The following is a 230686-nucleotide window of genomic DNA, read 5'->3' on the forward strand; positions in this document are numbered from 1 at the left end:
TGGTGCCTCGTCCCGGAATCGAACCAGGGACACGCGGATTTTCAATCCGCTGCTCTACCAACTGAGCTAACGAGGCGACGGAGCGCTATTAAACGGATTTTGCTTGCTGCCGTCAACTGAAATCGAATCACTTGCTGCAAAGTTATGCAACTTCGGTTTAACTGCTTTAAGAATGTCCAAAAATACCTATTTTGCGTGTTCTAGCGCATGCCAACCCAAAGCACCTTGGCGACTTTACGATGCGCTACCGCTGAAATTTTTACCCTGAAAGTTTCCAATCACGGCAAAGCCCAAAAGTTGATTCTCGAGCTTTGCCGTGAGCAACAAGCTAAAAGTTGTACTTCAGGGTGTAGATGATGGCATCACCGTAACCGGACTGACCCAGCTTGTCCTGAAAGTAACGATACTGAATACCGGTGGTGAATTTTGAATTAGGTAGGTGCCACCAAAACGCTAGCGCCCCATTAATACCAAACGATTCCCGATCGGCGCCGCTGCCGCCATAATCGTCATCACGGCCAATCTCGAATTCGTGCCAGTTGGAAATTGAAAACTTCTGCTCCGCGGCACTGAAGTCATAGCCAAAAATCCAGCCGAGCATCGCTCCATTAACCCCTGTCCAACTCTCGGTACGGGTGTAGTTCATCCCCAAAAACGGTTTTATCCAGAAACCAGAGTCGGTATAGATCCCATAACGGAAACCAAGCACATTGGTGCTGTCGTAGAAACTGTTGCCGATGGTGTAGTAGCTCTGACCATAGAGTTGCCAGTTGTTATAGATGTTGTAGCCGCCGCTGATCTTGGCGGCGATCCGAAACGAGCCATTGCCTTGAAATTGGCCATCCTCGCCAACTTGAGTGTCGTTGCCCTCAAAGGTGTTCTCGGCATCGAAAAACATGTAAACGTCGCCCCAATCAAAACCGGCGCCGCCCTCAATCTCGATGTAATAGAAATCTTCTTTAAAGCCACCAGAGTCACGCTCAGTACTGGAACTCCAATCCAACCAGTTAAGGTTCATATCAGCAAAACCATACTGATACTCTGCCGCTTGGCTTGGCGCCATGGTCAATACACCTACAGCAACAACCGCCCTACTCCACTTCATCTCATCCTCCTTGTCATTATCAGCATGCAAGCTTAATCACGCTTCAATTAAAGGTTGCACAGTTAAGCTGTTTTTCCAGTTTAATTAGCTAGATGAAGCAACAAAAACGCCGCCAGCAAAGCTGACGGCGTATCAATAGCAAATCGTGCTATAACGCCAGGAACAACCCGGCAAGGGTGGCACTCATCAAATTCGACAGCGAACCGGCCACCACCGCGCGTAGACCTAAGCGCGCCAGATCACCACGGCGATTCGGTGCCATCGCCCCAAGGCCACCAAGTAGAATCGCTACCGAACTCAAGTTGGCAAAACCGCACAGAGCAAAGGAGATGATCGCCTGAGTGCGCTCGCTCATCGGCGCGCCATCAATCAACAGCTCATTGGTAAGATAAGGGGCAAAATTAACGTAAGCGACAAACTCGTTAACCACGATTTTCTGGCCGATAAAGGAACCGGCAACCTCGGCCTCATGCCAGGGCACCCCCATCACAAACGCCAATGGCCGAAAGACAATCCCGAAAATCAGCTCGAGCGTCAGCCCCTCGTAACCAAACAGGCCGCCAGCCCAGCCAATGATGCCATTAAGCATCGCAATCAGGCCGATAAACGCCAACAGCATCGCGCCAACATTGAGCGCTAACTGCATCCCGGACGAGGCCCCAGCGGCAGCGGCATCGAGCACGTTTGCCGGCTTCTCCACCGCTTCGCCGATATCGGCCATATCTTGCTTGGCAGTTTCAGTTTCTGGGTGCATCAACTTGGCCATCAGTAGACCACCGGGGGCGGCCATAAACGACGCCGCAATCAGATACTCCAGCTTAACCCCAAGTCCGGCGTAGCCTGCCAGCACCGAACCGGCTACCGAGGCCAAACCGCCGGTCATGATCGCGAACAGCTCCGATTGGGTCATGGTCGGGATAAACGGCCGCACCACCAACGGCGCCTCGGTTTGGCCGACAAAAATATTGGCGGTCGCCGACATCGCTTCTGGGCGGGAGACCCCGAGGGCTTTTTGCAAGCCGCCCCCAATGATGCGGATCACCCACTGCATGATCCCGAGGTAATACAACACCGCAATCAACGATGAGAAGAACACAATCACCGGCAACACATTGATAGCGAAGATAAAGCCGACCTTAAATTGGGCCAAATCGCCAAACAAAAAACCGATGCCGTCGTTAGCGTAGCCAATCACCGAGGAGACTTTTTCTGAAATGCCACCCAGCAGATCTTTGCCAAAGGGGACGTACAGCACAAAACCACCCAGCGCCGCCTGAATGGCAAAGGCACCAAGAACCGTGCGCAAGTTGATGGCGCTGCGGTGCTTTGAAAGCAAAATGGCAATGCTTAGCAGCGCGACTACGCCAACCAAGCTCATTATGATGTTCATCTAAGCGACTCCCTAACGGATGGGGCGACGCGGTGCTCTAGGATCACCGCCCTGCTGCCAACCAATAGCAGCGTCGATAAACATAGCAGCATGTACCAAGGTTCACCGTTGATCTGGTGACGGAAAGAGTGGCAATTTTAGGCGGTTACAGGCCCCAGTGGGGAAACAGTCGTTGCCAGTTTTGCTGTTGAGCCGCGATCACCTGTTCAAGCGATCGTTGCTGCAAGCTGGCGACTTCAGCGACTACCAAGGGCAGCTGTGCCGGTTGATTTGGTTGGCCTTGAAAACCGGACAACGGCATATCGGGGCTGTCGGTTTCCAGCACAAAACCATCTAGTGGAAGTTCGGCCACCATTTTGCGGGTCTTAGCCGCGCGCGGATAAGTACAAACGCCGCCAATGCCAATCAGAATCCCAAAGCGCCGATACTGCTTGGCCAGTTCGATGCCGCCACTAAAACCATGAACAATCCCCCCCGCTAGCGGCGGATTGGCTTTCAATTGTTGCAGCAACTCATTATGGGCTTGCCGCACGTGCAGGATAATGGGCAAACAATGTTGGTTGGCGAGCAACAGTTGGGCATTGAATAGCTCGATTTGCGCCGTTAACGGTAATCTCCCAGCCACTTTATCAAGGCCGCACTCGCCGATAGCAATAAACGGATGAGGCTGCTCCAGCCGCGCTGACAGCGCCTCAATATCCGCGTTAACATCGTGCTCAAACACCGGATGCAAACCAATCGCCACTTGCAACTCTGGCCGCACACTAAGCTGCTCTAACCCTTGCCAGTGAGCGCGGTCAATCGCTGGGATCAGCATCTGCCCCACCCCAGCGGCCTGCGCCCGCGCCAGTACGGCATCTAGATCCTCCGCCAACGGCGTCAAATCCAGATGGCAATGACTATCGATCAGCACGGTCACGCTCAAGCGCCTGCTGCGCTTTTTCATCCAACGGAATGCAGCGGCACTGACCGCCATTCAGGCCAGTTTCATCCAACCATTGGCAATAGCGCTGCCATAAACGTTTTAGCCAGTTCATCGGCTCTTCCTTTGTTCGTCGATTGATGAAGTCAGAATACAAAAGCGCCCCGACAACATCCATTGTCGGGGCGCTTTGATGCCGCAATATCCGAGTAGGATTAGTGCTCGCGAGTCTTACGGAAGGTTACGTCTGGGTAACGTTCCATCGACAGATTCAGGTTGACCATCGATGGCGCGATGTAGGTCAGGTTATCACCGCCATCCAACGCCAAGTTGATCGACACCTTACGGCGGAACTCATCCAGTTTCTTCGGATCGTTACACTCAACCCAACGGGCGGTGGATACGCTGATCGGCTCGTAGATCGCCTCAACCTTGTATTCACTCTTCAAGCGCGCAACCACCACATCGAACTGCAGCACACCAACCGCACCTACAATCAGATCGTTGTTATCCAGCGGGCGGAATACCTGTACCGCGCCCTCTTCAGACAACTGCACCAGACCTTTCAGCAGTTGCTTCTGTTTCAGTGGATCGCGCAGACGAATGCGACGGAACATCTCTGGGGCAAAGTTTGGAATGCCAGAGAACTTCAGCGCTTCACCTTGAGTAAAGGTGTCACCGATCTGAATGGTACCGTGGTTGTGCAAACCGATGATATCGCCTGGGTAGGCCTCTTCCGCGTGGCTGCGATCGCCGGCCATAAAGGTTACCGCGTCAGAGATGGTCACATCTTTGCCGATGCGAACGTGGCGCATTTTCATGCCTTTGGTGTATTTACCGGAGCAAATACGCATAAAGGCAATACGGTCACGGTGCTTTGGATCCATGTTGGCTTGGATCTTAAACACGAAGCCAGTGAACTTCTCTTCGTCGGCATTAACCGAACGCTCATTGGTTTCACGCGGCAGCGGTGCCGGAGCCCATTCAGTCAGACCATCCAGCATATGGTCAACACCGAAGTTACCCAGTGCGGTGCCGAAGTAAACTGGGGTCAGTTCACCTTGCAGGAACAGTTCCAGATCGAATTCGTTCGAGGCGCCACGCACCAGTTCCAACTCTTCACGCAGTTGTTCAGCCAAGCCAGCGCCGACAGCGGCGTCCAGCTCTGGGTTATCCAAACCGCTGATCACCCGCTTATCTTGGATGGTGTGGCCCATACCGGTTTGGTACAGGATGGTCTCATCACGGTGCAGGTGGTACACGCCCTTGAACTCTTTACCACAGCCAATCGGCCAAGTGATTGGCGCGCACATGATCGACAGCTCGTTCTCAACCTCATCCAGCAGCTCCATTGGATCGCGGATATCACGGTCAAGTTTGTTCATAAAGGTCACGATTGGGGTATCGCGCAGACGGGTAACTTCCATCAACTTGCGGGTACGATCTTCTACACCTTTAGCGGCGTCGATCACCATCAAGCAGGAATCCACCGCAGTCAGGGTACGGTAGGTATCTTCAGAGAAGTCCTCGTGTCCTGGGGTGTCCAGCAGGTTTACCAAACGGTCATTGTATGGGAACTGCATCACCGAGGTGGTTACCGAGATGCCACGCTCTTTTTCCATCTCCATCCAGTCAGATTTAGCGTGCTGACCAGAACCGCCACGGCCTTTTACGGTACCAGCGCGTTGCAGCGCCTGTCCGAACAACAGAACTTTTTCGGTAATGGTGGTTTTACCGGCGTCAGGGTGCGAAATAATCGCAAAGGTGCGGCGTTTGCCAACCTGTTGCTGATGTTGAGAATTCGACATGAAAAAGCGGTCTTCTTTAAATAGGTGACGCCGCCATAGCCAAGGGCAATAGCGGCGGCGAATAATGGCGCGTATTTTGGCGTTTATTAATCAGCTTCGCAACCGAGCAAGCGCCTGCCCTGCCAGCCAGCAGTCAACCACCTCGAGGTTGTCATCCAGCAGTACCATATTAGCGGCTTTACCCACCCCAAGCTGACCAAGTCGCGGCGTTAAGCCAAGGACAGTGGCCGGAACCGCTGTCGCCATCGCCAGCGCTTGGCTTAGTGGCAGCTTAAGTTGCTGCACGCAGTTACGCACCGCGCTGGCCATATCCAGCGCCGAGCCGGCCAGTTCACCGGATTCCGCCACCAGTTTATCCCCTTGCCGGTAAACGGTTTTATTCACCAGGGTAAACTGCTGCTGATCAACACCGACCGGCGGCATCGCATCGGTCACCAAAGCGATCTGCTGATACCCCTTGGTCTTAATGGCTAGCTGACAAGCGCCGAAGTCACTGTGGTGACCATCGACAATCAAGCCACACACACTGGCATCATCCAGCAGCGCCGCCCCAACCATCCCCGGCGCGCGGGAACCCAGCGCCGACATGGCGTTATACAGATGGGTAAAACCAACTGCACCGGCATTCAGTGCCGCTTGGGCTTGCGCGAAACTGGCATCGCTGTGGCCAACAAACACCTTGCAGCCAAGCTCTGTCAGGCGGGTTACCTCGGCAGGGCTGACGGTTTCGGGCGCGACTGTCACCAGCTTTACCCCAAGATCATCACGGCCATAAAGCTGCCACTCAGCATCGCTGATTGGCCGAATAAAGTCGGCGTTATGGGCCCCTTTTTTGGCATAACTAATGTGCGGCCCCTCAAAATGGATGCCGACGATATTATCTGGGTGCTGGCGATGCAGAGCTGCCACCGCATCAGCAGCGGCAGTCATCACCGCAAGGCTGTCGGTGATCACCGTTGGCAACATCGCAGTGGTGCCAAACTGCGCGTGGGTCAGCAACATCTGCCAGATGGCAGCGGCATTAGGGGTGGCATTAACCAAGACCCCGCCACCGCCATTCACCTGCAGATCGGTAAAGCCGGCGGTTAGGAACCCATGATGGAGTGGTAATTCGCTACCAGCGCCGGAGCCAATCGCGGTGATTTCGCCCTGTTGCCAATCAACGATTTGATCGCTTAGCCACTGCTTGCCATCAAACAGCTGCGCCACCCGAATCGACTGCATTACTGTTGTTCCTCTGTTTCGTTAACCGCACTCAGGCTAACTGGCGATTGCCCGGTCGCTTTGCTGTGCCCAGCAATCACCTGGGCTAATGCCTGATAGCTGTAACCGAAAGCGGTTTCGCCCGGTTTGCTGTCAAGATGATCGGCAAAGGTGGCAAGACGCCATGCGGCGTTTGGCGCAAACGCTTGCGCGCCATACGGGGTACGCAGCGCCACAAAGATGGTTGGCACGCTGTTAAGTGCACTAAACAGCGGTTCCAGCAACGCCGGTTGATAGCGATCAGCCAACTGCTGCAGCCGTGCTATATCTTCCATGCCACCGAGCTCTGCTGGCCCCGGCTTCGGCCAGATAAAGCCGCTGATCAGCAGCTGCGGTGAATGTTGCTGCCAACGAACTAACGCCTCATCCATATCCAGCAATGCCGCACACTCGAAGCTAACGTCGTCAGTTAACAAAGGGGTAAGCGAATTGGCCAGCGCCTGCGCTTGTTCCAACCGCGGCATCACAATGGCGATGCTGCCCTGTTGCGGCAACGCCGGGGCACTGCCGCCGAGTTCGGTAATCGCGGCCGCGGCCAGTTCGGCTTGCCACTGCTGATGCTGCGGCTGATTAACCGTAGACAGCTGTGCTGGTGAGACCGGCTTGGCTAAGTCAAAGCGTTGCTTAAGGCTGATAATCCGCTGACAAGAAGCGTTAATCTCATCGGCATCAAGGAGCTGTTGCAGCACCGCTGCTTCAAGGCCATCGAGCAATTTATCAATCAACGACAGGTCTTCAGCGGTGCGCACTCGCAGTGGCATCAGAGCGATATCGACGCCGGCGGCAAAGGCGTTAATCACCGCTTGAGTCGGTGAAAAATACTGGGCGATGCCCGCCATATCCATGGCATCGGTGATCACCACCCCGTTAAAACCGAGTTCGCCGCGCAGCAAGTCGGTCAGAATCAAGCGCGACATGGTTGCCGGTGCGGTAATCAGGTCGCCGTTGTCGGTCGCCAAGGTACTGTTATCCAATGCCGGAAACTGGATATGCGCGGTCATCACCATTTCAACCTGACCGGTTGCGATCAGCCGTTTAAACGGCAGCAATTCACACTGCTCTAAGTGGCAGCGCGGATGGACAACCCGTGGCAAACCGGTGTGACTATCGACGGCGGTATCGCCATGGCCAGGAAAATGTTTGATGGTGGCAATCACGCCTTGCTGCTGCATCGCCTGCAGCTGCGCTTGACCGAGCTGCGCCACAACTTTGGGATCTTCCCCAAACGCCCGCACATTGATCACCGGATTGGCTGGATTGTTATTCACATCCAGCGTTGGGCCATGATTGCAATTGATCCCAAGGGCGCTTAGCTCTGTGCCTAAGACATCACCGGTTAGAGTGGCAAATCGATGTCCATGCGCCGCCTGAGTCGCACCAATCGCCATATGGCCAGCAAAGCCACTGGCCTGACTGCGGGGCAAACGCACCACTCGCCCGCCCTCTTGGTCGATAGAGATTATCAGTGGCAATTGTGCTGGCGACTGCGCTGCCGCTTGTTGTAACTGGCTGGTCAGTTGCTGAATTTGGCTGCTCGACTGGCAGTTTTCAGCAAACAGGATGACACCGCCCAAACCACTGCTGGCAATCAGATGCGCCAGCTCTGCAGGCAATTGGGTCACCGGCTTATCGTCAAAGCGGCGGATGTCGATCATCAGTTTTTGCGCCAACTGCTGGCGCAAGGTTAACGAGGTGGTTGTCATGATTCTGCGTAAACGATAACGGCTCGGAAAACCGAGCCGTTACCGCTGATATTAATTTAGTTAAAGCTCACTGTCGGTCTGCTGCGCCTCACGCGCTTGCTCAATTGCCTCTTCGGCAATCAAGCGCATCTCCAACAAGGAATAGCGATGTTCTACAAACTCGTAGATGTTGGTCGACAGCGCTAACTTGTAGAGGTTAATTGCTTGGGTTGGCTCGCCATCTAAACGCGCCTGCTTGCCCAAATAGAAGTACGCCTCACACAACCGCTCCGCCAACTGGCCCTGCTTAGTTAGCCCTTCACGGGTCGATGCCAGTAGCTGCGAGCGATCGATTTCGCCGGCAAAAAAGCGCGCCAACTGATAACCCCATTGGCTAGTGTCTAAGCCTGCCATCCGCGCTTGCAGTTTGCCCGCAGCGGTCAACGGATCTTGTTGGTACTCGGCTAAGTAGAGCCAGATAACCCGGTAGGGATCGCGCTTATCCAGCAGGTAGAAGGTATCAAAATCGCTGATGGCCAGCGCTGGCCGATCTCCGTAGTACGAGGCGATGCCACGGTTTAGATAAGCAAAGTCATAGTCGGGGCTCAATTCAAGTACCGCATCAAAGGATTCAAAGGCGCTATCAAATTCGGCCGCTTGGGTGGCGTAGATCCCCATAAAATTAAACAGGTTGGCGTTCGCTGGCTGCAACTGCATGGCCGCATTGAAATCAATTCGAGCCAGTCCACGCAGTCCAAGCGAGTCATAACGAATGCCACGGTCATAGTACAACTGGGCCCGCTGTTGCTCGGTTAACTGGTTATTGCCCAGCAACTCGGTGATTTTGGCAACGTGCATCTGCAACTGCGCATCCGCCTGACGCGGCGTTGCCAGCAACAACTGTCCGGATGGTTCAGCAACGGTATCGACCGCCGTGGTGGCACAACCATTAAGCAGTGCCAGCGCCAGCATCAGCGGCAACCCTAATCGTTTACTTGTCATCCCATAATCCTTGTTAAAACCACGACCTATGTGCCCTTGCAGGCCACTGTAGCGTTGATAATACCACTATCTCAAATGCCGCGTATCGGTCACTGACATTGCTCACAAAACGCTTTATTTTCAGCAACTTTCGCATTAGCATCAAACAAATGAGCTAAAAAATAAGCAACAGGGAAGGAACATGCGCTTACAGGGCACCTTGCTCGAATGGAATGAGCAACAGGGCTACGGCTACGTCAAACCGAATGGCCGCAGTGACAAAATCTACGTCGACCAAAAAGCGTTTCATTACCGCCCGCACCGCCCCAACATTGGCGATACTTTGATCTTGGATGTCGAGCAAGTCGGAGAGGAACTGCGAGCAACCGGCGCCAAGTTCAAGCTAGGTCGGGTCGCTCAGGTCACCACGAAAAAGCGCAGCCCGATTTTCCTATTTTTGGTGTTGCTGCTACTGGCTCTGACCGCTGTCATCGCCTACGAGTTCCATCTGCTCGATAGCAACCAGCAAACTTCACAAATACAGTCCCAATAGCCAAATCCTTCCTAGGGCGTGTTGACGTTTGGTGTTCAGAATTTGGTCGAGGATAGCGGCTGTCAATCGAGGATTGCGATTGAAGGCATAGTAGCTCTACGTCGAAATCGTATGACGAAGAGTGACAGCCGCTAATCCGACCCTGCCAAGGCGCCCCTCAGTGAGAGCAGAACAGCAAAAATAACCAAGCAAGATCAATTGGCTTTCAAAAATAGCCAACAATGGGCGCAAAAATATACAGCAAAGGTCAACACGCCCTAATAGTTCCACAAAACCAAAAAAGACCAGCACATCAGTGCTGGCCAAGCCGCAGGAATCGATTAAGCGCCGCAATTGATTTGCGGCGCTCGGTTGCTCAGATCAAAACTGCACTTTAACTCCAGCGAAGTATTTGGCCCCAGAGCGCGAGTAATCGGCAATGGTGGTGCCATTACCACGGGTCATTACTTGCGGTTCATCCAATAAATTCAACGCTTTAAAGTTCAAGGTTAAGTGGTTATTAACCTTGTACTTAGCCGAGAAGTCCAAGTAATCGGAATCTTGCACGTAACGGTGAGACCGATCCGGGAATGGCAGACTGTTGGGCTGGAAATACTCCGAGCGATACTTATACAGCAATCGCAAGGTGGTGCTTTCCCCCTCCCAGTAAACCGAAGCGGAGGCCACGGTATCGGAAAAACCGAACAGGTTGGCATCGGCCACCACCACTGGACTGGCATACTCTGGTGTCACAAAGTCGGAGTCAGCGTAGTTATAAGCCAACTTGGTGCCGAGACCATCAAATGGCGCAGGCAGCTCACTAAAGTGTTTCTGGGCGCTGATCTCTACCCCTTTAATGGTCGACTTTTTATCGTCAGTTTGTCGCACAGTGTGCGGGATCCCTGAAACCACGGTATCCACCCCATCCAGCGACACCACGACATCACGATCCTCGGTAGTTTGCACATAACCACCGGTGAAATCTTTCCAGTACAGGGCAATGCTGTAAGCCGCGTCCTCGCTGGGGTAGTACTCGAGCGACAGATCGTAGTTGGTCGAGGTGTACGGGTTCATGTGGTTGCCTGACGCATCGCCAAAACCGACCGCCTCGCGCAGATCGGTATTGCTGGTTTCATCACACAGATCGCTGTCTTGATCAGCACAGGTGGTGTAAGCCACCCCCGATGACATCGCGTTCATCTGAAAACGTGACAACGCGCGGTAGATACCGGTACGCAGATACCACTCTGGGGTTAGTTCAAAGGTCAGGTTCAAACTTGGCAAATACTCAGTCCAATCGGACTCCAAGTTCACCTGCTCGATCTCACCGCTGGCGTTGATCGCGGTTTCAAAGGTGCCATCATCATTGCTGGTCAGATACACCTTATCCCCCCAACCGTAGGAGCGGGTCTCGTTGCGTACCATCCGCACCCCAACGTTACCGAACATCGGCATCCCAAGCAGTTCGGAATCGATATCCGCCATCAAGTACAGTGCCAAGATATCTTCGCGCACATCGACATCTGAACCGCTGCGGCCATCCTCTCGTTCACCGATGTCGTAAAATTCACCGCCTAAGATGTTACCGATGAAACATTCGGCATCGTAGGTGGGAAACGGCGCTACGCCGCCGCGCTCTTCATCGAACAAGTTATTATTTTGGTGGTTGTTCTGACACTGATACAAACCACTGGGATCGTAGGAAGAGTCCTTGTAAGCACTGGTTTTTTGAGCGCCGCTGTTCGGATCGATCGAAACGTCATTGGTTTTAAAGTCCAGCAGATGCTCACGGGAGTACCGTACCCCCGCCTTCAAGGCGGAGAAGTGGTTGTTATCCAGTGCGTAGGCGCTATCAAACTTAACGGCCCAGATGTCGTCAGTGCGATCATCGTGAGAACGGCGATATTCGGCGTAAGTCAGCGTATTATCCTCTTTATCGGCGTAGCTGCTCATCTGGGTCATATCGAACGCCGGATCACCACCGTTTGCCAGCCAATTCAAAGTCGGGACGTTGCTACCACGAAAGTCCATTTCATAGGCATAACGGCTGTTGGTGCGCATCTTAGTACGATGGCGCAAACGGTAGCGCTCTGATTTGGAATAGGATAGATCCAGCGCCAGCCACCACTGATCGTTCGGCAGAAACTCAATATTCAGGCCACCACCGTCGTAATCGTCCCACTGGTAGCGGCTCTCACCGTTAAGCTGCGCCTTGGCAATCCCTTTGGCATACAACAAGGTGTGATCATCGGCGATGATGTGATCGGTCAGACCTTTAGCACGGCTGTCGATGCCAAACTCCATCCGATTTTCGTGATATTCCAATCGCGACTGTTCGTAATCCAGGTTGATGTCCCAGCGATCGTTTGGCTGCCACTGATAGGTAACCACAATGCCTTTGCGAGTATCTTCATCGGTGCCGGTACGCCAAAACGCATCCGCCGGCACGTAAAAGATCGACGATGGATCGTAATTGGCTAAATCGGTCTCCTCTCCTGGGGTCGGTCGACGACCGACTCGACCAGCACTGACCGCTTGATCGGAATCATCATCAAAACAGGTTTCGCCGTTGTCCGATAGCGGGTTGCCATCGGCATCGCGTAAGGCACACACCCCCATCTGCGAACTGCCGCCGTAATTCTCTTCCGGGTTGGCGGTATCTTGATAGCTAAAACCAAAGGTAAAGCCCATGGCGCCAAGCGCACCGGCATCGAAGTTTTGCACCGTCGACAACACAAATTTGCTACCCCACGGGCTGGCGTTGTCCCCCTCAACGTCCTCGTAGTACGAGTTATAGATCCCCTCGACAGTGACATTGGTTTCATCTCGGCCATAATCCAACGCCCGCAACGACGAGATATCGATGGTGCCAGAGGTACCGCCCTCGACCAGATCCGCCGACTGCGACTTGTAGATCACCACCTTATCGACCAAGTCCGACGGAAACTTCTTAAAGTTCACCGCTCGACCGGGACCGGCATTGGTAATAGTGCGGCCATTAAAGGTGGAGTAGCCCCAGTAGGAACCCAATCCACGAATCGAGATCTCGTTCTGGCTGCCCTTGAGGCGATGGCCGGAAGCCGACGGAATGTTTTCGATGATATCGGAGATCGACAGTCCCGGCAGTTCACCAAAATCCGATGCCGCGATGGCATCGACGATCTTGTCGTTGTTCTTCTTCTCATTTAGCGAGCGAGTCATGGTGCCTCGCAAGCCTCGCACTTCGATCACCTCAACGTTGTCTTCGACAACATCACTGGCCACCTCTTCAGCATTCACCGTCATCGGCAATGCCGCCAACCACACAGCTGGGGCGAGCACTGAAATACAACCTGCTCCTCGGTACAACCCCAACGCCCTACTGACTCGATTCAGTTTCATGATCTTCTCCGGATCTTAGGCTTTTAAATTTTCTGTACTACTCCCTTGTGTAACGCCAACGTTATGTTTCAAAACTACTAACAGGCTGTTGCGTTAACCCAAACCTAGTCGCCGGTAAGATTAAATGTCAAACAATTTGGTTGAACAATTTGCAGACCAATATCTGGCAAAGACTGCGTTTATTGGTTAACAAGTTGACTACAATTAGGTAAGTTGCGGTATGGTTAACCACCGCAAAGACCGTGCAGGCCAGTAAAAGAAAGGACAAGCTATGGATGAACGACGTCTGTATTGGCAAATCGTTGATGGTATCGAGCAATCGATTGAAGCGGGTGACTACCCTGCCGGTACGCGGCTGCCGCCAGAGCGAGAGTTGGCCGAGCACTATCAAGTCAGTCGGCCAACCATCCGTGAAGCGATCATCGCCTTAGAGGTGCGTCAACGCGTGGAAGTAAAAACCGGCTCTGGGGTGTATGTGTTGCCATCACCGACCCCCACAATCGCGGTTAATGCGTTTGAGTTAACCCAAGCCAGAGCGCTAATTGAAGGCGAGATCGCCTTTTTGGCTGCGGGACGGATCAGTGACAAAGAGTTGCAACAACTCGCAGAAACGGTCGCGGCCATGCAAGACCAACAATATGTCGAAGCCGCTGACGAGCGTTTTCACCAGATCATTGCCGCAGCCACCGGCAATGGTGCGATGCTGCAAAGCTTCAACAATTTGTGGGCGCTTCGTTCCTCCACGGCAGAGATAATCGACGACTATCAAAGCGTTTGCGGCAGCGACAATCATCAAACCATCGCCGAGCACAGCGCCATCTTAACCGCTTTACAACAGCGCGATCCCGAACAAGCCCGCGCAGCGATGCACCGTCATTTTCATCGGTTGCTAAACGCGATGCTGGATCAATCGGAAGCTAAAGCATTGGCCGAGTTGCAGCGTCGCAGCAGTGAAAAACGCAGCCAATACTCGCTGGAAACCTTGCTGCCGGAACACCTTGACTAACCGATTGGTCAACCAAAAAACCAAATACCTCAACCAACAAAAAAGCCGCTCTTTCGAGCGGCTTTTACATGTCAAAACGTCAACTTACTCAGCTGCAGGAGCTGGCTTGTTTACGTCTTTCATGGACAGACGGATACGGCCTTGGCGGTCAACTTCAACCACTTTAACCTCAACCTCTTGGCCCATCTCCAGGTGATCAGCCACGTTGTTTACGCGCTCTTCGGTGATCTGAGAGATGTGCACCAGACCGTCTTTACCAGGCAGGATGTTTACGAACGCACCGAAATCAACGATACGAACAACCTTACCCTTGTAGATACGACCTTCTTCAACGTCAGCGGTGATCGCCAGAATGCGATCGATAGCGGCTTTAGAAGCCAGACCGTCGGTAGACGCTACCTTCACGGTGCCGTCATCTTCGATCTCGATGGTGGTACCGGTCTCTTCAGTCAGAGCACGGATCACCGCACCGCCTTTACCGATTACATCGCGGATCTTCTCTGGGTTGATCTTGATGGTGGTAATGCGTGGCGCGTAGTCGGACAGATCGTTGCGGTGCGAAGGCATCGCCTGATCCATTACGTTCAGGATGTGGTTACGCGCTTCGTTAGCCTGCTTCAGAGCGATCTGCATGATCTCTTGGGTGATACCCTCGATCTTGATGTCCATCTGCAGTGCGGTAACGCCTTCTGCGGTACCGGCTACTTTGAAGTCCATGTCGCCCAGGTGATCTTCGTCACCCAGAATGTCAGACAGAACGACGAAGTCATCGCCTTCTTTTACCAGACCCATAGCGATACCAGCTACAGAGGCCTTGATTGGCACACCAGCGTCCATCAGCGCCAGAGAGGTACCACATACGGACGCCATAGAGGAGGAGCCGTTAGATTCGGTGATTTCAGAAACCACACGAACGGTGTATGGGAACTCTTCTGCGGTTGGCATTACCGCCTGTACGCCGCGCTTAGCCAGCTTACCGTGGCCGATTTCACGACGCTTAGGTGAACCGATGAAGCCAGTTTCACCGACACAGAATGGAGGGAAGTTGTAGTGCAGCATAAAGCGATCGGTACGCTCACCAACCAGCTCGTCGATGATCTGACCGTCACGCTCAGTACCCAGAGTCGCGGTTACCAGTGCCTGAGTTTCACCACGGGTGAACAGCGCAGAACCGTGGGTACGTGGCAGTACGCCTGGCAGTACAGACAGAGCGCGAACCATCTTGGTGTCACGGCCGTCGATGCGTGGCTCACCAGCGATGATGCGAGAGCGAACAACGCGCTTCTCTAGGCTGCCCAGCAGGTTGCTGATCTCTTGACCGTCTTGGTCAGCGTCTTCAGCCAGGATCGCTTCTTTAGCAGCCGCTTTAACCGCGTTTACTTTTTCCAGACGAGCCACTTTGTCGGTGATGCGGTAAGCATCGCCCAGACCTTGCTCAGCCAGCTCAGCTACTTTGGCAGCCAATGCTTCGTTTTTAACTGGAGCGGTCCATTCCCAAGCAGGCTTGCCCGCTTCGGCTTTCAGTTCGTTAATGGCGTTGATAACCGCTTGCTGTGCTTGGTGACCGAACACTACCGCGCCCAGCATCACTTCTTCAGACAGCACTTCAGCTTCGGATTCCACCATCAGCACCGCGCTTTCGGTACCGGCAACAACCAGATCCAGCTTGGACTCTTTCAGCTCTTCCACAGATGGGTTGAGCATGTACTCGCCATCTTTGAAGCCAACGCGAGCACAGCCGATTGGGCCGTTGAAAGGAATGCCAGACAGCGCCAGAGCGGCAGAAGTACCGATCATCGCTACTACGTCTGGGGATACCGCAGGCTCAACAGAAACAACAGTGGCAATCACTTGCACTTCGTTCATGAAGCCTTTCGGGAACAGTGGGCGGATTGGACGGTCAATCAGGCGAGCAGTCAGAGTCTCACCTTCAGATGGACGACCTTCACGCTTGAAGAAACCACCTGGGATTTTACCTGCAGCGTAGGTCTTTTCTTGGTAGTTAACGGTCAGCGGGAAGAAGTCTTGGCCTGGTTGTACGCTCTTTTTGCCTACAACAGTAACCAGAACAGTAGTGTCGCCCATGCTTGCCAGTACGGCTGCGTCGGCTTGACGTGCAATTACACCAGTTTCCAGAGTAACGGTGTGGTTGCCGTACGGAAAGCTCTTAATGACAGGATTCACGTGTCGTTTCCTTAACTTGATTTTCACCTTAAATTTCGCCCGTTAGTATACTGCATCGCCTGCAATAAGATAGCGGTGGCAATGATCTAGCGCACTTTTCAGTAGCGCCAACCGCTTCAGTTGGTGGCTCCCAAAATCGCGGATATAGCGGAGTGCAGAAATACCTCGCAGCATTGCTATTGAAGCCACGCGTTGGACTATCCATAGCTCACCCGTTGGCGCAACCGTAGCCGCGAACGTGTTCGCGGAAATCCCAATAATGCTGAACCCTACACGCGCGATTTCACGATGGTGGTAATTCGGAGTGCGTTAGGCCAACTTATTGACGCCAGTGAAACCGCAAACGCAATGGCAGGATGCTCTAGAGGCCTGCGAAGCCCCGTGGCCGCCGGAGGCAAAGATAAAAGCGAGTTGATAGCAATTAGTTCGCAGTAGACAGTAAGAGCAAGATCGTCGGCGATCGCTAAGTTCTATCTCTCTATTTCTTAGCCATTTGCCTCCGGCGGGAAAGGGTTTCACCCTTTTCAATCCCAAAAGCCTCCAACACGGCGACACCCCTTCGCTCCTTGCGCTGCTCCTTTCGGCACTGCGCGGATGCATCGTCCCTGATTTAGCCGCGCACTCCGGCCATCCATGGCCTTCGACCTCAATGCGCAGCACACCGCTCAGCGCCGCGAGTCGGCCAAAGCCCGTTGGCGCAACCGTCGCCAGAAAATCACTTCCCTTAATGCATCTGATGACGGTTGCTATGGCGGCTTTAAGCCGACTTGTTGACGCCGAGTGAAACCGCAAACGCAGCGGCACGCCGAGGGCAGGATGCCCGAGAGGCCCGCGAAGGCAGGGATGCCGCCTCGGGTACGATGCTGCCGCGAAGTGCGGTGACAACGAGGGGCTTTCGTCAACCTTGGAGGCGCAGGGGAATCCAAAGGGCGCAGCCCTTGGCCGCCGGAGGCAAAGATAAAAGCGAGTTGATAGTAATTAGTTCGCAGTAGGTAGTAAGAGCAGTTGCCAAGCCCGGTGGTGCAACCGTTATCTGCAGCTGGCTTTTGTTGGGGGGGGGTATCTGATGATGGGGCTGTGGCGGCAACCGCTAATTACGGTCGCCAGAAATGGAAAAAGGGGAGCCGAATGGCTCCCCTTTTGCAAACTTGGGCGACGTATTAGCGACGCAGACCCAGCTTAGCGATCACTTCCTGGTAACGAGCAACGTCTTTACGCTTCAGGTAGTCCAGCAGCTTACGACGCTGAGCAACCATGCGCAGCAGGCCGCGACGGCTGTGGTGGTCGTGGATGTGCTGCTTGAAGTGGCCTTGCAGGTGGTTGATCTGAGCGGTGTGCAGTGCGATCTGAACTTCGGTGCAACCGGTGTCGTTTTCGCCACGACCAAACTCAGCAACGATCTTTGCCTTAGCTTCTGCGCTTAGTGACATAGTCATATCTCCAAATACATAGATAGTGATTTAAAAAATCCTTGAGCCGATCACTAACTCAGCTCAAGGCGGCGGATTGTAGCGACTTTAAGCAATCGCATCAACCCTAGCTTGGTCAGCCTGAGTGCTCACTGCAGCCTAACTTTCGCAGCTAACCAACAGCCAATAACTGACAACTACCAACTGGTAGCTAACAACTACTGACTGTTCGCTGTTGTTACTGCGCGTTAGCGTCCTGACGATTGATCAGGCGCTTTGGTGCAACCAGACCGGCGTCGTCGATTTGACCTAAGCCGATAAAGGTTTTGTCGTCGCCCATAAACAGACGAACGATGCCATCCAGCGGCGCCCCTGGTACCTGTACCGGTTGACCGTTCAGCAGGTAAGAGGCAACCACTTCGGTCATCTCTACCGCTGGCAGATCGGCAACGGCGGTATCCATCGGCAGCAAGATTGGGTCGAGGAACTCTTTCGGGCTAACCTCTTGCATCTCGGCCTGACGCAGCAACTCTTCCAGTTGTGGCAGAGTCACCATGCGCTCGTACGGGTAGTTGGCGACCTGAGTACGACGCAGGAAGCTAACGTGCGCGCCACAGCCCAGCACTTCGCCCATGTCATCAACGATGGTGCGGATGTAGGTACCTTTGGATACGTGAATATCCATCTCTACCTCATCGCCTTCGAAGCGCAGTAGGTTCAGTTCAAATACGGTGATTGGCCGAGCTTCACGCGGGACCTCTTTGCCTTCACGGGCGTATTTGTACAGTGGCTGACCTTGGTATTTCAGCGCCGAATACATCGATGGCACCTGCATGGTGTCACCACGGAAACCGTCCAGTGCCTTGGCCAGTTGTTCGTCAGAAACGTTCACTGGACGCTCGGATACGATTTCGCCATCGGCATCGGAAGTGGTGGTACGCTGACCCAGCTTAGCGACTACGGTGTAGCGCTTGTCGGAGTCCAGCAGGTACTGCGAAAACTTAGTCGCTTCACCCAGGCAAATCGGCAGCATACCGGTGGCCAACGGATCCAGCGCACCGGTGTGGCCGGCTTTGTTGGCGTTGTAAATGCGCTTTACTTTTTGCAGCGCATCGTTCGAGGACAAGCCCAGCGGCTTATCCAGCAGTACCACGCCATCGATTAGGCGACCGCGGTTACGACGACGGCCCATTACTGCTGATCCTCTTGCTCTTCGTCAGTGCCAAACTTTTCCGCTTTAGCACGGTCTTCAGCACGCACTTTAGACACCATTGATGCCATGTTGATGCCGTCCACCAAAGAGCGGTCGTATTCAAAGCGCAGTTCTGGCATAACGCGCAGTTTTACGCGACCTGCGATCATCATGCGGATCATCGGCGCCAACTCTTTCAGCACTTCGATCTGTGCTTTCACTTCGTCGGCGTCGTCATTTAAGAAGGTTACGAACACTTTGGCGTAGCCCATATCGCGGGATACTTGCACTTCGTTGATGGTAACCATACCTAGGCGGGCATCGCGGATATCACGCTGCATCGCCATCGCCAGTTCGCGCTGCAGTTGTTGACCAACGCGCTGAACTCGACTGAATTCTTTTGCCATAATCTTTCACCAAAAAGAGGGGCATTGCCCCTCTTCCTTTTTAAAGTAACTCTAGCACCGACGCGTAGGCTGTGCCGTCGGCGACGGGGCTCTCCCCGATTACAGGGTGCGTTTTACTTCTACGGTTTCGAATACTTCGATCTGGTCGCCTACGCGAACGTCGTTGTAGTTCTTAACGCCGATACCACACTCCATGCCGTTACGCACTTCGCTGGCATCGTCTTTAAAGCGACGCAGGGATTCCAGTTCGCCTTCGTAGATCACCACGTTGTCACGCAGTACGCGGATTGGCGCGTTACGCTTAACGATACCTTCGGTCACCATACAGCCAGCAATTGCACCGATCTTAGGCGACTTAAATACGTCACGTACTTCAGCCAGACCGATGATCTGCTGCTTGAACTCTGGCGCCAGCATACCGGACATCGCCGCTTTCACTTCGTCGATCAGATCGTAGATCACGCTGTAGTAGCGCAGATCCAGGTTCTCGTTATCAACCATGCGACGAGCAACGGCGTCAGCACGCACGTTAAAGCCAACCAGGATACCGTTGGAAGCCGCAGCCAAAGAGGCGTCAGTTTCGGTAATACCACCAACACCACGGCCGATGATGTTCACCTTAACTTCGCTGGTAGACAGCTTGGTCAGGGAGTCTGCAATCGCTTCCAGAGAACCCTGAACGTCGGCTTTCAGTACCACGTTCAGTTCAGAGATGTCGCCTTCGGTCATGTTGGTGAACATGTTTTCCAGCTTGGACTTCTGCTGACGAGCCAGCTTCACTTCGCGGAACTTACCTTGACGGTGCAGGGCCACTTCGCGCGCTTTCTTCTCGTCACGTACTACAGTGGCTTCGTCGCCCGCTGCTGGTACGCCAGACAGACCCAGGATCTCTACTGGGATGGATGGACCGGCTTCTTCGATCGCTTTGCCGTTTTCGTCGCGCATTGCACGAACGCGGCCATATTCCAGACCACACAGCACGATGTCGCCCGCTTTCAGAGTACCTTCCTGAACCAGGATGGATGCGATTGGACCACGGCCTTTATCCAGACGGGATTCAATTACCACACCACGAGCCATACCCTCTTTACGAGCGGTCAACTCCAGTACTTCGGATTGCAGCAGGATGCCTTCCAGCAGTTCGTCGATGCCCATACCAGACTTAGCAGATACGTGAACAAACATGTTCTCGCCGCCCCAGTCTTCGGACATCACGTTGTGCTGTGCCAGTTCGCTCTTAACGCGATCTGGGTCGGCAGTCTCTTTATCCATCTTGTTCACGGCAACCACCAGCGGTACACCAGCAGCTTTGGCGTGCTGGATCGCTTCGATGGTCTGTGGCATTACGCCATCATCGGCCGCTACAACCAGAACCACGATATCGGTCGCTTGCGCACCACGAGCACGCATGCTGGTAAAGGCCGCGTGTCCTGGGGTATCCAGGAAGGTGATCATGCCGTTTTCGGTTTCTACGTGGTAAGCACCGATGTGCTGGGTAATACCACCAGCTTCGCCAGAAGCAACCTTGGCGCGACGGATGTAATCCAGCAGCGAGGTTTTACCGTGGTCAACGTGACCCATGATGGTCACAACCGGCGCACGATGAACGGTTTCCGCTTCGGTATCGCGATCCGCCATTACCGCGTCTTCCAGCTCGTTTTCGTTGCGCAGAACCACTTTGTGGCCCATCTCTTCGGCAACCAGCTGGGCGGTTTCTTGGTCGATAACCTGGTTGATGGTAACCATGGAACCCATCTTCATCATGGTCTTGATGATTTCGGTTGCCTTGATTGCCATCTTGTTGGCCAGTTCAGCTACGGTGATGGTTTCGCCGATTTCAACGTCACGCACCACTTTTTCAGCTGGCTTTTGGAAGCCGTGCTGGTTGTTGCTAGCCACTTTGGCGCCGCGCTTGTTGTTGCGGCCACCACGACGGTCGTTACGACCACCGCCGTCACGGGCGTTACGGTCTGCCGGCTTTTTCTTGCGACGAGGACCGCTACGCTCGGCGTTTGCGTCTTGTTGATCTTCCGCTGCACGTGCCGCCACAGAAGTGGTTACGTGGTAGTCGGCGTTTTTCTCTTCTTCCTTGCGCTTTGCTTCCTCGGCGGCCCAACGACCAGCGTTCTCTTCAGCCAGCTTCTTCGCCTCTTCGGCCTTTTGCTTGGCTGCTTCTTCCGCTTTGCGAGCTGCCTCTTGTTCTTGCGCTTTTAGCAATGCTGCTGCCTCTTCTTTGGCTTTCTGTTCTTGCGCTAAGGTTTCTGGATCCTTTTGCGCTTCTGCCAGACGCTTGGCTTCCGCCGCTTCGCGTTTGGCTTTCTCTTCGGCAGCACGTTGTGCTTTGGCTTCCGCTTCGGCCTTCGCTTTCTCTTCAGCTTGGCGTTTAGCTTCTTCCGCGGCGATACGTGCCTGCTCTTCGGCCTCTAGGCGTGCCTTTTCTTCAGCTTCCTTTTGGGCCTGTTCTTCGATGACGCTGCGCTTAACGTAGGTACGCTTCTTACGAACCTCTACCTGTACGTCTTTGCTCTTGCCGCCACCGCTGTTAATGCTCAGGGTCTGCTTGGTCTTACGCTGCAGGGTCATTCGGGTTGGCTCAGCCGCGCCGCCATGCTGCTTAGACAAGTGGTTGAGCAGCGTTTGCTGCTCATCCTGAGATACCTTATCGCCGGCATTTTTGTTGATGCCAGCTTCGGCAAATTGGGCAACCAAACGGTCAACAGGTTTGCCGACTTCCGCAGCAAGGGACTCAATAGTTTTTTCTGACATTATCCTTATATCCTCTGTTGACGCGTTTTTATGCTTCGTCGCTGAACCAGCAGATGTTACGTGCGGCCATGATCAGGTCGCCCGCTTTGGTCTCGTCCAGTTCTTCGATCTCGGTCAGGTCATCAATGCCCTGCTCCGCCAGATCTTCTAGGGTGATTACGCCGCGGCTAGCCAGTACGTAGGCCAGGTGACGCTCCATCCCTTCCAGGTTCAGCAGATCTTCGGCTGGCTCAGCGCCATCCAAAGCTTCTTCGTTGGCCAGTGCTTTGGTAGTCAGTGCAGTTTTGGCACGATCACGCAGCATTTCCACGGTTTCTTCGTCCAGGCCGTCTACTTCCAGCAGCTCGGCCACTGGTACGTAGGCGATCTCTTCTAGCGAAGTGAAGCCTTCCTCAACCAGCGCACCAGCAAACTCTTCATCGATGTCCAGAGACTCAACGAAGGTGTTGATGATGTTAGCGGATTCACGCTCATGCTTGGCAGCCAGATCTGCGGTGGTCATTACGTTCAGTTCCCAACCGGTAACCTGAGACGCCAGACGCACGTTTTGGCCGTTACGGCCAATCGCTTGGGCCAGAGAGTCTTGCTCAACCGCTACGTCCATAGAACGCGCGTCTTCATCCATTACGATAGAGCTTACGTCAGCTGGTGCCATGGCATTGATCACATACTGAGCGAAGTTTTCGTTCCACAGTACGATGTCGATGCGCTCGCCACCCAGTTCGCCAGATACCGCTTGTACACGTGCACCACGCATACCCACACAAGCACCAACCGGGTCGATACGCTTGTCGTTAGATTTTACTGCGATTTTAGCGCGAGAGCCTGGATCACGGGCTGCGCCGATGATTTCGATCATCTCTTCGCCAATCTCTGGCACTTCGATGCGGAACAGTTCGATCAGCATCTCTGGACGGCTACGGGACAGGAACAGCTGGGAGCCACGAGACTCCAGACGGACGCTGTGCAGCAGCGCGCGGATGCGATCGCCAGGACGGAAGTTTTCCCGTGGCAGCATCTCTTCTTTGAACAGAATCGCGTCGGCGTTGTTACCCAGATCAACGATGATGGAGTCGCGGTTAACTTTCTTAACCACACCAGTCACCAGTTCACCTTCTTTATCTTTGAACTGCTCTACTACCTGCATACGCTCAGCTTCACGTACTTTTTGTACGATAACTTGCTTAGCGGTTTGGGTAGTGATGCGGTCGAAGGTTACGGATTCGATCTGCTCTTCAACAAAGTCACCCACTTCAATGGTTTCGTCCTCTTCCATCGCGCGAGCGGCAGACAGGTACACCTGACGGGTGGATACTTCCATCTCTTCGTCATCAGCAATCACCTGCCAGCGACGGAAAGTGTCGAATTCGCCAGTCTTGTGGTCGATGCACACACGTACGTCGATCTCAAGCTCTTGCTTCTTCTTAGTCGCGGTCGCCAGAGCGATCTCTAGCGCCTCAAAAATCTTCTCTTTCGGTACCGCTTTTTCGTTGGATACCGCCTCGGCTACCGCCAGGATCTCTTTACTCATCTTATGCCTCGATTCATCCTGAAACTTAGAACTTAGGAATCACATTGGCCTTCTGTACGTTCGACAGAATCACCGTAATCTCTTGCTTACCATCACGCAGGGTGACGCTGTCACCATCGACGGCGATAATCTCACCGCGCCACTTACGCTTACCATCCGATGGCATATGCAGTACCACGACAACTTCGCTGCCCATGTACTGCTGATACTGTTCAGAGGTGAACAGCGGACGATCCATGCCTGGAGAGGAAACCTCTAGGTTGTATTCAGTACTGATTGGATCTTCCACATCCAGTACCGCACTCACCTGACGGCTTACTTCGGCGCAAGCGGCCACGCTGATGCCATTTTCGTGATCGATAAACAACCGCAGGATGGAGTGGTTGCCAGCACCAACAAACTGCAAGCCCCACAGCTGGTAGCCGCAAGCCTCTACTGGCTCAGTCAGCATTTCAGTCAGGCGCTGTTGAATGGTCGCCATAGGTACCCCCTACAAACAAAAAAAGGGCTAAAGCCCTACCGTACCAATCCGCCCTAGCCAGCAAAGCGGCGCAGCGGATCGCAATTCACCGACCAGTCCGATCGCTTAAGTCAAAAACGAAGCGATATAAGAATAGTCTCAAGGCACAGCAACGATGGCAGTGACCAGCAGTTGCAATGAAAGCCGCTACATAACGCAATGTTACGGCGGCGAAAATGCAAAAAACCCCGTGTTTAAACGGGGTTCAAAGTGCCATACCCTGTCTGAGCTTTATTGCTAAAACTCGACGGCAGAACCGTCACCACCCTCGCTGTGGTTTTAAAGTCAGTGGTTTTACAACCGCTGGCTTCGACCGCTAAGGTCACGAGGCGCGCTAACTTCCGGGCTGTGGAGGGTTAACGCGATTGGCTAGCTGAAAATCAGCTAACGGCTAAATTGGTTGCAGTAGCCGAAGTTGAATCAACGGCCTTCGCGATTTTGAATGAGTGAGCCCAAGGGCGAATACTCATCAAATCTTGCTACCACTTTAGCAAAGGATTGGTTGCGGGAGCCGGATTTGAACCGACGACCTTCGGGTTATGAGCCCGACGAGCTACCAGGCTGCTCCATCCCGCGTCAATCTAGGTTGCAGTCTACCACAATCTACGACTGGGTCACTGCGAATGTTGGTACCGTGAGCGGGACTTGAACCCGCACGAGCTATGCTCACCACCCCCTCAAGATGGCGTGTCTACCAATTCCACCACCACGGCACAAATTTTGTTTTGAACTTAAGCTTTGCTTGCTTAGTTCGGCACGTCGCTAGAGCTTGGCTCTTTGGCTGGTGCTTGTTCAACCTGAACCGCAGGGGTTTCCAGATTGTCAAAATCGTTGCTCTGAACTTCGCTGTGGGCACTTAGACGGCCGATCAACAGGCTCAGGACAAAAAATACGGTTGCCAGTACCGCAGTACTGCGGGTCAGGAAGTTACCTGAACCAGAGGAACCAAACAGGGTGGCTGATGCGCCTGCGCCAAATGACGCGCCCATGCCGGCACCTTTACCTTGCTGGATCATCACCAGTCCGATGACTGCGATAGCGACCAACAAGTAACAAACCATCAAAATTTCGTAAAGCATCGTCTAATCATTCCGATTCTGAGGCAATGCGACACAATTCAACGAAGTCGCTTGCATTCAAACTGGCGCCACCAACAAGACCACCGTCAACGTCAGGGCGGGTAAACAGGTCAGCCGCATTGCTTGGCTTAACGCTGCCACCGTACAGGATGCGGATCTTCTCGCCAATATATGGCGACAGTTGCATCAAACGCTGACGAATGAAAGCGTGCACTTCCTGAGCTTGCTCAGGCGTGGCGCTCTTGCCGGTTCCGATTGCCCAGATGGGCTCGTAAGCAATTACCGCGTTATCAAACGCCATAATACCTACTTTATCCAGCACCGCATTGAGTTCGCCATTCAACACTTCAAAAGTGCGATTGGCTTCTCGGGCAGCCAGTGATTCGCCGACACACAAAATTGGGGTTAAGCCCATCTTCTGCGCCATGACAAACTTGTCTGCCACAATGTCGCTGCTCTCACCGTACATGCTACGGCGCTCGGAGTGACCGATGATAACATAGCGACAACCAAATTCGTTCAGCATTGAACCCGCAATTTCGCCGGTATAAGCCCCAAATTCTTGATGACTTAGATTTTGACCACCCAAGGTGATGCGATGCTGAGCGACGGTATCGCTATGCTCAGACAATTGCTGTTGCAAACTGTCCAAATACACAGCAGGTGGGCAGATGACTACTTCTGCAGAACTATCAGACAAAAGTGCAAACTTTTCTAATAACTCTGCGCCCAACTGACGGCTGCCTGCCATCTTCCAGTTGGCGGCGACGATAGGACGTCTGGTAGCCATGGTGTTCTCCTGTGAAAGCGAGCGAGATAGTAGCTAACTGCCTAACACCTTGCAAGCGCAGATCTATTTTGCCAGCGTTGATAGTCGATTGTTTGTGCAACCGACACCCATTCTGGCGATTATCACCGGAAAAATACCGCCGCTAGCGGCACTGCGAACGGGTCATTTGCCACACTTTAAGGGCATCCGCCGTTGCTGCAACATCATGCACTCGCAGGATCTCTGCACCTTGCTGCGCAGCGAGCAGCGCACCGGTAACACTGCCGACAAGGCGCTGATCCACAGGTCGATTAAGTAAGTTGCCAATCATAGTTTTACGCGATAGACCAATCAGCAACGGCAGCCCCGCGGCCCGCATTTGCTCAAGATTGGCCAGCAATTGATAGTTATGCTCAAGGGTCTTACCAAAGCCAAAACCCGGATCCAGCAGCAACCGACGGCGATCGATGCCAACCGCTTCACAAGCGTCAATCCGCTCGCTAAAAAATTGGTTAATCTCAGCAAACAGGTCTTGATAGTGCGGGTTCGCCTGCATAGTCCGCGGTTGTCCCTGCATGTGCATCAAGCAGATCGCCGCGTCAGTTTGTGCTGCTGCCGCCAACGCACCGGGTTCTTGCAAAGCGCGCACGTCGTTGATGATCCCCGCCCCCGCCGCCACCGCCTGGATCATGACCGCCGCTTTGGAGGTATCAATCGACAGCACCACGTCCAAACGAGCGTTAAGTGCTTCAATCACCGGTACCGTACGTTCAAGCTCTTGTTCCAGCGCCACATCCACCGCCCCTGGGCGCGTTGACTCACCGCCAATGTCGATGATGCTGGCACCGTCGGCGACCATCTGCGCCGCCGCATCAATCGCGGCCGCTAAGGCATTATGACGACCGCCATCGGAGAATGAATCGGGGGTAACGTTTAAGATCCCCATGATCTGTGGCAGACTAAGATCGAGGCGGCGCTGGCCACACACTAACTGCATTGTGCTATTCCCGGATAAGTTGCTAATTGGATTAAACCGGCCTGAGTTAAAGAGCCTGCTCTCGACCACCGACACTAAAACCCGAGTTCGATATTTATCGTCTCTCACAAAAATGCCCCGCACAAAGCGGGGCATTTTTTAAGCGTCAAGCTTATTTAGCTGGGGCTTCATCGCCACCAGATTTTGGCTCTTCGTCGATCACTTCAGTGGTGGTTTCGGTTTTGACGCCACCGTCACTATTGTTGTCATCTTGGTCGCGCTGAGCCCAATCCGCCGGCTGACGAACTTCACGGCGCTCCATCAGATCGTCGATCTGTTTGGCGTCGATGGTTTCGTACTTCATCAGCGCATCGGTCATCGAGTGCAAGATGTCCATGTTCTCTTCCAAGATGGTACGAGCGCGTTGGTAGTTGGCATCGATAAACGCCTTCACCTCTTCGTCGATCAAGTTAGAAGTCTCTTCCGAGATATGGCTCGCTTTGGCCATCGAACGACCTAAGAACACTTCACCGTCTTCGTCGGCGTAGTTCATTGGTCCCAACTTCTGCGACAGACCCCATTGGGTCACCATCTTACGAGCGATATCGGTGGCACGCTCGATGTCGTTAGAGGCACCGGTGGTTACCTTGTCATCGCCGTAGATCAGTTGTTCCGCGATACGACCGCCGTACAAGCTGGAGATCATCGACTCCAAATGCTGCTTTGAGTGGCTCCAACGATCCTGCTCTGGCAGGTACATGGTTACACCCAAGGCGCGACCGCGTGGAATAATAGATACCTTGTAAACCGGATCGTGCTCTGGCACCAACCGACCAACAATAGCGTGGCCCGCTTCGTGGTAGGCGGTCATGCGCTTTTCAGCCTCAGACATCACCATCGAACGACGCTCAGCCCCCATCATGATCTTGTCTTTGGCTTTTTCGAACTCTTCCATGTTAACCAAACGCTTGGAGGCACGAGCAGCAAACAGCGCCGCTTCGTTAACCAAGTTGGCGAGCTCAGCACCAGAGAAGCCTGGGGTGCCGCGAGCGATCAACGCCGCGTCTACGCCTTCCGCCAGTGGCACTTTGCGCATGTGTACTTTCAGGATCTGTTCACGACCACGCACGTCTGGCAGACCAACGGTCACCTGGCGGTCAAAACGCCCTGGACGCAGCAGCGCTGGATCCAATACGTCTGGACGGTTAGTCGCAGCGATCACAATAATCCCTTCGTTGCCTTCAAAGCCGTCCATCTCAACCAACATCTGGTTCAGGGTTTGCTCTCGTTCATCGTGACCGCCGCCCATACCAGCACCACGCTGACGACCGACTGCATCGATCTCATCGATAAAGATGATGCACGGCGCTGACTTTTTCGCTTGCTCGAACATGTCACGCACACGGGAGGCGCCGACACCAACGAACATCTCAACGAAGTCAGAACCGGAGATGGTAAAGAACGGTACCTTGGCTTCACCGGCAATCGCCTTAGCCAGCAAGGTTTTACCGGTACCTGGAGGCCCCACCATCAGCACACCAGTCGGGATCTTACCGCCCAGCTTCTGGAACTTGGTTGGGTCACGCAGGTAATCCACCAACTCGGCCACTTCCTCTTTCGCTTCATCACAGCCAGCAACGTCCGCAAAAGTGGTTTTGATCTGATCTTCGCTCATCAGGCGGGCCTTGGACTTACCAAAGGACATCGCGCCTTTACCGCCGCCGCCTTGCATCTGGCGCATGAAGAAGATCCACACCCCGATCAGCAGCAGCATTGGGAACCAAGATACGAAGATCTGCGCCAACATGCTTGGTTGTTCGGCTGGTTTGCCGGTTACCTGCACATCGTGCTTGATCAGTTCATTCAGCAGATCCTTGTCGTACACCGGCATGTAGGTGACGAAGCTTTCACCGCTGTTGGTTACCCCAGTGATGGTGGATTGATCTTCGATCTCAACCGACCGCACTGAGCCGTTTTGATAGGCTTGCACAAAGCTGCTATAGCTCATGCTGCTGCCGTTTCCAGATGAAGGCGAGTAGCCCTGGAACACGGTCATCAGCACCACGGCAATGACGAGCCATAAAATTAGATTCTTCGCCATATCGCTCAAGGGTTATAACCTCACAAATCCTTGGTTTACTAAGGCAAGCTTACCCTTTGTAACCGTTAGCCACAATGTAGACCTCACGGGAGCGCGCCCGCGAACTGTCCGGTTTACGAATTTTCACGCTGGTAAAGCTACTACGCACGTCCGCCAAGTATTGATCGAAGCCTTCGCCTTGGAACACTTTGACCACAAACGAACCGCCTTTGGCCAGTACCTGATGGCACATATCAAACGCCAGTTCGACCAGATACATCGAGCGCGCCTGGTCAACGCTGCCGGCGCCAGAAAAGTTCGGTGCCATATCGGACATCACTACGTCGATCTTACTGTCGCCAACCCGCTTTAACAGTGCATTTAACACCGCTTCTTCGCGGAAGTCGCCTTCCAAAAAGTCAACGCCAGCGATTGGGTCCATCGGCAAAATATCGCAAGCGATAACCACCCCATCAAGACCAACTTGCTCTACCGCATATTGCGACCAACCGCCTGGTGCAGCACCTAGGTCAACCACCGCCATGCCCGGCTTCAGCAGTTTGTCCTTCTGCTGGATCTCCTCCAACTTAAAGATGGCACGAGAGCGCAAACCTTGCTTCTGTGCTTTTTTGACATACTGGTCGTCAAAATGTTCATCAAGCCAGCGTTTAGAACTGGCGGAATGTTTTTTCTTGCTCATGCCGAATGGCGACCCTTGTGGCAATACCCATCACTGTGCGAATGCTAGACTATTAGCAATCGCCGTACATCAGTATGGTTTCAGTTAGTATTAGGCGAGATATAGGGCTAGAATACGCCGCTTTCAAGTCCACTAAGTCAAAAAGAGTGCCCTAATGAGCCAATTGACCACCAAACAAAAGCAGTACCTGAAAGGGTTAGCCCATAACCTGAAGCCAGTGGTGCTGCTTGGCGCCAACGGTTTGACCGAAGGGGTTCTGGCCGAGATCGAACTGGCATTGGACAGCCACGAACTGATCAAGGTTAAGGCGGCTGCGGAAGATCGCGAAGAGAAGAAGGCGATCATGGCTGCCATCGTTCGCGAAACCGGTGCTACCCAAGTTCAAACCATCGGTCACATTCAGGTGCTATATCGCGCCACCGAAGATCGTAAAATCGACCTGCCAAAAGCTAAGTAAGCTTTTGCTATGTTGAAAAAAACCGGAAGCCTTGGCTTCCGGTTTTTTTGTAACTTCCGTTTGCAGTGAGCCGCGATTGGCAACCGCGGCGACTAATCACTGTTATCTGCAAACTGCTGGCTAGCTACTTACGAGTGCGCTTTTGCGGCGCTGGTGCTGCTGCGCGGGTGCGGTGTTTGCTTACCGCACGACGGATCTTACCGGTCTTCACCTGCTTGCTGCGACGCTGCTGGTTCTTATCTTCCGACAGCATGGTACGGGTTTCTGGTTCCAACGCCACCAAGCGACGCAGGTAGTTAACCTGATCCAATGGCAGTTCCATCCAGCCACCGCGAGGCAGACCTTTCGGCAATGGAATGTCGCCGTAGCGAATACGCATCAGGCGGCTAACCTGCACTTCTTGGCTTTCCCACATCCGGCGCACTTCGCGGTTCCGACCTTCGGTCAGTACCCCGTGGTACCAGGTGTTTAGGCCTTCGCCACCGGCAGCAGACAGGCGGCGGAAGCTGGCTTTGCCATCTTCTAGATCCACCCCGGTGCGTAGGCGGTGCAGCATCGCATCGTCCACTTCACCAAACACTCGAATGGCGTATTCACGCTCGACTTCGTGGGATGGGTGCATCAGGCGGTTAGCCAGTTCACCATCGGTGGTAAACAGCAACAGACCTGAGGTGTTGATGTCCAATCGGCCGACCGCAACCCAACGGCTGTCTTTCATCTTTGGCAGACGATCAAAAACGGTTGGACGACCCTGAGGATCGGTACGGGTACACAGCTCACCTTCCGGCTTGTAGTACGCCAGCACGCGGCAGATCACCTCTTCCTCAGACTTGAGGGAGATCAGATTACCGTCGATGCGCACTTGCAGATTAGAACCACCGTCAACGCGGTCACCCAGCTTGGCGATTTCACCATTGATGCTGACCCGTCCGGCAGCGATCACCGCTTCCATCTCACGACGGGAACCATGACCTGCACGAGCTAATACTTTCTGTAATTTTTCGCTCATTAATCTCTCTTAATGTAATTGCGACTCTACGTCCGCATCCTGACGACTGAAGATCGCCGCCAGTGCTTGTTCATCGTCAAGGGCTGGCAACTGCGCCAAGCTCTTGAGGTTAAAGTATTGCAAAAATTGCTCAGTAGTGGCGTATAACGACGGCCGCCCCGGCAACTCTTTATGCCCAACCACGGTGATCCAACCGCGTTCAGACAAGGTGCGCATGATGGTGGCACTAACCGCTACCCCGCGCACCCGTTCAATTTCACCGCGAGTGATCGGCTGACGATAGGCGATAAGTGCTAGGGTTTCCAGCACCGCCTTCGACAATTTGGCGGCTTTTTGTGGCCATAAACTGGCCAGCTCTTCGCTTAGCTCAGTGCGGCTTTGAAAACGATAAGCCCCGCCAACTTTGACCAATTCCACCCCACGGTCTTGGTAGTCTTGCTCAAGCTCTAGCAACAGGCCGCGAACGGTGGTGCTATCCAGCTGCAACTGCGCTAACACGGTTTGTCGCAACTGCTTAATGGTCAGCGGCTTGTCGGCGATAAACAGCGCCGCTTCAATCAATTTTTTAGCTCGGCTGAACATGGCTGCGTTCCTAAACCTTAGCCCGCACCACAATCGGTCCGGCAATCTGCTGCTGTTGCAGCTCAATCAGTTGCTCTTTGACCAGTTCCAGCACCGCCAGCAGCGTCACCACCACCCCAGCGCGACCCTCATCAACACTGAACAGCGCCTCAAATGGGGTGAACTGGCTACTGCTTAACTGCGCCAAGATCCGACTCATCCGCTCCCGCGTTGACAGCGTTTCTTTGGCAATATGGTGATGTTCAAAGTGCTCAGCGCGGGCGATCACCCCTTGTAATGCGCCCAGCAGTTCGCTCATCGACAATACCGCTTGCTGTACCTGCGGTTGCAGACTCTCCGGCGCCGTCGCTCGGGCGCGCCAGTTGTCGCGCTCTTGCCGCGGCAAGGCATCGAGATCGGCAGCGGCTTTTTTAACCATTTCATAGGCTTGCAACTGTTTTACCAGCAGCGCCCGTGGATCGATCTCGTCATCCTCTTCAAATACTGGCCGTGGCAGCAACAACCGCGATTTGATCTCCGCCAGCGTCGCCGCCATCACCAGGTATTCCGCTGCCAGTTCGAATTTCATCGCCTCCATCAAGGCGATGTACTCCATGTACTGGGCAGTAATAGTGACGATAGGTAGATCGAGAATATCGAGCTTTTGTTTGCGGATCAGGTACAGCAGCAGATCCAGTGGCCCCTCGAACGACTCCAGGAACACTTCCAGCGCATCCGGCGGGATAAACAGATCCGCCGGAAACTGCTTTAACGGTTTGCCTTGAACAATCGCTCGCGGCCGCATTGGCACTACTGTGGCCATCGACGCAACCTTAGATAAAAGCGCGCCATTATATGGACACATCTGACGGTTGTCAGCGGTTTATTCAAACGGGCTCGGATCGCCGCAACCAACGCGGACGATCTGCGCATCGCCATCCGACAGATCGACCACGGTAGTCGGCTGCGATGGCAGGTAGCCGCCGTCAATGATTAAGTCCACCGCGTGTTCCAGCCGTTCTCGGATCTCATAGGGATCCGCTTCGCTGTCTTGCTCACCGGGTAGAATCAAACTGGTGGACATCAGCGGTTCGCCCATCGCCTCCAACAACGCCTTAGCGATGTTGTTATCGGGGATACGAATACCGATGGTTTTGCGCTTAGGGTTAAGCAGCCGCCGCGGCACCTCTTTGGTGCCTTTAAAAATAAAGGTGTAAGCACCGGGGGTGTTATTGCGCAGCAAGCGAAACGCCAGGTTATCAACCCGGGCATAGTGCGCCAGTTCCGAGTGGTCACGGCAGATCAAACTGAAGTTGTGATCGTCATTGAGCTGGCGAATACGACAGATCCGCTCCAGTGCTTTTTTGTCACCCAACGGGCATGCCAAGGCGTAACCAGAGTCGGTCGGAAAGACAACCACCCCACCTTGACGTAGCAACGCTACCGCTTGGCTAATCAAGCGTGGCTGTGGGTTGTCCGGGTGTACTTGAAAAAATTGGCTCATTGGCCCTCCTCAACCCAGCCGAAGTGGTGCCATACCCCCGCCTGCGACGGACGATGCAACCCTCGGCCAAGCTCCAGCCAACGGCTGGGTCCATGAAAATCGCTGCCAGCGGAGAGCAACAATTGATGCTCCATCGCCAACTGCTGTAAAAACTGTTGCAGTTGCGGGTTGATCTGACAGTGGATGGTCTCCATTGCCATGCCGCCAGCGGCCACAAAATCGGTCACTAGCATCCGCAGCCATTTATTCGATAGATCGTACTTACTTGGGTGAGCCAACACCGACACGCCTCCAGCGGCATTGATGCGCGCCACCGCTTCGGCCAGTTCACACCAACGATTACCAACGTAAGCGCATTCGCCTTTACCGAGGAACTTATCAAACGCCAGCTGCGGTTTGGCCACCACCCCCATCTCGACCAACGCTTTGGCAAAATGGCTGCGGCCGATATTACCGTTACCGGCAAACTGCGCTGCCAGTGCCAACGCGCCCTCGATACCCCGCTTTTGCAAGCGTTGATCAATCAGCGCGGCACGTTCATCACGCCATGCTGATTGCCGCTGCAATAGTTGCTGTAATGCGGGATTGGCCACATCAAAATTGAGGCCAACAATATGAATTTCCCAGTTTCGCCAATGGGTTGAGATCTCAACGCCATCAATCAAGGTGACATTATTGAGCGCCGCCGCTTGCCGGGCCTCGGCCAGCCCGGCGGTGGTGTCGTGATCGGTCAGTGCCAATACCGATACCTGCTGCAACGCCGCACGCTGCACCAATTCGGTTGGGGTCAAACTGCCGTCGGAAGCGCGGCTATGGCAATGCAGATCAATCTTCATAAGCGTCTTACTAAGCTTTAATTGTTTGAATTGTACGCCAGTACAGGGAGGGGTTGACAGCCTTGTGAGCAAACCGTTAGCATCCAAACCGTATTATCGAAACAGTACAGTGATATTTCGCTACTGTTCATTACAGCGCTAATGGTTACCGAACAGGCAATAGCTACTTAACGGGATTCGAACTCAGTCATGATCAACTTCGCAGCACATTCTCACTCTTGGTGGTGGCGCCCTGACATAAGCGGGCGTGCTTAGCTGCACCTATTTGACTGAAAACAAAACTCTCAAGCCCGCTTTCGACCACACTCGAAAGCGGGCTTTTTTATGATTTTAATAACGAGAACCAGCAACCATGATCATCATTCTAAAAGCCGGCGTCACCGAAACCGACGCTCAAACATTACTGGCGCAGATCGAATCCAAAGGGCTCAAGCCACTGTATATGCCTGGGGTTGAGCGCACCGTGTTGGGCGCCATTGGCGACGAGCGGGTACTGCAATCACTGAATCTGGACGGCAACCCGATTGTCGATGAGATCAAACCAATTCTCTCCAAATACAAACTGGTCTCCCGCGAACTGAACCCGATTGACACCCATGTGATGCTCGGCAATCACGCCGTTGGTGGCGATACCTTTACTGTGATTGCTGGCCCTTGTGGGGTCGAAAGCCGTGAGCAACTGCTGGGTGTGGCCCAAATGCTTGGCAAACATGGGATTGCAGCGCTACGTGGCGGCGCCTTTAAGCCGCGTACCAGCCCCTATTCGTTCCAAGGATTGGGGGTTGAGGGGCTGAAACTGCTGAAACAAGCCAATCAGGCAACCGGTCTGCCGACCGTGTCAGAGGTGATCGATGCCAGCGACGTTGAGCTGATGGCCGATTACATCGACTGCTTCCAAATCGGCGCCCGTAACGCCCAAAACTACCGCTTGTTGGAAGCGGTTGGCGAGCAGCAAAAGCCGGTGCTGCTTAAGCGAGGCATGAGCAGCACCGTCGAAGAGTTACTGCTCGCGGCGGAATACATCGTCAACGCCGGTAATCCCAACGTCATTTTGTGCGAGCGAGGCATTCGCACCTTTGAAACCGCCACCCGCAACACCTTAGATCTGAACGCGGTCGCTTACTTGAAGCGCAAAACCCATCTGCCGGTACTGGTGGATCCCAGCCACGGCACTGGCGTGCGCGAGTTGATTGCACCGCTCAGCTACGCCGCGGCCGCTGTTGGTGCCGATGGCATCATCGTCGAGAGCCACTTAAATCCATGCGAAGCGCTGTCCGATGGCCATCAAGCGTTGGATGCCCAGCAGTTCGCGGCGTTAATGACAGGCCTACGTCCGTTCGTCCACGCCGCAGGGAAGAAACTGTAATGACCACCGTTGCCGCTGGCCACGCCAAAACCTTAACCACCAGCGTGCCGTACCACGCCGAACCGGCGCTGCTGTATCAGCAACTCTGTAGCCACAGTGGCAAACTCCGGCCACATACCTTACTGTTGGAATCGGCTGAAATTGATTCCAAAGCCGGTCTAAAAAGTCTGCTGTTGATTGATGCCGCGCTCAGTGTCCGCTGCGATGGCCGGCGCATCATCCTAAACGCCCTGACGGCGAATGGCGAAAACCTGCTGCCCTATCTGGCTGAGCAGCTAACCGAGTTGGGTCAAGTTGAAATCAAGCACCCGCAGCTGACTGTTGAACTGGCTGCCATCCCCAATGGGCTGGACGAGGACAGCCGTCTGCAAGCGCCATCGCCACTGTCGGTGCTGCGCACCTTGCAGCAACAGATCCGCAGCGATAACGCCCTTAGTGAATCGCTGCTGCTGGCTGGGGTCTTCGCCTTTGACTTGGTCGCCAGTGTCGAACCGTTGCCAGACGTAGCCGACAGCGCCAATAACTGCCCCGACTATCTGTTTTATCTGGCGGAAACCACTTTGGTGCTGGACCACCAGCAGCGCAGTGGCCGCTTGATTGGCACCGTCTTTGGCGGCGAGCACAGCCATGCCGTCAGCAACGACAAACGGCTGCGCTTGGGTGAACTTGCTGGTCAGTTGCAACGGCCGCTTGAGCCGCAATCGGTAACTGAACCAGCCACCGCTGCTGCCACCATCAATCACAACATCAAGATCAGCCAAACCGATGCCGAATTTGCCGCTAAGGTCGAGCAACTGCAAGAACACATTCGCGCCGGCGATATCTTTCAAGTGGTGCCAGCACGGCGGTTTTCACTGCCCTGTCCGCAACCATTGGCGGCCTATCAACGACTGCGGGAATTGAACCCCAGTCCTTACATGTTCTTTATGCAGGCCGATGACTTCAGCCTGTTTGGCGCCTCACCAGAAAGCGCCCTGAAATACGATCATCACAGCAATCAGGTGGAGATCTACCCTATTGCCGGTACCCGGGTACGCGGCAAACACGCCGATGGCACTGTCGATCACGATCTCGACGGCCGGATTGAGTTGGGGCTACGACAGGATCAAAAAGAGCTATCGGAACATCTGATGTTGGTGGATCTGGCTCGCAACGACGTGGCGCGGATCAGCGAACCTGGCAGTCGCAAAGTGGCCGAACTCCTCAAAGTCGACCGCTACAGCCATGTGATGCACTTGGTCTCTCGGGTTACCGGCCAGTTGCGCCATGATTTGGATGCCCTGCACGCCTACCAAGCCTGCATGAATATGGGCACCTTAACCGGCGCCCCCAAGGTTCGGGCAGCGCAGTTGCTGCGTCAGGCCGAAGGTGAACGTCGTGGCAGCTACGGCGGCGCCGTCGGTTACCTCAATGGCCGCGGCGATATGGACACCTGCATCGTGATTCGCTCGGCGCTGGTCAATAACGGCATTGCCCACGTCCAAGCTGGCGCTGGAGTGGTCCACGATTCGGTGCCGCAAAGCGAAGCCGACGAAACCCGCAATAAAGCCCAAGCGGTGCTGCGGGCGATCAGTCAAGCGGGAGGCGCACTATGAGCCAGACCACCATCACGCCGGCACCAATCACTTTGCTGGACAACTTCGATTCCTTTACTTGGAATCTGGTGGATCAGTTTCGCAGCCTTGGTCATCCGGTCACCGTCTATCGCAACGACATCGACGCCACCACTTTGGCCAACAAACTGCTAACCCAAGCCAACCCCGGCGTATTAGTGCTGTCACCCGGCCCCGGTGCGCCAGCCCAAGCCGGTTGCTTAATGGATTTAATTGCCCGGTGCGCTGGCAAGTTGCCGATGCTGGGGATCTGTCTTGGCCATCAAGCGCTGATTGAACACTACGGCGGCCAAGTCGGTCGCGCCGCAGCGCTGATGCACGGTAAATCCAGCCCGATGCAACACGACAACGGGCCATTGTTTGCTGGGATGAGTAACCCGTTACAGGTTGCCCGTTACCACTCCTTGGTGGGGCTAGAGCTCCCCCCAAGCCTTGAGGTGGTCGCCGAGGTCGATGGCATGGCAATGGCGGTGGTTCATCCCAGCCATCGCGCCGTTGGCTATCAATTTCACCCTGAATCAATTTTGACCGAGCACGGTGCCCAACTGCTTAAACAAACGCTGGCACTGCTGACCGGTAATCAACCGCTGACAAAGGAGCTGTCCTTATGCTGATCACCGATCTGCTGGCCATCTTAATGGCTGGAAAATCCCTGACCCGCGAGCAGGCCAAGTTCCTGTTCGCCAAAGTGGTGGCCGGAGAGACCACCGACGCCGAATTGGCCTGTGCCGTGACTGCCCTGAAGATGCGCGGCGAAAGCATCGATGAGATTGCCGGTGCCGCTGACGCCCTGCGCGATGCGGCGGTGCACTTTCCCCGCCCCGAAGGGGATCTGCTGGATATCGTTGGCACCGGTGGCGATGGCGCCAACACCATTAATATCTCCACCACCGCCACCTTTGTCGCCGCCGCCGCTGGCGCCAAGGTGGCCAAGCACGGCAGCCGCAGCGTGTCATCGCAATCCGGCGCCTCCGATCTGCTGAGCCAATTTGGGGTCAACCTAACCATGACCCCAGAACAATCGGCCCAGTGCCTAGAGCAGCTTGGCGTCACCTTTCTGTTCGCCCCGCACTACCACGCCGGAATGCGCCATGCCGCGCCAATCCGTCAGCAACTGAAATCCCGCACCCTGTTTAATATTTTGGGGCCACTGATCAACCCTGCCCGACCAAGCCAGATGCTGCTTGGGGTGTATACCCCAGAGCTGCTGGAACCTATCGCCTCGGTACTGGCCAGCCTTGGGGTAAAGCGAGCGTTGGTGGTGCACGGCAGCGGTTTGGATGAACTTGCGGTGCACGGCGACAGCGATGCCATCGAACTGCGTGATGGCCAATTGCATAAACGCCACTTCACCCCCGAACAGCTTGGCGTCCAACGCTACCCGCTGGAAGCGCTCAAAGGCGGCCGCCCGCAGGAAAACATGGCGATCAGCAAAGCGCTGCTCAGCGGCCATGGCAGCGACGCCCAACAAGCGGCGGTGGCGGTCAATGCCGGGGCGGCGCTGTATCTGGCGGATCAAGCCGACAGCATAAAAGCCGGCACTGAACTGGCGCTAAAAACCCTTGCCAGTGGCAAGGCACTGACCCTGATTGAGCAATTTGCCGAGGCCAGCCAATGACCGCCGCCGCCCTAAACCGCACCAATACCGTGCTGGATAAAATCGTCGCCAGCAAACCAGCCCACATCGAGGCGCTGGCCGAACACTATGGCGAATTGCTTAACACCCGAGCGGCACCATCGACTCGCAGCTTGTTCGATGCCCTTAACCAGACCAATGCTGGCTTTATTCTTGAGTGCAAAAAAGCCAGCCCTTCCAAAGGGCTGATCCGTGCCGAGTTCAATCCGGTGGCTATAGCCCGCAGTTACCAAACCTACGCCGCCGCCATTTCGGTACTGACCGACGAGCAATTCTTCCAAGGCCAGTTTGAATACCTTAAGCAGGTGGCCGCAGCGGTCAGCGTGCCGGTGCTGTGTAAGGACTTCATCATTGATGCACGCCAGCTGCGGTTAGCCCGCCACTTAGGTGCCGATGCCGCGCTACTGATGCTATCGGTGCTGCCGGACGCGCTCTATCTTGAACTGGCCGCCGAAGCCCAGATCTTAGGATTGGATATCCTTACTGAGGTCAGCAACCGTGAGGAGATGCACCGCGCCATCGCCCTTGGCGCCAAAATCATCGGCATCAACAATCGCGATCTGCGCGATCTCTCCGTTGACCTAACCACCACCGAAGCGCTGGCGCCACTGGTCCCTAACGGCACCTTGCTGATCAGCGAATCCGGCATCTACCACCACCAGCAAGTGCGTCAGTTGAGCCCACTGGTGAATGGCTTTTTGGTCGGTTCCAGCCTAACCGAACAAGCCAACATCGACTTGGCCTGCCGCCAACTGATTTACGGCAACAACAAAGTCTGTGGTTTGACTCGGGTTGAAGATGCCCAAGCCGTGGCCGCCGCCGGTAGCCGCTACGGCGGTCTGATCTTTGCTGATAAATCACCGCGTAAGGTCAACCTTGAGCAAGCCCGCCAACTGGTTGATGGCAGCAACCTCGATTTTGTCGGGGTGTTTGTCGATGCCGAGCCCAGCACCGTGATCTATGTCGCCAACCAGCTGCAACTGCATGCGGTGCAGCTGCATGGCAGCGAGGACGATGAATACATCGACCAATTGCGGCCGCACCTCCACAGCCAGATCTGGAAAGCGGTAAAGCCGGATCGCAGCAATCTGGTCACAAGCGCCGATCGCTTGCTGTTCGACAGCGCCCAAGCCGGCCAATTTGGTGGCACCGGTCAGCCGTTTGATTGGTCAACCCTACCGGCCGAGCGCCAGCAAATCCTACTCGCTGGCGGCCTTGGCCCCGACAACATTGATGCCGCCATCGCGGTTGGCTGTTTTGGCCTCGATCTTAACTCCGGGGTCGAGCAAGCCCCCGGGGTTAAAGATCCCCACAAATTAGCACTGTGCTTCGAAGCGCTGCGCGCCTTTGGCCGCAATCACACTGCAACCGGCACCAACAACTAGAGAATCCCCATGAGCAAACTCAATCCTTTCTTCGGCGAATTTGGCGGCCAATATGTCGCTCAGGTGCTGGTGCCAGCACTCGATCAATTGGAACAAGCGTTTATCGAGGCGCAAGCGGACGATGCGTTTCAGCAAGAGTTTACCAGCCTGCTCAAAGAGTACGCCGGTCGGCCAACCGCGCTGACCTTAACCCGCAACTTCAGCCCCAATCCCAAGGTGAAAATTTACCTAAAGCGAGAAGATCTGCTGCACGGTGGCGCCCACAAAACCAATCAGGTATTGGGCCAAGCGCTGCTGGCAAAACGGATGGGCAAAACCGAGATCATCGCTGAAACCGGCGCCGGTCAGCACGGCGTTGCCACTGCCTTAGCCTGCGCGCTGCTGGGACTAAAATGCCGAGTCTACATGGGCGCTAAAGATGTCGAACGACAAAGCCCCAATGTGTTTCGAATGAAGCTGATGGGGGCCGAAGTGATCCCGGTGCATTCGGGCTCTGCTACGCTCAAAGACGCCTGCAACGAAGCACTGCGCGACTGGAGCGCCAACTACGACAGCGCCCACTACCTGCTGGGTACCGCTGCCGGGCCTCATCCCTTCCCGACCATCGTCCGCGAGTTCCAAAAGATGATTGGCGAGGAAGCTAAGCAACAGCTTTTAGCCCGCGAAGGACGCTTGCCGGATGCGGCAATCGCTTGCGTTGGCGGCGGCTCCAATGCCATCGGCCTGTTTACCGATTTTATCGATGAACCGGCCGTGCAACTGATTGGGGTAGAGCCCGCAGGGCTTGGGATCGATACCGACAAACATGGCGCGCCGTTAACCCACGGCAAACTGGGGATCTTCTTTGGCATGAAAGCGCCGCTGATGCAGGACAGTCATGGCCAAATTGAGGAATCCTACTCGGTCTCGGCTGGTCTCGATTTCCCGTCGGTGGGCCCACAGCATGCCTATCTGGCATCCATCGGCCGCGCTCAATATCCGTCGGTGACCGACGATGAAGCCCTTGAAGCGTTCCAACGTCTGGCCAGCAGTGAAGGGATTATTCCGGCATTAGAGTCTGCCCATGCCCTTGCCCACGCTTATAAGATGGCGCAGGAGGCCGCCGATGGCACCATCTTGTTGGTTAACCTCTCCGGCCGTGGTGACAAAGACATCTTCACCGTCGCCGATATTTTAGAAAAACAAACCAACAAGGAGGGTTCCCTGTGAGCCGTTATCAGTCACTATTTACCCGCCTTGATGCCGCCAACCAAGGCGCCTTTGTGCCGTTTGTCACCCTTGGCGATCCGGGCATAGCCGATGCCATCGATGTGATTGAAGCGCTGATCGCCGGCGGCGCCGATGCCCTTGAGCTAGGGATCCCTTTCTCCGATCCCGCCGCCGATGGCCCAACCATTCAAGCGGCCAATATTCGCGCCCTTAATGATGGCGTTACACCCACAGCTTGTTTTGAGGTACTAACCGAAATTCGCCGCCGCCATCCAGATCTGCCGATTGGTCTGCTGGTGTACGCCAACTTGGTGTATTCACCGGGTCTGGCAACCTTTTACCAGCGCTGTGCCGATGCCGGAGTCGATTCGGTATTAGTGGCCGATGTGCCGGTTCATCAAGCCGGTGAGTTTATCGATGCCGCCCGCAGCGCTGGGGTGGCACCGATCTTTATCGCCCCGCCAAACGCCGACGACGCCACCTTAGCGGCGGTCGCCAGCCACGGCCAAGGTTACACCTACCTGCTATCACGGGCTGGGGTCACCGGCACCGAAACCGCCGCGGGAATGCCACTGGATCACTTAATTGACGGCCTGAAACGACATCAAGCGCCGCCGGCGATCCTCGGGTTTGGCATTGCCGAACCGGCCCAAGTACAGGCGGCGATTGCCGCTGGTGCCGCCGGCGCCATCAGTGGCTCGGCGGTGGTCAAGATCATTGAACAGCACTTAGATAACCCCAGCGCCCGCGACGCCGCCCTGAGCGCTTTTGTCAAAAACATGAAGGCAGCAACGCTTCGTTAATCTTTGCCAGCGGAAACCAAAGCCCAAGTGTGCTAGCGTGCTTGGGTTTTTATTTTTCGATGACCTCAGAGTTACCCCTACCCATGAAGCAATTGCTTGATTTTCTGCCTTTACTGGTGTTTTTCATCGCCTACAAGTTTTACGGCATCATCGCCGCCACTGGCGCCATCATTGTCGCCTCGGCGGTGCAGCTCGGTCTGCTGTATCTGCTCTATCGCAAAGTGGAAAAAATGCACCTTGTCACCTTTGCGCTGCTGCTGGTGTTCGGTGGCGCCACCGTCCTGTTCCAAAACGACGCCTTTATTAAATGGAAGGTGACCATCGTCTACATGCTGTTCACCGGCATTTTGATTGGCGGTAACCTGTTTAATCGTCCAATTCTAAAAGCAATGCTGGGTAAAGAGTTGCAGCAAGAGGATGCGGTTTGGAAAAACCTTGGCTACCTGTGGGCGGGCTTCTTCACCCTGTGCGCCATCGCCAACGTCTATATCGCCTTTAACTTGTCGCAGGAAACTTGGGTTAACTTCAAAGTCTTTGGCCTGACTGCCGCCACCTTAGTGGGTACGGTGGCCACCGTGTTGTATCTGATGCGTAGCGCTAAAAAGCAGTAAGCCAAAACAAAAAATGCCAGTCTTCGCAGACTGGCATTTTTCTATTCAATAACGGCCGTTATTTTTTGGCGAAACGAGTTCCCAGTGGCAGTACCACTCGACCATATTCGTTATTCAGTACTTGCGCCATGGCAAAGTAGATGGCCGAGGCGCCACAGAAAATCCCTTCCCAACCAGCAATCGCACCAATCAGGGCACTGCCGGTAAAATCACGTGCCGCTAACAAGAAGAACAGAATGGTCAAAGAGCCAAACACAATCTGTTTTGCCAGTGGGTAAGTGCGAGCCCCGATAAACATAAAGGCGGTGAAGATCCCCCACATGGTCAGATACCAGCCCATAAAGGCGTGTGGGCTTGGTTCAAAGCCCATCTTTGGCAACACCAGCAGCCCCACCAAAGTTAACCAGAACAGACCGTAAGAGGTAAACGCGGTAGTACCAAAGGTGTCACCACGCTTAAAGCACATGATGCCAACAATCACTTGGCTCAAACCACCGTAAAAGATCCCCATCGCAAGGATCATCGAATCGATTGGGAAAAAGCCAGCATTGTGGATGTTCAATAGAACGGTCGTCATACCGAAGCCCATCAGGCCTAGCGGAGCAGGGTTGGCGTAAGAGGTCGACATCAGGGTACCTTGAAATTGGGTTAAATGGGGGCAGACGCCCTATCTGGCGCCAAATCAGCGGCGTAATATACGGATTCCAGCGACCCTTGGTCAGCCTTAATTTAGGCCGATTTTTCGCTTTGTCGGCGGCTCCCCATTGTCGATTTTGGCAAGCGGTAGCGGTTCACAGCATCGGCGATTGGTTGTTACGGATCACACCGAAATCGAACAGCCAGTGAACATAATTCAGTCGCATTTAAACCGCATCAGCATGGGATTTGTTAAAAACAGCCGCCACCCACCGCAAGGAGAGATCACACTTGCACACCGAAATGAGAGATTGATCCTGATGGATTTTGTTGCAGGGTGAACTGATCGGCAAATTTGAAATTAGCGCCAAATACCGCCCATTTTGAACTGGATTCGCAACCATCCGATCCGTATATTACGCCGCCCAATCTTTGCTCATGGCCCGTTGCCGTGAGCACCGCCCAGTCAGGGGCAACTTACAGTCGAGTGACAACCGAGATGAATCGAGCCATGAAGATCTTGATCGCAGGTATTGCGATCAACCTGTGTATGGGCGTGCTGTACGCCTGGAGTGTGTTCTCAAAAGCACTGCAAGCCGAACTGGGCTGGTCCGCCGTTGATGCGGGCATGCCATACAGTGTGGCGGTAATGGTATTTGCCAGCTGTCTGCTGGTATCTGGCGTACTGCAAGATCGCATGGGCCCACGTGCCATGGTAATTCTGGGCTGTACTCTGGTATCCGGCGGCCTGATCGTCTCCTCCTTCGCTATCGGCAACCCACTGGTACTGGCGCTGAGCTTCGGCGGCATGGTGGGCGCGGGTATCGGCTTCGCTTACGCTTGTCTGTCTCCAGCCGCAATGAAGTGGTTCCACAGCTCCAAAAAAGGTCTGGTTTGCGGCCTGATCGCCGGTGGTTTCGGTATCGCTCCACTGTACTTGGCACCACTGACCAACTTCTTGATCGGCAGCTACGGCATCGAGAACACCTTCCTGTTCTTGGGCGCTGGCGCACTGCTGATCTCGGTACCGCTAGCGTTCACCATCGTTAACCCACCAGCAGGCTATGTGGCTCCAGCTCCAGCGGGTTACGTTGCTGCTAACAAAGATGGCGGTAACGACTTTAGCTGGCGTGAAATGCTGAAAACCAAGCAGTTCTACATGCTGTGGGTGATGTTCTGTTTCTCCGCTTCTGCTGGCCTGATGCTGATCGGTAACATCGTATCTATCGCGGCTACCCAAGGCGGTCTAGCAAACGCGGCGTTCCTGGTATCGGCACTGGCGGTATTTAACTCCGGTGGCCGCGTAGTGATGGGCATGCTGTCTGACAAGATCGGCGCGATCCGCACTCTGCTGCTGGTGTTCGTACTGCAAGGCATCAACATGCTGCTGTTCCCGATGTACGAAACCGAAATGGGCTTTATGCTGGGCGCGGCTCTGGCTGGTATCGGTTACGGCGCACTGCTGTCCGTGTTCCCATCTCTGACTGCCGATTACTACGGTCTGAAAAACTACGGCACCAACTTCGGCGTGCTGTACACCTCTTGGGGTGTGTCTGGTTTCATCGGTCCAGTAATTGCGGGTTACGTATCTGCGGCTTACGGTTCTTACGCGATTGCTTACACCGTATCTGCTGTTGGTCTGGCGATCGCCATCGCTCTGGCACTGCTGATCAAACCAGTAACCGCCGAGCAAAAAGTTACTGCTGCTGAGCCGGTTGAAGCGTAATCCGCCAAAACACGATTTAGCGCACAAACAAGCCGCCCAATTGGGCGGCTTGTTTCATTTTTACCCCATCAAAAGCCCGCGAACTTCAACTGCTATTCTTTGCCATGCTAAGGTCAACACCTGCTTGATAACCTTAACTAAAGGACTCTCCTCCATGTGGTACATGATCTGCTCTGAAGACGTTGAAAACAGCCTGCCGCTGCGCACCCCTGTACGCCCTGCTCACCTTGCTCGTCTGCAAGAGTTGCGCGACCAAGGTCGGCTACTGACCGCCGGCCCATTCCCAGCCATCGACAGCGACAACCCTGGCGATGCCGGCTTTACAGGCTCTATGGTCGTAGCTGACTTCGACAGTCTGGAAGACGCCCAAGCTTGGGCCGATGCCGATCCATACATCCCAGCAGGTGTGTACAAAAACACCGTAGTAAAACCGTTTAAAGCGGTTTTCTAAGATGAAAATTGTCTCCTTCAATATCAATGGACTGAGAGCCCGACTGCATCAGTTGCAGGCGCTGATCGATAAACACCAGCCGGATGTGATCGGTCTGCAGGAGATCAAAGTGGATGATCCGCAGTTCCCACTGGATGCGGTTACTGCCATGGGCTATCACGTCGCCCATCATGGTCAGAAAGGCCATTACGGCGTAGCGACCCTAACCAAAACCGCGCCATTGGCGGTGCAAAAAGGGTTTCCAACCGACGATGCCGACGCCCAAAAACGGATGATCATCACCACCGTAAGCGATAGCGACGGCCAACCACTGACCATCTTGAATGGCTACTTCCCGCAAGGGGAGAACCGCAAGCATGAGACCAAGTTTCCAGCCAAAGCCAAGTTCTACAGTGATTTGATGAATTACCTAAACCAACACTGCGATGCCAATGGCCGCGTCGTGGTAATGGGTGACATCAATATCAGCCCAACCGACTTGGATATTGGCATTGGCGATTCAAACCGCAAGCGCTGGCTGCGCGATGGTAAATGTTCGTTCCTGCCAGAAGAGCGTGATTGGCTGGCGACCTTACAAGCTTGGGGGTTAGATGACAGCTTCCGCCATCTGCACCCAGAGCGTGGCGAGGTTTACAGCTGGTTTGATTACCGCTCTAAGGGATTTGATGACAATCGCGGTCTGCGCATTGATGTCATTTTAACCAGCAAGGCGCTGACTGAACGGGTACTCGAGGCGGAGGTGGACTACCAGTTGCGCGGCATCGATAAACCGTCAGATCATGCTCCAATTTGGACGGTTCTCAGATAGTCACATCATGAACGTAGTTCAATTACGGCGCTTAGGCGCCGTTTTTGTTAATTTCTTGGCAAAATTAACCAAGCGCTTTCACATCAAAAACATCTAATCAAAATTCCCCTCATTAACTCGCTGCAAACTGACTGCAATTTCAACTAAACGGCGACTTGGGCTTACCAAAAACTATAAAAACTGAAAGTTTCTGATCAGTTGTAGGGTTAATCTTAATTACGATGTGCACTTGCTCATATTTTCACACTGTCTCTCTGGTTTGAGTCAGCATCGACTGTTATCTATGTCGATGCTTGAGGGAAGAACCAAGCGTGGTTGTGGCTACGGTTGCACCACTAACAACCTTAGAATGCCGTTGAGCAGAGGAAAAATATACAATGAGTCAAGCTCAATTAAATAAACTGATGGACTGCGTAGAGATCTTCCGCGAGGTTTACAGTGAAATTCCACCTCAGACTTGCCTGATGTTTATGCAGGTATGTCAGGAAGAAGGATGCTCAATTAAAGAACTGCAAGAACGCTTTGAGATGTCTCAAGCCAGCGCCAGTCGTAACGCTCGTCTGCTGTCTGAGCGAGTGCATTCTGGCCGCAACGGTTTAGGCTTGGTTGAACTGCGTGTTGATGAACAGGATTACCGCATCAAGCGTGCTTACCTGACCGAGCTGGGTCGTGAGTTGCGTGATCGTCTGACCACCATCATGCACTGATCTGTCCGCCCTACAACGAGCAGATATACAAAAAAGCCAATCAACAGATTGGCTTTTTTGTATTTAAAAACGGCTATTTAGTCCGATTTCTAGTGGTTATGTAGGTTACAGCCACAAAGGTGACAACCGACAGCAACAACGCCGGTACAATCGCATGCACGCCCAACGGCTTGATGCCGGTTGTAGTCCAATATAAGAAACTGCCACTGCCGGTCAGCATCGCACTGATTGCCCCTTGAGCATTGGCTTTTTCCCAGAACAATCCCAGCACCACCGGCCACAGAAATACCGCTTGCAGCAAGCCAAAAGCGGTTAAGTTGAGCCAGATGATCATCTGTGGCGGATCCAGCGCCAATAGGCCACAACCCAGCGTCAGCACCGTCACCGACAGATAGCTGAAGCGGCGTTGTTGCGATTCGCTCAACTGACGTTTGCGCATCAGCAGATCTTTCACCAAGGTGCTGGCACTTTGCAGCAGCATCGAATCGACTGACGACATAATCGCCGCCATCGGTGCTGCCAACAATAAGCCTGCGACTAACGGTGGGAACAGTTCAACCATCAAGCGTGGGATGATCTCATCCGGGCTAGCCAAATCAGGGATCAACACCCGCCCTAATACCCCACTTAGATGCGGCAGCAGCACCACCACCACCGACACTAGGGTACCAAACACCATCGCTTGTTTAAGCGCATCGCCGTCGCGCACCGCCATCGCTCGCAGTGCCGTGTGTGGCAACCCCAGGGTGCCAAAACAGACCAGTACCCAAAACGACAGCAAAAACGGCCAGCTTAAAAACTGATTGGGGCCTTGAGGATCCAGCAGGGCTGGATCAATGCGGGCCAGCTCGCTGGTCATGGCGCTGATCCCGCCGCCTTTAACCAGCAAACCGACGAATAGGGCTACCATCCCAAACACCATTACCAAACCCTGTAGCGCGTCGGTGTAAGATACCGCCCGAAAGCCGCCCCACAAGGTGTACAGCATCACGGTACCGACAAACATCGCCAGCCCCAGATGGTAATCCACTCCAGTCATTACACTCAGCAACCGAGCGCCACCGGTAAACTGCACCACCACCATGCCAATAAAGGCGCCCACCAGTGACACCCCAGCCAGCACCAACAACAACTTACTTTGGTAACGCTGTTCCAGCACATCAAGCACGGTCACGGAATTATAACGGCGCGCTATCTGCCACAACTTGGGACCAACCACCCCTAGGGTAAGCATTGCCACTGGCACTTGGATCATCGCCAGCAACACCCAGCCAAGACCAAATTTGTAAGCTGCTCCCGGGCCACCGATAAATGATGAGGCACTGATATAGGTGGTTACCAACGCCAACGCCAGCAACATCCCCCCCATAAATTGGCCACCGAGAAAATAGCGCTGAGAGAAATCCCCTTCGGCAACACTACGACGGGCGGCAATCCGCGCCACCGCCAAGGTGATCAGCAGATAGGCAAAGATGGGAACAAGAAGACTAAAATCGGCCATTAACGCTTAACCAACCAACAACGCACCGCAAGGCACAATAACAGTGGCGCCACCACACAAGAGCACCAAAACCACAGTGGCAGACCCGCCACTACTCCTTGGTCACGCAGCAGCAAAGGCCCCAACAACCAGAACAAAAAATATCCAAGAGTCAGCAAAAATGCGCCCTTGGCCAACGATTTAGGATTAATGTCGTGCATATAATCAGCACAGCGTTATGAGAAGTGCGGCAATGGTAAGCAACAATTTGCCAAACTGACAAACTGGCGCTGCAATAACGCAGACCAAACATCAAGGATGGATAGACATTTAGAAGTCTAAATGCGACTGTTTAATGAGGTTCAAACAAACAAATAAGTGACTTGGATCACCACTTGCACCCCAATCACGAGAGGCTGATCACAAAAAAGGTAAATAGTTTTTTACCGCTCCATTTCCGTAACATCCGTTCATGCCTCGATAAAATCCCTATGCTAATCTCACCGTTGTAATTTGGTATGACCAATGTGCTCTAGGCCGCAGCACTGTGCGGCTGAAAAGACCAACATAAAACGGTACCTAAATAAGCCACCGGCTTTATTTTAATCGCCCGTTGTACGCCGCATCGCGGTCGCTTCTATCCCGACCGCCTGCCCCGTCCATTTGAGGGCCACCGCTATTATGCCGGTTTGATTGCGGCGACCACCTGCCAAATTGCACAGATTTTCTACCATTAGCCCTAACCCTTTAGGAGCGAATGGACACAGCCACAGGCTGAACTTAATACGGGCAGCACGCCCACACACTGGTAATCCACGGATTAACGAAAAGGTAGATCGCATGACTGACAATACCGAAATGTTTGCTAAAGCTTGGCAAGGCTTTAACGACGGTGATTGGAAAACTGAAGTAAACGTACGTAACTTCATCAACACCAACTTCACCGAATTCACCGGCGACGAATCTTTCCTGGCGGGCTCCACCGAAGCAACCGACACCCTGTGGGCAAAAGTAATGGAAGGTATCCGTCAGGAGAACTCCACCCACGCGCCTGTTGATTTCGATACCAACGTAATCTCCACCATCACTGCTCACGATGCTGGTTACATCAACAAAGATCTGGAGACCATCGTTGGTCTGCAGACTGAGGCTCCGCTGAAGCGCGCTATCATCCCTAACGGTGGTATCCGCATGGTGGAAGGTTCTTGCCAAGTGTACGGCCGTGAACTGGACCCAGAGATCAAAAAGATCTACACCGACTACCGCAAGACCCACAACGCTGGCGTATTCGATGTATACACTCCAGACATCCTGCGCTGCCGTAAGTCCGGCGTTCTGACCGGTCTGCCAGACGCATACGGCCGTGGCCGTATCATCGGTGACTACCGTCGTGTAGCACTGTACGGCATCGACTTCCTGATGAAGGACAAGCTGGCTCAGTTCCACAGCACTCAAGAAGCGCTGGAGAACGGTGACGTTGAAGATATGCTGCGCCTGCGTGAAGAGATCGCAGAACAGCACCGCGCTCTGGGTCAAATGAAAGTGATGGCAGCTAAGTACGGCTTTGACATCTCTGGCCCTGCGACCAACGCTCAAGAAGCTATCCAGTGGACCTACTTCGCTTACCTGGCGGCGATCAAGTCTCAGAACGGTGCTGCGATGTCTCTGGGTCGTGTATCTACCTTCCTAGACGTGTACATCGAGCGCGATCTGCAAGCTGGCCTGATCACCGAAGTACAAGCTCAAGAGATGATCGACCACTTCGTAATGAAGCTGCGTATGGTTCGCTTCCTGCGTACCCCTGAGTACGATCAGCTGTTCTCTGGCGACCCAATCTGGGCAACCGAGTCCATGGCTGGTATGGCGCTGGACGGCCGTTCTCTGGTAACCAAGAACTGTTTCCGCTTCCTGAACACCCAGTACACCATGGGTCCATCTCCAGAGCCAAACATCACTGTACTGTGGTCTGAGTCTCTGCCAGAAGGCTTCAAGAAGTACTGTGCCAAAGTATCCATCGATACCTCTTCTATCCAGTACGAGAACGACGATCTGATGCGTCCAGACTTCCAGTCTGACGACTACGCGATCGCTTGCTGTGTATCTCCACAGGTTCTGGGTCAGCACATGCAGTTCTTCGGCGCTCGCGCTAACTTGGCTAAGACCCTGCTGCTGGCTATCAACGGCGGTAAAGACGAGAAAGACGGTGCTCAGATCGGTCCTAAGATGGAGCCAATCACTGGTGAGTACCTGGACTTCGAAGAAGTTTACGCCAAGCTGGACGTATTCTCTGACTGGCTGGCTAAGCAGTACGTGACCGCACTGAACTGCATCCACTACATGCACGATAAGTACTCTTACGAGGCTTCTCTGCTGGCACTGATGGATCGCGACGTAACTCGCACCATGGCTTGTGGTATCGCTGGTCTGTCTATCACCGCTGACTCTCTGTCTGCTATCAAGCACGCTAAAGTAAAAGTTATCCGTAACGAAGACGGTCTGGCTATCGATTACGCTATCGAAGGCGACTACCCGAAATTCGGTAACAACGACGCTCGTGTTGATGACATCGCGGTTGAGCTGGTTGAGTCCTTCATGAACAAGATCCGTTCTCTGAAGACCTACCGTAACTCCACCCCAACCCAGTCTATCCTGACCATTACCTCTAACGTGGTATACGGCAAGAAGACCGGTAACACCCCAGACGGTCGTCGTTCTGGCCAGCCTTTCGCACCAGGTGCAAACCCAATGCACGGCCGTGACGAGTCTGGCGCAGTAGCGTCCCTGACCTCGGTAGCGAAACTGCCATTTGCTCACGCAAAAGACGGTATCTCTTACACCTTCTCCATCGTACCTGGTGCACTGGGCAAGGACGAAGATGGTCGTCGTGCTAACCTGGCTGCCCTGATGGACGGTTACTTCAAGCACACTCCAGATCGTGAAGGTGGTCAGCACCTGAACGTGAACGTGATGAACCGTGAGATGCTGGAAGATGCCGTTAAGCACCCAGAGAAGTACCCACAGCTGACCATCCGTGTGTCTGGCTACGCCGTACGTTTCAACGCTCTGACCGCTGAACAGCAACAAGACGTAATCACCCGTACCTTCACCAACTCTCTGTAATCTCAGAGTTCGTTAGTGAACTAGGTTGATTGAAGGCCTTGCCATTGCGGCAAGGCCTTTTTGCAATCTTAATCTGTATTGGTTTTTTCGATAACAGTAAGCACCAATACAGATTGTGATTTCTCTCCTGCCATTAGGCAGGCACATCGTCCGCCACAACTGGCAACGATGTTCACCAGCCATGACCGCCCCAGCAAGCGCGGTCATGCCACTGCGGAGTAGTGCTTATGAGCGTCAAAGGACGTATTCACTCTTGGGAAACCTGCGGCACCGTTGATGGGCCAGGGATCCGCTTTATTGTGTTTATGCAAGGCTGCCAAATGCGCTGCCAGTACTGCCATAACCGCGACACTTGGGATATGAAAGGTGGCAAAGAGGTCACCGTTGAGGAAGTGCTATCGCAACTGGATAGCTACAAACATTTCTTTGCTGCCAGTGGCGGCGGCATGACCATCAGTGGCGGCGAAGCGCTGCTGCAGATGGAGTTTGTCCGCGATATGTTCCGCGGTGCCCAGGGCATCGGCGTGCACACCTGTTTGGATACCAACGGCTACATCAAAGGTCACAGCGAATTGCTGGATGAAGTGTTAGACGCCACCGATCTGGTGATGTTGGATCTGAAGCAGATCAACGACGATGTCCACCAAAACTTGGTTGGCGTTTCCAACAAGCGCCCGCTGGAATTTGCCCAGTACCTGGCCAAGCGCAACATCAAAACTTGGATCCGCTATGTGGTGGTACCAGGCTTTACCGACGATCTGGAATCGGCCGAGAAACTGGCAGAGTTTATCGCACCGATGACCAACATCGACAAGGTAGAGTTGCTGCCATACCACGAGTTAGGCGCCCACAAATGGGAAAGCCTTGGCCACGACTACCCGCTTAAAGGCGTCAGACCGCCAGCGCGGGAAACCATGGAAGCGATCCAAGCGGTGTTCGAACGTCACGGCCTCAACGCCAAGTTCTAAAATTGCTTTTTGCCAACAAAAAAACGCTGACTAAGGTCAGCGTTTTTTATTGCTCGCGCATCGTTGCTGATTGGTCAGGATGATTCCCAAGCCGATGTGAGCGACGGCTTTTGCTCTTACTAAAAACCAACCACAGCTACCGAGTTACCCATAAAACAACACCTTAAACCATTGGTCAGACCAATTTGTTTAACGTGCAGATAAAGGAACGCCGCTTCGGTGAGGAAGCGGCGTCGGGGGCCAGCACGGCAGTCTATCTATTGTCGCCAAAAGGCTCGGTCGAGGCGTTTAAACGCTCGGTCTAACAGGCATGCCATGTGCTGATACTGTGCTCGCGCCGTGACGGGCGCTTCGTCGCATCCGGCTTCAATCAGCCGTTGCCTAACCTCCTTGCACCAGTTTACCAGTGGCAGCGGCAGGGGTTGCACCGCTCGCCAGCCCAACCAGTATAGACCTTGCAGCGGCAAGGTGACAATAAATAGCCACTGCGCCCAGAACGGCGCGCTAAACTGCCCCATCAACTTAAGTTGGGCGGCGGCGGTCACCATCGCCACCACCGGCATCCACATGATCGCGAAGCGGGTTGCTTTGATCACTCGGTTTTCAGGGAAGCGACTGGCAAGTTCCGGCACCATCGGCCAGCTACGCATATAGTGATAGCCCGTTCCAATTCGCTTAATTACTGAGTTCAATCATTTGCCCCTTAGCAGTGAGTTTGGTCACAGTTTTGCTACCGATTTCACGATAGCACAGTAGTCCGTTGTCGTTATTGGGTAAAATGGTCTTACCCGATCGCGGCGCCGCTGTCCTTCACCTCTATTGTACTTCGCAATGCGGCTGAAGGTTTAAGTCGGCTTCAAAGTGCCGCGACTATAATGATAGCTCCCTATCATATTTATCCCGCTTAGCGAGAACCCACTGGGCTCTGGCTCGGTGGTAATTTCATTTTTAGGTGATTAAACAATGAGCAAACTTGTTCTAGTTCTTAACTGCGGTAGCTCCTCTCTGAAGTTCGCGGTAATCGACGCGTTGAACGGCGACGAGAAACTGTCTGGTCTGGCTGAGTGCTTCAACCTGGTTGACGCCCGCATCAAGTGGAAACTGAACGGCGAGAAGAGCGAAGCTGCTCTGGGCGCTGGCGCTGCGCACCGCGAAGCGCTGAGCTTCATCGTTGACACCATCCTGCCTGCTGAACTGGCAGAGCAGCTGGTAGCTGTTGGTCACCGTGTTGTACACGGCGGCGAGAAGTACACCAAGTCTGTACTGATCGACGACGCAGTAATGGCTGGTATCGAAGAGTGTGCTTCTTTGGCACCGCTGCACAACCCAGCAGCACTGATCGGTATCCGCAGCGCGCAAGCGTCTTTCGCTAACCTGCCACAGGTTGCTGTGTTTGACACCGCGTTCCACCAGACCATGCCAGCTGAAGCTTACAGCTACGCTATCCCACAGAAGCTGTACCGCGAGCACGGCATCCGTCGCTACGGCATGCACGGTACCTCTCACCTGTTCGTTTCCGGCGAAGCCGCTAAAGTACTGGGTCAAGAGATCGCTGACACCAACGTAATCACCTGTCACCTGGGCAACGGCGGTTCTGTAACTGCAGTTCGTGGCGGTAAGTCTGTAGATACCTCTATGGGTCTGACCCCACTGGAAGGCATCGTAATGGGTACTCGCTCTGGCGATCTGGATCCAGCGATCATCTTCCACCTGGTAGACAACCTGGGCTACACCCTGACCGAAGTTAACGACATGCTGAACAAGCAGTCTGGTCTGCTGGGTCTGTCTGAAGTAACCAACGATTGCCGCGGCATCGAAGAAGGTTTCGCAGAAGGCCACAAAGGCGCGACTCTGGCTCTGGAAGTGTTCTGCTACCGTCTGGCTAAGTACGTTGCTTCTTACACCGTTCCGCTGAAGCGCGTTGACGCGATCATCTTCACCGGCGGCATCGGCGAAAACTCCGATCTGATCCGTAAGAAAGTACTGGAGCATCTGGCTATCTTCGGTTACGAAGTAGATGCAGACAAGAACACCGCTGCTCGTTTCGGTAACGACGGCATCATCACCAAAGATGGCTCTCCAGTAGCTATGGTGATCCCAACCAACGAAGAGTTCGTGATCGCGTCTGACGCACTGTCACTGATCTAAATACAGATTGGTCACAACGGGCTCCACGGAGCCCGTTTTTTGCTTTCTCAATGAGGTAATTGATGTCTCGTTCAATTATGTTGATCCCGGTTGGTACCGGTGTCGGCCTGACCTCCGTTAGCATGGGTATGGTCCGTGCACTGGAACGTCAAGGCGTTAAAGTTAACTTCTTTAAACCAATCGCCCAGCAGCGTCCTGGTGATATGGGCCCAGAGCGCTCTACCACCATCATGGGTACCTTCCCTAACATCAATCCGCCAGAGCCAATGGCGATTGAACAGGCTGAGCGTCTGATCTCCGCTGGTGACACCGATGTGCTGCTGGAAGAGATTGTTGGTGCCGCCAAAGCGGTTGATGGCAGCCATGAAGTGATGATCGTAGAAGGTCTGGTACCGACTCGTTCACACCCATTTGCTAACACCCTGAACAGCCGTATCGCCAAAGCGCTGGACGCGGATATCGTGCTGGTGATCAACCCAGGTTCCGATTCTGCCGCTCAGGTTCAAAGCCGTCTGGAAGTTGCGGTTAACAACTTCGGTGGTAAGTCCAACAAGCGCATCCTAGGTGCGGTTGTTAACAAGATCGGTGCACCGGTTGATGAGCGCGGCCGTGCTCGCCCAGACCTGTCTGAAGCGTTCGATCACGAAGGCGTTGTTCGTGGCAGCCACACCGACATGTTCCAGCTGTCTGCCTCAAGCCCTGTGCCAATTCTGGGTGCGATCCCGTACAACCTGGCGCTGGTATCCCCACGTGCGTCCGATCTGGCCAAGCACTTGGGTGCTCGTCTGATCAACGCCGGTGAGATGCACTCCCGTCGTCTGCGTCGCGTATCTTTCTGCGCCCGCTCTATCCCGAACATGATCGGTCACCTGCAAGCGGATTCGCTGCTGGTTACCTCTGCCGATCGTGAAGACGTGGTGGTTTCCGTGTGTCTGGCAGCCATGAACGGCATGAAGCTGGGCGCCCTGCTGCTGACCGGCGGCTACGAGCTGGACGAAGGCGTTGCTCGCCTGTGTCAACAAGCGTTCGATACCGGCCTGCCAGTAATGGTTGCCGATACCAACACTTGGCAAACTGCGCTGAACATCCAAAACTTCAACCACGAAGTGCCACTGGATGACATGGAGCGCATCGAAGAGGTGCAGAACTACGTTGCTGCCCACATCGATCGCAAGTTCATCGAAGGTCTGACCGACAACTCCAAGCGTGAAAACCGCCTGTCGCCACCAGCGTTCCGTTACCAGCTGACCGAACTGGCGCGTGCCGCTAAGAAGCGTGTTGTGCTGCCAGAAGGCGATGAGCCACGTACCGTGCAAGCCGCTGCGATCTGTGCTGAGCGCGGCATTGCGGAATGTGTGCTGATCGGTAACCCAGATGAGATCCGTCGCGTTGCTGAGCAAAACGGCGTAACTCTGGGTGAAGGCGTAACCATCGTTGATCCAGAAGCGGTACGTGAAAACTACGTGGCGCCAATGTGCGAACTGCGTCGCGGCAAAGGCCTGACCGAAGTTGTGGCTCGTGAGCAGCTGGAAGACACCGTGGTACTGGGTACCATGATGCTGGCGCAAAACGAAGTTGACGGTCTGGTTTCTGGTGCGGTTCACACCACCGCCAACACCATCCGTCCACCACTGCAGTTGATCAAGACCGCCCCAGGTTCTTCTCTGGTGTCTTCAATCTTCTTTATGCTGCTGCCTGATCAGGTTCTGGTTTACGGCGACTGTGCCATCAACCCAGATCCAAACGCCGAGCAACTGGCGGAGATCGCCATTCAGTCTGCTGACTCTGCCAAGGCATTCGGCATCGAGCCTAAAGTGGCGATGATCTCTTACTCCACCGGTTCCTCTGGCGCTGGTGCAGACGTAGAGAAAGTGCGCGAAGCTACTCGCATCGCTCAAGAGAAGCGTCCTGATCTGCTGATCGACGGCCCACTGCAGTACGATGCGGCAGTAATGCCAAACGTAGCGGCGTCTAAAGCACCAGGCAGCCCAGTAGCGGGTCAAGCTACCGTGTTCGTATTCCCAGATCTGAACACCGGTAACACCACCTACAAAGCGGTACAGCGCTCTGCGGATCTGATCTCTATCGGTCCAATGCTGCAAGGCATGCGCAAACCTGTGAACGATCTGTCCCGTGGCGCTCTGGTTGAAGACATCGTCTACACCATCGCTCTGACCGCAATTCAAGCCGGCGCTGCCGACGCCTAATTGCCAGTCGTATCACTGTTCAAAAGCCGAGCATCTGCTCGGCTTTTTTGTAGCGCCTAGGCCAGCAACTGAACAATAGTAAAACACTGTCGTTACTGGGTTAAACCAACGATACTGTGTATAACCACAGTGAATCTGTGATCGCTGATCTCTGCCCCCGATCTTTTAACACCCTTATCCACAGATTCTGTGGATAACTGGCCAAACCAATTCTCCCGCAAGCAGCAACTTTTTCTGTGGCAAATACCGCAAATTTTGTTCAAGTCGAGGTTATTGCCATGGCAACGATTGCATACTGACTGCTGTTAATTTGCCAATCGAAACAGGACCTTGATTTGCCACTGCGATCATTTACCGGGTTACTGCTTGCCGTGTGCCTTAGCGGCTGCAATCAACAGCAACCGCAAACCCCAGAACAGGTCGCCTTGACGCTATTTCACGCCCTGTATGTCGAGCATGATCTACGCCAAGCGAAAGCTCAGCTCAGTGCCGAATTATTAGCCCAATTTGAACAACATCAGTTGCCAAGCCAGATCCAACGCAACCTGTTTGCGCTGCCGCTCGAACAGGTCAGCGTCAGTGTTGCCGATGTGGAAGCGGACTTCTTTCGAAAAAATAGCGAACAAGTACGAGTGCTGATCCGGCTTGATGGCATTCAAGGGTTGAATACCATCAGCGATGATCGCTGGGTGAAGTTGCAGATGCTGGAACAGCGTTGGGTTGTCACCCAGTTATATGAAGACCCATTGGGCAATCGCAGTTAAGACTAACCGCCAGCGGCGATCCCTTCACGGCGGGGATCGGCGGCGCCCTGCCAACCGTTATTCACCCGCTTGATCACCTGCACACCGCTGTTCAGCGGTGCCAGTTTAACTTGGTAACCGCGTGTAATCATTTGCGGTGCCAGCGCTTCCAGTGCCGTTGCGGATTCCAGCAGCAGATAATCATTGCGGTGGCTTACCCGTGGCAGCGCCAGTGCCTGATCCAGTGGTAGTTGCCAATCCAACAAGCCGATGGTTACTTGGCTAACGTAGTTGATGATCCGACTGCCACCGGGCGATCCCAATGCCAGTAGCGGCTCTTTATCAGCATCTAACACTATGGTTGGCGCCATTGATGACCGCGGTCGTTTACCCCCCTCAACCCGATTCGCGGCCGGGTGTTCGGCACTGCCGGGGTTTAACGAAAAGTCGGTTAGCTGATTGTTCAATAAGAAACCGCCCACCATCACCGTCGAGCCAAACCCCATCTCAATGGAGCTCGTCAGACTGACTAAGTTACCGTCGGCATCCGCCAGCACCATATGGCTAGTGGATGGCAATGGCACCGTGGCATCATCCCCATGGTTTTGGGCAAACTCGCCGTGGGCAACAACACCGCCATCCTGATACTTCGGAATGGCAGCACTGCGACCAGCCAGATAATCCGGCGCCAGCAATTGGGTTACCGGCACCGGCACAAAGTCTGGATCGGTCAGATAGTGGCCACGATCGGCGTAGGCGATGCGTGAGGCCTGAGCATAATAGTGGATGAAGTCGGCGCCATTGACCGCCATCTTATCGATGGCAAATGGTTGCAGCAGACCCAAGATCTGTGCCACCGCCACCCCGCCAGAGCTTGGTGGCGCCATGCCACACACATGGTACTGTCGATATGGGTGGCACAGCGGCTGACGCCACAGTGGCTGATAACCGGCGAGATCAGCCTCGCTTAACAGCCCAGGACGACTTGGATCCTGATTCACCGCTTGGACCATCTGCTTAGCTAATTCCCCTTGGTAAAAGGCATCAGGACCATTGCTGGCAATCATCCGCAGAGTTTTCGCCAAGGCGAGGTTTTTCAGGGGATCGCCGGCTTTAAGCCACTGGCCTTGCGGCGCAAAATAGCGGTTTGCTGGCCCAGAACGCTTTAGCCCCGGATTGATCTCCGCGGCCAGCAATTTGGCCAAGCGCGGCGATACCGAAAACCCCTGCTCAGCCAAGGTAATCGCATCGTCAAACAGTGCCGCCCACGGCAACTTGCCATGGCGTTGATGAGCCTCATAAAACCCCGCTATTACCCCGGGGACACCCACCGCCCGACCGCCTACCACCGCATCGATCCAGCGCAGCGGCTTGCCATCAACCATAAACAGATCAGGGGTGGCAGCTTGGGGTGCGGTCTCCCGTGCATCTAAGCTAACTAACTGCTGTTTATCGGCATCCCAATAGAGCATAAAGAAACCGCCGCCGATGCCAGAGGATTGCGGCTCGGTCAGAGTTAACACCATCTGCGCGGCAATCGCCGCATCAACGGCACTGCCGCCTTTACCAAGGATTTTTTGCGCAGCAGCGGTGGCATGAGGGTTGGCGGTCGCGGCCATATAGTTGGGCGCAAACGCGATGCCACGTTGGTTAAAGCCAGTAGCGGCCTCTGGCTCAGCTTCAACGGCAACAACAGCTGACGAGATGGTTAACGCCAGTGCAGAGAGGGCGATCGCGGTGGTTTTCATAACAGGGTCGCAACAGAGGGTTGATGGCAGCAGTGTGAGCAATCCGTTGGCCGATGGCAACCACCGACCGAGGCTGTCAGAGCGACAATGATGGCCGCAAAAACAACAACAGCGACCCAAAGGTCGCTGTTGTGAAATTCTGTGTTAGTGGCTAGTCGACGAAGCTGTCTTCGGGATTGTCAAACGACAACTCTTCCGCCACTTCGTCTTGCACTTGGTAGTACGCGTCTTGGTATTCAACGTCTTGCGCTTTAGCTTCCATGGTGGCTCCTTACTGCTGATGATTACTTGCCGAACTCTTTGGTAATTATAATCACAGCAATTCACAAGATCCACCGCAAATCACAGCCAGTACCGAAAATTCACAGAATCAAGCAAATGCCCTACTTTTTCCGATAACGCAGCACCTTTAACCCTTTATCGGCATCCACCTCGATAAAACTGGCTGGATTGGCTAGGCGCTCGACAAATTCAAGTTCAGGGGCAAACTCCGCTACCTGCGCCATCAAATAGCTTTGGCTTAGCTCTGGGGCATTAAGACACAACAGCGCCTCACCACCGCTGGTCACCAGTTCTGGCAAGCGTCGCAACAGCCGTGGGTAATCCTTGGTGGCGATAAAACTGCCCTGCTGAAAGCTGGGGGGATCGACAATCACCAAATCGAACGGCCCCAACCTATTGAGCTTGCCGAAGGTTTTGAACAGATCGTGCCCTAGATAGCGCACCCCTTGATCCAAGCCATTGCGGCGATGATTGCGGGTCCCCTGCCCCAGTGCCGGTTTACTCATATCAAGGTTAACCACCTCGACCGCCCCGCCAGCGCGGGCATACACCGAAAACGCACAGGTGTAGGCGAACAAGTTCAGCACCTTTTTGCCTTGGGCATGGTCACGGACAAAACGGCGGCCATTGGCCATATCCAAAAAGATACCGTGGTTTTGACCACGCAGCAGGTTCAGTTCAAACCACAACCCACCCTCTTGCGCCCAATGCTGCGACGGCGGGGCTTCACCAATCACTTCCGTTTGCGCCGGACTAACACTGCGATCTTGCCAAACCAAGCTTAGTGGCTGGCTGCTGACGTTTTGCCACCATTGGCTCAGTTCGCTTATCAACGACTGTTTTTGCGCATCCACTAACGGCTTAAATTGGGTCAACAGCAACGATGGCGGCAGATAATCAAGGGTTACCCCCTCAAGCCCAGCAAAACAGTGGCCGCGGCCGTGGAAGAGACGTTGGCACTCCTCGGTTGGTTGCTGAGTAGGCAGATGAGGAAGCAGGGAAACAAGCACGGACATCTACTGCTTGCCCTCAACGGTCATCTGACCTTGCATTGGCTGCGACACAATTTGCGGATCGCCTTCTAATAGCACCGCAATCCAGCGGCCCCCCTCGGAAGATTCGAGGGCGATCTTAACGATCATCGTCAGCGGTACCGACAACAACATGCCAACCGAACCCAGCAGCCAGCCCCAGAAGATCAACGACAGAAACACCACCAGGGTCGAGAGGCCAAGCGAACGCCCCATCACTCGCGGTTCAACCACGTTGCCCATCACCATATTGACCGCCACATACAGCACCGAGGTCGCCGCCGCACCGGTCCAGCCGAACTGCAAAAACGCCAACGCCACTGCAGGCACAGCCGCAATGATTGAGCCAATGTTGGGGATGTAGTTAAACAGAAAAGCCACCAACGCCCACAGCAGGAAGTAATCCACCCCAATCAGATACAGACCGATGCCAACCACCACCCCGGTAGCGATGCTCACTAAGGTTTTGATGGCCAGATAACGATTAACCGAGTCCAAAAAGCGATCTATCTGCTGCAAGCGCATCTGCGGATCATCCAAAGCAAAGTGCAGTTTGCGGCTAAGCCCGGAGGCTTCAAACAACATAAACACCACGGTCAGCACAATCAGTAAGGTGTTGGCCAACAGCCCACCAAGCCCAGACAAAATGTCGGTTGCCAATCCCATCAACTGACCCGGATCGAACTGCTGTTTGACCTCATCGGTTGACAGATGAATATTGAATTGGGCTAGGTATTCCAGCGCCGGCGCCAACTGCGCGGTCAACTGGTTGCGATAACTAGGAAGCTGGCTGCGAAAATCGTTGATGGATGACCCCACTACCGACCCCAACCATATCCCCAACAGGATGACGATCGCCATCACCGCAAAAATTGCCAGCCCGCGAGGTAATCGGATCCGGACTAGCATTCGTACTAAGGGGCTGCAGATGATCGACACAAACAGTGCCAACAAAAATGGCACCACTATGTCACTGGCGGTTTTTACCGCCGCTAGGATCACTACCATTGCCGCGAGAAACACCACCGAGCGCAGTGCCATCGAGCCTTGCTCTAATCGATTCAAAGCCATTAATCTGTTTCCAAAGGAAAAAGTGAAAAGGAATTGCCACCATTATGAAGCATGATGAAGCCGTAATACGAATTAAAAACTTACGCTTGCGAACCTTTATTGGCATTAATGAAGATGAGATCCGCAATAAGCAGGATGTGATCATCAATGCCACCATCAGCTACCGTGCCAGCCGCGCCACCTGCAGCGAAAACATCGCTGACGCCCTCAACTACCGCACTATTTGCAAAGCGATAATCGCTCATGTTGAACACCAGCGTTTTAGCCTGTTAGAGAAGCTTACCAACGACGTTCTGACGATCTGTTGCGACCACCCTTGGATAGAGACCGCGACGGTCGAGATCGATAAACCTCATGCACTGCGCTTTGCCGATTCGGTATCGATGCAGTTGTCGTGGCAACGTCCGGAGTAACCTCAATGCGACTGCTGTTAACCGGCGCCACCGGCTTTATTGGCACTGCCTTGGTTAAGTCGTTAACCGAGCATCAGTTAACCATCCTAAGCCGTAACCCCGCCAAGGCTGCGGCTAAGCTTGGCAACCATCACCAATACCTTGCCAGCTTGGAGCAACTGCACGATCTGAGCCAATTCGATGGCGTAATCAATCTGGCTGGCGAACCAATTGCCGATGGCCGTTGGAATCCCGAGCGCAAACAGCAGATCTGCCACAGCCGCTGGGATACCACCGCCGCCCTTACCAGACTGTTTTTTGCCAGTGAACAGCGGCCAACCGTGTGGCTAAACGCCTCGGCCATTGGCTTTTATGGCCCCCGCGACAGTGTGCCAGTGGACGAAAGCAGCGACCCCGGTAATGACTTTGCCGCCGAGGTCTGCATTCGCTGGGAACAGCAAGCCCATGCGGTCGCCGAACATTGCCGCCTCTGTGTGGTTCGCATCGGCTTAGTGATGCACCCAGAAGGCGGTGCGCTGGCCAAGATGCTGCCACCGTTTAAACTGGGCACCGGCGGCCCTATCGGCAGTGGCCAACAGATGATGAGTTGGATCCATCGTGACGATATGGTGGCCTTATTGCGGCATCTGCTTTCTCATGACAGCGCCAGTGGCACCTTTAACGCCACCGCTCCACAGCCGGTCAGCAACCGCCAATTCGTTCAGGCACTGGGCAGAGCACTGCATCGACCAGCGCTGATCCCAGTGCCGGCGACGGCCATTAAACTGATGTTCGGCGAGATGGGCGAGATGCTATTAACCGGTCAAGCGGTGCTGCCAAAGGCTACCGAAGCGAGCGACTTTCGCTTCCAATTTGCCGATATCGACAGTTGCTTTAGTGACCTGTTTAAACGCTAGTGAACAGCTAAGCCAAAAGCCCGCATTGCTGGGTTGCAGCAACGCGGGCTTTGATTGTCATGGCTTAAGCAGCGCCGCGCAGTTGTTAGCCAGCAATCGACGGCAGGCAAAACGCCCCAAGCTGCCAATAAACAGCGCGCCGGTGAGTGGTATGGCCCACCACCAGTGCCAATGCGGTGCCACCACCAGTTCAAACAACTGAGTTTTAATCAACCACAGCAGCAGCTCTGCCACCAAGGTTGCTAAGATCCCAGCAATCGCCCCCAGCAGCACAAACTCCCACGTCACTGCACCGCGCAGCAATCGGCCACTGGCGCCTAAGGTGCGCATGATCGCCAGCTCTTGGCGTCGAGCGGCCATTCCCGCTTCAGTTTGCGCAAGCAGCAACAGCGCCGAGGCCGCCGCCACCACCGCAATAACCCACGCCAATGCCAATGACACCTGCTCAATCACCTGACGCAATTGGCCAATAATGGCACCAACGTCAATCACCGATACCGTTGGAAACTGGCGCACCAGCTGCGCCACCAACTGTGGCTGACCGTCAGGGTGATAAAAGCTGGCGATGTAAGTAGGTACAAACTGCTCAAGCTGTTTGGCGGGGAAGATCATAAAGAAGTTCGGCTGCATGGTTTCCCAGTTTACTTGGCGCAAACTGGTGACGGTTACCTCAATCGGCTGACCATCGATGGTAAACGTCAAACTGTCACCGAGGCCAACATCAAGCCGATCGGCGACCTCCGCCTCCAGCGATACTTCAGCGGCATCCTCGCTGCTAAACCACTGCCCAGCAATGATTGGATTATTTGGCGGCAGCGTATCGCGGAACGTCAGATTGAGTTCACGGCCAATGCCCCGCGGCGCCTGATTTTGTGGCTGTTGTTCGGCATCCTCTTTATCAACCGCACGACGCACGCTTTCCCCATTGATGGCGCTTAACCGGCCACGGATCACCGGGTACAGATCGGTCGCCTGCACTTGCCGCTCGGCCAAGAACTGCGCCATCTCATCCCGCTGATAATCGGCGATGTTGATCAGAAAGTGATCTGGAGTGCCCTCCGGCAACTGTTTTTGCCAGTCCTCTAACAGATCTTGGCGCAGCGCCAGTACCGTAAGCAGCAGCATTAAAGCGACGCTGAAGCCCACCAATTGGATCACGTTCTCGCCGGCGCGGCGGCGCAATCCCGCCAGTGCAAGCTGCAACGGCGAACCGGTACGGATCCCCAGTTGCCGACCCCACGCCAACATCGCAAACCCCAACGCCGCAAGCAGCGCCGCCAGTACCGCTACCGACAACAGCAACACCCAGGTTAGGGTCAGACTGCCACTGTAGAGCCACGCGAGCGCCGCCAGTGCCAACACCGAAGCGGCGCCGTTAAGCCAACCGGCAAGGCCGATTGGGCCGACATCTTTGCGCAGCACTCGCATCGGTGGCACCGCCAATAACCGCAGCATCGGATAAAGGGTAAAGCCAGCAGCGGCAATCACCCCAGTGGCAATGCCAAGCGCCAACGGCCTCAAGGTCGGATTGAACTGCCCCAGCTGCAGTTCGGCCGGCAGCAGCGACATCATCAGCAGCGCCGAACCGTAGCCCAGCAGCAAACCAATCAGTACGCCAACGGTGGTGGTAGCGCCTAAGTGCAAGGCAAAGATCTCACGAATTTGGCGGTGGCTGGCGCCTAGGGTTTTAAACATCGCCACCGCATCGTAGTGACGCTGGCAGTAACGTCGCGCTGCAACCCCAACGGCAGTGCACGCCAGCGCAATGCCTAACAACGTCGCCAACAACATAAATTGCTCGGCCCGCTCTAACGCGCGGGACAGCGGCGTATCTTGGCTCTTCACGTCGATCCAGCGCTGGCTGTTACTCAGTTGCGGCTTAAGCCACTGCTCAAAGGCGGCTAAAGCCGCAGCTTCGCCACTAAATTGATATTGCCAGGTTAGGCGGCTGCCCGGCTGGACAATACCGGTGCTGCCGACATCGCTCAGATTCATCAGCACCGTCGGCGCCGAGGCGAAGACATTAAAACCGCCGTCAGGCAACCGCGCAAATACACCACTGATGGCAAATTCGGCATCGCCCAATTCCGCGAGGCTACCATCCGCGGCGGATTGAGTAAGCTGGTTTAAGCGGCTGTCAAACCACAACGCCCCCGGCTCAGGCAGCGCACCATCTAACTGCGTAAGTGGCTCGATCGCCCCTTTCAATGGGTAACTTGGGCTAACCGCTTTAACCGACACCAGCTGCAGCTGTTCGCCAACAAACAGCATCGATTGAAACTCCAACACCTGCGCTTGGGCGAGTCCCAGTTCGGTCGCTTGCTGTAGCCACTGGGGGTCAACCGCCTGCGGACTACTGAGCAGCCGATCAGCGGCCAGAAATTTAGCCGCTTCGTTATTAAGACCTTGCTGCAATCGTTCGCTAACCAACGCCAACGAAGTCACCGACAATACCGCCAACGTCAGTGCCGCCACAATCAATCGCAACTGTCCTCGCAGCAGTTCGCGCTTAAATAGGCGCCACGCTAAAGTGCGATGACTCATTGCTGCTCCTCCAACCGACCGGCGTGCATCCGCAGTTGCCGCTGGCAGCGCTTGGCCAACTCCAGATCGTGGGTCACCAATACCAGCGTGGTACCAGATTCGCGATTCAGGCTAAACAGCAGCTCTTCGACTTTGTCGCTGTTGCTGTGATCCAGGTTCCCGGTAGGTTCATCAGCAAATAGAATTTTCGGTTTTGAGGCAAAAGCGCGAGCAATTGCTACCCGCTGCTGCTCGCCACCGCTGAGTTGATTGGGAAAGTGATCTAGACGCTCTGCCAAGCCTACCCGCTCTAACAGGGCTTTAGCTTGTTGCGGCGCATTGGCTTGCCCGGCCAATTCCAGCGGCAACATCACGTTCTCCAGTGCCGTTAGGCTGTCCACCAACATGAACGACTGAAAGATAAAGCCGACCGAGGCTCCCCGCAGTGCCGCCCGCTGCTCTTCATCGAGTTGGTGTAGCGCGCTACCATCCAGATAAATCTCGCCATGACTGGCGCGATCCAGCCCGGCCAGCAGCGCCAACAGCGTGGACTTACCGGCACCGGAAGAACCGATAATCGCCACACTTTGTCCCTGAGCAATCTCTAGGTTAATGCCATCAAGGATTGACAGAGTACCGTCCAGTGTTGCTACCTTTTGGCTCAGTTCCCGTACCACAATGGCGGGGTGAGATTGCGACGAGGTCATAGTGCGTAAATCCTTATTTCTGATATTTATTCTGCAGTTTGGCCAGGCCTGGGCCGAGCCAGTGTCAATGATGATCCTGGGCGACAGCTTGAGCGCCAGCTACGGCATGGATGAGCAGGAGGGCTGGGTAGAGATCCTGCGTCAACGTCATCCTGACGCCACCTTAATCAACGCCTCCGTCAGTGGCGAAACCAGTGGTGGCGCGCTGCGTCGACTGCCGCAACTGCTAACGACCCATAAGCCACAATGGATCTTTGTTGAACTTGGCGGTAACGATGGTTTACGCGGCTTCCCACCGCCAATTACTCGCAACAATCTGGCTAAGATCATCGAACTAGGCCAGCAGCATGGCAGTCAAATTTTGCTCTCTGAAGTGATGCTACCACCAAACTATGGTCGTCGTTATACCGAGCAATTTGCACAAGTGTTTCAAACTCTTAATTCCGAATATCAGTTGACCCTAGTGCCGTTCTTTATGACCGAAATCGCGCCGAAACCGGAGCTGATGCAACGCGACGGCATTCATCCCAACCGCCAAGCGCAACCGTTGATAGCCGACTTCCTAGAACCGTGGTTACTGCCAGCAGAAGCGCAACGCCAGCAATAACCATTGCCGTTACCACCGTAACAGTCACTGCAATCGCCGTGTCCATGCCTTACGAGCAATACTTGAGCGCGGCGCTTTCACTTATCGCTGTAAAAAACCGCTGACAACGACTGGGAATTTAGCGAGTTGCACCGATACCATAAAAATTCCCCATCTAAATCCGTTCAGTTACCAGCAAACTCAAGCGCCATCAGCGTTGCAACGGTTGCGGTAAAGCGTGCGCTGGATACTTTCCTTTCCAGCTTATACCCGCTAAGGTATGCCGATCTGCTCTTCAGAGCAGCGGCGATATAACACCATAACAAGCGCCTTAAGAAGCCGCACAAAGCGGACTTTTGTCTTATAAATCAAGGTAATCTCGCAAATGAGCTCACACATCAATCGCGGCGAGTTTTTAGGACACCCTAAAGGCTTGTTCCTGCTGTTCACCACCGAGCTGTGGGAACGTTTCTCCTACTACGCCATGCGCGCCATTTTGGTACTGTACTTGGTTGACCAAGTCAGCAAACAAGGTGGCGGCGGTCTGGGCTGGACTCAAGCTGACGCCCTATCGCTATATGGCACCTTCACCGGCTTGGTGTACCTGACCCCACTGATCGGCGGTTGGTTGGCGGACAACGTTATCGGTCAACGTAAATCAATCATGATCGGCGGCGCCATGATGGCCATCGGCCAATTCCTGCTGGGTACCCCGCACGCTTGGGTTCCCGGCATGGAAACCGAGGTGTTTTATTTGGGCTTAGGCATCCTGATTTTGGGTAATGGCCTGTTTAAACCAAACATCTCTACCATGGTTGGCGACCTGTACGCTGAAGGCGATCATCGCCGCGACGGGGCTTTCACTATCTTCTACATGGGCATCAACGTTGGTGCTGCACTGTCTGGTTTCTTGGTGGCGTGGGCATACACCTACTTCGGTAGCACCCAGATCATTAACGGCCAAGAAGTATTCGTTAACGACTGGCAAGCAGGCTTCGTGCTTGCCGGTATCGGTATGTTGCTGTCGATCGTGATCCAAGCAATTTGGGCACAAAAACTGTTGGGCGATATCGGTACTGTGCCGGCGGCCAAACTGGCCAAGCAACAGCAGAAGTCAGATAAGAAAGAACCACTGACCAAAGTAGAACGCGACCGCATCAAAGTGATCATGGTACTGGGTCTGTTTACCATCGTATTCTGGGCTGGCTTTGAGCAAGCGGGCGGCCTGATGAACCTGTTCACCAACGAGTTCACCGACCGCACCATCGGCTCTTGGGAAGTACCAACCACTTACTTCCAGTCACTGAACGCCATCTTTATCGTGCTGTTTGCGCCAATCATCGCCTCCATTTGGGTGCGTTTGGGCAGCAAAGAACCGAACTCCCCGGTGAAATTCGCCTTAGGTTTGATTCTGCTGGGCATTGGCTTCCTGTTTATGATGGGCGCGGTAATGGAGATGAACGGCGATCCAACCGCTAAGTCATCAATGTGGTGGCTGGTCGGGGCCTACTTCTTCCATACCATGGGTGAACTGTGTTTATCGCCAATTGGCCTGTCGATGGTAACCAAGCTGGCACCGCTGCGTATGGCTTCCTTGATGATGGGCGCGTGGTTCCTGTTTATTGCGGTATCCAACAAGGTTGCCGGTTTCGTTGGCTCGCTGATCGGCCACGGTGGCGATGCTGCGACTCAGCTGGAAAATGCGATGGCAATCTTCTCCGGCATCTTCATCACCGCCGCCGCCTCTGGCGTATTGCTGTACCTCGTTTCCGACAAACTGGTGGATTGGATGCACGGCGCCGAATCTGGCCACAGCAACCAAGATGAAGCTAGCGCACTTGAACAAGAGATGGAGATCGTCGGCGAACACGACAGCGTATCTCGTTAAGATTTAACAAAGTTTCTAAAATAAAGCCCCAAAATCAGATGGTTTTGGGGCTTTTCTGTTGATAATGTCAATGTCACATAACACCTCACCAACTATCGAACTGACAAGCTAGATCAGATAATATTGAAAGAATTTTTTTCCAGACAACTGTCATTTAACAGTCTGTTTTTCTTGACAACTTGTATGCTAAACCAATTATTAATGAACAATACGATGATGCCTTCTCGCCTATTTAGCGTCAGTGTGCTGGTAATGTTAATCAGTGGCTGTGCTGTCCCTGGCTCTCACGTCAACAATGGTTCTTACACAAACCACGCAAGCGAAACCAGTAGCAGAGAGGCTTCCGAGCAATTAGCCGTACAAGCAATCACTCCAGAGCTAATTCAGCGACTCAAGCCAACTCATCAACCGCAAAGAGTTAACCTTGAATTGGATCAAGCTATTGCCAATTACGATTATCGAGTTGGCAATGGCGACGTCCTTAACATCACCGTCTGGGATCACCCTGAACTGACTATTCCTGCTGGCTCTTACCGTAGCGCCCAAGATGCTGGTAACTGGGTACACAATGACGGCACCATCTATTATCCGTATGTTGGTAATATTAAGGTTGCTGGATTATTGGTTACCGAAATTCGTGACCTACTGGCCTCTCGGCTCGCCAAGTATATCGAAAGCCCACAAATTGATGTGTCAGTGGCCGCGTTCCGCTCACAGCGCGTTTATATCACTGGCGAAGTAAACAAAGCCGGGCAACTGCCGTTAACCAACATACCATTAACTGCGTTGGATGCAGTTAACTATGCTGGAGGTCTAAATGCCGACGCAGACTGGGAAAACGTTATTCTTAGCCGCAACGGCAATGAGTTTCAACTCTCGCTAAAAGCGCTGTACGAGCAGGGCGATCTTACGCAAAACTACCTATTGCAGCACAATGATGTAATTCACGTTAGCCGCAACGACCACAATAAGGTTTTCGTTTTAGGTGAAGTATCTTCACCTCAGCCGGTCAGCATTCAACGCCAAGGCATTACCCTAGCCGAAGCCCTAGCGGAGACCGGTGGTATTGACGAGGGCAGCGCCAATGCCAGTGGCATCTTTGTTATTCGCGCGAACAACTCCAGTAAGGCACTGGCCGATGTTTATCAGATGGACATCAGCGATGCGCGCGCACTGGTATTTGCAGACCAATTTCCATTACAGGCACGGGATATTGTCTACGTTACTGCTGAACCGGTGGCTCGTTGGAACCGAGTTCTATCACAGTTAATCCCAACCATCAGTGCAGTCAATGAAATCACCGAAGGCGTTCAGCGAGTACGCAGTTTCTAATGAAGTTTGAAAATATTTTAATTGTTTGCGTTGGTAATATCTGTCGATCACCAACGGTAGAGTTGATGTTTAAACAACGTTGGCCCAACAAGCACATCAGTTCTGCCGGCGTTGGCGCTCTAGTTGATAAACCCATGGATGCCACCGCCATGGCGCTGGCGGCAGAGCACAATTTCGATGGAACCGACCATCGAGGTCGCCAGTTGACTGCCGCTATTGCCGCAATGGCTGACCTAATCATCGTTATGGAGAAAGGCCATATTGCTGCCGTGGAACGAATAGCTCCTGGCAGTCGAGGTAAAGTGTTTTTGCTTGGTAAATGGCAACAGGATCTCGAAATCCCCGATCCCTATCGTCAAAGTCGTGAAGCCTTTGAACACGTTTATACCCTTATGGAAAACAGCACAGCCAGTTGGGCCAAAGTGCTCGGCTAACTGACAGAGATAGCAATGTCTAATATTAAAACCACAACTCACAATGATGATGAGATTGATTTAAGTCGGCTTTTCGGTCATTTGCTCGAAGGGAGTAAACTGATCGTTGCGATTACCGCGGCTTTCGCCGCGGTTGGTGTGGCAATCGCCGTCATATCAACGCCAATCTATCAAGCTGATGCTCTTGTGCAGGTAGAAAGCAAATCCTCTGGGGTGCCAGGCCTTGGCGAGATGAGTGAGATGTTCGCAACCGAGAGCGAATCGGTCACTGAAATCGAAATCATCAAGTCGCGGATGGTACTTGGAGATGTCGTACATGCGCTGGATCTAACCACCGCCGTCACCCCCCAATACCTTCCAATAATTGGCAACTATTTGGCCCGTCGCAACCAACACAACCAGCCAAGCCAATGGCAGGGCTATGCACTTGGCGGCGAACAAATTAACGTTGCAGAACTGCAAGTGCCTCGCAATTTATTGGGCCAAGCTTTAACCCTAGAAACCACCACATCAGGCTACCAACTGCGCCTGGAGGACGAGGTGCTGTTGCAGGGCAAGATTGGTGAAAGTGTTAACCAAAACGGCATTAGTATCCGCATTAGTGAAATCAATGCAGCACTGGGCACTCGCTTTACCGTAAGCAAGTTGGATGAAATTACGGTTATCGAATCGCTTAAGCGAGACTTAGCTATCTCCGAGCGTGGCAAGCAAAGCGGCATTTTAGCGTTAACCCTGCAAGGCCAAGATAAACAACACTTGGTTGAGGTTCTCGATAAAGTGAGCCACTACTATCTGCTGCAGAACATCAAACGGATGTCTGCCGAAGCAGAAAATAGCTTACAATTTGTCGAGCAAAACCTGCCGGAAATGAAGGCCAAACTCGAACGCGCCGAAACCGCTTTGAACGATTTTCAAAGCACAGTGCGTTCCGTCGACATGAGCCTAGAAACCGAAGCGGTGCTAAAAAGCGTGGTTGAATATGAACGCCGCTTAAATGAGCTGAACATCAAAGAGACTGAGATCCAACAGCTCTATACCCAATCGCACCCGGTTTACCAAGCGCTACTGCAGCAGCGACAAGATCTGCAACAACAAAAAGATGGCCTAACCAGCCAAATTGAACAACTGCCAGAAACTCAACAACAGTTGCTGCGACTACGCCGTGATGTTGAAGTAGCGCAGACCATCTATCTGCAACTGCTCAATCACGCCCAAGAACTGGCCATTGTCAAAGCCTCCACCGTGGGTAACGTGCGGATCATTGATGCAGCGGTAGCTCAGGTGCAACCAATCAAACCGAAAAAGGCGCTGATTGCGGTACTTGCTACCTTACTGGGCTTTATGGCCTCGATCGCATTGGTGTTGGTTCGAGCCATGCTCAAACGTGGCGTAGAAACGCCAGAGCAGATCGAAGAACTTGGACTGTCAGTCTACGCTTCGGTGCCTAAATCGGAATTCCAAGGATCATTAGAGACTCGACAGAAACGGCTATCCACTAAAACTAAGTTAGACGGCGGCCATGCACTGCTGGCGCATGTCAATCCGGCCGATCTGTCGGTTGAAGCCCTGCGCAGTCTGCGTACCAGTTTGCACTTTGCGATGCTCGAGTCGCAAAACAACATCTTAATGCTATCCGGTCCAGCCCCTAATATTGGCAAGAGTTTTATCTCCGCCAACCTTGGCACGGTAATGGCCAATAGTGGTAGCAAGGTGCTGGTCATCGATGCCGATATGCGAAAAGGCTATATGCAACGGATGTTCGGCTGTTCATGGGATGATGGCTTGTCAGATTTCTTGGCCGGAAAAGTCAGTCGTGAGCAAACTATCCGCTCAACCCTGGTTGACAACATGGACTTTGTGCCTCGTGGGCAAGTACCGCCAAACCCGGCGGAACTGTTGATGTTGCCAAAATTCCGTGAGTTTATGCAGTGGGCTTCGAGCAATTACGATTTAGTGATTATTGATACCCCGCCGATTTTAGCGGTGACCGATGCTGCCATCGTTGGTGCGATAGCCGGTACTTCAATCATGGTGGTCAAGCACCGTGAAACGCCACTAAAAGAGATTGAGTTCGCGGTACAACGGTTTGCCACCAGTGGCGTGCAGATCAAGGGGGTAATCCTCAACCAGTTGGTCAAACAAGCCGGAGGCTACGGCAACTACGGTTACTACCAATACGATTACAGCAGCAAATAAACCGGCTTAGTCAACGCCCACAGTGATGTGGGCGTTGTCATTTTTGCCGCGTCTTGCCTCAAAGATCTGCCCAGCATCAATTGCTTAATCGACGATTTATGGCTAAAACCTGTCAGCAAGCCACTATGAAGGAGTTTGCCGTGGATACCTTGAGCCTTAACGAAGCCCGCATCATCGGTTGTATGTTGGAGAAAGAAGCCACTACGCCGGACCAATATCCGCTCACTTTAAACTCCCTGAAAAACGCCTGTAATCAGAAGAGCAATCGTGAGCCGGTGTTGTCCTTAAGTGACAACGAGATCAAACAAACCGTCGACCAACTGCTGCAAAAACGACTGCTGCAAGAAGAGAGCAGCGCTCGAGTAAGTAAGTACAAACACCGCTTCTGCAATACCCCATTCGGCGGCCTCAAACTCACCGATCAAGAACGCGCCATTATCTGCGTGTTGTTGCTACGTGGCCCACAAACCCCTGGTGAGCTGCGCTCCCGCACCAATCGTCAGTGTGAGTTTCGCGATGTCAGCGAAACCGAGCAGGTGCTGCAAACCTTAATTGGACGCGAATTAGTGGCCCAGTTGCCACGGGAAGCGGGCAAACGGGAAAGTCGTTATGGTCATCTGTTTTCCGGCGAGTTGACGATGGTCACCACCGCCGAGCTGGTTGCCGATGATAAAGCCCGGATTGCCGAGCTAGAAAAAGAGAACGCCATCCTTAAGCTGGAAATTGAGCGTTTAAAAGGGTTGTTAGCGTAAGCCATTCCATAATCCAGGATGTGGATTAGGAGCTACAAGATAGGCTCCTAGGCCACATCCTTAGCTTGTCTAACGATATATATCAGCTAACCGACAACCGACCTTATATCGCCAACTGCAACTGCTGGCTGTCGTTATCATCCAAACTGACGCTTAACCCCACCAAGCGCACCCCTCGCCCCTCTGCACGCTGATAACCGGTTTGCAGCAAGGCACGGATAATCACCTCATCCAACTGGGTCGCCTGTCGTGACACCGTAGTTTGCTGAAAGTCACTGAACTTGAGTTTCAGATGAATGCCTTTAAAAGCGCGGGTACCCAAACGCTGGGCTAACTTCGGCAACAGCTTGCGCAGCTCCAGCAAACATTCAGTTTCACTGCCTAAATCGGTCAGCAAGGTGGTTTCCGCGCCCACCGATTTACGCACCCGCTCACTAATCACCTCGCGATTATCAATCCCCTGCGCCCGCTGATAGAGCACTGGACCAAACTTGCCGAGCCATTGCTCCAATGCCTCAGGGGTGTGCTGAAGAACGTCTGCGCCAAGGGTTAAGCCGCGCTCAGCCAGACGTTCGGCGGTTTTCGGACCAACCCCAGGAATTTTACGCAGTGGCAACTTAGCGGCGAACTCGGCGTTATGCTCCGGCAGCACCACACATTGGCCATTGGGCTTATTTTCATCGGAGGCAATCTTCGCCAGAAACTTACAGTTGGCGATGCCAGCGGATGCGGTCAATCCCGTTTCGGCTAAGATCTCAGCTCGAATTTGCTGAGCCATCAAGGTCGCACTGCCGCGACACTGAGCGCTGTCGCTGACGTCCAAGAAAGCTTCGTCCAACGACAACGGTTCGATTTTAGCGGTGTAACGCTCGAAGATGGCGCGGATCTGCTTGGAGATCTCGACATAGACCGCCATCCGTCCTGGCACAATAATTAACTGTGGACAACGTCGCAGCGCTTCGCTGCTGGGCATGGCACTGCGCACCCCAAAAGCACGGGCTTCGTAATTACAGGTCGACAACACCCCACGGCCACCAGCACGACCACCAACCGCCACCGGCTTGCCAGCCAGTTCTGGATTATCGCGCACCTCGACCGCCGCGTAGAAGCAGTCCATATCAATATGAATGATTTTGCGCGAATGAGGGGATGACATAGCGACGAAAAACCGAACCAAAAACTGTATATAGATACAGTTAAGTTTAGCGCCAGCCTAACAGTCAGACAATTCTCCTCGCCAAAAAAACGCCGAGGTAGCAAACCACCTCGGCGTTAAATCTAACGGGGATAATCGTTTAAATAATGCGGTCCTGCTGCAGTTTGGCTGCTCGCGCTTCTTCCGCCATCTTGGCTTTGCGCTTATCGCAAGGCTCTGGGCAATCGCAGGCTTTATCAACCCCGACATTGGCAAGGCCACCACAAGAACCACTGACGCTCTTGCGCTTGATAATGTAGCCCACCGACATCAGCACAAACACCGATAAAAAAATTACAAAGGTGGCAAAAACAGTCTGCATCGATAGTTACTCCTTTATCTATCAGTACCTACCGCAGGCCACTCAATCCGCTAAAAACGGCTTAAAGGCGCTGCTGTAAGCAGTATCAAACTCACCATCGAGGCGTTTTTCAATCAACATCACCGCCAAGTTATTGGCCTCAGCGTACGCCAGAGAGGCCTCTTTACCCATCACACTAAAAGCGGTGGCAAGACCATCGGCACGCATGCTGGATGCCGTGATCACTGTCACAGATGCTAATCGATTGGTAATCGGCTTACCACTGCGTGGATCAATCAAGTGCGAGAAACGGATCCCGTCTTGTTCAAAGAAATTGCGGTAATCGCCGGAGGTCGCCACCGCGTTATTACCCGGCTCTATCACCTCAAAGATCTGCCGGCCGTTGGGATCGGGCCGCTCTACAGCAATCCGCCACGGCTGCTCATCGAGCTTGGTGCCGCGAATGCGCAGTTCACCGCCGATCTCGACCATATAGTTGCCGATATCGTGCTGCTCCAACAGATCCGCCACTACATCGACCCCATAACCTTTAGCAATGGCGGAAAAGTTCAAGGTAAGCAATGGATCGGATTTCGCCAGTGCCTTATCGGTCAGCGTTAACTTATCCATCCCGACCATCATCAACGCGGTGGCCATCTCCCGACTGGACGGCGCTCTATCCACCTGACCTTGTGGTCCAAAGCCCCACAGGTCAATCAATGGCGCAATGGTTACATCTAAGGCACCGTCGGTAACTTGCGACAGCCACAGCGATTCCGCCATCACAATCGCGAAGTCCTCGTCGATGGTCATCGGTGCCGTTGAGCTGGACGCATTGAACTGACTGATCAGCGAGTCGCTCTGGTAATGCGACATCGACCGGTTGACCGCCACTAGCCGTTGGTCAATCTCCGCTTGGATCTGCTCGGCTTGATCGGCATCACCAATCCAACTGATGTGGTAAGTAGTGCCCATAGTGGTGCCGGCGATCTTGACCAGCTCAGGGCCAAAGCTCCAGCCACTAACACGCCAACCACTCAGGCCGACTAAAACAACAAGGGCTAGCCCGATAGGGGCTAGCACCTTGATTCGAAGAGTACTAAACATCTCGTTCATTCATAGATTCAGTGTTAACCACCAAAATCATCCAACAGAATGTTTTCATCTTCAACACCCAGATCTTTCAGCATCTGGATCACCGCGGCGTTCATCATCGGTGGTCCACACATGTAGAACTCACAATCCTCAGGCGCATCATGATCCTTAAGGTAGTTCTCATACAAGACGTTGTGGATAAAGCCGGTGTAGCCATCCCAGTTGTCTTCCGGTTGCGGATCCGACAGCGCCACATGCCACTTAAAGTTGTCGTTCTCCGCCTGCAGGCCATCGAAGTCTTCAACGTAGAACATCTCTCGCTTGGAACGGGCACCGTACCAGAAGGTGATCTTACGTTTTGAATTCAGGCGCTTAAGCTGATCGAAGATGTGCGAGCGCATCGGCGCCATGCCAGCACCACCGCCAACAAACACCATTTCCGCTTCAGTCTCTTTGGCAAAGAACTCACCAAACGGGCCTGAAATCATCACCTTGTCACCGGCCTTGAGGCTCCAGATGTAGGATGACATCTTGCCCGGTGGTAGCTCCATATTGCGTGGTGGCGGGGTGGCGATCCGGACGTTAAGCATAATGATGCCCTCCTCTTCCGGATAGTTGGCCATTGAGTACGCCCGCAATACCGGCTCGTCACACTTAGACTCTAATTTGAAGAAGCCAAAGTGCTCCCAGTCACCGCGATACTCTTCCGGCACATCAAAATCGGCGTACTTAACGTGGTGCTTTGGCGCTTCAATCTGGATGTAACCACCAGCGCGGAATGGTACCGATTCGCCATCGGGGATCCGCAGCTTCAGCTCTTTAATGAAAGTGGCTTTGTTATCGTTGGAGATAACCTCGCACTCCCATTGCTTAACCCCGAACACCTCTTCTGGCAGCTCAATCTGCATATCTTGCTTGACCGCCACCTGACACGCCAAGCGACAGCCTTCGCGCGCCTCACGCTTGTTCACGTGGCTGGTTTCGGTCGGCAGGATATCGCCGCCACCCTCATGCACTTTTACTCGGCACTGACCGCAAGAGCCACCGCCGCCACAGGCTGAGGAGATAAAGATGCCGTTACCGGCCAGTGCGCCCAACAGTTTGTCGCCGGGAGTGGTGGTGATCGCCTTATCGGCGTCACCGTTGATGCTAATGGTGACGTCACCGCTGGGTACCAGCTTGGACTTGGCGAACATAATCACCAATACCAGCACGGTTACGATTGCGGTAAACATCCCTACGCCGAGTACAATTTCCATCGACAAATCCTTTTCTTACTACGTTCTCGGCCGCTTACAGCGACACCCCGGAGAAGGACATAAAGCCCAGCGCCATCAAACCGGCGGTGACGAAAGTGATCCCCAGACCACGCAAACCGTCTGGCACATCGGCGTACTTCATCTTCTCACGGATGGAGGCCAGCAATACCAGCGCCATCGCCCAGCCAACCCCGGCACCCAAACCGAACACTACCGATTCAGCGAAGTTGTAATCCTTGTTAGCCATAAAGGATACGGCGCCGAAAATTGCACAGTTCACGGTGATCAGTGGCAGGAAAATGCCCAGCGCGTTGTACAGCGGCGGGAAGTACTTATCCAAGGTCATCTCAAGGATCTGCACCAAGGCCGCAATCACCCCGATAAAGGTGATAAAGCTTAAGAAGCTTAAGTCCGCTTCCGGCAGACCAGCCCACGCCAGCGCCCCAGGGGCTAATACATTGGAGTAGATCAATTGGTTTACCGGCACCGCTAGGGTCAGTACCACAATCACGGCAACCCCGAGGCCAATGGCAGTAGAGACTTTCTTCGATACCGCCAAAAAGGTACACATCCCCAAGAAGAAGCTCAGCGCCATGTTCTCGATAAAGATCGCCCGTACAAATAGGCTAATGTACTGTTCCATGCCAATTACTCCTTAGGCTCAACTTGGTCTGGCTTCCACGTGCGCAGCACCCAGATAAAGAAGCCAATCAGGAAGAACGCACTTGGTGGGAACGACATCAAGCCGTTGGGGTAGTACCAGCCGCCCTCAGATACCTTGGTAAAGATCTCAACCCCAAACAGGGTGCCGTTACCAAACAGTTCGCGGAAGAAACCAACGGTCAACAGGATCACCGAGTAACCCAAACCGTTACCGATGCCATCAACCAAAGAGCGCAGCGGTGGCTCTTTCATGGCAAAGGCTTCGGCGCGGCCCATCACGATACAGTTGGTGATGATCAAACCAACGAATACCGATAACTGCTTAGAGATTTCAAAGGCATAGGCTTTGAGGATCTGATCCACCACAATCACCAGCGAGGCGATCACCGTCATCTGCACAATGATCCGCACGCTTGAAGGGATGTGATGTCGCATCATCGAGATAAACAGATTAGAGAACATGGTCACCGCGGTCAGGGCCAGTGACATCACCAGCGCGGTCTCCATTCGAGTAGTCACCGCCAGCGCCGAGCACACCCCCAACACCTGCAGCGCAATGGGGTTGTTGGCCCAAATCGGACCAATCAGAACCTCTTTTAACGACTGCTGATTAGCCATTGTTCAGACCTCCTTGTCGTGCTTTGGCGATAAATGGTCCATAGCCTTCGGCGCCCAGCCAAAACTGCAGGCTGTTGGTGACGCCGTTACTGGTTAGGGTTGCGCCGGACAAGCCATCAACCCCGTGGATATCGCCGGGCTTAGCGCCGCCTTTAACCACTTCAATGGCGATCTCACCATTGGCATCAAACGCTTGTTTGTTTGGCCACAGTGCCTTCCATTTTGGGTTTTCCACCTCAGCACCGAGGCCGGGGGTTTCCCCCTGCTCGTAATAGACCATCGCTTTAATGGTGTTGAGATCGTCGGCATCCAGCGCCAAGAAGCCATACATGATCGACCACAGACCGTAGCCGTGTACCGGCAAAATCAAGGTGTCAACGTCGCCGCTGGCGTCTTTAACCAGATACACCAAGCCGTTATCAGCACGGCGACTGATAGAGGCGATGTCATTGGCAGGCTCTTGCGAGGATTCCGGATCTCGCGCCGCTTTGCGCTGATCAAAAGTAACCGCATCAATGCTGCTGTTGAAACTGCCGCTGGCAAAGTCCACCACTCGTGGCTCAACATACTTGCCGTACGTGGCAGCGATATCGCCACCTTCAACGGCAATGCCGGCGGCTTCTAAGATGAACTTCTGCTTATCTTGCAGCTTGTTTTGGATCTGAGTGGGCTTCAGTGCCACCGCAGTCCCCGACACCACCAGCGAACACACTAGGCACAGACCCAGTACCACAGCGACGGTTTTGCCAAAGGTTTCGTTCTTAGCCATGGCGTGCCAACCTCCGTTTGATATTGGACTGAGCAACAAAGTAATCGAACAGCGGTGCCCACAAGTTAGCGAACAAGATCGCCAGCATCATCCCCTCTGGGTAAGCCGGGTTAACCACGCGGATCAACACCACCATCACCCCAATCAACGCGCCATAGGCCCACTTACCTTTGTTGGTAAACGAAGCCGAAACAGGATCGGTCGCCATAAAGAACATGCCGAAGGCGAAACCGCCCATCACCAAGTGCCAAGTCCACGGCACGTTGAACATGCTGTTGCTGTCGGAACCGATAAGGTTAAACAGTGACGCGGTGGCAATCATCCCGGCCATCACCCCCAGCACAATCCGCCATGAGGCGATGCGAGCATAAATAATCGCCAGACCACCGATCAGCAGCGCCAAGGTGCTGGTTTCACCAACCGAACCTTGGATGGTGCCGACAAAGCTGTTCCACCACAGCGGATCCGAGAACGCCTGCATCCAACCGTAGTTGGCAAAGTCGACCGCCCCAGACGCCGCTTGTGACAGCATGGTCGCGCCAGAGTAACCGTCAGCGGCAACCCACACTTCATCACCGGAGATCTGCGCTGGGTAGGCAAAAAACAGGAAGGCACGACCGGCCAGTGCTGGATTTAAGAAGTTACGGCCGGTGCCACCAAACAGCTCCTTGGCCACCACCACACCGAAGGTGATCCCCAAGGCCACCTGCCACAGTGGAATGGTGGCTGGCAGCGTCAGCGCAAACAGCACCGAGGTAACAAAGAAGCCTTCGTTGATCTCATGCTTACGCACCGAGGCAAACACCACCTCCCAAAAACCACCGACCGCGAAGGTGACCGCGTAGATTGGCAGGAAGAAACAGGCGCCGTAGAACATCAACCCGCCGACCCCAAGATCGGCGTTCATCTGGCCACCAACGGCTTCAAACAACGCCACTTGCCACACGTCTGGGGTGGCAAACCCGGCCGCCAGCGCTTCTTGCGCCTGCAGGCCGACGTTGTACATACCGAAGAACATCGCTGGAAAGGTACACAACCACACGGTGATCATCATTCGCTTCAAATCGATATTGTCACGAACGTGAGTGCCGCCCTTGGTGGTGCTGCCCGGGGTGTAGAGAATGGTGGCGACCGCCTCATAGAGGGCGTACCACTTCTCATGTTTGCCGCCCTTTTCAAAGTGCGGCTCAATCTTTTCAATGAAGTTTTTTAAGCTCATCAGCCTTCCCTCTCGATAATATCCAGACAGGCACGCAGGTGGGCGCCGTAATCGTACTTACCTGGACATACGTAGGTGCACAGCGCGAGATCTTCTTCATCCAACTCTAATGCCCCAAGTTGTTGGGCACTGTCGGTGTCACGGGCGATCAAATCCCGCAGCAGCAACGTTGGCAGAATATCCAGCGGCATCACTCGTTCATAGTTGCCAATTGGCACCATGGCGCGCTTGGAGCCGCCGGTGCTGGTGGTCATATTAAACAACTTGGCTGGAGAGAGGTGCGACAGGAATGCGCGGGTGATTGAGTGCTTATCGGCGCCGGGCATCACCCAACCGAACAGCTCTTTTTCATCGCCTTGGCTAAGCGCCGTCAGCTGTTGATGGTAGCGGCCCAAGAACCGATGTGGCCCCTCGGCAGTGCGGCCATACAGCACCGAGCCGGAGATTAATCGCACATGGTCGTCGCTTAGCTGATCTTGCGCCACTTCGGTCAGATCGGCACCGACAACAGTCCGCACCAACCGTGGCTCTTTCACTGCCGGACCGGCAAGCGCAATCACGCGCTCGCTCTGCAGCTGACCACTGGTAAACAGTTGGCCAATGGCAATCACATCTTGATAGCCGATATGCCAGACCATCCGCGAGGCGCTCGCCGGCAGAATGTGGTGAATATGGGTACCGACCAAACCGGCTGGATGCTTACCAGCAAAGCCGTGGCTTTCAACCCCAGAGATCGACTCCGCCAGCGGCGATTGCTGGCCATGACAGAGATGTACTTTACCGTCAGTGAGGCGAGTCAATACCGTCAGACCATCGCGAAAGGCATCGCTGTTTTCGGCAATGATCACCGCTGGATCGGCGCACAATGGGTTGGTATCAACGGCGGTGACGAAGATCGCCGCTGGGTTGCTGCCCAAAACGGGTACCCGCGAAAATGGCCGAGTTCGCAGGGCGGTCCAAAGACCGGAATTAACCAGGTTATCCTGAACTTGTTGTGGGGTCAGTTGCCCCAGTTCAGCGGCTTCGAAACGAGCGAAGTCAATCGCGCCTTGGTCACTGGTTGCAATTACCACCGACTGCAGCACCCGTTGGGCACCACGGTTGATTTCGGTAACGGTTCCAGAAACTGGTGCGGTGAACAACACGCCAGGATTTTTCTTATCCTCAAACAGCGTTTGTCCCTTCAATACAGTGTCACCGACCTTCACCTTCATGGTGGGACGCATGCCAATGTACTCTTCGCCCAAGATAGCAACCCGCGAGCTCTGAGGCCCGTCATGGATCGCCTGTTGTGGCTTGCCGGCGATGGGCAAATCCAATCCTTTGCTTATTGTAATCATACTCACTTGCACTGCGTTGCTGTGAAGTCCATGTACCGAAACGCCGGCGGCAATGTAAGAGAGGGGGAATGATTTAAGACTGCGGACAATCTTGCGGTGACACCCACGCACTCCTAGCGCAAACTTTTTATCCTTTTGCGACCCGCGTCACGGCGACTCGGGCGCATAATACCCCAAGCGCATAGCATGAGCCATGAAAAAAGCACTAACTGACTACCTAAAAATATCTTTTTGATAACACAAGTAACAAACTGTCGCTTTTGGTGCTTTTGCTAGTTATTTCATCTACCTAAGCAATCTGATGTGCAATTAAGTCATTGCTTGTGTCGATGTTTTAATAACAATCACCAGTAATTCAATTGCACCCAAACGGTCAACGTCATTCGCGGTTGCCAGGGGCGATTATTGCCCGTTGCCAACGCACCAAATAGCGTCGCAGTCGCTGAAGATTGTCGCCAATGGGCGTTAAGTACAGCCCCAGTAATGAATCGTGCCCAGCGGCGCTACCACAGCCGAAAGTCAGGCACTTGGGATCGGCTTGTTCGGCGGGGAGCCATTGCCCAAACCAGCGATCCCAACAGGCAAGCGCCGAACCTAAGTTGCAATCACGGTGGGCAATATCATCGCTGTGGTGCAGTTGGTGCTGGGCAGGACTGATAAACCACTTTTCCAGTGGCGTACCCCACGAGATCCACAGGTGGCTATGGCGCAGATTGGCGCCCAACAGATTAAACAAAAACACAAACAGGTTAGCGCCCAAAATATCGTAAACCTGCAGTGAGCTGGCAAACAGAAAATAGCCAATGCCGATAGCCAACCCTTGGCTTAACGCCATCCGACAGGCATAGAGGTAGCTTTCCAACGGATGGCTGCGATAGATGGTCATCGGCGTCAACACCGGCGCACTGTGATGTACCTTGTGGTAATCCCATAGCCACGGCACCTTGTGCATCGCCAAATGCAGTAGGAAGCGGCTGAGATCATCCAGCACGAACAGCAGCAAGGTGAACAGTAAGGTGACCGCCCATTGCGGCCACACCAATGCCAATGGCTGCCCAAACAGCCACTCCAAACCATCACTCACCGCCAGCGCCACCGGCACCATGGTCAGCATCAGTGGCAGCAACAGCAGTGAGCGGATCAGCTTATTGATAACCCACAAGCCAAGATCATGACCAACCGACGGCTGCCGATAGATTTGGCTTGGAAACAGGAAACGCCACAGTGAACGGCTGCCGCTATGCCGTTGCCGCCAATAAAGCGGCAACACCAGCAATAGCGCCCCCAACAGATAGAGGCCAAAGATCCGCTTGGTTGGATCCAACGGATAATTGACCAGTTCAATCAGGTTGCCTGTCAGCTGCTCCAACATGCTCAATAACTTAAGCGATAACCCAAGATAAACTGCTGCGGTCGATTAGGCCGAGCACCGTACGGGCGGCGGCTGACAATCTGCTGCTCATCCAACAGATTATCGACCTTGCCGTAAAGCTTACCGTAGCCACCGAAGTCATAGGCGGCGGCTAAATCCAGAGTCCACAGTGCATCGGTTTCAACCCCTGATAGGGTCACCCCAGTGCCTGCGGCTTCTTTCATGGCGCTAAGGTAGCGACCTTGCAGATCAACACTCCACTTCGCGGCGGTTATCCCAACCCCAAGGGTTAACTGATGCTCTGGCAGATACGGCAGTTGATCACCGGCGCTGACTTGCCCCCAAAGGCTAAAATCGGAATCAAAACTGGTTTGAAACTCACTATCGAGGTAGCTGTAGGACAAACTGAGCGGCAGCTCAAAATCGCCCCAGCGAGCTAAGTGTTCCGCCGCCAGCTCCAGACCATAAACATCGACCTCGCCACCGTTAAACTCGGCGTCGAGATTGTCGAGGCAAGACGCGCCTTGGGAGAACGAACAGCTCTCTTTGAGGTTGTCAAAATCGTTAAAAAACAGCACCGCTTCCACTTTGCTGGTGCCGTTATTAAAGCGGCTACCGAGTTCGTAGTTGATGCTGCTTTCGCTCTCAATGCGCGGATCTTGGGCCGGGCTGGTAGGAACAAAGCCTTCATGTACTCCCGCGAACACCCCAAGGTTATCGCTGACACGATAAAAGGTGCTGATCCCCGGTAGCCAGACATTGGTGGTTTTATCGAGATAATCGCCTTCTTTGCCCGGCTGACGATTTTGATACTCCATATCGAGAAACTCACCACGAACGCCGACGGTGATATCCAGCTTGTCCCAGCTCAGGGTGTCTTGCAGGTACAGCGACCAGGCGCTGGTTTTCTCTCGGTTTAAGGTGGTTGTCGCCCGCGGATCTGTGGTTCTGAGCAACACCCCGGACTGCATCGCAAAGGCGTCTTCGGTGTGGTTACGTTCAATTTGATCTTGATGGAACCGTACTCCGCCGTGGAGGTTATGCTCAAATCCCCACAGTGGCAGTTGCCAGCGCCAATCGCTTTGCAGCCCTTGCGAGAAGTAATCACGATCATTGGTTCCAATCAGCAGATTGTCGGCGCCATTGATGGCACTGCTGTCCGCCGCCCCAATCAATACTTGGTAAAACGCGTCATTAACCCCTTGATTGGGGTTTTGCAGCAGCGAGGAGAGATCCGGGCCATCGACAAAGCCATTGAGCTTAAACCACGCCCGCGACAGATCATTCCGATAAGCCTTGGTGCTGACATCAAAGCCCTCCCCCTCAATAAAATGAGTCAACTGGAACTGGCTATGCTCCCAGTTCATGTTATCGAGGCTGCTGGCGACGTAACGACGATTCGGCTGGGCGGCAAAATCGCTGTCGGTTAGGCCAAGGTAGGTTTCATCGGAATCTTCATCGGCGTACACCAACTTCAGCTCCAACAGTTGATTTACCTTGTCCCCTTGCCAGTCGTAGCGCAGTTTGGCCATCACTTCGTTTTTAGAAAAGCCGGTGTCACCGCCGCCGTCGAGCTGCTTGTAACCATCACTTTCAACATGCACCCCTTCCAGCAGCACGCCGATGCCGTTATCAAAACGATCGCCGACGTAGCCATGGCCTTTTAGGTAGCCATCACTACCACCAGCGATGTCCGCCATCGCCGCCAAACTGTCCGGCACCGAACGGCTGACCAAGTTCAGCGCCCCAGCAACGGTGTAAGGGCCATATTTAATCGCGGCCGGCCCCTTAAACACCTCAACCGCCGTCATTTTAGCCATCATCGGAAAGTAGTAAGCGGCCGAGGCGGAATAGGGTGCAGGGGCAATCAGCACGCCATCTTCCATTAAGGTGATCTTCTTACTGCGCTCTGGCGTCACTCCGCGAAAACCGATGTTCGGCCGCAAGCCATAACCATCTTCGCTGCGAATATTGATCCCCGGTACTGTCGCCAAAATGCGCTCGATGTCGTCGAAGCTGAATTTTTGCAACTGCAGTTCATCGATCACCGTGGTTGAGCCCGCTTCGGTGCGCAGGCTGTCTTGCTGACCCAAGATCTGAATGGTTTCCAAATAACGATCGGTTTGGGTGTCATCCGCCAGCGCAGATGCAGCGCAAAACAGCAGCCCGCCAAAGCCAAGCATGGATCCTTGCTGGTTCAAAGCATTGCTCGCCATCAGTCATTATCCCCCGCCGAGGTCGCCGGTAATTCCAGCGCTAAGTCATTAATAAAATCGACTTTCAGCTGATCGGTTATCGCTTTGGTTTGGCTGTGCAGCTGACGCACGGCATCTGGGTCATCGTTCAATTGAGCAACCAATGAAGCACCAAGCGCCACCTGACTGGCCAGCGCTTGGTCAATGTCACTGAGGATCTGCACTGCCAACTGATTGCTGCCAACCTCATTGAGGTAATCGTCAAAGCCGACACCATCGACGCCCGAGCCATCAACCCCAGTAAATAACCGACGCAAGGCGCTCAAGTTATTGCCAACGTTACTCAGCGAGCTGGCACTTAAGCCAGACTCCAACGCATTGGCACAAGCGTCGTCGCAACTGTTGGCGAACTGCTGCAGCGGGCTATCGAGCTTGGCGTCTTTGGTAAAACCATCGATATAAAACAAGCCATCGCTGATGGCATTCACCGCGCTTTGGGCGTCGCTAAAATCACTGCCAGGCTGACCGGCACGGTTCAGTTCAGCGGCGTAGCTTTGCCACTGATTAGTTAGGGCATTGAGGTTCGTCAGCAGATCATCGCTGGCGGCTTTGGCAAACCGGCAACGGGCCAGACGACGATCGTCGTCACTGCGATCATTCCAATTGGCAGGAGCCACACTGGCTGGGCATTGATGGGCCAAACTGGGGGCAAACAGCAGATACTCCAGCGCATCCAACCCCTTACGAGTATCCGTGCGCAAAGTAATGTCGTAGGGCTGACCGGCAACCTCACCGCTTTCAAACAACACCACCTCTTGATCGACCGCGCAGCGATTCACCAGTGGCCATGAATAGATGCGATTACGCAGGGCGTTATTGTCGGCCGCCAATGGGCCGATTTGCATCAACTCCGCTTGCTGCCACCACGCCATCAATGCCAGCCACTGAGTTTGCGCTAACGCCGCGGCATCATCACGAGCTTGCTCGCCTCCACTGCCGCCATTCAGCGCCGCCTGAGCCGTGCACAAGCTTTGCAGCTGATTCGACAATTCAGCGGCACTGGCCGCGGCATTGGTAAAAACCGGGGTGATGACGTTATCGGTCAGATTACTGATCAGCGCCAATTGCTCAAAATCACTGCCGGAGGTTGGCGGCGGGCTGTTATCACCACCGCCAAAATCTGGGCCAGCGCTGCTGGAACCGCTCTCGCCACAGCCGCTCAATAGGCCGAGCAGCAGCAAACTCATCAAGGTCTGTTTCATGGTTTCTCCCTCAATCAAAGCTCCGATAACGGCAATAGCCCAACCGTTACCGATTGGGCTAAAACCGTAGGAGCTGATTTGAATTACCAGTTGGCGACGTTCTCGGCGTTAAAGCCGTAAGCGTTTTGCAGCAGATCCCGCGCACTTTGCAGATCAGCAAGGTAAGCCGCGCGGTCGTTGTCATTAGCAAACACCGGAGCATCCCCGACCAGCTGCTGGAACTGAGCAAAATCGGCATCGGACAGCGGGCTGTGGCGGTTAAACTGCAGCCCTAAACCGAAGCCTTTGAGCTCTGACCAATGCTTGGCTAAGTCGGTGAAGCTAAACGCTTCGGTGCCGTAGCTGTTCAAATCGTTGCTGGTGTCATTGATGTAGTGCACCACCGTGGCAGCAATGGAACGTTCCCAGGCATCTAGGGCATCCAGTGCATGCCCCTGCAGCTCGGTCATCTGGGCATCAGACAATGCCCCTTGGGTATTGGCAATCAACTGGCGACCGGCAATAAAGGCGGTCATCGCTTGGGTGGTGTAGTGGGTGGGAACCGTGGCACCAAGATCACGCTTGGCAGCGTTTACCGCTTGGCCGAAGTTGTATTCTGAAAACAGATCAATACTGCCATTTCCGCTGGTGTCGAAATAGCCTTGACTCCAGCCGTCACGACCGCCCTTAGCGGCAATCTCTTGGTCGCTGTAATCGAGGTAATCACGAGCGGCACCGAAGTAGCCAAAGCCTTCGTCAAATTGGTGTTCCAGGTTGGTGTAGCTTTTGCCATCGACATTCATGGTGTTGTCGGTCAGCAGCCCCTTACCTTCGGTATCAAAATCAAGGTAATCATCGGCGCCCTGAGAATAAGCCACCGCCATCAACAAAAACTTCTGGAGCAGTTGCTTTAAGTCGCGACCGTTGCTGGAGACATAAACCGGCAGCGGATTGCCAGCCGCATCTTGTCGCACTTGGCCGGCAATGACCTCGGCGGTGTTGTCCGCCAACTCTGCAAACAAAGCTTCCACCAGTCCTTGCGGCGTGGTGCTGCCTGCCGCCCCCCAGCCAACAAAGTCACCGTTATTCCAATCCTTATGCTGACCACTGGCATCATTTCCAGCGATCTTGCCGATCAAGTTTTTGTCGCTGGACGATAGCGCCCGCAAATTGGTTTGCTCACTGTTGGCCACCAGATTCACCGCAAAGTCATCGGCAACCAGATCGTAATTTTCAACTAAGAAGTAGCTGTTAAGTTTGGCCAGCACCGCATCGCGGCTGACTAACGTGCCCGCCTCGGCATCGTTTTCCAGATCATTGGCGATGTAAGCGTTCAGTTCAGCAATCAACACATGGCGAGTGGTTTGACCGCCGTAGCTCACGCTCGACGCGCTGGTATCGTCGTATTTGCTAGTGAACTGATAGCTATCCATCAGATCATTGACACTAATGGTCAAGGTTTTGCTGAAGCTCGCTCCGGCGGCATCGGTAACGGAGACCTCGACCTCAGCGGTTTCGGCTTGTTCAAAATCCATCACCATCGCCGCCGCCAATGACAAGCTATTGCCACTGATCACAAAGGCGTTATTGCTGGTGGTAAAGGTAAAGCTATCGCCGCTGTCAGCATCAACAGCGCTCAGCTCGCCAATCACCGCCGCGGGGGCATTCTCGTCAACGCTGGCGCTGCTCAGGGTAATGTCGGTTGGTGCCGAGTTGGTTGGAGTCGGGGCTGGAGGAGTGCTGTCGCTGGATGAACCACCACCGCAAGCGGATAGCATCACGGTGGAGGAAATAAGCAGTGCCAGAGTAGAACGAGTCATGGTGTTTTCCCTATGTACAAGCCATTGAATCAACTTCAGTTGGCAACATTATGGCTACACCATTAACACAATTGCAAACGCGAATTAGTATTATTTAAATAAGCAACTCGATTGCCTTCTAGTTTAATCTCATCCACAAAAACGATGCTGATAAACGCAACAAGCCGCGCAGAGCACGGCTTGTTGGGTCATATTTACACGCGTTTAGTCAGTCACTTGGTTGCAGCAGTTCCGGTGCCAGTGTCAGCGATTCATTACGATTAACGCCGATGCCGCGCGCCAAAATATCGCTGGCGATCGCCTTGGCCTCATCCAGCGAATGCATCTGATAGGTACCGCACTGATAAAGGTTTAATTCTGGGATCTGCTCTTGGCGCTCGACGGTCAGGACATCTTCCATACTCGCCCGCCACGCCTGTGCCACTTCGGTTTCGGTTGGCGTGCCAATTAGGCTCATATAAAAGCCGGTGCGACAGCCCATCGGCGAGATATCGATGATCTCTTGGTCACCGTGGTTCAAATGGTTGCGCATAAAGCCGGCGAACAGATGCTCTAAAGTGTGAATGCCGCGCTCCGATAGGATCTCAGCATTGGGTAAGCAAAAGCGCAGATCAAACACGGTGATTAAATCACCGCTTGGGGTGGTCATACTCTTGGCAACCCGCACCGCCGGTGCGGCCATCTTGGTGTGATCCACGGTAAAACTGTCCAGCAGTGGCATCGATATTCCCTCTCGTTAGGCTTGGACAAAAATTAACCCCGCACTCAGGCGGGGTCAAATCTTTAGGTTGTCAGTACAGCCTAGGGCGTGATGATGTTTGGTGTTCATGATTTGATTTTGGCGATGAGAAGCGTACCACTACCAGCGGTTGGCTTCCTCTCCCCAGCTCAATCGTGAACGTTGCACTTATTATCTGAATTCAGGCAACACGCCCTAATACTGCAGCATCAGCGCATCGTAGCTGTTTTCTGAAATCGCATGGTATTGACGCACCCCATCAGCAAAGCTCTGATACGCATCCAACACCTTTTTCATCTGTGGATCTTTGGCGCTTTGTTCGGCCATCACCTGACTCGCGGCTTTTTCCAGTGCCGTCAACACTTCTGGCGGCCACGGTTTTATCTGCACACCATGCTCGTCAACCAGACTGCGCAGCGCGTCAATATTGCGGGCAGTGTATTCATCCAACATCGCCTGATTCACCGCTTGCGCGGCAGTGGTAACGATCGCCTGCAGATCCGCTGGCAGCGCATTAAAAGCTTTCTCGTTAATCAAAAACTCTAAGGTGGTACCCGGCTCATGCCAGCCTGGGTAATAGTAAAATTTGGCAGCTTTGTGCAAGCCAAACGCCAGATCGTTGTAGGGGCCAACCCACTCAGTAGCATCAATGGCACCGGTTTGCAGCGCGGTAAATAGCTCACCACCGGGCAAGGTTACTGGCACCCCACCTAACCGCGACAGCACTTCTCCGCCAAGCCCAGGGATCCGCATCTTAAGCCCATCAAGATCTTCCAGGCCGTTGATCTCTTTATTAAACCAACCGCCCATCTGCACCCCACTGTTACCACCAGGCATCGGGATCAGGCCATAGGGCTTGTACAACTCTTGCCACAGTTCTAGGCCACCACCTTGATTAAGCCAGCCATTCATCTGCTGCGCGTTCATGCCAAAAGGGATGGTGGTAAACACCTGTGCCGCTGGCACTTTGCCTTTCCAGTAATAGGCGGCAGCATGACCCATTTCGGCAGTACCGGCACTGACGGTATCAAACACTTCAAAGGCCGGCACCAGATCGCCAGCACCATAAACCTTAACGGTCAGACGACCACCAGACATCGCTGCCACTTTCTCGGCAAAACGCTCTGGGGCGACCCCAAGACCGGGGAAATTTTTTGGCCAAGTGGTCACCAATTTCCATTGATAGGTTTGCACCGGTTCAGCAGCAGCGGTATCAGTGCTTGCCTCTTTGGCCTGTTGATTACAGCCGGTTAGTCCCAATACCAGCGCCGCCGCCAGTGCTTGCCAAGATCGTTTGCTCCAGGTTTTCATCGGTTTCTCCTGTTAACCGTAGATTTGCTCGGGAAGCCAAGTGGCAAGTTGCGGCCACAGTGCCAGCAACAACATCATCACCAGTTGAATTGCAATAAAGGGCGCCACGCCACGGTACAACATGCCGCTGCTCAGTTGCGGCGGCGCCACACCGCGCAGATAGAACAGCGCAAAGCCAAACGGCGGTGTTAAAAATGAGGTTTGTAGATTGAGACCAATCATGATCCCAAGCCAAACCGGATCAAGCCCCAACATCAGCAGTGTCGGTGCCACCATCGGTACCACCACAAAAGTGATCTCGATAAAATCCAAGATAAAACCGAGTAAAAAGATCACCAACATCACAATGATAGTCGCCCCAATCACCCCGCCGGGGAGATCCGATAAAGCGCGGTGAATGATCTCTTCCCCACCAAGACCGCGGAACACCAATGAAAATAGTGCCGCGCCGATTAAGATCATAAACACCATGCTGGTGACTTTGACGGTCTCTTGCAACACGTCATTAAGCCGTGACCAATTCATCTGGCGCCGTGCCAGCGCCAGTGCGAGCGCCCCAAGGGCCCCAACCGCTGCCGCTTCGGTTGGAGTGGCCACGCCCATAAGAATCGATCCCAACACCAACAAGATCAGCGCAATCGGCGGCAACAGCGCCGAGCCAACCGTTGTTAGCAATTTAGCGTCCAGCGGCACCGCGGTTGTCGGTTCAAATTTGTCCGGCGAACGATGCGCCAGATAGAGGGTGTAGAGGATATAAAGCAGCACCAATATCAGCCCTGGAATGATCGCTCCGGCGAAGAGATCACCGACCGACACCGTTTTCGGCGAGAACATCCCCAGCTCTAACTGCGCTTGTTGATAGGCGCTAGAGAGCACATCCCCGAGCAGCACCAACGCTATCGACGGCGGAATGATCTGCCCTAAGGTGCCAGTCGCGCAGATAGCCCCTGCAGCGTAGGCTGGATCGTAACCGCGCTTCAGCATCGCTGGCAGCGACAACAGCCCCATGGTAACCACGGTCGCACCGACGATGCCGGTACTGGCCGCCAGTAGCATCCCCACCAGCAGCACTGAAATCGCCAACCCCGCGCGAACCCGACCAAACAGTTGCCCCATCGCATCCAGCAGTTGCTCGGCCAACTTGGAGCGTTCCAGCACCAAGCCCATCATCACAAACAGTGGCACCGCCATCAGGGTTTGGTTGTTCAAGATGCCAAACAACCGATTGGGTAAGGCCCCCAAAAAGGCACTGTCAAAGTCACCAGTAACGATGCCAATCAGGGCAAACCACAACGCGGTGCCCGCCAAGGCAAACGCCACTGGGAAACCGGTCAGCAGCACTAAACAGACACACAAAAACAGCAGAAAGGCCATCATGAGCGGGCTCCACTGAGGGTTGTGATGCAGCGCCCCACCTCGGCGATGGTCTGCAATAACAAAGCCAGCACCAACCCTAAAATCAATGATTTTTGCAGGTAAACCAGCGGTAACCCGCCGGCTTCTGGGGATCCCTCCCAGCGCTGCCAGCTAACCATCACGTAATCCCAACTGCTATAACCGAAAAACAGCAATACCGGCAGCAACAGCAGCAGTAATCCGGTCAAATCCACCGCCGCTTGCCGCCGCGTTGACCAGTGCTGATAAAAGATATCGACTCGTACATGGCCTTGGTGCAGCAGGGTAAATCCTGCCCCTAAGGTAAATACCGCGCCATGCAGATAGAGTACCGATTCTTGCAAAGCAATCGAGCCGACCTCAAAGCCATAGCGGAGCAGCACCACCAGTCCCGCCAGCAGCGCCATCAACAACAGCAGCGTCGCAGTTATATTGCCCAGCCAGCGGCTGACTCGGTCAATGGCGGCTATCCATGTCGCCGTTTTTATCATTGTTGCCCCAACCATCAATGCAGTGATATCAACATCATCTTTATCACTACCGAAAGCAACCCGGCGCCGATATCCGCAAAAAGTCTAATGACCTGCAGACGTAAAAAAGCCGAGGCGGGCAACCTCGGCTGAATATCTCTTCTTTTATGGGAAGCCTAGCTAACGCAACTTGGGGTGCGCGGGGCTCCGCCCTGCTCGGCCCACTCCTCTGGCGTGTAGGTATGCAGTGCCAACGCATGCAGTTCGCCGGCCAACTCGGCTGCCAACAAGCCATTTATCCGACGATGACGGGCCAGCAAGCGCTCCCCACCAAACAGATCGCTGACCACGATCAGTTTGTAGTGGCTGTCAGTCGCTGGACCTCGATGCATGTGACTTTCATTAATCACCTCAAGGTGGCTTGGCGACAGGCCTGCGGTAACTTTGTCGGTAATGATCTGCTGCATAGACATGGCAGGACTCCTGTTGGGCGTAACAAATGGCTGTTGATTGCGTCTGTTATAGCGAATTAGCAATGCCAATAACAGTCGATAAAATCGATGAGCATTAGCCAGTTATTGTCGATGAAAGTTTGGGATAACCTGGCGAAAGGTCAGGCTTATGCGCGGCTTATCCAATTTGCAGCGACCAAGACTGTGGTAAACCCCAGCAGGCAACCACAGCAAGCTGCCAGGGGCCAGTGATACCCCAACCGATGGCCCAGGTTGCCAGCGCAGCCGCAAGGTACGCGCAGCCCCCAGTGACACAATCGCCAGATCGGGGGTCGCTCCCAGTTCCGGTTCATTGTCGCGGTGCCAGCCCATCCGCTCACTGCCGTCGCGGTAATAGTTGGCCAACAGAGCATTAAACTGCCACTGGCCAAATTGATTGAGCTGCGCGGTCAATTGTTGCAGCTCTGACGACAGCGGTTCTGGCGCCAACAGCAGGCCACTGTAACGATAATCGCAGCCAGATTGCCCCAAGTAACACTGCCGCCGTGGGATCCGGTGACTTTTACCAAATACGGTTACCTGAGGTTGCTGCCAAGGTAGCCGCTGTAACGACGGCCATAACGCCTGCTGTTGCTCATTTGCCAGCCAATCAGGCCAATAACGACCAAGCAAGCGACCACTATCATCATAAAGCGACTGTTGTTGCTGCATCATCTTTGACAAAATTACCCTTTTCATCCTTCATAACTGGCCCGCGACCATGACCTCATTTATCGAACAGCTCAGCCTTGAGCGCTTTCCGCCAATGGCCGATTCTCAACTGCAGGCATGGGATGCCGCCGACGAGTTGCTGCTCGACCAGCATCAGCTTGGCGAAGGTGCAATCTGGATATTAAACGATCATTTTGGCGCCTTGGGTTGCGGCTTACGCTTGGCCGACAACGACCGACCGCTGTATTGGGTCAATGATTCCTTCGTTGCTCATCAAGCATTAGCGCACAACCTTGAGCAAAATACCCTTGAACCACTTGAGTGCCAGCAGCAGATTGAACAGTTACAAGGGGTAGACGCCCCCGCCGGGATCATCATCAAACTGCCGCGCAACTTGAAGCTGCTGAGCAACCAGTTGGATTGGCTCAATGCGCACCTGCCAGCGGGCACGCCGGTGGTTATCGGTGCCCGCCAGCGAGATATGCCATCAACCTTGCCGGAGCTAACCCGCCAGCTGCTGGACGACACTCGGCCATCACGCGCCATCAAAAAAGCGCGCCTTATCTACGGTGTGCTTAGTGGTCGTCAAAGCGGTCAAGCCGAGCTAACCAGTTGGCACTGCGCGGAACTGGGTCAAACCATCCACAACTTGGCCAACACCTATGGCGGCAAGCAGTTGGACATTGGCGCCCGGTTGCTGCTGGAGAACCTGCCTAAGTGCAACGGTGAGATGATCGATCTGGGTTGCGGTAATGGCGTACTGACCATCGCCATGGCCAAAGCCAACCCAGATTGCCAGATCATCGCCACCGATGAATCTTGGCACGGTCTTGAAGCATGCAAGCTGAACAGCGAAGCGTACAGTGACCGCATCGATTATCAGTGGAACGATTGCCTCTCCGGCGTTGAAGGCGGTAGCGTTGACTTGGTACTGTGCAACCCGCCATTCCACCAACAACAAGCGGTAACCGATCATATCGCCTGGCAGATGTTCCGTGATGCTAAGCGGGTACTGAAAACCGGCGGTAAGCTGCGAATTGTCGGCAATCGTCATCTGGCCTACCACATCAAGTTAACCCGCTTGTTTGGTGGCTGCGAAACCATCGCCGCTAACGCCAAATTTGTGGTTTTGGAAGCGCAAAAGCGTCGCCAAGTAAGTGACTATTAACAATTAGATCAAGGACGTTCGTTATGAACCATCGCATCACTCTGACTTTGCTTGCCACGCTGGCGCTGCTTGGCGGTTGTGCTAACCAACCGCATCAGTTGATCTTAAAACCGGTTGAAACCCAAGTCAGTCAGGCTCTGCCAAGCCATCTGAGCTTGTCAGTCAGTAGCCGCGATCTGCGCAGCGAAACCTATCTAGGACGGATCACTGAAGCCGGTGAACCGGCGTTGTTGCTAAACGCCACCGTTAATCCACGGCAACTGTTCGAGGATGGCCTGCGCCAAGGGTTGGCACAGCAGGGTTATGCGGTAAGCGCCGACCAAGGTGATGTAGCCATCGCTCTGCAACTGGATCGGCTGGTGGTCGATGTTGAGCAGTTCACCCTGAAGCACAGCGGCAACAGCGAAGCGGCAATCACCTTGGTATTAAGCAATGCCAAGCAGCAACTGACCAAACGCTTTAGCGCCAAAGGCAGCTTTAATGGGGTGATGGCCGTCGAAGCATCAGAGATGGAAACCCACCTAAATCAGCAAGTGCAACAACTGTTGAATGCGGTACTAAAGGATCAGGAGATCCAGCAATTTATCCAAGGAAGTGAAGCATGAAAACGGTCGTGCAAGCCATTATCGGCTGCCTGTTAACGGCGTTACTGTGGCCAGCGGCAGCGGATGAGATCCAATCTGATAACCTGTTTCCAGTGGTCGAGTTAACCACCAACCATGGCACCATCGTCGTCGAATTAGATCGCAGCCGAGCACCACTGACAGTCGATAATTTTTTGCACTATGTGGTCAGCGGCGCCTACGACAACACCATCTTTCACCGCGTCGTCAGCGACTTTGTGGTGCAAGGCGGTGGCTACAATCCAGAATTGATTGAGGTCAAAGAGCGTGAGCAGTTGGTCAACGAGTCCGGCAACGGCCTACGCAATACCCTTGGCACCATTGCCATGGCACGTACCAACGAGCCCCACAGCGCCACCAGTCAGTTCTATTTCAATCTGGCCGATAACCTCAATCTTGATCCCTCCACCCGCCGCTGGGGTTATGCGGTATTTGGCGAGATCACCGCAGGCCTAGAGATCTTAGAAAAGATGGGCTTGGTCGCCACCGGCTATAACGCGGAGTTAGCTGCGCCGAATGTGCCGCTTGAGCCTTTACTGCTGGTTAGCGCCAAGCTCAAACCGGAATAAACGATTATCGCGTTTAGCCATTGGTATTAAAGCCCAGAGTCGCTACTCTGGGCTTTATTTATATGATTCATAAGGTTAACGGATGATCAGCAGCCAACCTAAACCGCTGTGGGACAGTCTTGCCGTATACGCCCATAAACGGGTGCTGAGCCTGTTTGCCTTGGGGTTTTCCTCTGGCCTGCCGTTGGCGCTGGTATTCGGCACTCTATCGTTTTGGCTGCGAGAAGCGGGTATTGAACGCGCCACCATCGGTTTCTTAAGTTGGGTGGCGCTGACCTACTCGTTTAAATTTCTGTGGGCACCGCTGGTGGATCGCCTGCCGTTACCACTGCTGACCGCCCTACTCGGCCGACGCCGCAGTTGGCTGCTGCTGACCCAATTGCTGCTGATGGCGGCGTTGGCAGCGATGGCGGCAACCGATCCGCAACAGGATCTCAGCCGCTTAGTATTACTGGCTCTGCTGGTGGCCTTTGCTTCGGCTACTCAAGATATTGTGGTTGATGCGTTTCGCATTGAAGCGGCGCCGGAATCGATGCAAGCGGCGCTGGCGGCGGCTTACCAGATGGGCTACCGACTGGCGATGATCGCCTCCGGTGCTGGCGCATTGGCCATTGCCGCATGGGCCGATCCCAACCCCGATGGCTACCACGCTGCGGCGTGGCAAACCGCCTATTTAGCGATGGCGGCACTGATGCTTATCGGCTTAACGGCCACGCTAATGAGCCGCGAGCCACAACTGCCAGTGGCAGCCCAACCCAAAGCCTGCGATGGCTGGCAAGATTGGCTCTACCAAGCCTTTGTCGCCCCCTTTGCCGACTTCTTTCAGCGCTACGGCAAACAAGCGCTGCTGATCCTAGCGTTAATCGCCACCTACCGCTTGGCAGACATCGTTATGGGAGTGATGGCCAATGTGTTTTATGTCGATATGGGCTATAGCAAAGGCGAAATTGCCGCCATTGCCAAGGTATTTGGGGTCTTGATGACGCTGCTGGGCGCGGCCATCGGTGGCGCCTTGGTGTATCGCTTTGGCACGCTAAAGGTGCTGTTCCTTGGTGGCTTTTTGGTGGCAATAACCAACCTACTGTTTGCCTGGTTGGCGAGCGTCGGCCATAACCTGACGCTGCTGACGGTGGCTATCTCCATCGATAATTTCAGCGCAGGGATCGCCACCAGCGCCTTTATCGCTTATCTATCCAGCCTCACCAACATCGCCTACAGTGCCACCCAGTACGCGCTACTGTCATCGATGATGTTACTGTTTCCTAAGTTTGTTGCTGGATTCTCTGGGGTGATGGTCGATAGCCTCGGCTACGTCGGCTTCTTTGTCGCAGTCAGCATCATGGGCTTACCGGTGTTGGTGCTGATCGCCATTTTAGCCAAGCACACTAAAAACGACGGCAGCGCTGATACCGCACAGCCCGAGCCGCCCCAATCCTAACGCCGTAACCAACAAGGCCACCGTGATGGTGGCCTTAGTGTTTCACTTGAACGCTCAAGCGTTTAGCAGATTGATATGAGTCACTGCGGTTCATCCCGCAGGAACACCAAGGTATCGGCACTGGATTGCTCCGCGCTAAAGCGATAGCCGGCGTAGTCAAACGCTTCCAGTTGTTTAACATCCGTTGGCCGCTGCTCAATCAGAAAACGCGCCATCAAACCACGAGCTTTTTTGGCGTAGAAGCTGATGATCTTATATTGGCCATTCTTAAAATCTTTAAACACCGGGGTCACCACAGTGGCATCCAGCAACTTCGGTTTTACCGACTTAAAGTATTCATTCGACGCCAGATTCACCACCACATTATCACCTTGCGCGGCAACCTCGCGATTCAGCAGCTCGGTGATCCGCTCACCCCAGAACTGATACAGATCGTTACCGCGGGAGTTGGCCAACTTGATACCCATCTCCAGCCGATAAGGTTGGATCAGATCCAGCGGCTTCAACAATCCATACAGGCCAGAGAGGATCCGCAGGTGCGATTGGGCGAACTCTAACTGTTCGAGACTCAAGCTGGCCGCATCCAAGCCACCATAAACGTCACCGTTAAAGGCCAATACCGCGGGCTTGGCATTGTCTGGGGTAAATGGCACTGACCACTGGGCAAAGCGGGCAGCATTCAGCCCGGCCAATTTGTCCGACAGTTTCATCAGACTGGCCAGATCCGCCGGCGTTAACTTACGACAATCGGCCATCAGCAGTTCGGCCTCGGCCAATAACTGCGGCTGGGTATATGCGCTAACGTGCGGCGGGGTTTCAAAATCAAGATTTTTCGCAGGGGAGATCAACGCCAACATCGCAGGCTTCCTATTCCAGTTCGTTAGCTGTGAATATACCACTGCCCGATAACAAAAAAACCACGCGACGGTGTGGTACCGTGGCGTGGTTTTCGATTGCGCCAATCTTATCGATCAGCGCCAGCTTAAGCGATTAGGCTTTGTGCTTTTTGCTTTTCAGCCAAGTGTTGCAAGCCAGTTGCTCTTTCAGAGACTCAATCTTGTGGGCATCGAACTCTGGGGTTTTGCCAGCTTTCAGCTGCACTTCGTAATCTTCGATTACCGCGTAAGCAACCTTAGACAACGCCACGATAGCCACGATGTTCACCAGTGCCATCAAGCCCATCGATACGTCAGCGAAGTTCCACACCATGCTCAACGATGCCACCGAGCCAACCAGTACCATCGCCAGCACCAGCAGACGGAACACCAGCAGAACGGTCTTGTTCTTGCTTAGGAACAGAATGTTGCTTTCGGCGTAGCTGTAGTTAGCGATGATTGAGCTAAAGCAGAACAGCAGAATCGCCGCTGCCAAGAAGTAGCTCGCCCAGCCGCCCAGTTCGTTGGTCAGTGCCAACTGCAGCAGACCGATACCTTTCTGACCTTCAGACGCATCCAGCACACCAGAAACCAGAATGATCGCCGCAGATGCAGTACAGATCACTAGGGTATCAACGAATACGCCGATCATCTGCACAAAACCTTGAGATGCAGGGTGGTTCGGGTTTGGTGTTGCAGAGGCGGCGATGTTAGCCGCTGAACCCATGCCCGCTTCGTTGGAGAACAGACCACGAGCCACACCCGCCATCACGGCACCCATCATACCGCCAGCAGCTTGATCCAGGCCGAAGGCGCTGTTGAAGATCAGCGCAAACGCCGCCGGAACTTCAGACAGGTTCATCACAATAACGATAACTGCCAGACCCAAGTACAGCAATGCCATTACTGGAACGATCTTCTCAGACACGCTGGCAACCTTTTTCAGGCCACCCATGATCACGTAGGCGGTCAGCGCCACAATCACCACGGCAATGATGTTTTTATCAATGCCAAAGGAGTTATTCAACGCATCGGCGATGGTGTTTGCTTGTACCGAGTTAAAGGCAAAACCGAAGGCGATGATCAGCAGGATTGAGAACAAGATCCCCATCCAACGACGGCCAAGGCCTTGCTCCATGTAGTACGCTGGGCCACCGATGTATTGGCCATCTTCACGGCGTACCTTGTACACCTGCGCCAAAGTGGATTCAACGAACGCGGTTGCCATACCCAACAGGGCGATCAGCCACATCCAGAAGATCGAGCCAGCACCACCAACGGTAATCGCCACGGCAACACCGGCCATGTTACCGGTGCCAACACGAGCGGCCATCGAAGTACAAAATACTTGGAACGAGGATAAGCCATCGGCTGGATTTTCACGGCCATCGCGAACCAGACGGACACCGTGACCGAACAAACGTAACTGAATAAAGCCCAAGCGCACAGTGAACAGTACGCCCGCAGTTACCAATACATAAATAAGGACTTTGCCCCACAGCACACCATTAGCAAAGTTAATGGCGCTATTTAGCGCAGCAGTAATAGTTTCAATCATAATAAGTTCTTCTTGAGGGCACCAAAGAGGCCAACACCGCATCAAGATGCGCTGTTAAACGACGGTGACTAACAATAAACTTCCATTCCAAATGGTTGACCAGAACGGTCGGTTATCAGCCTTTATGTAGCAGATTTAATTATGTTTCGAAGCAGCTTTCACTGCTCCTGTACTGATAACGCAAAGCACACTACCACAGAATTTTCGCCGCCACAGGTGAGCCACATCACAGTAAATCAACCAATCTACTGCTACGCCAGTAAAACTGCGCAACATTTACCCAACTTAACGCTAAGCCAACAAAAATGCAGCGTTTTTGCAATAACAACGGCACCCCTTCAATGAGTCACCGTGACTGCTAGTATTTGCCAATCATTACCACCGCACATTATTTTAAGTCGTTGATATTTTGCACTTAATTACCAATAATCATGCACCAATTAACGACGATTCACAGTCATGACGAAAGAGTTTGTGAATCCACCAGTTATTTCGCGCTAACAGTTGGCAAACACAAGCAAATTTCCTTTAATTAGTCACAATTAAATGACGGGCAGCAGCCCGCACAATGGAATACCCGCCCATGGCCAACGCATTAGAACAACTCAAAGCTGTTACCACTATTGTCGCCGACACCGGTGACATCGAAGCCATCCGCCGCTACGCGCCGCAGGATGCCACCACCAACCCATCACTGATCCTCAAAGCGGCACAGATCCCAGAGTACGACAACCTGATTGCCGACGCCGTTGCCTATGCCCAAGCGCAAAGCAGCGATCCAGCAACGCAGTTGGAAGACGCCGCCGATAAACTGGCGGTGAATATTGGTGTTGAGATCCTAAAGCTGGTTCCTGGGCGGATCTCCACCGAGGTGGATGCCCGTCTGTCATTCGATACCGAAGGTTCGGTCGCCAAAGCCCACAAACTGATGGGACTGTACCAACAAGCCGGCGTTAGCGCCGATCGCATCCTGATTAAGCTGGCCTCCACTTGGGAAGGCATTCGCGCGGCTGAACAGCTAGAACAGCAAGGCATCAACTGCAACCTAACCCTACTGTTTAGTTTTGCCCAAGCGCGCGCATGTGCCGAAGCTGGCGTTTACCTGATCTCACCATTTGTTGGTCGCATTCTGGACTGGTACAAGCAAAGCACCGGCGAAGAGTACAGCGCCCAGTCCGATCCAGGTGTGGTTTCAGTCACCAGCATCTACAACTACTACAAGCAGCACGGTTATGACACCGTGGTAATGGGCGCCTCGTTCCGCAACACCGGCGAGATCCTAGAACTTGCCGGTTGTGATCGCCTGACCATTGGTCCAGCACTGCTGGAAGAGCTGGAAAACAGCAACGTCACCGTGATCGAAAAGCTGAAGTTCGCCGGTGAGCAGCAAGCGCGCCCTGAACCGATGTCAGAGCACCAGTTCCGTTGGGAGATGAACGACGATGCCATGGCCACCGAAAAGCTGGCTGAAGGCATTCGTAACTTCGCTATCGACCAAGGCAAACTGGAAGCGATGCTGCGTCAGCGTCTCGGTCTGTAACCTTTGGTAGTAAATGAAAAGCCCGAGTCTTACTCGGGCTTTAGTGTATTCAAGGCACAGCCGGACGTGCCATGCACCAGCATAGGAACCACAAGAATATGACTAACCCAACCACCCTGCCCGCTTGGCAACAACTAAGCCAATTGCGATCGCAGTTTGCTGATTTCTCTTTGCGACAGGCGTTTGCCACCGATCCTCAGCGCGCCGAGCGGATGAATCTCACCGCGGCAGGGCTCCAGTTGGATTACTCCAAAAACTTGGTGGATCAATCGGTTCTGGCGGCATTGCTGCAGCTAGCAGAGGAAGCCGGGGTTGCCACCTTGCGCCAGCAGATGTTTGCCGGTGATGCCATTAACAACACCGAAGGTCGCGCGGTTCTACACACCGCCCTGCGCAACCACAGCCGCAGCGAGATCATCGCCGATGGCGCCAATGTGGTACCAGAAGTGGCAGCCACCTTGGCCAAAATCAAAGCCTTTGTTGATGAGATCCACAGCGGCCAACGCCGCGGTTTTGATAACCAAACCTTTACCGACGTTATCGCCATCGGCATCGGCGGTTCATTCTTAGGGCCGAAAGTCGCCACTGAAGCGCTGCGTCCCTACGCCGTCGCCGGCATCAAGCTGCACTTTGTCGCCAACGTAGATGGCACCGCGCTGGCAGAAAAGCTCAAGCGGGTTGATGTTGCCCGCACCTTGGTGGTGATGTCCTCTAAGTCATTCTCGACCCAAGAGACCCTCGCCAACACCTTAAGTGCTCGCGATCACTTTATCGCCGCCGGTGTGCCCGTCGATGCCATTGGCAAACACTTTGTCGCCATCAGCTCCAACGTCACCGCGGCGGTGGAATTTGGCATCGATGCCGCGAACGTCTTCCCGATGTGGGATTGGGTTGGTGGCCGCTACTCGCTGTGGTCGGCGATTGGTTTGCCGATCGCCCTAGCGGTGGGATTCGATAATTTCGAGCAATTACTAAGCGGCGCTGCGGCGATGGATCAACACTTCACTGACGCGCCGCTGGCGCAAAATATGCCGGTGCTGATGGCGCTACTGTCACTGTGGTACATCAACTTCTATGGCAGTCAAAGCCAAGTGCTGTTGAGCTATGACCACTATCTGCGCGGTCTGCCAGCGTATGTGCAGCAACTGGATATGGAAAGTAATGGCAAGGGCGTTGATAAGCAGGGCAACCCCGTCAGTGTGAGCAGCGGCCCAGTGATCTGGGGCGGCGAAGGCACCAACGGTCAGCACGCTTATCACCAGCTGTTGCATCAAGGCACCGCGTTGATCCCAGCGGACTTTATTCTGCCGCTGCAAAGCCACAACCCTATCGGCAATCATCATCAGATGTTGGCGGCTAACTGCTTAGCGCAGTCGCAGGCATTAATGCTCGGTAAAACCCTAGATGAGGCTAAAGCCGAGCTAACCGCGAAAGGGGTAAGCGGCGAACAACTAGAGCTGCTGGCCAAGCACAAAGTGATGCCGGGTAACCGCCCAAGCAACACCCTGTTGATGAATCAGCTGACCCCAGCCACCTTAGGCGCATTGATTGCCTTGTATGAGCACCGCACCTTTGTTCAAGGGGCGATCTGGGGCATTAACTCATTTGACCAATGGGGGGTTGAACTGGGCAAAGTACTGGGTGACGCGGTATTGGCTGAGATCTGCGCCAGCGAGCAGTTAAATCAACTGGATCCATCAACCAATCTATTGGTGAAAGCGGTTCGTCAAGGGGTCATCAGGGCGTAGAACAGAAAACGTCGTTTTGTAATAAATATGTTGCAACCTTTCTCCGTGTCATGATATATCCGTAAGTGATAATAAGCATAGGGGGAAGGTTATGGAACGACTCGATTATGGCTCACCTGCTGGAAGCGTGGTAGAACGGCCAACTCGCTCCCGAGGCAGTAAAAAGCGCAAGTGGCGTGAAATTGAAGCGATTCAAGAGCGCAAAAGGCTTCGACAGGAGCTTGAAGATATCGACTTCTGCTTTGATGTTGAAGACGAACTGCTGGAAGAGTAATGCTCAAGCCGGTAACAAAAATGCCTCGCACAGCGAGGCATTTTTATGCGTGCTAAATGATTAGCTGGCCGCTAGGTAATCGCGCAGATGTTGGTAGTCCGCGCCACTATTGGCAAACAGTGGATCTGACTGGCATAACTGCTGTAATTGTGGCGTTAGTGACTGCCAATCGTCCTCGCTTAAGGTCGCGGCAATCTTTGGCAGCAACTGCTGATCCTCATAACTCAAATGATTGCGCTGCAGGGTTAGAAACTGGCGCAAGTTGGCAACCAAACGCTGCCGCGGCACCACCTGATCGGCCAAAATCATGGTCACCGTCGCTAAAATTGCGCTGGTGGCCTGCGCCAAAGCTTGATGCTCCTCAGCCAATTTGTGCAAGGTCAACGCCGGTTGCCCGGTCCGCTCTAGGTAGAACTGATAGATCCGATCTTCCAATGGATGATGGCAGCGATCGGCGTAGCGGTGCAGATAATCAATCAACTCTTGCAGCATCGGCATATTGATGCCACCGCCCTGCTCTAACCGTTCAATCTTCTGTTCCAGCAGATCCAGCAAGATATGGAAATGGCGATGGTCTTCGGCAATTCGCTCAAGCATACAGAACTCTCTTTCGACAGTGATGGCCACCAACATGCCTGAGTCACAACGGAAACACTATGATCGCTATCAAGGTTGCCAATCGATGCTGTGGTAACCCTGTGCCAGCAAGTAGTGGTTAGTTTTTGAAAAGTGGCGACAGCCAAAAAAGCCTCGATAGGCCGACAGCGGCGAAGGGTGTGGCCCATTCAGTAGCAGATGTTTGGTCGCGTCGATATTGCGCCCCTTCTTCTGCGCATGCGCGCCCCAAAGAATAAACACCACGTTTTGACAATGCTGATTAACCGCCGCAACTACCGCATCGGTAAATTGCTCCCAGCCCAATTTGGCGTGAGAATGGGCGTGCCCCTGATTAACCGTCAACACCGTATTAAGCAGCAGTACCCCTTGGTCGGCCCAGCGGCTTAGATCGCCATCAACAGGTACCTGAAATCCTTCAATATCGGTCGCTAGCTCTTTATAGATATTGACCAGTGACGGCGGCAACTTCACCCCTTTAGCCACTGAAAAGCTAAGGCCATGGGCCTGCCCCTCACCGTGGTAGGGATCTTGACCTAAGATCACCACCCGTACCTTATCCAGCGGCGTGCGCTCCAGCGCCACAAAGACCTGCGACTCCGGTGGGTAGATCGCCTGACCGGCGGCGCGCCAGTCGCTAATTTGCGCCAGCATCTGTTGATAGTATGGTTGTGCCCGCTCAGCGGCTAACACCTGATCCCAATCGATGTTCATCGAAACTTCTCTGCAAAAAAACGATTAGCCAATGTTAATCAATTCGTTGGCATCGACCAACGGCCAGCAATATAGTGCCAAGGTTATTTTAGGAGTGCCCATGCGATTTATCGGAGCCCACGTTAGCGCCGCCGGTGGCGTCGAAAACGCCCCCATCAACGCCCATAAGATTGGCGCCAACGCCTTTGCCCTGTTTACCAAAAACCAGCGCCGCTGGCAGGCAAAGCCACTGACCAGCCGTGATATCAGTAATTTTAAAGCCAACTGTCAGCGCTTTGGTTACCGCCCGGAGCAGATCCTGCCCCACGACAGCTACTTGATTAACCTCGGCCATCCTGAAGCCGAGGCGCTTGCCCGTTCCCGCGATGCCTTTATCGATGAGATGCAGCGCTGTCAGCAACTGGGGTTAACCCTGCTGAACTTCCATCCGGGGAGCCACTTAAAACAGATTAGCGAAGCCGACTGTCTGGCGCGTATCGCCGAATCGATAAACTTGGCGCTGGATGCCAGCAGCGGTGTTACCGCGGTAATTGAAAACACCGCCGGTCAAGGTAGTAACCTTGGCCACCGCTTCGAACAACTGGCAACCATCATCGACCAAGTTGACGATAAAAGCCGTGTCGGTGTCTGCTTAGATACCTGTCACACCTTTGCCGCCGGTTACGATCTGTCCAGCATCGCCGCCTGTGAAGCGACCTTCGCCGAATTTGATGCCATCGTTGGCCTGCATAACCTCAAAGCGATGCACCTTAACGGCAGCAAATCAGCCCTTGGCAGTCGCGTTGACCGCCACCATAGCCTCCATCAAGGCGAGCTAGGCACCGAACTATTCCAATTCTTGATGAACCATCCGGCCACCGAAAGCATTCCACTGGTGCTGGAAACCATCGACGAAACCCTGTGGCAGGAAGAGATCAACTGGCTGCGTGGATTGCAAACCGCCTAGCACAGCAGCAATTAGGTTGCAGTTAGCAGTTAGCAGTTAGCAGTTAGCAGTTAGCAGTTAGCAGTTAATTGTTACTGGTAGCCGCCGAAACACAAAGCCCTCGCAATGCGAGGGCTTTGATTATCGGCGTCATGCAACAGCTCACGCCGCGGTTACTGACCGGCTACTTCGTCGTTTTTGATGTTGAAGAACACCGCGTACAGCGCTGGCACAATCACCAAGGTCAATAGGGTGGCGAAGCTTAAACCAAATACCATCACCACTGACATCGACTTAAAGAAAGCGTCGTAGAACAGCGGGATCACTCCCAGTACGGTGGTGATGGCGCCCATCATCACTGGCCGCAAACGGCTGGCCGACGCCTGCACCAAGGCATCCATCCGCGGCATATTGGTGGCAATATCGAGGTCTATCTGCTCGACCAAAACGATGGCGTTCTTGATCAGCAGTCCCGACAGCGACAGCAGTCCCAAGATCCCCATAAACTCCAATGGGGTCTGGGTTAGCACCAAGCCAAACACCACGCCGATCAGCGCCAGTGGCACCACCAGCCAGATCACCAGCGGCTGACGTACCGCGTTAAACAGCAGCAGCACCACAATCACCATCGCCGCCAAACCAGCCGGAATGGTGGAAGCCAGATCTTCATTCGATTCGGTGGAATCACCAAAGATCCCCTCCCACTCCATGGTATAACCGTCCGGCAGTGCAATCGCCTCAATCTGATCGGTAATGCGGCCACGCAGTTGTGATTCCAGTTCGCTGCCATCGGTACTGACCTGCGCTTTGATGGTCCAAACGCGGTTTTCTCGGCGCAACTGGCCATCTTGCCACTGGGTATCTACCCCGGTTACTACGCTGCCCAACGGCACCACATTGCCGGTGTCGCTGGAAACCACCGCGATATTGTCGATATCTTGCAGCCCCTGCCGCTCCGACTCTGGCGCCCGCAGCACGATTGGGATCAGCTGATCCTGCTCGCGGTAGACGCCAATTTGGCGGCCATTAAAGTTGGTTTGCAGCGCCCGGGCGATATCTTGACGAGTCACCCCAGCACGCTGAGCGCTGAGCTCATCCACCTGCGGCACCAGCACCGGCACTGGATTACGCCAGTTATCTTTGATCTCTACCCCACGGCCATCGGCATACATAATCGCATTGGCTTGACCGGCGAGATCTCGTAGTACCTGCGGATCTGGGCCACGGAAGGTAACCTCGATATCCGAACCGCCACCGGGACCAAGCACAAACCGCCAAACCTTAGTTTGCGCATCCGGGAACTGCTCACCGAGGTAGCTTTCCACTTTGCGCTTTAAGGCGTCAATCTGGCGGTAATCGTCCAACCGCACCAGCAATTGACCGTAAGCGCCATTGGGCGATTGTGGCGAGTAGATCAGCATGTAGCGAATGCCACCAGAGCCGGTGCTGGAAAGCACACTTTGCACCCCCTCTTGCTTGGCAATAAAGGCTTCAATCTGGCGAATATCGGCGCCAGTGCGCTCGATATCGGTGCCCTCTGGCAACCAATAGTCGACCACCATCTGCGGTGAAGTGGAAGTTGGGAAGAACCCCGGCTTCATAAACTGAGCGCCCCACAACGAGGTGATAAATAGCGCTACAATCGCGGTTAAGGTTAGCCAGCGAAAACGTACGGCGATCCGCACCAACGATTGATAACCAGCCACCACCCGACCAACTTTGGCCGGCTCTGCAGCGGCATCGCCGTTGGCTTTAAACAGCAGATAACAGAACAGCGGCGTTAGGGTAACCGCGAACAACCAGCTAAACAGCAGCGAGATCAGGATCACCCAGAACAGATGGCCGGTGTATTCGGCGGTGCTGCCAGGGGCAAAGCCGATCGGCGCAAACGCCAAACAGCCAACGATGGTACCGCCCAGCAATGGCCACTGGGTTTGGCTGACTACCTCTTTGGCGATCTCAAGCTTGCCGCGACCACGTTGAATGCCAACCAAGATCCCCTCGGTCACCACGATGGCGTTATCGACCATCATCCCTAGGGCAATGATCAACGCCCCCAGCGAGATCCGATGCATCGGAATGCCAATCAGGTTCATGGTCGCCAGTGTCGCCGCAATGGTTAGCAGCAAAATCGCGCCAATCACCAGCGCCGACTTAACCCCCATAAACAGCAGCAGGGTGATCACCACAATCGCCAGCGCGGCAAACACGTTGGCAACGAAGTTCTCTACCGAAGCGGCCACTTCAGCGCCCTGATGGTAGAAGCGTTCAACGTTGATGCCATAGGGACGACGACTTTCCGATTCCAGCAGATAGGCGTCCAGCGCTTCACCCACCGCCACCACGTTGGAGCCGGTGACATTGGACACCCCTAGCGCGATCGCATCCTGCTGATTAAAGCGGATCACTCGTGACGCCGGCGTTTGCACCCCTCGGGTTACGGTGGCGATATCGCGCAGATAGATAGCACGGCCATCAACGCTGTCGGAGATCAGGGTATTTTCCAGTGCGGCAATTGAGTCCACCGCGCCGGTTGGTGCCAGAATCAAACGCTGCTGGCCGACCTGCACATTACCGGCATTCACCACCTGATTTTGCAGTGCCAAGCGGTTGGCGATGGCATCAATGGAGATCCCCAGTGCTGTGCTGGCCTCGCGATTTAGCTCAACAAAGATCTGCTCGGCTTGCTCGCCCAGCAACGCCACCTTGGCAACATTGTCGATCTGCTCAATTTCTCCTTTGAGCTCTTCAGCGTAATCCTGCAGCTCGGCGTTACTGAAACCGTCACCGCTGATCAGGTAGTACATGCCATACACGTCACCGAAGTCATCGACCACAATCGGTGCCGATGCCCCCGGCGGCAGCTTGGTTTCGCTGTCACTGATCTTGTTACGCAGTTTGCTCCAAACGGTGGATAGCTCCGCCTTACTCTTGGAGAACTGGTACTTAATCTCGACGGTGATCTCCGACTTACCAAAGGAGGAGATCGATTCCACCGTCTCCACCTCTTGCAGTTGGCGAATGGCGATCTCTAGGGTTTCGGAAACCTCATCGGCCACCTCTCGTGGAGTGGCACCAGGGTAGTAGGTAATCACCTGCGCCTGACGGATCACAAAGTCGGGATCCTCCAACCGCGGCATGGTTTGGTACGCCTGCCAGCCTAGGATGATCGACAAGGCGATGACGATCACACTTAAGACTTTGTTGCGAATAGTAAATTCTGCAAAGTTCATCGAGTTATCCAAGCCTCTGCCTAACGCTGCCAAGGACGAACGGCCAACCCTTCGGCTAAGAAGCTGCCACCGGCCGCGACCACTTGCTCGCCGGCTTGCAAGCCGCTAATCACGGTTGCCATCTCGGCGCTGTCAGCGGCCAAGGTAACCACCCGCTTACTGAGAGTTTGGCTGCTGGCATCAAACACCCACACGTACTGGTTTTGGCCGTCACTGAGGATAGCGGTGAGCGGCAGGGTAAAACGGTTCGGCGCCACATCAGCCACGGTTCGCTCGACAAACAGTTTGCCGTTCATGCCCGGCAACACCAGATGCTGCTCGCCGACTTGGATATAGAAGTGCACCGCGTAGGTTTGCGAGATGGGATCGGCCTCCAACTGCGCCGAATTAAACTGCGCCGGGAACTGCACCTGCGGCAAGCTCGACAGCACCAGATAGCTGCGCCACTGACGATCGTTTTTGGCCCCGGCGATGGTGGCCGCAGGTACGTTGATGGTGACCTTCATCAGATCGGTCGCCAGTACCGAGGCCACCAGCTCACCGGCATTGATGTTGTCTAGTCGTTCGACCGGCAGGTTGGCGATCACCCCAGAAAACGGCGCCACCAGCACCGCGTCTTTCACCGCTTTTTGCGCCTTTTGGTAATTTGCCAGCGTCACATTACGATTGGAGCTCAGCTCATCCATCTGACTGGCTGAGATAGTGCCGCTTACGGCCAACTTCTGACCGCGGTCGAAGTTGCTTTGGGCATTGCGGTACTGCGCTTCGGCGGAGATCAGTGCGCTGTCGAGATCTTCAGAGTTTAATCGCGCAATTACCTGGCCCTGTTGCACTTGCTGGCCCTCTTTCACCAACAGTTCATCAATGATGCCGCCGATCTGGAAGGTCAGCGCCGCCGATTCCGCCGCCGATACCGTTGCCGGGTAACTTTGCGCCAACTGCTGGCCGCTGGCTGCCACCGTCAGCAGTTTCACCGGCCGAGGTTTGGCTTGCTCTGGTGCAGCAACCTGCTCGGCGGTACAGCCGCTAAGCAGTGTGGCCAGCGTTACCGCGCTTAGAAGTAAAGATCGTTTCATGGCAGCTCTCTTTAATTGGGCTATCTGGTTGAAATCGTTATCAATGCACTAAGGATGACCACCTTAGCGCGAAAAATATGCGAATGGCATTAGTAATAGTCGCATCATAATCAGCCGAGCCAAGCCAAGGTGTCCGCAATCGGACAATCTGTTAACATCGTTGCTGAATCTTTTCTTTGGCGTTTGTCGATCATGATTAATCACCAGCAGATCCACTGGCCCATTGCCCTTAGCAGCGCCTATCAGCAACAGTTGCTGGCAGTGGGACAGCAATCGCGCGCTTTCCCTAAAAATGGCGATCTGCCCGGTGATGGCACCCTGTACTACATCCATCGCGGCTTAGTGGCGTTAAGGGTGTATACCTTATGCGGTCGCAGCGTGATCACCATGATCCGCGGCGAGGGGGAATGGCTGACCACCTACAGTGGTCCGATGGCCCTGTCCATTCACGTTGAACCGTTAACCGATTGCCAGCTAATGAGTTTTAGCGCCGATAAGTTAGACAAGCTAAAGCAACAACAGTTAGAACATTACAAACTGCTGCACGGCATTAGCCAAAGCATCCAAGCCCGTTGGATGCAGGCGCAGCTGATTGGTTGTTTTAGCGCCCAAGAGCAAGTCGCTTATCTGCTACTTGAGTTAGGACGTCACTTCCCTCGTTATCAGGTCCCACTGTCGCAAAAACGGTTGAGTGAACTGACTGGCATTGCCCGCCAGCGAGTTAATGAGACCTGTCGAGCACTGGTCGCCGCCGGTGCCATCGACAGCCAGCACAGCTTAATTACCCTGAAACGGCTGGCGCCTTTTAATGAAATATTGCGCCACAGTGATCTCTCCAGCCACAACCCGCTACTGCTGTTAGGTCAACACATACCGCAGTAACGACAGAATAAAAAATCACCAATTGTAGATATTTATGTACAAATCACACTAGCCGAAATCAGCCAGTATTGGTTGTCAACTGGCCGTCGATTGCCGACATTAGTGCCAACAACATTACATACGCCAAGGATTGGGGATGAAATTCGGATTATTCGGAATAATGCTACTGCTTAGTGGCCACAGTTGGGCGAGTGCCGTTGGGGTTCATGGCATGGTTCTGATAAACAGTCAGCAAGGTTTGATTGCCAGCCATATGCCGCTGCATGGCTCAATCCACAGCCACCAGCTGCTGTTCACCCTGCAACTATCACCGCAGCATCACGCCAAAGCGTTGGCGCTGTTAAGCGAATATCCACTGATCACCTTAAAGCCAGAGCGATTTGATCTGCACCAACTCATGCACGGTTCACTGACCGAGTTCACTACTGAGGTGGTGGCTGGCCATTTTGAACGCGGTGGCCGCACCGAGCTCGAACAGGTTACGGTTAACGTCACTAAGATATTGCTGAATCAACCACTCAGCGAACAAGACAATGGCAACTACTACGCCATCGACCTTGGCCCGCAAACCTTGCTGGCACATCGGATCGCCGCGATACCGAGTTTTGACCAACTGATACTGGTCGACAGTCCGATTAGCGCAATCGGCGCAAAGAACACCCACAATGCCCCCACGCCACAACTGCGACTTGGCAACGGCCAACCTCTGAGCGACCACTCACTGTGGCAGGGGATGCCGCTGTATTCGCTCTATCTGGAAACCCAAGACTTTCAGGCACGCTGATGATAATTGCGCTGCTGCAACATCATCATGAGGAACATGCTGGTCACATTCAAGCGTGGGCAACCAGTCGCGGTTATCAATTGCTGCCACTACTGACCCCACAGTTGTCCCAATGGCCAAGGCTAACGGCGGTCGATGCGGTAATAGTGCTTGGTGGCGAATATGATCTGCACCAACGCAGTGAATTGCCATGGCTACAGCAGGAGCTGGATTGGCTGGCACAGGCGCTGGCAGCCAAACTGCCATTGATTGGGATCTGTTTAGGGGCACAATTGCTATCGCACCTGCTTGGAGCTAGAGTGCTACCGCTCATGTCGCCTGAGTTTGGCATTCAGCCACTCACCTTAAGCAGTGGCGACTGCATCGAGGTGCTGCAAGCGCATCACTACCGGTTTGAGCTACCCAATCACGCCACCCTACTTGGGTCGACCCCACTGTGCCAGCAACAGATCTACCGCTGCCAACAGGTACTGGCACTGCAGTGTCATCTAGAGTGGGACAGCAACATGTATCAACAATTGATTGGTCAACGCCTGCAGCGGGAATTCAATCACCAACCAGCCCACGGATTGTTGGTGCAATTGTTAGATCAACACCTTGCGGCTCACTCCACAATCACCGTTGCCACAACATAACGACGCTCGTCAGACAGTGACACATGAGTGCTTGTCGCGCCAAGTTGCGCCATACGTTCGGCAGCACCGCCACGCAATTGCAGTAGCGGTGCGCCCCACTCATTGTGACTAAGGCTGATATGCTGAAACGACACCCCGCGGCCGATGCCGGTGCCAAGGGCTTTGGCGGCCGCCTCTTTGATGGCGAAGCGCTTGGCGAGAAACCTTGCTGGATCGCTGCTGTGGCCAAGCTCGCGAAGCTCCGACTCAGTTAAGATCCGCGCCGCCAACTTGTCACCGAGCTTATCGAACCGGGTGGCAATCCGTTCGATCTCAACAATGTCAGTGCCTAAGCCTTTAATCGCCATTTAGCGGCGCGCCTCTAACATCAGCTGTTTCATGGTCTTAACCGCGGTTTCCAAGCCCTCAAAGGCCGCCCGAGCAATAATACTGTGGCCGATATTCAGCTCGAAAAATTGTGGGATAGCGGCAATCGGTTGGACGTTGTGATAGTGCAGACCGTGACCGGCATTAACCACCAAACCAAGACTGGCGGCGTGCTCGGCGCCCTTTTTAATTCGCTCAAGCTCGGCTTGTTGACTGCTGCCGTGGCTATCGGCGTAAGCGCCGGTGTGGATCTCAATCACCGGCGCCCCAACCGCGGCAGCAGCGTCAATCTGGGCGATGTCGGCATCGATAAACAGCGATACCTTGATCCCCGCGGCGCGCAAACGACTGCAAGCGTCTTCGATTTTGCCCTGCTGACCAACCACATCTAAGCCACCTTCGGTGGTAACTTCCTGCCGTTTCTCCGGCACTAGGCAAACGTATTCCGGCTTGATTCGCTCGGCGATGGCGAGCATCTCATCGGTTACCGCCATCTCCAGATTCATTCGGGTTTTGATGGTTTGCGCCAGCAGTTCAACGTCGCGATCGGTGATATGGCGACGATCTTCTCGTAGATGAATGGTGATGCCATCAGCGCCGGCCATCTCGGCCACCGCAGCGGCATAAACCGGATCCGGATAGTCGGTGCCCCGTGCGTTACGCAGGGTGGCAATGTGATCGATATTAACGCCCAGAAGTATGCTCATCGGTCCCTCGTTGTCGTAAAAATAGCGTCCGGCTATGCAAAGGTTTGCTGCCCAGCAGCGGCTTTAACAGCTCCCGCACTAAGCGTTTGCCTTGACGCAGATGTTCAATGTCGGCCAGTTGTTGATCCCGCCACGCCAGCAGCATTGCGCCAGATACGGCATCAACGCTGGGTTGGGCGGTGGCGATGAAGCCCTGGCCGGTGCGCCAGCGATAGTGGCAACTTGGCTGCAGCGGTTCGGAATCGGCATCGTAAACCAGTGGCGGCAACTGACCAAGGTGTTGCAGCAGCGCCAGCTCCAGATAGCGTAAATTGGCTTCGACGTTGATCTCTGCCGCAAGCCCCATCAAACACTGCTGATACTGCTCAAACAGCGCTTCGTCGGTTTGCCACTCCGGCAGCAGCCGTTGGCACAGTTCATTGACGTACAGGCCGCTGTAGAGTGCGGTCCCCGACAGAGGCAGCGGCATCGTCGGTGCTTCCAGCTGCGCCAGCGTGCGCAGGGTGGAATGGCCGGATAAGCCGACCAACAACGGTCGAAATGGTTGTAGCTGCGCCCGCTTAGCGGTGCCCGCTTTACCGCCAATACGAACCACGGCCGCAATGCGGCCGTGTTGTTCAGTCAGCAAGTCGAGTAACAAGCTGCTCTCTCGGTAGGGCCGAGAGTGCAGCAGGTAGGCTCGAACCAGCGGCGCTGGCTGGTACTTAGACAAAGTCTTAGTCGTCGCCATAGCCCAAGCTGCGCAGGGCGCGCTCGTCGTCGGCCCAACCGGATTTCACCTTAACCCAAGTCTCTAAGTAGACCTTGGTGTCAAACAGCTCTTCCATATCTTTACGGGCTTCGCGGCCGATGGTTTTGATCTTCTCGCCTTTGTTGCCGATCACCATCTTCTTCTGACCGGAGCGCTCGACCAGAATCAGTGCATTGATGTGGAAGGTGCCCTTCTCATCAACACCAAACTGTTCGATCTCAACGTTCAGCGAATACGGCAATTCGTCGCCCAAGAAACGGATCAGCTTTTCACGCAAGATCTCCGCCGCCATAAAGCGCTGGGAGCGATCGGTCACGTACTCTTCAGGGAAGTAGTGGATGCACTCAGGCAGCAGCGGCTGCGCCATCTTGATCAGCGGCTCTGGGCTACCGCCCTTACCGGCCGACATAGGGATGATCGCATCGAACGGGAACTGCTCCTGCAGCCACTGCAGGTGCGGCATCAGATCGGCTTTCTCTTTAACCTGATCAACCTTGTTGACCACCAGCACGGTTTTGCGTTCGCCGGCGCCGCGCTTGATCTTGTTCAGCACCATCTGGTCGTCTTCGGTCCATTTGGTGCCTTCAACCACCATCACCACCATCTCAACGTCACCAATCGATGACGCCGCAGCGCGGTTCATCAGGCGGTTGATGGCGCGTTTTTCCTCTTTGTGAAGCCCTGGGGTATCCACAAAGATGGTTTGGTAAGCGCCTTCGGTGTGAATGCCCATGATCCGATGACGGGTAGTCTGCGGCTTACGGGAGGTGATCGACACCTTCTGGCCAAGAATCAAGTTGAGCAGGGTGGATTTGCCAACGTTGGGACGGCCAACGATGGCAACAAAGCCACAATAGGTGGTATCGGTCATGCTTGTAACAGCTCCAGAGTTTTGGCTGCAGCATCCTGCTCGGCCTTGCGGCGGGAAGCGCCCTTACCAACGATAGCGTCAGTTAGGCCCTCCACTTGGCAGCTTACGGTAAAGGTTTGGTCGTGGGCATCACCGGTGATGTCCAACACATCGTACACCGGCAACGGCTTACGACGCCCCTGCAGATACTCCTGCAGGCTGGTTTTCGGGTCTTTTTGGCGCTGGCCGGGAACGATGGTGTTCAATCGAGTTTGGTACAGACGCAAAATCAGAGTGCGCGCCGCTTCGGTGCCACCATCGAGGTAAACGGCACCAAAGATCGCTTCCACCGCGTCGGCCAGAATTGATTCGCGACGAAAACCGCCGGATTTCAACTCGCCAGGGCCGAGCTTAACCACTTCCGACAGATTCAGCTCGCGGCCGATCTCTGCCAAGGTCACGCCCTTAACCAAAGACGCGCGCATCCGAGTCATGTCGCCTTCGGCGACTTTCGGGAAGCGGTTAAACAGTTCGTCGGCAATCACAAAACCGAGCACCGCGTCACCGAGGTACTCTAAGCGTTCGTTGTGGTTGCCGGCGGCGCTGCGATGGGTCAACGCCAGTTGCAGGCGCGCCACGTCGTTAAAACGATACTGCAGCGCACTTTGCAGGCGGGATAACTTGTCGATCACTCAATGCCTCCGATGCGCTCAAAGCGCACGCCGGATGGAATCCAGGTTGGCAGCAAGTCGGCTTCACTGCGATCAAACACAAATGACATCCAGATCACGCTGGCACGACCAACCAACTGGTCTTCGCTAACGAAGCCCCAAAAACGGCTGTCGGTAGAGTTATCGCGGTTGTCGCCCATCATAAAGTAATGGCCTTCGGGCACGATCCACTCGCCGATGCGGTTGCCCTGCTGTTGGAAATAATAAGCGGTCGGTTCACCACGGGCTGGGTTGATCAGCAGATCGTGCGTCACCTCACCCAGCACTTCGCGGTAGCGCTCCAGCGGAATGGTGCCGCTGCGGTATTCGCCTTGGTTAACACCAGCCACGTTCAGCGCTTTGAGCTCTGGGCATGGGTTCATGCCAGTTTCGCATTTAGGCTGAATGTACAGTTGCTTATTACGATAAACGATGCGATCGCCCGGCAGGCCAACCACTCGCTTGATGTAATCGATGCGCTCATCTTGCGGGTATTTAAATACCGCGACATCGCCACGCTCAGGCTTACCGGTTTCAATCAGGGTGCTGCGCCACACCGGATCTTTGATGCCATAGGCGTACTTTTCCACCAGGATAAAGTCGCCAACCAACAGCGTTGGCATCATCGAACCGGATGGAATTTGAAACGGTTCAAACATAAATGAGCGGAAGATCAGTACCGCCGCCAGTACCGGGAACACCCCATGGGCGTTCTCGGCAATGGCACCTTCGCGCAGGATGTTATGACGAGCGTCAGCATCCAACGGCGCCCCAGCATTGGCTTCCGCCAACGCCAGTGACGCCTTACGCTTAGGCAGCAGCACAAAGTGATCAAACGCCCAGATGAGCCCAGCCGCGAGGGTCAGGATCACCAGGATGTGTGAAAACAGTGTCGCCATAAATTAACTTTCTCCGACTTTCAGAATCGCAAGGAACGCTTCTTGTGGGACCTCAACGTTGCCCACTTGTTTCATGCGTTTCTTACCTTCTTTCTGTTTCTGCAGCAGTTTCTTCTTACGAGAAACGTCACCGCCGTAACATTTCGCGGTTACGTCTTTACGCAGCGCTTTTACGGTAGAACGGGCGATTACGTGGTTGCCGATGGCGGCCTGAATGGCGATATCGAACATCTGACGTGGGATCAGCTCGCGCATCTTCTCCACCAGCTGACGGCCACGGTACTGAGCGTTATCAGCGTGAGTGATCATCGCCAGCGCATCGACACGGTCGCCGTTGATCAGTACATCAACTCGCACCATCTTCTCTTCTTGGAAGCGGATAAAGTTGTAATCCAGCGACGCGTAACCACGGGAGGTGGACTTCAGGCGATCGAAGAAATCCAGTACCACTTCCGCCATTGGCAATTCGTACTTCACCGCTACTTGGTTGCCGTGGTAGGTCATGTCTTTCTGGACGCCACGCTTTTCGATACACAGGGTAATTACGTTACCCAGGTATTCTTGTGGTACCAGAATGTTGGCTTCCACGATCGGCTCAGCAATCTTTTCGATGTTGTTGATCGCCGGCAGGCCCGATGGGTTATCCACCAGTACCTCTTCGCCGTCGGTCTTGGTCACTTTATAGATTACCGTTGGCGCGGTGGTGATCAGCTCGAGGTTGTATTCACGCTCCAGACGCTCTTGGATGATCTCCATGTGCAGCATGCCCAAGAAGCCACAGCGGAAGCCGAAGCCCAATGCCGCCGAGGTTTCTGGCTCGTAGAACAGCGACGCGTCGTTCAGCGACAGTTTCGCCAACGCATCACGGAAATCTTCGTAATCGTCCGAGGAGATCGGGAACAGACCGGCGTAAACCTGTGGCTTCACTTTCTTAAAGCCTGGCAGTGGCTGCTCGGCGCCGCCTTTGGCGTGAGTCAGGGTATCGCCCACTGGCGCACCGTGGATCTCTTTGATGCCCATCACAACCCAGCCCACTTCACCGCAGTTCAGTTCGGTGGTGTCCTTCTGCTTCGGGGTAAAAATACCCAAGCGATCCACACCCCAAGTCTGGCCGGTGCTCATCACTTTAACCTTGTCGCCTTTCTTCAGTTTGCCGTTTTTCACGCGCACCAAAGACACTACGCCCAGGTAGTTATCGAACCAAGAGTCAATGATCGACGCTTGCAGCGGCGCCGCAGGATCACCTTCTGGCGCCGGAATGCTGGTGACAATGCACTCCAGTACGTCTTCGATGCCGATGCCGGTTTTCGCGGAGCAGCGCACCGCGTCCATCGCATCCAGACCAACGATATCTTCAATCTCTTGCGCTACGCGATCCGGATCCGCCTGTGGCAAATCGATCTTGTTCAGGATTGGCAGAACTTCCAAATCCATGTCGATGGCGGTGTAGCAGTTCGCCAGAGTCTGCGCTTCTACGCCTTGACCGGCATCTACCACCAGCAGCGCGCCTTCACAGGACGCCAGAGAGCGGGATACTTCGTAGCTGAAGTCCACGTGTCCTGGGGTATCAATGAAGTTCAATTGATAGGTTTCGCCATCTTTGGCGGTGTAGTCCAGAGTCACACTCTGGGCTTTAATGGTAATGCCGCGCTCACGCTCCAGATCCATTGAATCCAGTACCTGAGCCGCCATTTCACGTTCGGTCAGGCCGCCACAGTGTTGGATCAGACGGTCGGACAGAGTCGACTTACCGTGGTCGATGTGAGCAATAATCGAGAAATTGCGAATGTGCTTCATTTGGCCGTTACTTCACTCAAAAAAGGTCAAATTAAGAATCACAACAAATAGTTAGGTTGCCATTGGCAGCGTAGCTATTTGCTGTGACTGACGCGCCTACTTTCAGACGCCTACAAGGGGAGCGATTCTAGCGGATTTTTGGCCGCTGGGCTATTGCTGCCACAGCGATAACCAAGGGGATCTCAGTGACTACCGTTGCAGGGCACCGCGGCCCCCAACTGCCCCAAAATCTGCAGCGGTTTGGCCTGCTTGGCCGACCAGTATTTGGCCATCCGCCAGCCACCGAATCCGCCAACAACAAAGGCGGTGATGGTAGTAGGTTCCAGCGCAATCAGGGTATGCGCCAACAGCGCCAGCAAGATGGCGCTAAGCAATGGCAACAGGTAAACCATCGCCGATACCGCCAGCAGAGTTTGTTCGGTGATCCCAACCCGCAGCTGGGTACCAACCGCATAGGTCTGCTCACAGGGTAAGGTCAGTCGATTTTGTTTGGGGGCAAACGCTTTGGCGACCACGCCGGTGCCGCAATCATCGCTTTGTTCGCAATGACCGCAGGCACTTTGGCTAACCCAACTGATGGTCACTTGGTGACCATCGCAAGCTTCGACGGTGGCAATGGCTTCAATCATTGGGTGGCGGGATAAAGATTTTCAGCCACGTTTTGCAGGCTCTCCACCGGCATTCGGCCAACCGCAACCACTTCAAATTCGCCGTGGCGGGCGGAAGCCAGCGACAAGCCATTGCCGCTGCTGATATTGGTCGGCAGTTGCACTTGACCAACCCGACCAATGTATACCGAGAAGTCATTAAGACCGTCAGACACCGCCAGATATTCCACCGGCTCATTCAAACCGATCAGCAAATGCTGATCGTAATGACGTACTTCAAACCCTGATGGCAACCAGCCAAAACGCCACGGATGCGTTTGCGGCGACTCCGGCGCGGTGACTACCGCTGGCCATTGCTGAGCTCGCAGCTCGTGCAGCAGCGGACTGGCGTCATTGAAGCGATGGTGTTCAATCACCAGCAACTGTTCCAGCAGGTTGTTATCGGTATCGAGCAGGTCAATTCGCAGTGGAATCGCGGTTTCGGCATCCATCCACACCCGGTACTGATAGCGATATTGATCGGCAGCAACGATGCGGATCAGCTGGGCGCTGTGACCGGCAATCCGATTACGGCCGCCGAGCACAAAGCGGTAGTGGCCATCAAGCTCCAGCAATCCACCAGCAAAGGCGCCGGGCATAATGCCAGGGATGCGATCGCTGGTGACACTGTAAGGTTTGGTGTCTTGCTCAAGGTAGATCACCTTATTGCCGACCCGCGCCGAGCTTTTCAGTGGGCCATTAAGATGTTCTAAAAACGCCACCTGCTCACCATCGATCAGCCCGTGTTGGTAACGAAAGGCACGGATCTGATCCAGCTGCATGTGGATGTAGGAGATCTGGAAGTTGCTGGAATTAAGCGCCTCTTGCATACGCGCCAACCACAGCTTGGATTCGTCGTTGCCAGCGGAGCTTGGCAAGGTTTTCGGCTGTGAAACCACTGGGGTCTCAGCGGCAACGCTGATCACTGAGGAGCAGATCAGCGCGAGTGCCAATAACAGTCTTTGCAAAGGAGAACCCTATTAAGGGGCCGCTTAGTTAGCGACCACAATACCATTTAGTCGTTGCTGCAACAGGTGATCACGCAGGAACGCATTAGCACGCTTTTGCTGCTCTAACGCTTCTTGTTCCGCGCTCATCTCGGGCTGTGGCTGCCCCATGCCCGGCACTTGGTAGCTGGCCGGGGTTGGCGCGCCTAACATCGCTCGGGTTTGCAGCACCGGCATCGGGCTATCAATGTCTTCTGCGCCATATTGCTGAACGCCGACCACGGCCACCGCCGCCACGCCCGCAGCAATCGCGTACTGGCCAAACTGTTTACCCAGCTGCACCACTTTAGCGGGCATCGCAAAACGGCGCTTGCTTGGCTTTGGCGCCAGTACGGTTGGCTCATCCGCCAGTGCAGCAGCAACGCCTGCGGCGATGTCAAAATTCAGCTGATTAGGCAGATCACCACGCATGGCATCGCCAATCAGATGATAGTTTTGCCAACGCTGCTGCAGCTGCTCGTCCGCCATGATCGCATCGATATCATCGTGCTGACCGTGGCCGTCGATAAACGCCGATAGTTGCGCTTTGTTGTCAGTTACCATAAAGGTCGTTCCCCAGTTACCGCTCAAGCAGCGGTTGAATTTTCCGATCAATGGCTTCCCGAGCTCGGAAGATCCGCGAACGAACCGTTCCAACCGGGCAGTCCATCACTGCCGCAATCTCTTCGTAGCTCATGCCTTCGATCTCTCGCAAGGTAATCGCCACTTTTAACTCTTCTGGTAGAGATTCAATGGTGTCAAACACCACGGTTTTGATCTCATCAGAGAGGGCCTGACGCTCTGGCGATGCCACATCGCGCAGCGCATCCGCACCCTCATAAAACTCTGCTTCCTCGGCATCAACATCACTGCTCGGCGGTCGACGCCCTTGGCTGGTCAGGTAATTTTTAGCGGTGTTGACCGCAATCCGATACAACCAAGTGTAAAACGCACTGTCACCACGGAAATTGGGCAGCGAGCGATAGGCCTTAATAAACGCCTCTTGCGCCACATCCGCCACGTCACCGTGGTTGTTCACATAGCGTCCAATCAAATTGGCCACTTTGTGCTGATACTTCACAACCAGCAGGTTAAAGGCTTGTTTATCCCCCTGCTGCACGCGCTCGACCAGTTGTTGATCACTTAACGGCTCTTTCACTCGAGTCGTCACTCCTACTAAAACTACGGATTAAGCTTTCCGCTTATTACCAACCCAACTGGTTGGTATACCTACCTAACTTGTCTTATGCGCACTAATTGAGACTGCGGCGATCAATTAAAGTTCGTAAATATTTATGTGTTTTGACAAAAAAGGTCTACGCCCCTGAAACGCTGGGGATTTGCGCCGACACAGGATACCATTGGCGAACGATTTTTTGATGCCCACACTATACCGGATGACTCACGGACTTGAACATCGCACCGAACTGCTGGTTATTGGCAGCGGTGCCGCGGGACTCACTTTGGCCATTAAACTGGCCGAATTCGCCAAGGTGATGGTGATAGCCAAAAGCCAACTGAAAGACGGTTCCACCTATTATGCCCAAGGCGGCGTAGCGGCGGTTTTTGACGAAGCCGACAGCATTGATTCCCACGTAGAAGACACCCTGATCGCCGGCGCTGGCCTGTGTGATCGCCAAGCGGTGCACTTTACCGCCAGTAATGCCCGCGATGCGCTGGAGTGGCTGATTGGCCAAGGCGCCCATTTCGACACCGAAGTCGACAGTGACGGCCACAGTCGTTACCACCTAACCCGCGAAGGCGGCCACAGCCACCGCCGCATTCTGCACGCCGCCGATGCCACCGGCAAAGAGATCCAACTGACGCTGCAGCAACAGGCGCGCCAACACCCGAACATCACCGTATTAGAGGGTTACAACGCAGTCGATCTGATCACCTCGGAAAAACTAGGCTTACCTGGCGAAAACCGGGTACTCGGCGCTTATGTATTGAACTGCGGCAGTGACCGAGTTGAAACCGTTCACGCCGATTTTGTCACCCTAGCCACCGGCGGTGCCTCTAAGGTGTATCAGTACAGCTCCAACCCCGACGTTTCCTCCGGCGATGGCATTGCCATGGCGTGGCGGGCGGGCTGTCGGGTCGCTAATATGGAATTTAATCAGTTCCATCCAACCTGCCTGTACCACCCAGAGGCGCGCAACTTTCTGCTGACCGAAGCCCTGCGCGGTGAAGGTGCCCACCTGCTGCGTCCCGATGGCAGCCGCTTTATGCCAGAGATCCACCCGCGGGCGGAATTGGCGCCGCGGGACATCGTTGCTCGCGCTATCGACTTTGAGATGAAACGATTGGGCGCCGATTGCATGTATCTGGATATCAGCCATAAACCGGCTGAGTTTGTGATTAAGCATTTCCCAACCATCTATGAGCGCTGCCTGGAACTGGGTATCGACATTACCAAACAGGCGATCCCAGTGGTCCCAGCGGCGCACTACACCTGCGGTGGGGTGATGGCGGATCTCAATGGCGCCACCGATCTTAAAGGGCTGTACGCCATCGGTGAGGTGGCCTACAGCGGCCTGCACGGTGCAAACCGGATGGCCAGCAATTCACTGCTGGAGTGCTTGGTGTTTGCCCGTGCTGCTGCCAATCACATTGAAGCGCAACTGGCCGACGCTCGCGCCGCCGCGAAACCGCAGTTGCCAGCTTGGGATGACTCGCAAGTGGTGGACTCCGATGAACAGGTGGTGATCGCCCACAACTGGCATGAACTGCGACTGTTTATGTGGGACTACGTTGGCATCGTTCGCTCGGATAAGCGACTGCAACGGGCGCTGCGCCGGGCGGAGATGCTGAATGCGGAGATCCAGCAATACTACAGTGATTTCCACATCACCAGCGATCTGCTGGAGCTGCGTAACCTGGTGCAAGTGGCAGAGCTGATCATTCGCTGCGCGATGGAGCGCAAAGAGAGTCGCGGTCTGCACTTCACCTTGGATTACCCTGAACTGCAGGATAACCCCAAACCAACAATTTTGGTGCCGTAAACTGGCGCAGTCAGCACAAGAACAAAGGGAGCTCATCAGCTCCCTCTTTTATGCGGTTAATCGCGAGGCCGTTGCGCTTGCAGCAGGATGCGACACAAGCGGCGCCAGTCGCTGTCAGCCATGCTGTCCCGCCACAACAGTTGCCACCCCAATTGCCGACTGTGTAACAGAGCGCCCCACGGTAATAACCGACTGCGCGCTGACAATTCAAAGCGAACGCCGCTGGCGCTGCGACCAACGCCATGTTCCCACAGGCTAAATGGCGCCGCCGTTGCTGGGTAGTTAATCCAGCCCCAACACCCTAACAGCACCAGCATCAGCAGTTGCAGCGCCAGACCGTACCAAGGCCAAGTTACCCAAGCCGAACTGTGTAAGGTGCCGGCGTACAACCATGGCCAACTGAGCAACAGCGATAATAGTGCCGCAATCAGCCAGCAATGGCTGCTTGCGGCGTTAGCGCTAGCGACGGGAACAAAGTGAAACGGCGCCGTGTTAGGCGACGTTTCGTTCACGGATCAGCGCCACCATTGACGCCAGTGCTAGATCCGGACAGCGCTCATGCCCCATAAACCAGGCGAATAACTCCGGATCATCGCAACCCAGTAACCGTTCAAACAGCGCCTGCTGAGCCGGATCGAGCGACAGATAATGGTTGTCAACAAAAGGCTCAAGCAGCACATCCAGTTCTAACATTCCGCGCCGACAAGCCCACTTTAAACGACGCACCTGCGCCGCCTGTAACTCCTGCAAAGACATTGTGGTTTACTCCTTAAACACCATGGTGCTCACTGTACCACAAGCGCTACGTTGGCAACCCTCCCCTAGGTCAAGCGCGGGCTTCAGTACGGCCTTGGATTAGGTAAATCGCCAACGCCGCAGCACTGCAAGCGGCCATCGCGACCACCAGTGGCAGCGGGGTACCGGTGTGCAGGGTGCTGATCGCCACCCCAACCGCCGCTCCCCAGGTAAAGCGCATAAAGCCTCCCAAAGCCGCCACTGACCCGGCAGCGTGGGCAAAAGGCTCAAGCGCCAAACTGGTGCCATTGGCGGAGATGATCCCTAAAGGCCCAAGTATCAACATTACCGGGATGGTGATGCCCCACATCGAATCTGGCAGCAACAGGCGTGCCAGCACCAACAGCACCGCACCAATCAGCCCCAACCACAATGCCCAGCCCAGCATCCGCCGTGTACCATAACGTCCTACGTAGCGGGCGTTGATACTGGTGCACAGCATCATCAGGCCGATATTTAATCCGAATACATAACCAAAGTGCTGCGGCGCCAAATCAAAGAATTCGATGTAGACAAAAGAAGCGTTGGTGATAAAGGCAAACAGTGAGCCGGCGGTCATAATGCCGATCGCCAGATAGCTCATACAGTAACCATTGGTCAGAACTTGACGATAGGTTCGCAGCGCCCCGCGAAAGCTTAATTCACTGCGTTTTTCTGGTACTAAGGTTTCACCAATACCTAAGGTCACCGCGACAATCATGGTGATGGCGATCAGCACCAAAAACACAAACAGACTGTGCCAACCGGCAAATTTCAGCAGGTATCCGCCCATGATCGGCGCCAGCAGTGGCGCTAACTGCATCACCAACATCACAAAGCTGATGGCGCGAGCAAACTCCTCTTTTTGGAAGCGATCGCGGATCATCCCCATCAACACTACCGAGGTCGCGGCGCCACCGATTGCCTGCAGCGCTCGCCACAGCAGCAAGCTGTTTAGGGATTCGCTCAACACACAGCCCAGACTGGCGACCGCAAACAACAACAAGCCACCGTTCATCACTTTTAGCCGGCCAAGTGCGTCAGTTAACGGCCCAAACAGCAGTTGCCCCGCGCCGAAAAACAGCAGATAGATACTGACCGTCAGCTGCACCTGTTCGGTATTAACGGCAAAGTCGCTAGCGATCGCTGGCAAGGCAGGCAAATACATATCGATAGCAAAAGGGGTTAGGCCGGCCACGAGCCCAAGGATGGCGATAATCACCGGATAGGAAGTGCTGCGCACAGGGGTACCTCGCAAAATGAACGGCGCATGATCCCACCGCCCCCGTCACAGCACAAGAGCGTTAGCTAACAAACTGTCGAGACGATGTGATCAAGCCAACGTTTTGTCTAAGGCCGTTTGCGCCGCAAAGTACTCGCTAAAGTCGGCATCCAACAGACGCCGTACCGCTGGATGCTGGATCATCCGTTCGGCAAACATCAGGTGGTACTCTTCCTGCACCTGTTCGGTTTCGCCGATAAGTACCAAGCCCGCTTTCAACAGTTCCGCCTTTTGCAGCCTTGGCACCACAAATACCCCATGACTGTTGCGACCAAAGGCTTTCATCATCGCCGCGTCGTCGAACTCGCCCATCACCTTGGGAGTAACGCCGATGCCATCAAACCAGCGCAGTAACTGCTGCCCTAACGCCGATTGCCGTTGCGGCAGCAACATCGCCGCTTGGGCAAGGTTATGTGGAAAGGTTCCGGACAGTGGCTCGCGACTGAAAAAGCAGATGCCACAACTGCCAAGGCGCTGGCTTAAGATTGTCGGGTAGTTCAACGATTGCGCATCGCTGCCGGACAGAATCATATCCAACTTGTGTTGCTCTAAACGCTCGGCAAGCTGCGCATCCGAAGCTTGATAACAGTTTAGACGGATGCTGCCATCGGCGGGGATCACCGTCATCAACAGCTGGCTAACCATCGGTTTTGCCAGCGTTTCGGCGATGCCCACTTCAAACAGAATCGATTCATCTTTGCTGTAATTAAGCAAATCCTGCATCTCATTGGCGAGATTGAACATCTGCTCAGCATAGCGGTATACCAGCAAGCCCAATTTGGTCGCCTGCAACTGGCGACCATTGCGGCTGAAAAGCTTACCACCCAGGCGCTGCTCTAACTGACGGATCTGACCGGTGACGGTTTGCGGTGCCAGGCATAACGCCTCGGCTGCGGCCACCACCGAGCCTTTTTTCTGTACCATCCAAAAATAATACAGGTGATTGAAGTTAAAGTGCGCCATCGAGGTTACGACTCAGTTACTGCGGATTTCGCCGGTTGCTTTGTGGTTAAGCGCAGCATCATAAAGCCAAGTACCGCCGCCACACCAGAGCCGATTAAGATCCCCAAGCGTGCCATTGAACTGTACTCGACCATACCCGCTTCAAACGCCAGCGAGGCCACGAACATCGCCATGGTAAAGCCGATACCGCACAGCAGGCCCACCCCGACCATCTGCGTCCAGTTAACATCATCTGGCAAGCGCGCCATTTTAGTGGCCACCGCAATGGCACTGAACAGCACAATGCCCAGTGGCTTACCTACCAACAGACCCAGGGCAATACCAAGCGGCAATGCGGCGGTCAGATCGGCGAAACTGACATTGTCTAGCGGCACCCCTGCGTTGACGAAGGCAAACAACGGCAGAATAAAGAAGGTGCTCCATGGATGCAGGCTATGCTCTAGCGCCGCACTTGGGCAGCCTTCGCCGCCATCTTCGTCAGCGGGGATAGTAAAGGCCAGCACCACCCCCGCCAGTGTTGCGTGTACGCCGGACTTGAGTACTGCAACCCACAATACCGTGCCCACCAGCATGTACGGCAGACGGCTGCGCACACCAAAGCGGTTCATGGTGATCAGCACCGCAATCGCAATACCGGCCACGGTCAAACTGATGGTCGACAGCGAACCACTGTAAAACAGCGCAATAATCAAAATCGCCAACAGGTCGTCAATGATCGCCAGCGCCAGCAAAAACACCTTTAATGCCGGCGGTACGCCGCTGCCAACCAGAGCCAATACCCCAAGCGCGAAAGCAATGTCAGTCGCCGCTGGGATCGCCCAACCGTTTAGCGCCACCGGATCGCCGCCGGCGATGTAAACAAAAATCAGTGCCGGCGCCACCATGCCGCCGATGGCGGCAAAGCTTGGTAACGCCGCCTGCTGCCAAGAAGACAGGGCGCCATACAGCAGCTCACGCTTAACCTCCAAGCCGATCAGCAGGAAAAACAGCGCCATCAACAGATCGTTAACCCATAACAACAACGGTTTATCCAGATCCAACGGCCCAATACGGATCTGCAGTGGCAGATCCAAAATGCCCTTGTAAAAGGTCGATAATCCCGAGTTGGCGAAGGTCATCGACAACACCACCATCAGCAGCAAAATCACACCGCCAGCAGCAGGCTGTCCCAAAAAGTTCATAATGCGCCGTGGCATATATCGAAAGCTCCGTTAAACAATCACAAAGGACTCAGTCTACGCAGCAAGCAGATTTTGGAAAAATCGCTTGTTTCGGCCATTAAACTCGAAAAAACCGAGCTATTAGCCGTGCATCCCAAATCATAGTCGCTGCATCCGCCTTCTGTTAGGATCTTGTCGATTCAATAACATAACTGCGAGTACCCCGCCCCGATGAAACAGTATCTGGATCTGTGCCAACGAATCATTGACCAAGGTCAGTGGGTTGACAATGAACGCACTGGCAAACGCTGCTTAACCGTAATTAATGCCGATCTGGAATACGATGTCGGCGCCGGCCAATTCCCATTGGTAACCACCCGTAAAAGTTTCTACAAAGCGGCAATCGCCGAAGTAATAGGCTACCTGCGCGGTTACGACAACGCCGCCGACTTTCGCAAACTGGGCACCAAAACTTGGGATGCGAATGCCAACCTAAACCCCGCTTGGCTGGCTAATCCCCATCGCAAAGGCGAAGATGACTGCGGCTTTATCTACGGTGCGGTTGCCCGTAACTTCCCAAAGCCCGATGGCGGTAGCATCGATCTGTTAAAACAGATCATCGATGACTTAAAAAATGGCGTCGACAATCGTGGCGAAATCCTAACCTTCTACCACCCCGGCGCCTTCCATATGGGCTGCCTTCGTCCTTGCATGTACAGCCATCACTTTTCGCTGCTGGGCGACACACTTTACCTAAACAGCACCCAGCGCAGCTGCGACGTGCCACTGGGGCTTAATTTCAATATGGTTCAGGTGTACGTGCTGCTGGCACTGGTGGCGCAGATCACCGGTCATAAGCCAGGCAAGGCCTACCACAAGATCGTTAACGCTCACATTTACGAAGATCAGCTAGAGCTGATGCGCGATGTGCAGCTAAAGCGGGAACCACTGCCGCTGCCAACTTTAAAGATCAACCCTAAGATCAAGTCACTAGAAGACTTAGAAACGTGGGTAACCATGGATGATTTCGAGGTGATCGGTTACCAGCATCACGAACCGATTCAATACCCATTCTCGGTCTAATACCAATTCGCCTAAAGCAAAAACGGCGGCCACCAGATAACTGGTGGCCGCCGTTTTATTACTTAAACGCGATTACTTAACCGCTTTAACTGGGCGGAACATCAAGAATGCGCCGAACGCCAGCATTGGTACCGTCAACAACTGTCCCATGGTCAAGCCGAAATAGAGGCTCATATGAGCATCCGGTTGACGGACAAACTCTACCGCAAAGCGGCTTAGCCCGTAGCCAACCAAGAACAGCCCCGCAACCGCTCCAGGGCGTGGGTTGCGTCCCTTGTACCACCACAGGGCGATAAACAGCACCAGCCCCTCCAACACCGCTTCATACAGCTGCGATGGGTGGCGTGGCAATGGCCCAGCTCCTGGGAACACGAAGCCCCAAGGCACATCGGTGGTGCGTCCCCACAACTCGCCATTAATGAAATTACCGATGCGGCCAAAGCCAAGACCGATTGGCACCACCGGCGCAACCAGATCGGCTACCTGCCAATAGCTACGCTTTTGCCGCCAAGCGATAAAGCCCATGGCGCTGATCACCCCGATCAGCCCACCGTGGAATGACATCCCGCCATCGGTGATCTTAAACAGGTACAGCGGATCTTCGAGGAACCACTCAAAACCGTAAAACAGCACATAGCCAATGCGACCGCCAAGCACGACCCCAAGAAAGCTGTAGAACAGCAGATCCGAGACATCATCCCGGGTCCAACCGGAATTCGGCTGATCCGCGTGCCGATTCAACAGCCCCAGCGCCGCCAAAAAGCCGACCAGATACATCAGCCCATACCAGCGCAATGCCACTGGCCCTATTTGGAAAATAATCGGATCGATCTGAGGAAAGGGAAACCACGGTTCAGACATACGAATCAGGTACTCTGGGTACAAAAAATTTGGCTCTAGGATAGAGAGTTACGCCAAAACGAGCAACGCCCGATAACTCGGGCGCAGAGGTCACAACGGTTCGGCTAAAACTCCTGCAGATGGGTTAAACCGACCTGTTCTAAATGGCTTTTCAGCAGTTGCCGCACCTGTTGGCTGTCACGCGCCATCAGTAATTGCTGGCGCAGCGTTTGCAGTTGCTGCAACTGCAGTTGCCGCACCAAATAGTGAACCGGCCCGAGCGCTTGGGCATTCATGCTGAGATCCCGATAACCCAGCGCCAACAGCATCAGCGCGCCCTTTAGCTCGCCGGCCAATTCACCGCACAGGCTAAAGGGCTTATCACCGCACTGCTCGGCCACCATCGCCAACGCTTGCACAACCGCAGGGTGGTAACTATCGAACTGCTGTCCGACTCGATCATTGTTGCGATCCACCGCCAGCAAGTATTGGGTGAGATCGTTCGAGCCAACCGAGACAAAATCAACCTGCTGTAACCATGGCCGCAGTTGCAACAGCGCCGCGGGCACCTCAATCATAATGCCAAGCTCTGGCATCGGCAGCGGCCGATCGAGCTCTTCAACCAACTCGGCCGCCGCTTGATGCAGCAAGCGCTGGCACTGATGGATCTCATCCAAGCGTGCCACCATTGGCACCAAAATTTTTAAGTTGCCGGTGTCTGCATTGGCGTGGATCAGTGCTCGCAACTGGCTTAAAAACAGCTCGGGATGATCCAAGCTTAAACGCACACCACGCCAACCCAAAAACGGATTGTCTTCACTGATTGGCATATAGGGCAGTGGCTTATCGCCGCCGACATCCAGCGTTCGGATCACCACCGGTTTACCGGCAGCTTGCTCCAACATCTGCTGATAGTGACGACGCTGCTGTTGTTCCGATGGGAAATGCGTCGCGGCCATAAACAGCGCTTCGGTACGGTATAAGCCAACGCCGCTGACACCATCAACGGCCAACACTTCACCGATGGCGCCGGCATCGGCATTGAGCATTAATTTGACCGGCTGGTTATCGGCGCTGATGCAGGGCTGGCACAGTTGCTCCGCCATCTGCGCCAGCAGTCGCTGCCGCTGCGCCTTATGATCACTAAAGCGCGCCAATTGCTGGGAATCCGGTTCAAGCCACAACTGACCAGAAAGCGCGTCCAGCAACAGCGGTTTGTCTTGCAGTTGGTTAAGGCTAACCCCTTCAACCCCGACAATCGCGGGAATGCCCATCGCGCGAGCCAAGATGGCGGCATGCGAGTTAACCCCGCCGCGCAAACTCACCAACCCCTGCAAGCGGTCGCTGTGGTGCTCCAGCAGCATGCTGGCACTCAACTCTTCGGCCACTAAGATCGCTTGCTCGCAATCGTCGCTGCGAGGTGATTCGGTCTGTTGCAGTTTGCTCAGTAAGCGCACCGCCAGATCATGCAGATCACCGGCGCGTTCTCGCAGATATTCATCGCTTAACCCAGCCATCCGCTCGATCGCCTGGCCCATCACCCGGCAAACCGCCGTTTCGCTGCTCCAGCCTTGCTGGCACTCCTGCTCGAGGCTGCGTTTGAGCTCAGGATCATCCAATAGCAACTGATAGCCATCAAACAACATCTGGATTTCGTCGCTATCAAGCCCATCAGCCAGCGATTGCAGATCGCCACTGACTGCTTGTAGGGCGGCCAACAGCCGTGGCCATTCACTTGCAGGAGCGCTGCTGCGCTTGGCCGCTTGCTGCAAATTGGCGGTAGGGCGAAGCACCACCGCGGTGCCAATGGCGATCCCAGCGCTGGCCGCTAAGCCACCAAAACAGCGCCGAGGCTGCTGCCGTTTGGCCGCTAACGCGCGCTGCTGTACCCGTGGCGCCAGTTGCGACGCCAGAGTAATAAGAAACGATTCTTCCTCTTCGGAAAACTGACGGGCAACGCACTGCTGCACCGCCAACACCCCCACCAACTGCGCCCGATGGATCAGCGGCACCGCCAAAAAGGCTTTGAAATCGTCTTCGTGAGTTTCAGGTAGGTGTTTAAAAGCTGGATGTTGCGAAGCATCGGCCAGATTAAGCAACTCTTCGCGCTGGGCGACGGTGCCCACCACCCCTTCGCCGAGCTGCAACCGCGCTCGGCCGATGGACTCTGCGGCAAGGCCGTGACTGGCGCTTAACAACAAGCCCTGTTCGTCCAATAGATAGAGCGAACAGCAATCGCTGTTGATGGCCGCTTTGGTCAGGTTCACCAGATCGGTAACCGACTGTTCGACGGTCTCGGCACGGGAGACCTGCTGCACAATTTGCCGCAGAGTATGAATCATCGTTGACGTCGCCGACGACGGGGCCGTGCGGCTTCGGGCTTTCCTTTGCTTTGAGGTTGATGTTGACCAGCTAACGCTGGCAGCGTGAACTCATCTAATACCTTACGATAGACCTCACGCTTAAAAGAGACCACCTGTCTGACTGGGTACCAGTAACTTACCCAACGCCAGTCATCGAACTCTGGATGGCCGCTCGCGGCCAAATTGATGCGGCTTTCCGCACACTGCAGTTGCAGCAGGAACCATTTCTGCTTCTGGCCAATGCACACGGGTTTGCTGTCTTGGCGCACCAACCGTTTCGGTAAACGGTAGCGTAACCAAGAGCGGCTGCGGGCGATAATGCGAACCTCTTCGCGCTTCAGCCCCACCTCTTCAAACAACTCGCGATACATCGCCTGCTCTGCGCTTTCACCATCGTTGATGCCCCCTTGCGGAAACTGCCACGAATGTTGGCCGAAGCGGCGTGCCCAAAGCACCTGCCCAGAGCGATTGCAGATAATGATCCCAACGTTGGCTCGAAAGCCGTCGCTATCGATCACTGAATAATCCGATTAATTTCGTAACTTGCTGGGATTGTTCCACAAACTCCAGTGACCGGCAAATGAGCCAAACGGGGGTTGTGACTAAAGTTATAAACAGAAGATATCCACTGAGTCTGTGGATAACCTCGTGAATAACCCGATATATCTAACGTATCGCCGAAAATATCAACGCCAACAAATCAACACCACCCAAACAAAACAAAACAAACTCATTTAATATCAACAACTTAAAAATAAAAATCAGGATTGAATGGCGTCAGCCTGCTTGCTTGCTGCTTTTTTGCGCAACCATTGCCACTGTCACAAAGATCACAAAAGGTCACGGTTTTATCCACAACGAGCAATTAACTGAGCTAAAAATCAACAACTCTCGCCGATATAGGGACTGCATTTGGGGATAACACCAGATATAGTGATCGGCTCTCCGAGGCCGTCTCACCCCATCGCTCACAAGAGTCGTTTGTTATGCACCCAGCCCCTACCTCGATAGCCCAGTTGCTTGAACGCGCAAACCAGATCGCCGGTTGGCAACTTGGCGAATTAGCCAGTTCGATGGGACTGCAAGCGCCAGCGGATCTGCGCCATCACAAAGGTTGGGTTGGCCAGTTGTTGGAGTTGTGGCTTGGCGCCAACGCCGGTTCACGACCTGAACCCGACTTTCCTGCCCTCGGGGTCGAGCTAAAAACCATCCCCATTGACGACCATGGTCAACCGCTGGAGTCGACCTACATCAGTGTCTGTCCACTGACCGGGCTAACCGGTCTGCGCTGGCAAGATTCAGCGGTTTGTCACAAATTACAACAGGTGCTGTGGATCCCCGTGCAAGGCAATAAGGCGATCCCACCGGCACAACGTCATATCGGCATGCCACTGTTGTGGCAACCGACCCCAGCCCAACAACTGCAGTTGCAGCAGGATTGGGAAGAGTTGATAGAGCAAGTGGCACTGGGCAATGTCGAGCAGATCACCGCTCATCAGGGAGAGTTACTGCAGTTGCGACCCAAAGCCGCCAACCGCAAAGCACTGACCGACGCCATCGGCCCAAATGGAAATAAAATTCAGACCCTTCCACGAGGTTTTTACCTGCGTAGCCGCTTCACAAGCGCATTATTACGGCAGCATTTTGTTTGATCTTAATCAATTTATGCAGCCGAGATCGCGCCAGCGATGCTGGTGCCAGTTCACAATATTCATTACAATCGTGCGCTGTTTCGACCTGCCCCATTCCGACTACGTAGCGATATCCCTTTGCAAGCGACCCAAGAATTAAAAAAATTCGCCTTTGCCGTTGCCGCCTGGTCTGCGGCGATGCTGATTTTCGTATCGTTACGGTTCACCCTGACCCACGAAACCATCACCGACGCCAACACCCTTGGGGATGTGGTGACGCTAGTGCTTTACCTGGGCACCATCTTAGGCTGCTTACACTGGTTGTCGAACCTGATTGCGGTCACCAGTCCACTGCGGCGGATGAACTATCTGACCATCGTGGTATTTAAAGGGGTGTTTTTGCTGGTTGGCGCCTTGGTGCTGATTAAGATCACCACCTGGATCAACACCTGGACGCCGACCCCGATTGAAGATCGCCACTACAACGATCTAACCCAAAGTCTGCTGGACAGTTCCGCCACCCAAGTGCTGCTGGCCTATTTTGTTTGGGTTCGCCTCTGTTTGGCATTCTTTGAACAGATGGTGCTGCTGGTTGGTACTCGCAACTTGGTCAACATGGGGCTGGGTAACTATCACCGGCCACGCCAAGAGGAACGAGTCTTTCTGTTTATCGATATGGCCGGTTCCACCGCCCATGCCGAAGCCTTAGGCGACTTCCAATTCTCACGCTTAGTCCAAGACTGCTTCGACCTACTCTCCTCTTGCGTGACTCGTCAGCACGGCGAGATCTACCGCTACATCGGTGATGCCGCAATGATCAGTTGGGAGCTAAACCACGACCGCAACTTGGAGCACAGCCTCGATCTCTATCATGAGTTCGTGCAGTTGATCGGTTGGCATCGAGATTACTTTGAAGAGCAGTACGGCTTTATGCCGCGCTTTAAAGGGGCGATCCACGGTGGTCGTGTTATGACCGCGGTGGTGGGCGTTAATAAACAGGAGATCAGCTACTTCTCCGATGTGATTAACACCTTAGCGCGACTGCAAGATCAATGCGGGCCGCTGAAGAAGAATCTGCTGATCTCCGGTCAAATTCGTCATCGCTTAGGCGACAACCCCAACTATCAATTAGAGGCCATCGGTCCCATGCGCTTAAAGGGCAAGCAGCATGAGATCGACGTTTACGCGGTTACTTCGTTGGCAGCAACTGCTGAATCATCTGCCCCAGAGTTCTGAAGGTCAGCAAGCGGCTAGAGGTTTGGCGCCAAACCAAGCCGATTTCACGATATGGGGCGCTGCCTTGCGGCTGGTAGGCTTCCAGGCTGGTGCCAGTCAAAATACCCGCATCAATGGCCATCTGTGGCAGGAAGGTGGTGCCCAGTTTGGAGTCCACCATCTGCACTAGGGTATGCAAACTGGTGGCGGCAAACGGGTTGATCTTGGCGCTGTTCTTCAGATCACAGGCACTGATGGCGTGGCCGGTAATGCAATGCTCACGTTGCAGCAAGAAGATGCTTTGATCCGGGAAGTCTTCATATTCCAGATCGTCGCCATTGATTGGCTGATCTTGGTGAGCCACCAACTTAAACGGATCGATCCCCACCGACATGCTGTGAAAACCACTGGTATCGACCGGCAATGCCAACAACAACAGATCCAGTTCGCCACTGCCCAGCGCCGCAATCAGATTGTCGGTGGTGTCTTCCCGCAGCAGCAGGCTTAACTGGGGAAACTGCTTCTGGCTCTCTTTCACCACCCGATTTAGCAAAAACGGCGCGATGGTTGGGATACAACCCAAGCGGATGGTGCCAGCCATCGGTTCACCAGCACTGCGTGCCAGCTCGGTCATCTCGCCGACTTCCGCCAGCAACGCCCGCGAGCGTACCACCACATCTTCACCCAAGGCGGTGAACATAAACGACTTATGATCACGTTCGATCAGTTGCCCGCCCAGTTGCTCTTCCAGATTTTGAATGCCAGAGGACAGCGTCGATTGGCTCACGTGGCAGGCTTTGGCGGCGCGGTTAAAGTTTTGCTCACGATGCAGCTGCACCAAATAGTACAGGTTCTTGAGGCTGGGTAATTTGGTCATAATAACGATTGCTCTTTCTAATCGATAAAAGCGTTTATCTCATATTTACCCGATGCCGTCATAGTACCGTTCACATTTTCTTGCCATTGATTGATCTAAGCCGACCTCCGCCGCCACTATTTGCTGGCAAATGCCGCCTCGACCAGATCATCGATGGTCAGCTGGAATGAACTGACGCAATGCTCCATAAACCACGCCACTTCTGGCAACTGCTCGATAAATGGCGCTAACGCCAATAGCACCTTGCGCTCGGTGCCTTCAAACTCCATATTGCCAGCACGCAGCTCCGACAATGCCTTGGTATAGGCCGACAACAGATCCGCCGCTTTGACCAACTGCGCAGTCTCATCATCGCCATGTTGGTTGAGCAGTTGTTGATAATCCGCCTGCAGTGGCTTTGGCACAGTCCCGAGTAATAGCTCGGTTGCGATGGTTTCCATCTCTCGGCACAGCTCAAGCATTCGCGGCGCCGAGTATTTAATGCCACTGTTGACGTCTTCGGTCAGTACCTCTGGGGCATCATGAAACAGCGCCAGCACCGCCAGCGCATTGGCGTCTACCGGCGGTTTATCGGTAAACAAGCGATTGCGAATAAGCCCTAATGCATGGGCAAACATCGCCACCTGCATACTGTGTTCGGCGACGTTTTCGGCGCGAGTTGGATTGGACTTGCCCCAACGATGGACGTTCTGCATTCGCGACATCAAAGCAAAAAATACCGGTTGCATGCGCACCTCTCTAATGGTTGCTCAAAATTCATCCTTAGCGGCAATAAGCTAGCGGCTAAGCCCCCTAAGTTGCTAACGAAAACGTGATTTTTTAATGGCTTGGGCTGATCTAACGCAAACTCGCTTCGAAACCAGCAGATTGGCTGCTACCCTTGCGGCCATGAACGACTTTGATTGGGCGGCGTTGTCTGCCCGCCTTACCGAACAGGCCCGCACGCTGGGGTTTCGCGATCTGGGGATTGCCGATATTGACCTAAGCGATGAGTGGCCACACCTGCAGCAGTGGCTCGCCAATCAATACCATGGTGAGATGGACTACATGGCGCGCCACGGCGATATGCGCTGTCATCCAGAACAGTTGCATCAGGGCACGCTGAAAGTGATCTCGGTGGTGATGGACTATCTGCCTGAGCACGCCGAATTTGCGCAAACGTTGTCGCAACCAAGCAAAGCCTATATCAGCCGCTATGCCGGCGGTCGTGACTACCACAAGCTAATGCGCAATCGCCTTAAGCAACTTGGCGACTGGCTTAAACAACAACTGCCAGATCAGCTGTCACTGGACTTTCGCCCCTTTGTCGATTCGGCGCCGATCTTAGAACGGCCATTGGCGCGTAACGCCGGCCTTGGTTGGGTTGGCAAACACTCACTGCTGCTTAACCAGCAAGCCGGCAGTTGGTTCTTTATCGGCGAGTTACTGATCAATTTGCCGCTGCTCAGCACCGCCGCCAGCAGCCAAGGCGATTGCGGTAACTGCGGCGCCTGCATCACCATCTGCCCGACCGGCGCGATTGTTGCCCCGTATGTGGTTGATGGTCGCCGCTGTATCAGCTATTTGACCATCGAGGCCGATGGCGCCATCCCGATGGCCCTGCGCGCTGCGCTGGGCAACCGCATCTACGGTTGTGACGACTGCCAGTTAGTGTGCCCACACAATCGTCAGGCACCACTGACTCAAGAGGCTGATTTTCAAACTCGGCCACAGCTGCGCCAGCCGGATCTACTGGCGTTATGGCAGTGGGATGAAGCCACCTTCTTAAAGCAAACGGAAGGATCGCCAATTCGTCGCATCGGCTTTCGCCGCTGGCAGCGCAATCTGGCGGTGGCACTTGGCAATAGCGGTTTGGGCGAGGTCGCCATCACCGCGTTGCGGGGCAACTTGGGCCTAGTCGATGAAATGGTCGATGAGCATATCCACTGGGCGGTAGCCCGCTTGACCGAGCAGCAACAGCAAAACCGCCAGCAACAGCGGCTGATCCGCATTGTCGAAAAAGGCTTACCACGGGACGCTTAGCCGCGGTTAATGCCCACTTTGACGGTCACCTGCCAATGGGCGATCTTATCATCCTGCAGGTGACAGCGGGTTTCCACCACCTCTAACCAGCGCAGTTGCCGGTGCGTTTTGGCCACCGACGCCACCGCATTGGCAATGGCGTCGTCGCTGCTGACCGTTGACGAACCGGTCACTTCGATCTTTTCATAGATATGATGGGGCATACTTACCGCTCCGACAGTAACAAGAGTTCGCCAAGTGTAGGACTAAGTCGGCCAATTTCACCGATTTGCGGATCGGTCACCCAATAAAAAAAGCCCAGTTATCGCGGATAACTGGGCTAAGAGCTGCCGACAGGAAGCACGACTCACTCAACAACTGCGACTGTGACAGACTGGTGCCGCCACAGCAACTTTCACTAGTGCATTTAAACAGATAAACATCAGTCACTTAACTATCTTTGCTAGGGTTTGGCTGAAACGATATGTGATATCAACAAGATAAATCACTACGTCATCGAGCCGTTACCAGCGAAACCACCAAATTGCATAATTAATTGGATTTTATAACTAATGATTGTTGATGTTGTGGCTGCGGTTATCAGTCACCAAAACCAACTGTTTATCGCCAAGCGCCATCCTGACAGTTATCTTGGCGGTTTTTGGGAGTTTCCCGGCGGCAAAATTGAGGCCGGCGAAAGCCCACAGCAAGCGCTTAAGCGCGAAATCGAAGAGGAGTTGTCGATAACCGTAACCGTTGGCCACTACCTTGCCAGCAGTGAGCATGACTACGGCGACAAGATCGTGCGCCTGCATGGCTACCTGTGCCACTGGCACGGCGATCGGATTGCGCTTACCGGCAGCCATAGCGAGTTTGCGTGGATCGATGCCAACCACATTGATCGGCGCACGTTAGCCCCGGCGGATCTGCCGCTGCTGGATGCACTGCTAGTTAAAATGGCGAACTAATTCGCTGATCTGCGCCACGAAAGCGGTCAGTAAAGTTGACCGTCGGGGCGCCACTCCCTAGCCTTTGGCTACCTTAGATAGACGCGGAATATGACCATGACTGAGTCCGTAGCAAACCCTTTTAACGCCGAACTGTGGGAACCGGTTGCCGGTTTCAACTTTGAGGACATCACCTACCACCGCGCCAGAGAACACGGCACGGTGCGGATCGCCTTTAACCGCCCAGATTGCTTAAACGCGTTTCGTCCGAAAACCGTTGACGAACTCTACACCGCGCTGGATCACGCCCGCCAGTGGTCTGACGTTGGCTGCGTTCTGATTACCGGCAACGGCCCATCTAAAAAAGGCCAGTGGTCATTCTCCTCCGGCGGCGACCAACGTATCCGTGGCAAAGATGGCTACAAATACGAAGGCGAAGAGGGTCAAGCGGATGTGGCTCGCATGGGCCGTCTGCACATTCTTGAGGTGCAGCGCCTGATCCGCTTTATGCCAAAAGTGGTGATCGCCGTGGTACCAGGCTGGGCAGCCGGTGGCGGCCACAGCTTACACGTGGTGTGTGACATGAGCTTGGCCTCGAAAGAGCACGCCATCTTCAAGCAAACCGATCCTGACGTGGCCTCGTTTGATTCCGGCTACGGCAGCGCTTACTTGGCCAAGATGGTTGGCCAAAAGCGCGCCCGTGAGATCTTCTTCTGCGGCTTTAACTACTCTGCCCAAGAAGCTTACGAGATGGGGATGGTTAACAAGGTGGTGCCACACGCCGAGCTGGAAACCGAAGCACTGCGTTGGGCCAAAGAGATCAACTCCAAATCACCTACCGCGATGCGGATGTTGAAGTACGGCTTTAACCTGCCGGACGATGGTCTGGTTGGTCAGCAGTTGTTCGCCGGTGAAGCCACCCGTTTGGCCTACGGCACCGAAGAGGCCCAAGAGGGCCGCGATGCGTTCCTAGAGCGCCGCGATCAAGACTTCTCTAAGTTCCCATACCATTACTAAAATCACCCGTACAGACGCAAAGAGCAGCTTATAAGCTGCTCTTTTTGTATCTAGGGGATAGTTTGTAGTTTTCAGTGAATAGCTATCAGTTAACAGCCAGAGCAAGCTGTCCTACGGCTCAGGATTACGCTCTTAACTAACCACTAAAAACTGATCACTGTTGGCTTTTAGTTTGTAGTTTTCAGTGAATAGCTATCAGTTAACAGCCAAAGCAAGCTGCCCTGCGACTCAGGATTACGCTCTTAACTAACCACTAAAAACTGATAACTAACAACTGATCACTATTTACTCACGCTAGAGTCAGCGCCACTACATCGCCAATTCATTGCGGGTCATCCACACCGCCAATTGCCCCATCATCGGCACAATCCACACCGCGGTATTATCGTCTTGATAGAGACGATAGAAATAAAGCTCTTCATCGAAGATGCTGTGCTTGCGAATTTTGCGATAAAACTCAGACGCCGAGGCATGAACGTTGTCTGGCTTGGAAAGCTCTTTAGAGTCGATCTGTACATGGAACACGTCCACCAAATGGCCATCGATCTCTTGCGAATATTGGTTGAAATGGCCGCGCACCTTGTAGCTAACCGGCGTGGTTTCACAATCTTCATCGGTGATGCAGGTGGATGAGAAAAACACCCCGTTATTGGCGCTCTCGTACACAAACGACATGCTGTAATCGGCGCGGATCAGCAGTTCATTCGCCACCGGAAAATAGATGTTACTGTGGTAGTAGTGCTCCAGCACATCGCCACTGTAGTCATCCTCTGGCATTTGCGGCAAGCGATTGTATTTGATCCGATTTTCCATCACCCGACTGGTGTTTAGGAAATTAGCAATATCCAGCCCTGCCGGTTGCGAATTGATCGCGGTGATATTGATTAGGTTCTTACCGGCGCAATAGCCATCGATAAAGTCAGGGCAGATCCCCACCGAATAGGTTTGCCCGTCGGTCACCGCAAAAGCGCCAAAACGGTCAAATAGTCGAATCGGTTGCGATTCTGGCAACAGATGCTTTTGCCACATATTGGCTTGGGTATTGGTGTTGTCACCAAGATAGTACAGCTCGGCATTGTCTTTGATGCCGCCCAAATTCAGCGGCATCTCGCTCTGGTAGTGCCATTGGCTGCGCTGTTTCAGCATCTTGTGATAGTCACTGATGTACCACACCATCGACACCAGCAGCATCAACAGTGCCGCCCCAGAAAACCACAAGTTGTTGCTGTAGCGGCTAACACGGCCGACCACAACCGGCTCTGATTGCGGCAATGGCGCAGTCGGTTGCAGTTCCGGCGCGGCTTCTAGTTGTTCGATATGTAATTTGTAACCCCGGCGAGCAGCGGTTTTTAATTGCAGTTGCGGGTAGGGTTCCAGCTTTTTACGCAGGGTGCTGATGCACTGAGTCAGTGATGTGGCCGCCACCACGCGATCGGGCCAACCGATCGCCAATAGATCTTCTTTGGTAAAAATTTCGTCAGGAGTGGCCGCCAAGCAGGCGAGCACCTTGGCCTCAGCAAAGGTCAGGCCGATCTCAATCTCATTGCCGCTATCCAGCAGCATATTGCCCTGTTCATCTAACACCAAGTCCGGGGTCAGTCGCACGCTCTTCCTCCAATGATGAACTGGGCTCAATCGCCACCATTTCCGGCGCTAAAAAGCGCTTTTAGGTTTTTTTAGTAATTATTCAGCCTGAAAACGGCAATGTCCGTGATCCTGTTGGCAATCATATCGGCGCTTGGGGCGAGAAAAGATGAAATTCATCAAAGTACGATCTAGATCGGGATCCTTTTTGATCGCACTTTGATTTAATCAGGCTTTTACAACCATTTACAGCGAAGTTGCCAACGCGCCAACAAACCGAAGAGGGTCAGCCATAGCAGTAAACCAAGGCTGGCTAGACTCCAGTGCCAGCCACTGCCAGATAGCAGCGCCATCACCCCATTGATGGTTTCTGGTTGCTGTGCCAGCACCGTGGTTAGCCGGAACAGATCGACCGGATTAACCAGCATCAGCATTCGCGCCCACTGTGGCATCCCCAAGTCCGCCACCAACAATGCCAGCACCCCCAGGTCCCACAGCAGCACCAGCACAAACCACAACGCGAACAGTTGTGCCAGCGCCCGACCTTTGCTGATCACTCGGCTCGATAACCACAGCGCCAGTGCCATAAACACCAAGCCCAACAACATCGCATTGAGGGTCAATTGCGCCAGCCCCAGCAGAAGCGGCAGCAGCGCATCGACCTTATTCACCAAGGAGCCGGCGCTGATCAGCATCGCGATCAACAAGGTGGTTACCAATATCGCCCCAAGGCCAACAAATTTGCCCCACAGCAATTGGCTGCGGCTAAGCGGGTAGCTCAATAACAACAGCAAGGTGCCCTGCTCCTGCTCACCGACGACCGCATCGTAGCTCAGCAAGATCGCAATCAATGGCACCATCACCGCCAGTAGGGTACTTAGCGAGATCAGCAATTGCGGCAGCGGCAGCACTTCGGCGCTGCCAGAACCGGCACCACCAAAATGGCAGATCAGCAACGACAACGCCGTTAGCAACACCGAGAGCAACAATACCCAGCGGCTGCGAACGCCATCTCGAAACTCTTTGGCAGCAATAATAGAGATAATGTTCATGGTGTTACGCCCGCTGACAGTGGTGATAGATCTGGCTTAGACCCACCGGTTTTAACTGGAAATCATTGCAGCCAAGGCGGCCAATAACGTGCTGCAGTAGCGCCCCCTGCTGCACTGGCTCATAACCGATGCTGTGATTGGTCGCATCGTAAGCGCCAATGTAGGGATCATCCTGCGCCAACGCCGCAACCGCTGGCGGCAGCTGCAATTGACTCTGCAGCCCGCTCTGTTGCTGCAAGCTTGGCAGATCGCCCAGCCCCTTAATGCGGCCACCGGCGACAATCAGCGCCCGATCAAGATGCGGTTCAATCAGAGTCAGTTCGTGGGTGCAGATCACCACCGCGGTGCCACGGGCACGGATATCGGCGATCTGCTGATAGAACGCCATCGATGCGCTGGGATCCAGACCCACGGTAGGTTCATCCAGCAACAGCAACTTCGGCTCGCTTAATAGCGCCTGTGCCAATCCTAACCGCTGTTTCATCCCTTTGGAGTAGGTCGCTACCCGTTTATCGGCAGCGTATTGCAGCCCCTGCTCGGTCAGCAGTCGCTCCACTTTGTGAGCGGCGATGCCGCGCAGCTTGGCAAAGTACTGCAGCACTTCGCGGCCACTTAGATTGTCATACAAGCTAACCTGTTCTGGCAGGTAGCCCACCGACAACTGACCACGTTGACGGCTGTCGGATGGATCGCCACCGAGCACCCGAACATGGCCTTGGTCGGGACGCAGTAGCCCCAACATCATCTTGATTAGGGTGGTTTTGCCGGCACCGTTATGGCCGAGCAGCGCCAAAAGCTCGCCCTCGGCGATGGTCACACTGACGTTATCCAACGCCTGATGGTTGCCAAACCGCTTACTGACGCGGTCAATCGCTACCACTTCACTCATTGCAGCTCTCCGCGCGCATTGGTTGCTTGAAATGAACTTGGGCTCAACAGCGGGAACGGATCGTACACCCCCGCTGGCGCCGGTTTACTGATTTGACTGTCGAGCCAGCGCAGTAGTACCACCACTGGGCTGTCGACGAGGAATTTGGCTTCGGGGTAGATCCAAAACAGGCGATCAAGGCCGTCGTTTGGCTCAAACCCCTGATCGATGATGCCGTCGTTATTCAGATCCCAACCTCGATGGTTGCTCCAATAGTTGCCACGGCCTTGTTGCGACCAGTTGACCGCGCCATTACCGATGTACATCACCTGCACTTGGTTATCGATAAAGTTGTTAGCGTAGATCTTGTTGCCTTCGCCACCAAGCGCCATCGAAATTCCCTCTTGGGCACCGACGATATGGTTGTGGTGGACCTCGTTATCAAACGCCCCGTAGATGAAGATCCCTTTGCCATTGCCGTCGAACATCTCTTTGGCACGAGGGTTGACCACGGTATCGACATAGTTGTTGGCGACCACGCAGTGGGTTGCCATGTTTAGCAGTACCCCGAACTCATCGGCGTCTTTAACGGTGTTACCGATCAGATCCAACCGCTCAGAACTCATCAGCGCGTAACCGGCGACACTGTCAATGGAGTGATTCTGGGTCACCCGCGACTCATCAAAGTACATAAAATGCACCGGATATTGGGTGATGCTGAACTGGTTGCGGTGGATTTCCGCCTGCTTGCCAGTCTCCAGATAAACGCCATCACGGGTGCCGCTGATGACGTTATCCTCGACCCTGATCTCATTGACCCCTTTGGTGTACACCCCATCGCCGCGCTCGAGCACGTTGAGCTTAGGGTTACCATTGATGCGGTTGGCTTTAACCAGCAGCTGTTGGCCGTCGTCCATCCGCACCCCAAAACCGGGGCCGCTAATGGTGTTGGCGGCAATGACAATTCGCTGATGGCCCGGCTCGACCAAAATTCCGGCGTCTTTTTTATCCAAGGCGCCACCAAAGCCAACCACGGTCAGTTGCTCGACCGTAACGTCACTGGCATCGACAATCACGCCACTGCCGTGACCGCCAGCATCTACGGTTACGCCACTGCTGCCACGCAGCTTGAGCGGTTTCTCAATCTTAAAACCGCCTTGGTAGTTGCCTGGCGCTAACTCAATCCGATCGCCAGCAGCGGCAGCTTTAAGCGCCGCCGCCAACTCACTATCGTTGGTAACCTGATGACTCGCCGCCAGGGCGCTCAGTGGCGCCAGCGAGCCGATACACAGCAGTAGCAATAACAGTTGTTTCATCGATTGGATTCAGCTTACTGATGCTTATGGTGTTTCATTTTTGGCGCATTGCTGTTCAGCAGCGCCATGGTGATTTCGTCAAAACGGTAGATCTTGCCGCCAAACTTATCGATGTGTGCCTGCGCCAGTTCTGGGGTAGAGAACCCTGGTACCGCCGGCCCCATAACCCCTTTGGCAGAGGTGCCGTAAACGAAAGTGGCGCTCTTGGCGTCGATAAAGAACTCATCGCTTGGGGTCTGCCAATCGGTGCGTCCCATGTCGTGCACCACCATTTCAGCGATTTGTCGTGCGTTTTGCGGCTGCAGGGCGAACATAAACATGTCGCGGCTGGAACAAAACGCCATCGCTGGCTGGTTGTTTTTCAGGGTGATCATCCCTTTAGGCCCCGGGTACTTAGTCACCATCATGCCGCATTGGTGGCAACGGTGGTTTTCATGCAGGCGGTAATTCTCTGGATGCGCCAGCTTGGCAATCGCTTGCGCCCACGGGCAGCTCATCAGCAGGGTAAAGGCGGTGGCTGATTTCAATAAGTCGCGACGAGAGATCATCAGAAGTCCTATTTCTTTATGGGTAAAAATAAAGTTCGAGCAAGACTACTGGCTGACGTTGGCACAAGCTTGCGGCTAGGTCACACCATCGAAAATTTGAAAATTTTTTTGGATTTTTGACATGGCTTTTTTGATCTGAATCCCATCCAAACCGCCGATTAAAGGGAGATTCGCTAATTAGCATCGGCCGCCAGCCGCAACGGTTTGAGCTGCCGTTATCCGCCGCCAAAAAACAAAAAAGCTTGCTGATGAAAGCAAGCTTTTACTGGGAGTTAATAATGTTTAATCGAGTCGATTAGTGCCGCTTAGATGGCGTAGATCTGACCGGCGTACAGCAGGAACAGACGCAGACACATCATGCCGCAAATCACGCAAGCGGAGGTTAAGTACAGCGCCTGCTTAGAGTGGGCAAACTTCTGGCCGAAACCGAAGCCAAACACCACCGGGGCGATAAAGCCTAAGCCAACAACCCCAACCCAGAACAGGTTAGTCCACACCCCACCAGCAAAGGCACCCATTGCCGCTTGGCCATCGGAGCCGCTGAACAGCAGTGCCGAGAACAGCATAAACAGGAACAACGCTTCGGCGCCCAGGATTGGCCATTCGGCTTTGTGCAGAATGCCCATCTCTTGGGAGTGTACGTTCTCTTTAAACATCGCCACCGCCAGCAACTTAGCCGCTGCCGCACCGGCGGACAGACCAGAGGCGATAAACAGCGCCGGCAGCACCGAGGTGTTGATCAGCGGGAAGCGGATCAGCGCTGAGATCAGGAAGCCAGTGTAAGCACACACCGACAACGCCAAAATCAGGGTCAGCCACTCGGCTGGGCGGCGGATCCCGACCAGCTTATCCATGATGCTGTTAACCAGATTCAGGATTGGGAAGCGTACCGCCCACTGAGCGATCTCTTCACGCAGTGCCCACGCTGCCAACATCACCGTCAGCGGAATGAAGAACAGCAGTGCAATAACCCCGATGCTCATTACTGACTTGAGGTTGTAGAACACCAGCATCTTCCAGAAGAACAGCGGGTTGGTTAAGTCAAATACCAGACACACCATACCTAAGGCGATAGCGACGAAACCGAGCAGAGTGGCCGCTTTCAGCAGAGGGGTGTTTTCGGTTTGGCCTTTGAAGAATCGCATCATCAGTGCCACACAGATGGCACCGCCAGAGATCCCAGCAAAGAACAGGTAAACCGCGATTGGCCAAGGCCAAGCGATGGTTTCACCCAGACCGGTAGTGAAATCGATTCCGTTCATGATCAGATCTCCGGCTTATTGATAGCGATGTAGCGCAGGCTTGGATCGGTGCCCAGATGCGGACGGATCCGTTGGGAATCTTTCACCGCCAGCAATTTCGCTACGAAGCTGTTTGGATCATTGGCATCACCAAACACCAACGCGTCGTACTTACAGGCTTGCACACAGCCAGGCAGTTCGCCTTTGGCCAGTTTGCTGTGCAGACAGAAATCGCAGTTGTGAGCAACGTCAGTATCGCTGTTGATTTGACGCACGTTGTAAGGGCACGCGGTAATGCAGTATTTGCAACCGGCACACTTACTGTCGTCCATGGTAACAATGCCGGTTTTTTCGTCGCGGTAGGCAGCGCCAGTTGGGCACACCATCACGCATGGGGCGTTCTGACATTGCTGACAGGAAACCCGCACATATTTACGGTCACAGTTACAGTCGGTTTTGCCACATTCTGGGCAAACGGCGCCAGGAACACGGTCGGTTTGACGCTCTAAGGTCAACCGAGCCATCCCCTCTGGCAGGTTGTTGGCGGTGTTGCAGGCCTCTTTACAGCGACCACAACCAACGCACTTATTTTGGTCAAATACCATGACATAGTGTGGCTTGCCTTCGGCCGCGGCGGAGTCGCTGTTGGAGCTGCACCCCATCACCGTTATCGCCGCACCGCCAACCCCTACGCACTTGATAAAATCGCGTCGATTTAGCGTTGAGTTACTCACGTTATCCTCCAATACCATACCCACAAGGGGCATGGAGGTTCTCCATCATCATTTTGGTGCCGCGGCCGCAAGCTTGGCGTTGGCTTTCGCCATCGCACGTTGAATTGGCGCAAGCTCTAAAGACGCTGGCGCGGCATCAATTAACCGTTGCCAATGTTCTAGCGCCTGCGCGTATTCGCCCTGCAGATAGGCGTGGTTTGCTAATAGCAACAGCGCTTCGGGCTCGGCAGGATTGAGCGCGAGACTGCGACTGATCAGCAACTGCGTGTCGGCGTTTAGCACGCGTCCATCGCGGTAGTAACTAAACTTCGCCTGCAGCGCCAACGCGTGGCTGGATGCGGCAGAGAGGCTTAGCAGCCGCGCCATGGTGGCCGCAGCTTGGTCGTACTGGTTTAATTCGGCATAAGCCTGCGCCAATTGCGCCAGTTCGGCCGGGGTACTGGCTTGCAAGGCGAGCGATTGCAGGCGCTCTCGTTGCAGATAGTCAGGGGCGTTATCAATCACCTGCAGCTGATAGTCACCGAAGCGACCCAGCTGGCTGTAGGCGCCGATACTGCTGCCCCCAATCAGTGCCAGTAACAGCAACAGCGCCACACCGCTGGGACGGCGAGTGTTGGCGCTGTCGATGTCTGCTTGCTGCCGCACGGTCACAGCTTGACCGCACTGTTGCCAGCGCCACCACAGCGGGGTCACCAGCAACAGCAGTAATGCAGCAATTGCAAAAGTCAGCATCTAGGCAGGCCTTAATGAGCGTTCATGCCCATGTTCATGCTCATGCCGCCCATACCACCCATGCCACCGTGGCCACCCATGCCTGGGCGGTCGGTTTTGATCAGTTCAATATCAAACACCAAGGTGCTGTTTGGGGTGATCAGGTTCATGCCCGCTTCGCCGTAAGCCAGTTCCGACGGAATGGTGAAGCGGTACTTGGCGCCCACCGGCATCAACTGCAGACCTTCATTCCAACCGTCAATCACGTTGATCAGGGCGATTTGCGCCGGTACGTTGCTCTGGTAAGTGTCTTCAAACGCTTCGCCAGTGATGTCCTTGCCGATGTAGTGAACGGTCACCACCTCTTCCGGTTTCGGCTTAGCAGCGCCCTCTTCACCGGCTTCTAGAATTTCATATTGCAGCCCAGATTCAGTCACGAACACGCCCTCTTTCTTGGCGTTTTGCGCCAGGTAAGCGCGACCTTTTTCCAGGTTTTCTTTCGCCAACGCGGCTTTTTTCAGCGCCACTTTTTCGTTAAGCATCTCGGCGCGCGCGTTGATCAGAGTCAGTACGGTGTCTTGATCGAGGCTGACATCTTGGCTGATGGCATCGCTAATGCCTTTAAGCACCATCTCTTTGTCGTAGGCCACGCCCAACTCCTGTTGGGTTAACAGTTGGCCCAGCATGTAGCTGCCCATACTGGCGCCAACGGCGTAACTCTCTTTTGCCGCGTCGTCGGCAAAAGTGGTCTGGGCAAAAGCCGCAGGGGCGGTCATCGCCAGTGCCACGGTGGCGGAGATCAGGGTGCGAGTCAGGGAGTATTTCATGGTGCTTAGTCTCAACGTGGTAACTTCAGTTAAATCTGCAATTTAAGCCGCTTATGGCAGCTCAACTTGGCGACCCGACATGCGCCAGCCAAAGATGCCGTCTGGCATCTGGCGGACATTGGTGTAGCCCTTCTTCATAACCGCATAGGCGGCCAGCTCAGAGGCGTTACACAGACGGTTCGCACAGTAAAAAATCATCAGTTTGTTTTTGTCTTCTGGCAGCAAGCGCTCCCAGTCTTCAACGAAGAAATGGATGGCGTTAGGGATGAAACCCTCAGACCACAATTCCAAGGTGTTGACGTCGTAGAACAGCACATCGGGATTGCCGACATATTGTTCCGCTTCGTGCATGTTGATGATGTTCAGTTCAAAGCGAAAATCATCGGCGGCGACCATCTCGTCACCGGCACCTGCAACGGCTGGTTGGCTGACGCCAACAAATAAAGAAAGTAATAAAGAGAAAATGAGTCGCATAACGGTAGGCCTTGAAAGCGCCCCAGCGAGAGCCGCTGGGGCGAATCAGGATTTAGCGATTACTTCTTGTCGTAACCTGCTTTATCCATGGTGTCTTGAGCTTGCTGTACGTAAACCCAAGCTTCGTCCATCAGGCGCTTAGCCAGTGCTGGACCGTGAACACCCCAAGAGCCGTCTTTGTCGATCTTGGCAACGTTGGCGCGAGCCTTGTCTACCATCATCATCACGTCGGCTTTGTCGGACAGAGTCAGACGAGTGATCAGCATCAGCTCATCAATACGTTCGATCTGCTTGTTCACTTTGGCGTGCAGTTCCTGTACCGGACCCTGCCACTTCATTACTTCACCGTAGATCTCTTGCTGATCTTCGAAGTGCAGGCCTTTATCCAGTTCAGATTGGAACTGAGAGTGACAGCCTTTACCGGACAGAACGTTACGATCTTGAGCAGAAGTACGAGCACAAGACCACATCAGATCCAGGTACGCGTAGTTGTCTTCGTCTTTAGCAACGGTCCAACCTTTACTGGTAGATACGCGTGGCTGACCTTCGCCCGGATTCAGAGTCTTCTTGATTGGATCCACTTTGATGTTCCAGATGTGCGAGGCACGAACGTTGTCGAAGCCCGCTTGGTCTGGGAACTGAATCGCAGTGAAGTTCTCACAAGAGCCCATGTTTGGCATGTGACAAGAAGAACAGGTGTTTTCGCCGTGAGGGGCAGAAGACTGGTGGAACTCCAGCTGAGTCTCGTGACAGTCTTCACACTGCTTCTTCAGTTTCGGATTAGAAACGTGGCTCAGGTAAGAGGTGTCAGTAACTTCGTGTGGATCGTGACAGGTGGTACAGCGCATGCCTTTTTCGTAGTGCGCGGAACCAAACATCTGCGAACCTTCAGTACCACAAGATACACAGGCAGACTTCATCTTCACGTTGAAGGCGTCTTCTGGCTTAGCACCTGGGCCTTCTGCCAGTTCAGCAACGTAGTTGAAGCGCTGGTGACAGCGTTCACAGTTGGATGGCATACCGCCGCCAACACCGCCCTCTAGGTGAGCGCCAGCGCCGTGACACTCTTCACAAGAGATACCCTTGGAGATGGTGTGCTCGCGCAGTGCTTCTGGGTTACCCAGATCGGCGAAGAACTCCTCTTTAGTTTGGTAATCAAACTTAAAGGTGTGACACACTTCACAGTAGGAAGAGGCTGGCTGGAACAGGAACGATTTGTCCTGCTTAGCGCCGTAGGAGTTACGGCCCCATTCGTTAGAACCGGAATCACCGAATTCTTCCATCTTCACTGGGAAGGTTGGGATAACTTTCTGGATTTCAGCCGCTTTTTCTGGGGTCAAGAAGGTCAGCCAGTTCAGAGAGAACTGGTTAGAGCCAGCGTGTACGGTACCGGTACCGTCAGCCAACAGACCGTCGCGAACGGTGTAGGAACCACGAACCAGCCACGCATCGATGTAGCCGTACTTAGTACGTGGAGTACCAACTACAGAGTAGATCGCCTCTTCGGTGATACCCGCTGGTAGAACGCCAGACTTGGTGCCATACATACCTTTCTTCAGGTCGCCGCCCACTTCTTCCATTTCATCTGGGAAACGGATGGTCTTGGCGTGACGAGAGCGCTTCCACTTCTCGTACTGAACCGCGTGACACTCACCACATTTCTCTGGACCGATGAACTTGTTCGGGAAGTCTAGGATCGACTTCTCGCCCAGACGGTACTGAACCGCCATGATGGCGCCGTTCTTTTCAGAGTAATCTTCGGAGTTACCGGTGTGCAGGTACTCTTCACCACGGTCAGAGATGTGTGGCTTACCAACGATACGACCTTCTGGAATGTAGGTCTTAAAGATCGGGTGATTCTCGAACAGGTAATCCCAGAACTCTTTCTCGGTGATAATGTAATCGTGCAGGGTCATTACACCGCGCGATTCCATAGTGCCTGAACCTTTAGCGTATACGCTGTGGGTTTGCGGCGATGCTTTGTAGCCCAAGTCGCTTTGCGGTGGGGCATCGTTTGCTTGAGCGCCGAAGGCAGCGGCGCAAAGCAGTGCAACTGCAGTTGCTTTGGTATTCCAGGTTTTCATCATTCACTCCTAGTTGTTTGGTATTGCTAAGTGGCGTTGCTGGGCTATTCCATCCTCGCCACCGCAATCAACCGAGAGCCATTTTGCCGAAACTGCAAAAGCTAAATGTGAGCCAAATGCGCAATTTACAGGGCGATCAACCCTAAACCATCAATCTCCACCCAAATGCATTTAAAAACAACAATTTAAGCAAAATTAAAAAAGGCTTTTTTAGAACTTTTTTAGAGTTTTTTAGAGAACTTTAGCGAAAAAACAAATTCACCAAAGAAGCTAAAACTTTCTATAAGTCACAAAACTCAGTATTCATAAATAACGCTCGCAAATAGCCCCGCTAAAGGAAATAAAGTTTCATTGGTTAAATACCGTTCTTTTTTGAGCAAGCGTCACACTCTGCATTATTGCTTCTGCGTTGAATGGAACTTGATTGGTACATTTACGTCATAGCAATGCCGCCTACCCATTGGTTATTTGAGGCGGCATTTTCGTAGGAGTGAAATTGTGGCTGCCGAACTCGGGCTGTTTCTATTAATTATCGGTACCGTACTGAGCATTGCTCGGGCGTTATTGCCATTGGTGCCCTCCTTGCAGTACCAAGGCCATCTATTGATGCGCTTAAGTGCCAGCTGCATCACTGTGTCACTGCTGGTGCTGGGTTACTGCTTCTTAGTCGATGATTTTTCGGTGGCCTACGTTGCCAACCACTCCAACAGTCATCTCGCGCCCTATTTTAAAATCGCCGCGGTTTGGGGCAGCCACGAAGGTTCGATGCTGCTGTGGTTAACCGCGAAGGTGATCTGTGCGGTGATCATCGACCGCCGTGACCGCTTCGGTTATGACGCCAGCACCGTGATGGCGGCAATCTCCTCTGGCTTTGGGCTGTTCCTGTTATTGACCTCTAACCCGTTTGCGCGGCTGCTACCCGAGGTGCCGATTGAGGGCCGCGATCTCAACCCAATGCTGCAAAACATCGGGCTGATTCTGCACCCGCCGTTGGTCTTCTTCGGTTATGTCGCGATGGCGGTATTGTTTGCTGGCACCTGCGCCATGCTGTACCGCGCCGAGTTAGTTGAAAAACAGTTGCCGTGGCTACGACGCTGGGCGTTAGTGGGCTGGCTGCTGCTGACTGGCGGCAACCTGTTTGGCTCTTGGTGGGCCTACAGCCAGTTAGGTTGGGGCGGCTGGTGGTTCTGGGATCCAGTGGAAAACTCCTCGTTTATCCCTTGGCTTATTAGCACCGCCCTGCTGCACAGCTTGTACTTAAATCGTCGCGGCCAACTGCAATTGACCACTCTACTGCTGTGTCTGTTGGCGTTCTGTTTGTCGCTGCTGGGCACCTTCTTAGTGCGTTCTGGGGTGATCCAATCGGTGCATGCCTTTGCCGCCGATCCAAGCCGCGGTTACAGCATTCTGCTGCTATTGGCCGCGGTCACCATCAGCGGTTTTACCCTGTTTGCTAAAAACGCCGAGAAGCTGCTGCAACAACAAGCTGGCAGCGATCTAAGCGGTCGTAATGGCATCCTTACCGTGGCGGTCGTGCTGATTGTAGTGGCCACCGTGGCAGTGGTGTTAGGCACTATCTACCCGCTGATCTTCTCGGCGTTGAACCTAGGTGCAATCTCGGTCGGACCACCGTACTTCAACGCCATCTTTGTGCCGATCACCATTGCTTGTGCGTTGTTGATCTCCTGGATTATGTGGCCAAGTAGACCGGTGCAGATCGGCTTAGCCGTAATCGCTGCGGCCTTGGCTTCGGCGCTGAACTGGGGTGTTGCCACTGAACCGTACTGGTTGCTGTGGTTAGGTGCCTTTGGCGCCAGCGTGCTGCTACCAAGCTGCGTCTATTCATTAGTCCGCCGCAACCAAAGTTGGCCGGCATGGCTCGCCCATACCGGACTGGCGGTGGCGATCATCAGCGCCACCACGGTTTCCAACTTTGAACAGGCAGCGATGGTGCAAATGGGCCCAGGCGAAGGCCGCTTTGTTGGCGATATCGCCTTTGTGATGGAGTCTGTCGATACCGTTACGGGTCGTGGCTTTACCGCTGAACAAGCCACCGTGCGTTTGGAAGATCAACAGGGTAACCAACTGGGCTACCTGTACCCGCAACGCAAACTGTTTGGCGCCACCAACATGCAGATCACCGAAGCGGCGGTGCAGCAAACGGTGTTTGAGGATCGCTACTTATCGATGGGGCCAGCACTGGAGTCCGGTCGCCATCTGCTGCGGATCAGCCGCAAGCCGATGATCAACGGCCTGTGGTTTGGTGGCTTTTTGATGCTACTCGGTGGCACTGTCGCCATCGCTCAGCGTCGTCGCCACGTGCCACAAGCTGACACGGTAAAGGAGCCAGCATGCGCCTAATTAACCGCCTTGCGGTCGCCCTATTGACGCTGACACTTTCCGTTGTCGCCCCACTACAAGCGGCGCCATCACTGGCTGAGCGTGCCCATGGTATCGCCATGGAACTGCGAGATCCGGCCTCGACCAACCTAACCTTGGCCGAGTCGGAAACTCAGATCGCTTATGAACTGAAAGCGCGCATCGCCCAGATGTTGGCGGAAGGCCAAAGCAAAACTCAGATCGTTGACAGCTTAGCCGAACGTTACGGCCAGCAGATCCGCTATCAACCCCCATTTAATGCCGCCACTGCTGTGCTGTGGCTTACTCCTGTGGTGCTGCTACTGCTGTTACTTAGCGGAATGTGGTGGCGCCACCGTTCTGTCAAGAGGAACTCATGATCTCTGTAACATCGTCCATGCACGCTCTGCGCCGCAGCGTTAAGGTATTGTCGTTAGCGGCACTGTTGGTCGCCCCGCAAGCCCTGTCTGCCCATCTGCCAAAGGTATACAGCACCGGCGAGCAGATTGAAAAACCATGGCAGCTGTCGCGCTTTGTGGAATACACCAACGCCCGCAAGCCACCGGTTGTGCCGTTCGTCGATAAAGCCGGTAATGAAGTGACCCTTAGCCAGTTTGGCGGCAAACTGACCATGGTTAATATCTGGGCGACCTGGTGTATCCCGTGCTGGCGAGAACTGCCGGAGTTGATTGAGCTGCAACAGCACTTCGCCGGTCAGCCATTCCATATTCAGCCAATCAACGTGGATGAAGACCAATCGGTGGTAGCGCCGCTGATCACCAAGTACAAGATGGATCACGTACCAACCTGGATGGATACCAAAGGCGACTTTATCCATATCGCGGTGATCGATACCGTACCAGCCAGTTACTTCTTCGATGGTAATGGCAACTTGGTTGGCCACATTCGTGGCTACATCGATTGGCTGGAGCCAGCGGTGCAAGAGTACGTCGGCAAACTTATCAACAAGTACGCCGAGCCTAACTTTGTTCAGGCTGAAGGCTAACCCCCGATAAAACAAACGCGGCGCTCACTGAGCGCCGCGTTTTTTATGATGTTCTGTAATGTTGCTGCAAGTAGTAGATATTGATGCAGACGATAAAAGCGTTAACTAATGCCACCGGCCAAGCGCTGATGGCACTGCCATAGGCGACAAATAAGATTGCACCGGTCAGATTCCACCAACGCAGTTTGACCATATCGGACATCATCAATGACACGGCAATGGTAATCGACGCGGCGTAGCCGACCCACTGCCAATACTCTGCGGTCATGGCTGTTCCTCTGGTTACATACTCGGCGTGGCTGGGCCTGTGGCTGGAGCATCGCTGCCTGAAGGCTGATAACCCATCTGCTGCGAGAACTGCTGCATCGAGGCAAACCACCACTCGATGGTATCGGCAAAATTGCTGCGGCTCACCCCCAGATGCAGATTGACCGCCATCTCGATGGTGGGATCGCCCTCATCATCAAAAAACGCCTTGCCGTAGCGGCTGTTGCTGTTCCAGCGGTTGATCGCTCGCATGTCCATGCCGGGGTTTTGCCAAGCGGCATTAAAAATCAGATCACGACAATTTTGACCCGCTTCGCAGCCGTAAAAACTGACGGTATAGATGGCGCCTTGGTAGGAGCCGATAATCAACGGATCGCCAACGCCGTCACGGTCAATCACTGCATCCCCGTGCACCTGCATCATCGACAGCAGATTATCAGGATCACTGGCATCGACTAAGGATTCCGCGGCGAGCGACGGGCTGTATAGCGTGGGAACAAAAAAGGCGGCCATCACAGCCGCCAGAGGCAATCGAAACATTGCTACACCTCATGCACTTGCTTACCTATAACCCTAGGTCAAAAAGCGCGCAAAAGCCGTGCACCATGTTTGCAGATATTACTGAAACAGCGCTATCTCATCGGCACTCAGGTAGCGCCAGTCGCCCACAGCCAACTCGGGATCCAGCGCAATCGCCCCGACCTGCTCACGGTGCAGGCCAACCACCTTGTTGCCCAGCGCCGCAAACATCCGTTTAACTTGATGGTATTTGCCCTCGATGATGGTGATCCGTACCTCCGTGTCACTCAACCGCTCTAGCGTCGCTGGGCGAGTTAACCCATCACCATGAAGCTCAACGCCAGCGTGCAGTTGGGCCTCCGCGTCGGCAACCAAAGGCTCGGCCAACTGCACTAGGTAAGTTTTGCTGCAGTGAAAGTTGGGCGAGGTGATGCGGTGGCACCACTGGCCATCTTCAGACAACAGCACCAAACCGGTGGTATCGACGTCCAGTCGCCCCGCTATCCGCAGCGTATCGGTACGCGGCAGGCCAATCAGCTGCAGCACCGACGGGTACAGTTCATCAATGTTGGAACACAGATACTCTTTCGGCTTGTGCAACATCAGATAGCGAGTGTTGATGGCACCGACGGTCTCGCCATACCAACAGACATCGGTATCGTCCGACACTTTAAAGCCCGGATCGTTAATTACCACGCCATCGCAGGTGATGGCCCCGGCTTTTAACTCTCGTTTGGCAAGGCTGCGGGTCAATTCAGTGTTATCGGCGAGAAATTTGTCTAGGCGCATAGAAGTTATTGAGTTGAGGTAGAACGGCGCCGCACCACAAGGCCGCGGCAGTGCAGCAGGATGATAGCAGAGAGCAGCGCCAGCACCGCGTAAATCATGCTGATGCTCAGCCGTTCAACAACTAGGGCGCTATTGATAGCAGCCCTTGGTTACCATTATGGACATACAGCAGCGCGGTTAAGATCACCGCATTGGTATTGAGGTTGCGACTGCGATTGACGGCATCGTCCACCATGATGCCGCTATCCCAACCATCACTGTGATGCAGTTGCTGCGCTTGCTGCCACAGCGCCCGCCCAAGCGGATCATCCGCCAGTACCGCCAGCGCCACCGCGCATTTGCTGCTTAGCCGCTGGCTGCGACTGGTCGGCTTACCAAGGTAATCGGTACTCTGCCACGGCTCGCCCTGATAGTGCAGGTTGTTATACAAAAACCACGGCGGCCAAGCGATGGCATCTTCACCGACACAGCTTAACTGTGCCTGCTGGCGATAACGATTGGCATGGGCTTGACGCAAGTGTTGATAGTCCTGCTCCATCGCTGGCGGCAGTGCGCCAAATTCCAACTTGGCCAAATAGTAGGGATCACTGGTTAAAAACGGCCGCGGGCGCCGATCAAACGGCAACAGCGTGGCTGCCACCCGCGCCCGTTGCTGGCTCTGGCGCGCCAGCGCTTTGGCCACCGGCAACTCCCATAGCGCCAATGCCATCGCCGCGTATTGCTCATAGCCGAGCCGTCCCTCTTGATAACGCCGCTCGTGACCACGGCTAAAACGCGCCCCTTGCAGCTCGCCCTGATTGACCAGCAGCGGCAACTGCCAAGCAGCAATCACCGCAGCGACTGGCGTTTGCAACTGCGGCTGACGCCGCTGCAAAATCGCCAGCCACCCCAGCGCTCGGGCAATATCCAAGGCCGACCAACCGCTGCCATTACGCTGACGGTTACTGGCTTGCACCACGGGCTTAGCGCTGTCGGTGTGGTAGCTACGATTCGGCAGCTTGCCATCGTACAGCGGCATCTGCGCCAAGGTGGTCAGCAACCGCCGCATGCGCAGATCAAACTCGGCGTTATCAATAAGCCCAAGCTCGTAAGCGGCGACGGTACCGGCGATAACACTGGCCACATCCCACAAGGTGGTTTCACGATAACCCGCGACCGAATTGACCAAGCCCGTGGCCGTTTGATATTCCCTTTGAAAGTAACCCCAAGCACGGCTTGCCATCTGCCGCTGCAAGGGCGTCAACGCATCAAACATTGGCACCACATGCGCTTGCAGCGATAACATCTGCATCTCCGGCGGCGCCACACTCGACAGCCGCTGAGGCGCCGCTTTGATCGGCTCTGCGACTGGCACCATTCCGCGAACATTCAGTCCCGGTTCTTGCAACTGCTGCTGATGTTCGCCGCCGGAGATCTGCGAGCGATCCGCCAACTTGGTGTCTGCCGCTGCCAGCGGCAGCGCCGCCTGCAACATGATGTAGATGGCGATGGTCGCCCATCGGTTATTGGTCACCCGCGCTCCTTGCGTTTGGTTACTCGACGTTGCTGCGACTCCTGTCTCAATAATAGTTGCCGCAAGCACAACAAATCGCCGTATAGTCAACGACAAACCTCAACGGAAGATAATAATGGATAAGGTGTTTTGGCTGGTGCCAGGGCAGATCGCCGGTCGCAGTGGCCCTAATAAAGATCCGTGGCAGCTGAGTGACTTTGCTGATGCTGGCTTCGATCTGGTGGTGTCGCTGAACTGCGCCAGCGGCGTTGATGTCAGCGAGCTCGACCGCTATGGCATTGATCACCTGCATGTCGAGCTGCCACCGAATATCCCGCCGCAAGCGGGCGACGCCAAGTGCTGCGCCGACGGTTTGAATCACGCTTGGCAACAACTGCAGCCACGGTTAGCGCAGGGACAAACGGTGCTGATCCATTGCCGCAGCGGCAAAGACCGCACCGGCATGTTGATGGCGTATTTAGTGATGCAACTGCACAAGGTGGCGCCAGCAGAAGCGATCGCACACGTGTTGCAGGTCCGCCCAATCGCCTTGAGCGCCGAAGGCTGGCACAGCATGGCACTGCAAGTGCTAAGCGAGCTAGAACCGCAACTCGGGCAATTCTCAGCGTGATCCCGCAAGCTGTGAGACAGTTAACGCTATATTTTCTTGCCAACGCCGATAATCGCGCCGTTATTCACCAGTGAAACAGAACCATGCCAAAACAGAAAACCGTTAGTGACCGTGAGTTTTACCTGCTGCGCTCCGGCAAAACCATTCTTCGCGCCCTGCATGTGGTCGGCATCGTTGGCGGCGCTGGTGGCTTTATCTATGGCCTTGATATTGAACAGTGGCGCAACTGGTGGATCTTGGCGATGATCAGCGGCGTGCTGCTGATGGCGTGGGAGATTTGGCGGTCACCGCTGTGGGCGGTGCAGCTTAAAGGCGCCTGTACCATCGGCAAGGTGGGGCTTCTGGCACTGTGCTACCCCTACCCCTCGCTGGCGCCATACCTGTACAGCTTTATTGCCCTGTTATCGGTATTCATCGCCCACGGCCCCGGTAACTTTCGCCACTACTCGCTGTGGCATCGCCGGGTTCTTGGTGGCAAAGAGATCAAAGGCTAACCCAGATGCACGATTCCCTGACGCCAAGCCCGCTGTTGCTGAAGCACCTTGAGCAGCTGCAACGACTGCCGGCAGGACCGGTGCTGGATCTGGCCTGCGGCGGTGGCCGCAATGGCTTGTGGCTGTCACAACAGGGGCTGCCGATGTGGTTTTGTGATTGCAGCGATGAGGCGCTAACGCTGGTAACGCAGCGGTTAGCGGATCAACAATTGAACGCGGTGCTGTGGCATCAGGATCTTGAAACTGGCAGCAACCCCTTTGCCGGTCGCCGCTTCGCCGCAATTATCTGCCATCACTATCTGCATCGACCGCTGCTGCCATGGCTAGCGCAAGCGCTGTTGCCCGGAGGGGTATTGGTCTATGAAACCTTCACCATCGAACAAGCCAGCATCGGTCGACCGCGTAACCCCGACTTTTTATTGCAACCCGGCGAATTGGCCAAAGCCTTTGCCAGTTGGTCGCAGATCCACTACCGTGAAGGAAAGCTGACCAATCCAGAGCGCTACCTGGCCCAACTGGTGGCGCGCAAACCGGAGTAGTGCCGATGCTGCAGTGGTACCCCAACCAGATAAAAATTGGCGCCGCCCCCGCGCTGACCTTGGTGATGGTGGCGCTAGCGCTGCTGGGGCGATTGCTGCCGCCAAGCAATCTAATCCTATGGCCACTGATGGCAACGCTGCCACTGATCGCCTTAGTGCATCTGTGGCTGATGGTGGATGATGAGGTGATGGATCGCCTCGACGCGTTCTTCTACGCCTTGGTTCACCTGCCACTGGCGTTCGTGGTGTGGACCTTCTCGATTGTGTTCGCCAGCGGCAGCAATATTTTTTAGCCGCCTCGCTCAAGCTCCGCTAAAGATAGTTGCTAAGTGGCGCGGTTTTTTCTACCGTGGCGCCCTCGCTTTTCTGGAGTATCCCGATGTTTGTCTACAACCCGCCTACCGAACCGTATCTGACCGTGATCCACGGTGATGAAGATCTTATCGTGGTCGATAAACCGGCGGAACTGTTGTCGGTGCCGGGCCGCGATATCGCCCACAAAGACAGTGTGATGACCCGTGCCATCGAACGCTATGGTCAAGCATTTGATGTGCATCGCTTGGATATGGCGACCTCGGGGATCATTGTGGTGGCGCGCACCAAAGAGGCCGAGCGTGAACTTAAACGCCAGTTTCGCGACCGCGAAACCAGCAAACAATATTTGGCTCGGGTTTGGGGCCACCCGGAGCAAGATGAAGGGCTTATCGATCTGCCGCTGATCTGCGACTACCCAAACCGCCCGAAGCAGATCGTCTGTTTTGAGCACGGCAAACCGTCGCAAACCAAGTACAAGGTGATCCGCCGCGAAGCACAAACCACGCTAATGGCGCTAACCCCAATCACCGGCCGTTCGCACCAATTGCGCGTGCATATGCAGGCACTGGGACACCCGATTGTTGGCGATCGCTTCTATGCCGATGGTGCGGCGCTGGAGTTCAGTGACCGGTTAGAACTGCACGCCTACAAACTGCGAATTAAGCAGCCCACCAGTGGCCGCTGGCTGGAACTTAAAGCCCCCTGCCCATTTGCTTAAGCAAATTGGTATCGTTGAGCTTATCAAGCAACACAGCCGTACGCCGAAAACGAAAGCTCTGACAGATATTGTCAGAGCTTTTTTGTTTCACCTAAAAAACCACTTAATAGGAAACAAAATCCAGTCAAATTGACTATTTACGTCTCTATTCCTGCCACTCGCAATAATGTTACAGCCATGTTAAAAACGCATAGTCGCATGCACGTGCGATCCAGCGCAGAAGGTTGTCGCACTGGTTGTCAAAACAGGAAGGGAAACGAATGAAAACCAAAATAGCTATCGCGGTCGCCCTTGGACTTACGGGCTCCGTTCATGCTGCGCCAAAATCACTGTCTGACGCCCCGACACTAACTAACTTTGAAGTGACTCAAGTCACCCAAAACTACCGCCCGAGCGAACGCCAACATCATCACAATGAGCAACGGGATCGCTATATTCTACAGTTGCAGCAGCAGCCCATCGCCACTTATCGTGGCGACATCGCCAGCATGGCGGCCACCGCCAGCAGCGACGGCAAATTGCAGCTACAAACCCCAGCCGTCAGCTCTTATCGTGGCTACCTGCAACGGCAACAAAAATCGCTGCTATCCTCGCTAAAACAGCGCTTCCCAGTGGTGCAACATCAGGCCAGCTTCGACACCGTATTTAACGGCATCAGCGTTTATGTGCCAGGGATCAGCCAAGCCCAATTAGCGGCGTTGCCCGGGGTAAAAGCGGTCTACCCTGAACAGCTCTACTCAACGCAGATGGATCAGTCACTGGAACTGATAAATAGTGCCGCCGCTTGGGCCAAATTAGCGGATCGCGACAACGCCGGCAAAGGGGTTCGGGTGGCGGTGATCGATTCCGGGATCCGCCCAGAAAACCCGATGTTTAATGATGACGGCATGGATCCGCCAAGCAGCCTGCCTGGCGACGATTACTGTGGCCAGATCGACAGCAGCTTTTGTAACAACAAATTGATTGTGGCCCGCTGGTCGGTGCCCACTTTCCCAGTCGCCGAACAGGAATATATGAGCCCACTGGGTTTTGATGGCCACGGCACTCACGTCGCGGGCACCGCCGTCGGTAACGTCACCGACATCGAATTCCAAGGGCAGGATGTCACCATCTCGGGGGTGGCTCCAGGCGCTTACCTGATGTCCTATAAGGCGCTGTACGCCACCTTGGCGGATCCAACCCGCGCATCCGGCTCCAACACCATGTTGCTGGAAGCCCTTGAACATGCCGTCAATGATGGCGCCGATGTGATCAACAACTCGTGGGGCGGCGGTGCCGGTGCCGATCCAGCCACCTCCCCCTACCAACAAGCGTTTTTGGCTGCTGAAGCCGCTGGCGTGGTGGTGGTCAGCTCTGCAGGTAATTCCGGCTCTGGGGCGCAAACCATCGGTTGCCCAGCCTGTATTGAATCCGGTATTGCGGTCGCTAACACCACTCATGGCCGCTTCTTTGCCAACGAAGTCGGCATCGGCAGTGACAGCGGGCTGCTGTCGATTCAAGGTGGTGGTAGCAGCAAACTGACCAGTGATATCAGTGCTCCGGTGATCAGCGCGGTCAGTGTCGACCAAGCCAATTTCGAAGGCTGCCTGCCCTTTGCCGCCGACAGTTTTGCCGATGGCATCGCCCTAATCAGCCGCGGCGCTTGCACCTTCCAAGACAAGGTCGATAACGCCGCCGCCGCAGGCGCAGGTGCGGTAATCGTCTACAACAACCGCGATGGTCAACCGATCACCATGGCACTGGATGACACCACCATTCCAGCAGTAATGATCAGTCAAACCGATGGCGACAACGCCCTCGCGCAACTGGCCACCGGCGCCGTTGACGGCACTATCAGCGCCAGCATCAGTCGTATCGTTGCCAATGAGTTTGCCGATAACACCGCGACCTCAAGTTCTCGCGGTCCGAACGGCAACCCCAATATTCTTAAGCCGGACATTGCTGCCCCAGGCAGTTTGATTCTTTCAGCGATGTCACCGGAAGAGATTGGCCGAGAGGGCGAGGAGTTTGCGCTGCTTAGCGGCACCTCAATGGCGGGGCCTCACGTTGCTGGTGCCGCGGCCCTGATGCGTGCCCAGCACCCAGATTGGTCAGCGGTGGAGATCAAACCGCCAACTTCGATCTGATAGGCAATGATACCGAAGTGGTGCAAGTGCCACTGCAGTTCCACGTCAGTCATGAAGGCGAGCAATTGCAGTCATTGCAACTGCTGCAGGTCAGTGGTGATGCACCAACGGCAATCCGCATCAGCCGCGAGCCGGAGCATGGGATGATTACCGTTAACGACGACCTGAGCGTGGATTACACCCCAAATGCCGACTTTGCCGGTGAAGACCAGTTTGGCTATGAAGCGTTAGATGACGCAGGCGCAGTGATTGGCACCGCCGTTGCCAGCATCACCGTCGCCAACGTCAATGACGCGCCGGTAGCACTGGAAGCGATCGCCGCTGGCACCGTTACCGGCGGTAGCGAGGTTTCGGTGAGTTTGTCTGCCGAAGATGTTGATGGTGATAGCTTGAGCTGGAGCGTTAACCAAACCGCAGGCACCGCAGTCGAGTTGAGCATTGCCGGTAATCAACTGAGCTTTGTCGCGCCGAGCGTCGATGCCGCCACCGACTTGGTGTTTAGCGCCATCGCCAATGACGGCAGCGCTGACTCCAATGCTGTTGAGGTCACCGTCACTGTGACCCCAGCAACCGATGACGACTCCAGCGGTGCTGACGATGAAACCGACAGCGGTAGTGTCGGTTGGCTGGCACTGCTGCTACTGCCTGTCATTGGCTTGCGTCGCCGCTGGCTGAGCTAACGCGCAACCGCGCGTCTTTCCGCGCGCACCTAGCCACGCGAGAGCCCCTCGCGTGAATATCCAAGGCCTTAGCGTTACACGCTAAGGCCTTGTTGTTATCGTTGGCAGTGCCCGCCGTGACTAGAGGCGGCTATCGCACTGCTCTGCCCAGACGCCACATTGCACTTGGCCAATGTGCGACTTACCCAGCAACAGCATCAGCAATCGCGATTGACCGATACCGCCGCCAATGGTCGCTGGCAGTTCGCCGTTCAACAGCGCTTGGTGCCATGGCAGTTGCAGATCGCGCTCGCGCCCCTGCAGATGCATCTGCCGCACCAAGGCTTCGCCATCAACACGGATCCCCATCGACGACAGCTCAAACGCGTCTTGCAGTTGCGGATGCCACACCAACAGATCGCCGTTCAGGCCAGCGCCATCCGCCGCTTCGGTGCTCCAATCGTCGTAATCGGCGGCGCGAGCATCGTGGGCTAGCCCATCTGCCAGCGGCGCGCCGATGCCGATAATAAATACCGCTTTCAGCTCTTTACAGATGGCGATCTCACGCTCTTTGCCAGACAGGTGTGGATAGTGCTGACGCAGGGTTTCAGCGTGAATAAAGTGGATCTGCTCAGGCAGTTGCTGCGGCAAACCAAATCGCTCTGCCAACATCGCTTCGGTGGCTTTAATGCCCGCCCAAATCTGTTCAACTCGCGCTTTTAAGCCGCACACGGAGCGCTCACTGGCGTCGATCACCTGCTCCCAATCCCACTGGTCAACGTAGACCGAATGCTTGGCGCCCAAGCTGTCCTCATCCGGACGCAGGGCTTTCATCTGCGCCACGATCCCTTCGCCTGCGGCAAATTGGTAGCGGCCCAAGGTGCGACGCTTCCATTTAGCCAGAGACTGCACCACTTGATAACGCTTAGTTGGCAGTGCCTTAACCGAAACGGCCACCGGTTGCTCAATCCCTGACAGCCCATCTTGCTCACCACTATCGGCGTCGCACAACAGCGGCGCTTGCACTTCCAACAACCCCAATTGTTGCGACAATTGCTGGCTGAAGTGGTGGCGGGCAAATTGGATCTGTTGTTGGGTTTGGATGTAGCTCTGTTTCATGGTGGCACTCACACTAAATCTTGGTTAACTGGCAGCCATCATTTAGCCAAACCGCTCATTCAGCAATAGATCAAACAACAAATGCCGTTGTATGATTTCGATTATCAAAGTAATTGCGCCAAAAATTAATGAACCAACAAAATACCCAAGAAAACGAGCTGTTGCGCCAACGAATCGATAATTTGGACAAACAGATCCTAGTGGCACTGCAACAAGATGCTCGAGTTGCCTATGCTGAGCTGGCTAAACGCTTCGCCGTCAGTCCCGCGACCATCCATGTGCGGGTCGAAAAGCTCAAAGCCACTGGGGTGATCTGCGGTACTCAAGTGATGCTCGATCCCCGCGCATTGGGGTATCAGGTTTGTTGTTTTATTGGGATTAATTTGAAGGCCGCCGGCGATTACCCGGCGGTACTTGCGCAATTGGAAGCGCTACCAGAGGTGACCGAGGCATACTACACCACCGGTCATTACAGCATTTTCATTAAGATCCGTTGCCGCAATATCGATGATCTGCATCGATTGCTGGTGGATCAGATCCAAGCGATTAAGCAGATCCAATCCACCGAAACCTTGCTGTCATTGAGCCAGCCAATTGGGCGGCAAATTCAGCCTTAAGCTTCAATCAATTGTTTATGCAGGTGTTGTACTACCGCATCGGCATCGCTATTGGCGACCAGAAAACAGAGATTATGGGCACTGGCACCGTGACAGATCATCCGCACATTGTAGCCATCGATCTCGGCAAAGACCTTGCGCGCCACCCCTGCGGTGGTTGCCAATTGATTGCCAATCACCGCCACTAGGCTGAGATTTTCGGTCACCTCTAAGCGGCACATCGCTTCCAATTCGGCCCGCAACGCCGGGGTGATTAGCTCGATACCGCAGCCATCAGAGCCGGTATTATCCAAGGTGAGCGCCACCGACACCTCTGAGGTGGTGATCAAGTCCACCGAGATCCGATGCTTGGCCAAAATCGCAAACAGCTCCGCCAAAAAGCCACGGGCATGCAACATATTGAGGCTGTGCACCGTCAACAGAGTTTGGCGCCGACGTAGGGTAACCGCCCGATAACCTGGGGCTCCCTGTAATTGCTGGCGGATCCAACTGCCACCACGTTGGGGTTCACTGCTTTTACCAACAAACACCGCACAACCGCTGCGCACCGCCGGCAAGATGGTGGCTGGATGCAACACCTTGGCGCCAAAGGTCGCCATCTCGGCCGCTTCATTAAAGCTTAACTCGGCAATCGGCCGCGCCGCTGGCACCAAGCGCGGATCGCAACTGTAGATGCCATCGACATCGGTCCAAATCGCCAGCACCTCTGCCGCCAACGCCTCTGCCAACAGGGCTGCCGAATAGTCTGAACCGCCACGCCCTAAGGTGGTGGTATGGCCTTCGCTATCGGCACCAATAAATCCTTGGGTCACTACCCGCTGGGTAGCCAAAACCGGTTGCAGGTGCTGCTGGCACAGCGACGCGATTAGCACCAGATCCGGCTCCGCTTGGCCATAATGACTGTCGGTGCGTAGCACTTGGCGTACATCAAAGCACTGCACCGCTTGCTGACGTTGTTGCAACACCTCGGTAAACAGCGCCGAAGAGCAGGCTTCACCTAAGGCCAGCAGCGAGTCTTTGATAGCACCAGAGGGCGAGGTTTGTGCCTGCAAGCTCAGGCGGTCCATCTGCACTAATTGCTGTTCGATGTAGTCAGCTAACGCCGCTGGAGCGCCCAGTTCATCCAAAATTGGCCGCTGGATAACCGCGATCTGCTCAAGGGTTTGCTGACGCTGCGATGGCGATAACTGACCGCTGGCAAGCGTCACTAAATGGTTGGTCACTCCGCTGCAGGCACTGACCACCACCACCTTAATGGCAGGATCGGCACAGACGATATCGGCACAGGCTTGCATCGCCCGATAGTTGGCAACGGAGGTGCCGCCAAATTTGGCGACGGTTAACGTACTGGTGTGTGGCATGCTTGGCGCCCCTAAATCTACCTTGAAACGGAGCGTCCGCAGGTTACGCCAGCCATTGACCGCGCAACCTTAAGAAGCACTCCACCATAATCCTGTCGCTATGGTGACAGCCCTGAGGATTCAGCCCCAGTGGCCGATCAGCGATCGCGTACTCGATCACTGACCTCGGCGAGACTCCCCTCAGTTGAACCGGCCCGTACGGCCTAACTACGTTCGCATTACCTGAGCATCGCACCTCTTCTGAGGCCCTAATAAAGCAAATGGTTTTCGCCCAAGTCAAACCCAAAGATACAAATTGCCAACCTTGGCAAACTACCGATAACAACCATCAATAATTACCGCTAAATGGCCGCCATTAACAATTGCAATCGCAACAACTTGGCAACCTTACGGCCACAACAGAAGCGGTCGCTATAAAAAAACCAATCTCCAGCTAATTTGCCGCTTTCAAACCCGTTTTTTAACAAACCGTGCCACCGCAACCGCAGTTTTTGCCATTCCGCCACAAGTGCGCCAGTAACAGAAGTTGTGACCGAGATAACGATTTGAGGGATTTGTTAACAAACTCGGATTACTGCTAATGGATTTTGGGTATCCTTAGCGACTATTAAAATTTAAGTTAGGCGCAGAGGCCGAATTCAACACCGTCATCCATGCCAACTGCGGTGTTGAATGTGGCATCAAAAGGGACTTTGCCTATGCTTACCGACGTGAACTACGGTTGGCGTCGCTGTTCATTATTGAATCGTGGTTTTTAGGTAGCCCAAATGCAAAATCCGCACATCCTTATCGTTGAAGACGAAGCTGTTACCAGCAACACGCTGAAAAGTATCTTTGAGGCCGAAGGTTACTCCGTTACCGTAGCTAACGACGGCGAAGAGATGCACAACGTGCTGCGCAGCAACAAGATCAGCTTGGTCATCATGGACATCAATCTGCCGGGTAAAAACGGCCTATTGCTGGCACGCGAACTGCGTGAAAAAGATGACATCGCTTTGATGTTCCTTACCGGTCGCGATAACGAAGTGGATAAAATCTTGGGCCTGGAAATCGGCGCCGATGACTACATCACCAAGCCTTTCAACCCACGTGAATTGACCATTCGCGCGCGCAACCTGCTGAACCGCATCGTTAACGCTTCTCGTCAAACCGACGAGCGCCCACAGGTAGAGTTCTACCACTTCAACCAGTGGACGTTAGAGATCAACAGCCGCTCGCTGATCAGCCCACAGGGCGAGTTCTTCAAGCTGCCGCGTTCCGAATTCCGTGCGCTGCTGCACTTTGTTGAGAACCCAGGCAAGATCCTGTCCCGTGGTGATCTGCTGATGAAGATGACCGGCCGCGAACTGAAGCCGCATGATCGTACTGTCGACGTTACCATTCGTCGCATCCGCAAGCACTTCGAAAGCCACCCAGAAACCCCAGAAATCATCGCCACCATCCACGGCGAAGGTTACCGTTTCTGCGGCGAACTGGGCGAATAAGGCTCGCTTCGAAGCAACAAAAAGAGCGCCCAAGGGCGCTCTTTTTGTCTAAACAGCCAAGTTATTTACTGTTCAGGTAATTTTTCAGTGCTTGCAGATCTTCATCGTAATGCTGCTGAATTTCAGCAAACCAAATACGATAGTTGGTCGGCCACTGGGGCTCATCACCGCACTGCATTAGCTGCGCTAACTGCTGCAATCGCAACAGGCCAACGGAACCGGAAGCCCCTTTAAATTTGTGTGCCTCGGCGATGATCGCTTTTTTGTCTTCGGAGTTAATGGCCGCTTCAATCTCTTGCAGATACTGCGGTGCCATCTGTTCAAATAGCACCACCGACTTCATCAAGATCGCCGGCCCAATGGCATCACAATATTGATCTAAGGTATTGGTATCCAAATTGGCATTCACTTGCACCACGATAAACTCCTCCCCTACTTCAGCTTAACGTTATTCTAAAATCAGACCGATTTTAATTATTCTAACCTGCCTGCAAATTATCAGCATCCAAGCTGTCAGGCCACCCAATTACTGATATCCTGCCGATGAATTGTTAACTCCATCAGAATGCAGTAATTATTGATGCGAATTTACGCCATCGGATTGGCGACTTTGGTGCTGGTTGCCAGCAACGGCAGCACCGAAGAGATCCGCCTAACCGCAGCTGAAGCCCATACTTTCAGCGTGCACAGCCACCAGCAACAACTCCCGCAACCGATTGTAATCTATCGCTACCAAGAGCAAAACCTGATTCCGTTGCAGGCGTTTGCGGCCGCGCTTGGATTAGATATCCGCAGTGATGCGGCCAGCGCCAAAGCCAACGGCTGGATCGGCGGTGAAAATAGCAACTTTTTGCTCGATATCGGCAATCTACAAGCCCGTCGTGGCATCGAACAGTATCAGCTAAGGCCACAACAGCCGTGGGCTCGCGACAGCGTCGATCTTTATGTCTCCGAGCAACTGCTGCAACAGATCCTGCCGCTGCAATTATCGTTCAACAAACAAAGCCAGCAGCTGTTGGTAAGCAGCGAGATGCCGCTACCGGCAGTTGACAAGCTGTTGGCGCAGCAGGCCAATAACACCCGTTTAGGGCAACAGCAAAATTTCCACAGCGGCGGTTTTGATCCGATCCACCCACACGCCTACCAAGACGCCAGCCAACCGGTGCTGTTTGCTTTTGGTAAAGGCGCACTGGTCGGCGACGACCTGCTTACCCAAAACTATCAGTTGGGGCTGCTGGCCAGTGGTGACTTAGCTGGACAAAGTTATGAGATCAGCGCCAACAAGATGGCCAAACAGCGCAGCGAATATCGGCTGCGCTTAAGCCGCGATCTGAATGATCTTGGTGGCGATCTGCCAGTTCAGCTTGGTCAATACCAACTCGGCGATGTCAGTTATTTTGGCGACAACCTAAGCCAAGGCGCCAACGAAGGCGTCGGGGTGCAAATTGGTGATGCGCGCAGCCACCAATTTGGGCTTGCCAATCTGGAGGGCAATGCCCCCCCTGGCTGGCAGGTGCATCTGTACCGCAACGGCGTCTTGCTGGCGATCACCGAAACTCCGCAATCTGGCCGTTACCGCTTTTTACAACAACCACTATTAGCTGGCGCCAACACCTTTGAGATGCACCTGTATGGCAGCAAGGGCGAATATCAGGTGCGGCGTCAAACCATCAATAACAGCAATCAAACTGCCGCAGGTCAGTTCAGCTATAACCTGATGGCCATCGATAATCGTCGCTTTGTCGCCAATGACAAAGAGGACCAAGAGGTAGCACAGTTACGTTCGCTAAAACAGCACGGACTGCGACTCAACTATGGCATAAGCCATTGGTGGGATATCGGCCTATCACTGCAGCAGCAAACCTTTGCCAGCACCACCAGCCCGAATCAGAACATTGACGAGCGTTACTTCGGCATCAATTCCAGCCTGCAGTTGTGGGACAGTAATATTGAACTGGAAGCGCTGCATGGCGCTGACGCTACCGCCTACTTTGCCGGTGCCAGCCGTGCCTTAGGCGACAACTACTTCCTGCGCGGCAGTTATCGCTACCACGATGGCATGCAAACCGATCAGATTGATCAGCAAGCGCCACTGCAAAGTGCCGCCGAGTTGTGGCTTGAAGGGCAAACTTGGCAACTGGGGGGCTGGCAGTACGCGTTCGGAGCACAGCACCAGCGTTATCAAAATGACGCCCTTCCAAGCAGCAGTGTGCTGGCCAATCGACTCTCCAGTCAGTTAGGCAACTTCAGTGTTACTCACACCTACTTGTACGACGGCGGTTATCAAGGCGAAGTCCGTGGCCGCCATCAAGGCAAGCTGTTGCTGGCCACGAGCGGCTATGAGTGGGGGCTATCCAGTAATATCCATTACCAAATTGGCGAGGGACTGCGGGATTTTGAAACGCGGCTGCGCTGGCGCCCGTTCGGCGACTTTAGTAACCACACCCGCTTGTTCTACGACAAGCCGTTTGACACCAACGAAAATCGGTGGGGGATGGCGCATGAGATCGCCTATCGCCACGATTGGCTCACGGTCGGCTTAGAGGGCGGCTTTGATGATCATGGCGATTGGCAGATCAACGCCACCGCGACCATGGCCTATAACTATCGCGACAATCGAGATCGGCAAGTTGATAGCAGCCTAAGGCCGCAACTGGCCGACATCAGCGTGCGGGTCTATCGCGACGTTAACAACAATGGTCACTTTGATCGCACCGATGAACCGCTCACCGGCATCGTCATTGATACCAGCCCCAGTTGGCCGCGCCAAGTCAGTGACCACGCCGGTATCGTTAACCTGCAGCAAGTACCGACCAACCGCAGCTACCAGTTTGCGATCGATCCCAAGTCGCTGCCTGCTGGCATGGTGCTGCGCAGTGGCGTGATGGGCTTGGTACCGCTGGCTGGCCAACCAAATCAAGTGGACTTAGCGCTGGTTAACACCAGCAGCATTGCCGGTCAGCTTCGCGATCAACACGGTCAAGTCATCGGCGATCTGGAACTTAACGTCACCGATTTAAATCAGCAGCGATTGCGCTCAGTTCGCTCTGACACTGAAGGTCGATTCCAGTTTTCACAGCTTCGCCCAGGCCAATATTATCTGATGGCCAACCCCGAACAGCTGCGGCAACGGCAACTGCGCACCGCGATTCCGCTGTATCCACTGAATATCAGCGCCAGTGGCGAACAGCGCCGAGACTGGGCGATTCAGCTACTGAACGACGCCCAACCGCAACCAGTCACCGAATCGGCACCCAAACCGGCACCGGCAACCGTCAGCAAACCGCAGCCACAGCCTGCCGTTGCGATGCGCCCACCGGTAAGCGACCCTCTGGCACAAATGGCCGACGACGATGTGCTGTTACAAGTCGCCGCCAGCCAGCGGCCGTTTCCATTGCAGCAACTGCGGCAACAGTACCCACAGCTGTCGCTCAATCAAGTGCCAGTCAAACGCGCCGGTAAACCAACCTATTTGCTGCTAGCTGGGCAGTATCCCAATGCGTTGTCCGCCCAACGCGGCGCGCGCCAGATCCCCAACGGCTTAAGCAACGGCCAGCCGATGCCACGACGGGTTGCCGATCTGCGCCGTGAGCGGATTGTCGCGGCCTCAGCTGCGATCGCAGCGCCGCAACTGAGCAGCGAGGATTGGCTCGCCCAGCAACCGGCCGATCACTTTACCTGGCAGGTGGTCGCCACCAAAGCCCGCGCCAGCGCCGAAGCGTTTGTGCGCCAGCAGCGGTTACCTCCGCCATGGCAAATCAGCGAACACAACGGCTGGTATCAAGTGTTGTGGGGCAGCTTTGCCGATCGCCAAACCGCCGAGCAACAACTGCAGCAGCTGCCACAGCCGTTGGCTCAACCGTGGTTACGGCCCTTCTCTGCGGTACGGTAAAGCCATTAACCGACGGTGGCCTCACAGGCTGTGATGCCACCGTCTTTTTTGCCAACCGCAATACCATTATCGCCAGCGAATGCGCCCTAGCACACGCTTTGATAAATCCTACTAACTCATTCGGTTTTTCCCCATGAGCGCCCCTCTAGCCCGTGGTATACTGCCGCCCATTAACGAAGTTTGATGGTAGTAACAATGACAGAAAACCCAACTCTACCCACCGCGATGCCGGACGTGGCGCGCAGCAGCCAAGCCCAAATCAGTGGCACGTTGGATTGGGTAGGCATGAGCCAAATCGAGCTGCCGCTGCAAGTGGCCGCCGATGATCAAGCACCGCGCACCGTTAGCGCCCGTGCTGAAGCTTATGTAAACCTTCCAAAAGCCCATGCCAAAGGGATCCACATGTCCCGCTTGTACGTGGCCTTGGATAAACTGTCGGTAGAACAGGTCTTGGACCTGAACAGCCTGACGGCGCTGCTGCAGGAATTTCTGCAAAGCCATCAAGACTTGTCTGATGAAGCCTTTATCCGCTTGGCATTTGACTACCATCTGCGCGCTAAAGCCCTGTTGTCCGACAACTATGGCTGGCGTAACTATCCGGTGGTGGTTACCGGTCGCATCAAGGCTGGCCAAATCAGCATCGAGATGCAGGTTAATATCGCCTACTCCTCCACTTGCCCATGCTCCGCAGCTCTGGCTCGACAGCTGATCCAGGACGCCTTCGAACACCACTTCCACGGCGAACAGCAAGTGAGCGCCGAACAAGTGAAGCAGTGGCTAGGCACCAGCCAGGGTGTAGTCGCCACCCCACACAGCCAGCGCTCGATTGCTCAGGTCAAAGTGAAACTGGACAACAGCCAGCAGACGCTGCCAATTGCTGCCATTGTGGCTGCGGTGGAAGACGCCCTGCAGACCCCAGTGCAAGCGACCGTGAAACGCGAAGATGAGCAAGAGTTCGCCCGTCTAAACGGCCAGAACCTGATGTTCGTTGAAGACGCGGCTCGCCGAGTTAAATACGCGCTGGAACAGCAACCACAGCTGCTGGATTTCTGGCTGCAGGTAAACCACCTGGAAAGTCTGCACGCCCACGACGCCGTGGCGATCGCCACCAAAGGCGTCGACGGCGGCTACGGCGCCATCAACTGATTGATCGCTGATGTGACGCAAAGGGCTCTTCGGAGCCCTTTGTTGTTGGTGATGTTCTGCGGCTTTAGCTCTTACTGACAACTAATCACTAACAACAAGCAACTGCTTTTCTGGTTTTCGGCAAACATTGCAATTCCCGCCGCCCTTTCCCATGATTACCGCAATAATGGTTAACTGATTGTGTTCGATGCCAATTATTGAATACCAACAGCAATGCTATGCGCTTAAAGACGGCGACAATCTGCTGCAAGGATTATTGGATGCCGGCGCGCCGGTACCGCACAGTTGTCGCAGTGGCGTTTGCCAATCTTGCATGGTGCAAGTGCTTAAAGGCTCGCCTGAGCCTAAAGCCCAACTGGGGCTTACCCCGCAGCAAAAACAACTGGGGATGATGCTCGCTTGTCAATGTCATCCACAACAAGATCTGAGCATCGATTTGCCACAACGCGCTTGTCGCTTTCCGGCCCGCAAACTGGCCGCCGAATGGCTTGCCGACGACGTTTTACAACTGCGCCTCTCCTCGCCGATTCCGTTTATTCCCGGACAATCGATCCAACTGGACGTGAATGGCCGCCAGCGACGCTTTTCCATCGCCAGCGTGCCACCAAAGCAAAGCTACATTGAGCTGCATATCGAACATCGCCTCAGCAGCGATCTATGCCAGCAGTTATTCACGCTAAGCGATGGTGCCGAGTTATTAATTTCCCACGCCCAAGGACAGTGCGTATACGACCCAACCAGCCCCCGCCAACCATTGCTGCTGATTGGCGTGCATACCGGTTTAGCGCCGCTGTATGGGCTAGCGCAGCACGCGCTGCAACAAGGCCATCAGGCCGACATTCGCTTAATCCATTTTTACCGCGGCGCCAGCTGCTATCTGCAACAACCACTGCGAACTCTGGCGCAGCAACATCCGAATCTCGATGTACAGCTACTGCCGCTGGATAGCATGGCTAGCCGTATCAACGACTGGCTGCCAACCAACAGCGAATTACATCACAGCCAAGCCTTTTTGGCCGGCCAAGCACCACTGCTAGAACCACTGGCGCGACAACTTTTTATCGCCGGTGTCGCCCGTAAACACCTGCACTTAGAAGGCTTTGGCCGCAGCTAACAAAAACGGGACGCTTGAGCGTCCCGTTGTGCATCACCTAGTCGTTAACTGGCGAGTTAAAAACCTTCCAAAACGATCTTGCCAATCGCTTGCTGCGCTTCCAGTTTGCGGTGAGCTTTTAATAAATTTTCCGCATTAATGCGGCCGTAGTGCTCGCCAACGGTGGTGCGCAATTGACCGCCATCGACCATCGCACTGACTTTGTTCAATAGCGCCTGCTGAGCCGCCATATCGTCGGTGATAAACATCGAACGGGTATACATAAACTCCCAGTGCAGCGAGATGCTTTTCTGCTTCAACGCACGAATATCAAATGACTCGGGATCGTCAATCAAGCCGAACTGACCTTGCGGTTTCAGCGCCTTAACGATCTCGATTAAGTGATCGTCGCTGTTGGTCAACGAGGCAACGTAATCCACTTCATCGATACCGATGGCCGCCAGTTCTTCGCTTAGCGGTTTGCGGTGATTAATCACCTTATCGGCGCCCAACTCTTGCAGCCACTGCACCGATTCCGCTCTTGAGGCGGTGCCGATCACTTGCAATTGGGTCAGCTGTTTAGCCAACTGCACCATGATCGAACCAACCCCGCCAGCGGCGCCAACGATCAGCAGTTTCTTTGGTGCCTCGCTCGCCACCTTCAAGCGATCAAACAACAATTCATAGGCGGTAATCGCGGTCAGTGGCAGCGCCGCCGCTTCAGCAAAACTTAAGCTTTGCGGTTTGCGGCCAACGATCCGTTCATCCACCAGTTGGTATTCAGCGTTACTGCCTTGACGGGTCAGATCGCCAGCATAAAACACCTGATCGCCAACCTTGTAGTCGCTGACCTCTGGGCCCACCTCGACCACCACGCCAGCGGCATCCCAACCGAGCACCTTCCACTGATCACCCTCAACGCTGACTCGCTGACGAACTTTGGTATCAACCGGGTTTACCGAAATGGCTTTCACCTCGACCAGCAGATCGCGCCCTTGCGCTTGTGGCTTGGGTAGTTCAACGTCTTGCAAGGCATTGATTTCGGTAGCAGGCAGGCTTTGTTGGTAGGCAACGGCTTTCATGATTTCGCTCCAGCTTTTGTGAAGCTACTACTTTATTTTATGCATAACGACTGAAAAACTAGCTTTCACAAGAATCAGTTTCAAACGAAATGCGAAAATGAAAGCGTTACAAGACTTACGGATCTTCGTGGAAACCGCTCGCCTTGGGAGTCTTTCGGCGGCCGCACGAGCACTTAACCTCACCCCAGCCGTGGCCAGTGCCGCAGTCAAGCGTCTGGAACAAGAGCTGGGGCAGCCGCTATTGATACGATCAACTCGACGGCTGCGACTTACCCTACAAGGAGAGCGTTTTCTCGAACATGCTCATCAGGCACTTATGTTGTTGGACGACGGCTGTGCGCAGCTGCGCAATCAAAGCAATCAATTGCAGGGCCTGCTGCAATTGTCGGCTCCCTCAGACTTTGGCCGGCGACTTTTAGCGCCGTGGCTAGACCAATTTCAACAGCAGCACCCACAGTTGCAACTGCGACTGCATCTAAGCGATTCGATTGCTGACCTCTATCGACAGCCGGTTGATCTGATGTTGCGCTTTGGCGTGCCACCAGTATCAAACATGGTGGCGTTAAGCCTCGATAATCAGAACGTTCGCGTACTCTGTGCATCTCCGGACTATGTTAGCCAATACGGCTTACTGCAGTCGCCACAGCAACTGACTGAACACAACTGCCTGTGTTTCTCACTGGATGATGCCCCATTCAGCCTATGGCAACTGCAACATGGTGACCGCAAGTTATCGTTACAGGTTCACGGTAACCGCATTGCCAACGATGGCGAATTGGTACATCGTTGGGCGTTAGCCGGCCACGGCATCGCCTTTAAGTCGATTGTCGATATCGCCGATGATCTTCATCATGGTCGGTTAGTCAGACTTTGCGCCCCGTGGCAAAGCGCGGTGGTGCCACTGACTCTACTTTGTGCTGGGCGCCAACAACTAACCCCACCAATCAGAGCTTTACACCGTTTTCTAACCGACAAGCTGACACAGCATCAGCAATGGATAGCTAAGCTGGCTTAAGCGTCAACTAAGCTCGCGGCAAAATCCGCTCACTCAGCAGTTTATCCAGCGCCTCAGCCACCGTAAGCTCGGGATCTTTATCTAGGTAGCGCTCGACCGAATTGGTGACGTAGCGGCTGGACTGGCCATGTTGCTTGGCAAACTGACGACACGCCTGCTGCAACTGACGCTTAGCGAGCTGATCCGCTTGCTGTTGCTGATGAGCCAGCACCACCGCCTCTAAGTTGTTGTCGTGTTTCGCCAGTGCTTCCACCAACTTGGCCTGAGGGATCCGGTATTGTTCGCTGACCGCCACCAGCGCCTGCTTAAGCGTGTCAAAGCGCTGCTCAAACACGCTGATTGGCAATGGTTTGATGGTAGCTTGGGCGACCACAGCACCATCCACTTCGTAAGGGTAGCCTTGATAATTAGCACGGCGATGGGCTTCTTCCCCCAACTCCAGCCCGGCACCAATGCTGTGGCGCAGGCCATAGTCCAGTTCCGCCAATTCATTGTGGTTCCATTTCAGATAGACCCCGATCGCTTTGGCGTACTTGGCACTGAGTTTGGTTTGCAACCACTCGCGGCGCTGTTCGACTAACCCCATGGCGCAGCCGGTGAGCAATAATCGGCATTCGCGGCAACATGGCAACTTCAAATTATCAGCGCTGGCTTGGCGCACGAAAAACGACTGCCAATGGGCTTGTGGCGGCGCAAAGTCAAACTCGGTCGCCAAGCAACCACAGTAAAAACAGGTGTGAAAATCGGCCCCATACAGCGGCCTAAGTTGGCGATAACGTTGGTCTTCCACGGTCAGTCCAAGCAAAACAAGACCGGCAAATGGTAACGCAACTCACAGGTGGATGCAGGCTCACATCGCGCTGCTGAAGCGCTAAACTTGCCCTGACTTAATCGTTACCGAGGGATCATCGTGAGTCAGTCTAATCCACAGTTACAGCAACAAATTATTGAGGCATTTAACTTTCGTCATGCCACCAAACTGTTCGATGCCGAGCGCAAAATCAGCGACGACGACTTCAACACCATTTTGGAAGCGGCGCGACTGTCGCCAAGCTCGTTTGGCTTTGAGCCGTGGCAACTGCTGGTGGTGCAATCACCGGAGAAACGGGAACTGTTCCGCGACTTTAGCTGGGGCGCCAGCGGTGCCTTCCATGGCACCCAAGGCCAGCTAGGCAGCGCCAGCCACTTTTTGATTTTCTTGGCTCATACCGAGCAACTGCAACGCCACAACAGCGCCTACCAACAGCAGTTTATGCGCGAGGTAAAGCAACTGCCGGAAGAGGTAGTCGAGTTTATGAACCAAGCGTTCCAGAAATTCCAAGAGCACGACTTCCATCTGAATAGTCGTCGCGAAATCACCGACTGGTCCAGCAAACAAGCCTATCTGGCCGCTGGCAATGTGATGACCGTCGCCGCGCTGCTGGGGATCGATTCCTGCCCAATTGAAGGCTTTGAAATTGATAAGGCGGTCGGGGTATTGGAGCAGCACTTCGGGGTTGATCCAACGTTGTACCAACCGGCAATGATGCTGGCGCTGGGCTACCGTGCCAATGAGCCGGCGTTTGCCAAAACCCGCCGCAACCAAGCGCAGATGGTGCAGTATTTTTAAGTAACGCATCAGGTAAAACAGCGCGCCATTGCGGCGCGTTGTTGTTGACCTATAACTGGCTTTGAGGGCTAATAGGTGCTGCCCGTAGACAATTCGGTTAGCACAATGAATAACCTTACGCGTAACCTGTTGATCGCCCTATTAGCACTAACATCGGCACCACTTTCTGCCGCCATCTATCGCTGTGATGATCAGGGCGATAGCCACTATCAGGATAAGCCTTGCAATCAGCTTGATAAGTCGCAGGGCAAGGTGAATCTCAAACCCGGCAGCACCCTCGGTAACCTGCCTTCGGCACCCAGAGCAGCATCGACCTACCCAACGACACCGAACCCAAGCCGAACGATCAGTTTCAGTCAGGATATCGCCGCCTATGAAGCCGACTGCTTTAAGCAGGGCGACAACACCGTCTACTCAGTAATGATCAGCAACTACAGCCCCACCCACCGCTACCGAGTCAACGTCAGCAGCCAGTTTTTCATTAAAAACAAAGGCACCCGCAGCTTTATCGAATGGGATAAGCAGCGCCAACTGCTGGTGCTAAAGCCCGGCGACTCACGACGGGTCAAACTCAGTTCACGACTGCATGGTGCTGATGTTCGCAGTCGCTGTGAAGGCAACGCCAGTTGGCAACAGCTTAACTAGCCCTGCGATCCCAAAAGCCAAACAAAAAAACGCGCCGTCAACTGACAGCGCGCTTTGGTTAATGGGAAAGCGTTACTGGTATTCGCCAATTGGCACGCAAGCGCAGAACAGGTTGCGGTCGCCGTAGACGTCATCGATGCGATTAACCGTTGGCCAGAACTTGTTGTCGCGGGTGGCGGCGGTTGGGTAGACCGCCAGCTCGCGGCTGTAAGGACGGCTATCAAAGGCCGGATCAACGATGTCATCCAAGGTGTGCGGGGCGTTGCGCAGCGGGTTGTTGTCCGCAGGCCACTCACCGCTGCCGACCTTATCAATCTCAGCGCGGATCATCACCATCGCTTCGATAAAGCGATCCAACTCGACCTTAGACTCCGATTCGGTTGGCTCGACCATCAAGGTGCCCGCCACTGGGAAACTCATGGTGGGGGCGTGGAAGCCGTAATCATTAAGACGCTTGGCGATATCCAACTCGGTGACGCCGGTGGCCTCTTTCAGTGGTCGCAGATCGATGATGCACTCGTGGGCAACCCGGTTATTACGGCCGGTGTAGAGCACCGGATAGTGCTTACCCAACTCGTGCGCCAAGTAGTTGCCATTCAACATGGCCACTTGAGTCGATTCGGTCAGGCCGCGACTGCCAAGCATCACCGTGTACATCCAGCTGATCGGCAAGATCGACGCCGAGCCGTAAGGTGCGGCGGAGACCGCACCGTTGTTTTGACTGTCGTGGCCGGTTTTCACCACCGCGTGGCCAGCAACAAACGGCGCCAGATGGGATTTCACCCCAATCGGTCCCATCCCTGGGCCACCGCCGCCGTGGGGAATGGCGAAGGTTTTATGCAGGTTCAGGTGCGATACATCGGAGCCAATAAAGCCCGGCGAGGTGACCCCGACTTGGGCGTTCATGTTGGCGCCATCCATGTACACCTGACCGCCGTGCTGGTGGACCACATTGCAGATCTCGCTGATCTGCTCTTCATAAACCCCGTGGGTCGATGGGTAGGTCACCATCGCGCAGCTTAAGTTATCCCGGTGCAGTTCGGCTTTGGCCTTGAGATCGACCATATCAACGTTGCCCGATGCATCGCAAGCCACCACCACCACTTTCAGGCTGGTTAGCATCGCCGACGCCGGATTGGTGCCGTGGGCCGAGCTTGGGATCAGGCAGATATTGCGATGCCCTTCGCCAATCGACTGTTGGTATTCCTTAATTGCCACCAGCCCAGCGTACTCGCCTTGGGCGCCGGAGTTCGGCTGCATACAAACCGCGTCGTAGCCGGTGATCTCCACCAGATAATCCGCCAACTGATCGATCATCTGCTTGTAGCCCTCGGCCTGCTCGCTTGGGCAGAACGGGTGCATATTGGCAAATTCCGGCCAGCTAACCGGCATCATCTCGGCGGTGGCGTTAAGCTTCATGGTGCAAGAGCCAAGCGAAATCATCGAGTGATTGAGCGCCAGATCTTTACCTTCGAGTTTGCGGATATAACGCAGCATCTCGGTTTCGCTGTGGTAGCGATTAAACACCTCGTGGGTCAAAAATTCGGTATCACGCACAGGGTACTGTGGCATCGCCACCTGCGCTTCCATATCGGCCACCGTTAGGCCGTGATCTTTGCCTAACAGCACATCCCACAGCAGCACCACATCCAGCGCTTTATGGGTTTCATCAAGGCTTAAGATCACCACCCCATCAAGGTCCATCCGCAGGTTGATGCCCGCCTCGTCAGCCCGTTGCTGAACCGCTTCTTTATTGGCGACCGGTACCGTTAGGGTATCGAAGTGGTTTTGATTGTGTGGGGTAATGCCTTTGGCTTTCAGACCGGCGGCGACAATCGCCACCAACCGTTCAATGCGCTCGGCAATCGCCGTTAAGCCCTGCGGGCCATGATAGACCGCGTAGAACGACGCCATATTGGCCAGCAGCACCTGGGCGGTACAGATGTTGGAGTTGGCTTTCTCGCGGCGGATGTGCTGCTCGCGGGTTTGCATTGCCATCCGCAGCGCCGGTTTGCCACGGGTGTCTTTCGATACACCGATGATCCGCCCCGGCATTGACCGCTTGTAGGCATCACGGGTCGCAAAAAACGCCGCGTGCGGGCCACCAAAGCCCATCGGCACCCCGAATCGCTGAGCCGAGCCAAACACCACGTCGGCACCCCATTGTGCGGGTGCCTGCAGGCGAGTTAGCGCCAGCAGATCGGTGGCGACACACAGCAGGCCTTTGTTGGCGTGCACCGCATCGGCCAGCGCCCGATAATCCTCAATGGCGCCAAACTGGTTCGGGTACTGCACCAGCACGCCAAAGCTGTCGTACTCAGTTGCCTCTGTTACTGGTGCTACCACAATCTCCAAGCCCAGCTGCTCGGCGCGGGTTTTCACCACATCGATGGTTTGTGGGAACACATCATCGGCGATAAAGAACAGATCGGACTTTTTGTTCTTAGAGGTACGCTTGGCCAGCGCCATCGCTTCCGCCGCGGCGGTCGCTTCATCCAGCAGCGACGCCGAGGCCAGTTCCATGCCGGTCATGTCCATCGACAATTGCTGGAAGTTCAAAATCGCTTCTAAACGACCTTGGGCAATTTCCGGCTGATATGGAGTGTAAGCGGTATACCAGCCGGGATTTTCCAAGACGTTACGCTGGATCACATGGGGCACCCGAGTGCCGTAGTAGCCCATGCCAATAAAACTGTTCCGCACCTCATTAAGCTTGGCCAGATTGCGCAATCGTTCGAGCGCGTGCACTTCCGACATCGGCTCACCAATCGCCAGCGGGCTATCTAGGCGGATCGCTTCTGGGACGATTTGCGCGGTCAGATCCTCCAGCGAATCGGCACCGATGGTTTTCAGCATCTGCTGCTGTTCGTCGAGGCTTGGGCCAATGTGACGGCGAATAAATTCAGCTCGACGATCAAGCTGGGCGAGGCTTCGAGTAGTCATTACGTTGCATCCTTCAACAACCACCGCAGCATTACAGCAACCACGGCGTACAAAACAACAAAGCCCCTCTAATGGGGGCTTTCATCAATGGGCAGATCAGTCTTCGATCGAGGCTAAGTAGGCGTCACCGCTGAGCAGGTTAGCCAATTCGGCTTCGTCGCTGGCTTTGACCTTAAACAACCAGCCGTCACCGTAGGGATCGCTGTTAACGGTCTCTGGCGCGTCTTCCAGCTCTTCGTTAATGGCGACGATTTCGCCGGTCAGTGGGCTGTACACGTCCGATGCCGCTTTCACCGATTCCGCCACCGCGCAATCTTCACCGGCATTGACGTCATCACCGACGTCCGGCAATTCAACAAACACCATGTCGCCTAACAGTTCCTGCGCGTGCTCAGAGATGCCGATGGTGTAGATCCCATCACCCTCAGGGCGGACCCATTCGTGGCTGGCGGCGAATTTCAGTTCGGTTGGGATGTTGCTCATAACCTTAAGTTCCTTATTAAAACGCTGGTTTGCCGTTGCGCACAAAGCACGGCTTGACGACGTCTACCTCGACGCGTTTGTTACGAATGCCTACTTCAATTCGACCACTGACCGCAAACGGTACACGCGCCATGGCGATGGCGTGGCCCAAAGTTGGCGAAAATGTTCCAGAGGTGATCACCCCTTGGTGCTCGTTGCCAGCGTCGTCTTTAACAAACACTGGCATCCCCGCACGCAGTACCCCTTTGGCGGTCAGCACCAAACCAATCAACTTGGCGCTGCCCTCGGCGCGCTGCTGTTCCAGCGCGGCGCGGCCAATAAAGTCGCGATCCTCTGGCTGCCACGCCACTGTCCAACCCATATTGGCCGCCAGCGGCGAGATGGTTTGATCCATATCTTGACCGTACAAGTTCATCCCCGCTTCCAACCGCAAGGTGTCGCGGGCGCCAAGGCCGGCCGGTTTAACCCCGGCCGCCAGCAGCGCATCCCACAGCGCCGCCACTTCGGTTTCGGCGAGGATAATCTCGTAGCCGGCTTCGCCGGTATAACCAGTAGTGGCGATAAACAGATCCCCCGCTTGCACCCCGAAAAATGGCTTCATCTCGGCAATGGCGTGGTTTTGCTCTGGGGTAAACACCTGCGCGGCTTTGGCTTTGGCGTTGGGGCCTTGAACGGCGATCATCGCCAGTTGGCGCTGCTCGGTAATGGTGATGTCGAAGGCATCGGCCTGCAGGCCAAGCCATTCGAGATCTTGCTCGCGGGTGGCGGAGTTAACCACCACCCGATAGAAGGTGTCAGACAGGTAGTAGGTGATCAGATCATCAATCACTCCGCCGTCGTGATTGAGCATGCCACCGTACAGGGCTTTGCCAGGAGAGGTCAGTTTGGCGACATCGTTGGCCAACACCCGTTGCAAAAAGGCTTTGGCATCGGCCCCTTGAATATCGACCACGGTCATGTGCGAGACATCAAACATGCCGGCGTCGCGACGCACTTGATGGTGCTCATCCAATTGCGAGCCATAGTGCAGTGGCATCTGCCACCCGTGAAAATCGACCATCTTGGCATTACTTGCCAAATGTTGCTCAAATAACGGCGTTTTGTTCGTCATATCAGTTCCTTGGATATGAAGAGATGAACTTGATTGAACCCCAAACTAGGGAAAGATCACAGTCCGATTATGTCGGCGCATTATACCGATCACGCTTTTGCTGTATAGACTTTGCGCAGGCGCAATTTTCAGCGATTTTGTCAGGCTGCCGTTGCAGCTTAACAACGACCGCCGGTGCCGAGCGCTTGCTGTAACAGCCACTGTTTTACTGGTCCCGCGCGGTCAAACAAGTTCATACCAACACCGCGCAACGCTTGCTTAAGCGGGTGCTGACCATCGAACAACCATTGAAACCCAGCCATGGCGGCGATCAGCTCTTGAGCCTGCGCTTGTTGCGAGCGCTCATAGCGTTTCAACAGCCGTTCACTGCCGATATCCCAATCGCTCTGTTTGACCTCTTCCAGCAACTTAATCAGTGCCGCCGCATCGCGAAACCCAAGGTTTACCCCCTGCCCCGCCAATGGATGGACGGTATGGGCCGCATCGCCAAGCAGCGCCAAGCGAGGGCGAACGAAATCTTGGGCGTAACGCATCATCAGCGGAAAGCTGACCCGCTCTGACTCGATCGTCAGGGAACCCAACCGCGATTCGGTGGCCACGCTCAGCTGTTGATTAAACTCCGTCTCATCCAATGCCATCCGCGCTTCCGCGTACTCGGGCGATTGCGACCAAACAATTGAACACAAATGCGGATCCGCCAGTGGCAATAGCGCCAACGGCCCGTCCGGCAGAAACACTTGGCGAGCAATGCCCTGATGGGATAACTGACAACGAATGGTCGCCACCACCGCGTGATGGCCATAATCGGCAAACGTCAGTGGAATTTGGCACTGCTGGCGCAACCACGAATTGGCACCATCGGCGGCCACCAGCAGTGAGGCGGTCAGCATGCTGCCGTTATCCAGCGTCAGCCAGGCATCGCGTTCACTGAACGCCACCGCTTGCGGCGCAGCGATCACTAGCTTGAGGTTGCTTAGGCTCTGCGCCTGCTGCCACAGCGCGTAGGCGATGGCATCGTTTTCAATGATATGACCGATATTGGCGCTCGCCATCAGCCCAGTTTGCGGCAGCGCACTGGCGTCAAAGTCGATCTGGGCCAGGTTGTCCTTATCCCATACCGACATCCCCTGATAGGGGCTCAGCCGGTCCGCCGGTAATCGTTGCCATGCCCCAAGCTGGCTAAGCAATTGCTCGCTGGCGCGATTGATGGCGCTGACCCGCAACCGCGGCGCGCCACTGACCGGCTCTGGCGCTTGTCGTTCAAGCACCGCCACCTGATAACCCGCTTGCGCCAAGCCGATGGCGGTCGCCATCCCCACCATGCCACCGCCAACGATGGCGATATCAACCGATTCGGTACTGACCATGGTCTTCCTTCTATTTATTCGCGAGTTGCCTAAACGCTAGCGTTTCCAACCCATCGCTTGCGCAGCAAGCTTTTGTTTCCATTGCGGTAATAATGCCATCGACAACAAACCGACATTACGGCCTAGCGCAATCAATGGCACCGAATTTGAAAATAGCTGAACCAAGCCATCGGTAAGACTGAGAACCTCAGCACGATCCGTTTGGCGACTGTCGGCGTAAGCGCGCAACTGGGCAAAACTGCCGATATCGACGTCGTTGGCCAAGCCTTGCTGAATCGATGCCAGCAGCGCCGCCACATCACGCAGGCCTAAATTGAAACCTTGCCCGGCGATCGGGTGAACGGTTTGGGCGGCATTGCCGATCAACACCGCTCGATGGTGAAACAGCCGTCCGGCGCGGCTCAAACTTAATGGATAACTGCTGCGCTCTCCTACTTGCTCGATGGTGCCAAGGCGCATGCCAAAGGCCCGTTGCAGTTCCATGGCAAAGCCGGCATCGTCCAACTGCAACCGGCGCGCCGCTTGTTCTGGAGTTTGTACCCACACCAAGGAGTAACGCTGCTCGGTCATCGGCAACAAGGCCAACGGCCCCTCACTGGTAAATCGTTCAAACGCGGTGCTGTGGGCTTGGCTATCGCTAAAGCGCAGATTGGCGATGATCGCGCTTTGGCCATAGCAGTGGCTATCCAGATTCAGTCCCAACAACTGCCGCACCGGCGATTGGGTACCATCGGCCCCCACCAGCAGCCGGCTTGAAAGCCGTTGACCGTCATCCAGCTCAGCATCGATGTGATCATCAAATTGGCCAATCGAGGTAACTTTATTGGGGCAAAACAGCTGCACCGAGGAGTGCTCAAGCTGTTGCCACAGGGCCGGGCCAAGGCGCTCTAGCTCGACCACTTGGCCAAGAAACGGCTGCTGATACTCGGCGGCGGTCATCGCCAGCCCAGCAAAGTGGCCTCGATCGGAGACCTCAATGCGCTCAATGGCGGCGCCGTGATGACCCAGCAGCGACCACAACCCCAGCTGCTGCAAGATCTGCACTGAGCCATTGGCCAGCGCAATCGAGCGGGCATCAAACCCCGAGGCCTGCGGCGACGCTGCCGCGGCGCTCGGGTTAGCTTCCACCAGCGCCACCGCCAATGGCTGACCGTCGTTGCCAGTTAATCTCGACAGGGCTAACGCCAAGGTGGCGCCCGCCATGGCACCACCGACAATCACCACATCAAACTTCGGTGACTTGGCCATCTTAGCTGGCCATCAGCGCTTCGATGTCGGCGATCTCTTTCACCACCGCAGCGGTAAGATTGAGATGGCCATCGGCGGTGATCAGGATGTTATCCTCGATGCGCACGCCGATCCCTTGCCACTTGGGATCAACCTCGGCGTCTGGGGCGATATATAGGCCTGGCTCAATGGTCAGTACCATCCCTTTCGCCAGCGGACGGGTACGATCTGGGCTGTAGTAGTCGCCAACGTCGTGCACATCCAAGCCAAGCCAGTGGCCAAGGCCATGCATGTAAAACTTTTTGTAGGCTTCGGCTGCAATCAGCTCGCTGACTTCGCCCTGCATAATCCCCAAGTCAACCAAACCGCCGACCAAAATTTCCAGCACTCGGTCATTCGCTTGCTTGATGGTGGTGCCGGGTTTGAGCATCGCAATCGCCGCTTTTTCCGCATCAAGAACAATCTGGTACAACGCTTTTTGCTCGGCGCTGAATTTGCCGTTGATTGGGAAAGTACGGGTGATATCGCCGGTGTAACCGTGATACTCGGCACCGGCATCAATCAGCACCAACTCGCCGTCTTTCAGCTCGCAGTCGTTCTCGGTGTAATGCAGGATGCAGGCATTGTCGCCACCGCCAACGATGGTGCCGTAGCCCATCTCCAGCGCGCCGTTCATGGCGCTAAAGTGCTTCAGCTCGGCTTCCAGTTGATATTCAAACATCCCCGGACGGCAAAGCTGCATCACTCGGGTATGGGCATCGGCGCTGATCTGACAGGCCTTAGCCAAAATATCGATTTCGGCAGCGGATTTGTGCAGCCGCAGCTCATGCAGCACGGTGCGCAGATCCTGCACCTGGGCAATCGGGGTTAAGCCTTGACGTAAACCGCCGCGCAAACTGGTTAAGGCACCAGAGACCAAAGCATCTTCACGAACACTGTGGCCAAGGCGATGCAGCAGCACCTCGGCACCGTTAAGCAGCTTTGGCAGCTCAGTGGCAATGTCATCGATCGAGTAAGCGGCATCAATTCCCAGTGCCGCCGGCGCGCGCTCGACCCCAAGACGACGACCGTGCCAGATCTCCATCAGTTCGTCCCGTGGTCGCAGGAACAGAATCGACTCCGGCGATTGCCCTTTACGCAGCAACAGCACGCAATCAGGCTCGTTAAATCCGGTCAGGTAGAACAGATCGGAATCCTGACGGAAGCGGTATTCGGTGTCGTTGGAACGGGTCACTTCACTGTGGCCATAAACCAGCGCAACGCTGTTATCTGGCATTTGTGCCAGCAACTGCTGACGATGACTGGCGGCTAAGGCGTAATCCATAAAAGCGTTTCCTTGTTATCGTTGTTGGTGTTGTACGGGAGCTCTAAAACAAAGGGCGTTGATGATCACCATCAACGCCCTCGCTTATGGTTTAGTGCAGCACCACAGGCTCGTCGTCGCCGTCATCCAGACCGCGGAACTCGCGCAGACACTCCCAAGCGCCGATGCGGGCGTGCTCGACCAACGCATCAAAGCCGGCTTCGTTTTCTGGGCTGTCGTCCACTTCCAACTCCACCATGGTGAATTCGGTCAAGTCTTGGATCAGCTCTTTAACCTCATCAGAGGCTTTGTCCAGCGAGGTTTGTACCATCGCCAGACCGGTCAGGAAGCTCTGTACCCAGTTGATAAAGGCTTCCAGACGATCGTTCAGTGGGTCATCGGCATCCGCCAGCATCGGCGTGAAGCTCATGTCTGGGTCAACCAAGCTGGTCACCACCTGCTGGTACAGCTCTTCCACCAGCGGCATCAGCTCTGACGACAGCGCTTCACCGTCGTTGATCAGCTCCAGCATCGGCTGCACCCATTGTTTGTTTTCCAGCGGCACACCACCGCAGACTAAGCCAGTTAAGACCCCGTGGATCTCCGCCGGCAATACCGCCAATTTGTCTTTATCAAGGGCAGCTTGCAGCTTGCTAAGTAGCAACACAGAAGTGGTTTTCATAATGGCGGAAGTTCCAATGATTAACGTTGCAGGCATGCTATCATGAGCCCCTAAATGGCTCCACCAAGTGACGGCTGCGAGCTTTAAAATAACGAACGATTCGATACCCATGAGCCAGCACACCACCGAAATCACCGTCTTTGGTCGCAACTACACCGTGGCCTGCCCGCCTGATCAACAGCAGCAACTGCGCGCCATCGCCGCCGAGCTGCACAACCGCATCGATCAGATGAAAAAGCGCACCGGCAACGCCAGCATGGAACAACTGGCGGTGATGGTGGCACTCAACCTGTTGCATGAAAAAGACCAACAGCGCTTAGCTCAGGGCGAAGAACAATTACAACTGCAGCGCCGTCTAAATGCGCTGCAAGTCACCATTGAGCAGCGTTTAAGCGAGCGCACCACAAACCCACAAAAAGCGGTTGAATCCGATCCCGAAGCTTCATAGTATGAACTCGTGAGTTAGGAGGAACGCCACGCGATTCTCTATACTCACCAGGCTCCCTGAAGTGTACGCCAGCGTTCAAACGTCCCTGGCCGATGCTTTTAACCCCAGGGTGTTCAACTGATGCGGCTGTGCATGCTCGGCACGACCGAGAAGCCGAAAGCATCGACTGAATACCCGCCTTGAATTTTCGGATTCAAGGGCAACCTGTCGCAGCGGCACCCCGGGGAGCACCACCTTTCTTTCGGCTTTCTCGCCACCCCTTCCGATTTTTTATCTCGATCACAACTTTTTGCCATTTGGGTTAAAAAGCGCTCAGCAACACAACATTCTCTAGCCAATTGGCAAACAAGACAGTACTCTCTCGCCTCCCAAAAACGAGCAGACGAATTTATTTCGTCAATGGCAGCAATCGCGACTCACATTCACAGGATTTTTTGCTGTCAGATGCTGTAATTGCTACGGCTTAATCCCTATTGGTTATTTTAAGAGGACGACTGGATAATGCGCTGGCTAAGCGACCGCAATTCGATTCGAATCATCCGTTTCGTACCTCTTATCTTGCTGGCGATCGTCATGGTCGTCGCCATTCCAACGGCGGTTATCCAAAGTAACCTGCGCCTAGCTGAATTAGAACGGACTATCCGTGATACCCATCTGCAGCAGCACAAAGAACAGATGCGCTATCAGGTCAACTCGGCGATAAACCAGATTGAGTACGAATACGCTCTGTATCGACAACAGTTGCGTCAGCGACTGCGCGCCAAAGTTGACGAAGCCTGCGCCATTGCCGACAGCATCTACCGCGCTCACCCTGATGCCAGTGCCGAGCAACTGACCGAACGGATCACCGCTGCCCTGAGACCAATCCGCTTTAATGATGGCCGCGGTTACTATTTTATTTTCGATCAAAACGGCATCGCCCTGATGCATCCGTTGCAGCCGCACACCGAAGGTCAGCCGATGCTCAACCGAGTTGATGCCGATGGCACCCAATTTCTGCGGGAACACCTTGATCTAATTAAAAAATCCAAAGACGGTGGCGCCTTCCATCGCTGGTTCTTTGAACGCCCAGGTCGTGCTGGCGAACATGAAAAGTTTGGCTACGGCAAAATCTTTGAGCCGCTAGGTTGGTATATCGGCACCGGCGAATACGTTGAGGACTTGGAGCAGGAGATCCATCAGCGACTGCTCAACTGGTTTACCGAACATCGTTTTGACAGTGACGGCTACGCCTATGTGCTAAATCGCAATGGCATCATTTTGGCGCACAAGCAACGCGAACTGATTGGTTTTCGGGCCGATTTCGTTAGCGATATTCTGCGCAATCATGACCTGGCCAGCATCAATTCCCACGGTAAATTTATCTATTATCAGATGACCAGCGCTGAGCATCTGGGTCAGCTTCATGAGAAGGTTGGTTTTATTCGGCGATCGTCGCATTGGAATTGGTGGATTGGCGCCGGTTTCTTCAAATATCAATTGGATAAGAAAATTGCCGCCGATCTGACGATTGCTCGCCAGCAGCATTTTCAGTTGATTGCCCAACTGTCAGTCCTGTTTGTGCTAGTTAGCCTATTGGCGTTGTGGCCATCAACCGTACTGGCCAATTCAATCCAGCGGCGAGTTAGCCACTACCAAACCCGAATCCATGAAGATCTAAAGCAACTATCGCAACACAAAGATCAGCTTAAACATCAGGCTGAACACGACGATCTTACCGGCTTACCAAACCGACTGCGGATCCGCCAAGAGCTCGAGCAGCAACTGGCGCACGCCAAACGCGGTAAGCGGCGGCTGGCATTAATCTACATGGATGTCGATCACTTTAAACGGATCAACAGCAACTATGGCCACGATGTCGGCGATCAACTGTTGGTGCATCTGGCCAGTCTGTTGAAGCAACAGCTGGCAGACAGCGGCGTTGCTGGACGCTATGGTGGCGACGAATTTGTCATCAGTATCTTAAACCCCGGTCCGCAACTGCCATTGTTGCTGCAGCGCTTTTGCCTGCGCGCGCAACAACCGATTGCGATCAATGGCCACGATATCCAAAGTGGCTTAACCGCAGGGGTGGCGATCTACCCCGATGATGGTGAAAACAGCGATGATCTGCTGGCAAAAGCCGACTTGCTGCTGCAGGACGCGCAAAAGCACCACAAAGGCCAAGCACTGTTTTTTGATGAGCAACTGAGCGCCAAATTCAGCGAGCAGCGGTTGTTAGAACAAGAGGTGCAGTGGGCGTTGCAGCGCCAGCAGATTGAGGTCTACTACCAGCCACAAGTGGACAGCCGCAGCGGTCAGATCGAAGCGGTGGAGGCGCTGTGCCGTTGGCATAACCCCCGAGTAGGCATGGTGCCGCCGGATCAGTTTATTGCCGTAGCCGAGCGAACCGGTGATATTCACCCGCTGGGCGATTATGTCTTGGAACAAGCGTGCCGCCAGATCCACCAGTTGAATCAGCAACGGCAACAGCAACAACGGCCGCCACTGCAACTGTCGGTGAATATCTCACCGATGCAGCTACTACAAGAGCAATTTGTCGAACAGGTGGCGCAGATCCTCGCCAGCAGCAACTTGCCGCCACAACAGTTGACCCTAGAGTTGACCGAAAACATCGTGATCGAGGATATCGAGGCGGTTCGCACTATCTTGCACCGCTTAAAAGCGCTGCAACTGCAGATCTCGCTGGATGATTTTGGCACCGGTTACTCGTCGTTGCGCTACATCCACAGCCTGCCAATCGACGAAATCAAGATTGACCGGGCTTTCGTGCGCGATATACAGAGTAACCAGCACAGTCTTAATGTAACGAAGACCATCATCGCTATGGCCCAGTACAGCCAGATGCAGGTGGTCGCCGAAGGGGTCGAAACCGTTGAACAACAGCATTTGCTCACCCGCCTCGGCTGCCAATTATTGCAAGGGTATCTGTTTGCCAAGCCATTGCCTATTGGCGAGCTAACCAGTTTGTTGCAAGCAGAGGTAGCCAAAGGCTAGCAAGCGGCGCACACTTAGGGCTTGTTTTAGGAAGTAGGAAGCCAACCTATGACCGACCAACCAGCCCTAACCAGCCGCCAACAACTGCGGCAGCAATTGCGTCGAGCCCGGCAGCAACTTAGCCAGCAGCAACAGCGCCAAGCGGCGATTAACCTAGCCAGTCATCTACCCGAACATTCACTGCTGCAACACGCCAGCCAGATTGGGGTGTATCTGGCCAACGACGGCGAACTCGACCCGCATCTGCTGGCGGAAATCCTGCACGCCCGTGGTAAACAACTCGCCCTGCCACTGCTGCACCCCTTTGCCCGCCAACAACTGCTGTTTCAACGCTACCAACCGGGAATGAAGTTGCTCCCCAACCGCTTTGGTATTCTCGAACCAAAACTGGATAAAAGCCAAGTGGTGCCGCTGTACCAACTGGATCTGATTTTGTTGCCACTGGTGGGTTTTGATGGCGATGGTAATCGCTTAGGGATGGGCGGCGGCTTTTACGACCGCACCATAGGCGCACTGCCGGTGTCGCAGCGGCCGACGTTGATTGGGCTGGCACACCGCCAGCAACAAGTGACCAGTTTGGAAAACCAGTGGTGGGATGTGCCGCTGGACGCCATCGCTACTGAGCAGGAAGTGCATCAGCCGTATCGGCATTAGTTTTTCCGCGAACGTGTTCGCGGGATTGTTGGTTCGAAGGTCAGTGTCTCGACTTGTTGTAGCACCGCTGTACTTCGTAGCTTTTGCCTCTGGCGGCCACGGGGCGTTGCCCCATTGGATTCCCCTAGCCTCCACGGTTGACGAGAGCCCCTCGTTCTCACCGCACTTCGCGGCAGCACCGGCCCGAGGCGGCATCCATGCCTTCACGGGCCTCTCGGGCATCCTGCCCTCGGCTTGCCACTACCTATGCGGTTTCACTCGGCGTCAACAAGTCGGCTTAGAGCCGCAATAACCACCGTCATCAGAAGCATTAAAGGGAGTGACTTTCTGGCAACGGTTGCGCCAACGGGCTTTGGCCGACTCGCGGCGGTGAGCGGTGTGCTGCACATTGAGGCCGGAGGCCATGGATGGCCGAAGTCGCTGCTAAGCCATGGATGGCGCATCAGCGCAGTGTCGAAAGGAGCAGCACAAGGAGCGAAGGGTTGTCGCCGTGTTGGAGGCACTAGGGTGGGCAGAGGGCAACGCCCTCGCCCGCCGGAGGCTAACGGCTACGAAATGAAGGGTAAATTGACCGTCGCTGACATTAGCTACGCCAACGACAATCTCGCTCTTACTACTTACTGCGAACTAATTACTATCAACTCGCTGTTATCTTTGCCGCCGCAATAACCGCTATCGGAGGCAGCGAACCAAAACACTCACCGCGCTTCGAATCTCACCTCGTAACCGCTGAATTTACGCAGGTTAATCACCCCAGTATCAAACAGCAGATATTGGCCTTTGATCCCCTGCAGCACCCCGGAAACTTCTGGGTTCTTATCAAAGTTGTGTGAAGCAATCTTGGTTGGCCATTGCTCGACCGGAAACAGCAGCGCGCGCTTGGCTGCATCCAACACTTCGATGGCGTCGTCACCAAAGCGCTGCCGCAGTTCGGCTAATTCCTCTGCAACTAATGCCAGCAAGCGTTCGCCCTCGGCGGCTAAATCGATGCTGGCGCCATCGCCTTTAAGCATTGCTCGCCAGTTGGTTTTATCGGCCACGTACTTAGCGATGGCCACTTCCACCAGACCTGAGATCTGCCGGGTCGCGACTCGCAGCAGCGGCATCGCTTCAGTGGCACCTTGGTCGAGCCAACGGGTTGGGATCTGGCTGTGGCGAGTAATCCCCACTTTCAAACCAGAGGTATTCGCTAGGTAAACGTAGTGCGGCACCATGCAGTTGGCTTCGCCCCACTGCGGTTCGCGGCAGGTGCCTTGATGGTAATGGCAGGTTTCCGGCTTCATGATGCACATGTCGCAGGAGGCCAGCTTCTTCATGCATGGGAAGCAGTGCCCCTGCGAGTAGCTTTTGTTGGTCTTGCGACCACAAGCCACACAGTTGATGGTGCCGGTGTAGATCAGCGCCATCGGCTTGCCGATGTAATCGTTTAGTGGCAGCAGTTGCTCGCCCAGTCGCAGTTGATATTGCGCTTGATTATCGGCGGTTAAATTCACCGCCATTTTGCGAAGGTTGCCCTGCATTTCGCTGTCCATGATAAAAATCCGTGGCGCCAGAATACGACAACGCCGCGGCGATTGCAGCGGCGTTGTGCTGAGCTAGAAACTCACGAACCGGTTAGCTCACTCGTTTGGATCAATACCACGAGCCTTTAAAATGGCGCTCTTCCAGTCGTAGTCTTCAACGTAATCCTTAGCGATACCCGGGATCATCTTGCCTTCGCCGGTCTCTTTCATCTTCAGGTGGTAGATCAACACGTCGTCAGTCAACTCTTCCAGCGGGCCTGCAAAGCCTGCTTCACCGGCCAATTTAACCAGCATCTGCGCCAAGTTTAGCTCTTGGTTGGCTTGCCATACTGGCTCCAGCAGTTCCAACAGTTCATCAATACGGTGACAAGACATGGTGATTCCTCATTACTGTGTATCGGACCAAAACAAGGTCCGCTAGCGATGACCTGATTATCGCGACTTAGCCCGACAACCTATAAGGTTATTTTGCCACTGCTAAGCGATTGCGACTATCGAACAAAACGGTCGTCAACGGCGGATTAATCAACGGATTATTGATGCGCCGACGACTGCACTTCAAGCGAACCACCAACCAATAACCACTGGCAACTGACAACTGACAACTGACAACTGACAACTGACAACTGACAACTGACAACTGACAACTAGCTTAAATCCCCAACAACCGCTCGAGCCAATTGCGTTGGTCATCGCCGTTATCTGGTGTTTGCGGATTGGCTTCGGCATGTTCGCTGATGCCATCGCAGCTGCGAGTCTGTTGCCAACTGCGGCTGTCCACTGGCACCTGCAAGGCACCGCGGCAACGCTTACCGACCGATTGGCCGTTACCAGCGAAGTAGCCGTCAATCACCTGATGTGGCCGCACCATCACCAGTGACAGCGGCTCACGCTTTTGCAAGTAGCGCTGATACAGCGGCAACGCTGCCGAACTGCCATACAGATTCGCGGCACTGTTGTCATCGCGGCCAACCCAGGTGATCACCACATCGCGATCGTCAAAACCGGCGTACCAAGCATCACGGCCATCGCTGGTGGTGCCAGTTTTACCGGCCAGTTGCATCGCCGGGTATTGCGCCCCCAACTTCTTGGCGGTACCGGATTGCACCACTTGGGTCATCAGGTAGTTGGTCAGCCAAGTGGCGTTGGCACCGAGCACCTGTTGCGAGGATGGCTGCTGCTCCACCAAGCGATTGCCGTCGCTGTCGGTAATATGACCGATGCTGTACAGCGGTCGGTAACGACCACCGTCGGCCAAGGTTTGATACAGCTGCGCCACCTGATAAGGGCTGGCGTCAATCGCTCCTAAAAATGCCGAAGGATTACGGGTCGGCGCACCAGTCCACCCCGCTTTGCGCAAGGTGTCGTTAAAGGCCTCTTGCCCCAGCGCCATCCCCAGATTAACCGTTGGCACATTCAACGATTGCACCAATGATTGCTGCAGCGACACTTGACCACGGTACTGTTTATCAACGTTTTGCGGATTCCAACGCTGACCATCGGCGGACTTCAGGCTAATTGGCTGATCGGTCAACGATGTCATCAGGTGGTACTGCTGCGGCTGCTCTAACGCGGTTAGGTACAGCAGCGGTTTGGCCAACGAGCCGATCGGTCGCTGCGCATCCAGCGCGCGGTTAAAGCCCTTGTAGCCAGGATCGCGATCACCCACCAGCGCCAACACGCCGCCGTGATAACGATCCACCACCACCATCGCCGCCTGCAGCTGGTCATCCTTGCGCTGTTTGGTCAGCGCGTCGATGCCATCGTGCACCGCCAGCTCCGCCGCTTGCTGCGCTAATGGGTCTAGGGTGGTGTAGATCTTCAAGCCTGATTGCTCAAGGGTTTGCTCGCCAAAGCGGTCATTCAGCTCGCGCTGCATCATCGCGCGAAACGCCGGGATCTTATGGCGTTGGCGCCAGTTGGGATCTTTAAGCCCCAATGAACTGGAAGCCAAACGATTGTAATCCTTAGCGCTGATATCGCCCTGCTCCATCAGCATCTTCAAGATCAGATCCCGCCGCGCTTGGGTGCGGTCAGGGTAGCGCCACGGGTTGTAGTAGCTCGGCCCTTTTAGGATCGCCACCAACAGCGCTTGCTGGGCTAAGTCGAGCTCCGCCAACGGTCGGCCAAAATAGTGCCACGAGGCTAACCCAACTCCATGCACCGCCACGGCACCATCTTGGCCAAGGTAGACCTCATTCAGATAGGCTTCCAAGATGGTGTCTTTGTCGTAACGGGCATCGATGATCAGCGCCATCAGCGCTTCGTTAACTTTGCGTAGCAAGGTCCGGTCACGGGTTAAGAAGAAGTTCTTCACCAACTGTTGAGTCAAGGTCGAACCGCCCTGAACGGTACGACCCGCTTTAACATTGGCCAGCGCGGCACGGGCGATCCCCGTAATTGATACCCCGTGGTGGTGATAGAAATCTTTATCCTCGGTGCGCAGCAGCGCATCGACCAACGATTCTGGAATGTCGGTGCGCGGTACAAACACCCGATCTTCGCGCTCGCCGGAGAGGATCCGATCCAGCAGCAGCGGCTCTAACTGGACAAAGCCCAGTTCGCGGCCATCTTCGCTACGGCTAATGCGGGCAACGCGGTTGTCCTCAAAATGCACCAACACCTTGAGCGCGGTTTCATAGCCATTGGGGCCATCAAACGGGCGGCGGAAGATCTCAATTCGAGTTTTCGATACCGCAAACTCGCCCTCAGCGGCGGCGCGACCGGTATTGCGGTAGCCCAGCAGCGCCAACTCTTGCTTAAGTTGGTTATGGGTAATGGCCGCGCTGGGATAGAGGCTCATCGGTCTGGCAAAGATCTGCGCTGGCAGGTGCCAACGCTGGCCGGAGAACTTTTGGGCGATCTGCCCATCCAGATAGATGCCATAGACGAACAGCACACTGATCCCCGCCAGCGCCAACTTCCACGACCACTGCCACAGTCGCTGCAGCCAACCACCACCGGTTGGTTTGCTTGAGCGTTTAGCCCGAGGCTTGGCCGTCGCCTTAGTCGCGGTTTTGGCGGCCGTTTTGCGGGTGGTGGTCGATTTTCCTTTCGAGGGTGTTGCTGGTTTGGCCATTAACTGTATTTCTTTGTCCGTTTGGTCGGTAAGGTGTTGGCCGGATCGTCCGGCTAAAGGTGCTTAGGATAACGCCCTCGCATCTCTTTTTTCACCTCATTCCAAGAACCGGCCCAGAATCCAGCCAGATCTTCGGTAATTTGCAGCGATCGCCGCGCCGGTGACAGCAGTTCTAAGGTCACTGGCAAACGCCCACGCGCCAATCTTGGGGTGTCGCTTTGCCCATAGATCTCCTGCACTCGCACTGCCAATTTAACGCCGTCTGAATAGCCCCCACTTCCATCGCATTTACTGTCTTTGCGCCGTCACGCCTCTCAGAAAGTTATACTTTCTCGTGCAAGATATTGACCTGTCTTGTATGCAGGAATTTCTCACGCGCGATTGGTAATGTTGTTCATCTGAGCCCTGAAAGGAAAAACAAGCCGCTCAAGGTGCAGGAGCTGGCCATTTCGTCGGCAACTCACGCATTTGTTCATACTGGAGGTCAGTTAAATCATTCCGCCTGATTTTTGATTGAATGTTGCAGGCATGTAAAATCCCAAGAAAAGTTATCGGAGTTTATGTGCAGGGCGTCCGCATGAATGTGCATTAATTCACCATTGATGCAAATCCAGCGAAAAGGACCCCCTCTAGAAAGCCCGTAGTCATCATGCAGCGCTTCTGCTTCATCGGCATGCTGATCTTGGTGGTTTCAGCGCGCAGCATGTTCAGCGCCATGTGGCGAAGACAAGCAACGTTTTCCGCCGCATTTTCTCGATAAATTTGGCAAGCATCTTCACCAAAGGTCACATCAAGATTTGTGATGAAAGAGCTAACTAAAAATGAAATTGGAGAAGTAAATGGTGGCCTTGCCTTTTTGGCCCCCTTACTTTTTAAGAGTGTATCAATAACCGCTAGCGGCGTTGCTTCTTCTTTGGCCATCGGAGCTGGGTCAGGAGCAATTGGTAGTGGTTTAATTGCGATTTATTCGCAAAAATAATCGTGAGTAGGGAGAGGCAACTCTCCCTAATTTAAAATGAAATTATCAACTATTGTTTCAATAGCAGTTGGTTGCTTAATGTTATCACTAGCATCTGTTTATCAGATGTGGGGAGAACTAGTCCACTTCACTAACAATGAAACCGCTAACGGAAGTAGATTGCCATTTTTTTCTGTTGTTTTGATTTTTTGTATCGCTGTGATTTGGGGCATCTACAAAAATAGAAGATGGTCTTTGTATGTATTTTTATCCATGACGCTTTTTATGACGGGATGTTTCCTATTATTTAGGTTGGAAATTCAAGGCTATTTAGGAGTTATAGATTATTGGATTGTTGCTAATTTTGTTATGTTAGACAGCATTGTAATAAAAGTGCTGCTTAGACTGAACTCAAAAAACATTTTTGATAAAGGTCATTAATCGAAGACGTTCTGGTATGCGCTCAACTGTGACTAATGGCTTAACTGATGAGTATAAACCTTGTCAATCCTGACTATTTTCTTCATTTCAATATTGAATAGATCGTTGTCCGCAAGTTCAACATCGAAACGCAACACTCGTTTATGCATACTGGCAGGGGTTGATGATCAATTAATTATCAGAACGCTAAGCCTGTGGGCTTTCCCATGGTTAGCCGAACCTCCTGGCGAACAGGCATACCTAGTCCCAGAGCAGGCCGGGATTGAACTTTGTTAAATCCAATTATCCAAAGAAAATCCATCATCTGATTTAATCGCTCAACTAAGCTATTTGCACCTTAGTTTGCTTGCTCGCTTTCAGCGGATGTTGCTGAAGAGCGTTGAGCACAAAGCGGCTATTTCCACGACCACTGCCACAGTCGCTTTAGCCAACCACCACCGGTTGGTTTGCTTGGGCGTTTAGCCCGAGGCTTGGCTTTCGGCTTGGTTACGGGTTTGGCGGCCGTTTTGCGAGTGGTGGTCGATTTTCCTTTCGAGGGCGTTGCTGGTTTGGCCATTAACTGTATTTCTTCGTCCGCGTGGTCGGTAAGGTGTTGGCCGGATCGTCCGGCCAAAGGTGCTTAGGATACCGCCCTCGCATCTCTTTTTTCACCTCATTCCAAGAACCGGCCCAGAATCCAGCCAGATCTTCGGTAATTTGCAGCGGTCGCCGCGCCGGTGACAGCAGTTCTAAGGTCACTGGCAAACGCCCACGCGCCAATCTTGGCGTGTCGCTTTGGCCATAGATCTCCTGCACTCGCACTGCCAATTTAACGCCGTCGGCATGATAATCGAGGGTCAAATTGGAACCGGTCGGCACCGTCAGCGATTCCGGCAGCTCTTGCGCCAAAAGCGCCTGATCCGAGTAGTCCACTTGGTTAAGCAACAGCGTGTAGAGATCCAGCTTGCTCAGTTCGCTGAGTTTGCCCATCCCCGCCAGATAAGGTGCCAACCACTGCTCTAGATTCTGTAGTAACGCGTCTTCCGAAAGATCCGGCCACTGCCGTTCGTCGATAAACCGCGCCGCCAGCGCCACTCGGCGACAGAGGTTATGGCAGCGCTCGGTCCACGGCAGCAGTTCCAGACCGCGGCGAGATACTTCATTAAGCAGCGCCTGCTGTTTGTCGGCCGCAGTCAGATCGGTCAGGCGCTTACGCGCCACCACCAGTGCCCCTAGACGAGTTTGCAGTTCCGCTTTAAGACCACCGCTTTGACGGTCAAATTCGACATGACGCACTTCATCAAACCGTTGTGGCAACAGCGCTTGCAGCTGGCTCAGCTCGATTTGTGCCGCCAAATGAATGATGCCGTCGCTGCGCCCTTCACGCTCATTAAGGCTGGCCACCGCCAACAGCGGTTGACCAATCAAGGCATCGCCCTCCGCTAAGGTGGCGCCTGTGCCGTTGGCCAGTTGGTAACGTAGGCCATTGTCGCGGCACAAGCCGATGCGATCCGGATAGGCCAGCGCCAATAGCAAACCGGCGTCACTGTGATGGCCAGGACGGTCACTAAATTTACCACCCAGCTGCGCAGCCAACTGCTGTCGCCACTTTTGCGCCAGTTGTCGATGACGGCCTGTTTGTGCCGCTTCGATGCGACGGCCAATATCGGCACCGACATCACGACCACGCAGCGGATCGCCCTCTTCGATGGTCGCCGCTAGGATCGCCGCCAACGCCAGCAAGCCGTTGCCATCGCCGTTGGCTTCCAGTTCGGCAGCCTTACACAGCATCACCCCAAGTCGTGGATCGGCACCAAGTTGTTGCACCTGCCGTCCCAGCGCGGTCAGTTGCCGATTGTGGATTAACCCCAGTTGCGTTAGCAGCAGATCCGCCCGCGCCAACGCCGCGGCCGGAGGCACGGTTAACCACTGCAGTTCATCGGCGCTGCTGCCCCAGGCGGCCAATTCCAGTTGCAGCGAGGTCAGATCGGCGCGGCTGATCTCGGCACTGTCGCTGTCGGCCAAGCCCTGCTGCATCGCTTCGCTCCACAGCCGCACGCAATGGCCGGCCATCAGACGACCGGCACGACCGGCACGCTGGGCGGCATTGGCTTTGCTGATCCGCACGGTTTCTAAGCGGGATTGGCCGCTGCGCAAGTTCAGTGAGGCACGGCGTTGCCAGCCAGAATCGATCACCACCGAGATCCCCTCAATGGTCAGCGACGATTCAGCGATGTTGGTGGCCAGTACCACCTTGCGCAGGCCGCTCGGCGGCGGTTGCACCGCTTGATCCTGCGCTTGGCTGGATAACTGGCCATAGAGCGGACACAGCAGCACATCGGCGGGCAATGATTCACGCAGTTGCGCTTCGGCACGGCGAATTTCGGCAATGCCCGGCAAAAACACCAACAGGTTGCCATCACGCTGGCTCAGTTGTCGCCGCACCTGACTGACCAACGCCTCAAGCCACGGCGCGCCGCTGACGGGCGGTTGGTATTCAACGGTAACGGGGAAACTGCGGCCTTCGCTAACCAGCAGTTTGGCGTCCGGCAGCAGCGCCTGCAGCGGTTGACCCTCCAAGGTGGCCGACATCAGCATGATCGCTAGGTCATCCCGCAAACCCGCCTGCACTTCCAAGGTCAGCGCTAGCGCCAAATCGGTAGCCAGATGCCGTTCGTGAACCTCATCAAACAGCACCATCGCTACCCCAGTCAGTTCTGGATCGCTTTGGATAAGCCGAGTCAACACCCCTTCGGTGATCACCTCCAGTTTGGTGTGCTTCGATACCTGCGATTCGCCACGCACCCGCAAGCCGATGGTGTGGCCAACTGGTTCACCTAAAGCCTGCGCCAACCGGCGAGCGATCATTCTTGCTGCTAACCGCCGTGGCTCCAACAACAGGATCTTGCCGTCGAGCTCATCCCAGTGGCTGAGCTCCAGCGGCAACGCTGTGGATTTACCGGCACCGGTAGGGGCTTGTAGAATAAGCTGATTATGATTCGCTAAGGCGGCGCGGATCGGCGCAAACAGATCCTCGATGGGCAATCTCGACACGGTGAAGCTCAATTGGGGGACAAACAAAGACGCCAGTCTACCCGATAGCAACCCAAGTTAGGACGCCCATGGCCAATCGACTGTTCTTTGCCATACCCATTCCCCGCAGTCAGCACTTCCCGCTGCTGCGTTTGCAAACCCAGTTTGAGGGGATGGGCAAGCCAGTACGCGCCAACAACTTTCACATCACCTTGGCGTTTTTAGGCAATGTCAACGCCAGCAGCCAACAGCAGTTGCTGACACGCTGGCAATCGTTGGCGCTGCCGAAAGGACAATTGCAGTTTAATCAGTTGCAACTGTGGCCCAAGGCGCAAGTGCTGGCGCTAACCGCCAATACCTGCCCAGCGCCACTGTATCAGCTGGCGGGCGCCTTGCAGCGGGATGCGCAGCAGCACGGTTTGCACCACAGCCATCATGGTTTTCGGCCGCACATCACCTTGTTCCGTCATGCTGGCCAGCCACCGCCAGCAACCGCGCTGGCGCCGCTGACCGTCGATTATCAAGAGGTACAGCTGATGCTGTCGGAACACACCCCAGATGGGGTTATCTATCAACCAATCAAACGCTGGTACTGCCATGACTGAACAACACCACCCTCGGCCCCTGCAAAAACTGGGGGCACGACTGTGGCTGGGTGCCAAATTCGGCTTACTGTTGGGGCTGGCGATGCTAACCCTGCTGACCATCTACGAACTGCTGACGGCGCCGACTGGGGTTTATCTCGCGGATGGCAAAGTACAGTGGCGCACTTTGGGGGAGTTTCTGCTGAGCTGGGCGCCGCTGGTGCTGGGGATCAATGTGGTAATGGGGGCGCTGCACTACTGCCGCGCCGCCCATGATAAGACCGAGGACGAATAACTCTCGGTCACGGCCACCACTAGTGCAGGTACTTCTCGGCGGCCTTGGCGTTTTCGTACATGGCCGCCCCATGCTCTTTTTTGCCAAAGTCAGTGAGGATCTGCTGCCCCTCAGCCGAGGCGACAAACTCAATGAACTGCTGCGACAACTGCACCCCGTTACGGCTCAAATCGGTATCGCGCAGCGCGTGGTAGGTGTTGATCAGCACCGGATCGCCTTTAAACAGCACTTGGCTGTTTTTCAGCTGTTTGTGGGTCGCGACATAGGTGGAGCTGTCGGTCATAAAGTAACCGTGATTGGCGTCCGCCAATTTCAGTGAAGCGCGCATAAAATCGTTGGTGGTGCGGTACCAATCGCCACTTGGGGTGATCTTGGCGCTTTGCCAAATCGCCAGCTCTTTCTTGTGGGTACCGGAGTTATCACCACGGCTGTAGAACGGCGCTTGGTTAGCGGCGATATTGGCGTACGCCTCGGCTACGCTGTTGGCGCTTTTAATGTCGCCGTTGTCCGCCGCTGGCCCCACTAGGTAGAACTCGTTGGCGCCGATCAAGGTGTGCTGGGTCGCCCAGCCGGCGTCGATCGCTTGTTGCTCCGCCGCTGGGGCGTGCACCATCACCATATCAACCTTATCTTCGCTAAGCATTTTCAAGCTTTTGCCGGAACCGGCTTTGACCCAACACATGTTGGCATCGTGCTGCTTACCAAACGTCACCGCCAGTTGCTCCAGCAAACCCAGCTCGCCTGGACTGCCAGTGGCCAAAATAAACTGTTGCTGGCCGTCACCAAACACCGCTTTACATTCCACCGCGACCGCAGAGCCACAACTGGCGAGCAACGCCAGCGCCAACACAGAGTGCTTAAACATCGTTATTTCCTAGTCAAAAAGTCCCGAATTCGGGGTCAGAGTCCAATAACGATGTTCATTGCAGGAGCTAGGCCAACTGGGCCGCTTTTGGCATTCACTGCCTCGCCGCAACGGAGGGATCACAAAACCACCGCCGCTGTGGCCAACAAATCAACAACGAGTTCAGCAAACCTAAGACGAACGAGACAATTTGAACCAAATTTAAAAAACAGGCTGGGATCTATTGTCACTCTTGGGCAAAAACAACAACGCCAGCCCGAAGGCTGGCGTTATCTGTACTGGGTCAAGCGTTACGCTTGCAGCAGCAGGTTGGTCACCGTCAGCAGCCCCAAACCGGTGGCGCCGTCGTGATTCAGCTGATTGCCGCCTTTAACGTAGGAACCGGCGATATCCAGATGGATCCAACCTTTTGGCGGCGTCCCAGCAAAACGACTGAGGAAACCGGCGGCATTGGAGGCACCGCCAGCGCCGCCGCCTTTGGTGATGGTGCTGTTGGCGGTATCGGCAAACGACGATGGGCATTTTTCCGCGTGGAACGGCGCTAACGGCAAACGCCACAAGCCTTCGTCGGCATCGGCTGCGGCCGCCAGAGCATCGGCAGCGGCTTGCTCATCCATCGAGAACAGCGCGTTGTAATCGCTGCCCACCGCCATCATCGCCGCACCGGTCAAAGTGGCGGCATCGATGATCCGCTCGGCGCCCGCTTCATTGGCGGCGATCAGGCCATCGGCCAGCACCAAGCGCCCTTCGGCGTCGGTGTTAACGATCTCAACACTGGTGCCGTTTTTGTAATGAAGGATATCCCCCAGTTTGTAGGCATGGCCTGATACCAAGTTCTCGGCGCAGCACAGATACAGTTTTACCCGCTTGCTGAGCCCTTTGCGGATCGCCAACATCAACGCCGCAGCAACAGTGGCAGCACCGCCCATGTCGCACTTCATGGTCACCATCCCTTCCGATGGCTTAATCGAGTAACCGCCGGAATCGAAGGTAATGCCTTTACCGACCAACGCCACCGAAATCGGCGCATTGCTGTCGCCGGTTGGGTTGTAATCTAGCTCCAACAGCGCCGGTGGCCGGTCACTGCCGCGACCCACGCCGTAAATGCCGACCCAACCGGCAGTCAACAACGCATCGCCGACGATCTGCTTGGTGGTGATCTGATCTGGCGCCAACGCCGAGATCCGTTCGGCCACTTCATCCGCCAACACTTCTGGGCTTAACGCTTCTGGGCTGGCATGAATCAACGATTTCAGCCACAGCATCGCCTCCCATTGCGCTTGCAGGCTGTCGTGTTCGTTAGCCCAGCGGATCTCGCCCGGCACCAGTGGCATTCCGAAGCCTTGAGCAAAACGCCACTGCTGAGCCACGCTCCAGTCACCGCTTAGGGTCACTTGCTCGACTCCTTGGGTGGTTAAGATCCGCGCCGCGGTTTGAATCCAGCGTCCCTCATCCCCAGCTGGTAGATGAATTAAGGCCCCTTGTTGATCAAAGCTAACCAACGCCTTACCCCACTTCGGGGCAACTGCCTCATGAGTTAATCGTACGTTCATGCTGCTGGTCATCTTGTTCTCCTAGCTATTTTTATTCGACTGTTCCTGTCTGTCACAAACCCACCTAATTCAATGAGTTTGTTATGATGACGGCAGTGTAACACCAATATCAGAAACAACATGGCAACAACATCGAGCAAATCAAACTCGCTGCGGTTTGAACCGGTACTGCAGCCTGGTCGTTTAATCAAACGCTACAAACGCTTTTTGGCGGACATTGAATTGGACAACGGCGAGCAGATCACCATTCACTGCCCTAACACCGGCGCAATGACCGGTTGCGCCGAGCCAGGCTGGCAGCTGTGGTTTTCCGATTCAAACAACCCCAAGCGTAAATACCGCCACACCTGGGAATGGGTCGAAAACCAGCACGGCCATCGCATTATGGTTAATACCGGCCGCGCCAACGCCATCGCTCAACAGGCGATTGAGCAGGGGGCGATTCCAGCGCTTAATCACTACCAGCAGATCCGCCGTGAAGTGAAATATGGGTCAGAAAACAGCCGAATAGATTTGCTGTTGCAAAAGGGTGAGCAAGTCGATTGTTATGTCGAGGTAAAAAACGTCACATTATTAGGCGCAGCAGGACAGGGTTATTTTCCTGATGCGGTGACCAGTCGTGGCCAAAAGCATCTGCGCGAGTTGATGACGATGGTCGAACAAGGTTATCGCGGCTGTATCCTGTTTGTGGTGCCCCACAGTGGCATTACGCGGGTCAGTCCAGCGGCGCACATCGATGCCGAGTACGCGCAATTGTGTCAACAGGCGCAACAAACTGGCGTGGAATTTTTCGCCATATCGGCTACCCCAACTGAAGTTGGGATCGAGATTGGCAAGGTTATCGATGTAACCATATAAGGCGGTTATTCAGTTGCTTGAGTCGATGATTTTGCACTTAAAATGCTGATAGCATGCCTAGCGGCACAATGAACATGGTTTTTGGCAATTGCGCTATCCAGCGCCATCTGGTATAGATAGCGCCCAATTTTTCAGAGAGCCGCCTCTCGTATAAGTAAACAGGAGACGCCTGCGATGCCTCAGGGCAAGACCAAAATGATCGGCGTATTGGCCTACGCCAACGTGGAGCCTTACCAGGAACAACCTGGCGAGGAGTACATGAACGAGAAGCAACTGGCTCACTTCAAGAAGATCCTTGAAGCGTGGCGTAACCAGTTACGCGAAGAAGTAGATCGCACCTTGCACCACATGCAGGACGAAGCGGCTAACTTCCCAGATCCAGTGGATCGTGCAGCTCAGGAAGAGGAGTTCAGTTTGGAATTGCGCACTCGCGATCGTGAGCGCAAACTGATCAAGAAAATCGAAAAGACCTTGGTTAAGGTGCAAGAAGACGACTTCGGTTTCTGTGACTCTTGCGGCGTTGAGATCGGCATCCGCCGACTGGAAGCGCGTCCTACCGCCGATCTGTGCATCGACTGTAAGACCCTGGCTGAGATCAAAGAACGTCAGATGGCAGGTTAATCGCCTTGTCTGACCAAACGCGGAGGCTCCAGCCCTCCGCGTTTTCATTTCTGTTCCACCGTCACTGCCAAAAGCTTCGCTCATGAACACCTACGTCGGTCGCTTCGCCCCCTCTCCCTCTGGTCCGTTACACTTTGGTTCGCTGATTGCCGCCTTAGGCAGCTACCTGCGTGCCCGCAGTTTGCAAGGCCAATGGCTGGTGCGCATTGAAGACGTCGATCCACCAAGAGAGATGGCCGGCGCCGCTGACATCATCCTTAGGCAGTTAGAGCGTTACGGCTTGGAGTGGGACGGCAGCGTTCGTTATCAAAGTCAGCAGAGCGAACGTTACGAACAGTTGCTGGCGCAGCTGCTCGCCAGCGGCCGTGGTTACTACTGCGATTGCACCCGCAAACGGATCAGTGCCATCGGCGGCATCTACGATGGTCATTGCCACAACTTAGGGTTAACCCAAGGGGCAATCCGGCTGCGCAACCAAGCGCAGATCAGCCACTTTAATGACGGTTTACTCGGTCACATCGATACCGAATACAGCTTTGCCGCTGAAGACTTTATCTTGAAGCGCCGTGATGGCCTCTACGCCTATCAACTAGCCGTAGTGGCGGATGATCACGACCAAGGGATCACCGAAGTGGTGCGCGGCAACGATCTGCTGGAACCGACCGTGCGGCAATGCTCGCTCTATCAAACCCTCAGTTGGCAAGCGCCGCAGTGGCTGCATCTGCCACTGGCAATCAATCCCGATGGCAACAAGCTGTCCAAGCAAAACCATGCGCCAGCCCTGAGCGAGTCCGAATTAAGTCACACCATGGCCAGTGCCTTAGCGTTTTTGGGGCAAGCACTGCCAACCGAACTAGCCAGCGCACCGGTCGCCGAGCAACTGCGCTACGCCGTGACCCACTTCCAGTTGGCACGCCTGCCGCAGCAGCGACAACGGCCAGTACCCACACTGGCATAACGGCTTATCATTTAATCAGCCTTGGTATATCATTGCGCGCCAGAATAGATGGGCGTTCAAGCCGCCCACCAAGGCCCCCGAATTCAACGAGGTGTACCATCCTTAAGCGTCTGAAAAACATCGCTAAACGCCTAATGGGCGGCGAGCAATCCAGCGCCGTTAGCGAAGCCAAGCTGGCGGTGATCCCGCGCAGTGAGCATGAGATCTCCCGCGACGACATCAGCGATAACGCCCTTAAGGTGCTCTACCGCCTACACAAAGCCGGTTACGATGCCTACCTGGTGGGCGGCGGCGTCCGCGATCTGCTGCTGCGCCAGCAACCAAAAGATTTCGATATCGCCACCAACGCCACCCCAGAACAGGTACGTAAGTTGTTCCGCAACTCCCGTCTGGTTGGTCGTCGCTTCCGTCTAGCGCACATCTTGTTTGGCCGTGACATCATCGAAGTTGCCACCCTGCGTGGTCACCACGATGCCGACGGCGATAAAGCCAAATTTGCCAAGCAGGACAAAGACGGCCGACTGCTGCGTGACAACGTGTACGGCAGCATCGACGAAGACGCCGAGCGCCGCGACTTTACCGTCAACGGCCTGTACTACGATATTAGCGATTACAGCGTCCGCGATTACTTCGGCGGCATGGCTGATCTCAAAGCCAAACGCCTGCGACTGATTGGTGATCCGCAAACTCGTTACGCCGAAGATCCAGTACGGATGATCCGCGCGGTACGCTTCGCCACCAAGTTGGGCTTCAGCCTCGATAAAGCCACTGCTGCGCCGATCCCACGGATGGCCAAAATGCTTGGCGACATTCCCGCCGCACGGCTGTTTGAAGAGACTCTCAAGCTGCTGATGTCCGGTAAGGGCTTAGAAAACTTCCGGATGCTGCGCCAATACGGCTTGTGGGAACCGATGTTCCCATTGCAAGAGAGCCTGCTAAAGCGCGACGACAGCGGCAAAGTGACCGCGTTAATCGAAGCGATGCTGCGCAACACCGACGATCGCGTTAATGCCGATAAGCCGGTTACCCCAGCGTTCCTGTACGCGGCGCTGCTGTGGTATGTGGTGGAAGAGAAAGCCGCAGTGAAACGTCAAGGCGGCATGGCGCCATACGATGCCCTGACCGCCGCCGCTGGCGATGCCATCAGTAAGCAGTGCAAGACCATTTCGCTGCCACGTCGCTTCACTACCCCAGCGATGGAGATCTGGCAGTTGCAAGGCCGTCTGGACAAACGCGCTGGCGCCCGTGCCTTTAAGTTGCACGAACACCCACGCTTCCGCGCCGCCTACGACTTCCTGTTGCTGCGTGCCGAAGCTGAACAAGATCCAGAACTGCTGGAACTGTCGCGCTGGTGGACCCAGTTCAACGACGCCGACGAACAGGGCCGTCGCCAGATGGTGCGCAATGTCGGTCACGATGGCAGCCGCCGTCGCCGCCGTCCACGCCGCCGCACGCCAAATCGAGCGCAAGGTTAAATGGTTCGCTGCTATATCGCGCTGGGGGCTAACCTCGGCGCGGCCAATGAGCAACTGGAGCAAGCCTTGGCGGCGCTGGCACAGCTGCCACACAGCCGCTTAGTGGCGCAGTCGCAGCTGTATCGCAGTCCGCCGATGGCGGGTATGCAACAGCCAGATTACTGCAACGCCGTGGCCGCGCTGGATACCACGCTGGCGCCACTGGCACTGCTGGATGCACTGCAACAGATTGAAAACCAGCAAGGTCGGCAGCGCAGCGAACGCTGGGGCGCCCGCACCTTAGATCTGGATCTGCTGCTGTATGGCGATCAGCAGATTACCGAGCCGCGACTAACGGTGCCGCATTACGGCATGGCCGAACGCGCCTTTGTATTGCTGCCGCTGTTTGAGTTAGCGCCGCAACTGTCGCTGCCCAATGGCGATAGCCTGATTAGCTTGCTAGCCAACTGCCCTGCACAGCCGCTAACCCGCTGGTAATAGCCGCAACCGGTTAACCTCACCAACAACGCGATGCCTCCAGCATCGCGTTTTTTTTGACAAATTTTTAAACCTAAAAATCACAAGCAGTTAACTTGCAAGCGTTGAAATCCGCTGCTGGTTTGTCATATAACGAACCTCCTCAACGGATTCAAACGGGCGTTTTATGGACAAAATCACCGTCAGTACGCTGAAGAAATACAAACAGCAAGGGCGCAAATTTGCCGCACTAACCGCCTACGATGCCAGCTTTGCTGGGATCTTTGCCGCCGAGCAGGTGCCGGTGCTGCTGATTGGCGACAGCCTTGGGATGGTATTGCAAGGCGGCCGCGATACCCTGCAAGTCACCACCAAGCAGATCGCCTACCACACCCGCTGCGTGGTCGCTGGCGCCCCCAACGCGTTAGTGATCGCCGATATGCCGTTTATGAGTTACGCCAGCCCAGAACAAGCCTGCAACAATGCCGCTGAACTGATGCGCGCTGGCGCGCAGATGGTCAAACTGGAAGGCGGTGACTGGCTGCTTAATACCGTCACCATGCTGACCGAACGCAGCGTTCCAGTTTGTGCTCACCTTGGGCTGACGCCGCAATCGGTGCATGTATTTGGCGGTTACAAAGTGCAAGGACGCGGCGAACAGGGGCAACAACTGCTGGAACAAGCGCGTAAGTTAGAACAAGCGGGCGCGGCCATGCTGGTACTGGAATGCGTACCCCAAACCCTAGCCAAAACCATCAGCGAAGCGCTGACCATTCCGGTGATCGGCATCGGCGCCGGCAAAGACACCGACGGCCAAATCTTGGTGATGCACGATATCCTTGGGATCTCCTCCGGCTACATCCCCAAATTTGCCAAAAACTATCTAGAACCAACCGGCACCATCGCCGCCGCGGTGCGCGCCTTTGTCGAAGAGGTTGGCCACGGCGATTTCCCCAGCGACGAACACAGCTTTGACTAACTTGGGAGTGCACCATGCAGACTGTCACCGATCCGGCTCGCTTACGTCTTTTGGTACAACAGTGGCGCCAGCAAGGTCTACGAGTGGCCTTGGTTCCGACCATGGGCAATCTTCACCAAGGCCATCTCGAACTGGTGCATCAAGCCCGTTCTCGCGCCGACAAGGTGGTCACCAGCATCTTCGTTAATCCGCTGCAGTTTGGCGCTAATGAGGATCTCGCTGGCTACCCGCGTACCTTGGATGAGGACAAAGCCAAGCTCTATGACGCTCGCTGCGATCTGCTGTTTACCCCAGAGGTAGGCCTGCTCTATCCCAACGGATTAGCACAGCAAAGCTTTATTGAGGTACCCGGCATCACTGAACTGCACTGCGGCGCCAGCCGTCCTGGTCATTTTCGTGGGGTCGCCACCGTGGTCGCCAAGCTACTGAACTTAGTGCAGCCAGATCTAGCCCTGTTCGGTAACAAGGATTATCAACAGTTAGCGGTGATCCGGGCGATGGTGCGGGATCTGAATATGGCGGTGCAGATCGTCGATGTTGATACCGTCCGCGATGCCGATGGCCTCGCCAAAAGTTCACGCAATGGTTATTTAACCGAGACCGAGCGCGCCGTGGCGCCACAGTTGAAACAACAACTGGACGCGGCGGCTGAAGCGCTGCGCCTACAAGGGCCCAGCCAACGGCAACGGATTGAACAGCAAGTGCAAGACGCCCTTGATCAACACGGTTTTCGCACCGATTACGTGGCTGTCTGTCAAGCCGAGACCCTGCAACCGGCGCAAGCGGACGATAAGCAACTGGTTATCTTGGCTGCCGCTTATCTGGGCAAGGCACGGTTAATCGATAATCTGCGACTGGATCTCTAGCCTCGATTTGGTACTATGGCGCGGCTCACGGCAGCAACAAATTGATAACAATGGAGTATGGAATGCAACGCGTAATGCTAAGAGGGAAATTGCACCAAGCCCGCGTCACTCACGCCGAGTTAGAATATGAGGGCTCGTGCGCCATCGATATGGATCTGCTGGACGCCGCAGGGATCATCGCCTTTGAAAAGGTCGAGATCTACAACATCGACAACGGCGAACGCTTCGCCACCTACGCCATCGCCGGTGAGCGCGGCTCCAAGATGATCTCCGTTAACGGCGCCGCCGCCCACAAAGCCAGCCCTGGCGATCGGGTGATCATCTGTGCCTATGGGGTGGTGGATGACAGCGATGCCCAAAGCCACCAACCAAAGCTGGTGTACTGCGATGCCAACAACAACATCAAAGGCACCGACAGCAGCATTCCAACTCAAGCCGCTTAAAGCCAGACAGTAGCAGTATTCAGTTTTCAGTAACTAGCGAGTAGTTAGAGCTTAACAGCAGTGGCCAGCTAACCGAGTCACTGCCAACTCCCCACTAACAGCTAACAACTGAAAACTGGCAACTGGCAACTGGCAACTGGCAACTAAATACTAACCACTATTTTAGCCACCACCGTTAGCGCAATCACCGCCAACAGCGGCCAGCGCCATTGTCGCAGCAGCACCAACGCCAGCGCCGCAATCGCTAAATCAAGGCCACTGTTTACCGCACTGACAAACACCGGCTGATACAAGGCACTGAACAGCAGCCCCACCACCGCGGTATTAACCGCCGCAATAACCGCCGCAAACCGCGGTCGCTGGGTAATCGCCTGCCAACTGTCCAAACACAGCCAAGTCAGTAACAATCCCGGCAAAAAGATGGCGATGGTGACAATGGTCGCGGCCACCACCGGATCCTCAGGAACGCTCATCGCCCCTAAATAGGTGGCCATGGTAAACATCGGTCCCGGCACCACCTGCGCCGCCGCGTAGCCGGTTAGGAACTCCGAGTTACTGAGACTATCCGCCAGCAACGACTGCAGCAGTGGCAGCACCACATGGCCACCGCCAAACACCAAAGCACCCGCTTGATAAAAGTCCGCCGCCAGTTGCCCAAGGGCGCTGTCACTCGGCCACAACAGATAACCACTAAAGGCCAGCAAGCACAGCAGTGCCAATGGATTCACCGTCAGCTTGGCCGTTTTCACCGCGGCTGGCTGCACCAGCGCATCCGTTCGGCTGGACCACCAGCCCCACAGCGCCGCTGTCGCCAACGCCAGCAATTGCGTCAGCAACTGATTGCTGACCAGCATCACCGCCGCCACTAACGCCGCCAGCAACCAATCGGCGGGTTTGCGGCAAAAGGCATTCGCCATCTGCCACACCGCGTCAGCCACCACCACCAGCGCCACCAGTTTTAATCCGGCAATGATGCTGATGCTCCAAGGCCACGCCTGCCACTGGCCATAACCCAGCGCCAACGCCAACAACAACGCAAACGATGGCAAAGTAAAACCGACAAAGGCGGCAATCCCGCCCGCCAACCCCGCCCGCTGGTGGCCGATGGCAAAACCGACTTGACTCGAGCCCGGCCCCGGCAGCAGTTGGCTTAGTGCCACCAGTTGACTGTATTGGCTTTGGCTTAGCCAGCCTAACTGCTGCACAAAACGACGCTGGAAATAGCCCAGATGCGCTGCCGGACCACCGAAACTGACCAGTCCCAACTTAAAGAATTGCCAAAATACCTCGAACATTGCAGCTCGATTCCTTTATTACCAATTGCTAATAACAAAAAAACCACCGCAAGGGTGGTTTTCTACTGGCTTCATGCCAAACGCTTAGATCGAGAACGACGCGCCGCAACCACAGGTGGTGGTGGCGTTCGGGTTGTTAACGAAGAAACGGCTGCCTTCCAGGCCTTCGGTGTAATCAACGATGCCGCCAACCAGATATTGCAGGCTCATTGGATCAACCAACAAGGTCACGCCATCTTTGACAATGGTGGTGTCGCCGTCGTTGGCCTTCTCGTCGAAAGTAAAGCCATACTGGAAACCAGAACAACCACCACCGGTCACGTAGACGCGCAGTTTCAGCTCTGGGTTCTCTTCCTCAGTCAGCAGGGCCTTCACTTTGGCCGCAGCGGCATCGGAGAATTCGATTGGCAGTGCTTGTTCAGCGGCAGCAGTCATAGGAACCTCTCAATAATTAACCGGGCGATTATCTAATACCCGACCAGAGCGTTCAAGTATCGCCCCAATCGAATATACCAATAGTGTGCGTGCATTAGGCCGTGTTGACCTTCAACGTATATTTTTGCCCCCGTTATTGGCTACTTTTGACAGCAAATTGAACTTGGCAGGTTTGTTTTGCTGTTCAGAGATCACTGAGGGGGCCTTGCTGGGTCGGACTAGCAGCTGTCACTCTTCGTCATACGATTTCGACGTAGAGCCCCTATGCCTTCAATCGCAATCCTCGATTGACAGCCGCTATCCTCGACCAAATTCTGCACGCCCAAACGTCAACACGTCCTAGTCCGCGCTAGCTCGACTTTGGCGTCAGCGCTTGCAAATGGATGCCATCGACATCACGGCTAATGGCAAAGTCGTTGTCACTGACCTTTTTACCGCCCTGTTGCCGTACCCGCACAATGGCTCGCTCAGCGATAAATCCCTGCGGCAGCAATAACTCGCCATCAAACTGCTTAAAGTAGCGGAATGAGTAATCTTGGCGATCTTGCGTAGCGCCCAATTGGCTTAACCCCAAAGTCACTGTTTGACCGTTAAGGCTGCCAACCAGCAACAGGCTGACTTGGCCTTTGGCCCAGCGTTTGCGCACCTGCTGTTGTGACAACACCAATTCGTAACGCCAGCGATGCGGTTCACTCATGGCGTTCAAAGTAAAGTGATGCACCACCACACCATCGACGATGGTTTCTGGCGCCATAATGCTGCGATAGAACGCCAATTCGGTTTGCAGTTCATCCAGTTGTTGCCGCTGCGCCAACATCGTCTGCTGGGTAGCACTGGCGCTTTGCTGCTCTAACGTCAGCGCCAATTCACTGGTTTCCAAAAGCTCCGTTAAGCGCGCATTCTCTTGCAGCAACAGCTCGAATTGTTGCTCTAAGTCAACCTTCGCCAGTTCGCTTTGCAGCTGGCTTGGCAGCATCGCCGCAAAGCCAATCAGCAGCAACATGATGGCGACAAACAGCTGTACCGCCCAGTGTGGATAAAGCCGCTTCAGCCAAGATTGCTGGGGGGGATTGTGTGGTTCAGCCATTGGCCAGTTTTCTCTCTGTGGTAGACTGTTTGAATAATTATTCTCTGCTAACTCAATAACATGATTGCCGATTACAAGTATCGACTGGCGACCGCTCGTCTCAGCGTACAACTCTGTTTTTTGGGGTTGTTAGTGGGACTGCTGGCCAGTGGCTTGATTATCGCTTTTGAGTTAGCGGTAGCTCAGCTGCAAGCGCTGCTGTGGCGCGAGGCGGACGATTTTACTCAGCTACCGCAATGGATGCGAGTAGCTTTGCCAATTGGCGGTGCCGCAGCCATCGCGGTGATGATCCATTTCAGTCGCCGCCAATACCGTCGCACCGGCATCGCCTTTGTGATCCACTGCATTCAGCAACGCTACGGCCGGATGCCATTGGGATCCGGCTTCAATCAGTTTGTCACCGCCATTTTGGCACTGATCAGCGGTTTCTCGGTCGGCCGCGAAGGTCCGGCAGTGCACATTGGCGCCAGCGCCGCCACCTTGATCGCCAAGCGCTGGGCGCTGCCAGACAACACCATGCGCATTCTCTCTAGTTGCGGGGTCGCCGCCGGGATCTCGGCGATTTTTAACACCCCGCTGGCGGGAGTGATCTTCGTGCTGGAGGTGATCCTGCGCGAGTACAAGGTGCACTACTTCCTGCCGATCACCATCGCCGCCATGACCGCCAGTGTCGCCAGCCGCCTCGCCAAAGGCGATGTTCATCTCTACAGCGATCTGGAACTGACCGCGATGCCATTGTCGTTCTATCCGCTATTGGTTGGCTTTGGGCTGGCGCTGGGGGTACTCGCCGCTGTCTTTAACCGCGCAATGATCCACACCACCGCCCACACCGCCAATATTCCACTGACCAAGCGATTGCTGGCTGCGGGGGTAATTACCGCCGCCATCGGCATGGTGATCCCACAAGCGATGGGCGGCGAACACCACGTTATCGACTTAGCCCACCAATTGGACTCAACCGCCGCGCTACTGGGGTTGTTATTACTGGCGAAAATGGCGCTGACCATCGCCGCCATCGGCCTCGGTATTCCCGGCGGCATCATCGGCCCGATGTACGGCATCGGTGCCCTCGCCGGCGGCGCTTTGTGCTTGTTGCTGGCACCATGGATCCCCGAATTACTGGATTACCAAGGCACCTTTGCCGCGATCACCATGACTGCGATGATGGCGGTATCACTGAATGCCCCCATCGCCGGCTTGCTGGCGCTGGTGGAGCTGACCAACAACGCCACGGTGATCTTGCCGTTTCTGCTGGTCAGCCTACCGGCATTTCTATTGGCACATTTGGGGCTTGGCGCCCAGCCGCTGTTTCTAAAGCAGCTCGATATCATGGGGCTGGGCTACAAAATTCCGCCAATGGAGCGCGAACTTGGTCGAACTGGGGTGCTGGCGTTGATGCACAGCAACCTCGTCAGCGTACGCCCCAATTTGCCGCAGGAGGAGATGCTGGATCTGTTAAAGTCGGCCCCAGACCACTATTTGCTGATGCCAGTTGCTGAAGGCCAACAACTGATTTCACTGCACAGTGACTTTACCGATCACAACAGCAGCCCATTGTCCCGCAGTGATATCCCCGGCGTGCCCGATACCGCCACCTTGGCTGAGGTCTATCAACTGTTGGCCCCCGATCGTCGTGGCATGGTGTACATCTACCATCAGCAACCAGACTGCCCGATTGGCCTAATCAGCTGGCCGATGCTTTACAACTACGCCCGCAGCAGTCAAAGCTAGCCCAGCGACGCCATGTGACGGTTGCGGTTCGCTAAGTCACTTTCGATTGCATCTTTGTATCAATTTGCTATCGATAACCACATTGCATCAACAAGCTGTGATCATGGTGGTTGCATCCCCCCTATAGAACAGGACAATGTCTGCCATCATTTGACTCGGCTCAGCGCACTGAGCCGGATCGACGTTTACCGCCAGTCGCGGCGCTTACCAAGGCAACCGCGTCGATCCGCATCGATATAAGGAAAGCAAGAGAACCATGAACCGTTCCGAAACCCTGTTTGAACAAGCACAGCAAACCATTCCTGGCGGCGTTAACTCACCAGTACGTGCCTTTAAAGGTGTTGGCGGTACTCCAGTATTCATCGATCACGCCGATGGCGCTTACCTGTTTGACGTCGATGGCAAGCGTTACATCGATTACGTTGGTTCTTGGGGGCCAATGATCCTGGGTCATAACCACCCAGAGATCCGCAATGCGGTAATGCAAGCGGTTGAAAAAGGCCTGTCCTACGGCGCCCCAACCGCGTCTGAAGTGGAGATGGCAGAGCTGGTATCCGAGATCCTGCCGTGCGTTGACCAAGTGCGGATGGTGAACTCTGGTACTGAAGCAACCATGAGCGCCCTGCGTCTGGCCCGTGGCTTTACCGGCCGCGACAAGTTCATCAAGTTTGAAGGTTGCTACCACGGCCACGCCGACTGCCTGCTGGTAAAAGCCGGTTCCGGCATGCTGACCTTTGGCGAGCCAACCTCCCCAGGCGTTCCTGCAGATTTCGCCAAACACACTCTGACCGCCGACTACAACAAACTGGACTCGGTTAAAGCGCTGTTTGAAGCCAACCCAACCGACATCGCCGCGATCATCATCGAACCAGTGGCCGGCAACATGAACTGCATCCCACCGGTGGAAGGCTTCCTAGAAGGCCTGCGCGCCCTGTGTGATCAATACGGCGCGCTGCTGATCATCGACGAAGTGATGACCGGTTTCCGCGTGTCGCTGCGCGGCGCGCACGGTCACTACGGCGTAACCCCAGATCTGGTGTGTCTGGGCAAAGTAATCGGTGGCGGCATGCCAGTGGGCGCCTTCGGTGGCCGTCGCGATGTGATGGAGTTCTTGGCACCTAACGGCCCGGTATACCAAGCCGGTACCCTGTCAGGTAACCCAGTGGCGATGGCCGCCGGTCTGACTCAGCTTAAGCTACTACAGCAAGAAGGCGTGTACCAAGCCCTGACCGCCAAGACCGAAAAACTGATCCACGGCATCAAAGCGATGGCCGATAAGAACGGCGTACCGATGGCGATCAACACCGTTGGCGGCATGTTCGGCTTCTTCTTCACCTCCGAAGCCAAAGTGACCAACTTCGAGCAAGTGTCTGCCTGCAACATGGATCACTTCAAAGCGTTCTTCCACGGCATGCTGGATGAAGGGGTAAACCTGGCACCATCGGCGTTTGAAGCAGGCTTCCTGTCGCTGGCGCACTCCGATGAAGACATCGATGCCACCATCGCTGCCGCGGATCGCGTGCTGGCTCGCATCGCCGCGATGTAACAGCGTTACCAAATAACAACGGCGTCCATTCGGACGCCGTTTTTGTTTATTGTCGGTTGAGATTACCTGTAATATCAAATTAGAGCGAGGAATTGTTTACTGCTGGTGCAAGCTACCGAAATAATTATATTTGGCAAATTAAAATCGTGAACTGAACTCACATTGATTATTTTCCAACATCCCACTTCTATTAAACCGACAATGCTAGTTATAATAAATTGCACCACAAAGAAAAAATTAATTGATATTTAACGGAAACTTAACTCACCGAATAAGGATATACGATGAATAAGTCCATCATGGCTGCCTGCCTTCTCGGCGCGCTTTGCATGCCGGCAACCGCAGAACAACACACTGACTATTTAAGTAAAGGTATTTCGGTATCGTTATTTCAATCTGCTAATGAATTTACTGCAGATCTACAAGGTGTCGGTAGCACCGACCTAGACAATGACAGCTCCGGATTGAATATCTCATTTAACTGGCAAAACCGTAATGGCATGTTCTTCCATGTTGGCTATCAATACGAAGACTTCGATCTTGGCATCTATGATGAGGAAAACAATCCTCTGCACTCAGTGGTTGGCGGTATCGGCAAGGAGTGGCGCATGGATAACGGCTTGAGCCCGTACATCAATGGGGCACTTTCGGTCGGATTAGTGACCATCGATGACAGTATTTACAGCGATGATATCGCTGCTGCAATCGGCATCAAAGGTGGTGCAGGTTTGGCTTATTACATCACCCCATCATGGCGTATTCATCTTGGTGGCGAGCTGCAATATCGCACTTGGACAGCTGTTGAAACTGGTGCAGGCGAACTCGAGATCGAAGATACCGGCGTGATTTGGTCGTTCGGCGTTCGAAAACTGTTTTAAGCCTAAAGCCAACTGGCGGGTCACTTCAGCGAAGTGACCCGTTATATCATTTATTCAGCTTAAAACCGGTCATCGGCGCCGCCGTAGTGGCCTTAAAACCGCCGAGGCTTAATTTAGGCGCCGCTGGCTTATCCTGCTTTTCACAGCAACGAATGCCGGTGGTTTGGCAGGATTTCGGCTGATCGCTGCTACCATCGTGGCCGCAGCAACCGTGCCCCTCAGCACCGTGGTCATGACCGCTGCAACCGCCGCCGTTGGCTTGTTTGATCCGGTGATTAATCGACTTACGGCCTTGGCTTGGGTAGATCAGCGGGGTCAGCTCTTCATTGGCACTCTGCGCCAACAATTCTAACTTGGCGCGGCCGTTACTGGTTTTGAATACGCTCAGTTTTTCGCTTAGCAATTTGCCCAACATCCGTTCGCCGATGTTACGCACCAGCACACGCTGAACTTGGTATTCGGTAAATTTAGCCATCAGTTCACTGCGCCCGCTGCAGCCACTGCTGGCCGGATTATCGAACTGCACCAACTGGCTACCATCGGCAGCAAAGATGGTGAACTGCGGGGCTTTTTTAAAGTGACCGGCAAGTTTATTGCCGTCGGTTGGCATGGCGGTAATCATCGCGATTTCCTTACTGCTGTGATCTCAAGTGAGGGTTCCGCTGGCGTCATCATGAGCGCCTTGCCACTAAGCAAGCAATCGACCACTTTGGCCCGCGCGGATTTTAAAATGTTGGCCAGAGTCTGCCGCGACACCCCCATCTGCTGCGCCGCCTGCTGTTGTTGCAGCCCTTGGTGATCCACCAGTCGCAGCGCTTCAAACTCATCGGCGCCAAGGCGCACCTGCTGCAGCTTGCCCATCGGCACGCCGTTTGGCTTAAAACACTGGTTGGCGGGGTGACCGCACACGAGGCGATCGATCTTGGGACGCGGCATATGAACGCTATCGCACACTCTTTATTGGCATATGCCAACAATAAGCCCGTTATTTGGCATATGCCAAATTGGCTGCGCAATTTTGCGACCACCTCGGTGAACCTTTTTCACGAGTGGCAAGGCTTCGGGGCGGTTTGCCGCCCACGGTTCAATGCCTCCGGCGGCCACGGGGCTTTGGCTCTGCTGTTACTGACAACTAAAAACTAATCACTGATAACTTTCTGACTACCACTGATAACTCTCTTATCTTTGCGGTAAAGACCCGAAAACAACAACGCCCGCCACCGTCGTCACGGGGCGGGCGTTCATTACAGCCAAACCAGCTAAGCGTTAAGCACGCTGTTTTAGCTGCGCATCAAACGCATCGAGCATGCCAAGCGCGGCTTTGCGACCTTGGTCGATGGCGGTTACCACCAAGTCAGAGCCACGCACCATGTCGCCACCAGCAAACACTTTCGGATTACTGGTTTGCAGAGCGTATTTGCCCGCTTCTGGCGCCAACACCCGGCCACTTTCATCGGTAAAAATGCCGTGGGTTGCCAACCAGGCCGGTGGGCTTGGCTGGAAACCAAAGGCGATCAGTACCGCATCAGCGGCCAACAGATGCTCTGAACCGGCGATTGGCTCTGGGCGACGGCGGCCCCACTCATCGGCTTCGCCCAATTGGGTTTCGATGCACTCCACCGCCACGACGTTGCCATTGGCGTCGGTTTTGATCGAAAGCGGCTGTCGGTTAAACAGGAACTCCACCCCCTCTTCGCGGGCGTTTTGCACCTCGCGGCGCGAGCCTGGCATGTTGGCTTCGTCACGGCGATAGGCACACTGCACCGCAGTCGCCCCTTGCCGCACCGCGCTACGCACGCAATCCATGGCAGTATCGCCACCGCCCAGTACCACCACCCGCTTGCCGGCCAGATTGATGTACGGATCCGCCACTGGGTAGCCTTCCAGTTCGGCGGTATTGGCGATCAGGTATGGCAGCGCTTGGTAGACGCCGGTGCCGGACTCGCCCGGCAGACCAGCGGCCATCGCCTTGTAAGTACCTAGCCCCAAGAACACGCTGTCGTGCTGGTCGATGATCTGCTCAAAGCTGACATCAATGCCGATCTCAACCCCGAGTTTAAACTCAATGCCCATCCCCTCCAGCAAAGTGCGACGGGTACGTACCACCGATTTTTCCAGCTTGAACGACGGAATACCGAAGGTCAGCAGGCCGCCGATCTCGGGATGACGGTCATACACCGTCACCTTAACGCCGTTGCGGGTCAGCACATCGGCGCAGGCGAGACCTGCAGGGCCTGCACCAATCACCGCCACATGCTCTGGACGAGCAATCACGTTGGACAGATCCGGTTTCCAGCCCTGTTTAATTGCCTCGTCGGTGATGTACTTCTCAACCGAGCCGATAGTGACCGCGCCAAACTCGTCATTGAGAGTACAAGCTCCCTCACACAGGCGATCCTGCGGGCAGACGCGACCACACATCTCTGGCAACGAGTTGGTTTGATGGGACATCTCGGCCGCTTCAATGATCCGCCCCGCTTTGGCCAGTCGCAGCCAATCTGGGATGTAGTTGTGCACCGGGCACTTCCACTCACAGTAAGGGTTGCCACAATCCAAGCAGCGATCCGCTTGCTGGTTAAGCTCAGCTTCCGCGAACGGCTGATAGATCTCGACAAACGCTTGCTTACGCTCTGCGGCATCGAGCTTGGTTGGATCTTGACGCTGCTGATCCAGAAATTGAAATACGTTGCTCATAATGACCTCTTAGCTGGCTTGCACGGCAATAGGCTGCGATTGCAACGCAAGCAGCTCTTGGATCTGACTGGTCTTTGGTTTCACCAGCTTAAAGCGCGGCAACCAGTGGGTCAGATCTTCCAAGATATCGGCGGCGCGCTCTGAACCGGTAGCCTCATAGTGGGCTTGGATCAGGGTCTTCAGATGATGCTGAACCATCGGCTCTGACACCGACATCAACTCCACCAGTTCGCCGTTAACGCGGCGGCTAAAGTCGTTGTGCTGATCGAACACAAAGGCGAAACCGCCAGTCATACCGGCACCGAAGTTAACCCCGGTTTTGCCCAAAATCACCACCACGCCGCCGGTCATGTATTCACAGCCGTTGTCGCCGCAACCTTCGATAACCGCGATGGCACCAGAGTTGCGCACGCCGAAACGCTCACCGGCTTGGCCAGAGGCAAACAGTTTGCCGCCGGTGGCACCGTACAAACAGGTGTTGCCGATGATCACCGATTCGTGACTGTCATAGGCGACCCCCGCTGGGGTTTTCACCACCAGTTCGCCGCCGGTCATGCCTTTGCCGACGTAATCGTTGGCATCGCCAGACAGGGTCAATTTCAAACCACCGACGTTAAACACCCCGAAGCTTTGGCCAGCGGTGCCGCTGAACTCAAATTCGATTGGTGCTTCCGCCATCCCTTGGTTGCCCCACTGCTGGGCGATCTGCCCCGACAAGGTGGCGCCAATGGAACGGTCGGTGTTTTTCAGCGTCATCTGGAACTTGCCGCCGGATTTGGCCGCCACCGCAGCACTGGCAAGCGTAAGCATCTGCTTGTTACCAAGGCCTTGATCGTGCGGCGCATTGCGCTCGGTGTTGTAAACGCAGGTACGCTCAGAGGCGATAGCGCGATGCAATACCGGCGCTAAGTCCAAACGGCCCTGACGGTCGGTTTGCCCCGGCAACTGCTTAAGCCAATCACTGCGACCAATCAGTTGGTTAAAGTCGCTCACCCCCAACGAGGCCATCAACTGGCGTACGTCCTCGGCGATGAACTTAAAGAACTGCTCTACTTTCTCTGGGGTGCCATGGTAGTGGTTATCCCGCAGACGTTTGTCTTGGGTGGCCACGCCAGTCGCGCAGTTGTTGAGATGACAAATACGCAGGTACTTACAGCCCAAAGCGATCATCGGAGCGGTACCAAAGCCGAAGCTCTCCGCCCCCAGCAGCGCCCCTTTGATCACATCGAGGCCGCTTTTCATGCCGCCATCCACCTGCAGCAGCACCTTGTGGCGCAGGTTGTTGGCCACCAGCGCTTGATGTACTTCAGCAAGGCCAAGCTCCCACGGCGAGCCAGCGTAGTGAATCGAGGTAATTGGGCTAGCGCCAGTGCCGCCATCGTAGCCAGAGACGGTGATCATATCGGCGTTGGCTTTAACCACACCGCAAGCGATGGTGCCAATGCCCGGCTCCGATACCAGCTTGACCGATACCCGCGCCTTCGGATTCACCTGCTTTAGGTCAAAGATCAGCTGCGCCAGATCCTCAATCGAGTAGATGTCGTGGTGCGGCGGTGGCGAGATCAGAGTCACGCCCGGGCGGCTAAAGCGCAGTGCAGCGATCTCGGCAGAGACTTTATCCCCCGGCAACTGACCACCCTCGCCCGGCTTCGCCCCTTGGGCGACTTTAATCTGGATCACATCGGCGCTCATCAGATACGCCGCGGTTACGCCAAAGCGACCAGAGGCCACCTGTTTGATGCGCGAGTTACCCGGACCATTTAAGCGGCGTGGATCTTCGCCACCCTCGCCAGAGTTGGAATGACCACCCAAGCGGTTCATGGCGATCGCCAACGCCTCGTGGGCTTCCGGGGCCAAGGCGCCGACACTCATCGCCGCGGTATCAAAGCGCCAGTACAGATCTTTGGCCGCCTGCACTTCCACGTTGTTGTTGGCGCTATCGGCTGGGTTCAGTGCCAGCAAGTCACGCAAGGTCGCGACCGGACGCTGGTCCACCAACTGGCTGTAACGCTGCCACGCATCAGCATCACCAAAGTTGACCGCCTGTTGCAGCTCTTTAACCACATCCGGGTTAAAGCAGTGGTATTCGCCGCCGTGGACGAACTTCAGCAAACCGCCGTGGGCCAATGGTTGGTGCGCGCGGAACGCCTTTTGGTGCAGCTGCGCTTGGTCGGCTTCGATGTCATCAAAGTTGGCGCCTTTGATACGGCAGGTCACGCCGTTAAAGCACAGCTCCACCAGTTCATCGGCCAAGCCAATCGCTTCAAACAGACGCGAACAGCGATAGCTGGAGATGGTCGAAATGCCCATCTTCGACAGAATCTTCTGTAGCCCCTTGTCGATGCCAGCGCGGTAGGTCAGTTGCAGTTCGCGGCAGCGATGCGCTTCGCCACGTTTCGGTGCCAAGGCGGTGATCGACTCGTACGCCAAGTACGGGTAGATGGCGGTCGCGCCAAAGCCCAGCAGTACCGCAAAGTGGTGCGGATCCCGTGCCGAGCCAGTCTCAACCACGATGTTGGTGTCACAGCGCAGCTGCTGCTGAACCAGATTGTGCTGCACTGCGCCTACTGCCATCGCCGCTGGGATCAGCAGCTTGTCGGCACTGATATTACGATCCGACAGCACCACCATGGTGGCACCGTTTTGCGCCGCTACCTGCGCCTGTCGGCAAACTCGCTCAATCGCCGCTTGCAACCCTTCGCTTGGCTCATAGCTAAGTTCAATCAGCTCGTAGCTAAAGTGCTCATCCCCCAGCGCCAACAACTGTTGGAAATCGGAGTACAGCAGCACTGGCGAATCAAACAGCACTCGGTTAGCCAGGCCACTGGTTTCGTTAAATGGGTTTTGCTCTTTACCGATGCAGGTGGTCAAGCTCATCACGTGCTTTTCCCGCAGCGGATCGATTGGCGGGTTGGTCACCTGAGCAAATTGCTGGCGGAAGTAATCGTAGATCGACCGTACTTGAGTCGACAGCACCGCCATCGGCGTGTCGTCGCCCATTGAGCCGACCGCTTCGGCGCCACCGGCCGCCAGCGGCCACAGGATCTCCCGCAGCTCTTCGCGGCTCATGTTAAACAGCTTCTGATATTGGGTCAGGGTCGCTGGCGCCATCTCTGGGCTACCGGCGGCTTCCACTGGCAGCTCTTCGCCGGCCACCATCCGCTGAGTATTCACCTTCATCCACTCGGCATACGGGTGGCGGTTTTTCAGATCTTCGTCGATTTCAAAGCTGGTCAGCAGCTTGCCGGTGTAGGTATCCAGCACCAGCAGTTCACCCGGGCCAACTCGGCCTTTTTGAACCACTTCATCCGGCTGGTAATCCCAGATGCCGATCTCCGAAGAGAGGGTCAAAATCCGATCTTTGGTGATGGTGTAACGGGCCGGACGCAAACCGTTGCGATCGACCGCACAGGCGGCGTGGCGGCCGTTGGTCAGCACCACCCCAGCTGGGCCGTCCCACGGCTCCATGTGCATCGAGTTAAAGTCGTAAAACGCTTTGAGATCGTCGTCCATCTCTGGGTTGGACTGCCACGCTGGCGGGATAAGCAAACGCATCGCGCGTTTGATGTCCATGCCACCGGCCAACAGCAGTTCCAGCATGTTATCGAGGCTGGAGGAATCGGAACCCGATTGGTTCACAAACGGCGCCGCTTGCTGCAGATCGGGGATCAGTGGGGTACGGAACTTGTACTGACGGGCAATGGCCCATTGGCGGTTACCGGCGATGGTGTTGATCTCACCGTTGTGAGCCAGATAGCGGAACGGCTGCGCCAGTTGCCAGCGCGGCTGGGTGTTAGTGGAGAAACGTTGGTGGAACAGACAGATGGCACTTTTCATCCGCAGATCGGCCAAGTCTGGGTAGAACTCTGGCAAGTCCCGCGGCAGGGTCAAGCCTTTGTAGACCACGCAGGTGCCAGACAGGCTAGAGACGTAGAAATCGCGGTCTTGTTCGAGCTGTTGCTCCATCCGGCGACGTGCCATGTACAGGCGGCGCTCTAAGTCTTTGCTACGCCAACCCACCGGCGCGTTAACAAATACCTGCCACATCGCTGGCGCGTCTTTGGCAGCGATCTCGCCCAGCACCTCAGGACGGGTCGGCACTTCACGCCAGCCCACCACGGTTAAGGTTTCTTGTTGGAGTTCGTTCTCAACAATGGCTTTCGCACGGGCTTGTAGCGTCTGGTCGTGGCTGAGCATCAAGTTGCCGATGGCGTACTTGCTGGACAGATGCCAGCCGTTCTCCTCGGCAATGTGGCTGAAAAATTCGTGCGGTTTGGCCATCAACAGGCCACAACCGTCGCCGGTTTTGCCGTCAGCACCAATGGCGCCACGGTGCTGAAGACGATCCAGTGCCGAGATGGCAGTACGAACCACTCGATGACTGCTGTCGCCCTCCATATGAGCGATCAAACCGAAGCCACAATTTTCGCGCTCGAACTGTGGAAGTAAAAGGCTCATGACATTCCTCCGCCTGCTTATCTGGGTGCAGCGAACCCCTGCGTTCGGTAGTTTTGCTTACATAGTTATGCAATTGACTCATCAAGGAGTGGAACCAACCTACGTGGCCACAGACTAGACGGTCAACTGCAGCAGAGACTATTTCCTAGGCAGTTTGTTGTTATATAGAGCAATAACTTGACAGCGCCTGCGACAAACGGCAGGGCAGTAAAGCGGCTAATTTACTGCATAAATTGACGAGGCATTGTACGCCCGTTTGGCAAAACGGTCTGCCACTGTTCGTAGAAATGAACGCGGCGAACGGCTTTTCCTCTGCCGAGTTTATTGGCTAATAAGGGGCGGTTATCTTCACTGTGATCCAGATCCCTAAGTCGCAATCTCAGTTTTGCTAAAGTCGCGCACTTTTCATTCAGCGAGACTTAACCATGGGGCTAGATCGCCACGTACACACCCTTGGCACCTACATGAAGCAGCGTTATGGCAGCAAAATTCACAAGCTGACCATCGACGCCGCCTTTACCTGCCCGAACCGTGACGGCAGCCTTGGGATTGGCGGTTGCACCTTTTGTAACGTCTCGTCATTCAGCGCCGAGCATGGCAGCACCGCCTCGGTGGCGGAACAGCTGACCGCCGGTAAGCAGCGCCGTGGCGATAAAGCCAAGCGCTACATGGCCTACTTTCAAGCCTACACCTCGACCTACGATGAATATCAGGTGCTGAAAGACAAATATCAGCAGGCGCTGGATGTGTCCGACATCATCGGCCTGTGCGTCGGCACCCGTCCTGATTGCGTACCGGATGACGTATTGGCGCTGCTGCACAGCTACCAAAGCCAAGGGATGGAGGTGTGGCTGGAACTGGGTTTGCAAACCGCCCACGACGACACCTTAAAAAAGATCAACCGTGGCCACGGCTTTGAGGCCTACCACGACACCGTAACCCGCGCTCGCGCTTTGGGAATTAAGGTCTGCACCCACTTGATTTTGGGGCTGCCGGGAGAAACCCCAGAGCACGCTCATCAAACCTTAGAAAAGGTGTTAGCCGCCGGGGTTGATGGCATCAAACTGCACCCACTGCATGTGGTTGAAAACAGCATCATGGCGAAACAGTGGCGCGCCGACCGCTTGCCGTTATGGGACTTGGATAAGTACGTCCGCACCGCTGGCGATCTGATCCGCCGCACCCCGCAAGAGGTGGTGTTCCACCGGGTTAGCGCCTACGCCCGTCCGCCGGAGCTGTTAGCCCCAGATTGGTGTGGCGATAAGTGGCTGGCGATGAACGCCATCGTCGCTAACTTAGAGCAGTTCGGCGGCCAAGGCAGCGCCGCCGGCCGGCAACTGGATGTGGCGGTGGTCGACTAAGCTCGGCATTTCTTAACAACAAGGGGACTAGGGTATATCGCTCTAGCCCCCTTGTTTTAGTTGCTCATACAACTGATCTTTCAAAAACACCCGTTCAAACCGCAGTTGAGTAAAAGCCGAATCCTCTATCGGCATATCATTTTGCTCTAGATTGCGTATCTCTTTATCCAATTCATGGTACTTGTCGCAGGCTTCGCGAAACGGCAAGTCGCTCATACGTAACTCTTTTATGCGGTCGATGTACTGCGGAAATTCCTTAGTAAGGGCGTGATTGCGGATCGGCATTGCGGGTTCCTTGTGTTGCTACCTAATCGATAAGCGTAGTCGCTGCTGCCACCGACACTCTTGCTCTTACTGATTACTACACACTAATCACTGATAACTCTCTTATCTTTGCCTCCGGCGGCCAAAGGCGCGCCCTTTGAATTCCCCTGTGTTTGCGGTTTCACTCGGCGTCAACAAGTCGGCTTAGAGCCGCCATAGCAACCGTCATCAGAAGCATTAAGGGAAGTGACTTTCTTGTAACGGTTGCGCCAACGAGCTTTGGCCGACTCGCGGCGCTGAGTGGTGTGCTGCGCATTGAGGCCGGAGGCCATGGATGGCCGAAGTGCGCGGCTAAGTCAGGGACGATGCATCCGCGCAGTGCCGAAAGGAGCAGTACAAGGAGCGAAGGGTTTTCGCCGTGTTGGAGGCTTTCGGGTATGCAGAGGGCAACGCCCTCGCCCGCCGGAGGCTAACGGCTATGGAATGATGGGCGAATAGCACTGACTTTTTAACCCCCGCTATCGATATTCATTTAACTGCCAAAAAAGAGCGATTAAACTAATCAAGAATCATTCGCAATGAATGACATTCGCACCTAAAGGGACGTTAAAACCAACATGACTAAACAAGAAGCAGAACAGTTGAGCCTGCTGCTGATGCAGGTATCCGGCAAACTCGATCAGAGTGTCTGCTTTGTGATGGATAAGGATTCGCCGGAGTCATTTACCGCCTATCGCAGCAGCGCAGGAAAGATAATGGGGGCGTTGTATCTGGAGATGCTGCAGCCGTTGTGGCAGCGCTATCCCGAATTGCTGCCGGTACAGATGGGCGGCAGCTATCAAGTGGATGACAACATTCACCTGCCTCACTTCTACCATCCCGCCCCAACTCCTTAGCAATACCTAAGTGCCAACCGCCAGATGTTGATGCCCCATGTTGGGCATCTGCTGGCGTTACCAATCGGGGCTGTGCCGCCGTTGTGCTCGAACGATTCACTGCAAACTAGTCACGATTAACGGATCACTCCCGCCAATCACCACTAACTCGCTTGGATCTTTCCGAGGATTTGATCACTCGCCCTCGCCGCGTTTGTTGCTAGAATAGCCGCCATTGAATTCTCCCCCTTTGTTATTGGAAGCAACACCATGAAAATCGGCATTATCGGCGCGATGGAGCAAGAGGTTTCGCTGCTGCGTAGCCAGATCGAAAACCTGCAGATCGACACCATTGCGGGCATCGAGTTTTACCAAGGCCAACTGAATGGCGTTGACGTTGTGGTTACCCGTTCTGGTATCGGTAAAGTGACCGCAGCGATTGCGACCGCCATGCTGATCGAGCGCTACAACCCGACTTACGTAATCAACACCGGCTCTGCAGGTGGTTTTGCCAAAGAGCTGAAGATCGGCGATGTGGTGATCTCCTCTGACGTGCGTTACCACGATGCTGACGTAACCGCCTTTGGTTACGAAATGGGTCAGCTGCCGGGCCAGCCAGCAGGCTTTACCCCAGAAGCCAAACTGGTTGAAATCGCCAAGAGCGCCATCGCAGATGTCGGCGAAGTCGCCGCGATTGAAGGCCTGATCTGTACCGGCGATTCCTTTATTGCCGATCCAGCGCGCACCAAGGTTATGCTGAGCCACTTCCCAACCATGGCAGCCTGTGAAATGGAAGCAGCGGCGATCGCCCAAACCTGTCACCAGTTCGGCAGCCCATTTGTGGTGATCCGTGCCATCAGCGACAACGCCAACGACGACGGCGCCGTGGATTTCGACAGCTTTATCATCAAAGCCGGTGAACACTCCGCCAAAGTGGTTATCGCCATGCTGGCGAAACTGGCCGCTTAAGCGACTCGCCCAGTAACCACAGCGCTTCGGGGTATCGCACCGTAATGTTCAGCGATCCGCTTGGCCCTTATGGGCCGCTGTTATGGCCGCCACTGCTGCTTGCTTTCGCCGCAGTGGCGCGTTTGCTATTACCCCAGCGTCTCCATCTGCAATGGCTTGTGGGCACTTGGGCGCAGGCACTGCGCCACAAAACCCTGCATTCAAATCGCCCCGCTGGCCAGCAACGGCTGGCGGGGCTGTTGGCACTGCTACTGGTGCTGCTGCCGCTGCTGGTAATGGCATCGCTGGCGCTGCTGCATCCCGCTTTGGAACTGCTGTTACTAACGCTGCTGTTGCCACTAGCACAATTACCGGGCAAAGCCTTAGCCGAAGCGCTACAGCGTGCTGATAAAACAGCAGCGCTGAAGTTGCTTAGCCCGTTTGCGATGCGTGACTTAACCCCGTTGTCGCTGATGGGACTCACCAAAGCCGCCATTGAATTGCAACTAGAGCGACGCAGCAGCCAATTCTTTGCAGTGAGCTTCTGGTATCTGCTTGGCGGCATGCCACTGGCGATGCTGGCGTGGAGTGCGGCAGAATTAGCCCGCCACTGGCACATTGAAAAACCCCCGATGGCTGCATTTGGCGCACCAACTTGGCAACTGTCCTCGTTACTGCAGTGGCCGGTACAACTGCTGCTGGGGTTCACATTAAGCTTGTATGGGTCGCCAGCACAGGCGTGGCAGTGGCGTCATCAACTAAGCCAACACTGGCAATGGCGCTACCAGCAGTGGTCGCAACTGTGCTTAGCCAGCTCGCTTGGTATACAACTATCAGGACCGTGGTTGTTGGAGGGCCATAAAGCCCTGCGACCACGCTTGGGGCCGGAGATCGCCCCACAACCGGCGCAATTAGTACGCGCCGTTAATATGCTCAATTTGGCTCAAGGCCTGTGGCTGCTGATCCCAATGCTATTGGCCGTCACCATCAGTTGGCTTAGCCACCAATAACAAACCCTACACAATGACAGAATTTATCTATTTGGCCGATCTGTTCGGCACTGTGGTATTTGCCATTTCCGGCGCCTTGGCTGCGGGACGACTGCGGATGGATCCCTTTGGCGTACTGGTACTGGCCGGGGTTACCGCCGTTGGCGGCGGCACCGTGCGTGATGCCATCTTAGGCGCCACCCCAGTGTTTTGGATCACCGACACCACCTACGTGTGGCTGATCGCCGCCACTGCCACTTTGGTGATGTTAATGGTACGCTGCCCGCGACGACTCAGTGGTCGCTGGTTCCAAGTCGCTGACGCCTTTGGTTTGGCGGTATTTACGGTGATCGGCGCACAAAAAGCGTTGGCCTTTGGTGCCGAGCCCATCATCGCGGTAATGATGGGCACCATGACTGGCGTGATGGGCGGCTTGATCCGCGATGTGCTGTGCCGCGAAGTGCCGCTGGTGCTACGGACCGAGATCTACGCCACCGCATGTATTGTCGGCGGCATCATCTACACCAGCGCGCTCAGTCTTGGTCTGGCGGCAATTCCGGCCGCCTTGCTGGCGATGGCGGGTACCTTATTGTTGCGCTTGATCGCCATTTTCTATCATCTGTCGCTACCGGCGTTTGCCCTTGACGACAACAAATAAACTTAAGTGATATGGCACGACTGATTGGATTGTTATTGTGGATATTGACGCTGCCGCTACCTGCGGCAGAGCAAACCGTGCCACAAGACCAACAGCCACCGCAGTTAGAGTTAGCCCAGCGCTATATCAACGCCATCACCAGTTTGGACTTTCGCCAAGTGCAACGAATGCTGCACCGAGAAACGGAATATGAGGATGTGATGGCGGGCACCGATCTCACCGGTGGCCGTGACATCCTTAAATTTCTGCGCCGCGTCCACCTGTACACCAAAGACTATCAGTTCGTTATCGATCATCAGTTCTATCATGACGACAAAGTGGTGATGATCGGCAACTACTACTATCGCGCCAAAGGCAATCTGTTTGGCCTGCCGAACGAACTGATCACCGTAACCTTGCCGGGGATCACCGTGCTCGATGTGGATGTCAAAAAGCAGCGCATCGACCGCCACGAAGATACTCTCGATTACGATACGCTCAAGGCGCAGCTAAAACTCTATCGCTACGAACCGCTGAGCTACAACGGCAACCAGTAATGAATCTAAAGAGCTTGCGGATCTTCGCCGCAATTATGGAAGACGGCTCCCTAAAGCATGCCGCTGAACGTTTTGCCCTCAGTGAATCCGCTGCCAGTCGCCAGTTAAAAGCGTTAGAACGACATCTGCAGATCACCCTATTTGAACGTCAAGTGCGGCAACTCATCCCGACCGCCGCCGCATTTGCGTTAAACGACGAACTCAGTCGCGCCTTAACCACTCTTGATGGTTTACCGCAGTTAGCACAGAGTTTGAAACAGCAAAAAACCACCATCAAACTGGTATCGGTGGCGCGAATTGTTCGCACCTTGGTAGCGCCGGTGGTGGCGCAACTAACGCAGCAATCGCCGCATTTGCAACTGCAGTTGGATGTGCAAACCATGCGTCACGCACGGCGCTGGATTGCCAGACGCGAATACGATCTGGCGATTGGCCGCAGCAGTGTCGAGCACCCAGAACTGCTGCGAGTGCCCTTTTGTGCTTGCCGTCCGGTGGTGGTCTTAGCCAAGACCCACCCGTTGGCCAATGTCAGCGAACTGACGCTAGCGCAGTTGCAGACGCAGCCTTACATCGCCCCCTCGCTCAATGAAACCCAACTGGGCCGTGATATTGAGCAGCTGTGCCAACAGCAACAGATCAACCTGATCCCAACCATCGAAACCGTATCGACCCACGCCGCCTGCGCCATTGTCGAACACGGCTTAGGTTTTACCATCACCGATCAGTTAGGCGCCCTTAACGAAGCCAAGCCACAGCTAGTCGCAGTGCCGCTGCGCAGCGATTTTCGCTTTGAGTTTGCCTTCTATCTGCACAAATCCGATAAGCACAATCCCAACGTGCAGCAGCTTATCGCCATGATCCGCGAACAAGCCCAGCGCCTGTTGGACTAACCTCCTCCGGCGGTTTTACCGTCGCCACTGCGGTTAAAGCGGATTTCACAAATTTGCGTTTAACTCTCCCTTAAGGGGTATTCAATACCCCTTGCGCAGCCATTGCCGTTCGACAACTTCGTCAGCTTCATAAGCGGTTAAAAAACAGAAACAAAAAATCAAATCACTGTTTTTAAACAACTTAAGCCAAAATGCATAGTTGCAAAAAGCACAACCATTCAAACAA

Annotated in this window: 211 protein-coding genes, 3 tRNA genes, 1 other RNA gene, 2 pseudogenes and 1 riboswitch; of the genes and pseudogenes, 89 read left to right on the forward strand and 128 right to left on the reverse strand. The window is 54.6% G+C overall.

Translation table 11 applies throughout. The annotated features are described in order from the left end of the window. The 9 genes from G506_RS0115130 to nlpI form a co-directional block, all read right to left on the reverse strand. Positions 1-76: transfer RNA gene (locus G506_RS0115130), tRNA-Phe, on the reverse strand. 252 nt (positions 77-328) lie between these two features. Next, on the reverse strand, positions 329-1105 hold the full coding sequence (locus G506_RS0115135; RefSeq protein WP_028117600.1) for an outer membrane protein OmpK: 777 nt from the start codon (positions 1103-1105) through the stop codon (positions 329-331). A gap of 148 nt (positions 1106-1253) precedes the next feature. Continuing rightward, positions 1254-2495, reverse strand: coding sequence for a NupC/NupG family nucleoside CNT transporter (locus G506_RS0115140; RefSeq protein WP_028117601.1), 1242 nt, complete (start codon positions 2493-2495; stop codon positions 1254-1256). 145 nt (positions 2496-2640) lie between these two features. Then, entirely contained in the window at positions 2641-3414 is a 774-nt protein-coding gene (locus G506_RS19910) for a TatD family hydrolase (protein ID WP_169628120.1), read from the reverse strand. Then, a complete protein-coding gene (locus G506_RS21040) occupies positions 3395-3532 on the reverse strand; it encodes a DUF5363 family protein (RefSeq protein ID WP_169628121.1) in 138 nt (45 codons plus the stop codon). The genes G506_RS19910 and G506_RS21040 overlap by 20 nt, the downstream gene beginning before the upstream one ends. Positions 3533-3632: 100 nt before the next feature. After that, on the reverse strand, positions 3633-5225 hold the full coding sequence (gene prfC, locus G506_RS0115150) for a peptide chain release factor 3 (protein ID WP_028117602.1): 1593 nt from the start codon (positions 5223-5225) through the stop codon (positions 3633-3635). Positions 5226-5315: 90 nt separating this feature from the next. Then, a complete protein-coding gene (gene nagA / locus G506_RS0115155; protein ID WP_028117603.1) occupies positions 5316-6449 on the reverse strand; it encodes an N-acetylglucosamine-6-phosphate deacetylase in 1134 nt (377 codons plus the stop codon). Further along, positions 6449-8191: a glycoside hydrolase family 3 protein gene (locus tag G506_RS0115160; protein ID WP_051202182.1), complete on the reverse strand. Its 1743-nt coding sequence runs from the start codon at positions 8189-8191 to the stop codon at positions 6449-6451. The genes nagA and G506_RS0115160 overlap by 1 nt, the downstream gene beginning before the upstream one ends. A gap of 60 nt (positions 8192-8251) precedes the next feature. Further along, the gene (gene nlpI / locus G506_RS0115165) at positions 8252-9172 is read right to left on the reverse strand and encodes a lipoprotein NlpI (protein ID WP_028117605.1); all 921 of its coding nucleotides are present in this window, start codon (positions 9170-9172) and stop codon (positions 8252-8254) included. 181 nt (positions 9173-9353) lie between these two features. Between nlpI and G506_RS0115170 the strand changes: the two genes are divergently transcribed. Beyond that, a complete protein-coding gene (locus G506_RS0115170; protein ID WP_028117606.1) occupies positions 9354-9704 on the forward strand; it encodes a hypothetical protein in 351 nt (116 codons plus the stop codon). A 360-nt stretch (positions 9705-10064) separates the two neighbouring features. Here the strand turns inward: G506_RS0115170 and G506_RS0115175 are convergent, their stop codons facing one another. Then, positions 10065-13064 (reverse strand): TonB-dependent receptor, encoded by a 3000-nt coding sequence (locus G506_RS0115175; RefSeq protein ID WP_084631493.1) that lies wholly within the window; start codon positions 13062-13064, stop codon positions 10065-10067. 271 nt (positions 13065-13335) lie between these two features. Here G506_RS0115175 and G506_RS0115180 point away from each other — a divergent pair, with 271 nt between their 5' ends. Then, the gene (locus tag G506_RS0115180; RefSeq protein WP_028117608.1) at positions 13336-14070 is read left to right on the forward strand and encodes a FadR/GntR family transcriptional regulator; all 735 of its coding nucleotides are present in this window, start codon (positions 13336-13338) and stop codon (positions 14068-14070) included. An 84-nt stretch (positions 14071-14154) separates the two neighbouring features. On the opposite strand, the gene pnp is transcribed toward G506_RS0115180, so the two are convergent. The 14 genes from pnp to rlmE all read right to left on the reverse strand — a co-directional run bounded on the left by pnp (position 14155) and on the right by rlmE (position 29683). Further along, a complete protein-coding gene (gene pnp, locus G506_RS0115185; protein ID WP_028117609.1) occupies positions 14155-16254 on the reverse strand; it encodes a polyribonucleotide nucleotidyltransferase in 2100 nt (699 codons plus the stop codon). A gap of 1160 nt (positions 16255-17414) precedes the next feature. Then, positions 17415-17684: a 30S ribosomal protein S15 gene (gene rpsO, locus G506_RS0115195; RefSeq protein ID WP_028117610.1), complete on the reverse strand. Its 270-nt coding sequence runs from the start codon at positions 17682-17684 to the stop codon at positions 17415-17417. 217 nt (positions 17685-17901) lie between these two features. Further along, the gene (gene truB, locus G506_RS0115200) at positions 17902-18855 is read right to left on the reverse strand and encodes a tRNA pseudouridine(55) synthase TruB (RefSeq protein WP_028117611.1); all 954 of its coding nucleotides are present in this window, start codon (positions 18853-18855) and stop codon (positions 17902-17904) included. Beyond that, a complete protein-coding gene (rbfA, locus tag G506_RS0115205) occupies positions 18855-19262 on the reverse strand; it encodes a 30S ribosome-binding factor RbfA (RefSeq protein ID WP_028117612.1) in 408 nt (135 codons plus the stop codon). The genes truB and rbfA overlap by 1 nt, the downstream gene beginning before the upstream one ends. Before the next feature lie 99 nt (positions 19263-19361). Further along, the gene (infB, locus tag G506_RS0115210) at positions 19362-22028 is read right to left on the reverse strand and encodes a translation initiation factor IF-2 (protein ID WP_028117613.1); all 2667 of its coding nucleotides are present in this window, start codon (positions 22026-22028) and stop codon (positions 19362-19364) included. A 28-nt stretch (positions 22029-22056) separates the two neighbouring features. Further along, the gene (gene nusA, locus G506_RS0115215) at positions 22057-23559 is read right to left on the reverse strand and encodes a transcription termination factor NusA (protein ID WP_028117614.1); all 1503 of its coding nucleotides are present in this window, start codon (positions 23557-23559) and stop codon (positions 22057-22059) included. A gap of 25 nt (positions 23560-23584) precedes the next feature. Further along, positions 23585-24040 (reverse strand): ribosome maturation factor RimP, encoded by a 456-nt coding sequence (gene rimP / locus G506_RS0115220; protein ID WP_028117615.1) that lies wholly within the window; start codon positions 24038-24040, stop codon positions 23585-23587. Positions 24041-24578: 538 nt separating this feature from the next. After that, positions 24579-24655, reverse strand: a tRNA-Met gene (locus tag G506_RS0115225). Between the two features lie 51 nt (positions 24656-24706). Then, positions 24707-24792 (reverse strand) — tRNA-Leu (locus G506_RS0115230). A gap of 33 nt (positions 24793-24825) precedes the next feature. Next, positions 24826-25158 (reverse strand): preprotein translocase subunit SecG, encoded by a 333-nt coding sequence (gene secG / locus G506_RS0115235; RefSeq protein WP_028117616.1) that lies wholly within the window; start codon positions 25156-25158, stop codon positions 24826-24828. Between the two features lie 7 nt (positions 25159-25165). Further along, positions 25166-25948: a triose-phosphate isomerase gene (gene tpiA, locus G506_RS0115240; RefSeq protein ID WP_028117617.1), complete on the reverse strand. Its 783-nt coding sequence runs from the start codon at positions 25946-25948 to the stop codon at positions 25166-25168. 142 nt (positions 25949-26090) lie between these two features. Further along, positions 26091-26924: a dihydropteroate synthase gene (gene folP, locus G506_RS0115245; protein WP_028117618.1), complete on the reverse strand. Its 834-nt coding sequence runs from the start codon at positions 26922-26924 to the stop codon at positions 26091-26093. Positions 26925-27075: 151 nt separating this feature from the next. Continuing rightward, positions 27076-29013: an ATP-dependent zinc metalloprotease FtsH gene (ftsH, locus tag G506_RS0115250; protein WP_028117619.1), complete on the reverse strand. Its 1938-nt coding sequence runs from the start codon at positions 29011-29013 to the stop codon at positions 27076-27078. A 40-nt stretch (positions 29014-29053) separates the two neighbouring features. Then, on the reverse strand, positions 29054-29683 hold the full coding sequence (rlmE, locus tag G506_RS0115255) for a 23S rRNA (uridine(2552)-2'-O)-methyltransferase RlmE (RefSeq protein ID WP_028117620.1): 630 nt from the start codon (positions 29681-29683) through the stop codon (positions 29054-29056). A gap of 154 nt (positions 29684-29837) precedes the next feature. Between rlmE and yhbY the strand changes: the two genes are divergently transcribed. Beyond that, positions 29838-30140, forward strand: a complete 303-nt coding sequence (yhbY, locus tag G506_RS0115260) for a ribosome assembly RNA-binding protein YhbY (RefSeq protein ID WP_028117621.1) — start codon at positions 29838-29840, stop codon at positions 30138-30140. 124 nt (positions 30141-30264) lie between these two features. Here yhbY and rluB read toward each other — a convergent pair whose 3' ends face one another. From rluB to G506_RS0115285, 5 genes are read right to left on the reverse strand one after another with little or no spacing between them, the layout of a single operon-like run. Further along, complete coding sequence (gene rluB, locus G506_RS0115265) at positions 30265-31149, reverse strand: 23S rRNA pseudouridine(2605) synthase RluB (RefSeq protein WP_028117622.1); 885 nt, start codon at positions 31147-31149, stop codon at positions 30265-30267. A 9-nt stretch (positions 31150-31158) separates the two neighbouring features. Next, the gene (scpB, locus tag G506_RS0115270; protein ID WP_028117623.1) at positions 31159-31731 is read right to left on the reverse strand and encodes an SMC-Scp complex subunit ScpB; all 573 of its coding nucleotides are present in this window, start codon (positions 31729-31731) and stop codon (positions 31159-31161) included. Between the two features lie 10 nt (positions 31732-31741). Continuing rightward, a complete protein-coding gene (locus tag G506_RS0115275; protein ID WP_028117624.1) occupies positions 31742-32533 on the reverse strand; it encodes a segregation and condensation protein A in 792 nt (263 codons plus the stop codon). Positions 32534-32593: 60 nt separating this feature from the next. Then, positions 32594-33214, reverse strand: a complete 621-nt coding sequence (locus G506_RS0115280; protein WP_028117625.1) for an L-threonylcarbamoyladenylate synthase — start codon at positions 33212-33214, stop codon at positions 32594-32596. Continuing rightward, positions 33211-34050, reverse strand: coding sequence for a PHP domain-containing protein (locus G506_RS0115285; protein ID WP_028117626.1), 840 nt, complete (start codon positions 34048-34050; stop codon positions 33211-33213). The genes G506_RS0115280 and G506_RS0115285 overlap by 4 nt, the downstream gene beginning before the upstream one ends. 352 nt (positions 34051-34402) lie before the next feature. Here G506_RS0115285 and aroF point away from each other — a divergent pair, with 352 nt between their 5' ends. From aroF to G506_RS0115325, 8 genes are all read left to right on the forward strand, one after another. Beyond that, positions 34403-35416, forward strand: coding sequence for a 3-deoxy-7-phosphoheptulonate synthase (gene aroF, locus G506_RS0115290; RefSeq protein ID WP_028117627.1), 1014 nt, complete (start codon positions 34403-34405; stop codon positions 35414-35416). After that, entirely contained in the window at positions 35416-37011 is a 1596-nt protein-coding gene (locus G506_RS0115295) for an anthranilate synthase component 1 (RefSeq protein WP_028117628.1), read from the forward strand. Before aroF ends, G506_RS0115295 begins: the two co-directional genes overlap by 1 nt. Further along, the gene (locus G506_RS0115300) at positions 37008-37643 is read left to right on the forward strand and encodes an aminodeoxychorismate/anthranilate synthase component II (RefSeq protein WP_028117629.1); all 636 of its coding nucleotides are present in this window, start codon (positions 37008-37010) and stop codon (positions 37641-37643) included. Before G506_RS0115295 ends, G506_RS0115300 begins: the two co-directional genes overlap by 4 nt. Beyond that, positions 37637-38647: an anthranilate phosphoribosyltransferase gene (gene trpD, locus G506_RS0115305; RefSeq protein WP_028117630.1), complete on the forward strand. Its 1011-nt coding sequence runs from the start codon at positions 37637-37639 to the stop codon at positions 38645-38647. The genes G506_RS0115300 and trpD overlap by 7 nt, the downstream gene beginning before the upstream one ends. After that, the gene (gene trpCF / locus G506_RS19915; RefSeq protein WP_051202183.1) at positions 38644-40050 is read left to right on the forward strand and encodes a bifunctional indole-3-glycerol-phosphate synthase TrpC/phosphoribosylanthranilate isomerase TrpF; all 1407 of its coding nucleotides are present in this window, start codon (positions 38644-38646) and stop codon (positions 40048-40050) included. The genes trpD and trpCF overlap by 4 nt, the downstream gene beginning before the upstream one ends. A gap of 9 nt (positions 40051-40059) precedes the next feature. Beyond that, positions 40060-41259 (forward strand): tryptophan synthase subunit beta, encoded by a 1200-nt coding sequence (gene trpB, locus G506_RS0115315; RefSeq protein ID WP_028117631.1) that lies wholly within the window; start codon positions 40060-40062, stop codon positions 41257-41259. Continuing rightward, positions 41256-42062, forward strand: a complete 807-nt coding sequence (trpA, locus tag G506_RS0115320) for a tryptophan synthase subunit alpha (RefSeq protein WP_028117632.1) — start codon at positions 41256-41258, stop codon at positions 42060-42062. Before trpB ends, trpA begins: the two co-directional genes overlap by 4 nt. Positions 42063-42145: 83 nt before the next feature. Further along, positions 42146-42673, forward strand: coding sequence for a septation protein A (locus G506_RS0115325; protein WP_028117633.1), 528 nt, complete (start codon positions 42146-42148; stop codon positions 42671-42673). Between the two features lie 58 nt (positions 42674-42731). Here G506_RS0115325 and G506_RS0115330 read toward each other — a convergent pair whose 3' ends face one another. After that, positions 42732-43301 (reverse strand): acetate uptake transporter, encoded by a 570-nt coding sequence (locus G506_RS0115330; protein ID WP_028117634.1) that lies wholly within the window; start codon positions 43299-43301, stop codon positions 42732-42734. Between the two features lie 519 nt (positions 43302-43820). Here G506_RS0115330 and G506_RS0115335 point away from each other — a divergent pair. The 4 genes from G506_RS0115335 to G506_RS19920 all read left to right on the forward strand — a co-directional run bounded on the left by G506_RS0115335 (position 43821) and on the right by G506_RS19920 (position 47001). Further along, the gene (locus G506_RS0115335) at positions 43821-45035 is read left to right on the forward strand and encodes an L-lactate MFS transporter (protein WP_240473440.1); all 1215 of its coding nucleotides are present in this window, start codon (positions 43821-43823) and stop codon (positions 45033-45035) included. A 154-nt stretch (positions 45036-45189) separates the two neighbouring features. Further along, complete coding sequence (locus G506_RS0115345; RefSeq protein ID WP_028117636.1) at positions 45190-45486, forward strand: YciI family protein; 297 nt, start codon at positions 45190-45192, stop codon at positions 45484-45486. Between the two features lies 1 nt (position 45487). Further along, positions 45488-46294, forward strand: a complete 807-nt coding sequence (gene xthA / locus G506_RS0115350; RefSeq protein WP_028117637.1) for an exodeoxyribonuclease III — start codon at positions 45488-45490, stop codon at positions 46292-46294. A 377-nt stretch (positions 46295-46671) separates the two neighbouring features. Then, on the forward strand, positions 46672-47001 hold the full coding sequence (locus G506_RS19920) for a helix-turn-helix domain-containing protein (protein WP_051202184.1): 330 nt from the start codon (positions 46672-46674) through the stop codon (positions 46999-47001). A gap of 73 nt (positions 47002-47074) precedes the next feature. Here the strand turns inward: G506_RS19920 and panF are convergent, their stop codons facing one another. Next, a complete protein-coding gene (gene panF / locus G506_RS0115360; protein ID WP_028117638.1) occupies positions 47075-48502 on the reverse strand; it encodes a sodium/pantothenate symporter in 1428 nt (475 codons plus the stop codon). Next, positions 48502-48702, reverse strand: coding sequence for a DUF997 family protein (locus tag G506_RS0115365; protein ID WP_028117639.1), 201 nt, complete (start codon positions 48700-48702; stop codon positions 48502-48504). The genes panF and G506_RS0115365 overlap by 1 nt, the downstream gene beginning before the upstream one ends. A gap of 619 nt (positions 48703-49321) precedes the next feature. Between G506_RS0115365 and pflB the strand changes: the two genes are divergently transcribed. Together pflB and pflA are read left to right on the forward strand one after the other, a co-directional pair. Next, a complete protein-coding gene (gene pflB / locus G506_RS0115370) occupies positions 49322-51601 on the forward strand; it encodes a formate C-acetyltransferase (RefSeq protein WP_028117640.1) in 2280 nt (759 codons plus the stop codon). 227 nt (positions 51602-51828) lie between these two features. Then, positions 51829-52569, forward strand: coding sequence for a pyruvate formate lyase 1-activating protein (gene pflA, locus G506_RS0115375; RefSeq protein ID WP_028117641.1), 741 nt, complete (start codon positions 51829-51831; stop codon positions 52567-52569). 257 nt (positions 52570-52826) lie between these two features. Here the strand turns inward: pflA and yfbV are convergent, their stop codons facing one another. Beyond that, entirely contained in the window at positions 52827-53261 is a 435-nt protein-coding gene (gene yfbV, locus G506_RS0115380; RefSeq protein ID WP_276197853.1) for a terminus macrodomain insulation protein YfbV, read from the reverse strand. A gap of 271 nt (positions 53262-53532) precedes the next feature. Between yfbV and G506_RS0115385 the strand changes: the two genes are divergently transcribed. From G506_RS0115385 to G506_RS0115395, 3 genes are all read left to right on the forward strand, one after another. Next, positions 53533-54717, forward strand: coding sequence for an acetate kinase (locus G506_RS0115385; RefSeq protein WP_028117643.1), 1185 nt, complete (start codon positions 53533-53535; stop codon positions 54715-54717). Positions 54718-54779: 62 nt separating this feature from the next. Beyond that, on the forward strand, positions 54780-56924 hold the full coding sequence (pta, locus tag G506_RS0115390) for a phosphate acetyltransferase (protein ID WP_028117644.1): 2145 nt from the start codon (positions 54780-54782) through the stop codon (positions 56922-56924). A gap of 335 nt (positions 56925-57259) precedes the next feature. Continuing rightward, the gene (locus tag G506_RS0115395; RefSeq protein ID WP_028117645.1) at positions 57260-57688 is read left to right on the forward strand and encodes a hypothetical protein; all 429 of its coding nucleotides are present in this window, start codon (positions 57260-57262) and stop codon (positions 57686-57688) included. Positions 57689-57690: 2 nt separating this feature from the next. On the opposite strand, the gene ggt is transcribed toward G506_RS0115395, so the two are convergent. From ggt to G506_RS0115420, 3 genes are all read right to left on the reverse strand, one after another. Continuing rightward, on the reverse strand, positions 57691-59415 hold the full coding sequence (gene ggt / locus G506_RS0115400) for a gamma-glutamyltransferase (protein WP_028117646.1): 1725 nt from the start codon (positions 59413-59415) through the stop codon (positions 57691-57693). Positions 59416-59798: 383 nt separating this feature from the next. Continuing rightward, the gene (locus tag G506_RS0115415) at positions 59799-60713 is read right to left on the reverse strand and encodes a class I SAM-dependent methyltransferase (RefSeq protein WP_035387429.1); all 915 of its coding nucleotides are present in this window, start codon (positions 60711-60713) and stop codon (positions 59799-59801) included. Continuing rightward, entirely contained in the window at positions 60714-61793 is a 1080-nt protein-coding gene (locus G506_RS0115420) for an AI-2E family transporter (RefSeq protein ID WP_420806112.1), read from the reverse strand. A 50-nt stretch (positions 61794-61843) separates the two neighbouring features. Here G506_RS0115420 and folX point away from each other — a divergent pair, with 50 nt between their 5' ends. Both folX and G506_RS0115430 read left to right on the forward strand, forming a co-directional pair. After that, positions 61844-62212, forward strand: coding sequence for a dihydroneopterin triphosphate 2'-epimerase (folX, locus tag G506_RS0115425; protein ID WP_028117649.1), 369 nt, complete (start codon positions 61844-61846; stop codon positions 62210-62212). A gap of 5 nt (positions 62213-62217) precedes the next feature. Further along, positions 62218-63108 (forward strand): TIGR01777 family oxidoreductase, encoded by an 891-nt coding sequence (locus G506_RS0115430; RefSeq protein WP_028117650.1) that lies wholly within the window; start codon positions 62218-62220, stop codon positions 63106-63108. Positions 63109-63165: 57 nt separating this feature from the next. Here the strand turns inward: G506_RS0115430 and G506_RS0115435 are convergent, their stop codons facing one another. Both G506_RS0115435 and G506_RS0115440 read right to left on the reverse strand, forming a co-directional pair. Further along, complete coding sequence (locus G506_RS0115435; RefSeq protein WP_028117651.1) at positions 63166-65652, reverse strand: ABC transporter permease; 2487 nt, start codon at positions 65650-65652, stop codon at positions 63166-63168. Then, positions 65649-66338, reverse strand: coding sequence for an ABC transporter ATP-binding protein (locus G506_RS0115440; RefSeq protein WP_051202186.1), 690 nt, complete (start codon positions 66336-66338; stop codon positions 65649-65651). The genes G506_RS0115435 and G506_RS0115440 overlap by 4 nt, the downstream gene beginning before the upstream one ends. A 1-nt stretch (position 66339) precedes the next feature. On the opposite strand from G506_RS0115440, the gene G506_RS0115445 reads away from it, so the two are divergent. From G506_RS0115445 to G506_RS0115470, 6 genes are all read left to right on the forward strand, one after another. Continuing rightward, entirely contained in the window at positions 66340-66945 is a 606-nt protein-coding gene (locus G506_RS0115445) for an arylesterase (protein WP_420806110.1), read from the forward strand. 364 nt (positions 66946-67309) lie between these two features. Further along, the gene (locus G506_RS0115450) at positions 67310-68812 is read left to right on the forward strand and encodes a peptide MFS transporter (RefSeq protein WP_028117654.1); all 1503 of its coding nucleotides are present in this window, start codon (positions 67310-67312) and stop codon (positions 68810-68812) included. Between the two features lie 123 nt (positions 68813-68935). Beyond that, the gene (locus G506_RS0115455; RefSeq protein ID WP_276197860.1) at positions 68936-70144 is read left to right on the forward strand and encodes a polysaccharide export protein; all 1209 of its coding nucleotides are present in this window, start codon (positions 68936-68938) and stop codon (positions 70142-70144) included. After that, entirely contained in the window at positions 70144-70578 is a 435-nt protein-coding gene (locus G506_RS0115460) for a low molecular weight protein-tyrosine-phosphatase (RefSeq protein ID WP_028117656.1), read from the forward strand. The genes G506_RS0115455 and G506_RS0115460 overlap by 1 nt, the downstream gene beginning before the upstream one ends. Positions 70579-70593: 15 nt before the next feature. Beyond that, on the forward strand, positions 70594-72774 hold the full coding sequence (locus G506_RS0115465; RefSeq protein WP_028117657.1) for a polysaccharide biosynthesis tyrosine autokinase: 2181 nt from the start codon (positions 70594-70596) through the stop codon (positions 72772-72774). Positions 72775-72872: 98 nt separating this feature from the next. After that, positions 72873-73526 carry a YceH family protein gene (locus G506_RS0115470; RefSeq protein WP_240473441.1) on the forward strand — a complete coding sequence of 218 codons (654 nt, stop codon included), beginning with the start codon at positions 72873-72875 and terminating at the stop codon, positions 73524-73526. Between the two features lie 103 nt (positions 73527-73629). On the opposite strand, the gene dinB is transcribed toward G506_RS0115470, so the two are convergent. From dinB to G506_RS19930, 19 genes are all read right to left on the reverse strand, one after another. Next, positions 73630-74682, reverse strand: coding sequence for a DNA polymerase IV (dinB, locus tag G506_RS0115475; protein WP_028117659.1), 1053 nt, complete (start codon positions 74680-74682; stop codon positions 73630-73632). A 139-nt stretch (positions 74683-74821) separates the two neighbouring features. Continuing rightward, positions 74822-75043: a (Na+)-NQR maturation NqrM gene (nqrM, locus tag G506_RS0115480; RefSeq protein ID WP_028117660.1), complete on the reverse strand. Its 222-nt coding sequence runs from the start codon at positions 75041-75043 to the stop codon at positions 74822-74824. A 42-nt stretch (positions 75044-75085) separates the two neighbouring features. Then, the gene (locus tag G506_RS0115485) at positions 75086-76105 is read right to left on the reverse strand and encodes an FAD:protein FMN transferase (RefSeq protein WP_240473442.1); all 1020 of its coding nucleotides are present in this window, start codon (positions 76103-76105) and stop codon (positions 75086-75088) included. A gap of 47 nt (positions 76106-76152) precedes the next feature. Then, positions 76153-77376 (reverse strand): NADH:ubiquinone reductase (Na(+)-transporting) subunit F, encoded by a 1224-nt coding sequence (nqrF, locus tag G506_RS0115490; RefSeq protein ID WP_028117662.1) that lies wholly within the window; start codon positions 77374-77376, stop codon positions 76153-76155. A 34-nt stretch (positions 77377-77410) separates the two neighbouring features. Then, entirely contained in the window at positions 77411-78019 is a 609-nt protein-coding gene (nqrE, locus tag G506_RS0115495) for an NADH:ubiquinone reductase (Na(+)-transporting) subunit E (protein WP_028117663.1), read from the reverse strand. 5 nt (positions 78020-78024) lie between these two features. Next, the gene (locus G506_RS0115500; protein WP_028117664.1) at positions 78025-78657 is read right to left on the reverse strand and encodes an NADH:ubiquinone reductase (Na(+)-transporting) subunit D; all 633 of its coding nucleotides are present in this window, start codon (positions 78655-78657) and stop codon (positions 78025-78027) included. Then, positions 78650-79426: a Na(+)-translocating NADH-quinone reductase subunit C gene (locus G506_RS0115505; protein WP_028117665.1), complete on the reverse strand. Its 777-nt coding sequence runs from the start codon at positions 79424-79426 to the stop codon at positions 78650-78652. Before G506_RS0115505 ends, G506_RS0115500 begins: the two co-directional genes overlap by 8 nt. Next, a complete protein-coding gene (locus G506_RS0115510) occupies positions 79419-80645 on the reverse strand; it encodes an NADH:ubiquinone reductase (Na(+)-transporting) subunit B (RefSeq protein WP_028117666.1) in 1227 nt (408 codons plus the stop codon). Before G506_RS0115510 ends, G506_RS0115505 begins: the two co-directional genes overlap by 8 nt. After that, positions 80645-81985, reverse strand: a complete 1341-nt coding sequence (locus tag G506_RS0115515; protein ID WP_028117667.1) for a Na(+)-translocating NADH-quinone reductase subunit A — start codon at positions 81983-81985, stop codon at positions 80645-80647. The genes G506_RS0115510 and G506_RS0115515 overlap by 1 nt, the downstream gene beginning before the upstream one ends. Before the next feature lie 379 nt (positions 81986-82364). Next, the gene (locus G506_RS19925) at positions 82365-83357 is read right to left on the reverse strand and encodes a sterol desaturase family protein (protein WP_205619507.1); all 993 of its coding nucleotides are present in this window, start codon (positions 83355-83357) and stop codon (positions 82365-82367) included. Between the two features lie 2 nt (positions 83358-83359). Continuing rightward, entirely contained in the window at positions 83360-85573 is a 2214-nt protein-coding gene (locus tag G506_RS0115525) for a TonB-dependent receptor family protein (RefSeq protein ID WP_028117668.1), read from the reverse strand. Next, positions 85573-86814, reverse strand: coding sequence for an imelysin family protein (locus tag G506_RS0115530; RefSeq protein WP_028117669.1), 1242 nt, complete (start codon positions 86812-86814; stop codon positions 85573-85575). Before G506_RS0115530 ends, G506_RS0115525 begins: the two co-directional genes overlap by 1 nt. Before the next feature lie 83 nt (positions 86815-86897). After that, on the reverse strand, positions 86898-88613 hold the full coding sequence (locus G506_RS0115535; RefSeq protein ID WP_028117670.1) for a DUF4856 domain-containing protein: 1716 nt from the start codon (positions 88611-88613) through the stop codon (positions 86898-86900). A gap of 208 nt (positions 88614-88821) precedes the next feature. Continuing rightward, positions 88822-89334, reverse strand: a complete 513-nt coding sequence (gene luxS / locus G506_RS0115540) for an S-ribosylhomocysteine lyase (RefSeq protein WP_028117671.1) — start codon at positions 89332-89334, stop codon at positions 88822-88824. Positions 89335-89547: 213 nt separating this feature from the next. Next, on the reverse strand, positions 89548-90663 hold the full coding sequence (locus tag G506_RS0115545; RefSeq protein ID WP_035387430.1) for a TRAP transporter substrate-binding protein: 1116 nt from the start codon (positions 90661-90663) through the stop codon (positions 89548-89550). A 12-nt stretch (positions 90664-90675) separates the two neighbouring features. Then, positions 90676-92037 (reverse strand): TRAP transporter large permease, encoded by a 1362-nt coding sequence (locus G506_RS0115550; RefSeq protein ID WP_205619510.1) that lies wholly within the window; start codon positions 92035-92037, stop codon positions 90676-90678. Further along, positions 92037-92549 carry a TRAP transporter small permease subunit gene (locus G506_RS0115555; RefSeq protein WP_028117674.1) on the reverse strand — a complete coding sequence of 171 codons (513 nt, stop codon included), beginning with the start codon at positions 92547-92549 and terminating at the stop codon, positions 92037-92039. Before G506_RS0115555 ends, G506_RS0115550 begins: the two co-directional genes overlap by 1 nt. A 155-nt stretch (positions 92550-92704) precedes the next feature. Next, entirely contained in the window at positions 92705-93001 is a 297-nt protein-coding gene (locus G506_RS0115560; RefSeq protein WP_028117675.1) for a BolA family protein, read from the reverse strand. Between the two features lie 102 nt (positions 93002-93103). Next, positions 93104-93718 carry an alpha-ketoglutarate-dependent dioxygenase AlkB family protein gene (locus G506_RS19930; protein WP_084631496.1) on the reverse strand — a complete coding sequence of 205 codons (615 nt, stop codon included), beginning with the start codon at positions 93716-93718 and terminating at the stop codon, positions 93104-93106. 22 nt (positions 93719-93740) lie between these two features. On the opposite strand from G506_RS19930, the gene G506_RS0115570 reads away from it, so the two are divergent. From G506_RS0115570 to G506_RS0115585, 4 genes are all read left to right on the forward strand, one after another. Continuing rightward, positions 93741-94859, forward strand: a complete 1119-nt coding sequence (locus G506_RS0115570; protein ID WP_028117676.1) for a methyltransferase — start codon at positions 93741-93743, stop codon at positions 94857-94859. 23 nt (positions 94860-94882) lie between these two features. After that, a complete protein-coding gene (locus G506_RS0115575; RefSeq protein ID WP_028117677.1) occupies positions 94883-95464 on the forward strand; it encodes a YajG family lipoprotein in 582 nt (193 codons plus the stop codon). After that, entirely contained in the window at positions 95461-96051 is a 591-nt protein-coding gene (locus G506_RS0115580; protein WP_051202189.1) for a peptidylprolyl isomerase, read from the forward strand. Before G506_RS0115575 ends, G506_RS0115580 begins: the two co-directional genes overlap by 4 nt. An 82-nt stretch (positions 96052-96133) precedes the next feature. Then, complete coding sequence (locus G506_RS0115585; protein WP_028117679.1) at positions 96134-97489, forward strand: AmpG family muropeptide MFS transporter; 1356 nt, start codon at positions 96134-96136, stop codon at positions 97487-97489. Between the two features lie 80 nt (positions 97490-97569). Here the strand turns inward: G506_RS0115585 and yaaA are convergent, their stop codons facing one another. Next, positions 97570-98346 (reverse strand): peroxide stress protein YaaA, encoded by a 777-nt coding sequence (gene yaaA, locus G506_RS0115590; protein WP_028117680.1) that lies wholly within the window; start codon positions 98344-98346, stop codon positions 97570-97572. 133 nt (positions 98347-98479) lie between these two features. Continuing rightward, positions 98480-99922 (reverse strand): alanine/glycine:cation symporter family protein, encoded by a 1443-nt coding sequence (locus tag G506_RS0115595; RefSeq protein WP_028117681.1) that lies wholly within the window; start codon positions 99920-99922, stop codon positions 98480-98482. 583 nt (positions 99923-100505) lie between these two features. Here G506_RS0115595 and tal point away from each other — a divergent pair. From tal to G506_RS0115610, 3 genes are all read left to right on the forward strand, one after another. Next, a complete protein-coding gene (tal, locus tag G506_RS0115600) occupies positions 100506-101462 on the forward strand; it encodes a transaldolase (protein WP_028117682.1) in 957 nt (318 codons plus the stop codon). Between the two features lie 98 nt (positions 101463-101560). Next, positions 101561-103210, forward strand: coding sequence for a glucose-6-phosphate isomerase (pgi, locus tag G506_RS0115605; RefSeq protein ID WP_028117683.1), 1650 nt, complete (start codon positions 101561-101563; stop codon positions 103208-103210). Between the two features lie 91 nt (positions 103211-103301). Continuing rightward, on the forward strand, positions 103302-103484 hold the full coding sequence (locus G506_RS0115610; RefSeq protein ID WP_028117684.1) for a DUF3545 family protein: 183 nt from the start codon (positions 103302-103304) through the stop codon (positions 103482-103484). Positions 103485-103544: 60 nt separating this feature from the next. On the opposite strand, the gene G506_RS0115615 is transcribed toward G506_RS0115610, so the two are convergent. Both G506_RS0115615 and ung read right to left on the reverse strand, forming a co-directional pair. Then, entirely contained in the window at positions 103545-104081 is a 537-nt protein-coding gene (locus G506_RS0115615) for a hemerythrin domain-containing protein (protein ID WP_028117685.1), read from the reverse strand. Between the two features lie 69 nt (positions 104082-104150). Then, a complete protein-coding gene (gene ung / locus G506_RS0115620; RefSeq protein WP_035387431.1) occupies positions 104151-104813 on the reverse strand; it encodes a uracil-DNA glycosylase in 663 nt (220 codons plus the stop codon). A 100-nt stretch (positions 104814-104913) separates the two neighbouring features. Here ung and nfo point away from each other — a divergent pair, with 100 nt between their 5' ends. Then, complete coding sequence (gene nfo / locus G506_RS0115625) at positions 104914-105759, forward strand: deoxyribonuclease IV (protein WP_028117687.1); 846 nt, start codon at positions 104914-104916, stop codon at positions 105757-105759. Positions 105760-105911: 152 nt separating this feature from the next. Here the strand turns inward: nfo and G506_RS0115630 are convergent, their stop codons facing one another. Continuing rightward, complete coding sequence (locus G506_RS0115630) at positions 105912-108971, reverse strand: efflux RND transporter permease subunit (RefSeq protein ID WP_028117688.1); 3060 nt, start codon at positions 108969-108971, stop codon at positions 105912-105914. Positions 108972-108991: 20 nt separating this feature from the next. Continuing rightward, positions 108992-110047, reverse strand: a complete 1056-nt coding sequence (locus G506_RS0115635; protein ID WP_028117689.1) for an efflux RND transporter periplasmic adaptor subunit — start codon at positions 110045-110047, stop codon at positions 108992-108994. Positions 110048-110239: 192 nt separating this feature from the next. Between G506_RS0115635 and G506_RS0115640 the strand changes: the two genes are divergently transcribed. From G506_RS0115640 to G506_RS19935, 3 genes are all read left to right on the forward strand, one after another. Then, entirely contained in the window at positions 110240-110929 is a 690-nt protein-coding gene (locus tag G506_RS0115640; RefSeq protein ID WP_028117690.1) for a Crp/Fnr family transcriptional regulator, read from the forward strand. A gap of 136 nt (positions 110930-111065) precedes the next feature. Continuing rightward, the gene (locus G506_RS0115645; protein ID WP_156904923.1) at positions 111066-111713 is read left to right on the forward strand and encodes a hypothetical protein; all 648 of its coding nucleotides are present in this window, start codon (positions 111066-111068) and stop codon (positions 111711-111713) included. Continuing rightward, the gene (locus tag G506_RS19935) at positions 111713-112348 is read left to right on the forward strand and encodes a type 1 glutamine amidotransferase (RefSeq protein WP_051202190.1); all 636 of its coding nucleotides are present in this window, start codon (positions 111713-111715) and stop codon (positions 112346-112348) included. Before G506_RS0115645 ends, G506_RS19935 begins: the two co-directional genes overlap by 1 nt. Here the strand turns inward: G506_RS19935 and acpS are convergent. The 11 genes from acpS to rpoE form a co-directional block, all read right to left on the reverse strand. Next, a complete protein-coding gene (gene acpS, locus G506_RS0115655) occupies positions 112318-112695 on the reverse strand; it encodes a holo-ACP synthase (RefSeq protein WP_028117692.1) in 378 nt (125 codons plus the stop codon). The two genes, G506_RS19935 and acpS, sit on opposite strands and share 31 nt — an antisense overlap. Further along, a complete protein-coding gene (gene pdxJ / locus G506_RS0115660) occupies positions 112696-113421 on the reverse strand; it encodes a pyridoxine 5'-phosphate synthase (RefSeq protein WP_028117693.1) in 726 nt (241 codons plus the stop codon). It abuts the gene before it with no gap. After that, a complete protein-coding gene (gene recO / locus G506_RS0115665) occupies positions 113399-114151 on the reverse strand; it encodes a DNA repair protein RecO (protein ID WP_051202191.1) in 753 nt (250 codons plus the stop codon). Before recO ends, pdxJ begins: the two co-directional genes overlap by 23 nt. Next, positions 114138-115043: a GTPase Era gene (gene era, locus G506_RS0115670; RefSeq protein ID WP_028117695.1), complete on the reverse strand. Its 906-nt coding sequence runs from the start codon at positions 115041-115043 to the stop codon at positions 114138-114140. Before era ends, recO begins: the two co-directional genes overlap by 14 nt. Beyond that, positions 115040-115714, reverse strand: a complete 675-nt coding sequence (gene rnc, locus G506_RS0115675) for a ribonuclease III (RefSeq protein ID WP_028117696.1) — start codon at positions 115712-115714, stop codon at positions 115040-115042. Before rnc ends, era begins: the two co-directional genes overlap by 4 nt. After that, the gene (gene lepB, locus G506_RS0115680) at positions 115711-116631 is read right to left on the reverse strand and encodes a signal peptidase I (RefSeq protein WP_028117697.1); all 921 of its coding nucleotides are present in this window, start codon (positions 116629-116631) and stop codon (positions 115711-115713) included. The genes rnc and lepB overlap by 4 nt, the downstream gene beginning before the upstream one ends. A 3-nt stretch (positions 116632-116634) precedes the next feature. Continuing rightward, on the reverse strand, positions 116635-118428 hold the full coding sequence (lepA, locus tag G506_RS0115685; protein ID WP_028117698.1) for a translation elongation factor 4: 1794 nt from the start codon (positions 118426-118428) through the stop codon (positions 116635-116637). Positions 118429-118610: 182 nt separating this feature from the next. Continuing rightward, entirely contained in the window at positions 118611-119057 is a 447-nt protein-coding gene (locus G506_RS19940) for a SoxR reducing system RseC family protein (RefSeq protein WP_051202192.1), read from the reverse strand. Further along, positions 119054-120043: a MucB/RseB C-terminal domain-containing protein gene (locus G506_RS0115695; RefSeq protein WP_028117699.1), complete on the reverse strand. Its 990-nt coding sequence runs from the start codon at positions 120041-120043 to the stop codon at positions 119054-119056. The genes G506_RS19940 and G506_RS0115695 overlap by 4 nt, the downstream gene beginning before the upstream one ends. Positions 120044-120067: 24 nt before the next feature. Further along, positions 120068-120625, reverse strand: a complete 558-nt coding sequence (locus G506_RS19945; RefSeq protein ID WP_035387432.1) for a sigma-E factor negative regulatory protein — start codon at positions 120623-120625, stop codon at positions 120068-120070. 16 nt (positions 120626-120641) lie between these two features. After that, positions 120642-121220, reverse strand: a complete 579-nt coding sequence (rpoE, locus tag G506_RS0115705) for an RNA polymerase sigma factor RpoE (RefSeq protein WP_028117700.1) — start codon at positions 121218-121220, stop codon at positions 120642-120644. Between the two features lie 238 nt (positions 121221-121458). Here rpoE and nadB point away from each other — a divergent pair, with 238 nt between their 5' ends. Next, positions 121459-123066 carry an L-aspartate oxidase gene (gene nadB / locus G506_RS0115710; RefSeq protein ID WP_028117701.1) on the forward strand — a complete coding sequence of 536 codons (1608 nt, stop codon included), beginning with the start codon at positions 121459-121461 and terminating at the stop codon, positions 123064-123066. Positions 123067-123122: 56 nt separating this feature from the next. Here the strand turns inward: nadB and G506_RS0115715 are convergent, their stop codons facing one another. The 5 genes from G506_RS0115715 to nhaA all read right to left on the reverse strand — a co-directional run bounded on the left by G506_RS0115715 (position 123123) and on the right by nhaA (position 127281). Further along, positions 123123-123578: a protein YgfX gene (locus G506_RS0115715; RefSeq protein ID WP_028117702.1), complete on the reverse strand. Its 456-nt coding sequence runs from the start codon at positions 123576-123578 to the stop codon at positions 123123-123125. Further along, complete coding sequence (locus G506_RS0115720; RefSeq protein ID WP_035387433.1) at positions 123559-123822, reverse strand: FAD assembly factor SdhE; 264 nt, start codon at positions 123820-123822, stop codon at positions 123559-123561. The genes G506_RS0115715 and G506_RS0115720 overlap by 20 nt, the downstream gene beginning before the upstream one ends. A 70-nt stretch (positions 123823-123892) precedes the next feature. Then, entirely contained in the window at positions 123893-125083 is a 1191-nt protein-coding gene (locus G506_RS0115725) for a Bcr/CflA family multidrug efflux MFS transporter (protein ID WP_028117704.1), read from the reverse strand. Positions 125084-125173: 90 nt separating this feature from the next. After that, complete coding sequence (gene nhaR / locus G506_RS0115730; RefSeq protein ID WP_028117705.1) at positions 125174-126085, reverse strand: transcriptional activator NhaR; 912 nt, start codon at positions 126083-126085, stop codon at positions 125174-125176. Positions 126086-126090: 5 nt separating this feature from the next. Next, positions 126091-127281 carry a Na+/H+ antiporter NhaA gene (gene nhaA, locus G506_RS0115735; protein ID WP_028117706.1) on the reverse strand — a complete coding sequence of 397 codons (1191 nt, stop codon included), beginning with the start codon at positions 127279-127281 and terminating at the stop codon, positions 126091-126093. A 195-nt stretch (positions 127282-127476) separates the two neighbouring features. Here nhaA and G506_RS0115740 point away from each other — a divergent pair, with 195 nt between their 5' ends. Continuing rightward, positions 127477-128328, forward strand: a complete 852-nt coding sequence (locus G506_RS0115740) for a thymidylate synthase (RefSeq protein WP_028117707.1) — start codon at positions 127477-127479, stop codon at positions 128326-128328. Between the two features lie 72 nt (positions 128329-128400). Here G506_RS0115740 and lgt read toward each other — a convergent pair whose 3' ends face one another. The 3 genes from lgt to rppH all read right to left on the reverse strand — a co-directional run bounded on the left by lgt (position 128401) and on the right by rppH (position 132049). Continuing rightward, on the reverse strand, positions 128401-129189 hold the full coding sequence (lgt, locus tag G506_RS0115745) for a prolipoprotein diacylglyceryl transferase (protein ID WP_028117708.1): 789 nt from the start codon (positions 129187-129189) through the stop codon (positions 128401-128403). 104 nt (positions 129190-129293) lie between these two features. Next, positions 129294-131510 (reverse strand): phosphoenolpyruvate--protein phosphotransferase, encoded by a 2217-nt coding sequence (gene ptsP / locus G506_RS0115750; protein ID WP_028117709.1) that lies wholly within the window; start codon positions 131508-131510, stop codon positions 129294-129296. Continuing rightward, positions 131507-132049: an RNA pyrophosphohydrolase gene (gene rppH / locus G506_RS0115755; protein WP_028117710.1), complete on the reverse strand. Its 543-nt coding sequence runs from the start codon at positions 132047-132049 to the stop codon at positions 131507-131509. Before rppH ends, ptsP begins: the two co-directional genes overlap by 4 nt. 468 nt (positions 132050-132517) lie before the next feature. Here rppH and mutH point away from each other — a divergent pair, with 468 nt between their 5' ends. Then, the gene (mutH, locus tag G506_RS0115760) at positions 132518-133183 is read left to right on the forward strand and encodes a DNA mismatch repair endonuclease MutH (RefSeq protein WP_028117711.1); all 666 of its coding nucleotides are present in this window, start codon (positions 132518-132520) and stop codon (positions 133181-133183) included. 117 nt (positions 133184-133300) lie between these two features. Continuing rightward, complete coding sequence (locus tag G506_RS19950) at positions 133301-134398, forward strand: adenylate/guanylate cyclase domain-containing protein (protein ID WP_051202221.1); 1098 nt, start codon at positions 133301-133303, stop codon at positions 134396-134398. Here the strand turns inward: G506_RS19950 and G506_RS0115770 are convergent. Next, complete coding sequence (locus G506_RS0115770) at positions 134352-135254, reverse strand: hydrogen peroxide-inducible genes activator (protein ID WP_028117712.1); 903 nt, start codon at positions 135252-135254, stop codon at positions 134352-134354. The two genes, G506_RS19950 and G506_RS0115770, sit on opposite strands and share 47 nt — an antisense overlap. A 116-nt stretch (positions 135255-135370) precedes the next feature. Further along, complete coding sequence (yfbR, locus tag G506_RS0115775) at positions 135371-135982, reverse strand: 5'-deoxynucleotidase (protein WP_028117713.1); 612 nt, start codon at positions 135980-135982, stop codon at positions 135371-135373. Between the two features lie 160 nt (positions 135983-136142). Between yfbR and queG the strand changes: the two genes are divergently transcribed. Beyond that, positions 136143-137276 carry a tRNA epoxyqueuosine(34) reductase QueG gene (gene queG, locus G506_RS0115780; RefSeq protein ID WP_035387458.1) on the forward strand — a complete coding sequence of 378 codons (1134 nt, stop codon included), beginning with the start codon at positions 136143-136145 and terminating at the stop codon, positions 137274-137276. On the opposite strand, the gene G506_RS0115785 is transcribed toward queG, so the two are convergent. After that, positions 137273-137479, reverse strand: coding sequence for a dodecin (locus G506_RS0115785; protein WP_028117715.1), 207 nt, complete (start codon positions 137477-137479; stop codon positions 137273-137275). The two genes, queG and G506_RS0115785, sit on opposite strands and share 4 nt — an antisense overlap. A gap of 348 nt (positions 137480-137827) precedes the next feature. Here G506_RS0115785 and G506_RS0115790 point away from each other — a divergent pair, with 348 nt between their 5' ends. Both G506_RS0115790 and G506_RS0115795 read left to right on the forward strand, forming a co-directional pair. Continuing rightward, positions 137828-138223 carry a (deoxy)nucleoside triphosphate pyrophosphohydrolase gene (locus G506_RS0115790; protein ID WP_028117716.1) on the forward strand — a complete coding sequence of 132 codons (396 nt, stop codon included), beginning with the start codon at positions 137828-137830 and terminating at the stop codon, positions 138221-138223. A 96-nt stretch (positions 138224-138319) separates the two neighbouring features. Beyond that, on the forward strand, positions 138320-139219 hold the full coding sequence (locus G506_RS0115795) for a 1,4-dihydroxy-2-naphthoyl-CoA synthase (protein WP_028117717.1): 900 nt from the start codon (positions 138320-138322) through the stop codon (positions 139217-139219). Between the two features lie 309 nt (positions 139220-139528). On the opposite strand, the gene G506_RS0115800 is transcribed toward G506_RS0115795, so the two are convergent. From G506_RS0115800 to G506_RS0115850, 11 genes are all read right to left on the reverse strand, one after another. Beyond that, the gene (locus G506_RS0115800; protein ID WP_035387434.1) at positions 139529-140824 is read right to left on the reverse strand and encodes a winged helix-turn-helix domain-containing protein; all 1296 of its coding nucleotides are present in this window, start codon (positions 140822-140824) and stop codon (positions 139529-139531) included. 215 nt (positions 140825-141039) lie between these two features. Continuing rightward, on the reverse strand, positions 141040-141855 hold the full coding sequence (locus G506_RS0115805) for an ABC transporter permease (protein WP_028117719.1): 816 nt from the start codon (positions 141853-141855) through the stop codon (positions 141040-141042). Between the two features lie 4 nt (positions 141856-141859). After that, positions 141860-142744 carry an ABC transporter ATP-binding protein gene (locus tag G506_RS0115810; RefSeq protein ID WP_028117720.1) on the reverse strand — a complete coding sequence of 295 codons (885 nt, stop codon included), beginning with the start codon at positions 142742-142744 and terminating at the stop codon, positions 141860-141862. Beyond that, on the reverse strand, positions 142741-144039 hold the full coding sequence (gene nosD, locus G506_RS19955; RefSeq protein WP_051202193.1) for a nitrous oxide reductase family maturation protein NosD: 1299 nt from the start codon (positions 144037-144039) through the stop codon (positions 142741-142743). Before nosD ends, G506_RS0115810 begins: the two co-directional genes overlap by 4 nt. A gap of 14 nt (positions 144040-144053) precedes the next feature. Then, positions 144054-144587: a nitrous oxide reductase accessory protein NosL gene (locus tag G506_RS19960; RefSeq protein WP_051202194.1), complete on the reverse strand. Its 534-nt coding sequence runs from the start codon at positions 144585-144587 to the stop codon at positions 144054-144056. 305 nt (positions 144588-144892) lie between these two features. Continuing rightward, a complete protein-coding gene (gene nrfD, locus G506_RS0115825) occupies positions 144893-145849 on the reverse strand; it encodes an NrfD/PsrC family molybdoenzyme membrane anchor subunit (protein ID WP_028117721.1) in 957 nt (318 codons plus the stop codon). A 2-nt stretch (positions 145850-145851) separates the two neighbouring features. Beyond that, positions 145852-146580, reverse strand: a complete 729-nt coding sequence (locus G506_RS0115830) for a 4Fe-4S dicluster domain-containing protein (RefSeq protein ID WP_035387435.1) — start codon at positions 146578-146580, stop codon at positions 145852-145854. Positions 146581-146610: 30 nt separating this feature from the next. Continuing rightward, a complete protein-coding gene (locus G506_RS0115835; protein WP_028117723.1) occupies positions 146611-147294 on the reverse strand; it encodes a tetratricopeptide repeat protein in 684 nt (227 codons plus the stop codon). An 11-nt stretch (positions 147295-147305) separates the two neighbouring features. Then, a complete protein-coding gene (locus G506_RS0115840; RefSeq protein ID WP_028117724.1) occupies positions 147306-148100 on the reverse strand; it encodes an FKBP-type peptidyl-prolyl cis-trans isomerase in 795 nt (264 codons plus the stop codon). A 51-nt stretch (positions 148101-148151) separates the two neighbouring features. Beyond that, on the reverse strand, positions 148152-148574 hold the full coding sequence (locus G506_RS0115845) for a rhodanese-like domain-containing protein (RefSeq protein ID WP_028117725.1): 423 nt from the start codon (positions 148572-148574) through the stop codon (positions 148152-148154). Positions 148575-148633: 59 nt separating this feature from the next. Next, positions 148634-150658, reverse strand: a complete 2025-nt coding sequence (locus tag G506_RS0115850) for a multiheme c-type cytochrome (RefSeq protein WP_028117726.1) — start codon at positions 150656-150658, stop codon at positions 148634-148636. A 498-nt stretch (positions 150659-151156) separates the two neighbouring features. Here G506_RS0115850 and G506_RS0115855 point away from each other — a divergent pair, with 498 nt between their 5' ends. The 3 genes from G506_RS0115855 to G506_RS0115865 are packed head-to-tail and all read left to right on the forward strand — an operon-like array spanning position 151157 to position 154022. Beyond that, positions 151157-153019, forward strand: coding sequence for a heme lyase CcmF/NrfE family subunit (locus G506_RS0115855; protein ID WP_035387436.1), 1863 nt, complete (start codon positions 151157-151159; stop codon positions 153017-153019). Then, positions 153010-153396: a cytochrome c-type biogenesis protein gene (locus tag G506_RS0115860; protein ID WP_028117728.1), complete on the forward strand. Its 387-nt coding sequence runs from the start codon at positions 153010-153012 to the stop codon at positions 153394-153396. The genes G506_RS0115855 and G506_RS0115860 overlap by 10 nt, the downstream gene beginning before the upstream one ends. After that, on the forward strand, positions 153393-154022 hold the full coding sequence (locus G506_RS0115865; RefSeq protein ID WP_084631504.1) for a TlpA family protein disulfide reductase: 630 nt from the start codon (positions 153393-153395) through the stop codon (positions 154020-154022). Before G506_RS0115860 ends, G506_RS0115865 begins: the two co-directional genes overlap by 4 nt. A gap of 43 nt (positions 154023-154065) precedes the next feature. Here the strand turns inward: G506_RS0115865 and G506_RS0115870 are convergent, their stop codons facing one another. The 4 genes from G506_RS0115870 to G506_RS0115890 form a co-directional block, all read right to left on the reverse strand. Continuing rightward, on the reverse strand, positions 154066-154290 hold the full coding sequence (locus G506_RS0115870) for a YgjV family protein (protein WP_028117730.1): 225 nt from the start codon (positions 154288-154290) through the stop codon (positions 154066-154068). A 14-nt stretch (positions 154291-154304) separates the two neighbouring features. Next, positions 154305-154829, reverse strand: coding sequence for a YbjN domain-containing protein (locus G506_RS19965; RefSeq protein ID WP_051202195.1), 525 nt, complete (start codon positions 154827-154829; stop codon positions 154305-154307). A 78-nt stretch (positions 154830-154907) separates the two neighbouring features. Further along, complete coding sequence (rsuA, locus tag G506_RS0115880) at positions 154908-155597, reverse strand: 16S rRNA pseudouridine(516) synthase RsuA (protein WP_028117731.1); 690 nt, start codon at positions 155595-155597, stop codon at positions 154908-154910. 121 nt (positions 155598-155718) lie between these two features. After that, positions 155719-157110: a DUF3131 domain-containing protein gene (locus G506_RS0115890; RefSeq protein ID WP_028117732.1), complete on the reverse strand. Its 1392-nt coding sequence runs from the start codon at positions 157108-157110 to the stop codon at positions 155719-155721. Positions 157111-157225: 115 nt separating this feature from the next. Here G506_RS0115890 and G506_RS0115895 point away from each other — a divergent pair, with 115 nt between their 5' ends. The 7 genes from G506_RS0115895 to G506_RS20515 all read left to right on the forward strand — a co-directional run bounded on the left by G506_RS0115895 (position 157226) and on the right by G506_RS20515 (position 162592). Further along, positions 157226-157720: a protein-tyrosine phosphatase family protein gene (locus G506_RS0115895; RefSeq protein ID WP_028117733.1), complete on the forward strand. Its 495-nt coding sequence runs from the start codon at positions 157226-157228 to the stop codon at positions 157718-157720. A gap of 83 nt (positions 157721-157803) precedes the next feature. Beyond that, positions 157804-158214, forward strand: coding sequence for a hypothetical protein (locus G506_RS0115900; protein ID WP_028117734.1), 411 nt, complete (start codon positions 157804-157806; stop codon positions 158212-158214). A 5-nt stretch (positions 158215-158219) separates the two neighbouring features. Further along, positions 158220-158753: a class I SAM-dependent methyltransferase gene (locus G506_RS0115905; protein WP_051202196.1), complete on the forward strand. Its 534-nt coding sequence runs from the start codon at positions 158220-158222 to the stop codon at positions 158751-158753. A 5-nt stretch (positions 158754-158758) separates the two neighbouring features. Continuing rightward, complete coding sequence (locus G506_RS0115910; protein ID WP_028117736.1) at positions 158759-159046, forward strand: hypothetical protein; 288 nt, start codon at positions 158759-158761, stop codon at positions 159044-159046. An 80-nt stretch (positions 159047-159126) separates the two neighbouring features. Next, positions 159127-159786 carry a bifunctional tRNA pseudouridine(32) synthase/23S rRNA pseudouridine(746) synthase RluA gene (gene rluA, locus G506_RS0115915; RefSeq protein ID WP_035387463.1) on the forward strand — a complete coding sequence of 220 codons (660 nt, stop codon included), beginning with the start codon at positions 159127-159129 and terminating at the stop codon, positions 159784-159786. A gap of 260 nt (positions 159787-160046) precedes the next feature. Further along, positions 160047-161912: a S8 family serine peptidase gene (locus G506_RS19970; RefSeq protein ID WP_051202197.1), complete on the forward strand. Its 1866-nt coding sequence runs from the start codon at positions 160047-160049 to the stop codon at positions 161910-161912. Then, positions 161873-162592, forward strand: a complete 720-nt coding sequence (locus G506_RS20515; protein WP_051202198.1) for an Ig-like domain-containing protein — start codon at positions 161873-161875, stop codon at positions 162590-162592. The genes G506_RS19970 and G506_RS20515 overlap by 40 nt, the downstream gene beginning before the upstream one ends. A gap of 120 nt (positions 162593-162712) precedes the next feature. Here G506_RS20515 and asnA read toward each other — a convergent pair whose 3' ends face one another. Then, positions 162713-163690: an aspartate--ammonia ligase gene (gene asnA / locus G506_RS0115925; protein ID WP_028117738.1), complete on the reverse strand. Its 978-nt coding sequence runs from the start codon at positions 163688-163690 to the stop codon at positions 162713-162715. Between the two features lie 128 nt (positions 163691-163818). Here asnA and asnC point away from each other — a divergent pair, with 128 nt between their 5' ends. Beyond that, positions 163819-164307, forward strand: a complete 489-nt coding sequence (gene asnC, locus G506_RS0115930) for a transcriptional regulator AsnC (RefSeq protein ID WP_051202199.1) — start codon at positions 163819-163821, stop codon at positions 164305-164307. On the opposite strand, the gene lysC is transcribed toward asnC, so the two are convergent. Continuing rightward, positions 164304-165668 carry a lysine-sensitive aspartokinase 3 gene (lysC, locus tag G506_RS0115935; protein ID WP_028117740.1) on the reverse strand — a complete coding sequence of 455 codons (1365 nt, stop codon included), beginning with the start codon at positions 165666-165668 and terminating at the stop codon, positions 164304-164306. The genes asnC and lysC overlap by 4 nt on opposite strands. Positions 165669-165734: 66 nt before the next feature. After that, a riboswitch (Lysine riboswitch) is annotated at positions 165735-165916 on the reverse strand. A gap of 519 nt (positions 165917-166435) precedes the next feature. On the opposite strand from lysC, the gene arcA reads away from it, so the two are divergent. Then, positions 166436-167152 carry a two-component system response regulator ArcA gene (arcA, locus tag G506_RS0115945; RefSeq protein ID WP_028117741.1) on the forward strand — a complete coding sequence of 239 codons (717 nt, stop codon included), beginning with the start codon at positions 166436-166438 and terminating at the stop codon, positions 167150-167152. Positions 167153-167213: 61 nt separating this feature from the next. Here arcA and G506_RS0115950 read toward each other — a convergent pair whose 3' ends face one another. Beyond that, on the reverse strand, positions 167214-167573 hold the full coding sequence (locus G506_RS0115950) for an Hpt domain-containing protein (RefSeq protein WP_028117742.1): 360 nt from the start codon (positions 167571-167573) through the stop codon (positions 167214-167216). Positions 167574-167732: 159 nt separating this feature from the next. Between G506_RS0115950 and G506_RS0115955 the strand changes: the two genes are divergently transcribed. From G506_RS0115955 to G506_RS0115965, 3 genes are all read left to right on the forward strand, one after another. After that, a complete protein-coding gene (locus tag G506_RS0115955) occupies positions 167733-171044 on the forward strand; it encodes an SPOR domain-containing protein (protein WP_028117743.1) in 3312 nt (1103 codons plus the stop codon). Between the two features lie 195 nt (positions 171045-171239). Then, positions 171240-172190, forward strand: a complete 951-nt coding sequence (gene folE2 / locus G506_RS0115960) for a GTP cyclohydrolase FolE2 (RefSeq protein ID WP_035387437.1) — start codon at positions 171240-171242, stop codon at positions 172188-172190. A 187-nt stretch (positions 172191-172377) separates the two neighbouring features. Beyond that, positions 172378-173304: a 2Fe-2S iron-sulfur cluster-binding protein gene (locus G506_RS0115965; protein WP_028117745.1), complete on the forward strand. Its 927-nt coding sequence runs from the start codon at positions 172378-172380 to the stop codon at positions 173302-173304. 56 nt (positions 173305-173360) lie between these two features. On the opposite strand, the gene G506_RS0115970 is transcribed toward G506_RS0115965, so the two are convergent. Next, positions 173361-174365: a zinc-binding alcohol dehydrogenase family protein gene (locus G506_RS0115970; protein WP_035387438.1), complete on the reverse strand. Its 1005-nt coding sequence runs from the start codon at positions 174363-174365 to the stop codon at positions 173361-173363. Between the two features lie 97 nt (positions 174366-174462). Here G506_RS0115970 and G506_RS0115975 point away from each other — a divergent pair, with 97 nt between their 5' ends. Then, the gene (locus tag G506_RS0115975; protein WP_028117747.1) at positions 174463-175380 is read left to right on the forward strand and encodes a LysR family transcriptional regulator; all 918 of its coding nucleotides are present in this window, start codon (positions 174463-174465) and stop codon (positions 175378-175380) included. A gap of 7 nt (positions 175381-175387) precedes the next feature. Here the strand turns inward: G506_RS0115975 and G506_RS0115980 are convergent, their stop codons facing one another. After that, positions 175388-176170, reverse strand: a complete 783-nt coding sequence (locus tag G506_RS0115980) for a hypothetical protein (protein WP_028117748.1) — start codon at positions 176168-176170, stop codon at positions 175388-175390. A gap of 120 nt (positions 176171-176290) precedes the next feature. On the opposite strand from G506_RS0115980, the gene G506_RS0115985 reads away from it, so the two are divergent. Continuing rightward, positions 176291-176989 carry an NAD(P)H-dependent oxidoreductase gene (locus G506_RS0115985; RefSeq protein WP_028117749.1) on the forward strand — a complete coding sequence of 233 codons (699 nt, stop codon included), beginning with the start codon at positions 176291-176293 and terminating at the stop codon, positions 176987-176989. 105 nt (positions 176990-177094) lie between these two features. Further along, positions 177095-177634 carry a DUF4124 domain-containing protein gene (locus tag G506_RS0115990; protein WP_028117750.1) on the forward strand — a complete coding sequence of 180 codons (540 nt, stop codon included), beginning with the start codon at positions 177095-177097 and terminating at the stop codon, positions 177632-177634. A 72-nt stretch (positions 177635-177706) separates the two neighbouring features. Here G506_RS0115990 and gcvP read toward each other — a convergent pair whose 3' ends face one another. From gcvP to G506_RS0116025, 7 genes are all read right to left on the reverse strand, one after another. Next, on the reverse strand, positions 177707-180577 hold the full coding sequence (gene gcvP / locus G506_RS0115995; RefSeq protein ID WP_028117751.1) for an aminomethyl-transferring glycine dehydrogenase: 2871 nt from the start codon (positions 180575-180577) through the stop codon (positions 177707-177709). Positions 180578-180673: 96 nt separating this feature from the next. Beyond that, complete coding sequence (gcvH, locus tag G506_RS0116000) at positions 180674-181060, reverse strand: glycine cleavage system protein GcvH (protein WP_028117752.1); 387 nt, start codon at positions 181058-181060, stop codon at positions 180674-180676. A 16-nt stretch (positions 181061-181076) separates the two neighbouring features. Next, complete coding sequence (gene gcvT, locus G506_RS0116005; RefSeq protein WP_028117753.1) at positions 181077-182171, reverse strand: glycine cleavage system aminomethyltransferase GcvT; 1095 nt, start codon at positions 182169-182171, stop codon at positions 181077-181079. Positions 182172-182329: 158 nt separating this feature from the next. Further along, on the reverse strand, positions 182330-183538 hold the full coding sequence (locus G506_RS0116010; RefSeq protein ID WP_028117754.1) for an FAD-dependent oxidoreductase: 1209 nt from the start codon (positions 183536-183538) through the stop codon (positions 182330-182332). A gap of 36 nt (positions 183539-183574) precedes the next feature. Then, positions 183575-184786 (reverse strand): 2-octaprenyl-6-methoxyphenyl hydroxylase, encoded by a 1212-nt coding sequence (gene ubiH, locus G506_RS0116015; protein WP_028117755.1) that lies wholly within the window; start codon positions 184784-184786, stop codon positions 183575-183577. 1 nt (position 184787) lies between these two features. After that, entirely contained in the window at positions 184788-186089 is a 1302-nt protein-coding gene (gene pepP / locus G506_RS0116020; RefSeq protein ID WP_028117756.1) for a Xaa-Pro aminopeptidase, read from the reverse strand. A gap of 91 nt (positions 186090-186180) precedes the next feature. After that, positions 186181-186750, reverse strand: a complete 570-nt coding sequence (locus G506_RS0116025) for a UPF0149 family protein (protein WP_028117757.1) — start codon at positions 186748-186750, stop codon at positions 186181-186183. Between the two features lie 109 nt (positions 186751-186859). On the opposite strand from G506_RS0116025, the gene G506_RS0116030 reads away from it, so the two are divergent. The 4 genes from G506_RS0116030 to G506_RS0116040 all read left to right on the forward strand — a co-directional run bounded on the left by G506_RS0116030 (position 186860) and on the right by G506_RS0116040 (position 190849). Next, complete coding sequence (locus G506_RS0116030; RefSeq protein ID WP_028117758.1) at positions 186860-187198, forward strand: cell division protein ZapA; 339 nt, start codon at positions 186860-186862, stop codon at positions 187196-187198. A 50-nt stretch (positions 187199-187248) separates the two neighbouring features. Further along, positions 187249-187429: non-coding RNA, 6S RNA (gene ssrS / locus G506_RS20755), on the forward strand. Positions 187430-187699: 270 nt separating this feature from the next. After that, positions 187700-190195, forward strand: coding sequence for a bifunctional diguanylate cyclase/phosphodiesterase (locus G506_RS0116035; protein ID WP_028117759.1), 2496 nt, complete (start codon positions 187700-187702; stop codon positions 190193-190195). 48 nt (positions 190196-190243) lie between these two features. Continuing rightward, a complete protein-coding gene (locus G506_RS0116040; protein WP_028117760.1) occupies positions 190244-190849 on the forward strand; it encodes a 5-formyltetrahydrofolate cyclo-ligase in 606 nt (201 codons plus the stop codon). Between the two features lie 698 nt (positions 190850-191547). On the opposite strand, the gene G506_RS0116050 is transcribed toward G506_RS0116040, so the two are convergent. The 5 genes and pseudogenes from G506_RS0116050 to G506_RS21175 form a co-directional block, all read right to left on the reverse strand. After that, the gene (locus G506_RS0116050) at positions 191548-192369 is read right to left on the reverse strand and encodes a DUF2797 domain-containing protein (RefSeq protein ID WP_156904931.1); all 822 of its coding nucleotides are present in this window, start codon (positions 192367-192369) and stop codon (positions 191548-191550) included. Between the two features lie 99 nt (positions 192370-192468). Continuing rightward, a complete protein-coding gene (locus tag G506_RS0116055; protein ID WP_028117763.1) occupies positions 192469-192747 on the reverse strand; it encodes a YihD family protein in 279 nt (92 codons plus the stop codon). Positions 192748-193024: 277 nt separating this feature from the next. Further along, positions 193025-195451 carry a penicillin-binding protein 1B gene (mrcB, locus tag G506_RS19975; protein WP_084631512.1) on the reverse strand — a complete coding sequence of 809 codons (2427 nt, stop codon included), beginning with the start codon at positions 195449-195451 and terminating at the stop codon, positions 193025-193027. 53 nt (positions 195452-195504) lie between these two features. Beyond that, positions 195505-195705 (reverse strand): annotated as a pseudogene (locus G506_RS0116070) (ATP-dependent helicase C-terminal domain-containing protein); the annotation flags it as partial. Positions 195706-196039: 334 nt separating this feature from the next. Then, a pseudogene (locus G506_RS21175) lies at positions 196040-196246 on the reverse strand (transposase); the annotation flags it as partial. Positions 196247-196466: 220 nt separating this feature from the next. On the opposite strand from G506_RS21175, the gene G506_RS0116080 reads away from it, so the two are divergent. Then, positions 196467-196850 (forward strand): hypothetical protein, encoded by a 384-nt coding sequence (locus tag G506_RS0116080; protein WP_156904925.1) that lies wholly within the window; start codon positions 196467-196469, stop codon positions 196848-196850. A 555-nt stretch (positions 196851-197405) separates the two neighbouring features. Here the strand turns inward: G506_RS0116080 and hrpB are convergent. Next, on the reverse strand, positions 197406-199883 hold the full coding sequence (gene hrpB / locus G506_RS0116095; RefSeq protein ID WP_028117767.1) for an ATP-dependent helicase HrpB: 2478 nt from the start codon (positions 199881-199883) through the stop codon (positions 197406-197408). Between the two features lie 68 nt (positions 199884-199951). On the opposite strand from hrpB, the gene thpR reads away from it, so the two are divergent. Both thpR and G506_RS0116105 read left to right on the forward strand, forming a co-directional pair. Further along, a complete protein-coding gene (thpR, locus tag G506_RS19980; RefSeq protein ID WP_051202201.1) occupies positions 199952-200467 on the forward strand; it encodes an RNA 2',3'-cyclic phosphodiesterase in 516 nt (171 codons plus the stop codon). Next, a complete protein-coding gene (locus tag G506_RS0116105) occupies positions 200460-200741 on the forward strand; it encodes a hypothetical protein (protein WP_028117768.1) in 282 nt (93 codons plus the stop codon). Before thpR ends, G506_RS0116105 begins: the two co-directional genes overlap by 8 nt. Before the next feature lie 19 nt (positions 200742-200760). Here G506_RS0116105 and G506_RS0116110 read toward each other — a convergent pair whose 3' ends face one another. Together G506_RS0116110 and pepB are read right to left on the reverse strand one after the other, a co-directional pair. After that, positions 200761-201606: an ABC transporter substrate-binding protein gene (locus G506_RS0116110; RefSeq protein ID WP_051202202.1), complete on the reverse strand. Its 846-nt coding sequence runs from the start codon at positions 201604-201606 to the stop codon at positions 200761-200763. Positions 201607-201896: 290 nt separating this feature from the next. After that, positions 201897-203171 (reverse strand): aminopeptidase PepB, encoded by a 1275-nt coding sequence (gene pepB, locus G506_RS0116115; protein ID WP_028117770.1) that lies wholly within the window; start codon positions 203169-203171, stop codon positions 201897-201899. Positions 203172-203309: 138 nt separating this feature from the next. Here pepB and sfsA point away from each other — a divergent pair, with 138 nt between their 5' ends. The 8 genes from sfsA (at position 203310) to panD (ending at position 209815) form a co-directional block, all read left to right on the forward strand. After that, on the forward strand, positions 203310-204017 hold the full coding sequence (gene sfsA / locus G506_RS0116120) for a DNA/RNA nuclease SfsA (RefSeq protein WP_028117771.1): 708 nt from the start codon (positions 203310-203312) through the stop codon (positions 204015-204017). A gap of 174 nt (positions 204018-204191) precedes the next feature. Continuing rightward, complete coding sequence (gene dksA, locus G506_RS0116125) at positions 204192-204638, forward strand: RNA polymerase-binding protein DksA (protein WP_028117772.1); 447 nt, start codon at positions 204192-204194, stop codon at positions 204636-204638. A gap of 82 nt (positions 204639-204720) precedes the next feature. Beyond that, the gene (gene gluQRS / locus G506_RS0116130; RefSeq protein WP_035387439.1) at positions 204721-205596 is read left to right on the forward strand and encodes a tRNA glutamyl-Q(34) synthetase GluQRS; all 876 of its coding nucleotides are present in this window, start codon (positions 204721-204723) and stop codon (positions 205594-205596) included. A 134-nt stretch (positions 205597-205730) separates the two neighbouring features. Then, a complete protein-coding gene (gene pcnB / locus G506_RS0116135; RefSeq protein WP_084631521.1) occupies positions 205731-207071 on the forward strand; it encodes a polynucleotide adenylyltransferase PcnB in 1341 nt (446 codons plus the stop codon). Beyond that, positions 207072-207548, forward strand: coding sequence for a 2-amino-4-hydroxy-6-hydroxymethyldihydropteridine diphosphokinase (gene folK / locus G506_RS0116140; RefSeq protein WP_028117775.1), 477 nt, complete (start codon positions 207072-207074; stop codon positions 207546-207548). A 166-nt stretch (positions 207549-207714) separates the two neighbouring features. Further along, positions 207715-208506, forward strand: a complete 792-nt coding sequence (gene panB, locus G506_RS0116145) for a 3-methyl-2-oxobutanoate hydroxymethyltransferase (protein ID WP_028117776.1) — start codon at positions 207715-207717, stop codon at positions 208504-208506. Positions 208507-208520: 14 nt separating this feature from the next. Beyond that, the gene (gene panC, locus G506_RS0116150) at positions 208521-209372 is read left to right on the forward strand and encodes a pantoate--beta-alanine ligase (protein WP_028117777.1); all 852 of its coding nucleotides are present in this window, start codon (positions 208521-208523) and stop codon (positions 209370-209372) included. Positions 209373-209434: 62 nt separating this feature from the next. Beyond that, a complete protein-coding gene (panD, locus tag G506_RS0116155; protein WP_028117778.1) occupies positions 209435-209815 on the forward strand; it encodes an aspartate 1-decarboxylase in 381 nt (126 codons plus the stop codon). 143 nt (positions 209816-209958) lie between these two features. Here panD and chrA read toward each other — a convergent pair whose 3' ends face one another. The 3 genes from chrA to G506_RS20525 form a co-directional block, all read right to left on the reverse strand. Next, positions 209959-211110, reverse strand: a complete 1152-nt coding sequence (gene chrA, locus G506_RS0116160) for a chromate efflux transporter (RefSeq protein WP_028117779.1) — start codon at positions 211108-211110, stop codon at positions 209959-209961. Positions 211111-211194: 84 nt separating this feature from the next. Next, positions 211195-211545, reverse strand: a complete 351-nt coding sequence (gene erpA, locus G506_RS0116165; RefSeq protein ID WP_028117780.1) for an iron-sulfur cluster insertion protein ErpA — start codon at positions 211543-211545, stop codon at positions 211195-211197. A gap of 349 nt (positions 211546-211894) precedes the next feature. Then, the gene (locus G506_RS20525) at positions 211895-212632 is read right to left on the reverse strand and encodes a DUF6776 family protein (RefSeq protein ID WP_051202203.1); all 738 of its coding nucleotides are present in this window, start codon (positions 212630-212632) and stop codon (positions 211895-211897) included. Between the two features lie 60 nt (positions 212633-212692). On the opposite strand from G506_RS20525, the gene G506_RS0116175 reads away from it, so the two are divergent. The 3 genes from G506_RS0116175 (at position 212693) to G506_RS0116185 (ending at position 216787) form a co-directional block, all read left to right on the forward strand. Continuing rightward, complete coding sequence (locus G506_RS0116175; protein WP_028117781.1) at positions 212693-214363, forward strand: chloride channel protein; 1671 nt, start codon at positions 212693-212695, stop codon at positions 214361-214363. 256 nt (positions 214364-214619) lie between these two features. After that, entirely contained in the window at positions 214620-215909 is a 1290-nt protein-coding gene (gene hemL, locus G506_RS0116180; protein WP_028117782.1) for a glutamate-1-semialdehyde 2,1-aminomutase, read from the forward strand. Positions 215910-216193: 284 nt separating this feature from the next. Further along, on the forward strand, positions 216194-216787 hold the full coding sequence (locus G506_RS0116185; RefSeq protein ID WP_156904927.1) for a hypothetical protein: 594 nt from the start codon (positions 216194-216196) through the stop codon (positions 216785-216787). Positions 216788-216833: 46 nt separating this feature from the next. On the opposite strand, the gene G506_RS20530 is transcribed toward G506_RS0116185, so the two are convergent. The 4 genes from G506_RS20530 to gltB form a co-directional block, all read right to left on the reverse strand. Further along, entirely contained in the window at positions 216834-217409 is a 576-nt protein-coding gene (locus G506_RS20530; protein WP_051202204.1) for a NifB/NifX family molybdenum-iron cluster-binding protein, read from the reverse strand. Then, a complete protein-coding gene (locus tag G506_RS0116195) occupies positions 217406-217723 on the reverse strand; it encodes a DUF134 domain-containing protein (RefSeq protein ID WP_028117784.1) in 318 nt (105 codons plus the stop codon). The genes G506_RS20530 and G506_RS0116195 overlap by 4 nt, the downstream gene beginning before the upstream one ends. A gap of 330 nt (positions 217724-218053) precedes the next feature. Beyond that, entirely contained in the window at positions 218054-219481 is a 1428-nt protein-coding gene (locus G506_RS0116205) for an FAD-dependent oxidoreductase (RefSeq protein ID WP_028117785.1), read from the reverse strand. Positions 219482-219490: 9 nt separating this feature from the next. Continuing rightward, complete coding sequence (gene gltB / locus G506_RS0116210; RefSeq protein ID WP_028117786.1) at positions 219491-223939, reverse strand: glutamate synthase large subunit; 4449 nt, start codon at positions 223937-223939, stop codon at positions 219491-219493. Positions 223940-224364: 425 nt separating this feature from the next. On the opposite strand from gltB, the gene mnmL reads away from it, so the two are divergent. Next, positions 224365-225300, forward strand: coding sequence for a tRNA modification radical SAM protein MnmL/YtqA (mnmL, locus tag G506_RS19995; protein WP_035387440.1), 936 nt, complete (start codon positions 224365-224367; stop codon positions 225298-225300). Between the two features lie 42 nt (positions 225301-225342). On the opposite strand, the gene G506_RS0116220 is transcribed toward mnmL, so the two are convergent. Further along, entirely contained in the window at positions 225343-225585 is a 243-nt protein-coding gene (locus G506_RS0116220; RefSeq protein WP_028117787.1) for an HP1242/YdcH family protein, read from the reverse strand. 596 nt (positions 225586-226181) lie between these two features. Between G506_RS0116220 and G506_RS0116225 the strand changes: the two genes are divergently transcribed. The 6 genes from G506_RS0116225 to G506_RS20535 all read left to right on the forward strand — a co-directional run bounded on the left by G506_RS0116225 (position 226182) and on the right by G506_RS20535 (position 230460). Further along, on the forward strand, positions 226182-226460 hold the full coding sequence (locus G506_RS0116225; protein WP_028117788.1) for a hypothetical protein: 279 nt from the start codon (positions 226182-226184) through the stop codon (positions 226458-226460). 249 nt (positions 226461-226709) lie between these two features. Then, positions 226710-227408 (forward strand): 5'-methylthioadenosine/S-adenosylhomocysteine nucleosidase, encoded by a 699-nt coding sequence (mtnN, locus tag G506_RS0116235; RefSeq protein ID WP_028117789.1) that lies wholly within the window; start codon positions 226710-226712, stop codon positions 227406-227408. 44 nt (positions 227409-227452) lie between these two features. Then, a complete protein-coding gene (locus tag G506_RS0116240; protein WP_028117790.1) occupies positions 227453-228397 on the forward strand; it encodes a cobalamin biosynthesis protein in 945 nt (314 codons plus the stop codon). 13 nt (positions 228398-228410) lie between these two features. Next, on the forward strand, positions 228411-229034 hold the full coding sequence (locus G506_RS0116245; RefSeq protein WP_028117791.1) for a trimeric intracellular cation channel family protein: 624 nt from the start codon (positions 228411-228413) through the stop codon (positions 229032-229034). Positions 229035-229045: 11 nt separating this feature from the next. After that, the gene (locus tag G506_RS0116250) at positions 229046-229570 is read left to right on the forward strand and encodes a nuclear transport factor 2 family protein (RefSeq protein WP_028117792.1); all 525 of its coding nucleotides are present in this window, start codon (positions 229046-229048) and stop codon (positions 229568-229570) included. Then, a complete protein-coding gene (locus G506_RS20535) occupies positions 229570-230460 on the forward strand; it encodes a LysR family transcriptional regulator (protein WP_028117793.1) in 891 nt (296 codons plus the stop codon). The genes G506_RS0116250 and G506_RS20535 overlap by 1 nt, the downstream gene beginning before the upstream one ends. The last annotated feature ends 226 nt before the right edge of the window (positions 230461-230686 follow it).

Source organism: Ferrimonas senticii DSM 18821, from assembly GCF_000422665.1.
In the GTDB taxonomy this organism is placed as follows: Bacteria; Pseudomonadota; Gammaproteobacteria; order Enterobacterales; family Shewanellaceae; genus Ferrimonas; species Ferrimonas senticii.

What these genes read in the sequence shown, in the direction of transcription:
- arcA (WP_028117741.1), top strand. Translation starts at nt 166,436, where the DNA reads ATGCAAAATCCGCACATCCTTATCGTTGAAGACGAAGCTGTTACCAGC.
- G506_RS0115465 (WP_028117657.1), top strand. Translation starts at nt 70,594, where the DNA reads ATGTCTAATATTAAAACCACAACTCACAATGATGATGAGATTGATTTA.
- G506_RS0115140 (WP_028117601.1), bottom strand. Translation starts at nt 2,495, where the DNA reads ATGAACATCATAATGAGCTTGGTTGGCGTAGTCGCGCTGCTAAGCATT.
- G506_RS0115955 (WP_028117743.1), top strand. Translation starts at nt 167,733, where the DNA reads ATGCGAATTTACGCCATCGGATTGGCGACTTTGGTGCTGGTTGCCAGC.
- G506_RS0116220 (WP_028117787.1), bottom strand. Translation starts at nt 225,585, where the DNA reads ATGCCGATCCGCAATCACGCCCTTACTAAGGAATTTCCGCAGTACATC.
- panD (WP_028117778.1), top strand. Translation starts at nt 209,435, where the DNA reads ATGCAACGCGTAATGCTAAGAGGGAAATTGCACCAAGCCCGCGTCACT.
- G506_RS0115970 (WP_035387438.1), bottom strand. Translation starts at nt 174,365, where the DNA reads ATGAAAGCCGTTGCCTACCAACAAAGCCTGCCTGCTACCGAAATCAAT.
- G506_RS21040 (WP_169628121.1), bottom strand. Translation starts at nt 3,532, where the DNA reads ATGAACTGGCTAAAACGTTTATGGCAGCGCTATTGCCAATGGTTGGAT.
- G506_RS0115795 (WP_028117717.1), top strand. Translation starts at nt 138,320, where the DNA reads ATGACTGAGTCCGTAGCAAACCCTTTTAACGCCGAACTGTGGGAACCG.
- ubiH (WP_028117755.1), bottom strand. Translation starts at nt 184,786, where the DNA reads ATGGCCAAGTCACCGAAGTTTGATGTGGTGATTGTCGGTGGTGCCATG.
- G506_RS0115550 (WP_205619510.1), bottom strand. Translation starts at nt 92,037, where the DNA reads ATGGCCTTTCTGCTGTTTTTGTGTGTCTGTTTAGTGCTGCTGACCGGT.
- aroF (WP_028117627.1), top strand. Translation starts at nt 34,403, where the DNA reads ATGATCATCATTCTAAAAGCCGGCGTCACCGAAACCGACGCTCAAACA.
- G506_RS0115595 (WP_028117681.1), bottom strand. Translation starts at nt 99,922, where the DNA reads ATGATTGAAACTATTACTGCTGCGCTAAATAGCGCCATTAACTTTGCT.
- nqrM (WP_028117660.1), bottom strand. Translation starts at nt 75,043, where the DNA reads ATGCAGACTGTTTTTGCCACCTTTGTAATTTTTTTATCGGTGTTTGTG.
- G506_RS0115635 (WP_028117689.1), bottom strand. Translation starts at nt 110,047, where the DNA reads ATGAAACGATCTTTACTTCTAAGCGCGGTAACGCTGGCCACACTGCTT.
- nosD (WP_051202193.1), bottom strand. Translation starts at nt 144,039, where the DNA reads ATGAAACAACTGTTATTGCTACTGCTGTGTATCGGCTCGCTGGCGCCA.
- asnC (WP_051202199.1), top strand. Translation starts at nt 163,819, where the DNA reads ATGAACCAACAAAATACCCAAGAAAACGAGCTGTTGCGCCAACGAATC.
- panC (WP_028117777.1), top strand. Translation starts at nt 208,521, where the DNA reads ATGCAGACTGTCACCGATCCGGCTCGCTTACGTCTTTTGGTACAACAG.
- nagA (WP_028117603.1), bottom strand. Translation starts at nt 6,449, where the DNA reads ATGCAGTCGATTCGGGTGGCGCAGCTGTTTGATGGCAAGCAGTGGCTA.
- G506_RS0116240 (WP_028117790.1), top strand. Translation starts at nt 227,453, where the DNA reads ATGTTCAGCGATCCGCTTGGCCCTTATGGGCCGCTGTTATGGCCGCCA.
- G506_RS0115525 (WP_028117668.1), bottom strand. Translation starts at nt 85,573, where the DNA reads ATGGCGAGCAATGCTTTGAACCAGCAAGGATCCATGCTTGGCTTTGGC.
- rpsO (WP_028117610.1), bottom strand. Translation starts at nt 17,684, where the DNA reads ATGTCACTAAGCGCAGAAGCTAAGGCAAAGATCGTTGCTGAGTTTGGT.
- G506_RS0115365 (WP_028117639.1), bottom strand. Translation starts at nt 48,702, where the DNA reads ATGCACGACATTAATCCTAAATCGTTGGCCAAGGGCGCATTTTTGCTG.
- lgt (WP_028117708.1), bottom strand. Translation starts at nt 129,189, where the DNA reads ATGTCTGAACCGTGGTTTCCCTTTCCTCAGATCGATCCGATTATTTTC.
- pflB (WP_028117640.1), top strand. Translation starts at nt 49,322, where the DNA reads ATGACTGACAATACCGAAATGTTTGCTAAAGCTTGGCAAGGCTTTAAC.
- G506_RS0115805 (WP_028117719.1), bottom strand. Translation starts at nt 141,855, where the DNA reads ATGAACATTATCTCTATTATTGCTGCCAAAGAGTTTCGAGATGGCGTT.
- G506_RS0115300 (WP_028117629.1), top strand. Translation starts at nt 37,008, where the DNA reads ATGAGCCAGACCACCATCACGCCGGCACCAATCACTTTGCTGGACAAC.
- folK (WP_028117775.1), top strand. Translation starts at nt 207,072, where the DNA reads ATGGTTCGCTGCTATATCGCGCTGGGGGCTAACCTCGGCGCGGCCAAT.
- G506_RS0115585 (WP_028117679.1), top strand. Translation starts at nt 96,134, where the DNA reads ATGATCAGCAGCCAACCTAAACCGCTGTGGGACAGTCTTGCCGTATAC.
- G506_RS19925 (WP_205619507.1), bottom strand. Translation starts at nt 83,357, where the DNA reads ATGTTGGAGCAGCTGACAGGCAACCTGATTGAACTGGTCAATTATCCG.
- panF (WP_028117638.1), bottom strand. Translation starts at nt 48,502, where the DNA reads ATGGCCGATTTTAGTCTTCTTGTTCCCATCTTTGCCTATCTGCTGATC.
- trpCF (WP_051202183.1), top strand. Translation starts at nt 38,644, where the DNA reads ATGACCGCCGCCGCCCTAAACCGCACCAATACCGTGCTGGATAAAATC.
- gcvP (WP_028117751.1), bottom strand. Translation starts at nt 180,577, where the DNA reads ATGACTACTCGAAGCCTCGCCCAGCTTGATCGTCGAGCTGAATTTATT.
- G506_RS0115975 (WP_028117747.1), top strand. Translation starts at nt 174,463, where the DNA reads ATGAAAGCGTTACAAGACTTACGGATCTTCGTGGAAACCGCTCGCCTT.
- trpB (WP_028117631.1), top strand. Translation starts at nt 40,060, where the DNA reads ATGAGCAAACTCAATCCTTTCTTCGGCGAATTTGGCGGCCAATATGTC.
- G506_RS0115460 (WP_028117656.1), top strand. Translation starts at nt 70,144, where the DNA reads ATGAAGTTTGAAAATATTTTAATTGTTTGCGTTGGTAATATCTGTCGA.
- rimP (WP_028117615.1), bottom strand. Translation starts at nt 24,040, where the DNA reads ATGGCGACCATTCAACAGCGCCTGACTGAAATGCTGACTGAGCCAGTA.
- G506_RS0115535 (WP_028117670.1), bottom strand. Translation starts at nt 88,613, where the DNA reads ATGACTCGTTCTACTCTGGCACTGCTTATTTCCTCCACCGTGATGCTA.
- G506_RS0116035 (WP_028117759.1), top strand. Translation starts at nt 187,700, where the DNA reads ATGCGCTGGCTAAGCGACCGCAATTCGATTCGAATCATCCGTTTCGTA.
- ung (WP_035387431.1), bottom strand. Translation starts at nt 104,813, where the DNA reads ATGAACATCGATTGGGATCAGGTGTTAGCCGCTGAGCGGGCACAACCA.
- nfo (WP_028117687.1), top strand. Translation starts at nt 104,914, where the DNA reads ATGCGATTTATCGGAGCCCACGTTAGCGCCGCCGGTGGCGTCGAAAAC.
- chrA (WP_028117779.1), bottom strand. Translation starts at nt 211,110, where the DNA reads ATGTTCGAGGTATTTTGGCAATTCTTTAAGTTGGGACTGGTCAGTTTC.
- G506_RS0116030 (WP_028117758.1), top strand. Translation starts at nt 186,860, where the DNA reads ATGAGCCAGCACACCACCGAAATCACCGTCTTTGGTCGCAACTACACC.
- G506_RS0116175 (WP_028117781.1), top strand. Translation starts at nt 212,693, where the DNA reads ATGATTGCCGATTACAAGTATCGACTGGCGACCGCTCGTCTCAGCGTA.
- G506_RS0115295 (WP_028117628.1), top strand. Translation starts at nt 35,416, where the DNA reads ATGACCACCGTTGCCGCTGGCCACGCCAAAACCTTAACCACCAGCGTG.
- G506_RS0115325 (WP_028117633.1), top strand. Translation starts at nt 42,146, where the DNA reads ATGAAGCAATTGCTTGATTTTCTGCCTTTACTGGTGTTTTTCATCGCC.
- pepB (WP_028117770.1), bottom strand. Translation starts at nt 203,171, where the DNA reads ATGACCAGCAGCATGAACGTACGATTAACTCATGAGGCAGTTGCCCCG.
- lysC (WP_028117740.1), bottom strand. Translation starts at nt 165,668, where the DNA reads ATGCCACACACCAGTACGTTAACCGTCGCCAAATTTGGCGGCACCTCC.
- G506_RS0115505 (WP_028117665.1), bottom strand. Translation starts at nt 79,426, where the DNA reads ATGGCTAAGAACGAAACCTTTGGCAAAACCGTCGCTGTGGTACTGGGT.
- rsuA (WP_028117731.1), bottom strand. Translation starts at nt 155,597, where the DNA reads ATGCGCCTAGACAAATTTCTCGCCGATAACACTGAATTGACCCGCAGC.
- G506_RS19935 (WP_051202190.1), top strand. Translation starts at nt 111,713, where the DNA reads ATGATAATTGCGCTGCTGCAACATCATCATGAGGAACATGCTGGTCAC.
- scpB (WP_028117623.1), bottom strand. Translation starts at nt 31,731, where the DNA reads ATGTTCAGCCGAGCTAAAAAATTGATTGAAGCGGCGCTGTTTATCGCC.
- G506_RS0115575 (WP_028117677.1), top strand. Translation starts at nt 94,883, where the DNA reads ATGAACCATCGCATCACTCTGACTTTGCTTGCCACGCTGGCGCTGCTT.
- nqrF (WP_028117662.1), bottom strand. Translation starts at nt 77,376, where the DNA reads ATGGAAATTGTACTCGGCGTAGGGATGTTTACCGCAATCGTAACCGTG.
- acpS (WP_028117692.1), bottom strand. Translation starts at nt 112,695, where the DNA reads ATGGCGATTAAAGGCTTAGGCACTGACATTGTTGAGATCGAACGGATT.
- G506_RS0116195 (WP_028117784.1), bottom strand. Translation starts at nt 217,723, where the DNA reads ATGCCGCGTCCCAAGATCGATCGCCTCGTGTGCGGTCACCCCGCCAAC.
- G506_RS0115160 (WP_051202182.1), bottom strand. Translation starts at nt 8,191, where the DNA reads ATGACAACCACCTCGTTAACCTTGCGCCAGCAGTTGGCGCAAAAACTG.
- G506_RS0115515 (WP_028117667.1), bottom strand. Translation starts at nt 81,985, where the DNA reads ATGATTACAATAAGCAAAGGATTGGATTTGCCCATCGCCGGCAAGCCA.
- G506_RS0116250 (WP_028117792.1), top strand. Translation starts at nt 229,046, where the DNA reads ATGGCACGACTGATTGGATTGTTATTGTGGATATTGACGCTGCCGCTA.
- G506_RS0115580 (WP_051202189.1), top strand. Translation starts at nt 95,461, where the DNA reads ATGAAAACGGTCGTGCAAGCCATTATCGGCTGCCTGTTAACGGCGTTA.
- G506_RS0115470 (WP_240473441.1), top strand. Translation starts at nt 72,873, where the DNA reads ATGGCTAAAACCTGTCAGCAAGCCACTATGAAGGAGTTTGCCGTGGAT.
- infB (WP_028117613.1), bottom strand. Translation starts at nt 22,028, where the DNA reads ATGTCAGAAAAAACTATTGAGTCCCTTGCTGCGGAAGTCGGCAAACCT.
- G506_RS0115895 (WP_028117733.1), top strand. Translation starts at nt 157,226, where the DNA reads ATGGATAAGGTGTTTTGGCTGGTGCCAGGGCAGATCGCCGGTCGCAGT.
- G506_RS20535 (WP_028117793.1), top strand. Translation starts at nt 229,570, where the DNA reads ATGAATCTAAAGAGCTTGCGGATCTTCGCCGCAATTATGGAAGACGGC.
- mutH (WP_028117711.1), top strand. Translation starts at nt 132,518, where the DNA reads ATGCACCCAGCCCCTACCTCGATAGCCCAGTTGCTTGAACGCGCAAAC.
- G506_RS0115615 (WP_028117685.1), bottom strand. Translation starts at nt 104,081, where the DNA reads ATGCTTGAGCGAATTGCCGAAGACCATCGCCATTTCCATATCTTGCTG.
- G506_RS0115720 (WP_035387433.1), bottom strand. Translation starts at nt 123,822, where the DNA reads ATGTCTTTGCAGGAGTTACAGGCGGCGCAGGTGCGTCGTTTAAAGTGG.
- tpiA (WP_028117617.1), bottom strand. Translation starts at nt 25,948, where the DNA reads ATGGCTACCAGACGTCCTATCGTCGCCGCCAACTGGAAGATGGCAGGC.
- G506_RS0115910 (WP_028117736.1), top strand. Translation starts at nt 158,759, where the DNA reads ATGCTGCAGTGGTACCCCAACCAGATAAAAATTGGCGCCGCCCCCGCG.
- panB (WP_028117776.1), top strand. Translation starts at nt 207,715, where the DNA reads ATGGACAAAATCACCGTCAGTACGCTGAAGAAATACAAACAGCAAGGG.
- G506_RS0115450 (WP_028117654.1), top strand. Translation starts at nt 67,310, where the DNA reads ATGAGCTCACACATCAATCGCGGCGAGTTTTTAGGACACCCTAAAGGC.
- mtnN (WP_028117789.1), top strand. Translation starts at nt 226,710, where the DNA reads ATGAAAATCGGCATTATCGGCGCGATGGAGCAAGAGGTTTCGCTGCTG.
- gcvH (WP_028117752.1), bottom strand. Translation starts at nt 181,060, where the DNA reads ATGAGCAACATCCCAACCGAACTGAAATTCGCCGCCAGCCACGAATGG.
- G506_RS0115840 (WP_028117724.1), bottom strand. Translation starts at nt 148,100, where the DNA reads ATGAAATACTCCCTGACTCGCACCCTGATCTCCGCCACCGTGGCACTG.
- pcnB (WP_084631521.1), top strand. Translation starts at nt 205,731, where the DNA reads ATGGGCGGCGAGCAATCCAGCGCCGTTAGCGAAGCCAAGCTGGCGGTG.
- pdxJ (WP_028117693.1), bottom strand. Translation starts at nt 113,421, where the DNA reads ATGAGCATACTTCTGGGCGTTAATATCGATCACATTGCCACCCTGCGT.
- G506_RS0115830 (WP_035387435.1), bottom strand. Translation starts at nt 146,580, where the DNA reads ATGGTATTGGAGGATAACGTGAGTAACTCAACGCTAAATCGACGCGAT.
- G506_RS0115740 (WP_028117707.1), top strand. Translation starts at nt 127,477, where the DNA reads ATGAAACAGTATCTGGATCTGTGCCAACGAATCATTGACCAAGGTCAG.
- G506_RS0115860 (WP_028117728.1), top strand. Translation starts at nt 153,010, where the DNA reads ATGCGCCTAATTAACCGCCTTGCGGTCGCCCTATTGACGCTGACACTT.
- G506_RS0116225 (WP_028117788.1), top strand. Translation starts at nt 226,182, where the DNA reads ATGACTAAACAAGAAGCAGAACAGTTGAGCCTGCTGCTGATGCAGGTA.
- G506_RS0115785 (WP_028117715.1), bottom strand. Translation starts at nt 137,479, where the DNA reads ATGCCCCATCATATCTATGAAAAGATCGAAGTGACCGGTTCGTCAACG.
- G506_RS0115560 (WP_028117675.1), bottom strand. Translation starts at nt 93,001, where the DNA reads ATGTCTATGCAGCAGATCATTACCGACAAAGTTACCGCAGGCCTGTCG.
- G506_RS19960 (WP_051202194.1), bottom strand. Translation starts at nt 144,587, where the DNA reads ATGATCTCTCGTCGCGACTTATTGAAATCAGCCACCGCCTTTACCCTG.
- G506_RS0115555 (WP_028117674.1), bottom strand. Translation starts at nt 92,549, where the DNA reads ATGATAAAAACGGCGACATGGATAGCCGCCATTGACCGAGTCAGCCGC.
- folX (WP_028117649.1), top strand. Translation starts at nt 61,844, where the DNA reads ATGAAGCATGATGAAGCCGTAATACGAATTAAAAACTTACGCTTGCGA.
- G506_RS0115965 (WP_028117745.1), top strand. Translation starts at nt 172,378, where the DNA reads ATGCCAATTATTGAATACCAACAGCAATGCTATGCGCTTAAAGACGGC.
- G506_RS0115905 (WP_051202196.1), top strand. Translation starts at nt 158,220, where the DNA reads ATGCACGATTCCCTGACGCCAAGCCCGCTGTTGCTGAAGCACCTTGAG.
- hemL (WP_028117782.1), top strand. Translation starts at nt 214,620, where the DNA reads ATGAACCGTTCCGAAACCCTGTTTGAACAAGCACAGCAAACCATTCCT.
- G506_RS0115415 (WP_035387429.1), bottom strand. Translation starts at nt 60,713, where the DNA reads ATGTCCGTGCTTGTTTCCCTGCTTCCTCATCTGCCTACTCAGCAACCA.
- G506_RS0115645 (WP_156904923.1), top strand. Translation starts at nt 111,066, where the DNA reads ATGAAATTCGGATTATTCGGAATAATGCTACTGCTTAGTGGCCACAGT.
- G506_RS0116010 (WP_028117754.1), bottom strand. Translation starts at nt 183,538, where the DNA reads ATGGTCAGTACCGAATCGGTTGATATCGCCATCGTTGGCGGTGGCATG.
- gcvT (WP_028117753.1), bottom strand. Translation starts at nt 182,171, where the DNA reads ATGACGAACAAAACGCCGTTATTTGAGCAACATTTGGCAAGTAATGCC.
- yhbY (WP_028117621.1), top strand. Translation starts at nt 29,838, where the DNA reads ATGAGCCAATTGACCACCAAACAAAAGCAGTACCTGAAAGGGTTAGCC.
- luxS (WP_028117671.1), bottom strand. Translation starts at nt 89,334, where the DNA reads ATGCCACTGCTGGACAGTTTTACCGTGGATCACACCAAGATGGCCGCA.
- G506_RS0115500 (WP_028117664.1), bottom strand. Translation starts at nt 78,657, where the DNA reads ATGGCTAATCAGCAGTCGTTAAAAGAGGTTCTGATTGGTCCGATTTGG.
- G506_RS0115385 (WP_028117643.1), top strand. Translation starts at nt 53,533, where the DNA reads ATGAGCAAACTTGTTCTAGTTCTTAACTGCGGTAGCTCCTCTCTGAAG.
- dksA (WP_028117772.1), top strand. Translation starts at nt 204,192, where the DNA reads ATGCCTCAGGGCAAGACCAAAATGATCGGCGTATTGGCCTACGCCAAC.
- G506_RS19970 (WP_051202197.1), top strand. Translation starts at nt 160,047, where the DNA reads ATGAAAACCAAAATAGCTATCGCGGTCGCCCTTGGACTTACGGGCTCC.
- era (WP_028117695.1), bottom strand. Translation starts at nt 115,043, where the DNA reads ATGACCGATACCACCTATTGTGGCTTTGTTGCCATCGTTGGCCGTCCC.
- G506_RS0116205 (WP_028117785.1), bottom strand. Translation starts at nt 219,481, where the DNA reads ATGAGCAACGTATTTCAATTTCTGGATCAGCAGCGTCAAGATCCAACC.
- G506_RS0116185 (WP_156904927.1), top strand. Translation starts at nt 216,194, where the DNA reads ATGAATAAGTCCATCATGGCTGCCTGCCTTCTCGGCGCGCTTTGCATG.
- G506_RS0115770 (WP_028117712.1), bottom strand. Translation starts at nt 135,254, where the DNA reads ATGACCAAATTACCCAGCCTCAAGAACCTGTACTATTTGGTGCAGCTG.
- ptsP (WP_028117709.1), bottom strand. Translation starts at nt 131,510, where the DNA reads ATGATTCATACTCTGCGGCAAATTGTGCAGCAGGTCTCCCGTGCCGAG.
- G506_RS0115280 (WP_028117625.1), bottom strand. Translation starts at nt 33,214, where the DNA reads ATGAGCCAATTTTTTCAAGTACACCCGGACAACCCACAGCCACGCTTG.
- G506_RS19930 (WP_084631496.1), bottom strand. Translation starts at nt 93,718, where the DNA reads ATGAAAAGGGTAATTTTGTCAAAGATGATGCAGCAACAACAGTCGCTT.
- rbfA (WP_028117612.1), bottom strand. Translation starts at nt 19,262, where the DNA reads ATGGCAAAAGAATTCAGTCGAGTTCAGCGCGTTGGTCAACAACTGCAG.
- G506_RS0115870 (WP_028117730.1), bottom strand. Translation starts at nt 154,290, where the DNA reads ATGACCGCAGAGTATTGGCAGTGGGTCGGCTACGCCGCGTCGATTACC.
- queG (WP_035387458.1), top strand. Translation starts at nt 136,143, where the DNA reads ATGAACGACTTTGATTGGGCGGCGTTGTCTGCCCGCCTTACCGAACAG.
- pgi (WP_028117683.1), top strand. Translation starts at nt 101,561, where the DNA reads ATGACTAACCCAACCACCCTGCCCGCTTGGCAACAACTAAGCCAATTG.
- nlpI (WP_028117605.1), bottom strand. Translation starts at nt 9,172, where the DNA reads ATGACAAGTAAACGATTAGGGTTGCCGCTGATGCTGGCGCTGGCACTG.
- G506_RS0115180 (WP_028117608.1), top strand. Translation starts at nt 13,336, where the DNA reads ATGGATGAACGACGTCTGTATTGGCAAATCGTTGATGGTATCGAGCAA.
- lepB (WP_028117697.1), bottom strand. Translation starts at nt 116,631, where the DNA reads ATGGCGACACTGTTTTCACACATCCTGGTGATCCTGACCCTCGCGGCT.
- G506_RS0115440 (WP_051202186.1), bottom strand. Translation starts at nt 66,338, where the DNA reads ATGACCTCGTCGCAATCTCACCCCGCCATTGTGGTACGGGAACTGAGC.
- nusA (WP_028117614.1), bottom strand. Translation starts at nt 23,559, where the DNA reads ATGAGTAAAGAGATCCTGGCGGTAGCCGAGGCGGTATCCAACGAAAAA.
- yaaA (WP_028117680.1), bottom strand. Translation starts at nt 98,346, where the DNA reads ATGTTGGCGTTGATCTCCCCTGCGAAAAATCTTGATTTTGAAACCCCG.
- G506_RS0115900 (WP_028117734.1), top strand. Translation starts at nt 157,804, where the DNA reads ATGCCAAAACAGAAAACCGTTAGTGACCGTGAGTTTTACCTGCTGCGC.
- G506_RS0115135 (WP_028117600.1), bottom strand. Translation starts at nt 1,105, where the DNA reads ATGAAGTGGAGTAGGGCGGTTGTTGCTGTAGGTGTATTGACCATGGCG.
- erpA (WP_028117780.1), bottom strand. Translation starts at nt 211,545, where the DNA reads ATGACTGCTGCCGCTGAACAAGCACTGCCAATCGAATTCTCCGATGCC.
- G506_RS0115630 (WP_028117688.1), bottom strand. Translation starts at nt 108,971, where the DNA reads ATGAACTTTGCAGAATTTACTATTCGCAACAAAGTCTTAAGTGTGATC.
- G506_RS0115545 (WP_035387430.1), bottom strand. Translation starts at nt 90,663, where the DNA reads ATGAAAACCTGGAGCAAACGATCTTGGCAAGCACTGGCGGCGGCGCTG.
- G506_RS0116040 (WP_028117760.1), top strand. Translation starts at nt 190,244, where the DNA reads ATGACCGACCAACCAGCCCTAACCAGCCGCCAACAACTGCGGCAGCAA.
- G506_RS0115610 (WP_028117684.1), top strand. Translation starts at nt 103,302, where the DNA reads ATGGAACGACTCGATTATGGCTCACCTGCTGGAAGCGTGGTAGAACGG.
- G506_RS0115175 (WP_084631493.1), bottom strand. Translation starts at nt 13,064, where the DNA reads ATGAAACTGAATCGAGTCAGTAGGGCGTTGGGGTTGTACCGAGGAGCA.
- lepA (WP_028117698.1), bottom strand. Translation starts at nt 118,428, where the DNA reads ATGAAGCACATTCGCAATTTCTCGATTATTGCTCACATCGACCACGGT.
- pta (WP_028117644.1), top strand. Translation starts at nt 54,780, where the DNA reads ATGTCTCGTTCAATTATGTTGATCCCGGTTGGTACCGGTGTCGGCCTG.
- ggt (WP_028117646.1), bottom strand. Translation starts at nt 59,415, where the DNA reads ATGAAAACCACCGCGATCGCCCTCTCTGCACTGGCGTTAACCATCTCG.
- xthA (WP_028117637.1), top strand. Translation starts at nt 45,488, where the DNA reads ATGAAAATTGTCTCCTTCAATATCAATGGACTGAGAGCCCGACTGCAT.
- G506_RS0115430 (WP_028117650.1), top strand. Translation starts at nt 62,218, where the DNA reads ATGCGACTGCTGTTAACCGGCGCCACCGGCTTTATTGGCACTGCCTTG.
- G506_RS19920 (WP_051202184.1), top strand. Translation starts at nt 46,672, where the DNA reads ATGAGTCAAGCTCAATTAAATAAACTGATGGACTGCGTAGAGATCTTC.
- G506_RS0115435 (WP_028117651.1), bottom strand. Translation starts at nt 65,652, where the DNA reads ATGAGTCATCGCACTTTAGCGTGGCGCCTATTTAAGCGCGAACTGCTG.
- G506_RS0115990 (WP_028117750.1), top strand. Translation starts at nt 177,095, where the DNA reads ATGAATAACCTTACGCGTAACCTGTTGATCGCCCTATTAGCACTAACA.
- G506_RS0115835 (WP_028117723.1), bottom strand. Translation starts at nt 147,294, where the DNA reads ATGCTGACTTTTGCAATTGCTGCATTACTGCTGTTGCTGGTGACCCCG.
- G506_RS0115570 (WP_028117676.1), top strand. Translation starts at nt 93,741, where the DNA reads ATGACCTCATTTATCGAACAGCTCAGCCTTGAGCGCTTTCCGCCAATG.
- trpD (WP_028117630.1), top strand. Translation starts at nt 37,637, where the DNA reads ATGCTGATCACCGATCTGCTGGCCATCTTAATGGCTGGAAAATCCCTG.
- G506_RS0115170 (WP_028117606.1), top strand. Translation starts at nt 9,354, where the DNA reads ATGCGCTTACAGGGCACCTTGCTCGAATGGAATGAGCAACAGGGCTAC.
- G506_RS0116110 (WP_051202202.1), bottom strand. Translation starts at nt 201,606, where the DNA reads ATGTTTAAGCACTCTGTGTTGGCGCTGGCGTTGCTCGCCAGTTGTGGC.
- mrcB (WP_084631512.1), bottom strand. Translation starts at nt 195,451, where the DNA reads ATGGCCAAACCAGCAACACCCTCGAAAGGAAAATCGACCACCACCCGC.
- G506_RS0116050 (WP_156904931.1), bottom strand. Translation starts at nt 192,369, where the DNA reads ATGCAGGGCAACCTTCGCAAAATGGCGGTGAATTTAACCGCCGATAAT.
- nadB (WP_028117701.1), top strand. Translation starts at nt 121,459, where the DNA reads ATGACTCACGGACTTGAACATCGCACCGAACTGCTGGTTATTGGCAGC.
- folP (WP_028117618.1), bottom strand. Translation starts at nt 26,924, where the DNA reads ATGCAGTTAGTGTGTGGCCAGCGCCGCCTCGATCTTAGTCTGCCACAG.
- mnmL (WP_035387440.1), top strand. Translation starts at nt 224,365, where the DNA reads ATGGGGCTAGATCGCCACGTACACACCCTTGGCACCTACATGAAGCAG.
- rlmE (WP_028117620.1), bottom strand. Translation starts at nt 29,683, where the DNA reads ATGAGCAAGAAAAAACATTCCGCCAGTTCTAAACGCTGGCTTGATGAA.
- G506_RS0116025 (WP_028117757.1), bottom strand. Translation starts at nt 186,750, where the DNA reads ATGAAAACCACTTCTGTGTTGCTACTTAGCAAGCTGCAAGCTGCCCTT.
- tal (WP_028117682.1), top strand. Translation starts at nt 100,506, where the DNA reads ATGGCCAACGCATTAGAACAACTCAAAGCTGTTACCACTATTGTCGCC.
- G506_RS0115850 (WP_028117726.1), bottom strand. Translation starts at nt 150,658, where the DNA reads ATGAAAACCTGGAATACCAAAGCAACTGCAGTTGCACTGCTTTGCGCC.
- rluB (WP_028117622.1), bottom strand. Translation starts at nt 31,149, where the DNA reads ATGAGCGAAAAATTACAGAAAGTATTAGCTCGTGCAGGTCATGGTTCC.
- G506_RS0115510 (WP_028117666.1), bottom strand. Translation starts at nt 80,645, where the DNA reads ATGAGCTTAAAAAACTTCATTGAAAAGATTGAGCCGCACTTTGAAAAG.
- yfbR (WP_028117713.1), bottom strand. Translation starts at nt 135,982, where the DNA reads ATGCAACCGGTATTTTTTGCTTTGATGTCGCGAATGCAGAACGTCCAT.
- G506_RS0115845 (WP_028117725.1), bottom strand. Translation starts at nt 148,574, where the DNA reads ATGCGACTCATTTTCTCTTTATTACTTTCTTTATTTGTTGGCGTCAGC.
- pflA (WP_028117641.1), top strand. Translation starts at nt 51,829, where the DNA reads ATGAGCGTCAAAGGACGTATTCACTCTTGGGAAACCTGCGGCACCGTT.
- G506_RS0115865 (WP_084631504.1), top strand. Translation starts at nt 153,393, where the DNA reads ATGATCTCTGTAACATCGTCCATGCACGCTCTGCGCCGCAGCGTTAAG.
- G506_RS0116105 (WP_028117768.1), top strand. Translation starts at nt 200,460, where the DNA reads ATGACTGAACAACACCACCCTCGGCCCCTGCAAAAACTGGGGGCACGA.
- G506_RS0115640 (WP_028117690.1), top strand. Translation starts at nt 110,240, where the DNA reads ATGATTAATCACCAGCAGATCCACTGGCCCATTGCCCTTAGCAGCGCC.
- G506_RS0115335 (WP_240473440.1), top strand. Translation starts at nt 43,821, where the DNA reads ATGAAGATCTTGATCGCAGGTATTGCGATCAACCTGTGTATGGGCGTG.
- G506_RS0115810 (WP_028117720.1), bottom strand. Translation starts at nt 142,744, where the DNA reads ATGAGTGAAGTGGTAGCGATTGACCGCGTCAGTAAGCGGTTTGGCAAC.
- G506_RS0115530 (WP_028117669.1), bottom strand. Translation starts at nt 86,814, where the DNA reads ATGAAACAGACCTTGATGAGTTTGCTGCTGCTCGGCCTATTGAGCGGC.
- G506_RS0115285 (WP_028117626.1), bottom strand. Translation starts at nt 34,050, where the DNA reads ATGAAGATTGATCTGCATTGCCATAGCCGCGCTTCCGACGGCAGTTTG.
- G506_RS0116055 (WP_028117763.1), bottom strand. Translation starts at nt 192,747, where the DNA reads ATGTCTTGTCACCGTATTGATGAACTGTTGGAACTGCTGGAGCCAGTA.
- G506_RS0116245 (WP_028117791.1), top strand. Translation starts at nt 228,411, where the DNA reads ATGACAGAATTTATCTATTTGGCCGATCTGTTCGGCACTGTGGTATTT.
- nrfD (WP_028117721.1), bottom strand. Translation starts at nt 145,849, where the DNA reads ATGAACGGAATCGATTTCACTACCGGTCTGGGTGAAACCATCGCTTGG.
- G506_RS20525 (WP_051202203.1), bottom strand. Translation starts at nt 212,632, where the DNA reads ATGGCTGAACCACACAATCCCCCCCAGCAATCTTGGCTGAAGCGGCTT.
- gluQRS (WP_035387439.1), top strand. Translation starts at nt 204,721, where the DNA reads ATGAACACCTACGTCGGTCGCTTCGCCCCCTCTCCCTCTGGTCCGTTA.
- G506_RS19940 (WP_051202192.1), bottom strand. Translation starts at nt 119,057, where the DNA reads ATGATTGAAGCCATTGCCACCGTCGAAGCTTGCGATGGTCACCAAGTG.
- asnA (WP_028117738.1), bottom strand. Translation starts at nt 163,690, where the DNA reads ATGAAACAGAGCTACATCCAAACCCAACAACAGATCCAATTTGCCCGC.
- G506_RS0115345 (WP_028117636.1), top strand. Translation starts at nt 45,190, where the DNA reads ATGTGGTACATGATCTGCTCTGAAGACGTTGAAAACAGCCTGCCGCTG.
- secG (WP_028117616.1), bottom strand. Translation starts at nt 25,158, where the DNA reads ATGCTTTACGAAATTTTGATGGTTTGTTACTTGTTGGTCGCTATCGCA.
- truB (WP_028117611.1), bottom strand. Translation starts at nt 18,855, where the DNA reads ATGGGCCGTCGTCGTAACCGCGGTCGCCTAATCGATGGCGTGGTACTG.
- G506_RS0115330 (WP_028117634.1), bottom strand. Translation starts at nt 43,301, where the DNA reads ATGTCGACCTCTTACGCCAACCCTGCTCCGCTAGGCCTGATGGGCTTC.
- gltB (WP_028117786.1), bottom strand. Translation starts at nt 223,939, where the DNA reads ATGAGCCTTTTACTTCCACAGTTCGAGCGCGAAAATTGTGGCTTCGGT.
- nqrE (WP_028117663.1), bottom strand. Translation starts at nt 78,019, where the DNA reads ATGGAACAGTACATTAGCCTATTTGTACGGGCGATCTTTATCGAGAAC.
- dinB (WP_028117659.1), bottom strand. Translation starts at nt 74,682, where the DNA reads ATGTCATCCCCTCATTCGCGCAAAATCATTCATATTGATATGGACTGC.
- G506_RS0115275 (WP_028117624.1), bottom strand. Translation starts at nt 32,533, where the DNA reads ATGGCCACAGTAGTGCCAATGCGGCCGCGAGCGATTGTTCAAGGCAAA.
- nhaA (WP_028117706.1), bottom strand. Translation starts at nt 127,281, where the DNA reads ATGCCACGGCGCATTATGAACTTTTTGGGACAGCCTGCTGCTGGCGGT.
- folE2 (WP_035387437.1), top strand. Translation starts at nt 171,240, where the DNA reads ATGACAGAAAACCCAACTCTACCCACCGCGATGCCGGACGTGGCGCGC.
- thpR (WP_051202201.1), top strand. Translation starts at nt 199,952, where the DNA reads ATGGCCAATCGACTGTTCTTTGCCATACCCATTCCCCGCAGTCAGCAC.
- G506_RS20530 (WP_051202204.1), bottom strand. Translation starts at nt 217,409, where the DNA reads ATGATTACCGCCATGCCAACCGACGGCAATAAACTTGCCGGTCACTTT.
- G506_RS19945 (WP_035387432.1), bottom strand. Translation starts at nt 120,625, where the DNA reads ATGGTAACTGACAACAAAGCGCAACTATCGGCGTTTATCGACGGCCAC.
- prfC (WP_028117602.1), bottom strand. Translation starts at nt 5,225, where the DNA reads ATGTCGAATTCTCAACATCAGCAACAGGTTGGCAAACGCCGCACCTTT.
- recO (WP_051202191.1), bottom strand. Translation starts at nt 114,151, where the DNA reads ATGGCGACGACTAAGACTTTGTCTAAGTACCAGCCAGCGCCGCTGGTT.
- G506_RS0115790 (WP_028117716.1), top strand. Translation starts at nt 137,828, where the DNA reads ATGATTGTTGATGTTGTGGCTGCGGTTATCAGTCACCAAAACCAACTG.
- pepP (WP_028117756.1), bottom strand. Translation starts at nt 186,089, where the DNA reads ATGGATTACGCCTTAGCCGCCAGTCATCGTCAGCAGTTGCTGGCACAA.
- G506_RS19965 (WP_051202195.1), bottom strand. Translation starts at nt 154,829, where the DNA reads ATGTTTCGATTGCCTCTGGCGGCTGTGATGGCCGCCTTTTTTGTTCCC.
- nhaR (WP_028117705.1), bottom strand. Translation starts at nt 126,085, where the DNA reads ATGGCGCACTTTAACTTCAATCACCTGTATTATTTTTGGATGGTACAG.
- G506_RS0116080 (WP_156904925.1), top strand. Translation starts at nt 196,467, where the DNA reads ATGAAATTATCAACTATTGTTTCAATAGCAGTTGGTTGCTTAATGTTA.